General features: G+C 41.7%; 208 protein-coding genes, 5 pseudogenes and 4 riboswitches (1 of these 217 only partly in view). Of the genes and pseudogenes, 129 read left to right on the plus strand and 84 right to left on the minus strand.

Annotated elements, in window-relative coordinates; translation table 11 throughout:
- On the plus strand, nucleotides 1-252 hold the final stretch of the coding sequence (gene paaX, locus OTG27_RS06865) for a phenylacetic acid degradation operon negative regulatory protein PaaX (RefSeq protein ID WP_095391064.1). The gene continues 630 nt to the left of window position 1, outside the view; 252 of the gene's 882 nt are visible here — the last part of the coding sequence; the start codon falls outside the window, past its left edge; it ends in the stop codon at nucleotides 250-252.
- Nucleotides 253-316: 64 nt separating this feature from the next.
- Here the strand turns inward: paaX and OTG27_RS06870 are convergent, their stop codons facing one another.
- Nucleotides 317-829 carry a gamma carbonic anhydrase family protein gene (locus OTG27_RS06870; protein WP_034314889.1) on the minus strand — a complete coding sequence of 171 codons (513 nt, stop codon included), beginning with the start codon at nucleotides 827-829 and terminating at the stop codon, nucleotides 317-319.
- Between the two features lie 82 nt (nucleotides 830-911).
- On the opposite strand from OTG27_RS06870, the gene OTG27_RS06875 reads away from it, so the two are divergent.
- Nucleotides 912-1877: an NAD(P)H-dependent flavin oxidoreductase gene (locus OTG27_RS06875; RefSeq protein WP_268936582.1), complete on the plus strand. Its 966-nt coding sequence runs from the start codon at nucleotides 912-914 to the stop codon at nucleotides 1875-1877.
- Between the two features lie 346 nt (nucleotides 1878-2223).
- A complete protein-coding gene (locus OTG27_RS06880; RefSeq protein WP_063577173.1) occupies nucleotides 2224-2835 on the plus strand; it encodes a DedA family protein in 612 nt (203 codons plus the stop codon).
- A gap of 45 nt (nucleotides 2836-2880) precedes the next feature.
- Here the strand turns inward: OTG27_RS06880 and OTG27_RS06885 are convergent, their stop codons facing one another.
- On the minus strand, nucleotides 2881-3015 hold the full coding sequence (locus OTG27_RS06885; protein ID WP_063577172.1) for a YjcZ family sporulation protein: 135 nt from the start codon (nucleotides 3013-3015) through the stop codon (nucleotides 2881-2883).
- Between the two features lie 215 nt (nucleotides 3016-3230).
- Between OTG27_RS06885 and OTG27_RS06890 the strand changes: the two genes are divergently transcribed.
- From OTG27_RS06890 to OTG27_RS06910, 5 genes are all read left to right on the plus strand, one after another.
- Entirely contained in the window at nucleotides 3231-3974 is a 744-nt protein-coding gene (locus OTG27_RS06890; RefSeq protein ID WP_268936583.1) for a metallophosphoesterase family protein, read from the plus strand.
- A gap of 97 nt (nucleotides 3975-4071) precedes the next feature.
- Nucleotides 4072-4200 carry a hypothetical protein gene (locus OTG27_RS06895; RefSeq protein ID WP_255256801.1) on the plus strand — a complete coding sequence of 43 codons (129 nt, stop codon included), beginning with the start codon at nucleotides 4072-4074 and terminating at the stop codon, nucleotides 4198-4200.
- Between the two features lie 206 nt (nucleotides 4201-4406).
- Nucleotides 4407-5330, plus strand: coding sequence for a cation diffusion facilitator family transporter (locus OTG27_RS06900; protein ID WP_057275725.1), 924 nt, complete (start codon nucleotides 4407-4409; stop codon nucleotides 5328-5330).
- 272 nt (nucleotides 5331-5602) lie between these two features.
- Complete coding sequence (locus OTG27_RS06905) at nucleotides 5603-6292, plus strand: response regulator transcription factor (protein ID WP_268936584.1); 690 nt, start codon at nucleotides 5603-5605, stop codon at nucleotides 6290-6292.
- Entirely contained in the window at nucleotides 6282-7712 is a 1431-nt protein-coding gene (locus tag OTG27_RS06910; protein WP_223255832.1) for a HAMP domain-containing sensor histidine kinase, read from the plus strand. Before OTG27_RS06905 ends, OTG27_RS06910 begins: the two co-directional genes overlap by 11 nt.
- A gap of 55 nt (nucleotides 7713-7767) precedes the next feature.
- On the opposite strand, the gene spx is transcribed toward OTG27_RS06910, so the two are convergent.
- On the minus strand, nucleotides 7768-8163 hold the full coding sequence (gene spx / locus OTG27_RS06915) for a transcriptional regulator Spx (RefSeq protein WP_034314875.1): 396 nt from the start codon (nucleotides 8161-8163) through the stop codon (nucleotides 7768-7770).
- A gap of 246 nt (nucleotides 8164-8409) precedes the next feature.
- On the opposite strand from spx, the gene modB reads away from it, so the two are divergent.
- Entirely contained in the window at nucleotides 8410-9063 is a 654-nt protein-coding gene (gene modB, locus OTG27_RS06920) for a molybdate ABC transporter permease subunit (RefSeq protein WP_048678036.1), read from the plus strand.
- Here modB and OTG27_RS06925 read toward each other — a convergent pair.
- Nucleotides 9025-9504, minus strand: coding sequence for a GNAT family N-acetyltransferase (locus OTG27_RS06925; protein ID WP_235568104.1), 480 nt, complete (start codon nucleotides 9502-9504; stop codon nucleotides 9025-9027). The two genes, modB and OTG27_RS06925, sit on opposite strands and share 39 nt — an antisense overlap.
- Before the next feature lie 116 nt (nucleotides 9505-9620).
- On the opposite strand from OTG27_RS06925, the gene OTG27_RS06930 reads away from it, so the two are divergent.
- Both OTG27_RS06930 and OTG27_RS06935 read left to right on the plus strand, forming a co-directional pair.
- Nucleotides 9621-10112 carry a hypothetical protein gene (locus tag OTG27_RS06930; RefSeq protein WP_034314870.1) on the plus strand — a complete coding sequence of 164 codons (492 nt, stop codon included), beginning with the start codon at nucleotides 9621-9623 and terminating at the stop codon, nucleotides 10110-10112.
- Nucleotides 10113-10309: 197 nt separating this feature from the next.
- Entirely contained in the window at nucleotides 10310-10507 is a 198-nt protein-coding gene (locus tag OTG27_RS06935) for a cold-shock protein (RefSeq protein WP_028393295.1), read from the plus strand.
- A gap of 41 nt (nucleotides 10508-10548) precedes the next feature.
- Here the strand turns inward: OTG27_RS06935 and OTG27_RS06940 are convergent, their stop codons facing one another.
- The 4 genes from OTG27_RS06940 to OTG27_RS06955 all read right to left on the minus strand — a co-directional run bounded on the left by OTG27_RS06940 (nucleotide 10549) and on the right by OTG27_RS06955 (nucleotide 14640).
- Nucleotides 10549-10716, minus strand: a complete 168-nt coding sequence (locus OTG27_RS06940) for a hypothetical protein (protein WP_268936585.1) — start codon at nucleotides 10714-10716, stop codon at nucleotides 10549-10551.
- A 119-nt stretch (nucleotides 10717-10835) separates the two neighbouring features.
- Entirely contained in the window at nucleotides 10836-11273 is a 438-nt protein-coding gene (locus tag OTG27_RS06945) for a flavodoxin domain-containing protein (protein WP_057275730.1), read from the minus strand.
- A complete protein-coding gene (locus OTG27_RS06950; RefSeq protein ID WP_034314867.1) occupies nucleotides 11245-12297 on the minus strand; it encodes a ribonucleotide-diphosphate reductase subunit beta in 1053 nt (350 codons plus the stop codon). The genes OTG27_RS06945 and OTG27_RS06950 overlap by 29 nt, the downstream gene beginning before the upstream one ends.
- A gap of 45 nt (nucleotides 12298-12342) precedes the next feature.
- Nucleotides 12343-14640 (minus strand): ribonucleoside-diphosphate reductase subunit alpha, encoded by a 2298-nt coding sequence (locus OTG27_RS06955; protein ID WP_268936586.1) that lies wholly within the window; start codon nucleotides 14638-14640, stop codon nucleotides 12343-12345.
- 138 nt (nucleotides 14641-14778) lie between these two features.
- Nucleotides 14779-14959, minus strand: a riboswitch (cobalamin riboswitch).
- Nucleotides 14960-15251: 292 nt separating this feature from the next.
- On the opposite strand from OTG27_RS06955, the gene OTG27_RS06960 reads away from it, so the two are divergent.
- Nucleotides 15252-16181, plus strand: coding sequence for a manganese-dependent inorganic pyrophosphatase (locus tag OTG27_RS06960; RefSeq protein WP_034314865.1), 930 nt, complete (start codon nucleotides 15252-15254; stop codon nucleotides 16179-16181).
- Between the two features lie 99 nt (nucleotides 16182-16280).
- Here the strand turns inward: OTG27_RS06960 and OTG27_RS06965 are convergent, their stop codons facing one another.
- The 3 genes from OTG27_RS06965 to OTG27_RS06975 all read right to left on the minus strand — a co-directional run bounded on the left by OTG27_RS06965 (nucleotide 16281) and on the right by OTG27_RS06975 (nucleotide 20440).
- A complete protein-coding gene (locus tag OTG27_RS06965; RefSeq protein ID WP_153246080.1) occupies nucleotides 16281-16427 on the minus strand; it encodes a hypothetical protein in 147 nt (48 codons plus the stop codon).
- Between the two features lie 85 nt (nucleotides 16428-16512).
- The gene (locus tag OTG27_RS06970; RefSeq protein ID WP_268936587.1) at nucleotides 16513-17970 is read right to left on the minus strand and encodes a SulP family inorganic anion transporter; all 1458 of its coding nucleotides are present in this window, start codon (nucleotides 17968-17970) and stop codon (nucleotides 16513-16515) included.
- Between the two features lie 919 nt (nucleotides 17971-18889).
- A riboswitch (cyclic di-GMP riboswitch) is annotated at nucleotides 18890-18980 on the minus strand.
- Nucleotides 18981-19228: 248 nt separating this feature from the next.
- Nucleotides 19229-20440, minus strand: coding sequence for an MFS transporter (locus OTG27_RS06975; protein WP_053534017.1), 1212 nt, complete (start codon nucleotides 20438-20440; stop codon nucleotides 19229-19231).
- A 202-nt stretch (nucleotides 20441-20642) separates the two neighbouring features.
- Between OTG27_RS06975 and OTG27_RS06980 the strand changes: the two genes are divergently transcribed.
- Complete coding sequence (locus tag OTG27_RS06980; RefSeq protein WP_106026683.1) at nucleotides 20643-21950, plus strand: CitMHS family transporter; 1308 nt, start codon at nucleotides 20643-20645, stop codon at nucleotides 21948-21950.
- 172 nt (nucleotides 21951-22122) lie between these two features.
- Nucleotides 22123-22755 (plus strand): superoxide dismutase family protein, encoded by a 633-nt coding sequence (locus OTG27_RS06985; RefSeq protein ID WP_268936588.1) that lies wholly within the window; start codon nucleotides 22123-22125, stop codon nucleotides 22753-22755.
- A gap of 303 nt (nucleotides 22756-23058) precedes the next feature.
- On the opposite strand, the gene trhO is transcribed toward OTG27_RS06985, so the two are convergent.
- The gene (gene trhO / locus OTG27_RS06990) at nucleotides 23059-24024 is read right to left on the minus strand and encodes an oxygen-dependent tRNA uridine(34) hydroxylase TrhO (RefSeq protein ID WP_268936589.1); all 966 of its coding nucleotides are present in this window, start codon (nucleotides 24022-24024) and stop codon (nucleotides 23059-23061) included.
- A gap of 144 nt (nucleotides 24025-24168) precedes the next feature.
- On the opposite strand from trhO, the gene OTG27_RS06995 reads away from it, so the two are divergent.
- From OTG27_RS06995 to OTG27_RS07005, 3 genes are all read left to right on the plus strand, one after another.
- Complete coding sequence (locus OTG27_RS06995) at nucleotides 24169-25182, plus strand: nitronate monooxygenase (RefSeq protein WP_374941248.1); 1014 nt, start codon at nucleotides 24169-24171, stop codon at nucleotides 25180-25182.
- Between the two features lie 17 nt (nucleotides 25183-25199).
- On the plus strand, nucleotides 25200-25655 hold the full coding sequence (locus OTG27_RS07000) for a GNAT family N-acetyltransferase (RefSeq protein WP_063577832.1): 456 nt from the start codon (nucleotides 25200-25202) through the stop codon (nucleotides 25653-25655).
- A 74-nt stretch (nucleotides 25656-25729) separates the two neighbouring features.
- Complete coding sequence (locus tag OTG27_RS07005; RefSeq protein WP_156500373.1) at nucleotides 25730-25873, plus strand: hypothetical protein; 144 nt, start codon at nucleotides 25730-25732, stop codon at nucleotides 25871-25873.
- 45 nt (nucleotides 25874-25918) lie between these two features.
- On the opposite strand, the gene OTG27_RS07010 is transcribed toward OTG27_RS07005, so the two are convergent.
- Nucleotides 25919-26497: a GNAT family N-acetyltransferase gene (locus OTG27_RS07010; RefSeq protein ID WP_268936591.1), complete on the minus strand. Its 579-nt coding sequence runs from the start codon at nucleotides 26495-26497 to the stop codon at nucleotides 25919-25921.
- 103 nt (nucleotides 26498-26600) lie between these two features.
- On the opposite strand from OTG27_RS07010, the gene pdxR reads away from it, so the two are divergent.
- A complete protein-coding gene (pdxR, locus tag OTG27_RS07015; protein ID WP_187050560.1) occupies nucleotides 26601-27992 on the plus strand; it encodes a MocR-like pyridoxine biosynthesis transcription factor PdxR in 1392 nt (463 codons plus the stop codon).
- 65 nt (nucleotides 27993-28057) lie between these two features.
- Here the strand turns inward: pdxR and OTG27_RS07020 are convergent, their stop codons facing one another.
- Entirely contained in the window at nucleotides 28058-28477 is a 420-nt protein-coding gene (locus tag OTG27_RS07020; RefSeq protein ID WP_034314851.1) for a MarR family winged helix-turn-helix transcriptional regulator, read from the minus strand.
- Nucleotides 28478-29142: 665 nt separating this feature from the next.
- Entirely contained in the window at nucleotides 29143-29346 is a 204-nt protein-coding gene (locus tag OTG27_RS07025; RefSeq protein WP_057275739.1) for a hypothetical protein, read from the minus strand.
- A 128-nt stretch (nucleotides 29347-29474) separates the two neighbouring features.
- On the opposite strand from OTG27_RS07025, the gene ytvI reads away from it, so the two are divergent.
- A complete protein-coding gene (gene ytvI / locus OTG27_RS07030) occupies nucleotides 29475-30518 on the plus strand; it encodes a sporulation integral membrane protein YtvI (protein WP_268936592.1) in 1044 nt (347 codons plus the stop codon).
- 344 nt (nucleotides 30519-30862) lie between these two features.
- On the opposite strand, the gene OTG27_RS07035 is transcribed toward ytvI, so the two are convergent.
- Complete coding sequence (locus OTG27_RS07035) at nucleotides 30863-32215, minus strand: hemolysin family protein (RefSeq protein ID WP_057275741.1); 1353 nt, start codon at nucleotides 32213-32215, stop codon at nucleotides 30863-30865.
- Nucleotides 32216-32822: 607 nt separating this feature from the next.
- Between OTG27_RS07035 and OTG27_RS07040 the strand changes: the two genes are divergently transcribed.
- The 4 genes from OTG27_RS07040 to uptA all read left to right on the plus strand — a co-directional run bounded on the left by OTG27_RS07040 (nucleotide 32823) and on the right by uptA (nucleotide 35252).
- Nucleotides 32823-33395: a YitT family protein gene (locus OTG27_RS07040; RefSeq protein WP_222620123.1), complete on the plus strand. Its 573-nt coding sequence runs from the start codon at nucleotides 32823-32825 to the stop codon at nucleotides 33393-33395.
- Nucleotides 33396-33489: 94 nt separating this feature from the next.
- On the plus strand, nucleotides 33490-34203 hold the full coding sequence (locus OTG27_RS07045) for a FixH family protein (protein ID WP_057275742.1): 714 nt from the start codon (nucleotides 33490-33492) through the stop codon (nucleotides 34201-34203).
- 92 nt (nucleotides 34204-34295) lie between these two features.
- A complete protein-coding gene (locus tag OTG27_RS07050) occupies nucleotides 34296-34460 on the plus strand; it encodes a hypothetical protein (protein WP_268936593.1) in 165 nt (54 codons plus the stop codon).
- A 162-nt stretch (nucleotides 34461-34622) separates the two neighbouring features.
- The gene (uptA, locus tag OTG27_RS07055) at nucleotides 34623-35252 is read left to right on the plus strand and encodes an undecaprenyl phosphate transporter UptA (RefSeq protein ID WP_268936673.1); all 630 of its coding nucleotides are present in this window, start codon (nucleotides 34623-34625) and stop codon (nucleotides 35250-35252) included.
- Nucleotides 35253-35309: 57 nt separating this feature from the next.
- Here the strand turns inward: uptA and OTG27_RS07060 are convergent, their stop codons facing one another.
- From OTG27_RS07060 to OTG27_RS07075, 4 genes are all read right to left on the minus strand, one after another.
- Nucleotides 35310-36635 carry a hemolysin family protein gene (locus OTG27_RS07060; RefSeq protein WP_098865916.1) on the minus strand — a complete coding sequence of 442 codons (1326 nt, stop codon included), beginning with the start codon at nucleotides 36633-36635 and terminating at the stop codon, nucleotides 35310-35312.
- 274 nt (nucleotides 36636-36909) lie between these two features.
- Nucleotides 36910-38019 (minus strand): sensor histidine kinase, encoded by a 1110-nt coding sequence (locus OTG27_RS07065; RefSeq protein WP_057275745.1) that lies wholly within the window; start codon nucleotides 38017-38019, stop codon nucleotides 36910-36912.
- 236 nt (nucleotides 38020-38255) lie between these two features.
- Nucleotides 38256-39143 carry a cation diffusion facilitator family transporter gene (locus tag OTG27_RS07070; protein ID WP_268936594.1) on the minus strand — a complete coding sequence of 296 codons (888 nt, stop codon included), beginning with the start codon at nucleotides 39141-39143 and terminating at the stop codon, nucleotides 38256-38258.
- A 477-nt stretch (nucleotides 39144-39620) separates the two neighbouring features.
- Nucleotides 39621-40145 (minus strand): universal stress protein, encoded by a 525-nt coding sequence (locus OTG27_RS07075; protein WP_063591904.1) that lies wholly within the window; start codon nucleotides 40143-40145, stop codon nucleotides 39621-39623.
- A 320-nt stretch (nucleotides 40146-40465) separates the two neighbouring features.
- On the opposite strand from OTG27_RS07075, the gene OTG27_RS07080 reads away from it, so the two are divergent.
- Nucleotides 40466-42463 (plus strand): transglycosylase domain-containing protein, encoded by a 1998-nt coding sequence (locus tag OTG27_RS07080; protein ID WP_268936595.1) that lies wholly within the window; start codon nucleotides 40466-40468, stop codon nucleotides 42461-42463.
- A gap of 189 nt (nucleotides 42464-42652) precedes the next feature.
- Here the strand turns inward: OTG27_RS07080 and OTG27_RS07085 are convergent, their stop codons facing one another.
- Complete coding sequence (locus tag OTG27_RS07085; protein WP_034314818.1) at nucleotides 42653-42961, minus strand: hypothetical protein; 309 nt, start codon at nucleotides 42959-42961, stop codon at nucleotides 42653-42655.
- A 193-nt stretch (nucleotides 42962-43154) separates the two neighbouring features.
- Here OTG27_RS07085 and iadA point away from each other — a divergent pair, with 193 nt between their 5' ends.
- From iadA to OTG27_RS07115, 6 genes are all read left to right on the plus strand, one after another.
- The gene (gene iadA / locus OTG27_RS07090; protein WP_268936596.1) at nucleotides 43155-44330 is read left to right on the plus strand and encodes a beta-aspartyl-peptidase; all 1176 of its coding nucleotides are present in this window, start codon (nucleotides 43155-43157) and stop codon (nucleotides 44328-44330) included.
- A gap of 1292 nt (nucleotides 44331-45622) precedes the next feature.
- Nucleotides 45623-46735 (plus strand): pyruvate dehydrogenase (acetyl-transferring) E1 component subunit alpha, encoded by a 1113-nt coding sequence (gene pdhA, locus OTG27_RS07095; RefSeq protein ID WP_268936597.1) that lies wholly within the window; start codon nucleotides 45623-45625, stop codon nucleotides 46733-46735.
- Entirely contained in the window at nucleotides 46735-47718 is a 984-nt protein-coding gene (locus tag OTG27_RS07100; protein ID WP_268936598.1) for an alpha-ketoacid dehydrogenase subunit beta, read from the plus strand. Before pdhA ends, OTG27_RS07100 begins: the two co-directional genes overlap by 1 nt.
- Nucleotides 47719-47751: 33 nt before the next feature.
- Nucleotides 47752-49032, plus strand: coding sequence for a dihydrolipoamide acetyltransferase family protein (locus OTG27_RS07105; protein ID WP_063577149.1), 1281 nt, complete (start codon nucleotides 47752-47754; stop codon nucleotides 49030-49032).
- Nucleotides 49033-50457 (plus strand): dihydrolipoyl dehydrogenase, encoded by a 1425-nt coding sequence (gene lpdA, locus OTG27_RS07110; RefSeq protein WP_268936599.1) that lies wholly within the window; start codon nucleotides 49033-49035, stop codon nucleotides 50455-50457.
- Between the two features lie 350 nt (nucleotides 50458-50807).
- The gene (locus tag OTG27_RS07115; protein ID WP_268936600.1) at nucleotides 50808-52187 is read left to right on the plus strand and encodes an amino acid permease; all 1380 of its coding nucleotides are present in this window, start codon (nucleotides 50808-50810) and stop codon (nucleotides 52185-52187) included.
- 76 nt (nucleotides 52188-52263) lie between these two features.
- On the opposite strand, the gene hisC is transcribed toward OTG27_RS07115, so the two are convergent.
- Nucleotides 52264-53388, minus strand: a complete 1125-nt coding sequence (gene hisC, locus OTG27_RS07120; RefSeq protein ID WP_268936601.1) for a histidinol-phosphate transaminase — start codon at nucleotides 53386-53388, stop codon at nucleotides 52264-52266.
- 174 nt (nucleotides 53389-53562) lie between these two features.
- Here hisC and OTG27_RS07125 point away from each other — a divergent pair, with 174 nt between their 5' ends.
- A complete protein-coding gene (locus OTG27_RS07125) occupies nucleotides 53563-54030 on the plus strand; it encodes an Lrp/AsnC family transcriptional regulator (protein WP_268936602.1) in 468 nt (155 codons plus the stop codon).
- Nucleotides 54031-54144: 114 nt separating this feature from the next.
- Here OTG27_RS07125 and OTG27_RS07130 read toward each other — a convergent pair whose 3' ends face one another.
- The gene (locus OTG27_RS07130; RefSeq protein WP_268936603.1) at nucleotides 54145-54543 is read right to left on the minus strand and encodes a carboxymuconolactone decarboxylase family protein; all 399 of its coding nucleotides are present in this window, start codon (nucleotides 54541-54543) and stop codon (nucleotides 54145-54147) included.
- Between the two features lie 119 nt (nucleotides 54544-54662).
- Between OTG27_RS07130 and OTG27_RS07135 the strand changes: the two genes are divergently transcribed.
- From OTG27_RS07135 to OTG27_RS26655, 3 genes and pseudogenes are all read left to right on the plus strand, one after another.
- Nucleotides 54663-55091: an Lrp/AsnC family transcriptional regulator gene (locus OTG27_RS07135; RefSeq protein WP_098187564.1), complete on the plus strand. Its 429-nt coding sequence runs from the start codon at nucleotides 54663-54665 to the stop codon at nucleotides 55089-55091.
- A gap of 216 nt (nucleotides 55092-55307) precedes the next feature.
- Nucleotides 55308-56240: a catalase family peroxidase gene (locus OTG27_RS07140; RefSeq protein ID WP_268936604.1), complete on the plus strand. Its 933-nt coding sequence runs from the start codon at nucleotides 55308-55310 to the stop codon at nucleotides 56238-56240.
- Between the two features lie 83 nt (nucleotides 56241-56323).
- A pseudogene (locus tag OTG27_RS26655) lies at nucleotides 56324-56455 on the plus strand (transposase); the annotation flags it as partial.
- 41 nt (nucleotides 56456-56496) lie between these two features.
- On the opposite strand, the gene OTG27_RS07150 reads toward OTG27_RS26655, so the two are convergent.
- Together OTG27_RS07150 and OTG27_RS07155 are read right to left on the minus strand one after the other, a co-directional pair.
- Nucleotides 56497-58167, minus strand: a complete 1671-nt coding sequence (locus tag OTG27_RS07150; protein WP_268936605.1) for an ABC1 kinase family protein — start codon at nucleotides 58165-58167, stop codon at nucleotides 56497-56499.
- Between the two features lie 14 nt (nucleotides 58168-58181).
- Complete coding sequence (locus OTG27_RS07155; protein WP_098187558.1) at nucleotides 58182-58484, minus strand: phasin family protein; 303 nt, start codon at nucleotides 58482-58484, stop codon at nucleotides 58182-58184.
- 243 nt (nucleotides 58485-58727) lie between these two features.
- Between OTG27_RS07155 and OTG27_RS07160 the strand changes: the two genes are divergently transcribed.
- Nucleotides 58728-59477 (plus strand): glucose 1-dehydrogenase, encoded by a 750-nt coding sequence (locus OTG27_RS07160; RefSeq protein WP_268936674.1) that lies wholly within the window; start codon nucleotides 58728-58730, stop codon nucleotides 59475-59477.
- A 1-nt stretch (nucleotide 59478) separates the two neighbouring features.
- Here the strand turns inward: OTG27_RS07160 and OTG27_RS07165 are convergent, their stop codons facing one another.
- Nucleotides 59479-59685, minus strand: coding sequence for a hypothetical protein (locus OTG27_RS07165; RefSeq protein WP_268936606.1), 207 nt, complete (start codon nucleotides 59683-59685; stop codon nucleotides 59479-59481).
- An 88-nt stretch (nucleotides 59686-59773) separates the two neighbouring features.
- Nucleotides 59774-60565: a TIGR00266 family protein gene (locus OTG27_RS07170; protein WP_057275762.1), complete on the minus strand. Its 792-nt coding sequence runs from the start codon at nucleotides 60563-60565 to the stop codon at nucleotides 59774-59776.
- A gap of 190 nt (nucleotides 60566-60755) precedes the next feature.
- On the opposite strand from OTG27_RS07170, the gene glpK reads away from it, so the two are divergent.
- The gene (glpK, locus tag OTG27_RS07175; RefSeq protein ID WP_268936607.1) at nucleotides 60756-62246 is read left to right on the plus strand and encodes a glycerol kinase GlpK; all 1491 of its coding nucleotides are present in this window, start codon (nucleotides 60756-60758) and stop codon (nucleotides 62244-62246) included.
- 67 nt (nucleotides 62247-62313) lie between these two features.
- Nucleotides 62314-62781 carry a CBS domain-containing protein gene (locus OTG27_RS07180; protein ID WP_053534045.1) on the plus strand — a complete coding sequence of 156 codons (468 nt, stop codon included), beginning with the start codon at nucleotides 62314-62316 and terminating at the stop codon, nucleotides 62779-62781.
- A gap of 53 nt (nucleotides 62782-62834) precedes the next feature.
- On the opposite strand, the gene OTG27_RS07185 is transcribed toward OTG27_RS07180, so the two are convergent.
- From OTG27_RS07185 to OTG27_RS07200, 4 genes are all read right to left on the minus strand, one after another.
- The gene (locus OTG27_RS07185; protein ID WP_268936608.1) at nucleotides 62835-64949 is read right to left on the minus strand and encodes a peptidoglycan D,D-transpeptidase FtsI family protein; all 2115 of its coding nucleotides are present in this window, start codon (nucleotides 64947-64949) and stop codon (nucleotides 62835-62837) included.
- A gap of 342 nt (nucleotides 64950-65291) precedes the next feature.
- Nucleotides 65292-65645 carry a hypothetical protein gene (locus OTG27_RS07190; protein ID WP_268936609.1) on the minus strand — a complete coding sequence of 118 codons (354 nt, stop codon included), beginning with the start codon at nucleotides 65643-65645 and terminating at the stop codon, nucleotides 65292-65294.
- Nucleotides 65646-65719: 74 nt separating this feature from the next.
- A complete protein-coding gene (locus OTG27_RS07195; protein ID WP_268936610.1) occupies nucleotides 65720-66901 on the minus strand; it encodes a DUF2515 family protein in 1182 nt (393 codons plus the stop codon).
- A gap of 21 nt (nucleotides 66902-66922) precedes the next feature.
- Entirely contained in the window at nucleotides 66923-67090 is a 168-nt protein-coding gene (locus OTG27_RS07200; protein WP_156404298.1) for a hypothetical protein, read from the minus strand.
- A 509-nt stretch (nucleotides 67091-67599) separates the two neighbouring features.
- Here OTG27_RS07200 and OTG27_RS07205 point away from each other — a divergent pair.
- The 3 genes from OTG27_RS07205 (at nucleotide 67600) to OTG27_RS07215 (ending at nucleotide 71751) form a co-directional block, all read left to right on the plus strand.
- Entirely contained in the window at nucleotides 67600-69351 is a 1752-nt protein-coding gene (locus OTG27_RS07205; RefSeq protein ID WP_268936611.1) for an ABC transporter ATP-binding protein, read from the plus strand.
- Nucleotides 69348-71366, plus strand: a complete 2019-nt coding sequence (locus OTG27_RS07210) for an ABC transporter ATP-binding protein (RefSeq protein ID WP_268936612.1) — start codon at nucleotides 69348-69350, stop codon at nucleotides 71364-71366. Before OTG27_RS07205 ends, OTG27_RS07210 begins: the two co-directional genes overlap by 4 nt.
- A gap of 136 nt (nucleotides 71367-71502) precedes the next feature.
- Nucleotides 71503-71751 carry a type B 50S ribosomal protein L31 gene (locus tag OTG27_RS07215; RefSeq protein WP_268936613.1) on the plus strand — a complete coding sequence of 83 codons (249 nt, stop codon included), beginning with the start codon at nucleotides 71503-71505 and terminating at the stop codon, nucleotides 71749-71751.
- Nucleotides 71752-71839: 88 nt separating this feature from the next.
- On the opposite strand, the gene metC is transcribed toward OTG27_RS07215, so the two are convergent.
- Together metC and OTG27_RS07225 are read right to left on the minus strand one after the other, a co-directional pair.
- Nucleotides 71840-73021 carry a cystathionine beta-lyase gene (gene metC, locus OTG27_RS07220; protein ID WP_253511016.1) on the minus strand — a complete coding sequence of 394 codons (1182 nt, stop codon included), beginning with the start codon at nucleotides 73019-73021 and terminating at the stop codon, nucleotides 71840-71842.
- Nucleotides 73018-74130, minus strand: coding sequence for a methionine biosynthesis PLP-dependent protein (locus OTG27_RS07225; protein ID WP_145504906.1), 1113 nt, complete (start codon nucleotides 74128-74130; stop codon nucleotides 73018-73020). Before OTG27_RS07225 ends, metC begins: the two co-directional genes overlap by 4 nt.
- 86 nt (nucleotides 74131-74216) lie before the next feature.
- A riboswitch (SAM riboswitch) is annotated at nucleotides 74217-74330 on the minus strand.
- A 326-nt stretch (nucleotides 74331-74656) separates the two neighbouring features.
- On the opposite strand from OTG27_RS07225, the gene fumC reads away from it, so the two are divergent.
- Nucleotides 74657-76039, plus strand: a complete 1383-nt coding sequence (gene fumC / locus OTG27_RS07230; protein WP_048687419.1) for a class II fumarate hydratase — start codon at nucleotides 74657-74659, stop codon at nucleotides 76037-76039.
- A gap of 110 nt (nucleotides 76040-76149) precedes the next feature.
- Nucleotides 76150-76392 (plus strand): hypothetical protein, encoded by a 243-nt coding sequence (locus OTG27_RS07235; RefSeq protein WP_034314767.1) that lies wholly within the window; start codon nucleotides 76150-76152, stop codon nucleotides 76390-76392.
- A 57-nt stretch (nucleotides 76393-76449) separates the two neighbouring features.
- Here OTG27_RS07235 and OTG27_RS07240 read toward each other — a convergent pair whose 3' ends face one another.
- Nucleotides 76450-77595 carry an ABC transporter ATP-binding protein gene (locus OTG27_RS07240; RefSeq protein WP_098185206.1) on the minus strand — a complete coding sequence of 382 codons (1146 nt, stop codon included), beginning with the start codon at nucleotides 77593-77595 and terminating at the stop codon, nucleotides 76450-76452.
- Nucleotides 77596-77708: 113 nt separating this feature from the next.
- Nucleotides 77709-78593, minus strand: a complete 885-nt coding sequence (locus OTG27_RS07245) for a PucR family transcriptional regulator (protein WP_057275772.1) — start codon at nucleotides 78591-78593, stop codon at nucleotides 77709-77711.
- Nucleotides 78594-78773: 180 nt separating this feature from the next.
- On the opposite strand from OTG27_RS07245, the gene OTG27_RS07250 reads away from it, so the two are divergent.
- A complete protein-coding gene (locus OTG27_RS07250) occupies nucleotides 78774-79811 on the plus strand; it encodes an NAD-dependent epimerase/dehydratase family protein (protein ID WP_268936614.1) in 1038 nt (345 codons plus the stop codon).
- Nucleotides 79812-80051: 240 nt separating this feature from the next.
- On the opposite strand, the gene OTG27_RS07255 is transcribed toward OTG27_RS07250, so the two are convergent.
- The 4 genes from OTG27_RS07255 to OTG27_RS07270 form a co-directional block, all read right to left on the minus strand.
- The gene (locus OTG27_RS07255; protein WP_483878183.1) at nucleotides 80052-80402 is read right to left on the minus strand and encodes a hypothetical protein; all 351 of its coding nucleotides are present in this window, start codon (nucleotides 80400-80402) and stop codon (nucleotides 80052-80054) included.
- A gap of 237 nt (nucleotides 80403-80639) precedes the next feature.
- On the minus strand, nucleotides 80640-81461 hold the full coding sequence (locus OTG27_RS07260; protein ID WP_268936615.1) for a MetQ/NlpA family ABC transporter substrate-binding protein: 822 nt from the start codon (nucleotides 81459-81461) through the stop codon (nucleotides 80640-80642).
- 56 nt (nucleotides 81462-81517) lie between these two features.
- A complete protein-coding gene (locus OTG27_RS07265) occupies nucleotides 81518-82186 on the minus strand; it encodes a methionine ABC transporter permease (protein ID WP_057275776.1) in 669 nt (222 codons plus the stop codon).
- Nucleotides 82173-83189 (minus strand): methionine ABC transporter ATP-binding protein, encoded by a 1017-nt coding sequence (locus tag OTG27_RS07270; RefSeq protein WP_268936616.1) that lies wholly within the window; start codon nucleotides 83187-83189, stop codon nucleotides 82173-82175. The genes OTG27_RS07265 and OTG27_RS07270 overlap by 14 nt, the downstream gene beginning before the upstream one ends.
- Before the next feature lie 69 nt (nucleotides 83190-83258).
- Nucleotides 83259-83363, minus strand: a riboswitch (SAM riboswitch).
- A gap of 283 nt (nucleotides 83364-83646) precedes the next feature.
- On the opposite strand from OTG27_RS07270, the gene OTG27_RS07275 reads away from it, so the two are divergent.
- Nucleotides 83647-84471 (plus strand): MBL fold metallo-hydrolase, encoded by an 825-nt coding sequence (locus OTG27_RS07275; RefSeq protein ID WP_268936617.1) that lies wholly within the window; start codon nucleotides 83647-83649, stop codon nucleotides 84469-84471.
- 64 nt (nucleotides 84472-84535) lie between these two features.
- On the opposite strand, the gene OTG27_RS07280 is transcribed toward OTG27_RS07275, so the two are convergent.
- From OTG27_RS07280 to OTG27_RS07305, 6 genes are all read right to left on the minus strand, one after another.
- Nucleotides 84536-84724, minus strand: a complete 189-nt coding sequence (locus OTG27_RS07280) for a hypothetical protein (RefSeq protein WP_034314753.1) — start codon at nucleotides 84722-84724, stop codon at nucleotides 84536-84538.
- Nucleotides 84725-84809: 85 nt separating this feature from the next.
- Nucleotides 84810-85013 (minus strand): YheE family protein, encoded by a 204-nt coding sequence (locus OTG27_RS07285; RefSeq protein ID WP_034314751.1) that lies wholly within the window; start codon nucleotides 85011-85013, stop codon nucleotides 84810-84812.
- A 63-nt stretch (nucleotides 85014-85076) separates the two neighbouring features.
- Nucleotides 85077-86273, minus strand: coding sequence for a YheC/YheD family endospore coat-associated protein (locus tag OTG27_RS07290; protein WP_268936618.1), 1197 nt, complete (start codon nucleotides 86271-86273; stop codon nucleotides 85077-85079).
- Complete coding sequence (locus OTG27_RS07295; RefSeq protein WP_268936619.1) at nucleotides 86270-87637, minus strand: YheC/YheD family endospore coat-associated protein; 1368 nt, start codon at nucleotides 87635-87637, stop codon at nucleotides 86270-86272. The genes OTG27_RS07290 and OTG27_RS07295 overlap by 4 nt, the downstream gene beginning before the upstream one ends.
- A 3-nt stretch (nucleotides 87638-87640) precedes the next feature.
- Nucleotides 87641-88711 carry a YheC/YheD family endospore coat-associated protein gene (locus tag OTG27_RS07300; protein WP_268936620.1) on the minus strand — a complete coding sequence of 357 codons (1071 nt, stop codon included), beginning with the start codon at nucleotides 88709-88711 and terminating at the stop codon, nucleotides 87641-87643.
- Nucleotides 88712-88727: 16 nt separating this feature from the next.
- Entirely contained in the window at nucleotides 88728-90089 is a 1362-nt protein-coding gene (locus OTG27_RS07305) for a YheC/YheD family endospore coat-associated protein (RefSeq protein WP_268936621.1), read from the minus strand.
- A gap of 422 nt (nucleotides 90090-90511) precedes the next feature.
- On the opposite strand from OTG27_RS07305, the gene OTG27_RS07315 reads away from it, so the two are divergent.
- From OTG27_RS07315 to OTG27_RS07335, 5 genes are all read left to right on the plus strand, one after another.
- Nucleotides 90512-90772, plus strand: a complete 261-nt coding sequence (locus tag OTG27_RS07315; RefSeq protein ID WP_268936679.1) for a hypothetical protein — start codon at nucleotides 90512-90514, stop codon at nucleotides 90770-90772.
- Nucleotides 90773-90776: 4 nt separating this feature from the next.
- Nucleotides 90777-90959: a hypothetical protein gene (locus tag OTG27_RS07320; RefSeq protein WP_268936622.1), complete on the plus strand. Its 183-nt coding sequence runs from the start codon at nucleotides 90777-90779 to the stop codon at nucleotides 90957-90959.
- A gap of 90 nt (nucleotides 90960-91049) precedes the next feature.
- A complete protein-coding gene (locus OTG27_RS07325; RefSeq protein WP_034314741.1) occupies nucleotides 91050-91406 on the plus strand; it encodes a YlbF/YmcA family competence regulator in 357 nt (118 codons plus the stop codon).
- Between the two features lie 148 nt (nucleotides 91407-91554).
- Nucleotides 91555-92421 carry a Cof-type HAD-IIB family hydrolase gene (locus OTG27_RS07330; RefSeq protein WP_057275891.1) on the plus strand — a complete coding sequence of 289 codons (867 nt, stop codon included), beginning with the start codon at nucleotides 91555-91557 and terminating at the stop codon, nucleotides 92419-92421.
- A gap of 114 nt (nucleotides 92422-92535) precedes the next feature.
- Nucleotides 92536-92808 (plus strand): transcriptional regulator SplA domain-containing protein, encoded by a 273-nt coding sequence (locus OTG27_RS07335; RefSeq protein WP_251037965.1) that lies wholly within the window; start codon nucleotides 92536-92538, stop codon nucleotides 92806-92808.
- 71 nt (nucleotides 92809-92879) lie between these two features.
- On the opposite strand, the gene OTG27_RS07340 is transcribed toward OTG27_RS07335, so the two are convergent.
- Nucleotides 92880-93137, minus strand: coding sequence for a hypothetical protein (locus OTG27_RS07340; RefSeq protein ID WP_268936623.1), 258 nt, complete (start codon nucleotides 93135-93137; stop codon nucleotides 92880-92882).
- Between the two features lie 193 nt (nucleotides 93138-93330).
- Nucleotides 93331-93783: a DinB family protein gene (locus tag OTG27_RS07345; RefSeq protein ID WP_268936624.1), complete on the minus strand. Its 453-nt coding sequence runs from the start codon at nucleotides 93781-93783 to the stop codon at nucleotides 93331-93333.
- Nucleotides 93784-94125: 342 nt separating this feature from the next.
- On the opposite strand from OTG27_RS07345, the gene OTG27_RS07350 reads away from it, so the two are divergent.
- The 9 genes and pseudogenes from OTG27_RS07350 (at nucleotide 94126) to OTG27_RS07390 (ending at nucleotide 100312) form a co-directional block, all read left to right on the plus strand.
- Entirely contained in the window at nucleotides 94126-94428 is a 303-nt protein-coding gene (locus tag OTG27_RS07350; protein ID WP_268936625.1) for an urease subunit gamma, read from the plus strand.
- Nucleotides 94429-94441: 13 nt separating this feature from the next.
- A complete protein-coding gene (locus OTG27_RS07355) occupies nucleotides 94442-94756 on the plus strand; it encodes an urease subunit beta (protein ID WP_063577125.1) in 315 nt (104 codons plus the stop codon).
- A gap of 4 nt (nucleotides 94757-94760) precedes the next feature.
- Nucleotides 94761-96470 (plus strand): urease subunit alpha, encoded by a 1710-nt coding sequence (ureC, locus tag OTG27_RS07360; protein WP_191929085.1) that lies wholly within the window; start codon nucleotides 94761-94763, stop codon nucleotides 96468-96470.
- A 9-nt stretch (nucleotides 96471-96479) separates the two neighbouring features.
- Nucleotides 96480-96926: an urease accessory protein UreE gene (gene ureE / locus OTG27_RS07365; protein WP_098185191.1), complete on the plus strand. Its 447-nt coding sequence runs from the start codon at nucleotides 96480-96482 to the stop codon at nucleotides 96924-96926.
- Nucleotides 96919-97605, plus strand: coding sequence for an urease accessory protein UreF (locus tag OTG27_RS07370; protein ID WP_176526321.1), 687 nt, complete (start codon nucleotides 96919-96921; stop codon nucleotides 97603-97605). Before ureE ends, OTG27_RS07370 begins: the two co-directional genes overlap by 8 nt.
- Nucleotides 97606-97653: 48 nt before the next feature.
- On the plus strand, nucleotides 97654-98271 hold the full coding sequence (gene ureG / locus OTG27_RS07375; RefSeq protein WP_191929087.1) for an urease accessory protein UreG: 618 nt from the start codon (nucleotides 97654-97656) through the stop codon (nucleotides 98269-98271).
- On the plus strand, nucleotides 98268-99083 hold the full coding sequence (locus OTG27_RS07380) for an urease accessory protein UreD (RefSeq protein WP_268936626.1): 816 nt from the start codon (nucleotides 98268-98270) through the stop codon (nucleotides 99081-99083). Before ureG ends, OTG27_RS07380 begins: the two co-directional genes overlap by 4 nt.
- Nucleotides 99084-99103: 20 nt before the next feature.
- A pseudogene (locus OTG27_RS07385) lies at nucleotides 99104-99749 on the plus strand (urease accessory protein UreH domain-containing protein).
- 167 nt (nucleotides 99750-99916) lie between these two features.
- Nucleotides 99917-100312: a hypothetical protein gene (locus OTG27_RS07390; RefSeq protein WP_268936627.1), complete on the plus strand. Its 396-nt coding sequence runs from the start codon at nucleotides 99917-99919 to the stop codon at nucleotides 100310-100312.
- A 209-nt stretch (nucleotides 100313-100521) separates the two neighbouring features.
- Here the strand turns inward: OTG27_RS07390 and OTG27_RS07395 are convergent, their stop codons facing one another.
- The gene (locus OTG27_RS07395) at nucleotides 100522-101391 is read right to left on the minus strand and encodes a dimethylarginine dimethylaminohydrolase family protein (RefSeq protein ID WP_268936628.1); all 870 of its coding nucleotides are present in this window, start codon (nucleotides 101389-101391) and stop codon (nucleotides 100522-100524) included.
- A gap of 747 nt (nucleotides 101392-102138) precedes the next feature.
- Between OTG27_RS07395 and OTG27_RS07400 the strand changes: the two genes are divergently transcribed.
- Both OTG27_RS07400 and OTG27_RS07405 read left to right on the plus strand, forming a co-directional pair.
- The gene (locus OTG27_RS07400) at nucleotides 102139-103755 is read left to right on the plus strand and encodes a long-chain fatty acid--CoA ligase (RefSeq protein WP_268936629.1); all 1617 of its coding nucleotides are present in this window, start codon (nucleotides 102139-102141) and stop codon (nucleotides 103753-103755) included.
- 93 nt (nucleotides 103756-103848) lie between these two features.
- Nucleotides 103849-104646 (plus strand): enoyl-CoA hydratase, encoded by a 798-nt coding sequence (locus OTG27_RS07405; protein ID WP_268936630.1) that lies wholly within the window; start codon nucleotides 103849-103851, stop codon nucleotides 104644-104646.
- 98 nt (nucleotides 104647-104744) lie between these two features.
- Here OTG27_RS07405 and OTG27_RS07410 read toward each other — a convergent pair whose 3' ends face one another.
- The gene (locus OTG27_RS07410) at nucleotides 104745-104933 is read right to left on the minus strand and encodes a YhzD family protein (RefSeq protein ID WP_268564318.1); all 189 of its coding nucleotides are present in this window, start codon (nucleotides 104931-104933) and stop codon (nucleotides 104745-104747) included.
- Nucleotides 104934-105242: 309 nt separating this feature from the next.
- Between OTG27_RS07410 and cysK the strand changes: the two genes are divergently transcribed.
- From cysK to OTG27_RS07450, 8 genes are all read left to right on the plus strand, one after another.
- Nucleotides 105243-106166, plus strand: a complete 924-nt coding sequence (gene cysK / locus OTG27_RS07415; RefSeq protein WP_034314721.1) for a cysteine synthase A — start codon at nucleotides 105243-105245, stop codon at nucleotides 106164-106166.
- 178 nt (nucleotides 106167-106344) lie between these two features.
- Nucleotides 106345-107547: a metallophosphoesterase family protein gene (locus OTG27_RS07420; protein WP_268936676.1), complete on the plus strand. Its 1203-nt coding sequence runs from the start codon at nucleotides 106345-106347 to the stop codon at nucleotides 107545-107547.
- Nucleotides 107548-107568: 21 nt separating this feature from the next.
- Nucleotides 107569-110589: an ATP-binding protein gene (locus tag OTG27_RS07425; RefSeq protein WP_268936631.1), complete on the plus strand. Its 3021-nt coding sequence runs from the start codon at nucleotides 107569-107571 to the stop codon at nucleotides 110587-110589.
- 35 nt (nucleotides 110590-110624) lie between these two features.
- Nucleotides 110625-111038, plus strand: coding sequence for a hypothetical protein (locus OTG27_RS07430; RefSeq protein ID WP_034314717.1), 414 nt, complete (start codon nucleotides 110625-110627; stop codon nucleotides 111036-111038).
- A 312-nt stretch (nucleotides 111039-111350) separates the two neighbouring features.
- On the plus strand, nucleotides 111351-112175 hold the full coding sequence (locus OTG27_RS07435) for an ABC transporter ATP-binding protein (RefSeq protein ID WP_053534077.1): 825 nt from the start codon (nucleotides 111351-111353) through the stop codon (nucleotides 112173-112175).
- Nucleotides 112168-112866 carry a (2Fe-2S)-binding protein gene (locus OTG27_RS07440; protein ID WP_268936632.1) on the plus strand — a complete coding sequence of 233 codons (699 nt, stop codon included), beginning with the start codon at nucleotides 112168-112170 and terminating at the stop codon, nucleotides 112864-112866. The genes OTG27_RS07435 and OTG27_RS07440 overlap by 8 nt, the downstream gene beginning before the upstream one ends.
- Before the next feature lie 178 nt (nucleotides 112867-113044).
- Entirely contained in the window at nucleotides 113045-113983 is a 939-nt protein-coding gene (gene yhaM / locus OTG27_RS07445) for a 3'-5' exoribonuclease YhaM (RefSeq protein ID WP_268936633.1), read from the plus strand.
- 99 nt (nucleotides 113984-114082) lie between these two features.
- The gene (locus OTG27_RS07450) at nucleotides 114083-114265 is read left to right on the plus strand and encodes a sporulation YhaL family protein (protein ID WP_373567449.1); all 183 of its coding nucleotides are present in this window, start codon (nucleotides 114083-114085) and stop codon (nucleotides 114263-114265) included.
- 55 nt (nucleotides 114266-114320) lie between these two features.
- On the opposite strand, the gene OTG27_RS07455 is transcribed toward OTG27_RS07450, so the two are convergent.
- Nucleotides 114321-115187, minus strand: coding sequence for a peptidylprolyl isomerase (locus OTG27_RS07455; RefSeq protein WP_057275796.1), 867 nt, complete (start codon nucleotides 115185-115187; stop codon nucleotides 114321-114323).
- Between the two features lie 199 nt (nucleotides 115188-115386).
- On the opposite strand from OTG27_RS07455, the gene OTG27_RS07460 reads away from it, so the two are divergent.
- On the plus strand, nucleotides 115387-115470 hold the full coding sequence (locus OTG27_RS07460; protein WP_268564358.1) for a YjcZ family sporulation protein: 84 nt from the start codon (nucleotides 115387-115389) through the stop codon (nucleotides 115468-115470).
- Nucleotides 115471-115654: 184 nt separating this feature from the next.
- The gene (locus OTG27_RS07465; RefSeq protein ID WP_057275797.1) at nucleotides 115655-115738 is read left to right on the plus strand and encodes a YjcZ family sporulation protein; all 84 of its coding nucleotides are present in this window, start codon (nucleotides 115655-115657) and stop codon (nucleotides 115736-115738) included.
- Nucleotides 115739-115849: 111 nt separating this feature from the next.
- On the opposite strand, the gene OTG27_RS07470 is transcribed toward OTG27_RS07465, so the two are convergent.
- Together OTG27_RS07470 and OTG27_RS26660 are read right to left on the minus strand one after the other, a co-directional pair.
- Nucleotides 115850-116032: a hypothetical protein gene (locus OTG27_RS07470; RefSeq protein WP_034314696.1), complete on the minus strand. Its 183-nt coding sequence runs from the start codon at nucleotides 116030-116032 to the stop codon at nucleotides 115850-115852.
- Nucleotides 116033-116140: 108 nt separating this feature from the next.
- The gene (locus OTG27_RS26660) at nucleotides 116141-116680 is read right to left on the minus strand and encodes a DUF3267 domain-containing protein (protein WP_053534079.1); all 540 of its coding nucleotides are present in this window, start codon (nucleotides 116678-116680) and stop codon (nucleotides 116141-116143) included.
- Nucleotides 116681-116912: 232 nt separating this feature from the next.
- Here OTG27_RS26660 and OTG27_RS07475 point away from each other — a divergent pair, with 232 nt between their 5' ends.
- Nucleotides 116913-117239: a DUF1878 family protein gene (locus OTG27_RS07475; protein ID WP_053534080.1), complete on the plus strand. Its 327-nt coding sequence runs from the start codon at nucleotides 116913-116915 to the stop codon at nucleotides 117237-117239.
- 2 nt (nucleotides 117240-117241) lie between these two features.
- Here the strand turns inward: OTG27_RS07475 and OTG27_RS07480 are convergent, their stop codons facing one another.
- On the minus strand, nucleotides 117242-117820 hold the full coding sequence (locus OTG27_RS07480; protein ID WP_034314691.1) for an HTH-type transcriptional regulator Hpr: 579 nt from the start codon (nucleotides 117818-117820) through the stop codon (nucleotides 117242-117244).
- Between the two features lie 183 nt (nucleotides 117821-118003).
- Nucleotides 118004-118369: a YtxH domain-containing protein gene (locus OTG27_RS07485; RefSeq protein WP_057275799.1), complete on the minus strand. Its 366-nt coding sequence runs from the start codon at nucleotides 118367-118369 to the stop codon at nucleotides 118004-118006.
- Nucleotides 118370-118679: 310 nt separating this feature from the next.
- On the opposite strand from OTG27_RS07485, the gene yhzF reads away from it, so the two are divergent.
- Nucleotides 118680-118859: a membrane protein YhzF gene (yhzF, locus tag OTG27_RS26830; RefSeq protein WP_483878184.1), complete on the plus strand. Its 180-nt coding sequence runs from the start codon at nucleotides 118680-118682 to the stop codon at nucleotides 118857-118859.
- A gap of 99 nt (nucleotides 118860-118958) precedes the next feature.
- On the opposite strand, the gene OTG27_RS07490 is transcribed toward yhzF, so the two are convergent.
- The 3 genes from OTG27_RS07490 to OTG27_RS07500 form a co-directional block, all read right to left on the minus strand.
- On the minus strand, nucleotides 118959-119477 hold the full coding sequence (locus tag OTG27_RS07490) for a tryptophan transporter (protein WP_063577111.1): 519 nt from the start codon (nucleotides 119475-119477) through the stop codon (nucleotides 118959-118961).
- Between the two features lie 126 nt (nucleotides 119478-119603).
- Nucleotides 119604-120707, minus strand: coding sequence for a 3-phosphoserine/phosphohydroxythreonine transaminase (serC, locus tag OTG27_RS07495; RefSeq protein ID WP_268936634.1), 1104 nt, complete (start codon nucleotides 120705-120707; stop codon nucleotides 119604-119606).
- Nucleotides 120708-120928: 221 nt separating this feature from the next.
- Nucleotides 120929-121351 (minus strand): HIT family protein, encoded by a 423-nt coding sequence (locus OTG27_RS07500; RefSeq protein ID WP_057275801.1) that lies wholly within the window; start codon nucleotides 121349-121351, stop codon nucleotides 120929-120931.
- A gap of 658 nt (nucleotides 121352-122009) precedes the next feature.
- Here OTG27_RS07500 and OTG27_RS07505 point away from each other — a divergent pair.
- The 3 genes from OTG27_RS07505 to OTG27_RS07515 all read left to right on the plus strand — a co-directional run bounded on the left by OTG27_RS07505 (nucleotide 122010) and on the right by OTG27_RS07515 (nucleotide 125362).
- Nucleotides 122010-122753 (plus strand): ABC transporter ATP-binding protein, encoded by a 744-nt coding sequence (locus OTG27_RS07505; RefSeq protein WP_048677969.1) that lies wholly within the window; start codon nucleotides 122010-122012, stop codon nucleotides 122751-122753.
- Nucleotides 122746-123954, plus strand: coding sequence for an ABC transporter permease (locus OTG27_RS07510; protein ID WP_098865880.1), 1209 nt, complete (start codon nucleotides 122746-122748; stop codon nucleotides 123952-123954). Before OTG27_RS07505 ends, OTG27_RS07510 begins: the two co-directional genes overlap by 8 nt.
- Nucleotides 123955-124654: 700 nt before the next feature.
- Nucleotides 124655-125362 carry an EcsC family protein gene (locus OTG27_RS07515; protein ID WP_307730030.1) on the plus strand — a complete coding sequence of 236 codons (708 nt, stop codon included), beginning with the start codon at nucleotides 124655-124657 and terminating at the stop codon, nucleotides 125360-125362.
- A gap of 28 nt (nucleotides 125363-125390) precedes the next feature.
- Here OTG27_RS07515 and OTG27_RS07520 read toward each other — a convergent pair whose 3' ends face one another.
- Nucleotides 125391-126602, minus strand: coding sequence for a M20 family metallopeptidase (locus OTG27_RS07520; RefSeq protein WP_098864182.1), 1212 nt, complete (start codon nucleotides 126600-126602; stop codon nucleotides 125391-125393).
- Nucleotides 126603-126976: 374 nt separating this feature from the next.
- Here OTG27_RS07520 and OTG27_RS07525 point away from each other — a divergent pair.
- Nucleotides 126977-127078 (plus strand): annotated as a pseudogene (locus tag OTG27_RS07525) (phosphatase PAP2 family protein); the annotation flags it as partial.
- Between the two features lie 411 nt (nucleotides 127079-127489).
- Here the strand turns inward: OTG27_RS07525 and OTG27_RS07530 are convergent.
- Nucleotides 127490-128005 (minus strand): antibiotic biosynthesis monooxygenase family protein, encoded by a 516-nt coding sequence (locus OTG27_RS07530; protein WP_057275807.1) that lies wholly within the window; start codon nucleotides 128003-128005, stop codon nucleotides 127490-127492.
- A 252-nt stretch (nucleotides 128006-128257) separates the two neighbouring features.
- Here OTG27_RS07530 and hemE point away from each other — a divergent pair, with 252 nt between their 5' ends.
- The 3 genes from hemE (at nucleotide 128258) to OTG27_RS07545 (ending at nucleotide 131159) form a co-directional block, all read left to right on the plus strand.
- Complete coding sequence (hemE, locus tag OTG27_RS07535) at nucleotides 128258-129301, plus strand: uroporphyrinogen decarboxylase (protein WP_057275808.1); 1044 nt, start codon at nucleotides 128258-128260, stop codon at nucleotides 129299-129301.
- A gap of 78 nt (nucleotides 129302-129379) precedes the next feature.
- Nucleotides 129380-130315 (plus strand): ferrochelatase, encoded by a 936-nt coding sequence (hemH, locus tag OTG27_RS07540; protein ID WP_034314663.1) that lies wholly within the window; start codon nucleotides 129380-129382, stop codon nucleotides 130313-130315.
- A gap of 268 nt (nucleotides 130316-130583) precedes the next feature.
- Nucleotides 130584-131159 (plus strand): TetR/AcrR family transcriptional regulator, encoded by a 576-nt coding sequence (locus OTG27_RS07545; RefSeq protein WP_057275809.1) that lies wholly within the window; start codon nucleotides 130584-130586, stop codon nucleotides 131157-131159.
- Between the two features lie 159 nt (nucleotides 131160-131318).
- Here the strand turns inward: OTG27_RS07545 and yhfH are convergent, their stop codons facing one another.
- Complete coding sequence (gene yhfH, locus OTG27_RS07550) at nucleotides 131319-131447, minus strand: protein YhfH (protein ID WP_065310849.1); 129 nt, start codon at nucleotides 131445-131447, stop codon at nucleotides 131319-131321.
- 172 nt (nucleotides 131448-131619) lie between these two features.
- Here yhfH and OTG27_RS07555 point away from each other — a divergent pair, with 172 nt between their 5' ends.
- The 8 genes from OTG27_RS07555 (at nucleotide 131620) to OTG27_RS07585 (ending at nucleotide 139175) form a co-directional block, all read left to right on the plus strand.
- Nucleotides 131620-132354 carry an MBL fold metallo-hydrolase gene (locus OTG27_RS07555; RefSeq protein ID WP_063577104.1) on the plus strand — a complete coding sequence of 245 codons (735 nt, stop codon included), beginning with the start codon at nucleotides 131620-131622 and terminating at the stop codon, nucleotides 132352-132354.
- A gap of 41 nt (nucleotides 132355-132395) precedes the next feature.
- The gene (lplA, locus tag OTG27_RS07560; protein ID WP_268936635.1) at nucleotides 132396-133385 is read left to right on the plus strand and encodes a lipoate--protein ligase; all 990 of its coding nucleotides are present in this window, start codon (nucleotides 132396-132398) and stop codon (nucleotides 133383-133385) included.
- A 178-nt stretch (nucleotides 133386-133563) separates the two neighbouring features.
- Entirely contained in the window at nucleotides 133564-135108 is a 1545-nt protein-coding gene (locus OTG27_RS07565; protein WP_268936636.1) for a fatty acid--CoA ligase family protein, read from the plus strand.
- Nucleotides 135109-135282: 174 nt separating this feature from the next.
- The gene (locus tag OTG27_RS07570; RefSeq protein ID WP_034314654.1) at nucleotides 135283-135810 is read left to right on the plus strand and encodes an HD domain-containing protein; all 528 of its coding nucleotides are present in this window, start codon (nucleotides 135283-135285) and stop codon (nucleotides 135808-135810) included.
- A 188-nt stretch (nucleotides 135811-135998) separates the two neighbouring features.
- Complete coding sequence (locus OTG27_RS07575) at nucleotides 135999-136421, plus strand: response regulator (RefSeq protein WP_268936637.1); 423 nt, start codon at nucleotides 135999-136001, stop codon at nucleotides 136419-136421.
- The gene (locus OTG27_RS26665; RefSeq protein ID WP_374941245.1) at nucleotides 136396-136635 is read left to right on the plus strand and encodes a response regulator transcription factor; all 240 of its coding nucleotides are present in this window, start codon (nucleotides 136396-136398) and stop codon (nucleotides 136633-136635) included. The genes OTG27_RS07575 and OTG27_RS26665 overlap by 26 nt, the downstream gene beginning before the upstream one ends.
- Nucleotides 136636-136957: 322 nt before the next feature.
- Complete coding sequence (locus tag OTG27_RS07580; protein ID WP_268936638.1) at nucleotides 136958-138223, plus strand: M48 family metallopeptidase; 1266 nt, start codon at nucleotides 136958-136960, stop codon at nucleotides 138221-138223.
- 142 nt (nucleotides 138224-138365) lie between these two features.
- Nucleotides 138366-139175, plus strand: a complete 810-nt coding sequence (locus OTG27_RS07585; RefSeq protein ID WP_063577100.1) for a YitT family protein — start codon at nucleotides 138366-138368, stop codon at nucleotides 139173-139175.
- A 53-nt stretch (nucleotides 139176-139228) separates the two neighbouring features.
- On the opposite strand, the gene OTG27_RS07590 is transcribed toward OTG27_RS07585, so the two are convergent.
- Entirely contained in the window at nucleotides 139229-139465 is a 237-nt protein-coding gene (locus tag OTG27_RS07590) for an IDEAL domain-containing protein (RefSeq protein ID WP_048680068.1), read from the minus strand.
- Between the two features lie 315 nt (nucleotides 139466-139780).
- Between OTG27_RS07590 and OTG27_RS07595 the strand changes: the two genes are divergently transcribed.
- The gene (locus OTG27_RS07595; protein WP_063577099.1) at nucleotides 139781-140344 is read left to right on the plus strand and encodes a competence protein ComK; all 564 of its coding nucleotides are present in this window, start codon (nucleotides 139781-139783) and stop codon (nucleotides 140342-140344) included.
- A gap of 90 nt (nucleotides 140345-140434) precedes the next feature.
- Here OTG27_RS07595 and OTG27_RS07600 read toward each other — a convergent pair whose 3' ends face one another.
- Nucleotides 140435-140653, minus strand: a complete 219-nt coding sequence (locus tag OTG27_RS07600; protein ID WP_057275817.1) for a DUF3006 domain-containing protein — start codon at nucleotides 140651-140653, stop codon at nucleotides 140435-140437.
- The gene (locus OTG27_RS07605) at nucleotides 140654-141493 is read right to left on the minus strand and encodes a ComEC/Rec2 family competence protein (RefSeq protein WP_268936639.1); all 840 of its coding nucleotides are present in this window, start codon (nucleotides 141491-141493) and stop codon (nucleotides 140654-140656) included.
- 842 nt (nucleotides 141494-142335) lie between these two features.
- Between OTG27_RS07605 and OTG27_RS07610 the strand changes: the two genes are divergently transcribed.
- Entirely contained in the window at nucleotides 142336-142569 is a 234-nt protein-coding gene (locus tag OTG27_RS07610; RefSeq protein WP_145504919.1) for a hypothetical protein, read from the plus strand.
- 574 nt (nucleotides 142570-143143) lie between these two features.
- Here the strand turns inward: OTG27_RS07610 and OTG27_RS07615 are convergent.
- Nucleotides 143144-143512: a YhjD family protein gene (locus OTG27_RS07615; protein ID WP_034314629.1), complete on the minus strand. Its 369-nt coding sequence runs from the start codon at nucleotides 143510-143512 to the stop codon at nucleotides 143144-143146.
- Nucleotides 143513-143800: 288 nt separating this feature from the next.
- On the opposite strand from OTG27_RS07615, the gene OTG27_RS07620 reads away from it, so the two are divergent.
- The 5 genes from OTG27_RS07620 (at nucleotide 143801) to trpB (ending at nucleotide 153721) form a co-directional block, all read left to right on the plus strand.
- Complete coding sequence (locus OTG27_RS07620) at nucleotides 143801-144415, plus strand: TVP38/TMEM64 family protein (protein WP_034314626.1); 615 nt, start codon at nucleotides 143801-143803, stop codon at nucleotides 144413-144415.
- Nucleotides 144416-144448: 33 nt separating this feature from the next.
- Nucleotides 144449-145012 carry a signal peptidase I gene (gene lepB / locus OTG27_RS07625; RefSeq protein ID WP_053534099.1) on the plus strand — a complete coding sequence of 188 codons (564 nt, stop codon included), beginning with the start codon at nucleotides 144449-144451 and terminating at the stop codon, nucleotides 145010-145012.
- Between the two features lie 188 nt (nucleotides 145013-145200).
- Nucleotides 145201-148701 carry a helicase-exonuclease AddAB subunit AddB gene (gene addB / locus OTG27_RS07630; RefSeq protein ID WP_268936640.1) on the plus strand — a complete coding sequence of 1167 codons (3501 nt, stop codon included), beginning with the start codon at nucleotides 145201-145203 and terminating at the stop codon, nucleotides 148699-148701.
- Nucleotides 148694-152428 carry a helicase-exonuclease AddAB subunit AddA gene (addA, locus tag OTG27_RS07635; protein ID WP_268936641.1) on the plus strand — a complete coding sequence of 1245 codons (3735 nt, stop codon included), beginning with the start codon at nucleotides 148694-148696 and terminating at the stop codon, nucleotides 152426-152428. The genes addB and addA overlap by 8 nt, the downstream gene beginning before the upstream one ends.
- A gap of 129 nt (nucleotides 152429-152557) precedes the next feature.
- Complete coding sequence (gene trpB, locus OTG27_RS07640) at nucleotides 152558-153721, plus strand: tryptophan synthase subunit beta (RefSeq protein WP_057275822.1); 1164 nt, start codon at nucleotides 152558-152560, stop codon at nucleotides 153719-153721.
- A 46-nt stretch (nucleotides 153722-153767) separates the two neighbouring features.
- Here trpB and OTG27_RS07645 read toward each other — a convergent pair whose 3' ends face one another.
- From OTG27_RS07645 to OTG27_RS07670, 6 genes are all read right to left on the minus strand, one after another.
- Complete coding sequence (locus OTG27_RS07645; protein ID WP_095392665.1) at nucleotides 153768-153986, minus strand: spore germination protein; 219 nt, start codon at nucleotides 153984-153986, stop codon at nucleotides 153768-153770.
- Between the two features lie 21 nt (nucleotides 153987-154007).
- Nucleotides 154008-154415: a spore germination protein GerPE gene (locus OTG27_RS07650; RefSeq protein WP_268936642.1), complete on the minus strand. Its 408-nt coding sequence runs from the start codon at nucleotides 154413-154415 to the stop codon at nucleotides 154008-154010.
- A 5-nt stretch (nucleotides 154416-154420) separates the two neighbouring features.
- A complete protein-coding gene (locus tag OTG27_RS07655; protein ID WP_098864170.1) occupies nucleotides 154421-154600 on the minus strand; it encodes a spore gernimation protein GerPD in 180 nt (59 codons plus the stop codon).
- Complete coding sequence (gene gerPC / locus OTG27_RS07660; RefSeq protein ID WP_268936643.1) at nucleotides 154590-155201, minus strand: spore germination protein GerPC; 612 nt, start codon at nucleotides 155199-155201, stop codon at nucleotides 154590-154592. Before gerPC ends, OTG27_RS07655 begins: the two co-directional genes overlap by 11 nt.
- An 83-nt stretch (nucleotides 155202-155284) precedes the next feature.
- A complete protein-coding gene (locus OTG27_RS07665; RefSeq protein ID WP_268936644.1) occupies nucleotides 155285-155491 on the minus strand; it encodes a spore germination protein GerPB in 207 nt (68 codons plus the stop codon).
- 22 nt (nucleotides 155492-155513) lie between these two features.
- Nucleotides 155514-155735 (minus strand): spore germination protein, encoded by a 222-nt coding sequence (locus tag OTG27_RS07670; RefSeq protein ID WP_268564340.1) that lies wholly within the window; start codon nucleotides 155733-155735, stop codon nucleotides 155514-155516.
- A gap of 224 nt (nucleotides 155736-155959) precedes the next feature.
- Between OTG27_RS07670 and OTG27_RS07675 the strand changes: the two genes are divergently transcribed.
- The 4 genes from OTG27_RS07675 to OTG27_RS07690 all read left to right on the plus strand — a co-directional run bounded on the left by OTG27_RS07675 (nucleotide 155960) and on the right by OTG27_RS07690 (nucleotide 160827).
- A complete protein-coding gene (locus tag OTG27_RS07675; protein WP_268936645.1) occupies nucleotides 155960-157552 on the plus strand; it encodes a long-chain-fatty-acid--CoA ligase in 1593 nt (530 codons plus the stop codon).
- A gap of 303 nt (nucleotides 157553-157855) precedes the next feature.
- Entirely contained in the window at nucleotides 157856-159130 is a 1275-nt protein-coding gene (locus OTG27_RS07680; protein ID WP_268936646.1) for an MFS transporter, read from the plus strand.
- 40 nt (nucleotides 159131-159170) lie between these two features.
- Complete coding sequence (locus tag OTG27_RS07685) at nucleotides 159171-160352, plus strand: DUF418 domain-containing protein (RefSeq protein ID WP_268936647.1); 1182 nt, start codon at nucleotides 159171-159173, stop codon at nucleotides 160350-160352.
- Between the two features lie 133 nt (nucleotides 160353-160485).
- On the plus strand, nucleotides 160486-160827 hold the full coding sequence (locus OTG27_RS07690; protein WP_048686864.1) for a YisL family protein: 342 nt from the start codon (nucleotides 160486-160488) through the stop codon (nucleotides 160825-160827).
- Nucleotides 160828-160887: 60 nt separating this feature from the next.
- Here the strand turns inward: OTG27_RS07690 and OTG27_RS07695 are convergent, their stop codons facing one another.
- Nucleotides 160888-161454: a DUF2777 domain-containing protein gene (locus tag OTG27_RS07695; RefSeq protein ID WP_020018810.1), complete on the minus strand. Its 567-nt coding sequence runs from the start codon at nucleotides 161452-161454 to the stop codon at nucleotides 160888-160890.
- A gap of 284 nt (nucleotides 161455-161738) precedes the next feature.
- Here OTG27_RS07695 and asnB point away from each other — a divergent pair, with 284 nt between their 5' ends.
- The gene (asnB, locus tag OTG27_RS07700) at nucleotides 161739-163586 is read left to right on the plus strand and encodes an asparagine synthase (glutamine-hydrolyzing) (protein WP_057275829.1); all 1848 of its coding nucleotides are present in this window, start codon (nucleotides 161739-161741) and stop codon (nucleotides 163584-163586) included.
- A gap of 44 nt (nucleotides 163587-163630) precedes the next feature.
- Here asnB and OTG27_RS07705 read toward each other — a convergent pair whose 3' ends face one another.
- Nucleotides 163631-165382, minus strand: a complete 1752-nt coding sequence (locus OTG27_RS07705) for a glycoside hydrolase family 13 protein (RefSeq protein ID WP_098864164.1) — start codon at nucleotides 165380-165382, stop codon at nucleotides 163631-163633.
- Nucleotides 165383-165743: 361 nt separating this feature from the next.
- Here OTG27_RS07705 and OTG27_RS07710 point away from each other — a divergent pair, with 361 nt between their 5' ends.
- From OTG27_RS07710 to OTG27_RS07725, 4 genes are all read left to right on the plus strand, one after another.
- The gene (locus OTG27_RS07710) at nucleotides 165744-167003 is read left to right on the plus strand and encodes an extracellular solute-binding protein (protein ID WP_268936648.1); all 1260 of its coding nucleotides are present in this window, start codon (nucleotides 165744-165746) and stop codon (nucleotides 167001-167003) included.
- 150 nt (nucleotides 167004-167153) lie between these two features.
- The gene (locus OTG27_RS07715; RefSeq protein WP_268936649.1) at nucleotides 167154-168689 is read left to right on the plus strand and encodes an alpha-amylase family glycosyl hydrolase; all 1536 of its coding nucleotides are present in this window, start codon (nucleotides 167154-167156) and stop codon (nucleotides 168687-168689) included.
- A 79-nt stretch (nucleotides 168690-168768) separates the two neighbouring features.
- Nucleotides 168769-170418 (plus strand): glycoside hydrolase family 13 protein, encoded by a 1650-nt coding sequence (locus OTG27_RS07720; RefSeq protein ID WP_268936650.1) that lies wholly within the window; start codon nucleotides 168769-168771, stop codon nucleotides 170416-170418.
- Between the two features lie 327 nt (nucleotides 170419-170745).
- Entirely contained in the window at nucleotides 170746-171789 is a 1044-nt protein-coding gene (locus OTG27_RS07725) for a LacI family DNA-binding transcriptional regulator (RefSeq protein WP_268936651.1), read from the plus strand.
- A gap of 37 nt (nucleotides 171790-171826) precedes the next feature.
- Here the strand turns inward: OTG27_RS07725 and OTG27_RS07730 are convergent, their stop codons facing one another.
- From OTG27_RS07730 to OTG27_RS07750, 5 genes are all read right to left on the minus strand, one after another.
- A complete protein-coding gene (locus OTG27_RS07730; protein WP_268936678.1) occupies nucleotides 171827-172606 on the minus strand; it encodes an MBL fold metallo-hydrolase in 780 nt (259 codons plus the stop codon).
- Nucleotides 172607-172738: 132 nt separating this feature from the next.
- Nucleotides 172739-173614, minus strand: a complete 876-nt coding sequence (locus OTG27_RS07735) for an SDR family oxidoreductase (RefSeq protein WP_372464620.1) — start codon at nucleotides 173612-173614, stop codon at nucleotides 172739-172741.
- Nucleotides 173615-173842: 228 nt separating this feature from the next.
- Complete coding sequence (locus OTG27_RS07740) at nucleotides 173843-174334, minus strand: YajQ family cyclic di-GMP-binding protein (protein WP_034314577.1); 492 nt, start codon at nucleotides 174332-174334, stop codon at nucleotides 173843-173845.
- 104 nt (nucleotides 174335-174438) lie between these two features.
- On the minus strand, nucleotides 174439-174570 hold the full coding sequence (locus OTG27_RS07745; RefSeq protein WP_082196697.1) for a DUF3941 domain-containing protein: 132 nt from the start codon (nucleotides 174568-174570) through the stop codon (nucleotides 174439-174441).
- Between the two features lie 68 nt (nucleotides 174571-174638).
- Nucleotides 174639-175505: a DegV family protein gene (locus OTG27_RS07750; RefSeq protein WP_063577078.1), complete on the minus strand. Its 867-nt coding sequence runs from the start codon at nucleotides 175503-175505 to the stop codon at nucleotides 174639-174641.
- 156 nt (nucleotides 175506-175661) lie between these two features.
- Here OTG27_RS07750 and OTG27_RS07755 point away from each other — a divergent pair, with 156 nt between their 5' ends.
- Nucleotides 175662-176504 carry a YitT family protein gene (locus tag OTG27_RS07755; protein ID WP_034314573.1) on the plus strand — a complete coding sequence of 281 codons (843 nt, stop codon included), beginning with the start codon at nucleotides 175662-175664 and terminating at the stop codon, nucleotides 176502-176504.
- A gap of 136 nt (nucleotides 176505-176640) precedes the next feature.
- Nucleotides 176641-176889, plus strand: a pseudogene (locus tag OTG27_RS07760) (KGG domain-containing protein); the annotation flags it as partial.
- Between the two features lie 49 nt (nucleotides 176890-176938).
- Here the strand turns inward: OTG27_RS07760 and OTG27_RS07765 are convergent.
- The 3 genes from OTG27_RS07765 to OTG27_RS07775 form a co-directional block, all read right to left on the minus strand.
- A complete protein-coding gene (locus OTG27_RS07765) occupies nucleotides 176939-177187 on the minus strand; it encodes a DUF3813 domain-containing protein (RefSeq protein WP_057275840.1) in 249 nt (82 codons plus the stop codon).
- Nucleotides 177187-177339, minus strand: a complete 153-nt coding sequence (locus tag OTG27_RS07770; protein ID WP_164468789.1) for a hypothetical protein — start codon at nucleotides 177337-177339, stop codon at nucleotides 177187-177189. Before OTG27_RS07770 ends, OTG27_RS07765 begins: the two co-directional genes overlap by 1 nt.
- A gap of 103 nt (nucleotides 177340-177442) precedes the next feature.
- The gene (locus OTG27_RS07775) at nucleotides 177443-178258 is read right to left on the minus strand and encodes a Cof-type HAD-IIB family hydrolase (protein WP_268936652.1); all 816 of its coding nucleotides are present in this window, start codon (nucleotides 178256-178258) and stop codon (nucleotides 177443-177445) included.
- A 216-nt stretch (nucleotides 178259-178474) separates the two neighbouring features.
- Here OTG27_RS07775 and OTG27_RS07780 point away from each other — a divergent pair, with 216 nt between their 5' ends.
- The 3 genes from OTG27_RS07780 to moaA all read left to right on the plus strand — a co-directional run bounded on the left by OTG27_RS07780 (nucleotide 178475) and on the right by moaA (nucleotide 180781).
- A complete protein-coding gene (locus tag OTG27_RS07780) occupies nucleotides 178475-179263 on the plus strand; it encodes an alpha/beta fold hydrolase (RefSeq protein WP_057275842.1) in 789 nt (262 codons plus the stop codon).
- Between the two features lie 88 nt (nucleotides 179264-179351).
- Nucleotides 179352-179660: a metal-sulfur cluster assembly factor gene (locus OTG27_RS07785; protein ID WP_034314562.1), complete on the plus strand. Its 309-nt coding sequence runs from the start codon at nucleotides 179352-179354 to the stop codon at nucleotides 179658-179660.
- 107 nt (nucleotides 179661-179767) lie between these two features.
- A complete protein-coding gene (moaA, locus tag OTG27_RS07790) occupies nucleotides 179768-180781 on the plus strand; it encodes a GTP 3',8-cyclase MoaA (protein ID WP_063577075.1) in 1014 nt (337 codons plus the stop codon).
- Between the two features lie 239 nt (nucleotides 180782-181020).
- On the opposite strand, the gene OTG27_RS07795 is transcribed toward moaA, so the two are convergent.
- Nucleotides 181021-181710, minus strand: coding sequence for a Crp/Fnr family transcriptional regulator (locus OTG27_RS07795; protein ID WP_063577074.1), 690 nt, complete (start codon nucleotides 181708-181710; stop codon nucleotides 181021-181023).
- A 234-nt stretch (nucleotides 181711-181944) separates the two neighbouring features.
- On the opposite strand from OTG27_RS07795, the gene argC reads away from it, so the two are divergent.
- From argC to OTG27_RS07835, 8 genes are all read left to right on the plus strand, one after another.
- The gene (gene argC / locus OTG27_RS07800; protein ID WP_268936653.1) at nucleotides 181945-182982 is read left to right on the plus strand and encodes an N-acetyl-gamma-glutamyl-phosphate reductase; all 1038 of its coding nucleotides are present in this window, start codon (nucleotides 181945-181947) and stop codon (nucleotides 182980-182982) included.
- A gap of 16 nt (nucleotides 182983-182998) precedes the next feature.
- Nucleotides 182999-184231 (plus strand): bifunctional ornithine acetyltransferase/N-acetylglutamate synthase, encoded by a 1233-nt coding sequence (argJ, locus tag OTG27_RS07805; RefSeq protein ID WP_268936654.1) that lies wholly within the window; start codon nucleotides 182999-183001, stop codon nucleotides 184229-184231.
- 12 nt (nucleotides 184232-184243) lie between these two features.
- A complete protein-coding gene (gene argB, locus OTG27_RS07810) occupies nucleotides 184244-185017 on the plus strand; it encodes an acetylglutamate kinase (RefSeq protein ID WP_268936655.1) in 774 nt (257 codons plus the stop codon).
- Nucleotides 185014-186165, plus strand: coding sequence for an acetylornithine transaminase (locus OTG27_RS07815; RefSeq protein WP_268936656.1), 1152 nt, complete (start codon nucleotides 185014-185016; stop codon nucleotides 186163-186165). Before argB ends, OTG27_RS07815 begins: the two co-directional genes overlap by 4 nt.
- Before the next feature lie 81 nt (nucleotides 186166-186246).
- The gene (locus OTG27_RS07820; RefSeq protein WP_191929125.1) at nucleotides 186247-187329 is read left to right on the plus strand and encodes a carbamoyl phosphate synthase small subunit; all 1083 of its coding nucleotides are present in this window, start codon (nucleotides 186247-186249) and stop codon (nucleotides 187327-187329) included.
- On the plus strand, nucleotides 187322-190441 hold the full coding sequence (locus OTG27_RS07825) for a carbamoyl-phosphate synthase (glutamine-hydrolyzing) large subunit (protein WP_268936657.1): 3120 nt from the start codon (nucleotides 187322-187324) through the stop codon (nucleotides 190439-190441). Before OTG27_RS07820 ends, OTG27_RS07825 begins: the two co-directional genes overlap by 8 nt.
- Nucleotides 190438-191397: an ornithine carbamoyltransferase gene (argF, locus tag OTG27_RS07830; RefSeq protein ID WP_268590599.1), complete on the plus strand. Its 960-nt coding sequence runs from the start codon at nucleotides 190438-190440 to the stop codon at nucleotides 191395-191397. Before OTG27_RS07825 ends, argF begins: the two co-directional genes overlap by 4 nt.
- A gap of 612 nt (nucleotides 191398-192009) precedes the next feature.
- Nucleotides 192010-192189: a YjzC family protein gene (locus OTG27_RS07835; RefSeq protein ID WP_034314546.1), complete on the plus strand. Its 180-nt coding sequence runs from the start codon at nucleotides 192010-192012 to the stop codon at nucleotides 192187-192189.
- A 54-nt stretch (nucleotides 192190-192243) separates the two neighbouring features.
- Here OTG27_RS07835 and OTG27_RS07840 read toward each other — a convergent pair whose 3' ends face one another.
- Nucleotides 192244-193002: an IclR family transcriptional regulator gene (locus OTG27_RS07840; protein ID WP_034314544.1), complete on the minus strand. Its 759-nt coding sequence runs from the start codon at nucleotides 193000-193002 to the stop codon at nucleotides 192244-192246.
- 381 nt (nucleotides 193003-193383) lie between these two features.
- On the opposite strand from OTG27_RS07840, the gene OTG27_RS07845 reads away from it, so the two are divergent.
- From OTG27_RS07845 to clpB, 6 genes and pseudogenes are all read left to right on the plus strand, one after another.
- Complete coding sequence (locus OTG27_RS07845) at nucleotides 193384-194331, plus strand: fumarylacetoacetate hydrolase family protein (RefSeq protein ID WP_268936658.1); 948 nt, start codon at nucleotides 193384-193386, stop codon at nucleotides 194329-194331.
- 1 nt (nucleotide 194332) lies between these two features.
- Nucleotides 194333-194824 (plus strand): DinB family protein, encoded by a 492-nt coding sequence (locus OTG27_RS07850; RefSeq protein ID WP_268936659.1) that lies wholly within the window; start codon nucleotides 194333-194335, stop codon nucleotides 194822-194824.
- A gap of 30 nt (nucleotides 194825-194854) precedes the next feature.
- A complete protein-coding gene (locus tag OTG27_RS07855; protein WP_057275854.1) occupies nucleotides 194855-195967 on the plus strand; it encodes a cupin domain-containing protein in 1113 nt (370 codons plus the stop codon).
- A 127-nt stretch (nucleotides 195968-196094) separates the two neighbouring features.
- Nucleotides 196095-197294 carry an FAD-dependent monooxygenase gene (locus tag OTG27_RS07860; protein WP_268936660.1) on the plus strand — a complete coding sequence of 400 codons (1200 nt, stop codon included), beginning with the start codon at nucleotides 196095-196097 and terminating at the stop codon, nucleotides 197292-197294.
- 213 nt (nucleotides 197295-197507) lie between these two features.
- Nucleotides 197508-197715 (plus strand): annotated as a pseudogene (locus OTG27_RS07865) (transposase); the annotation flags it as partial.
- Between the two features lie 339 nt (nucleotides 197716-198054).
- Entirely contained in the window at nucleotides 198055-200643 is a 2589-nt protein-coding gene (clpB, locus tag OTG27_RS07870; RefSeq protein ID WP_268936661.1) for an ATP-dependent chaperone ClpB, read from the plus strand.
- Nucleotides 200644-200723: 80 nt separating this feature from the next.
- Here the strand turns inward: clpB and OTG27_RS07875 are convergent, their stop codons facing one another.
- A complete protein-coding gene (locus tag OTG27_RS07875; RefSeq protein WP_034314532.1) occupies nucleotides 200724-200915 on the minus strand; it encodes a YjzD family protein in 192 nt (63 codons plus the stop codon).
- Nucleotides 200916-201208: 293 nt separating this feature from the next.
- On the opposite strand from OTG27_RS07875, the gene OTG27_RS07880 reads away from it, so the two are divergent.
- The 3 genes from OTG27_RS07880 to OTG27_RS07890 all read left to right on the plus strand — a co-directional run bounded on the left by OTG27_RS07880 (nucleotide 201209) and on the right by OTG27_RS07890 (nucleotide 203271).
- Complete coding sequence (locus OTG27_RS07880) at nucleotides 201209-201931, plus strand: alpha/beta fold hydrolase (protein WP_057275858.1); 723 nt, start codon at nucleotides 201209-201211, stop codon at nucleotides 201929-201931.
- Nucleotides 201932-202033: 102 nt separating this feature from the next.
- Nucleotides 202034-202867 carry a hypothetical protein gene (locus tag OTG27_RS07885; RefSeq protein WP_057275859.1) on the plus strand — a complete coding sequence of 278 codons (834 nt, stop codon included), beginning with the start codon at nucleotides 202034-202036 and terminating at the stop codon, nucleotides 202865-202867.
- Between the two features lie 221 nt (nucleotides 202868-203088).
- Nucleotides 203089-203271 (plus strand): ComZ family protein, encoded by a 183-nt coding sequence (locus OTG27_RS07890; protein WP_034314525.1) that lies wholly within the window; start codon nucleotides 203089-203091, stop codon nucleotides 203269-203271.
- A 41-nt stretch (nucleotides 203272-203312) separates the two neighbouring features.
- Here OTG27_RS07890 and OTG27_RS07895 read toward each other — a convergent pair whose 3' ends face one another.
- Entirely contained in the window at nucleotides 203313-203534 is a 222-nt protein-coding gene (locus tag OTG27_RS07895) for a hypothetical protein (protein ID WP_106026596.1), read from the minus strand.
- A 202-nt stretch (nucleotides 203535-203736) separates the two neighbouring features.
- Between OTG27_RS07895 and OTG27_RS07900 the strand changes: the two genes are divergently transcribed.
- From OTG27_RS07900 to OTG27_RS07915, 4 genes are all read left to right on the plus strand, one after another.
- A complete protein-coding gene (locus tag OTG27_RS07900) occupies nucleotides 203737-204672 on the plus strand; it encodes a beta-ketoacyl-ACP synthase III (protein WP_034314519.1) in 936 nt (311 codons plus the stop codon).
- Nucleotides 204673-204722: 50 nt separating this feature from the next.
- Nucleotides 204723-205961: a beta-ketoacyl-ACP synthase II gene (gene fabF / locus OTG27_RS07905; RefSeq protein ID WP_057275861.1), complete on the plus strand. Its 1239-nt coding sequence runs from the start codon at nucleotides 204723-204725 to the stop codon at nucleotides 205959-205961.
- A gap of 127 nt (nucleotides 205962-206088) precedes the next feature.
- The gene (locus OTG27_RS07910) at nucleotides 206089-206853 is read left to right on the plus strand and encodes a DUF2268 domain-containing putative Zn-dependent protease (protein ID WP_268936662.1); all 765 of its coding nucleotides are present in this window, start codon (nucleotides 206089-206091) and stop codon (nucleotides 206851-206853) included.
- A gap of 114 nt (nucleotides 206854-206967) precedes the next feature.
- Nucleotides 206968-207723 carry a YjbA family protein gene (locus OTG27_RS07915; protein WP_034314514.1) on the plus strand — a complete coding sequence of 252 codons (756 nt, stop codon included), beginning with the start codon at nucleotides 206968-206970 and terminating at the stop codon, nucleotides 207721-207723.
- Nucleotides 207724-207771 lie beyond the last annotated feature (48 nt).

Here is a 207771-nt window from a genome sequence, read left to right on the forward strand (position 1 = left end):
GATTGTTTTGTGGAACGAACGAACTTGGTGCATGAATACCGTAAATTTTTATTCATCGATCCGGGCCTGCCAAAGGAACTTCTGCCTTCTAAGTGGAATGGGAATCATGCTGCTCTTTTATTTAGCCAATATTATCAAGTCTTGGCTGAACCAGCAAGCCGTTTCTTTGAAAGCGTATTTCAGGAAAACAATGATTTATGCCGGAAAGATGAAACCTATGATGCCAAGGACCATCCACTCATCATTAAGTGAAAAAGAGCTTCAGCGAGCCGTTAACGACGACTGGCCGGAGCTCTTTTCAAATTCCTTGCAATAATTAATCGAGTATCCCTTTGAAGTCTTTCCCTTTTTGAACATATGTATCGATGGAAAGTTGGATCAATTCAAGATCTTTATCATTCAAACGGCGAACCACTTTTCCCGGGGAACCAATGACCAATGAACGTGGAGGTATGATTTTGCCAGAGGAAATCAATGTGTTCGCTCCGACGATGCATTCTTCGCCGATCTCTACATTATCCAATATCGTTGAACCCATACCAATAATGGAGCGTTTGCCTATTTTACAGCCATGCAGGATGACATTGTGACCGACCGTCACTTCATCTTCAATGACAACCGGGCATCCTTCAAATAAATGAATGGTTGAATTATCCTGAATACTGCATTTTTCTCCTATTGTAATTGAATCTTCATCACCGCGCAGTACGGAATTAAACCAAATGGTCGAGTCTTTCCCAATCGAAACATCACCGATTAAATGAGCGCCGGGTGCCACGAAAACGGTATCATCAATGGATGGTTTTTTATTATTGTACGGAATAATCATAGTCTCGCTCCTTTTTTTAAAAAGTCAGAATTGTTTTTCTAATGAATATAGTATAACATTAAATTGACTGGGAGGGATGAAAGTGAAATATATTTGTGAACTTTTTAAGATAAAATATCCAATTATTCAAGGCGGCATGGGGAATATAAGCAATGCAAGTCTTGCGGCTGCAGTATCCAATGCAGGGGGCCTGGGAACAATAGGGTGCGGTACCATGACTCCTGAACAGGTAGAAGCCATCATTCTCGAAACCAAAGATAAAACCAATAACAATTTTGCGTTGAACATTCCAATAAACGTTAGTCCATATACAGATCAATTAGTGAATCTTGTCCTGAAGCATGATATACCTGTAGTATCCTTATCTGCAGGGAATCCTGCCCCTTTCATTCCACTATTGCAAAAAAAGAATATAAAAGTGATTGCCATCGTTGCGTCGGTCAAGCACGCACAAAAAGCACAAGAAGCAGGGGCAGATGTGCTGGTGGCAGAAGGGTTTGAAGCTGCCGGCATCAACTCGAACCTGGAAATGACGACGTTTACACTCATTCCGCAAATCAGCAAGCATGTGACGCTTCCCGTTCTGGCCGCTGGCGGAATAGGTAATGGGCAGGGGTTGGCAGCTGCGTTGATGCTGGGAGCTTCAGGCGTCCAATTGGGAACCAGGCTGATTGCTACACAAGAAGCACCGTTCCATCCGTCATATAAGCAGAAACTAATCGAAGCGATGGGCAATGATACAGTAATTTTGGGCAGATCATTTGGACAGGTCCGAAGGGTATTGAAGGACCCATATACCGAGAAAGTGCTGGATCTGGAGAAGCAGGGTCTGTCTCCTGTGAATTATCGTGAAATGACCTCTGAAGTCCATCATATTAATGGAGCGATGAACGGGGATGTTACCAATGGTTTTATGAACAGCGGCCAGGTTGCCGGATTGATTGACGATATACCCACGGTAAAGGAATTACTTGATGGCATGATGAAAGATGCGAAAAAACATATGGAGGATGGATTGAGCAGGCTCTCTGCCCCTTTTATGATTTGAGAACTAAGGGTACCGATCTTGTTATGTGTACATATCTACCTATTTAGGGGCTATTCACTTGGTTAACTATATCGAATGCTTGAGGTCAATTCGTCCTCAAGTTTTTTTCGTTTCAGGGCCATCTGATATTCTATTATCGTTCCTCATACAAGCATAGTTCTGTAGTAAATAGCCCGATAACAAAACAGGGACTCCATAAGAACATTGTTTTAGGATAACGTTATGGAAAAATTGGGGTTAACTTGTGATACAATGTAAAATGTCCTTTTTGACATCATGGGTGCCCGGATTCATTTTGGTGCACTCCTTTTTATATGTAATAAAAGTTAGAAAAGGGGAAACCTCAATGGAAACTTTAATAATGGATATGATTGAAGCGTTTAAATCTTTATCTTATTTCGGTGTTTTACTAGCTTTGACTTTTGAATTCATTCCTGCTGAAATAGTTTTGCCACTGGCAGGATACTGGGTTTATCAAGGTGATTTGAATTTATACTTGACTATCCTTGCCGGTTCGCTTGGCGGGGTAACGGGACCATTGACGCTTTATGCCTTAGGCAAGTATGGCGGGAGGCCGCTTGTATTAAAGTTCGGAAAATACTTTTTAATCAAAGATGAGCAGTTGAACAAAGCTGACCGCTTCTTTGAAAGGTATGGTGGGGGAATTGCCTTCTTTGGACGGTTTGTACCAGGTATTCGTACCGCCGTGTCGCTGCCATGTGGAATATTGAAAATGAATATTTGGAAATTCATCTTATATACCTATATGGCGATGCTTCCTGTTACAAGCGTTTATGTTTATTTAGGGTTTAAGTTAGGACCTAGATGGGAGCAGGCGGGAGCCATCTTTTCACAATATGCGAATTTCTTGCTTATCCCCATTGCACTTATAGTCATTTGGTTCATTATGAAGACTCGAAAACAAAAGCAAAGAGAAAAAATAAAAGTCAATCCATAACAAAAAAGGCGCCATGAACAGGCGCCTTTTTGATTTATGTCATTATTAGCAGCATCCGCCGAAGCCGCCGCCGAATCCCCAACTGCATCCAATGATGATCAGCAAGATGAATAATACGATCAGCAAAGCGAATCCGTTATCGAAACCGCCGCCACAACATTCGTTACCATTTCCACCCATTTGATTTCCTCCTCATATATATTATGAATTACATACCTAGCAAAACATCTTTACCGGGAATACTTCATACTATGTATTCTAGGCCGAAGTGTTTGCTTATTCATAAAAAATGGGCGTGGGCAAACCAAGGGATTAAGCCCGAATATTTTTTTGATTTCGTTTTGAATGTTATAATATACCATGTGGATTGTGGAGGAAGGGAGCTGAATTAAGTCATGAAAGTTGCCATTATAACGGATGTGCATGGTAATGCTTCAGCGTTAAAAGCCGTCCTTAGGGATATTGATCAAAGGGAAGAAATAGATCGTCTCTATTGTTTGGGAGATATGGTTGGGATTGGCCCGGATACAAATGAAGTCCTTGAACTTTTATTTTCAAGAAATGATTTATCGATGATAACTGGAAATCATGATGAAGCTGTCCTGGCCATCATTAACGGGGAGCCGCATCCGGACGGACATATTCATGTTAAGGAGCATCATGAATGGATAGCTGAAAGGATGCAGCGGAAATTCATAAATGAATTGGAAAAATTGCCTCGAACCATACATCATATCATTAATGATCACTCCGTTTACTTCACCCATTATCACATGAAACCGAAGAAATTGGATGAGCACATAAGCCAAAATCCATATAGTAAAATCGTTGAACCGAGTTTAAATAACTTGGAAATGCTTTTCAAAGATCAGCATCACGATTTAATAGGATTCGGACACCATCATCCTATCCACCTTTATAAAAATGACCGAACGATATTCCTGAACCCTGGTTCTCTTGGCTGTAATGGTGAACCAGTTGCTCCTTATGCCATTGTTTCAATTGAAAATGCGGGTATTCAGGTAAAGCTTGAAAAAGTGGCCTATGATAATACATCGTTCCTGTCATCGTACCAAAGCTTACAAGTTCCAGAGCATGAATTCATTATACGTGCCTTCCATGGCGGGCAGCAGGCCTAAACGTTTATAAAAGATGAAGGTTGGGGAAATGTTGAGCATAAAGGTACATGCCTGCGGATACGCTAATAGGCAAACAATATGAAGCTGGAGGTAGGTCATGAAGGAAAATGAACAGGTAATTCAAGAACAGGAAGAGATGGAACGGCATAGTCTTGTCTGTAATGATGAATTGTTTAATAAGGATCTGTATGCCATTGTCGATGATACGATGCAAGAGGAAAAATAAACGGGGAAGACGCTGCAGGAAATGTCTGTAGCGTTTATTTTTACTTTGAATTGGTTGAAGTCCGATTTTTATTTTTAGTAAAAAATCACTTCTGCCCGTTTGATGGCTCTTTTTGCAGCCAGTGAAATCCCTGAAGTGAATCATTTGAAACCATTCTGGATTTATCCCATACTATATATAAGTTTCAAATCGAGAGGAGGGATGGCATGGGACATCATCATGGTCACTCCCATGATCATGGGCACGGGCACCACCATTCTAACAATAAAAAAGCATTGTTGGCATCTTTCTTATTAATCTCCACATTTATGATAGTAGAGGTCATTGGGGGATTCTTGACAAATAGTCTGGCTTTACTGTCGGATGCAGGTCACATGCTTAGCGATGCGGCAGCATTAGGGCTTAGTTATACAGCGATAAGGTTGGGGGAAAGGAAAGCGACATCGTCCAAATCGTTTGGGTATAAACGGTTTGAGATCATTGCTGCTTGCTTGAATGGATTGACATTGATCGTCATATCCGTATTTATTTTCTTTGAGGCAATTAAGAGGTTCCTGGATCCTCCTGAGGTTCAAAGTATGGGAATGCTAATGATTTCAATCATTGGCTTACTTGTTAATGTCATTGCCGCCTGGATTTTAATGAGCGGAGATAAGGAAGACAATCTGAATGTGCGAAGTGCTTTTTTACATGTCATTGGTGATATGCTTGGATCTGTGGGTGCCATTGCGGCCGCACTCTTGATTTATTTTTTCGATTGGGGAATTGCAGATCCTATTGCGAGCGTCATAGTCGCGATTTTAATTATTATCAGCGGTTTTAGGGTAATGAGGGATTCTTTCCATATCTTGATGGAGGGCACACCAGATCAAGTCGATATGGATGAAGTGAAAGCATCCTTGGTAAAATTGGACGGTGTATCCGATGTCCATGATCTCCATATCTGGACGATCACTTCTGGTTTTTTGACAATGAGCTGCCATGTTGTCATAGATGAGAACGGTAATCACGATTCAGTTTTAGCAGAAGCGCAAAAACTACTTCATGATCAGTTTGGAATTGAACATAGTACGATCCAAGTGGAAAGGCAGGAAGCGGGCTGTCCCAATCCACACGAGACATGTAATTGAAAAGGCTGGCTCAGTTTAGAGCCAGCCTCTTTAAAGTGTAATGAGGAGCTCATGATTTTTCTGTATGATTTTTACGATCACATAGCGGCATTCCTGTTAAAATGAATCGAGATCACTTACACAAGTTTCGAAGTGAAAACACCGGTTAATTTTACTGAGAACATAATCCTGACACATAAAAAGGGTAAAATTGAGGGAAAAGGCTTGGTGTTTTTTTATAGTTAGCATATACAAAATAATTCCACTATAATTCAGGAAGGAGGAATCCATATATGAAAAAAATTCTTGTAGTAGAAGATGAAATTGCCATATCGATGGTATTGAAAGCATATTTGGAGCGGGAAGGTTTTGATGTTGTCCAAGTTTACGATGGGCTAAAGGCCATTCCAGTGTTTGAAGAAACGAAGCCAGATCTTGTCCTGTTGGATGTCATGCTGCCGGGTAAGGAAGGCTGGGATATATTGAAGGAAATTCGGGAGGGCGATACATGTCCGGTTATCATGTTGACTGCACTGACAGATGTCGATTACAGATTATCGGGATTTAAGTCAGGTGCGGATGATTACATCTCCAAACCCTTCGTTGCTGAAGAAGTCGTGGCCCGGGTGCATGCCGTTTTAAGAAGATCATCATCGGTCGTTACGGAAGATGGTCATGTACACGAGTTTGGGAGTTTAATCATCGATGATCTGTCATATATGGTGCATTTGAATGGGGAAGAGATAAACTTGACGCCGCGTGATTTGTCTCTTCTCGTTTTTTTCGCTAAGCACCCTAATCAAATTTTCACGAGGGAACAGCTGCTCGACCAGGTGTGGGGCATGGGTTATGACGGCAGTGACCGTGCGGTGGACCTGGCGATCAAACGTATCAGGAAGGCGATAGATGCATGGCCGGTAACTGAGGGGGAAATAAAAACATTGCGTGGATTGGGGTATCAATTGAGTGTCTATGAAAACTAAAAAAAGAACCACTTTACAACGCTATTGGACAAAGAGATACGTATTGACCTTGATTTCCGGTTTGATATTATTATCTGTTTTTTCCTTATGGTGGATGGAAAAAACGGCTTTGGAATATAGGCTCAGCCTTCTAAAGTACTTAGCGGATGAAACATCCGATCGGGCGATAAAGGAAAATGGCCAGATTGTCGTTGGCCCGATCCTTTCGGAAATTGTTGAGGAACGGGAGAAAATCCTCCATCTCAATCAACAGCCAATCATCTATATCGTCGATCCCGATGCCACCATCATATATACGATGCCGCAGTTGTATATCGATCCGGATGAAAATAAACTGCCGGACGTCATCATGAAAAATACGGAGTTGGTCCAAAAGGTCAAGATTTCCGACAACAAAGTATATGTCGTCAAATCCCCCATTACGTTCAATGATGAGACGAGAGGCTGGGTGGTCATTGCCCAGGAAGAAGGGGCATTGAAGGAAATCAACCAAGATCATGGTTTGTTGGCGATAATGATTGGAGGACTTCTGATTCTCGGAACGGGCGTCATTTATTTTCTTTCCAGGCAGATTTCGCGCCCCATCCAAGACGTAGCTAACGCCGCGGTCCAGGTTCGTGAAGGCAACTATGATATCCATTTCAAAGAGGAAGAGGAAATCAAGGAAGAAGAAATCTATGAACTGATAGAATCATTTAAGGAAATGACCAATCGATTGAAGGTCATGGAGAAGTTGCGGGCGGAATTGCTCGCGGGCGTAACCCATGATTTGAAAACGCCAGTCACTTCCATTAGCGGACTGATACAAGCGGTGAAAGATGATGTCGTCAAGGGAGAGCAAAGTAAGGAATTCCTCGATATTTCATTAAAGGAAACTCAGCGTTTACAAGGTATGATAGAGGATTTACTCAATTATAATGCCATATCGGCAGGCGCTTTTAAAATCCGGGTGCAAAAAGAGAATATCAATATATTCATCAAGGAAATCGCTTATCGCTGGCAGGTGACCCAAGATGATGATCAAGCGTTCGCTTTGGAGATAAGCGTTCCTGATGAACCGGTCTTTGGTCAAATTGATTCTTTGCGGATGCAGCAAATCGTCATTAACCTTTTGAATAATGCCAGACATGCACTTGACGGCAAAGGCAAAATAGCGATTCATCTTTATGAAAAGGATGAAGAACGAATCTGTATTGATGTTCTGGACAGCGGGCGGGGGATTCCAAAGCATGAACAGCAATATGTGTTCGAACCATTTTATCGTGGCGAAAACAAAAAGTTGAAGGTACGCGGTTTAGGTTTGGGACTGCCATTCAGTAAGATGCTCGCAAAAGCGCAAAAGGGAGATCTTGTGCTTAAGGATAGCAATGAACAAGGCACCATCTTCACGATTGTCATAGAAAAAGCGGATCAAATATAATAAGAGGGTTGTCCTGGTAATGGACAACCCTCTTATTATGCAGAATGCTAACTAATTAAGCTAATTGGCTGATTGCCCGCCATAATTGTACATGACGGACCTTCCTTGGAAGGAAGCGTCCCATTTCCTCTTCATTATATCCTGCATGCAAGTTCTTATGATCGAAAATGATTGGCCGGCGAAGTAAATCCGGGTTATCTTGAATAAGCTTGCAAAGATCATTAAGCGGTGTATTATTTATATCGATATTCAGGCTTTTGAATTTTTTGGAACGGGTAGAGATGATTTCATCTGTCCCGCCTTCCGTTTTACGTAAAATCTCTTTTATTTCTTCTATAGAAAGAGGCTGGGAATATAGGTTACGTTCATTAAAGGAAATTTCGTTCTTCTTAAGCCAAGCTTTTGCTTTACGACAGGCTAAACTGCTTGGAGTAGTATAAATTGTTACCATTAAAATCGACTCCTTCAAAGTTTTCAAGTTTATTGGAATGAAATTATTTTTATATTTGTGATACTCTTACTTTAACGTTTCTTTGTGTCAGCAAGATGTCAAGAAAAATAAACTTAAATGTTATTTTAAAAGGAAAGGGAGAAAATGAATGAAATCTGCCTTTAATGAAAAGGAAACGGTTTGGGTAATGAAACCGAATAAGGACCTGCATATGCCGATATTTAATAGTGATGTGAGAGAAGTATCATGACAGGGGATTTTTGGTCACCAGTCAGGCTATCGATACAAGTAGCGGGACTGGCGGGTATCCTTGTTTTCATTTTAGGAATTTTCCTTGCGCGAATGATGGCTAAAAAGCAATTCAGGGGAAGAGTCCTGTTGGAAACAGCGTTTTTATTGCCGCTTGTTTTGCCGCCGTCCGTCGTTGGTTTTTTATTGATCGTGATTTTTGGCAAGAATGGACTTCCGGGACAATTCATTGAAAGGGTTTTTGACCAGCCCTTGATGTTCACGTGGTGGGCTGCGGTCATTGCATCTACCGTGGTAGCTTTTCCGCTAATGTACCAATCCGCTAAAACGGGCTTTGAAGGTATAGATGAAGAAATTGAAAATGCAGCAAGGGTTGACGGGGCCGGGGAGTGGAGGTTATTCCTGTTTGTAACCCTCCCATTGGCGGTCAAATCGATCGTCACAGGTGCCATCCTAAGTTCAGCGCGTGCGTTGGGGGAATTCGGGGCCACACTCATGTTTGCCGGAAACATTCCCGGACAGACACAAACCATACCGACCGCGATTTATATCGCCATGGACTCCGGGAATATGACATTGGCCTGGCTATGGGTTGCCGTAATCATTGTCATTTCATTCATTATGCTTTTTATCGTGACATACATAAAATGAATGCTGTTTTTCGTATATGCTTATGAATAAGCGAGGTGCGGCTTCTACGTCCTCTTTATGGGTGAATCCGTTTTTTTCGTAAAGATTTCGTGCGGGAAGGTTCATTTTACCGGTCGAAACGGATATCTTTTCCCAGTCGACGTGTAATTGGAGAGCATGCAACAATGCGTCCGCAATACCCTGCCGAAAATAATCAGGATGGACGACCATTCGGCAAATCAGCAATTGGCCATACTCTTTTGTATAAGATATGGCACCAGCTAAGGCATCACCCTTTAAATAGCATAAAAACGTTTCATGGCAATGTATGAATTGGTCATATGTTTCCAATAGAGGAGGTATATCGGCAAAACCGATCATTTCCGCTTCCACCTTATAGGATTCTTTCTGCAGTTTAAATAGCTGCTGGCCATAGTCTGATTCCAGGTCCCGAATTCTCATGATCAAATCCTATCACTCCTTTTCATTACATTATAATGGAAGAGGGGGATTATTGTTTCTAATCAGTCTGTGTTATAATCGACAAACAATATGAACTAATGAAATGAGGAAGAAATTTGTTAACATTTGAAGAAAAATTGAGCATCATTGAAACTTTTCCGGAATTACAGCGAAAAGACGTTTCATTGGGACGTGTGAACTTCCATTATCCAGATAGCGTCCAGGAGAAAAAGATCGTCGTTCAGCACTTGCATCCCAATGGAAATGGGTTCGTTTACGCAGGGCATATGAGAAAAAAAGACACTGACCGTAAAGGTTTTATCAATATACGTGACTATAATGAAGCCGAATTAAAAGAATTGATCCAAAGAAGCGTGGATTACCTATCTGAACCTCCGGCTGAAATCGAAGAAGAGGAAAACGAGTTCGCTAGGTTGGAAGGGGCATGGATTGGCCCTGAAAAGCAAGAGCTTACACTTCAAAAGGAAGACCTGCTTTGGAATGTTTATTCAGGGTCGAATCTTGAGGAATGTTTCGAAAGTCCGGTTGAGGCGGAGCGCTACTTATTGGACGAAGGCTTCCGACAAAGCAAGAAAAGGAATATGTAGAATTTTAGGATAATTTGTCGGTTGATTTACGGCGATAATCTTGTTTTTTTAGGATTTTCCATGATATAATATGAGTAATTATTTTTGTTCGGAAAAGTTTGATAGAAGGATTTACTGTAATAGGATTCCTCTTGAAACATTATCCAGAACCAAAAATAGTAATAAAATGGATTTTTCCAAACACAGGAGGAACTATCATGGTACAAGGTAAAGTAAAATGGTTTAACGCAGAAAAAGGTTTCGGTTTCATCGAAGTTGAAGGCCAAGACGATGTATTCGTACATTTCTCAGCTATCCAAGGTGAAGGCTTCAAAACGCTTGAAGAAGGCCAAGAAGTTTCTTTCGAAATCGAGCAAGGCGCTCGTGGACCACAAGCTGCTAACGTTCAAAAATAATTGAACGCATATAAAAAAAAGACTCCGATTTTGGAGTCTTTTTATTTTTCTTTTTTTTCGGCGATTTCCTTTAATGCTTTGTCCAATTTTTCTTCGATCCGTTTAGTACGATTAAAATGCCCTGACAGGAAAAATACGATGAATATAACGAATGCGACAAGCATTAGCATGAAAAGGATAGGAAGGAACTGGGTTATATTCTCAGTCATTGGATATCATCTCCTTTTTTCTCCATTATACTTCATGCTTACCGTTGCTATGCTTGAGGGTGCCAAGTTTTTAAAAAAACACTGAAAGAGGATATGCGAAAACGCATATCCCCTTTCAGTCAGTTCTGGAATAGCGAAGCGAACTTTTGAAGTCTGTGCAGGTCTGATTCTTGATACATCTGTTCTATCTTCAATGTCACCAATAACTGGCTCTTCGCAAATAACATGTCCCGGAAATGATCGACCGCCCCACAAAAATGATTATAGTTGGTTTCGCCAGTGCCGAAGACTCCCGTTTTCAGGCGAGCAATAGGCAACTGTTCCAGTTCTTTATAAAAGGCAGCTGATTTAGCGGGAAGCTCCCCATTGCCCCATGTATAGGTGCCGACGATCAAGGCATCGTAATCCGGCAATGTACGTAAATCGAATTCATTCATTCGATATAGGAAAGCCTCAGGTAAAAGGGCAGCGAGGGCTTCGGCAAGCGCTTTTGTATTGCCGCCGGCAGAATGATAGACAATGGCGATTTTACAGCTCATCGAACCCATTGCTGGCATTTACTTGACTGTATGTCCTTGACTTCTGTTCGAAGAAATCGGTTTTGGTAAGGCCGATGGATTCATCATCGAACGTTTTGATCCATGGCATCGGGTTCTCGCCATACTCTTTATACAAATTTTCAAGGCCTAGCATACGTAACCGTTTGTTGGCGATATATTCGATGTACTCATTGAATTCTTCCAAATCGAGATCGGCTTTCGTTTGGATATCTTCGAGCATATATTCAGACCATTCCTTTTCGAGTTCGACTGCTTTTTCAATCGTTGTATAGATGAACTTCGTGTTTTCTTCATTATTTAACTCAGGATATTCATACATCAAGATTTGAACGAGCATGCCAATGAAATCGAAATGGACCATTTCATCGCGATGAATATAGGATATCATCGTAGCTGAACCGGTCATTAGATTTTGGCGTCCTAGATTATAATAAAAGGCGAAAGCCAAATAGAAATAAATCCCTTCAAGGTTCGTTGAATGGATCAGTGCCTCGAATAAATGCTGAGGGCTGGGATCGTCCACGAACGTTTGATAAGCATCAACGATCGGTTGGTTACGCTTAATCACTTCAGGATGTTCTTTGATGCGGTCGAAAAGCTGTTTTTGCTTGCCTACCGGAATCAAGGAAGCAAGGATATAGGAATAAGACTCATTATGGATCGATTCCTGCTGGGCCATGTTGGCCAGGATAGCTTTTGCCGCCGGATCTTTTATGTACCGAAGGATCTCTACTAAAGTGGGCGTTTGAAGACTGTCCATTCCAGCAATCATCGTAAGGATATCGAGAAAAGCGTCCTGGATATCTTCATCCAATTCGCCCCACTGCTTTTTATCCTGAATCATGTTCACGCTCGAAGGCTTCCAAAAGTTATTGATGAGCTGTGTATAGGTATCATAGAATTTTTCATACTGTATATCGTTCCAAAGGAGGAAGCCTGAAGCTTCTCCTTTGAAAACACCGGTTGCCTTTGTTGGATGCGTCGGTTCGAGCATCCGAATTTTTTTTATATGATTGGTCATTCGTGAAAACTCCTTTAAGAATAGATTACTGGGTCATGATTGACGTTAACTTGAACAGCTTTCGCAGGCATTGTCATATTCGGAAGACGTCGAACGAACATAATACGTTGATTTCAACCCGCTTTCCCATGCCGTTAAATGGATGTCCAAAAGGACCTTCGCTTTGATTGTATTGTGTACATACAGATTAAAGCTGATTGCTTGGTCAATATGGCGTTGGCGGGCTGCATTTTGCCTGATGCTTTCCAGTTGATCCAAATTGAATCGCGTCTTTTTATAATATTCATACGTATTTGGCGTCAAGCCTGGTGCGGTCACCTTGAATTTGAAGTTTTTCTTTTCTTCGTAAAATTCAATTTCATACAAAGGATCGATTCCATCCGTGGAATTACCGATTTTGGCTGTCGATGAATTGGGGGCAATCGCCATTAAATAGCCATTACGGGTTCCGTGCTCCTGCACGTCTTCTTTTAAATCCAGCCATTTTTGATCTGTATAGTCACGCAATTCGAAATAGTCCCCTGTATGCCAATCAGAACCTTCAAAGTATGGGTAAGATCCTTTTTCCTTGGCCAGTTCGTTGGATGCCTTGATAGTTAAGTAAGCGATCTTTTCGTATAAAGCATCTGCATAGCGAACAGCCTCATCGGATTCCCAATAAATATTCTGTGTGGCAAGTAAATGATGCCATCCAAACGTTCCTAAACCAATTGCCCGGTACCGTTTGTTCGAGATGGATGCTTGTTTGACAGGAAGATTATTCACATCAATGACATTGTCCAGCATACGGATCTGAATGGGAATCAATCTTTCCAGAACATCGCTGCCCACCGCTCGGGGCAAGTTAATGGATGAAAGGTTGCAGACAACGAAATCGCCGCTTTTACGAACCACAACAACATCTCCATCTTCTGTTTCATATTCATCCGTGATCGTCGAAGGGCTTAGGTTTTGGGCAATCTCCGTGCAAAGGTTAGAACAATAAATCATACCTTTATGTTTATTCGGATTCTTCCGATTCACTTCATCGCGGTAGAACATATACGGTACGCCTTCTTCTAATTGAGAAATCATGATGCTTTTCATGATGTCCATCGCATTGATTTTTTCAAAGCTATAGTTTGGAAGTGTGCCATTTTCTGCGGCCTCGACAGCAAGTGCATAATGATTCCTGAAGCTTCCTTCGCCTTTCTTTTCGTCATAAAGATCTTCAAGTGAAAATCCAAGGGTTTGCTTAACGGTATGCGGATCGAAAAGATACCATTCTTTTCTGTCGCGTACAGCCTCCATGAATAAATCCGGTATGCATACACCTGTAAAAATATCATGTGCTTTTAATCTGTCATCCCCGTTTTGAGTCTTCAAATCGAGGAAGCTCATGATATCTTTATGCCAGGCATCCAAGTAAATCGCGATGGCGCCTTTACGTTGCCCCAATTGATCGACACTTACAGCTGTCTGGTTGAATAGTCGAATCCAGGGCGTCGTTCCGGAACTGTTTCCAGAGAAACCGCGGATATCGGAACCAAGCGAGCGAACCTTACCGACGTAAAGACCAACACCGCCGCCGAATTTAGATACTTTTGCCGCATCGTAGTTTGATAGGTAAATTCCGTCGATGGAATCTTCAATTGCGTCGATAAAGCAGGAGCTTAACTGTCCATGTGTTTTACCTGCATTGGAGAGTGTAGGAGTCGCAACGGTCATATAAAGGTTGGACATGGCCCAGTATGCTTCTTTTGTCAGTTGCAGGCGGTGCTCCGTTTTTTCCATTCGCATGATTTCCATCGCGATGATCATGAAACGTTCTTGCGGCAGTTCGAAGACCTTGTCCTTTTTTGGGCGGGCCAGATAACGGTCATTCAATAAGTAGATGCCTATGTAAGAGAATAATTTATCTTTTTCCGGGTCGATCACCGATCCCAATTCCTCAATTTCCGCTTTTGTATATGAAGATAGCAGTTCTGGTTTATAAATGGGATAACGCTGACCTTCCGATAGCTGGGAGAGTTCTGTGATCAGCTCATAGAATGGGCCATAACTCTTGCCTTCATAACCTCGATTGGCTTGTGCATCCCTATACATTGTATTCAACAGTTCTGCTGCAGCAACGAAAGTCCAATCCGGGGCATCGATATCCACGCCTTCAAGAGCGAGCTGAATCAGTTTTTTTGAAGCCTGTTCTTCGGTTGAGTCACTTTTGCGATCAAGCCATTTTGTAAAACGCTTTTTGAACTTTTCCATATCGAGACGGCCTTCGAATTCCTTCGATAACATCTCAAGCTGGAGGGATTTCGCTTCTGTGTCATTTTCACTTATGGTAGAGTTATATGTTTGAGTCATTAATAATCCTCCTTGTTAACTTCCGCTAAAATAAAAAAACCGCCCAAAGAATTGAGCGGATCAAACGATAGAATAAAAGAGGCATGAAAAAATAGCCGTTATACTATCGTTTCATCATCTCAATCCCCGAAGAATAAGAAACGTGAAAAATTCAAGGCAGGTCTCCTGACTCATGATCATCCTACTTTGAGTCCTTCCCGTATAGAGAGCTATACAGTGGTTTTCTCATTTCGTCACATTTACAGTTGCGGGGACAGTTCCGGGTTTACACCGGATTCCCTTTTCAGCCATCACTGGCACCTTGGATTATAAAAATTCTATATATAGTTATTGGAATTGTTTATGTAATCAATATCTAGTATTTCTGCTTATATTATCGTAAGCCATATACGATGATAATTCAACTAATATATTTGAAAAAAACCAACCCTTATCTATTGACAAAGTGATGGAAGAGGGTGGGGGAATGAAAGATTTTATGGGGGAATGGATAAATCAAGCGCTGATTTTACGGGATTTTGTGTTAAAATAAAGTGTCTAGTAAAGGTGGCTCTCCGTTATTGCACTGAGGGGATTCGCGGAAAAATATTTATGAAAAAGGGGATAAAATCTTGGAAAAAGTATTAGTTTTTGGACATAAAAACCCGGATACAGACACAATCTGTTCAGCAATCGCTTATGCAGATCTTAAAAAACAGCTAGGTATCAACGCTGAACCAGTTCGTCTGGGTGAAGTGAATGGTGAAACTCAATATGCATTGGACCAATTCAAATTCGATGCTCCCCGTCTTGTGGAAAAAGTTGCAGGGGAAGCTGATGGCGTAATCCTGGTCGATCATAACGAACGCCAGCAAAGTGCTGAAGATATTGACCAAGTCCGTGTGTTGGAAGTTATCGACCATCACCGTATCGCTAACTTTGAAACAAGCGATCCATTATATTACCGTGCAGAACCAGTTGGCTGTACGGCAACCATCTTAAATAAAATTTATAAAGAAAACGGCATTGAAGTCCCTAAAGCAATCGCAGGTCTTATGCTGTCTGCCATCATTTCCGATTCTTTATTGTTCAAATCGCCGACTTGCACGGAGCAGGACGTTGCAGCAGCAATGGAACTCGCTGCCATTGCTGGAGTCGACGCTGAAAAATATGGCTTGGAAATGTTGAAAGCGGGAGCTGACTTAAGCGACAAAACGATTGCCCAGCTCATCACTCTTGATGCCAAGGAATTCTCCATGGGAATGGCTAAAGTGGAAATAGCACAGGTCAATGCCGTTGATCCGAACGAAGTCCTTGCTAAGCAAGCAGAATTGGAAGCAGCGATTGAAGCGGTCATCGCAGTGAAGGAATTGGACTTGTTCCTATTCGTCGTAACGGATATCCTGACTAATGATTCCGTTGCCTTGGCCCTTGGTAAAGCGGCATATGCGGTTGAAAAGGCATATGACGTTTCATTAAACAATAACATCGCCGTCTTGGAAGGCGTTGTATCGCGTAAAAAACAAATCGTTCCGGTCTTAACCGACGTATTCAGCAAATAATTCAGGAAAAGGGTTGCTCATTAAAAACTTGGGCAGCCTTTTTCTGTACATTCAAAAAAAGACTCAACCATCCCATTAAGGGTGTTTGAGTCTTTTTTCTTAATTTAAAGATTCCTTTTCTTTTTCATAGGCGATGACAATCAATTCTTTATTGGCTTCCTCGCCAAGTTTGCTTTCAAAGCTTTTCAGTTCATTCAATAAATCCGGTGACAGATTTGCTGCCGTATAATCCTGCTCGGGTGTCATGCTTTTCGCTCCTTTCAAAAGGAAATGATTCATGTTATCTATTTTGTCGGTTTGAAAAGTTTCTATTCAGCAGAATTTTACTTCTTTAAGATATTTTACTTTCTGAGGTGGCGAGTTTTTCAAGCAATGTCGAACTTTCTTCATCGAGTCCTTGGACTTGGACAGGTATTCCCAAGAGCTGATATTTAAGAATAACCGTATCGACAGCACCGACTGCTGAAGCATCCCAGATCTTGGAATGGGAGAAGTCGATGACGATTGCATCGGCTTTTTCCTTGAAGTCGAACTTTGAAACAAAGTCCTGGACAGAAGCGAAAAATATTTGTCCGCTGATACGATAAGTGATTTTCTTAGCCTGGATGTCTGCCTTTTTCTCTACTGCCACTTTAGAAATTTTAGCCGAGAAGAAAATCATGCTCAAAAGCACTCCGGCAAATACGCCTTTTGATAAGTCATGTGTATAAAGGACAATGAGGACCGTCACGATCATCACGGCTGCATCCGACTTAGGAGCTCTAGTGAGCCTCTTTAGGGAAGACCAGTCAAATGTCCCGATTGAAACCATGATCATGACTGCGACAAGTGCAGCCATCGGTATTTTGATAAGGACATCATTCAATACCACGATTAATACCATAAGGAATGCGCCCGCTACAAATGTCGAGAGCCGGCCCCTTCCACCAGATTTAATGTTGATACCGGATTGGCCGATCATCGCACATCCTGCCATGCCGCCAAAACATCCGGCGATGATATTCGCAATCCCCTGGCCTTTGGCTTCCTTATTCTTATTACTTTCCGTGTCAGTCATCTCATCGACAATTTGAGCCGTCAATAACGATTCAAGCAGTCCAACAAACGCAAGGGCAATGGAATAAGGGAAAATGATCGCCAAAGTTTCGAAGGTCAAAGGGATGTCTGGAAGCATGAACATCGGAAGCGCTTCGGTCAATTGCCCCATATCCCCAACCGTCCGCACCGTAGCTCCCGTGGTAACTGCAACGATCGTCATGAATATGATGGCGACAAGTGGTGAAGGTATGACTTTCGTGATCAGCGGAAAAAGATAAATGATAGCTAATGAAACGGCTGTCATGACATACATGATCCATGTTTCGCCCACGAAATGGGTGAGCTGTGCCGTGAAAATCAAGATGGCTAAAGAATTCACAAAACCAGTCATGACTGGCTTCGGAATGAACTTCATTAATTTCCCGATTTTTAAAACCCCTAGTAAAATTTGCAGCAAACCAGTCAATATGGTTGCAGCAAGTAAATAGTTCAAGCCATGATCTTTAACAAGGTCGACCATGACGAGTGCCATTGCGCCAGTGGCAGCCGATATCATTCCCGGCCTTCCGCCGACAAATGAGATGACGATGGCAATGCAGAATGAGGCATATAGACCAACCATTGGGTCAACGCCAGCAATGATCGAAAAGGCAATCGCCTCTGGAATCAATGCCAAGGCAACGACAATTCCCGAAAGAACATCTCCTCTAACGTTGCCGAACCATTCCTTTTTGTATGCAGATGTATTCAAAGAAACACTCCTTCTTTTATATATGTGTGTTCATTTCTTTTTTAACGCACTAAATTATAGCATGAGTCCTTTATTCTATCTATATGGATAATATAAACGACAAATCGAGGGCTATTCATTTCTTATCTTACGAAGGAAAATGCTTTAAGAGAGAAGAATATCATGTGAGGGAAGTCAATTATATCGAGGTAGGCGAATGCATACAGGTCATGCTTGTAATAAAGTCAGTCGAATGAGATTTCCGTTAATGGCTTGGCCATTTTTGACGTAAGGGGCCCTTATAGGCTTTTGTAAAATTCCCGCTAAGGGGGAGTGGAGTAAAACGGTAGAGATCTATTTCATAATTAAAAATCAAAAACATGGATTTCCCTTTCCTGCTAGCTTTACGCCACCGATGGAACCGATTCATGACATTCTACGCGATACTGATTTATATCTTATCGAGCACTATAGGGTGACCGTACCTTTACCATTCATATAATGAAAAAAAGATCGTGCTTTAACTGTGTCAATATGTGGGCAGGAGGTAAGAGAGTTTTTTATCGGAATGATATTTCCCGTTTTACCATATATGGAAGTGGTGAGGATGAAAAGCCAGCTCTATCAAAGTTTGGGAGTAGGAACCTTCCTTGTGTTAAGAGGCTATTCCTCATCAATGATACTGGATTTACATAAAGGACATGTTACTTCTTTATAATGCTTGAACCTGATCTTTCGAAGGTCGCTTCTGGATAACATTGCGAATGCATTATATCTTGTGCCGCATGCACAAGTATTTTTATCTTTAACTATGTGTCTCTCATCCGTAGTAGCTGAATAAATGGTTGGAAAGAACATATATAACCCTCCTTGTTTTAATTTTAGGCAAATTAAAAAGGGGCAAGAAAATTAATTATAAAGTGATCCATTCAAGAAAAATCTTGGCAACCCGGCTGCCGTGACAACTAAGTTGTTGGTTTAGGCCCGTGGCTTTGCGTCTTTTACTTTCATAAAATTTGCCTGAATTAATCTTAACATAAAGTTCGATGTGTTATGAAGTGCTGGAAAAATACTTATCAGTTTGTGGGTGTGTCATAAGGGTTGGTGGACTTTACGGATAGGCATGAACGTGACCCCTTCAAATCTCTTTTCCTTGATTTCTCTTCTATCATTCACCATATAAAAAAGCTCCAGAAATATCGAGCACTACAGCTGTATGAGCATTAAACAGGAAAAGCCTGCTTAAAGATGGAAGCAGGCTTTCTTGCCAAAAATGTGATTAATGTGATCTGGCCAACTCCGGATTGCGGTGCATCGCGAAATAGAGGACAAGTCCGGCTATGAGGAGTAACGTGCTGGTCGTGATGAAGACGGCAGAGAATCCGTAGAAACCAGCAACCATTCCGCCCATTGCGGGTCCGATGATATTGCCTAAAAAGCGCAGGCTCGTATTGTACCCAAGCACTTCCCCCTGCATTGCGACAGGCGCTTCTTGGCGAATGTAGGCAATCCTTACAGGGATGATGCCGCCTATTGCCATGCCTAGTATAAAACGTACAAAGACAAGCTGCCAAAAATGATTGATGAAGGCACCGGGCAAGTAGACAAGAGCTGTCAGAAAAAGAAGCAGCACAAGTATCTTCACATGTCCATGCCGATCACCTATCTTGCCCCAGTGACGCGCCATCAATAAATTCCCCAGGCCTGCTGCAGAAAAGGCGATTCCTGAATAAAAACCAAGATTGGAAGTTCCATGCAGCTCACCAACGTATAATGAAAGAATGGGCTGGATGCTGAAGTGGGCAACTTGGACAAGCGTGGAGATGAGCATGACATTCACCAGGATGGGATTCCTTAAGATATGTGAGAGAACCTCCCTGCTTGTATAGCTCGACTTCGTTCCCTTCTGCCGCTCCATTCGGTACTCCTTGGTTGCAAAAACAAGGAGACCAGAGATGAAAATGGTGATGGAGGTGAATTTAAAGGCGGTTGAATAGCCGAGTGTGTCTGCAAGGACGCCGCCTAGCAATGGTCCGAAAAGGGAACCGGTTATATTTCCCGTTTGTAAGGTTCCCAGTACACGTCCGGCAATTTCTTTTGGTGTTTGCGTTGATATGAAGGCCTGGGACATGGAAATGAAGCCAGTGAATATTCCTGTGAACATCCTTAGGACGAATAGCTGCCAAACATTTTCGACGAATCCCATCAGGAAGATGGACAGGCCCATCCCAAAGGCGCAGGCAATCAAGATTTTCTTTCTGCCATACCGGTCACCAATCCGTCCCCAAATGGGGGAAAATAAAAAGGCTGTCACGAAAGTGATTCCAAAAGTCCATCCGGACCAATGCTGGATATATTGAGTCGAATAATCTCCGAATGTACCAATGTATAAGGATATGAATGGGAGAACCATCGTCATGCTCCCGCCTATGAAGAAATTGGCGAACCACATGATGAAAAGGTTCCGTTTAGCTATTTTATGAGCGTTCATTTTACATACAACACTTCTTTCCTCCAAAAAAAAACTTCGGGTTCCTAAATAATAGTATACAGAAATTAATTAATTTATTAAACGAATTTGTTTAACAGGTTTTTTAATGTATGGGCAAATGGTATAATGTGAAAATACTGATTTTTCAGAAAAATTAAATAAACAAAAGGTATTCATTTTTCCAATTAAAGGGGTTTTAAACATGTTGACGATTTTAGGGTTTTGTATGATTTTAACGTTTCTGGTCTTGGTCATCACGAAGCGGTTATCAGTGGTTGTCGCTTTTATCTTCACGGCAATAGCTTTTGGTCTGATTGGTGGGTTTGCCTCTGAAATGGGAGATATGATGGTTGCGGGTATTTTAAAGGTGACACCGACAGCAGTCATGATCGTTTTTGCTATTCTGTATTTTGGTTTAATGATTGACGTTGGTTTATTCGAGCCCATGATAGCTAAAATACTGAGTTTTGTAAAAGGAGATCCGCTAAAGGTTGTCATGGCAACCGCCATTATAACCATATTGGTAGGTTTGGACGGAGACGGTTCTTCTACATTCATGATCACTGTTTCGGCCATGCTGCCGCTTTATATCAAATTAGGGATGAACAGGCTCGTATTGGCCTGTGTCGTTGGTTTGGCCGCTGGCGTCATGAACATGATTCCATGGGGCGGTCCTTTGGTCAGGGCGGCCGCGAGCCTTCAGGTTGAAGTATCGGAGTTATTCATTCCTCTTATTCCGGTCATGGTTTGCGGTCTTTTATGGACGCTTTTTTCGGCATATGTACTTGGCAAAAAGGAAAGGGAGAGATTGGGAGTCGGCTCCTTGGAGACGAACATCCAACCTGGTATGGGCGAACAGGCTGCAGCTGTTGAATCCGCACCACAAGGAACATCCAGGCTTTTTTGGTTTAATTGGTTCTTGACGATTTTACTGATGGTATTGCTGGTGATGGAAGTGCTGCCGATCCAAATCTTATTTGCCTCTGCTTTTGCGATTGCACTATTCGTTAACTTTCCGAACCCAAAAGAACAGCAGGAAAGGATTTTAAGTCATGCCAATAGTTTCGTGATGATTTGTACACTCATTTTCGCAGCTGGGATTTTTACGGGTGTATTCACGGAAACAAAGATGATGGACTCGATGGCTGCTTCAATCGTAACTGTCATTCCGGAGTGGCTCGGGGCACATTTGCCACTGGTGGTAGCGCTGACGAGCATACCGATGGGGTTCATTTTCTCACCTGATGCCTATTATTTTGGCATTCTGCCAATCATAAGTGAAACGGCATCGAACTTCGGCATTGCCCCTGTAGAAATCGGAAGGGCGGCATTATTAGGCCATTCGACCGCAGGGTTCCCCTTATCGCCATTGGTGCCTGCAACATTCATATTGATTGGCCTTGTAGGCGTGGATTTTGGGGATCATCAAAAATTCCTGTTTAAATGGGCGTTTGGGACAACCATCATCATGACGATCGCAGCCATTACTTTCGGGGTCATAACTTTGTAAAAATGTGAGCCCATTAAGCTATAGTGTAATATCCTTGTCTGTGAATTTAGTAAGGTGTTCACTCTCATTGGTGTAATCTATTTTCCTATTTATGCCGCTATTTGTTTATTCTTCCATAATAGTGGAAAGTAATAAGAGGAAGATACATATAAGAGAGTGGAGGGAAGTTATCATGAACTATAAACAAAAGCTTATACTGCCTATGTGTGCTGCCTTTTTACTGTATGGATGCAATTCAGCGGATGATTCAAATCAGGCCGATAATAATGCCGAGGACATGACTACAGCGGGACAAGGAACAGATACAGAGGTTGATCCGCAGGTGAAAGCGGAAGTTAAAGATGTAGAAGGTAAAACACTTGGAACGGTGAACTTTACCGCTGAAGAGAATTCTGTAGTGATCGAGACCGCTTTGGAAAGTCTTGAGCCAGGCTACCATGGAATCCATGTGCACGAGAACGCAGCATGTGAGCCGGATGCCAAGGATGGCCCTTTCACTACAGCGGGAGGACACTTCAACCCAACTGATGAAACGCATTCTAAACACGCAGGTGATATGCCCCCTTTATATGTAAAAGAAGATGGGACAGCAAAATATACGGCAACATTGGATAACATGACAATAGACCAATTGAAGAAAGAAGAGCTGGCTGTAATCGTTCATGCTAACCCAGACAACTTTGCCAATATTCCTGACCGCTATGAAGCCAATGGGAAAAAAGGACCGGATGCAGATACTTTGAAAACTGGTGATGCAGGCGATAGACAAGCTTGCGGGATTGTTCTAAGTGCAGATGCAAAATAACATGAATGAAGAGCGATTCCTCTAAAGAGGAATCGCTCTTTTCATGCAGGTAAGACTGATGACTGCTAAAATCTAAAAGCGGAAACCATTCTTTTTACGTATTAAGAAGGTTTTTTCTATTGTGATATAGAAGTAAGAATGGAAGTAATATTGCAGTAAAAGCAGATGGCATTAAAGATCAAAGTTAATTCTTACAGTGGAATGAAGTCCAAGGCATAAGTTTAATATAGAAAAATAAGATTTGGTTTAATCGATAAAAAAACCCGAACAGGGATCATGTCCACTGATTCGGGTTTGCTAAAATCATTTTGCCATAATGGAATCTTCGATTAGCTGTAATCTCTCAGCCACTTCTTCTTCAGAAAGGTTATGCTCGACTACATAGCGATTACGCGGATGCACTCGGCATTCATGGGTACAGCTGCGCATATGTTTGTGTTCATTCTCTTCGCTGCAAAGGATTTTCTTGTTGCATTCAGGATTAGCGCAATTGACATAGCGTTCACAAGGTTCGCCGGAATAAATATCGCGTCCGACGATTACATGTTCCTTTTGATTGATAGGTACTGCAATCCTTTCATCGAAAACATACATTTGGCCATCCCATAGCTCACCTTGGACCTCGGGATCCTTCCCGTATGTTGCGATGCCGCCGTGCAGCTGGCTTACATCTTCAAAGCCTTCCTCGACAAGCCAGCCGGAGAATTTCTCACAGCGGATACCGCCAGTGCAATACGTTAGGATTTTTTTGCCTTCGAACATTTCTTTATTTTCCCGTACCCATTCCGGAAGTTCACGGAAATTCGTGATTTCTGGCTTGATTGCACCCCTGAAATGTCCTAAATCAAATTCATAGTCATTTCTGGCATCAAGGACGATGGTGTTTTCATCTTGCATTTGCTCGAAGAATTCCTTCGGGCTCAAGTATTTGCCTGTCGTCTTGTTCGGGTTGATGTCGTCTTCCAAGCGAAGCGTTACAAGTTCATTGCGTGGACGAACATGCATTTTTTTGAAAGCATGGCCTTCAGCTTCATCTATTTTAAACACGATATCGGCAAAGCGGGGATCGCTTTTCATCATGTCCATATATTTGTCGGTTTGTTCGATCGTACCTGAAACCGTTCCGTTGATACCTTCTGAAGCCACCAAGATACGGCCTTTCAATTCAAGGGCTTTACATGCCGCAAGATGCTCGGCTGCAAATTCTTCGTGATTCTCGATAGGTACATACAAATAATAAAGTAATACTCTATATGGTTTTGTTTCCATTTTTTATTTACCACCTATGTTTTATATTTGCAAGATATAAAGGGTGATCATTTAGACACTTTTCTCTTACAGATAATCATTATACCAAGAAAACGTAAAAATGATAAGGGCATGAAGAAAAATCAAGAGGAGTTGTATCGAATGTTGAAAGAGTTAATGAAATATCCAATCATTCAGGCACCGATGGCAGGAGGAGCTTCCACTCCGAAGCTTGCGGCTTCTGTATCCAATGCAGGAGGATTGGGCTTTCTCGCAGCTGGCTATAAGACTGCGGAAGAGATGATGGACGAGATAGGGCAGACCCGTCAGTTGACTGAACGCCCTTTTGGCGTGAATGTATTTGTGCCAGGCAACGAGCCGGCGGATGAAAATATATTATCTGGCTATCGTGAAAAGATCGAAAAAGAGGCCGAGAGCGTTGGGGCTGAGATTGGAAAAGCCGATAGTGATGACGATGATTGGGATAATAAACTAGATGTATTGAAGGAGGCTGGGGTCGCGGTCGTCAGTTTTACGTTTGGATGTCCAACGGAAGATGTAATAAGGGAGCTCCAAGATGTCGGTTCCCTTATAGCAGTGACAGTAACCAACCTTCAGGAAGCAAAAAAGGCGGCGGGAGCAGGCGCGGACGTTCTATGTGTGCAGGGGTTTGAAGCAGGGGGGCACCGGGCCAGTTTTGATGACCGCACAGAAGATGATTACGGCCTTTTAGTATTGATTCGGATGATAGGGGCTGAGCTGGACTTACCGATCATTGCCGCGGGCGGACTGATGCATGGAAAGGATATCGCAGCCGTGCTCGAAGCGGGAGCAACAGCGGCGCAATTGGGTACCGCTTTCCTTCGCTGTCCCGAAAGCGGGGCTAGTCCGGTCCATAAGGCGGCGCTGGGAAATCCCCGATTTACTAAGACTGCTGTTACCCGAGCCTTCAGCGGCCGAAGGGCACGCGGGTTGGTGAATCACTTTTTAACGGAATATGATAGCGTTGCACCGGTCGCCTATCCTTATGTCCATCACATGACCAAACAAATGCGAAAAGCAGCCGGACAAAAGAACAATCCTGAATTGATGGCTTTGTGGGCAGGACAGGGTTATAAGTTGAGCAGGGAACTTCCTGCATCGGAATTGGTTGAACTGCTTGTGGATGAATTAAACTGAGGAGGGTTTGGATGCTGATGGAGATAAGGGAATTATTCTTGGATGAGCCACCCCCGATGCATTTATTGCTTTTGGCAGATCCTTCAAGGAAATTGGTCGAGGAATATTTGGGAAGCGGAACGTGCTTTGTTGCCATGGGTGATAACCGGATGATCGGCGTTTGTGTTTTACTGCAAAAAGCCCCGGAACTGATAGAGATAATGAACATCGCGGTCGATGAACAGTACCATGGAAGAGGAATCGGCAGGCAATTGATTGAACATGCGATAGGCCATGCAAGGGAACAGGGATATAAAATGATTGAAATCGGAACGGGCAATTCGGGGATAGGGCAGCTTGCCCTTTACCAAAAATGCGGTTTTAGAATAACTGGGGTCGATCGGGATTTTTTTACTAGAAACTATTCCGAGGCCATTTATGAAAATGGGATTCAGTGCCAGGATATGATCCGCTTGTCACAAAGCTTGGACTAAGCAGGGATCATTCAAGTCTGACGGAAAAGCTTTATAGACAAAAGGGTGCGTCGAATTGCTTAGGAGGTATGAACTTGTTCTTTGGTGATATGATTTATCTTCTTTTTGCTTTACTAATGCCATTTTTATTTGCGATTGGTGTTTTCATATTCATTCGATCAACGAAAAGGCAAAAGGATTCTTTATCGGAAATTCGTAAAGACTCACATGAAAAATAGCAGTAAGAGAAAAGAGTGCAAAACAATGGCACTCTTTTCTCATTTTCACCTTTCTAAAAAAGCTTCCAAATTCCTTTTCACACTGGGCCATTCATGCTCGAGAATACTATAGACCACCGTATTCCTGATCCTCCCATCTTGCAGCTTTTTCTCCATCCTCAAAATCCCTTCTTCAAGGGCGCCGAGCCTGGTTATTGCGGCACGTGATCTTTTGTTGCATTCGTCCGTCCTGAATTCAACCCGTTTCATTTGCCACTTTTCAAAAGCATGCTGCAATAACAAGTACTTACATTCAGTGTTAATGGCTGTTCGCCATTTGTCGGGATGATACCAAGTCGCGCCGATTTCCAGCGATTGATTATGAAAGTGAATATTCCTTAAGCTCGTGCTGCCAACTACGGAATCATCTGTCCGATCGATAACGACAAATGGATGATGAACTTCCTGTTCCCTTGCTCGAATGCCTTCCTTTACATAGGAGATCGCCTCTTCATATGACAAAATCTTTGTTGCACTCCATGTCCATATTTCAGATGGCAGGGAAGCGGCGTAAAGCGGTTCGATATGATGTTCCATCATCGGGGTGAGTATCACGTGTTTACCGTATAATTCGAAATGCTTCATAGTTTCCTCCTCTTGATTGATATCTTCATTATAAAAATATTCTGGTTCTGCAATAAGGACCAATACTGATATAATTTATGGAACCAGTTTGAAGGAGGACCAAATGTTTGAAATCACTTTAACCCTAGATAAAACGAACAAAGAAGCTTTATATGTGCAATTGTATAAATACTTTATAAAGGAAATCCAGAATGGACAAATAAAGGCCGGAATGAAACTGCCTTCTAAACGAAAACTGGCCTTGCATTTAGGGATAGGCCTGAATACAGTTGATACGGCTTATCAGCAGTTGATGGCGGAAGGATATGTGGAAAGTCAATTAAGGAAAGGGTACTACGTAGCCGATTTAGAACCGATTTCAGCTTTGAATGAGCCATTGCCTGTAACAGAAGGGATAATGGACCCTCTGAATGAAAGAAATGAGATAGATTACAATCATGGCCGGGTCGACGTGGATTCTTTCCCGCATGCCGTATGGAAAAAGTGCTTGAATAATACGTTGTATCTACAGGAAAGGGAAATGTTCATGAGCGGTGATCCACAAGGGGAATGGGGGCTTAGGGCTGAGATTTCATCCTATCTATTCCAATCAAGAGGAGTTCGCTGCGGGGCTGATCAAATCATCATTGGGGCAGGTACCCAGTATTTCATCCATCTTCTGCGGTTACTACTTGGAAATGAGCGGGTATTTGGGTTGGAAGATCCTGGCTTTCATCGGGTAAGGGAGGTACTGAGACTGGAGGGGGCGGTTACGGAATTCATACCTTTGGATGAAAGTGGTATGAGTGTGGACTCATTGAAAGAGAGTACAGCGGATGTAGCCTATGTCACACCTTCCCATCAATTTCCTTCCGGTATGATCATGCCGATAACAAGACGGGTGGAATTATTGAATTGGGCGGTGGAAAAAAAAGGTTATATTATTGAGGATGATTATGACGGGGAATTCCGACATGCAGGCAAACCGATTCCGTCGTTGCAGGGGTTGGACACAAATGGAAGGGTCGTCTACCTAGGCACGTTTTCAAAGTCGTTCATCCCATCGATCAGGGTGGGATTTATGGTGTTACCCATGGAGTTGTCTTGCCGATTTCAGCAGAAGTTAATCGGATATAAACAGACCGTTTCCAGACTGATTCAGGAAACGCTCTGTCTTTTTATGAAAAATGGACATTGGGAACGCCATCTGAATAAAATGCGAACGATTTATCGTAAAAAGAATAAGGTGCTGCTGAACGCAATGGAAGAGAGCTTCCATGATCGTGTAGCCATAATCGGTGAAAAGTCAGGATTGCACGTTCTTTTAAACGTAAAAAACGGCAGCAGTGAGGCAGAGCTCATCCAAAGGGCTGCCAGTGTAGGGGTTAAAGTCCACCCAACATCGATTTATCATTCAAAGAAAGTGAAAGATCCGACTATTTTGATTGGGTACGGTGGTTTAACCGAAAGGGAAATCGAAGCTGGAATCCGGCTTTTAAAAAAGGCATGGCTATAGCTTGGTGTAAAAGTAAGGAAACTCCTTGCTTCACACTTATTCTAAAATGATACAAGCTACCCATTTTAGTTTCTGATATTATTGAGGATTTTAAGGACCGTCTGGAAAAATACTTCCTGTTCTTCTTCAGTAATGCCTTCCAAGGCCTTTCCTTCGATTTTTTCTGCAATCTTAAGACATTTTGTATGTACCTCTTTGCCCCGGGGGGTCAGTTCGATTCGTTTTTCCTGTTCATCTTTACCAGGAACTTGTTTAATCATATTATTCTGTTCCATGCTGTTGACCGAACGTGTGATGATCACACTGTCTACATCCAGGTAACTGCAAATATCGGGGATTGTGGAATAGCCACAGTTCTTTAAGTAATTCAGGATTGTCCACTGATTATGGTAAATTTCAAGGGCTGTAATTTGTTCATTCATTTTGCTGACTAATGATCTCGATACTTGTAAATATTGATGAAATAATTGAGTAGGGTTCGTCATATGATTCTCCTTTATAATGGTCGACCAGTCCATTATATTCTTTAATTCTTAAAAGTCTATTGTAAAGAATCATTTATTTCAGTCAATGTTTATTTTTGGAAGCAAAGCGGGGAAGGGTAAAATTCTGGAAATATGAATGAATTGAGGGAAAGCTCAGTCTTCCCAAATCTCAAACAACAAAGGGGGAAGCATCTGCACAATCACAAGAAGAACATCAATCATGATGGAATATATTTCAGCCTGGAGACAAAGTCGAGAATTCATGTTTACCTACAGTTTTTTTGTGGTTTGTCCATTTGGGCGTTTAATTCCGTTCCAGGCACTCGCTTTCCGCGGGCGGTCCGGGGAGCCTCCTCGGCTTGCAACTGCAGGGTCTCCCTTGGAGGCGCTTTTCGCGCAGGAGTCCCGAACACCCGCTCCAATCAACTTTGATATAAGATTTAAACCATACCTAAGGAGTTGAAGGTGCTGCCGGTACATCAATTGAAGATAGATACACTTTCCGGACCCCTTTTAGTCTACTGCTTGTAATATATGATGGGAAGAATATATTACTCTTTGAAATGGTCCATAAGTGCCGACGAATTTGGTAAAAGTATAAAACGCGCTGAATGCAGTATATCCTGCAAACAAAAACCAGCCTCTTAAAAGTGGCTGGTTTTTGTTTAAAACTTCTCGCTGGTGGAGCGGTGCTTTGTTTCTTTTTTATTTCGTTCTTCTTGATGTTCATATTTAATTTCATCAATTGGTAAATCATCAATGGGCATGACCACTTGATCACGTTCCAGCTGTTTCTCCTGATTTTTCTTGAAGGCCTTGGATTTATCATTACGCTCCTCAAGATACTTTTCTTTATCTTTATTATCCAATGTGAATCCCTCCATCTCTTTGTATCTCTTTTTCCCCTTATTGAGAAAATAAAACGTATAAGCGAAATATATGTGTCCCCGTTTCATAAATATAAGGAGAACAGGAAGGTGCAAGGAGGGTTTGTTCAGTGAATGTCGCCGTCTTTTTTCGCTGGTTTTGGAGGGGAATACTCCTTCTAGTCATATTAATCGTCATTCCTTATTCATGGGCATTGATTTTAGCGCTGCTCACCGCCGTTCTTTTGGATGGATTGGTCCGCATGATTGGTGAAACGGCAAGGCTGCATCGTTTTTGGGCAGTGTTAATTTCATTTGTTTTATATGTAGGCGGGCTTATGAGCATCACTTATTATTCTTTTTCGGTATTAATCAAGAAGGTCATTGTCTATTCGGAAGAATTTCCCGGTTTCATACGTGAAGTGTATTTGACGGCTATATTGCCAGTCATTAGGCAATGGGAACGGTATTCGCAAACTTTGCCGACAAACCTCATTCAATCGGTAGAACAGACGATGGAAAAGGGAGTCATGGCTCTGGAGGGGTTCACAGAGGGCTTTGTTCAGGATATGGTCCAGTTCGTGACACTCATTCCTGGACTTTTCATTGACTTTTTAATTTACTTAATCGCTTTATTCTTATTCAGTCTTGAATTGCCTAAATTAAGAAAAAAGGCAGTCCTTTATTTAAAGACATCCACCTATCAAAAAATTTCGCTAGTTTATCAAGATTTAAGTATGGCAGCCGTAGGCTTCATAAAGGCACAAATCCTGTTGAGTTTAATAACGTTCATCATGGCTTATGGAGGACTATGGTTGTTAAATGTGAAGTATATGATTCCATTGGCACTGTTAATAGTGGTGGTGGACATTCTTCCTATCTTGGGGACGGGATCTGTGCTGGTTCCTTGGGCAGCGATCGTTTGGGCTCAAGGAAATCATCATCTTGGTGTTGGCCTCATCATTCTATTCCTGGTCATTACCATCATAAGAAGGACCATCGAACCGAAAATCTATTCAGCAAATATGGGGTTGAGCCCATTGGCATCGTTGGTCAGTCTTTATTTAGGGTTTAAGATGCTTGGTTTCCTTGGGCTTTTCCTTGGACCTTCGATACTGATTGTTTATGATACGCTAAAGAGGGCAGGTGTCATTAAAACCAACTTCAAAATATGAAAGATTATTAGATGTTTTTGGCCTGATTTCTTAAATTTGACATATCTTTTACCGCTTTACCTTGACCGTTGCAATGATTGCAGTCCCGGGAAAAGAATTGAAGATAACGGGTTTTCCCTTTCCCTTTGCAGTGCTGGCAAATGGTTATGAGTTTCATGATTCTTCACTCCTTCAAAAAGTATCGCTTTTTTAACAGTATGAAACAATAAAGGTAGAACTATACTTCATGTAATCATCCAATGTTAAATGAAGCAGGTTTTATATAATATGTATTTAATTTATTTCATGTACCAGTTGAAAAAAAATAACCCCCGCTCCTATTGTATTAGGAACGGGGGTTATTATCATGAAACGATTTCGGTTTGTGATATGATCGGGAATTCTTTCACTTCGCTTACGACTTTTGCCTGTTTATATATTTCAATATAACGAATATGGTGATCTTCCATTTCCTTTATCCTGAAGTTATAGGGACCATAAGTCAGGATATCACCTTGTTTGGCCTCATAATCCTCTGTAAGGATCCATCCGCCCATCGTATCAATATCTTCATCATTGATATCCAATCCGAGTAAATCATTCACTTCACTTACTAATACCTTGGCATCGATGATGTAGTGATCTTCTTTTAATTTGCGGACATCGGGAACTTCATCCAGGTCGAATTCATCGCGGATATCGCCAACGATTTCTTCAAGGATATCTTCAACGGTAACCAAACCTGAGGTACCGCCGTATTCATCCATGAGGATGGCCATGTGGATCCGTTCCTTTTGCATTTTTAAAAGTAAATCGTGAATCGGGATACTGTCAATGACACGGATGATTGGACGAACATATCGGTCGATCGTTGACGCTGCCTGATTGTTTCTGTCTATCATTTCAGTGAATAGCTCTTTGATATTGACCATTCCGATAACATGATCCTTATCACCATCAATGACAGGATATCGCGTAAAATTCTCTTCCGCCATTACGGTGAAAAACTGCTGGATCGTATCATCTTTGGATACCGTTGCAATTTCTGTACGTGGAACCATGATTTCTTTTGCGATCCGATCATCAAATTCAAAAATCTTATTCACATATTTAAACTCTGATTGGTTAATTTCGCCACTTTTGTAGCTTTCGGAAACAATGATTCGAAGCTCTTCTTCTGTATGAGCCAAATCATGTTCGGAAACCGCTTTTAATCCTAGCATTCTTGTAAGCGTCCTTGCAGAGCCATTCAGTACCCAGATGAATGGATACATGACTTTGTTAAAGGCAATTAAAGGCTTCGAAACCAATAATGTTACTTGCTCCGCTTTTTGAATCGCCAATGTTTTCGGTGCCAATTCTCCAACAACGACATGTATGAACGTAATGAAAGAAAAGGCAATTGCAACCGAGAGTGCATGTGAAGCTGAATTTGGAAGATTCAATTGATTCAAGAGTGGGTGCAAAATGCTTTCAACTGTCGGTTCCCCGAGGAATCCAAGCCCTAGAGCTGTAACGGTAATTCCGAGCTGACAAGTTGAGAGGTATTCATCCAGGTTGGAGATGACCTTCTTTGCTGAAATGGCATTCCTCGTTCCTTCTTCAATTAATTGATCGACCCTCGTGCTTCTCACTTTAACAATCGCAAACTCCGTAGCTACAAAAAATGCTGTTAAAGCAATTAAAATGGCAATAAGAACCAAGTTTATTATGTCCAAATAGTCTCCCTTAACTCGCCTTCGAGACGAATAAGGAGTACACCTCCTACATTTTTAAAATATACAAGTATATTTTTTTTGCCGTGCTGAATATTTTCGGGATTGCTTCTGTGGCCATAGATGTGCAGCCGCTTGAACTCCCATTTCTTTTAGTGATGAAGAGAATAATAGTATATGCCGATTAGCGATGCGTAGACGGGAAATAGAAGAATTTCTGTCTGAAGGAGTGCAGCCATTTTCCAAAAGGACACATATCCGTTACGCAAAGCAGCGCCTGTCCGTCACAACGAACATTCTTTAATGCCCCATCAAATCACCTCAATCTAATTAATTTAAATACTTTCATTATAGAAAGAGTTATTCATTCAGTCAAACAGCTTACGGCGCCTTAAATCCGGTAAATTGCTTGTAAAGGATCAGTTTGAGCTAATAAATAGCTGTTTTTGACTGTTTTCTCTACTTTATTGTAACTTATTATAGAATATTCAGAAAACTGAGGGCCGTTTCATAAAAAATTGCTCAGTTTCATTATTTTTTTGCTGGTACAAACATATTCTATAGAAACCAAGACAAGTTTTAAATGCAAGAATTAAAGGGGGTGGCAGCCATGAAAATCATGGAACGGATGGCAGCGATCATTGCCGGCAGCATGCTTGTAGGTGTGGGAATCAATTTTTTTCTGATACCTTATCATTTATTGGATGGCGGCATGATAGGGATTGGGCTGATTTTTCATTACTATATAGGACTTCCGACAGGACTGGGTGTGATTTTGAGCAGCATTCCATTATATATATATGCTTGGTACTTTGAAAAAAAATTATTCCTGAACAGCTTGCATGGCTTGCTTTTTTCCTCTTTATGCATCGATATTTTTTCCGACGCTGTCACAGGATGGAACCTCCCCATTTATGTAAGTGCGATAATCGGGGGAGGGTTGATTGGACTTGGAATCGGTTTAATGCTTCGGTATGGGACCTCTACAGGCGGAACCGATATGTTGGCACAGATCCTTTCCAGGAAAAGTGGACTCAATGTAGGTCTGCTGATTTTTTTCATTGATGGGTGTGTACTGCTCTGCGGATTGAGCGTTGTGGGGACTTCAATCTTTTTATATTCATTTTTAACGATCATCGCGGTAGGCATGCTGACTTCAGTCACCGTAATGCGAACCATTTGATGTGAAATTATGTATAAAAATCCGAAAAAAGGAAAGGATGGGCAATATGAAGAGGACAGATTTTTAGTCTAATAAATAGTAAAGGGAAGTTCATATGAAAAAACTTTATATGTGTACTGCGTTGTTAGTTATGCTGGCAGGGTGTCAAGAGTCTGAAATGCCAGAGGATAAGGAAGTGAACAGTGCTGTTCCAGAGTCGATGGATGCATCAATTGTCATTAAAGGGAAAGTGGAGCCTGGAAAAGAAGTCATTCTTGAAACGGCAGTGAAACAGGGAAGCCAATTGGTGAATGAAGCTGATGAGGTGCTGTTTGAAGTGAGAAAGTCCGGACAGGATAAACGGGAAATGCTTGAAGCAAAGAATACTGGAAGTGGCATGTATCAAGTGATGCATACTTTTGAGGAACAAGGCAAATATATTGTAGTGTCCCATGTAACGGCTAAAGGCCTTCATGTAATGCCTGAAAAGGAAGTTGTCGTTCCAGGACATGAAAGTGAAGGTGCATCGGTTCACCCTAGTACGGATGTATCTATCGGGTTTCAAAGTAACCCTGTAAAGGCAGGAAACAGTTCGAATTTTGAAGCGACGGTTGAATTGAATGGGAAGCCGCTGACAAATGCAGATGTGAATTTCGAGGTGTGGAAGGAAGGCAGCGAAGAGAGTCATTTCACCAAAGCTGAAGAAGATGGGAATGGAACATATCTAAATAAGGTATCTTTCGAAGAAGCGGGAACCTATAAGGTCCAGGTCCATGTTGAAAAAGACGAAGTGCATGAACACCAACTGCAAACTATTCATGTCAATTGATTGTTTTTTGGATCGAATCGTTTAAATAGGTTTTATTACTTCGTTAAATGGGAAGTTAAAGGATAACGGTACAGCAGAAAAGGAGGGTAAGCATGAATAATCAAATAATCAACAAGTATAAAGATCTCGGGATTCATATTGAAAAAACGAAATCACGGCAGGAGATTTTCACTAATGTTTCACAAAAAGATTCATCCTTACTCACTGCCGCTGTTTTTTCTCAAATTTCCCAAAAAGGGGAGCTAAAAGAATATTGATGTAAAGAGACCGGAGTACATAGCAGCTGGTCTTTTTTTGTGCAATCCTGAATGTGGTGCATTGTGAAACTGGATATGAAAAATCGAATATAACGTTATGAGCTGAATAGGATAGAAGGACAAACAATTTGAAATTAGCGGTAAGGGGAGTCCGATAGCATGATATCACAGCTTATTATGACGATATTGAATTGGTTTGCGGAAATGGGCTACATGGGGATTTTATTGGGGCTGATGGTTGAAATCATCCCGAGTGAGCTTGTTCTTGGATACGGTGGTTATGTGGTTGGCCTGGGGAAAATGAATTTTTGGGGAGCTGTTCTTGCCGGTGTGGCAGGCGGGACGATGGCACAATTATTTCTCTATTGGGCGGGGTATTATGGAGGAAGGCCCTTTCTCTTGAAATATGGAAAATATATTCTAATTAAAGTAAATCATATTGTACATGCTGAAGAGTGGTTTAAGCGGTATGGCGTGGGCGTGGTTTTTACGGCTCGATTCATTCCGGTTGTTCGCCATGCCATTTCCATCCCTGCCGGAATTGCGAGGATGTCAGTATGGAAGTTTATATTTTATACGGTTGCGGCTGTCATACCTTGGACCATATTGTTCCTGACCTTAGGAAGGATCCTCGGCGAGAATTGGCAGCAAATCCGGGAAATAACTGAACCTTATCTAATACCGGCTGCTGGTTTTTCCTTTATCTTCATCATGCTGTATATCTTATGGAAAAAAAAGAGCACACCTCCAATCGTAACGGTCAAAAAAATGGGACGGTTTCCCGATAAATGAACAAATCGTTAAAAAACAGCCACGTAAAATAACCTTTTACGTGGCTGTTTTTGATCATTAACCTTGGGTACCTTCAAGAGGAAGATGTACGACCTTTTTTGTGACCTCGATGGAACGGATGGCGTGATCTTCCATTTCAATCACTTTAAAGCAGAATCCGTCTTTTTCCATGATATCCCCTACCTTCACATCATAGTTTTCAGTAAGGACCCATCCGCCTATAGTATCGACATCATCTTCTTCCAAGTGAATGCCAAGTAGATCATTCACTTCCTTTACAAGAAGTTTAGAGTCCAAAATATAATGTCCTTCTTTAATTTTCCTGATTGAGGCAACTTCATCGATATCGAATTCATCACGAATTTCCCCAACGATTTCCTCGAGGATATCCTCGACTGTGACAAGTCCGGAAGTTCCGCCGTATTCATCCATCAAAATAGCCATATGAATGCGTTCTTTTTGCATTTTTAACAGCAAATCGTGAATTGGTATATTTTCCATTACCCGAATGATCGGACGAGCGTAATTTTCAATCGCTTTGATATGGATTTCCCGGTTCTTGATAAGATCCGAGAAAACTTCCTTTAAGTTCACTAGGCCGATGACATGGTCTTTATCACCTTCGACAACAGGATATCTAGTGTATTTTTCCAATTTGGCCACATCGACGAATTCCTGTACCGTTTCATCCTTGGATATGGTCATGATTTCTGTCCGTGGAACCATGATTTCCTTGGCAACTCGATCATCGAATTCAAAGATGTTATTTACATATTTAAATTCCGACTGGTTAATCTCCCCGCTTTTATAGCTATCTGACAGGATGAAACGCAATTCTTCTTCCGTATGGGCTATTTCGCTTTCGGATGCTGGCTTAAAGCCAAATAATCCGACAACGAATCGGGAAGAATGATTCAAGGCCCAGATGAAGGGAAAGGCTATCTTATGGAAAAAAATCAGCGGGCCGGCAATTGCCAAGGTCACTTGCTCAGCCTTTTGGATGGCAACCGTCTTTGGAGCCAATTCACCTACAACCACATTCAGGAACGTAATCAGGGAAAATGAAATGACAAATGTCAGAATGCTTGTAACTTCTTGTGGGATATTCAAGGCATTGAATAAGGGCCCAACCAATTTGAGGACGGTCGGTTGTCCTAGCCACCCCAGTCCAAGGGCAGTAACGGTAATTCCTAGCTGTGTAGCGGATAGGTATTCATCAAGATCGGATGTAACCTTCTTTACCGAAATGGCTTTTTTGTTTCCTTCTTCAATCAGTTGATCGATCCTGGAGCTGCGAACCCTTATGATCGAAAATTCCGAAGCTACAAAAAAGGCTGTTAAAGCAATTAAAATAATGACGAATAAAAAACTTAATATGTCCAATTAGTGTGGGACTTTATTGAATCGCCAGATGTGCCGAACGATTTAATTATCCCAGTCACCTCCCAAAACCAATAATGAATGAAATGATATTAGTATATAAAATGTTAGATGGAAAAATAATTCGCTATCTTGTATAAAATCTGGTTTTTATTTTCAATCTATAGGATCATTCACCTCGATCAGTAGTGGAACCTTCCTATTAGTATAAGTAACTGGACGTCAATCAGTCAAAAATTTCACACTAAAACCCTAAGGAAAAAAGGATATTTATCCATTATTTAGTTTTTAATTGTATGGAAAAGGTCGTTAGGAAATCGGTAGAGTGACAGGATAATGTTCCTTGATGCTTTAAAACGATTTCTTTACAGACGAATAATCCCAATCCCGTTCCTCTTTTTTTTGTGGTGATGAATGGCTCAAAAATATTCGGCAGGACGTCGTCAGGTATCTTCGGCCCATTATTCGATATATTTAAAGTAAGAATGCCGGGTGGCGATTCAGAGCCTGAAATGTAAATGGATGGGGAAGGCATCCCTGCAACCACATCAAGAGCATTTAATATAATATTTAGTAAAACTTGACGGAATTCTTCTTTAGAACCCGAAATTACGGCATCCTCGGCAATATTGCATGTAATGGAAGCATTAACTTCCAAAATGCTGGGATATAAAAATTCGATCACCTCATTCACAAGCTGAGCAATGGAAAATAGATCAGGTTGTGTTGTTGAAGTCTCCTTTTTGGAAATATTAAGAAATTGCGTGATCCGGTAATTGAGCTGATCCAATTCCTTTGAAATGATATCAAGGTACTTTATCTCAGGTTGTTCTGCCTGTAATAATTGTATGAATCCCATGATGGAAGTCAGTGGATTTCTGAATTCATGGACAAAGCTTGAGGTCATTTGGCCAAGGAGCGTCAAACGGTCTTTATGGTTTGGGCTTATGAATTGATAGCGTTCTTCAAGTTCCATCGTTTTCAATTCGGTATAATGGGATAATGCAAAATGAATGAGTTTATCGAAGTAAACGTTTACCCGTTTTATTAGAGCCGATATTTCTTCTTTGTGTGCTCCGGAATTCAAAATGTGCTCTATGATGACGGATCTCCCGATGGTTGCAGTGGAAAAGAAATTTTCCATATCCAATTGCTTAGTAACGCGATCAGCCGCAATTTTTTCCCCTACGACCTTCAGTACATCGTCTATGTCAGTATCCGATTTTCCAACCTGCTCCATTAGCAAATTAAAAATATTTTCGACTTCTCCTTTGAAATACCCCAGATATCCGTCCGGTAAATGCAGCAACTCATCTTTCCATTTGGAAATGATACTGTTTTTTTGAGAAGATAAAAAGTGAATGGTCATTTCTCGATTAGATACCATTTTGCCCTCCATACTGTAGGAAAATGAATTTACTTTTGACCCAGAAAGTGCTTTATTTGAATAAAATTACAAAATATCAAAATAATTACAACTTGTTTTCATGATAACAGATTACTGTTCCTTTAACATGTGTCAATTGGATAAATATTCGGCAATCAATCAATAAATACCTTTTTTTGACACAGTTTTATTACAGTAATTACAGGAATAAATAACAAAAAAAGGTATCCGTAAAGTTAATGACGGCTACCTTTTTTATGAAATGCATATGGTTCGATGTGTACGATCACATGCTGGATATTATATTCCTTCAAAAGATTTTTTTCGATTCTAACTGTAATATCATGACCTTGAATGACGGTCAAAAGAGGGTTGACATGAACGGTAGTTTCGAGCAGGATTTCACTTCCGTGCATCCGTGCTTTAATTTCACTCATGTCTTTAACACCCTCTGTCAATATAATCGTTTGTCCGATCTTTTGCAGGAGCTGCTCGTCAAAACCATCGGTTAAAGAGATGGACGCATCACGAAAGATATCCCAGGCCGTTTTGCATATGATGACCCCAACGACTGCTGCAGCTATCGCATCCAGCCAAGGGATTCCCAACTTAGTACCGATGATTCCAATGAAAGCACCAACACTGACAAGGGCATCGGAACGATTATCCTGAGCAACGGCATAGATGGAAGAGCTGTTGATTTTTTTACTTAATGTAAGGTTATAACGGTAGATTCCGTACATGAAGATGGCAGAGAATAGAGCGACATAACCGGTCAGCATACTGGGTACGGTTGTTGAATCTTGGTGAAAGAAGGATTCAATGGCACTGTAAACAACCTGAAGGCCCACAGTGATCATGATGAAGGCAGCTACCAATGACGCTACGGTTTCCGCCCGTAAATGACCATATGAATGATTATCATCAGGAGGTCTCTTTGAAATTTTCAAACCAATCAAAACGGCTATGGAAGCGATGATGTCGGTCGTATTATTTAAACCATCAGCCCAAAGCCCTTTAGAATCACCGAAATAACCAAATGACAATTTAAGAGCAGACAAGAATATGTAAGCGGCAATGCTTATGTAGGCGCCTTTTTCAGCTGATATCGAATGTTTATCCATGTCCATTCCCTCCCCAATGTAAATTAGGCTTAATGAAATCAAACCTTAGTGATTCTATAGAAAAATTGTCGTATTCTAACTTGGTTATCGGCAGGTGTATTGAAAGTCTGTAAAGAAGTTGGATAAACGAAATGATATTTACATGAAATGGTAAAAAGGTGAGTTTCGATGACATGTACAGTTTTTCTTTAATTGGCATTTAAAGAAACTAATAGATATTCTAACCGATGATCGAAAATTAAATACTTCCACAAGGGGAGCCTAAAGGCTGAGAGTGAACGGTTCTGGTTCAGCCATTTTGAACCTGATAGTCAGCAGGATGTGGTTTTGGGCAGCAATTAGCAACCCGGTGTTTTTCGGCTGCTCCGAATGTAATACTGAAAAAATCCTATTAACAAAAAGGCCGGATTCTATATGAATCCGGCCTTTTTCGGAGAATGTATGACTCGAAACATTCAGGTAGAAACCGTTCATTCTTCATTTTGCAATGAATACCGAACATGGTGCGTTTTTCGCAATGGAACTACTTGTACTGCCAAGGAAGAATTTTTCCAAACCGCTTTTATCGCTATTGCCGACAACGATAAGATCAGCTGAATTTCTCGCTGCAAAGTCACATACGCTATCTGGCGCATATCCTTCCAATAGTTCGAATTTCCCCGTCACTTGACATTCACTTAACAATCTCAACGTATTACTTTCTGCGTTCTGAATACTATTCTCGAGGGCGGAGGGGGTGTCATTTACCTTTTGATTTCTTGGCTGGTCAACTTCAACAACAGGATGTGTCTGGACTGGATCCACATAAAATCCGGCGGAGGGCACGAACCCCGGCGCGGAGGCGTTACCCATGATACGCTGTTCAACCTTATCATTTAGGACATGAACGACGGTCAACTCAGCTTTTGGAAAGGCCTTTTTCAATGTTGCTCCATATTCGACGGCCCGTTTACTTTCTTCATTTCCATCAAAAGCGACGACAATATGTTTTAAGTCTTTCATTACTATCATCTCTCCCCTGTATAAGACCTTAATAGTGTTATACCCGCTTTTAAATGGCTTCACGCCTTTAATCGGTATATAGATTGCCTTTTACGGGTAAAGGATAGATACGAGCATAGTTAAAATGGTAGGATGAAAACTGGTCCTTCAGTTAATTGGCAGGCACAGACGATGAAGGGATATCATCGGTAAGGATGCCGATTCACGTGTGAAGTGCTACAAGAAAAGAGCGCCTTTTATTCAATCGACGAGTTTTCTTTAACAAAAAGGGTAAAATATTTTTAATGAAACATGTCGCAGATGGAAAAATGGGGGTACAAATGAGAGGGTTAGTGAAATTAGGTCTAATTATAATATTGGCGATTGTGGTTTTAGGCGCCGGTTCACTATTGTATTTCAGGCAGGGTGCTGATATAAGTCATCTTGAAAATAGTCTTCAGCAACCGACAGGGATCTACGATCTGGATGGGAATCTAGCCAGTACGATCACGGCAAATAAATCCGAGGGCGTCTCGATAGATGAAATACCGGAACATATGAAACAAGCGGTGGTTTCCATTGAGGATCACCGTTTTTATGAACATCACGGCATAGATTATCAAGGAATCATGAGGGCTTTGGTTAAAAATGCGAAGGCTGGAAGTGTTGTTGAAGGCGGGAGCACGCTCACCCAGCAGCTTGTGAAAATCACGATGCTGGAATCGGAACGAACACTGAAGAGGAAGATAGAAGAGTTTTTTCTAGCCCAGGAAGTTGAAAATAAATATACAAAAGATGAAATCCTGGAAATGTATTTGAATCAAGTTTATTTTGGCCATGGGGCATGGGGAATCAAAAAGGCTGCAAATATTTATTTTTCCAAAGAGGTCTCTGAATTGACCGTTGCCGAGGCAGCTTTGCTGGCGGGAGTCATTAACTTGCCATCCAAACTTGATCCATACAAGAATTTGGACGGTGCAGTGAAGCGGCGTGATTTGGTTCTTTCGCGAATGGCGGAACATGGTTATTTGACGAAAGATGAAGAAGCGGCCGCAAAAAAAGATTCGGTGACACTGCTTATGGGGGAGAAGGAAACCGATCCATTAAGAGGTAAGTATCCTTATTATGTCGATCATGTTTTATCGGAAGCATCGAGTAAATATGGAATTAAGCTTGAGGAGCTGCTTTCAAAGGGGTATAAAATTTACACGACCCTGGACCAGTCCATGCAGCAGGCTACAGAAAGCGTGTATGAGAATTCAGCCAATTTTCCGGTTGGAACGAGTACAGAGGAACTGGTTCAAAGCGGGTCTGTCCTTCTTGATCCTGAAACAGGCGGCATAAAAGCACTTGTCGGCGGGAGGGGTGAACACCAATTCATGGGATATAACCGGGCAACCCAACTGACAAGGTCTCCTGGTTCATCCATTAAACCGCTTGTCGTTTACACGCCGGCTGTTGAAGAGGGATATGATATCACTGACCCTTTAAAGGATGAAAAAATGAGCTTCGGTGAATATGAGCCAACAAACCTGAGTGGTCAATATAAAGGAGAAGTCCCCATGTATGAAGCGGTGATGAATTCTTTGAATGTACCGACGGTTTGGCTATTGAATGAGATTGGCATCGATAGGGGGCTTGATTCACTTAAGCGGTTTGGGATTCCATATGACAAGGATGATCGAAACCTGTCTATCGCTTTAGGAGGGATGAAAAAAGGTGTGTCCCCGCTGCAGATGGCAGGAGCCTTTTCTGCTTTCGCCAACGAAGGGGAACGGATGGAAACCCACGCCATTGTAAGGATAGAAAATGCCGATGGAAAAGAGGTTGCCGCCTGGAAAGAGAAAAGCACCAAAGTGACCTCTGTAGCCGCCGTCGACAAAATGAATGCTATGCTGCTTGGAACAGTTGAATATGGCACAGCGAAAAACGCGGCTGTTTCCGGTTATGAAATAGCAGGTAAAACAGGATCTACACAAGTTCCCATCGAAGGAGTATCAGGGGTTAAAGATCAATGGTTCATCGGTTATTCACCTTCGCTGGTCGGTGCTGTTTGGGCGGGATATGATAAGACGGACGCAAAACATTATCTAACGACACACAGCAGTCAGGGAAGTGCACTCATCTTTCAAAAAATAATGTCGAAAGCCTTACAGAATCAAGCTGCTCAATCTTTTAAAGCTCAAGATATCGGTCCGCTTATAGCAGAACAACAGGCACTTATAGCTGAGCAACAGGAGAAGGAAGAAGAGGATAAGAGGAGACAGTATTGGATTGACAAAGGAAAGGAAATACGTGAAGGCTTGAATAAATGGAGGGATTGGGAGGTTCCGTGGTAATTCCCAGGTCCGGGAGCATAAACAAGCCTTTCTAAATCAAATCAACAAAAAAAGACTGTCAATCATTGACAGTCTTTCATCATTCTTAAAAAATAAGATTTGCTATTATGCCGATTACGACGATTGCGCCTATCACCATTAAAATGGTTCTCATATAAATACACCCTCTTCAAACGTAGTTGGAATCATTTAAATATTTACGGTTTGGTTCGATTGGAAACGAAATGCACTTTCATCATTTTCTTTACAAATAGCTTGTACTTTTTCAAGCATGGCGTGTACATTCTCGCCTTCAAGTATGACTTTCATCGTTGCACACTCTTGAAGAATGAGCACGAAGGATACGAAAGTCGAAAGTTTCTTGGCATCGACCAATTTATGGTTGCAGATAAAATATATATTCCCTTTAAATTCTTTTGTAACTTGATATAGGTTCATGATTTGTCGCATGGATAATCTTTTATTTGTTTGAATGTCAGAAGAAATCACTTTATTCATGTCGTTTACTCCTTTTGTTTTTATACTTTTGGAAAAGCATAATCAAGATGTCAATTCAGCTACAACGTTTAAAAATGAACAAGTATGTTTTGGACTTTTTTATGTAATTGTTAGCGGGTCATGTTGTATATTTACCCGCGTGAAAGATTTTGAAACCTATTTGAAAATTTCAATTTTGGAGGGGGAATGAACCATGCTCACACTTATTAAAAATGGGGAGCTTTATGGACCGGAATATATGGGCCAAAAAGATATCCTCTTGGTTGGAAAGCAAATTGGCTTCATTGAGGACCAGATTGATGTACCTGCCAATTTCGTTAAAATGAAAGTGATTGATGCGAGTGGTCAAATTGTGGCTCCGGGTTTTATAGATGCCCACGTACATATTATCGGCGGAGGCGGGGAAGGGGGTTTTAAAACGAGGACACCTGAAATCCAATTAACAGATGCCACTTTAGCCGGTATAACGACTTTGGTAGGGGTCATCGGCACAGATGGTACGACAAGGACGATGCCTGCACTGCTCGCTAAAGCGAGAGCGCTTGAAGAAGAAGGAATTAGCTGCTTCGTTCAGACTGGTTCGTATCAAGTTCCAGTCAAGACGTTAACCGGCAAGATAGAGGATGATTTGATTCTTGTGGATAAAATTATCGGTGTTGGCGAAATAGCCATTGCCGATCATCGTTCTTCGCAGCCGACTGCAGCCGAACTCGCTAAACTGGCCTCTCAGGCACGTAATGGAGGTCTGTTATCCGGGAAAAGCGGTATCGTCAATATTCATGTCGGCGACAGTCTAGATCATTTGCACGTAATTGAAGAAGTTGTCGAGACAACGGAAATTCCGATCACTCAGTTCTACCCTACACATATAAACCGAAATCCGCATTTATTCAATGCAGGGGTGGAATATGCAAAAAAAGGGGGGTATATAGATTTTACGACAAGTACAATCCAGAAATTCCTTGAAGAAGGCGAGGTCAAAGCAAGTACAGCAATTAAAATGGCACTAGAAGAAGGCGTTGAAATCGGGCAGATCACCATAACTTCAGATGGGCAAGCCAGCCTGCCTGACTTCGATGGAAGCGGTAACCTGCGCGGTTTGAACATTGGTACATGCATGTCGTTATATAATTGTGTTGTCGATGCGGTCCTCGAGGATGGAGTGGCAATTGCCGATGCCCTACGAGTTGTGACGGAAAACCCGGCAAACATTTTAAAGCTTTCTGCAAAGGGAAAGCTTTCGGTAGGTAAGGACGCCGATATCATCCTGATGAATCAACGAACTTTAGAAATAAATAGTGTTATCGCAATGGGGCAGATGATGGTCAAAGATCGCCATGCTGTCGTTAAAGGAACATTTGAAAAATAGACCTTTTCTACCTTTCGGTGCAATTCCCGTTGCGGGTCCTACCCCATCCTGAAATGCCAAAAGGGTAACATTGATCTAATTTCGGATTTCTGAAAGAGGGTATGTGTAATGATTTCAACTTCATGCACTCGCTTTCCGGGGGCGGGCGGGAGCCTCCTCGGCGCGCCTGCGGGGTCTCCCATGCCACGCTTTTCCCGCATGAGCCTCGCGCCTTCCGTTCCAATCAACTTTGTGTTATTGAAAAAACTGCAGTTTCGTCTTATTCCGAACCAAGTTTTAGACTAGTTTATCCTTCATGTTTTTTCTTGAACTCCTTAATGGATGGAAGAAATATGCGATACTCCTGCCGAAAAACTGGCTAGCCGAGACCCCACAGACGCTTGCGTCGAGGAGGCTTGGCAGGCAGTCGGCGGAAAGGGAGCGGATTTCTGAAATCAACTGGAATTATTAAAAGAAAAAACTGCAGGCTGGTCTATTCCGAACCAAGTTTTAGACTAGTTTATCCTTCATGTTTTTTCTTGAACTCCTTAATGGATGGAAGAAATATGCGATACTCCTGCCGAAAAACTGGCTAGCCGAGACCCCACAGACGCTTGCGTCGAGGAGGCTTGGCAGGCAGTCAGCGGAAAGGGAGCGGATTTCTGAAATCAACTGGAATTTTTAAAGAAAAAACTGCAGGCTGGTCTTATTCCAAACCCTATTAAGACAAGGTTATCCTTCATGTTATTCCCTGTACTCCTTAATGGATGGAAGAAATATGCGACACTCTTGCCGAAAAACTGGTTAGCCGAGACCCCACAGACGCTTGCGTCGAGGAGGCTTGGCAGGCAGTCGGCTCAAAGGAATGCGGATTTCTGAAATCAACTGTCTGTTTAAAAAACGTAGGCAACTGATTTCTTGGAGTTTTTATACAGGCTAAGACCCATATATTAATATAATGGGTCTTTTTTGTGCTGGTTTTTTTTTGATGAAGGTTCTAAATCTGTCGGGAGCACATCACATTTTGAAGGGAATCATTATGAAATTCCCCATTAAAGGTTCCCATTTTCAAAATGAAGGCGAAGTATCAGAAAACATCTTCTAAATAAAGGTAATATGTGAAAAATTCATTCTATTTAACATATTATTAAAAACATGGATGTATTATCCTTTTATATAAGGAAATGTAGTTTATGAAACAGCATTTAATCACAGACAGAAAGACCAATAAAAACATTTTGGGCTGTTATTTCATGACTGTTCAAAACCTAGGTAAGTTTGCGAAACAAATCTATCTTAAGGGGAGAAATGAAATGGAAAAGACGGGAAACCCAATAATGAAAGCGCATTCAAGCGAAGTTGAGCCGGAAATGTTTCGTGTATTGACTCCTGATGGGGAAATAATTGAAGCGATTGATGGAAAAATCGATAAATCACTTATGTTGAAGATGTATGAGAGCATGCTCCTGCTCAGAACATTTGACCGAAAATCAATAAATCTCCAGCGCCAAGGCAGGATTGGGACTTATGCACCTTTCGAAGGGCAGGAAGCGTCCCAAGCAGGAAGCGCTTTAGCATTATCGTCAGGGGATTGGATGTTTCCCACATACCGTGATCATGGAGCGGCAATCATTCATGGACAGGAATTATACCGTGTTTTCCTATACTGGATGGCGCATTTTGATGGTTCGATTTGTCCAGAAGGAAAAAGGATATTGCCTCCAAGTGTTCCAATTGCCACTCAAATGGTTCATGCAGTTGGAACGGCTTGGGCAAGTAAGCTTAAAGGCGAAAAGAATGTTAGCATCGCCTATTTTGGCGATGGTGCGACTTCTGAAGGGGACTTTCATGAAGCACTGAATTTTGCCGGCGTTTATAAAACCCCGACAATCTTTTTCTGCCAAAATAATGGCTACGCAATCAGTGTCCCTTTTGAAAAGCAATCGGCATCAAAAACAATATCCCAGCGTGCTGCTGCTTATGACATCCATGGGGTGCGGGTGGATGGAAATGATATTTTTGCCGTATGGATGACTGTAAAGGAGGCTGCCGAAAGAGCGCTTAAAGGGGAAGGGCCTACATTAATCGAAGCCATTACCTTTCGCTATGGCGCCCATACTACTGCAGACAATCCGAACATATATCGCGATCAGGACGAAATTTCAACGTTCTGGAGGGAAAACCGCGATCCTATTACACGCCTTAGAAAGTATTTGAATAAAGAGGGTCATTGGAATGAAGAGCAGGAAGAATTGGTGTTAAAGCAATTCAACGAACTGATCGATGCTCACCTTAAAAGGGCCGAAGCGTATCCGAAATCCGACCCGCTCGAAATGTTTAACCATGTATATGCTGAGGAGACATGGCATCTTAAGGAACAAAAGCAGGAATTGAACCAAATCTTAAGGAAGGGCGGGAGGAAATGATGGGCAAAAATTTAACGATGCTCCAGGCTATTACGGAAGCGCTGGACCAAATGCTGGATCATGATGATCGCGTGATGATCTTGGGTGAGGATATTGGTGTGAATGGCGGGGTTTTTCGAGCGACGGAAGGACTTTATGAGAAGTATGGAAAAGATCGAGTTGTGGATACGCCATTAGCTGAATCCGGAATCATCGGCTCTGCCATTGGTTTGGCTCTTAACGGAATGCTGCCCATAGTGGAGATCCAGTTTCTCGCCTTTATTTATCCGGGGTTCGAGCAGCTCATTTCCCATGCTGCCCGTATGAGGTATCGTACTCGTGGGCAATTTGGGGTGCCCCTCGTAATCCGTACGCCATATGGTGCCGGAATCAGGGGTCCTGAACTTCATTCCGAAAGTGTCGAAACCTTCTTTGCCCATACTCCGGGTTTAAAGGTGGTTGCACCCAGTAATCCATATGATGCAAAAGGGCTGCTCGTTTCAGCGCTCGAAGATCCAGATCCAGTGATTTTTTTGGAACCGACTAAATTGTATCGGGCCTTCAAGGAAGAAGTTCCCGATGAAATGTACCGAATACCAATCGGTCAGGCAAAAGTGGTCCAGGAGGGAAGCGACCTGACCATTTTTGCATGGGGGGCCATGTTAAGGGAGGCATTGAATGCCGCGAAAAAGATTGAAGCAGAAAAAGGCTGGAAGTGTGAAGTGGTCGATCTTAGAACTTTATACCCTTTAGATAGGGATGCGATCGTGCAATCCATTAAAAAGACAGGTCGTGCATTGATCGTCCATGAAGCCCATAAGACGGCCGGATTAGGTGCGGAAATTATCTCCATCATTAATGATGAAGCTCTTATTTACCTGAAAGCGCCGATTAAGCGTGTAACAGGATTTGATGTACCGGTTCCGCCGTTTACAATAGAAGATCATTATTTACCGACTGTTGACCGTGTAAAACAAGGAATTGTCGAAACGTTATCATTTTAATTGATTTAGGGAGAAAGAGAAGGAGGATGACGCATGATGGAATTTAAACTTCCTGATGTAGGGGAAGGGATGCATGAAGGGGAAATTATCCAATGGCTCATCAAAGAAGGGGATGCGGTAAAACAGGACCAACCCATTGTTGAGGTGCAAACGGATAAAGTCAATGCGGAATTGACAGCCCCGGCAGCGGGAGTGGTCAAGAAAATATTTTTTTCCGTTGGGGATATCGTGGAAGTGGGAACCACTATATTCACAATTCAGGAAGAGAACGATGTGCCAGTTCCGGATACAAACATTAGTGAAGAGGAAAACCAAGTCGGGCAATCCGGTGATGTAAAAGTAAATGCGGAGCATATTACGACTAAACAGCACCATCAGGCAGTGCGTGCGTTGGCAACCCCATTCGTGCGTCAAATGGCCAGGGAAATGAAGATTGATATCGAGAAGGTTAAAGGTTCCGGTCCGGCTGGGCGAATTACCGAAAGTGACCTGAAGCAGTTTAAAGAAAATGATTCGATTACACGGGAAGATGCCAAACAGCATGATGACAAGACTGGTCAAGAGATGGCGCCGATGAAGGATGCCGTACTGGCAAATGGTTTGGAAAATGAGCGGGAAGAGCGGATTCCGCTTAAAGGCATTCGTAAAAAAATCGCTGAACATATGGTAAAGTCCGTTTCGACCATTCCTCATGTAACGCATGTAGATGAATTGGAAATGGACCGATTGAAGGAATTTAAAAGTCAATTAAAGGAGTACTCGGATGATAAGGATATAAAATTGACTTTTTTGCCGTTTTTCGTTAAAGCCATTGTCATCGCTTTAAAGGAGTTCAAAACATTAAATGCTTCAATTGATGAAAGAACCAATGAAATCATCCTGAAAAATTATTATCATATTGGGATTGCGACGAATACAAAAGAGGGTCTCATTGTTCCTGTGATCAAACATGCCGATCAAAAAACCATTTTCCAACTGGCTGATGAAATCAGGCAATTGGCAACCCAAGCCCGTGAAGGGAAGTTGAGTATAAACCAAATCACAGGCAGTACATTTACCATCAGCAATGTAGGACCGATCGGAGGGATGCACGCTACCCCGATCATTAACTATCCGGAAGCTGCCATATTAGCTTTGCATAAAATGGAACATCGCATGGTCGTTCGCGATTTGGAAGGTGTTATCCGTTTAATGATGAATATGTCTCTTTCTTTCGATCACCGTTTGATTGATGGGGTAACAGCGGTGCACTTTACCAATAAAATCAAGGAATTGCTGGAAAATCCAATTCGTTTAGTTGTGGAGATGAGATAAATGGTAGTAGGGGAAGTTGCTGTTGAGACGGATGTTGTCATCATGGGAGGAGGTCCGGGAGGATATGCTGCGGCTATCCGTCTCGGCCAGTTAGGTAAATCTGTCGTGCTGGTTGAAAAGGATAAGTTGGGCGGGGTTTGCCTTAATCGGGGCTGTATACCTTCAAAAGCATTGATTCACGCAGCTGATCAATACCATGGGCTTAACGATTTTGGGAAAATGGGAATCCGGCTGCCTCAGGAAAGAACCACTATGGACTTGGGGGTTTGGCAGGATTGGAAAGGGGGCATCATATCCCAGTTGGGGCATGGTATTGCCCATTTGTGTAAGGAAAACGGAGTGACGGTGGTTAAAGGCCAAGCAACTTTTTTATCTGATGACCGCATTGGAGTTGAAACCGGTGGCGATTTTGAAACCTACAAGTTTGAACAGGCAATTATTGCGACAGGGTCCAGGCCTTTCATTCCATCCTTCATAAAAGTCGATGGAGAATATATATTGGATTCAACATCATCTTTGCAGCTGAATGAAGTTCCAGCGAGCTTGTCGATCATTGGCGGAGGATATATTGGAATCGAGCTGGGTATGGCATTTGCAAAGTTGGGCACTAAAGTGACCATCATTGAGATGGCCAATCGCATACTCCCTCAAGTTGCTGAAAACCTGGTAAAGGACGTCACCCGGAATGCCAAGAAGCTCGGGATCAATATCAAAACATCCTCGAGGGTAGAGAAAGCGAGTGTAGTGGATGGTCAAGTGCACCTTCTTGTTTCCTCGGAAGAACAGGGTGCGGAAGCGGTCGTGAGCGAAAAGACCCTGGTTACAATTGGAAGGATTCCTAACACGGAAGAAATTGGCCTGAATCGGGCTGGAGTGACGGTTGGTGAGAAAGGCCATATAGCAGTGGATATGGAATGCCGTACAAATGTGCCGCACATCTTTGCCATCGGTGATACTACGCCTGGTCCGGCACTTGCCCATCGAGCGTCCAAACAGGGAATCGTGGCAGCTGAAGTGATAGCGGGGCTGCCAAGTGCCGTTGACTCGCCTTATGTTCCCTATGTAATCTTCTCGGAACCACAAATAGCTGGTGTTGGTTTAAGCCGTGAAGAAGCAGAACAACAGGGATACAGCGTAAAGGTTGGCAAATTTCCGTTCAGTGCCAACGGAAGGGCGCTTGCAATGAATGAAACGGAGGGGTTTGCAGAAGTCATCGTGGATGCCAATAGTCATATATTGCTTGGAATGCATATGGTAGGTGCTGATGCTTCCAACCTTATAGGTGAAGGGGTCCTTGCACTTGAGCTGGCGGCTCGGGTCGAAGATATAGCCCTCAGCATGCATCCTCATCCGACCTTGACCGAGGGGTGGCTGGAAGCGGCTGAAGCAGTTTTGGGACATGCAATTCACATCGTAAATAAATAGGAAAAGGTAAATTCATGGGGATTACCAATGTAGTCCCCGATTAGAATGTTTTATCTTAATGGAGTCAAAGACCCGAAAGGCAAGGCTATCAGTAAATTCACTCCATTTGGAATTATGTCCCGGCGTTTGACCAAACAGGGGCCGTATTGGCCTGCAATGATTCCCTCTTGTAAAACCATCGGCATATTGATATCATTTTTACTTTGGGGAAGTATAGAGTTTTCAATAAGCTTTGGATCCTTCCACTCCTAAACCATAACGGTTGATGAGATAACAAATCTATTCGCCATTCAACGATTAAATGGGTTTAATTTATACGAGAAAATTATGGAATGAAGGAGGCAAATGTAATGGAGTCAAATGGTGGGTCATTGCAAAAGAAATTATTGCCGAGACATATTAGCATGATGGCAATGGGAGGGGCAATAGGTACTGGGATTTTTAAAGGAAGTGCCGAAACCATATCGTTAGCAGGGCCAGGAGTCATATTCACTTATATTTTTGCAGGATTGTTATTGCTAGTAGTCATGGGTGCCATAGCGGAAATGGCAATTGTCTATCCAAATACGAATATGAAAGGCTTCGTTCAGAAAGCATTCGGTAAGCGCCTTTCCTTCATCGTAGGCTGGATGTATTGTTTTATGTGGCTGTCCGTTTGTGTCATTGAGGTAGTGGTGGCAGGAAGCTTTTTGCAGTATTGGCTCCCGGTAATCCCGCTATGGATATTAAGTTTAGGGTGTGCGGCCTTCATCATTGGGATTAACATGATGAATGTCAAAAATTATGGTGAATTCGAATTTTGGTTTGCCGGCATTAAAATTACAATGATCATCTTATTCATCATATTGGGAGCCTGTATTTTATTTGGTGTGATCCCAAGCGGCGGATCTAATTATCTGCAAAACTTCACAGGGCATGGAGGATTTTTCCCGAATGGGTGGATGTCCATCTTTTCGGCATTACTGATCGTCATGTTCTCCTATGGCGGTTCCGAGTTAATAGGGGTGACGGTAACGGAAGCAAAGGATGCAGAACGCATTTTACCTAAGGTCATTAAAAACTATATTTGGAGAGTTGTATTATTCTTCACCTTACCGATACTTGTAATCTGCGGTTTGATTCCGTGGAATGAAATCGGCGACCAGGCAAGTCCGTTTGTACAGGTTTTGTCAATGTCAGGTTTTCAGGGATCTGCACATATCATGAATTTCATTTTGATTACGGCCGTCTTATCTGCCGCTAACTCTGGAATATATGGGTGTACCCGAATGCTGCATTCTTTAGCTGCAGAAGGGGAAGCTCCCAAGTCGTTCTCTTATGTATCAAAAAATGGCGTTCCCTTGTACAGTTTGCTATTAAGTGCAGTTGTATTGGTCGTCGGCTCCATGATTACTTTCGTTGCACAGGACAAGGCATTTACTCTATTAATGGCGTTTCCGGGTTTTGTAGTATCACTTGTATGGATCAGCATCTGTTTAGCGCAGCTTAAACTTCGCAATTCATATCCCAAAGCTCCCAGTTTTAAATTGTGGGGATTTCCATATATAACCTTGTTTACCGTAATCACGTTAAGCATCATTTGTGTCACGTTCGTATTCAGTGATCAGAATCGAATCAGTATCATTACTTGCCTGATTGTGTTGGCTGCCTTAATCTTGATTTCAATTTTTAAATTTAAAAGAGTGGACAAACAGGAAACACCTATAATAGAAAAAAATATCGCTAAATAAATCCGCATAAAAGATACGACATGGCAAAGGCGTCCATGTCGTATCTTTCATTACTGATCACTGATATTCTGCAACTTCATTTCGATTGGTCATCTCCAGATGTTTTCTTGATTATTTGTTGTAAGGATGCTATGAATCTCTCGTTCTCAAGCGGAGTGCCGATTGTCACGCGGATGGTATTTTCATAGCCTAGCAAATGACCTGAACGGATGATGACACCCTGAATTAATAACTTCTCAAAAATGTCCTTGCCAGGCTGGTTCAATTTAACCATCAAGAAGTTGGCATGTGAAGGGAAGTATGTCAAACCCATCTTGCTTAGTTCATTTTCTAAATATCTTCTTCCTTCCTCATTCTTACGAACACAATTCTCAACAAATGGATGGTCGTCGAGGGAAGCGAATGCCGCAGCCTGTGCCAAACGATTGGTATTGAAGGGTTCCTTCACTTTAACTAGCTCTTGTATGATGGAAGCATCCATTAAACCGTATCCGATCCTTAAAGCAGCCAGTCCATAAATCTTTGAAAAAGTGCGTAAGATAACCAGATTTGAATGCATATTGAGAAGTGGTAAGGTTTCTAAATATTCTGCATCATCGACATATTCATAGTATGCTTCATCAACGATCAGTAAAATATGCTTCGGCACCTTCTCGATGAAGGAGCGTAACTTTTCTTTTTGAACGATCGTTCCTGTCGGATTATTGGGATTACAGACGAATATCATTCTCGTTTTTTCTGTTATGGCCTCATACATACCCTGAAGGTCATGTACACCATTGGTAAGAGGAATCTTTACAGGTATGCCGCCGTCAATCAATACATTCGTTTCATAGCGTGGAAATGTCACATCAGCCATGATGACTTCATCATTTTGTTGGATATAGGTTCGTGTCAACAAACGTATCACTTCATCAGATCCATTGCCCAAAATGATATGATCTTTATTGATATTCAAGTTTCTTGCCAGTTTTTCAGCTAATGCAGGCGCCATGCCTTCAGGATAAAAGGAGGTTTGCTCCATTTCGTTAAGCATGGCTTCTTTTGCTAGAGGTGAGTAACCGAATGGGTTCTCATTGGATGCCAATTTAACGATCGTTTCAAGACCAAGTTCACGTTGCACTTCTTCAATTGGTTTGCCGGAAACATATGGGCTAATGCTTTCGATGTTTTGTCGAACCGGGATTTTCGTAAAGGTCAATGCAGGTTCCTCCCTTTGGTAAAGTTCTGAATTTTCTTTTTCTATTTGATTATTTTAATGATAGAATATTAACTGTTAAAATTACATACAAAAAAGAACGTATTTTTCGCTATCCATACAACATTTTAAAGAAATATATGCTTATATTCCTTCATTATGAAAGGCGGTTGCTTCATGGATGAAATAGATGTCAGTTTACTGGAACTTTTACAAAAAGATGGACGCATTACGATTAGTGAACTATCGAAGAAATTGGCTCTCAGTCGACCTAGCATCTCTGAACGAATGTACCGACTTCAAGAAAAGGGGATCATTGAGGGGTTCAGCGCAAGGGTTTCCCCTTTGGCAATAGGAAGGGGTGTACTTGTGTTCATTCAGGTGAGTGAACTTAAGGTTCCTGTTTCCGATTTTGAGCAATTAGTGAAAAATGATTTAGACATTATCGAGTGCCACCGTGTAACAGGAACAGTTGGATATTTTTTGAAAGCGGCTTTAGCTGATATGGACAGCATGAGATTACTGATAGATCGATTAATACCCTATGGACATCTGAATACATCTGTGGTTTTGACATCCCCGGTACCTTCCCGCTCCATTCTTCCAAGGGTCAATGAAATGGAGGATCATGGTGCGAAATCCTAGGCGTCATTCAACTGATGCTGGTAAAGGGGTTCGGCATCGTTCAAACTAATGAAGGGTAGAATGCAGGTTTTTTACAGAAAGGAACGAGGCGGAAGGCCTGTTCCTTTTTTTGTGTTATTTTAAATCCATCAAAGCCCCGAAATATTGCTGGGCGGTTGTAAAACAAATGAATGCCAATAGTTCAGAAATTTCTTCATCACTGAACACTTCCTTCAATACTTGGAAAAACTTTTCCTCCGTTTTTTCACGTTGCAAGAGAAATACTTCCGCAAAGGCAATTGCATAGCTTTCTTTCATATCCTCCGGCTTTAGCGGAGTCCCTTTTGCCTGGCAGTATGAGCAGCCATTACCGTATGCCAGCACCCTTCTGACGTTTTCCTTCAATTTCTCCGGAAGTTTCCCATCCGCAGATATGCAATCTGAGAGGTCCGACCATTTATGCGAAATCTCTTCAGAATGAAATAATCTTTGAAATGGACTGGAGCCCTGTGATGATTTTTTTATTCTTGTCATGAACATCTCTCCTTTGAGATAATCCTAATATAAAAATCCAGGAATTTTAATTCCATTTGTAAAGAAATGCGGTTTAATAATGAACGAATGTAAAGAGAAAAAGGGGAATAATTTAAAAAATGAAAATAGATGAGAAAGACCAGAGCATCCTTGCCGAATTAACGTTGAATAGCCGAATCTCCATGAGGGAATTGGCAAAGAAAGTAAACCTCTCGGCCCCCACCGTTGCCGATCGGGTTCGGCAAATGGAGTCGTTCGGGATCATTAAAGGGTATGTTGCCGAGATTGATCATAAAAAGATCGGTTTTCCAATTGAGTGTATCGTGGAAGCTACGATAAAAAATGGGGAATATGAGAAATTCAAAAAGTATATCTCCAAGGTGCCGAATGTTGACTTTTGTTATCGCATTGCCGGGCAGGCTTGCTTTATGCTGAAAATCCACACTCGGAGCCTTGAAGAAGTGGAGGAATTCATCAATCGGACCATTCCATTTGCAGCAACGGTTACCCATGTGATCCTTTCACAGGTGGAGCCGGAACAGGAATGAGTATTTTTATAGTGGAAATAAAAGAGATCCCGATCATTTTGAATGGTTCTAAAATTAAAGGATAAAATCACGTGTCCATAAAGATATGACATATGTTTGCAGCGCCAGGTGTTTTTTTTGCAATCAATGTTTTCGGTGATTCAAGAAAGAATAAGCTAATGGAATAAGGGGTACATGTAATAATGGATAATAATCTGAAAAGGTGGGGTGAGTATCATGGAAGGAACCGACGACTACAAACCTGAACTGGCCAGGAAAGCAGTAAATGTGATTGAAAATGTAGCAGGAACACATCCTGGTTATCGGCGTGTGCATGCAAGGGGATATGTTTATGAGGGGGTTTTTACACCAAACGGAAAAGCGTCCCCATTAACGATGGCTTCGCATCTTCAGGATGAAGCCGTGCCGGTGATCATCCGGTTTTCAAATAGCTCACCGATTCCAAGCCATCCTGATGCCATTTCCCCTGTAAAGGGCATGGCAGTCAAGTTTCATTTGCCGAATGGAAAGGTGTCAGATCTTATTACTGTGACCATTCCGTTATTCTTTGCGAAAACACCGCAAGCGTTTGTTGATATTGCTGGCTTTTTCCAATCTGCAAAGGAAGGTTTCCCCAATCTGAAAGAGCTTGCAAAAATCATGTGGAAATACCCTGAAAGCAAGGCAAGCCTGCAAATGCTTAAAGAAATGCGTTCTCCAGCCAGTTTTTCAACGTGCCAATATTACTCCATTCACGCATTCTATTTCATTAACAAGGAAGGAAGGCGGCAGGCAATCAAGTATGAGTGGGTGCCAGATGCCGGCCTTAGTATGTTAGAAAAAGGAGAGGTGGCCGAGCATTCGCCGGAGTATCTGGATGAAGAAATGGAAAAGAGGCTTAAAGAAGGACCGGTGGGCTTTAAATTGAACATCCAAATAGGTGGGGAAAATGACCCGACTGACGATCCGACTACAGCTTGGTCGGAAGATAAACAGGTAATCACGATAGGGCATTTAATGATCTCCAAAAAATCGGAAGTGTGTAAAGATACATTATTGTTTGATCCAACCAATATTCCTGAAGGAATCGAATGCTCGGAAGACCGGATCTTGCATTTTCGCCATAGTGCGTATGCCGTTTCATATGAACGTCGGATAAATAACCAATGAATCAAATCAAGAAAAACCCCCTATTCCAAAGGGGTTCCCTTGAAAGTAGACAAACAAGATGAAAATCGAGTTTGTCTATTTTTATGGCTTGTACATTGATTTTCATTCTATATGGCCTCGGAATTCGTTCAATGCATAAAACAATAGAAGATGTTGAAACAAATATGGCTTACCGTTGGTTCTTAGGCTATGGTTTCCAGTGCCTCCTACTCCACGTTCGGGATGAGACCAATCAGAATTCCATTTTAAGTAAATTTTACATTTTTCCGGATCTGAAAATAGTGTAGAGCATGAATAAGAACATCAGGGTTGCAACGACAAAACCAATTTCGATAACCGGTATCTTCCAAAGGATCAAGGTTTCCCCGCCTATTGCAGAGCCGATAATGAGACCGACCATGATTATGCTGAATGCAAGCAGGATGATACTGAACGACAGCCGGTTCGAGATTTGATCAAGCTTATGTAAAAAAACTTGAAGTTCGGGGATGTTGATATCGAGCCGCAATTTCCCTTTTTTAATGATACCTGTCACTTCCCTGATATCCTTGGGCAGTTCGGCAATGGCTTCAGCAGACTCGATGAATTGATTCCAGGCGTTCTTCGCAATGTTTTTTGGGTTGTAGCGTTCTTTAAAAAGCCTTTCCCCAAAAGGTTCAGCTGCCTTCATGATGCTGAAATTCGGATCTAATCCTTCGATAATGGCCTCCATGGTAAGCAGAGCCTTGCCGAGCATCGTGAATTCGGGTGGGATTTGGACCTGGTGACGATTGGCAACCGTGAACAGGTCATTGACTGCTCCGCCTAAGCTGATTTGGCTCAATGGGATATCATAATATTTATTTCGCAGTTCATCAATATCCTCCCTTAATGGGGCCATATTGATTTCGTCCGTCAAGAGACCCATATCTGAAAGCGTCTTGATCAATCCATTGGTGCTCCCGCGTTTCAGATTGATGACAAGCGAGGCGAACTGATATTTCGTTTCTTCCTCCAGACGTCCCACCATTCCAAAATCCATGAGTGCAACGACATTCCCGGGCAATATGATGATATTGCCTGGGTGGGGATCACCGTGGTAAAAGCCATCGATCAATATTTGATGAAGCATGGAGTTCGCTAATCTTTCCGCGATTTGCCGGCGATCATAACCTTCATCATCAAGCTGTTTATAATGATTGATCTTAATTCCCTGAATGAAATCCATTGTCAGGACCCTTTTTGTGGAAAACTCCCAATGAATTCTTGGTACCTTAAACCCTTGATCATCGATGAATTGCTTGGCTATTCTTTCCCCGTTTCGACCCTCGGAGTTATAATCAAGTTCTGCGCGGAGTGATTTAGCGAATTCATCAATCATTTTTCTGATTTGGTAGCGTCTTGCCCAAGATATGCGTGCTTCCATAAGTCTTGCCAAATCATCGAGAATTTCCAAATCCGTTTCCACAGTCGGAAGAATATCTGGCCGCTGCACTTTGATTGCTACGACTTCCAGTGATGGAAGCCGAGCTGTATGGACCTGTCCAATCGAAGCGGTTGCCAGTGGGGTTTCATTAAATTCAAGGAAAATGTTTTCCAAAGAATCACCCAATTCGGCCTCGACAATTTTACGGACCCTATCAAATGGAAAGGGGGTGACCTGGTCCTGTAACTTTTCAAGCTCGCGGACGATTTCTTCAGGTACGAAATCACGCCTCGTACTTGCAATCTGCCCAAGTTTAATGAATGTTGGTCCCAAGCTTTGTAATATCGTATGCAGCCGCTCTCCGATTGAGCGGAGGTTCAGGTTTTCATCGGGTTGGAGTTTCGATCCCGCTTTACTCTCGGATAATCCCAGGCGATAAATGAAGTAACCAAACCCATTTTTCAAAAAGGCATTAATGATTTCTTGGTAACGATGTGCGTGTTTCAGTCGCTTGCGAAACATTCAAGTACCTCCTGTCACGGTTGTAAGTTTTGGTTCTGTTTCTCCAAAATTACGATGCGGCGCTCCAATTCCTCGACTTCTTCTTTAGTTGCCAAGTTTAGGCCATTGAGCGCTTGATTGACTTTGGCCTTGACGGAATCGTCCAGCTGCTTTTGGGCTTGCTCCCCTTTTTCGACCCATTGCTTAATAAGGATCTTGGAGTCTTCTTTGCTGATATCGCCTTTTTTGACAAGAGAGTCCACCGCTTTTTCAATTTGCTCTTTTGTAGCAGCGGCTGCACCTAATCCTAAAGAAAACACATTTTTTAATAAGTCCATTTTTACATTCCTCCAATATAAATTTTTACACTGTAAGAAAGATAATAGCGGATGCCTTTCACTCTGGTTCATTCTTGTTGTTACCATCTATCATACATCACTTTAGGGCAGCTACAAAAATATAAGGGTCCTGCGATTATTGATGAGGAAGAAAAGGATTTTTAGATAGCTCAAAATTGTTTGAAGTGGAGCGGATTGGATATTATGATAGGGAAAAGCGGCTGTGAAAGTGAGGTTGGAATAATGGGGTTCAAAAATAAAACGGTGATTGTAACAGGTGCTTCGAATGGGATAGGGAGAGGCGTGGCAAAGGGATATGCAGAAAGCGGCGCTTCAGTCGTTCTCGCAGATTTGGACGAGCGGGAAGGGCTTCTGTGTGTGGAAGAGCTCAAAAGTAAGGGTCATGAAGCCATGTTCGTTAAAACGGATGTACGCAAGGAAGCTGACATTCAACAATTGATGGATGTAACTCTAAAAACATATAAGACCATTGATATATTAATCAATAATGCAGGAAAGGCATTATTCAAATCGCTTTATGATCTGACGATAGAGGAATGGGACGATATGATGAATACGAATTTGCGCAGTGTTTTCCTTTGTTCCCGGGCCGCGGCAGAATCGATGCGGAAAAATGAAATGGGAGGTGCGATCATCAATATAGCCTCAACCAGAGCGATGATGTCTGAGCCTGATTCGGAATCCTATGCAGCAACCAAAGGAGGGATCAAAGCACTGACACATGCACTTGCCGCTTCTTTGGGCAAAGAGAAAATTACGGTCAATTCGATTTCACCGGGGTGGATTGAAACGGGAGATTTTGAATCGCTGAGGGATGAAGATCACCTGCAGCATTTTTCAAATCGGGTTGGCAAACCGGACGATATTGCAAGGGCCTGTCTTTATTTGACGGCAACGGAAAATAATTTCGTTACGGGTGAGGATCTTATCGTCGATGGAGGCATGACAAGAAAAATGATGTACGAGGAGTAACTCATTTTTTTCGGTAGAGATATTGCAGTTCAGTCCCGAGCTCACGGTTAAGCAGCTGTTCCATTTCTTCAAGCTCTTTTATGCCGATAGGGGCATCGGCAGCTGTCCAGTGAACGGTATAAACAAAATAGTAATCTTTTATTTTTCGGAAAATAACAGGCGAATTCGGGAATTGATCAAAAATTGCCCTGATATTATAGCGTCTCATGTAGGACCACTTAACAAGCTGCATGTAGCTACCCATCCTTTTCAAAAGAGATCAATGACTGCCAGGATGGCAGCCATTGGTCCGGTTCTTATTTATCGTTGAATAAATTGAATAAGCCTCTAGCTACGCTGCCTTCTTCGGATGATCCTCCATTTTGCGGCGCTGCAGCAAATACACGGCTGGCAAGCCGGCTGAATGGCAACGATTGCACCCAGACCGTTCCGGGTCCTTTTAATGTTGCAAAGAATAAACCTTCGCCGCCGAACAAAGCGGTTTTCACACCCTTTACAGTTTCAATATTATAATCTACCCCGCTAGTCATTGCCACTAAACACCCTGTATCGACGCGTAAAATCTCCCCTGCTGCCAATTCCTTTTTATGGATCGTGCCACCGGCATGAACGAAGGTCATTCCATCTCCTTCTAGTTTTTGCATGATGAAGCCTTCACCGCCAAAGAAGCCTGCCCCTATTTTTCTCTGAAACTCAATTCCGACCGAAACGCCTTTTGCGGCCGCCAGGAATGCGTCTTTTTGACATATGATTTTCCCGCCCAGCTCGCTTAAATCCATCGGGATGATTTTACCTGGATATGGCGATGCGAATGAAACGTGTTTTTTATCTCGTCCTTCATTCGTAAAAGCCGTCATGAAAAGACTCTCACCAGTAAGTAGCCGTTTCCCGGCCCCGAATAGCTTACCCATCATTCCGCTGTCACCATTTGAAGACCCATCACCAAAGATGGTTTCCATCTTGATTTGATCTTCCATCATCATTAAGCTTCCAGCCTCGGCAATCACTGTTTCCTGAGGGTCCAATTCCACTTCAACAAACTGCATGTCATCTCCATATACCTTAAAATCTATTTCATGATTATTCAATTTCCATTCCTCCTATCCGCTTATTTTCATTGTAAAAGATAAACTCTTAACCTGCCAATATTATTCAGTTTTCTGCTGTAGTTTATATATTTTTTGTTTTCACGGGTATATCTAGTAAAATGTAGAAAGAAAAAACAGCATGACACTTAAGCTGAAATGAACCTTTTCTTAAGTGCAGGAGGAGACAGCCGTGGAGACTTACATACTATCATTGGACCAGGGAACGACAAGTTCCCGGGCCATTTTATTTAATAAAAGCGGGAAAGTTTTGCATATTGCCCAAAAGGAATTCACCCAGCACTTCCCGAATCCAGGATGGGTGGAGCATAACGCCAATGAAATTTGGGGCTCCATCTTATCGGTAATCGCTTCCTGTCTATCGGAAATGAATGTAAGGCCTGAACAGATCGCTGGAATTGGCATAACGAATCAACGGGAGACGACCGTGGTATGGGACAAGGAAACAGGTCAGCCGATTCATCATGCCATCGTCTGGCAATCCCGGCAGACAAGCGAAATTTGTACGCAATTGAAGGATGAAGGCCTCGATGGCTTATTCTTGCAGAAAACCGGATTGTTGATTGATGCATATTTTTCCGGTACAAAGGTGAAATGGATTCTCGACCATGTAGATGGGGCACGGGAAAAGGCTGAAAACGGAGACTTATTGTTTGGTACGATCGATACGTGGCTGATATGGAAACTTTCGGGTGGTAAATCACATGTAACCGACTATTCGAATGCTTCAAGGACGCTGATGTATAACATTCATGACCTGAAGTGGGACGAAGAGCTGCTGGAAATCCTGCAAGTGCCGCAATCGATGCTCCCTGACGTTCGTTCTTCATCGGAGATATACGGGAAAACAGCGCCACACCATTTCTTTGGGCATGAAATCCCGATTGCCGGAGCGGCGGGAGATCAACAGGCCGCATTGTTCGGCCAAGAATGCTTTGAAAAAGGAATGGCTAAGAATACGTATGGCACCGGATGCTTCATGCTGATGAACACAGGAGAAAAGGCAGTGAAATCAGAGCATGGCCTGTTGACCACGATTGCATGGGGGCTGAATGGAAAAGTCGAATATGCCTTGGAAGGAAGTATTTTTGTCGCAGGTTCGGCCATACAATGGTTAAGGGATGGACTGAAACTCTTGCATGATCCGAAAGACAGTGAAAAGTATGCTTTGCGGGTCACTTCAGCCGATGGTGTCTATGTAGTTCCCGCATTTGTAGGATTAGGCACCCCTTATTGGGATAGTGATGTCAGGGGAGCTGTATTCGGACTTACAAGGGGGACATCGAAGGAGCATTTCGTCCGGGCAACATTGGAGGCATTGGCCTACCAGACAAAAGATGTCCTTAGTGCCATGGAGATTGATTCAGGGATTAACCTAAAGGCATTAAGGGTCGATGGCGGGGTTGTCAAAAACAACTTCTTGATGGAATTCCAAAGCGGCCTCCTGAATGTACCAGTCGAAAGACCCGTTATTAGTGAAACGACAGCGTTAGGAGCGGCGTATTTGGCTGGGCTCGCTGTCGGATATTGGGAAAGTCAGGAAGAGATTTCAAAGCTATGGGCGGTCGATAAGAAATTCGAACCCAAGATGGAGGAACAGGAACGGAAGGATTTATATAATGGCTGGAAAAAGGCAGTTCAGGCGGCAAGGGTTTTTAAATAGAGTAAGTAAGGGTATTAATAGGGAGAGATGAATACAGAACGTACAAACTTAAAAATGGGGTGGTATTATGTTAGTTAAGGATTTCATGATAAGGGAAGTCTTTGTAGCCCGTCCTGATTTTACATTAAAGGAAATTCTGCGGATCTTGATCGAAAATAAAGTGGGCGGGGTCCCCGTTGTGGATGAACAGGATAAGCTATTGGGAATGGTGACGGACGGGGATATCCTTCGTTACTTGACACCTGCAGAGGAAGCCATCATGGGGTATTTCACCTACATTACGGTTCTTCCCGGTGAAGAGTTGGATGAAAAGGTTACATCCAAAATGAATGATAAAGTCTCACAAATCATTAAAAATAAAAGGATTACAAAGCTATCTCCCGAAGATCCGCTAGATGAATTGATAAAGGTCCTTTCCAAGCATCATTTCAAGAAAATCCCCGTCGTGGACAAAAATGATAAAGTCGTCGGCATCATCAGCAGGGGAGATGCCCTTAGGGCCCTTTATAAGGAATTCGTTCAAAAGCTGGAATGAATGGGCATCATAAAAAGGCCTGCTCGATTACGAGCAGGCCTTTTTTGTATTCATCATTGAGTGCTTTCTACTGCTTTATCTGCATCAGATTCACCTTTTGCTCTTTTTTCCTTCAATTTAAAGTAGGCGTCCATTACGTCCCGCCCGATCCGTTTGTTAATATCATCAGAGGGCTTGCCTTGATACACCCATGGCACGACGACAGAAAATGCCACTTCCGGATTATTGTGGGGTGCATAACCTACAAGCGTCAAATTGATAGTCGGGACTGGAGCGCTATATTGATTCCTCCGCGGTCCGTCGTAAAAGGCCTCGGCAGTACCCGTTTTTGCTGCCGCACGGTAAGACTTCCCGCCGAAATATTTATATGCCGTCCCGCCTGGCTCCTGGGCGACCTGCCTGAATCCTTCCTGGACACGCTGCATCCAAACGTCTTTTCCGCCTAAGTCGTTTAACACTTTAGGACTCATCGTTTTAAAGACGCTGCCCAATTCATTGTGTTCGTTGGATGGATTCCTGATTTCCCTGACCATATGGGGCTCAAGCCTTTTTCCGCCATTTGCAATCGTCGATACATACTGTGCCAATTGCATAGGGGTATATGTATCATACTGGCCAATCGATAAATCCAGCAGCAATCCGTCTGTTGACATATCGACGCCTTTAAACCCTACGGATTCATTTGGCAGGTCGATGCCTGTGCGGACACCCAATCCAAATTGGGCATAATGATTCCGCATGATTGAATAAGCTTCCCGGTTGATTCCTAACGGCCGGTGAGGGATATAATGACCGCCGGCAATTTTGATTGCCGTCATGAACATATAGACATTCGACGATTTCTTTAACGCAGAGACATCGGTTACATAACCCAAATCACTATAAGATCCTTTCGGATTAGCCCCTGCTAAAAGGAGTTTTCTGTCAAAGAAAGCTGACCCTGGTGCGATGGCTCCTGTCTGAAAGCCTGTATAGACAGTGGCTCCTTTAACAGATGATCCCATCGTATATGAGGTCGTAATGTTTCCAAGGGCAAAATCGTTCATTTCGGTCAACCCGGTTTTACTGTTGCGGCCGTATTGCCTGCCTGCCATCGTAAGCACCTCGCCTGTATTGGGGTCCATTAAAACGACGAAGGCACGATCCAAAAAGTAGGTATTTCCCTTAGCCTTGGTTTTGCGCAATTCGTTCTCGATGATTTTTTCAACCTGCTGCTGCAGCTCCATATCAATTGTAAGGACCAAGTCCTTTCCGCTTTGCCCTTCAGTGAGGGTATTCGTTTTGATGACTTCCCCTTTGCTCAGCACATTTTCAATCCGCGTCTTTTGACCGCGGAGGACATCTTCATATTGCTTTTCGATATAACTTTTTCCGACCCGGTCATTCCTGGTATAGTCGCGTGCCAGGTAATAGTCGATATTTTCACTGGGAATGCCTTCTTCGGAAGAAGAGACCTTGCCAAGAACCGAGCGGAGGGTCTCGTCATACTTATAGGTCCTTTCCCAATCCGTCGTTACATCCACACCTGGCATTTCATCCAAATGTTCGCTGACCCTGGCGAATTCCTTAGTGGTGACATCTTTATTCTTCACGATCGAAGGTGCGAGGGCATAGCCGCTATTGAATTCCCGGAAGATGGCGATCACTTCCAATTCATCTTTGGAGAATTCCTTGATATTCTCATCGGTTACCCGCTCCATTTGAAGTTTGTATAAATCTTTTTGCTCCAGTTTCTTTTCGATGACTTTCTTCTTCTCGGCCTTGGTGATCAAGGCTTCGGCTTCTTTCGGATGTTTTAAAATCCAAAAATCCTTTTTATCCGGCAGGGTTACCTTTTTGGTATCTTTTTCTATCAAGGTGGCAAGGACCTCTGCCGTCTTCACCATATCGGCCGTTTTCGTATTCGGGTATTTCGTATAGGTGATGGCATTACGCGGCTCATTATCAACGACCGGATTCAAGTTGCGGTCATACATCTTGCCCCGGGGAACGGGGGTATTGGCCACATCATTTTCCGTTCTGTCGACTTCGCGGAGGTAATCGTCCCCATACACGATTTGGACGATGCCAAGCCGGATTATTAAGCTTGAAAATAAAATGAATATTAAAAAGAACATAAAGTTCAGTCGGAAAGGAATTGGGGTTTTTTTCTTTTTTTCTTTGGCCATCATTAACATTCCTTTCTAGTAAAAGTAAAAAATAAGAAAATTCCTATCTCCAATGATATATAAAATTAACTTATTTTTCTATGCTTTATCCGTAAATTTATCTATATTTCCAAAAGAATGTTTTGTAGTTATATAATTCCTAGTAATCTTATAATTAGGAAAATTGATATAATAGATAAATAGAGGAAGAAGCGGTACAGCGGCAATCATTAGTAGGGATGCGTGGTTGGGGGCTCCGTAAAAAAAGGGGAACATAAACCAAGGTACTTGGAAAGAACTCTTTTACATGAACGATTAAAGACTATAACCCTAATTCACTACAGAGACTTAAGTACCATGATTTTATTTTGCTTCATGTTTCCTAACGGGAGTTTGAGTCGTGACAGTGATAATCCCATTGAAGTATCCGCATAGCTCAAGCCATTTTTCAGGATAAATATAGATGAAACGTTCAATGGTTTCCAGGGAGTGAAGCACAAGGCAGTCGATTTGCCCCGTTTTTTTACTTTGTAAATTGGATAGAAGCTCATGCGGGATGGTGTAATAAGGGTGGATTTGATACGGATTGAGTATGACCGGGGAAATATTATTCTCTTCCATATACTTGTCCGTCACGATCTTTTGGATTGCAAAGCTTTCCTCCGTATGTAAATCCCCGATTTTGTAATTTGGATTCAATAGTACAATGCCCCTCATTTAATTCACCCATTCTTTTTGCTAACCATTCTTGCCAAATGGCGGATGGGATATTCAAAGTAAGAGGCATCATGCTAGAAAATGGCTTTCATTCCGTTAAGGGTTTTGAGCTGTTTGACATTTTCGAGCACCTCGTTGGTCAGGTCCTCCTTTTTAATGATCGGTAAACTTCGTAAATCTTCCATGTAGCTTTCATTCGTGAACCAATCAAAGGAATGGGGAGGAAAGAGTGGTTGATCTTTCCATGCATCAGGAAGAGTGGGGCTGTAGATTTTATCATCTTTTGACGTGGATCCATCAGAGGTATATATGCTTGCCCAGTAATCCTTTCTGGAACCCGTGTGGGGAATCTCTTTTGTAAAATGGCCGACTCCGCGAAAAACCACCGGATGCTGAAAAAGAAGCCCATATAATAATTTCCCCGTTTCAATGCGCTGTTTCGGGTCTGCAAAGCGTTCGACGGTAAGTCCTGTCAAGGAATGAAGTCCTTTTTGCTTGTTTGCATAAGGAAAGATCACTTTCATGAAGCCTAAGTATTCCTGAAGCTGAAAATCAAGCCTGCGGAGGATTTCACCATGACGGGTGCGTTTTAATATCCTTTCCTGAAGCATTCTTTGTTCATTAATGATAAGGGCCGTTGTCAAAAGGGGTGAATGGGGCTCTTCGATGAAGGATTCCCAAATCGGGGCCATGAATCTTGAAATGCGGAATACTGGTAAATACCTTCTTAGCGGAAGTTCTTTTTGTTTAGAATGTTCATATAAAAGAAGCTGGGGGAAGGCATCTGCAAATATGGCTGAATTGGCACGCTCAAGGAAATGGAAAAATTTATGTCGTTCCGCTCTGTCAAGTAGATGGGTCATGTTTGAACTTTTCAAGTCAGTCATATGGTATCCTCCATTCCTCGAAACCATATGTGCTAAAAAGGCCCAGTGAACCTCTGGATTGCGATTGTAAAAGGCAAGATAGGCTTGAGTTCTTGTGATATTGTTCCGGTTCAAGGCAGCCGTTTCGGTTCGAATGCTTTTTATCAGGGCGGCTTCCTCGGGGAAAAAAGCTTTTGACTCATCAACAGGCTGAAAGAGCTCTTTTTGTAAACGGGATTTTAGCGTGTCAAATCTTTCAGCATCGATGATCGGTTTTGTTTTGGCAGGGTGTTTACCCAACAGCTTTTGCAAATATTGGGAAAGCATACATTTCACCACGAATGTTTTTCGATCATTATATGCATAGCCATCAAGAAAGGGGCGTTGCATTTGCAACCCCCCAAGGTGATGTCATCTTTTTTTCTTCTTTTCCCGGTACAATAAAATATAATAAACTATCCAGAAAAGAAACACAGGAGTGAAGGATAAAAATCTATATTGGACCGGTACGGCAAATAAGATGAAAATGGCTGATAATAAAAAGGGAACCGCCAGGAGTATATATTTTCTCCATTGCATATGCTGAACCTCCTTAGGTTGCGTCATTCTTATTAGAATAAAGGATTATCCATCAATAATCTAGAAAAGTCATAATTGACAAAAATATGCAAACGTAGTAATCTTTAAAAATAAGTTAAAAATTACCATTAATCAATGGAAAAGGAGGCGAACGTCATGACTAAATCAGTTAAGCACAGTGATGTCACAATTGAATATCATACGTCCGCCTGCCCTGATACCTTGTCTTTCCAGACATAGGATTCCTCGCTTCCTTTCATGATTTTAAAGCGCAGGTTGTGGAATTTTCGCGGCCTGCGCTTTTATAGGTGTTATTACGCATCTAAAAAAGCTTCCGCTAATTGGCGGGGGCTTTTTGGCATTTTGGATCCAGGTGCATTAGCACCCTTTCCATATAAAGGATAGGAGGAACTATAAATGAGACAAAAGACATTGGAAATCTTATTGCAGCCGGGAGATCCAGAAAGCGGTTAGCGAGTGAAAGGTTTGACCAAAAGGGAGGGGAATTCATGTTTGCGATTTTTAAAAAACTGTCCTGGTTCTTTAAAGAACAGTGGCAGCGTTACACCTTGGCGATTTTATTTCTATGTCTAGTGAATATCTTGGAGGTTATCCCGCCAAAACTTGTCGGGAATGCCATCGATGATATGAACAATGGCAGCATGACGCAGGAAGGGGTCATGAAATACGTTATTTATTTGCTCATGGTACTGATCGGCAGTTACCTATTTGGTTACTTATGGAGTTATCTGTTATTCGGCGGCGGAAACTTGGTCGAACGGAAGCTAAGGTCAGGGTTTATGGGCCATTTGCTTAAAATGACTCCAAGTTTTTATGAAAAAAACCGTACAGGAGATTTAATGGCTAGGGCAACCAATGATTTAAAGGCAATATCCCTCACAGCTGGTTTCGGGATATTGACCCTCGTAGACGCGGTGCTGTTCACCATCACGGTAGTGGTCATGATGGGAGCCACGATCAGCTGGCAGTTGACGATTGCGGCGGTGCTGCCGCTTCCGATCATGGCAGTGCTGATGCAAATTTACGTGAAGAAAATTTACAAACGTTTTACGGATGCACAAGCAGCCTTTGGCACTTTAAATGACAAGGTCCTGGAATCCATTTCCGGTGTCCGTGTTATCCGGGCCTATGTCCAGGAACGGGAAGATGAAAAGCGATTTGAGGAAATGACCGAGGATGTATATGGCAAAAACCTAGCCGTGGCAAGGATCGACGCCCTCTTTGATCCGACAATCAGCATTATCATCGGCATCAGCTATTTAATCGGTTTGGGCTATGGGGCTTATCTTGTGTTTCAACAGGCCATAACGCTTGGCGGGCTTGTTTCGTTCAATGTGTACCTAGGCATGTTAATTTGGCCGATGATCGCGGTGGGTGAACTGATCAATGTAATGCAAAGGGGAAATGCTTCGCTAGACCGTGTTCAGGATACCCTTTCGTATGAAGCGGATGTGAAGAATTCAATGGGGATGGAGAGTATTACGAACCCGGGGAATATCCAATTCAATTCCGTGCATTTTACATACCCGTCCTCAACGGTTGTGAATCTATCCGATATTTCCGTTCAGCTTGAGCGCGGTCAAACATTGGGGATAGTGGGGAAAACAGGTAGTGGAAAAACGACATTCGTGAAGCAATTGCTGCGGGAATATCCTTTAGGAACAGGTGAAATCGCTTTTGCAGGCATGCCGCTGGAGCAACTGCACCTTGAAGATATCCGTAAATGGATCGGATATGTTCCACAGGACCATTTTTTATTCTCGAAGACTGTTAGGGAAAATATCTTATTCGGTAAAATGGATGCAACGGAAGGTGAACTGGCTGAAGCCATCCGGCTTGCTGATTTTGAGAAGGATTTAATGATGCTGCCAAACCGGCTAGAGACACTCGTCGGTGAGAAGGGTGTCGCTCTGTCCGGTGGGCAAAAGCAGAGGATCTCGATTGCCAGGGCATTGATCAAAAATCCGGAAATCCTTATATTGGATGATTCCTTATCCGCTGTCGATGCAAAAACGGAAACGACGATCATCGAAAATATCCAAAAAGAACGGGCAGGGAAAACGACCATCATCACAACCCACCGCTTATCAGCCGTTCAGCACGCGGACAGGATTATCGTATTGGACAGCGGAAAGATCATCGAAGAGGGGACTCATGCGGATTTACTGCTGAATGATGGCTGGTATAGCGAGCAATATGAACGACAGCAGGTTGACGAAGGAACGGAGGTGAAGGCATGAAGGTCGTAAAGAAACTTTTTAATTATGCTGCCCTTTATAAAAAATTGATCATTGGCGCCCTGATCATGCTTGCTCTTTCGGTAGCGGCCGATTTAACGGGGCCTTTCGTTGCCAAGAAAATCATCGATTCACATATACTTGGCATCGAATCTTCCTGGCATGAAACAGGTAAAGGAAAAGATGCAGTTAAGTATGATGGAAGTTGGTATAAACGGGCTGATTACTTTTCAAAAGGTGAGAAGAAAGGCAGGGAAGTCCATGTTCTGCAGGTTGGCAATCAATTTGTCTTCGTAGATGAAGCTGTCCCTATAGATGGGCGCAGAACCTTGGAGAACCAATCATTGATCATCAAGAAAGACGGGAAAGAGCAACGTGCGCAAGCAGTGAAATTGACGAGTCAGGAAGTGATGGGGTTTTATCAACCGGAAATCCCGCGGATCATTAAGCTTGTGGCTTTTTATTTTAGCCTTGTCATCCTTTCCTCCATTTTTCAATATGGCCAGAGTTTTTATTTACAGAAAGCGGCGAACCGAATCATACAGAAGATGCGAAATGATATTTTTAGGCATATTTCCCGTCTGCCGATACGTTATTTTGATAATATGCCAGCGGGTAAAATTGTAGCCAGGGTCACTAATGATACGGAAGCGATCCGGGAATTATATGTAACCGTGCTCGCCAACTTCTTCTCGAGTACCATTAATATTTTCGGCGTTCTAATTGCTTTGTTTATTCTGGATCCACGAGTCGGTACCATTGGCCTTCTACTTATTCCGATCATCGTTATCTGGACGATGGTATACCGTAAATTCGCCTCGAAATATAATCACATCATTCGGGAACGGGTCAGCGATATTAATGGAATGATTAATGAATCCATTTCTGGTATGAGCATCATTCAGGCATTTGGACGTGAAAAGGAGACGAAGCAATCTTTTGAAAATCTGAACCGGGAGCATTTTTCCTATCAAAATAAAATGCTCCATTTGAATTCGTTGACGGGTGGAAACTTGATTGGCGTCATTAAGCTTTTGGCGCTGATGGCCTTCGTCTGGTATTTCGGCGGGATTTCCCTTACAGCGGGTTCGGCCATTTCCTTAGGGATGATGTATGCAATTGTTGATTTGATCAGCCGCCTGCTACATCCGCTTCACGGAATCGTCAATCAGTTCGCTAATCTTGAACAGGCGCTTGTTGCAGGGGAGAGGACGTTCAGCTTATTGGATGAGAAGGGATTGGCAGTCAGCGATGAAAACATATCCAGATACAAAGGAAACGTACAATTCGAAAATGTTTCTTTTGGTTATAAGGATAAAGAATATGTGTTAAGGGACATTTCCTTCTCCGCTAGACAGGGGGAAACGGTGGCTTTAGTTGGCCACACCGGTTCAGGAAAAAGCTCCATAATGAATTTATTATTCCGCTTTTATGACAGCAGTGAAGGTCAGATCAAAATCGATGGCAGAAATATATTGGATATCCCCCATCAGACGCTTAGGGAGCATATGGGGATCGTCCTTCAGGACCCCTATTTATTTACTGGCACCATCGCCTCCAATATCAGTCTCAATCATAAAGGCATCACAAGGGAAATGGTTGAAAAAGCATTAAGAGATGTCGGGGGGGACAAAGTGCTGAAGCATCTTCCTTTAGGGCTTGACGAGCCCGTGATCGAAAAAGGCGGAACGCTGTCTTCCGGACAGCGTCAGCTAATCTCTTTTGCCCGTGCCCTTGCATTCAATCCGGCCATATTGATCTTGGATGAAGCGACAGCAAGCATCGACACCGAAACCGAGGCAATTATCCAGGAGGGTATGGAAGTGCTGAAAAAAGGGAGAACGACCTTCATCATTGCACATAGGCTTTCCACGATAAAAAATGCCGACCAAATTCTTGTACTGGAAAAAGGGCGGATTGCTGAGCAAGGTACACATGAGGAATTAATGGAACTGAAAGGGAAGTACTATCAAATGTATGAACTGCAGGCAGGTCCGCATAAAGGCATGGCTGGCTGAACACAATGGAATAAGGGTAGATCATCTAGATTAAACTATAATGAAGGTACCGACTTTTGGTACCTTAAAGCATAATGGTTGATAATAGTAATCATTACGTTTAAGATATACCTATACTGACGATGAGGTGATAATAGTGAAACAAGAAATTCATCCCGATTATCAACAAGTGGTATTCATGGATACCAACAGTGGGTATAAATTTTTGGCAGGCTCCACTAAGACGTCCAATGAAACAATCGTTTGGGAAGACGGGCAAACATATCCTTTATTAAAAGTGGAAATCAGCTCGGATACGCACCCTTATTATACAGGAAAGCAGAAGTTTGCTGAAAAAGGCGGACGGGTGGATCGCTTCCTGGATAAATATAATATGAAGAAATGAGAGTTAGGCCATCGGGAAATCGATGGTCTTCTTTTTATTGATGGAATAAAAAAGGTGCCCATAAAATATGAGGCACCCATTACTTTAATCATTTTGCAGCAATTGCTTCCCCTTTGGCAATATTGACGAGGGCAGCTTCGAAGTCTTTGATTAAATCGTCCGGATTTTCCAGTCCGACAGAGAGGCGGAGCAAGCTATTCGTAATGCCTCGCTTTTCCCTTTCATCAGCAGGCATGGCCGCATGGGACATTTTGGCCGGGTAGGATAATATGGATTCTACCGCTCCCAGGCTTACGGCAAAAACAGGGAGCTCGACAGTGTTCACGAAGGAACGGAAGATTTCCTCACTTTCCAATTCAAATGAAAGGACCGCCCCTGCTCCGAGTGACTGGCCTTTCTGGATGGCGTGCTGTGGATGATCGGCTAGGCCGGGATAATACACTTTTTTCACCAAGGGCTGCTCCTTTAAGTAGGCTGCAATCTTTTCGGCCCCTTTTTGTGAATGTTCCATTCTAACTGACAAGGTTTTCAAGCCTCTCATTACGAGCCAGGCATCCTGAACACCAAGGACCGCTCCAAAGGAGTTTTGAAGTGAACCGAGTCTTGCCGCCAATTCCGGATCTTTCACGACCGCAAGCCCAGCTACCACATCACTATGTCCGGATAAAAACTTCGTCGCGCTATGAAGGACAACATCAGCGCCCAGATTCAGCGGTTTTTGCAATGCGGGCGTCAAGAATGTATTATCAACAAAACTTAAGGCACCGGCTTTTTTTGCGATATCACATACAGCTTGAATATCGGTCACTTTAAGTAAAGGATTTGAAGGCGTTTCAATGTATATGGCCCTGGTATTTGGCTGAACCGCCGCTTTGACACTTTCAAGGTCCGTCATGTCAACGAAGGTATGCTCAATATTGAAACGGTTCAAAACGCTTGTGACCATCCTGAACGTTCCGCCATACACATCTTCGGAAATGACGATATGATCCCCGGCAGACAATAGCAGGAAGGCTGTTGAAATGGCAGCCATACCTGATGAAAAGGCAAAGCCGTGAGTGCCTTCCTCAAGTTCGGCAATGATGTCTTCAAGTGCCTCGCGGGTTGGGTTCCCGCTTCTGCTGTAGTCATATTTACCGAATTGATCGATATCGGATTGATGGAAAGTCGATGCATGCTGGATGGGGACGCTCACACCGCCCGTTACCGGATCGAATTTATGTTGATTATGAAGTAATTTTGTTTCAAAGCTAAAATCATGATCTGTCATCGTAGTGCCTCCCTTTTTACATGTGCGAATGCTTGCTGCAAGTCACCAATCAAATCGTCGCTATCCTCGATGCCAACGGAGAAGCGGAGCAGTCGATTACAAACACCGTTTGCCGTTCTGACCTCAAGCGGTATATCGGCATGTGTTTGTGTGGCGGGATAGGTGATGAAGCTTTCAACCCCTCCCAGGCTTTCTGCAAAGGAAATTAATGAGAGCGATTGTAAAAATGGGTTGACCGCCGCTTCATCAATGATGCGGAAAGAAATCATGCCGCCTCGGCCCGGATACAATACGTCCGTAACACAATCATGCTCCGATAAGTATTCTACAAGTATCTTGGCATTCTTTTCATGACGCTCCATCCGCAATGCCAGGGTTTTCATTCCGCGCATCAACAGCCAAGAATCAAATGGGCTCAAGACAGCTCCAGTGCCATTATGATGGAAGGCAAGTGCATCACATAATTCAGCGCCGCTAGCAACGATCAGTCCAGCGAGCACATCATTATGACCACCGAGATACTTGGTTGCACTATGGATCACAATATCAGCTCCAAGCAAGATTGGTTGTTGAATAAGAGGCGTGTAAAAAGTGTTATCAACGATTAGCAATAAATTATATCGTTTAGCCAATGCGGCAACGGCGCTAATATCCGTTTGCTGCATAAGAGGGTTAGTGGGAGTTTCGATGAAGATGGCTTTCGTGTGAGGAGTGATGGCTTTTTCGATATCCTCCAAACAACAAGTGTTTACATAGTCACACTGCAATCCCCATTTTTTAAAACCTTGTTCTAACAGCCGATATGTACCGCCATAAAGATCTTCACTGACAATCCACGCATCCCCGGATTTAAAAAGGGCGAGTATAGTCGAGATGGCGGCCATTCCTGAACTGCAGGCATAGCCTTGGTCTCCTTTTTCCAGATCGGCGATGGATCGCTCCAATAGCTGGCGGGTAGGGTTACCTGTCCTTGTGTAGTCGAATCCCGTCGATTGACCGATTCCTTCGTGGCGAAAAGCTGTTGAAAAGTATACTGGCGGATTGACTGTTCCTGTCGCCGTTTCACTGCGATTTCCTAATTGAGCAAGATATGTTTCAGGTTTATACATGGTTTTCACTGCTCCTTTGAGTTAAATAAAATAAAAAAAAGTCTTCTTTAAGAAGAAGACTTTGATTAAGTAGGGACGAGTCATTCTTCTTATCTTCCAAGTTCATAAACTTGTGGAATTAGCACCTTTTCATTGGTTTGAAACAAATGAAGGTTGCTGAGGTGTCATCGGGCCATTCCCTCTACCTCTCTCGATAAGAGTTTAGATTATTCAATTTCTTTTGAATTTACTATATATACAAAACACTGTCAAGGACATTTTGGGGGTAATGATGTGTTGGTGTTCATGGCCAGGTCAATTGAAGCCTAGCGGTGCCTACACTTTATGTATCAAAAAAGAATATCCAAATTTTCATCAAAATATGAATGGCCTAGGATTTTTCAGAAATATGGAAAGGGTCAACGGGATATTTTTGCTTTAAAATAATAAAGTTTGTACAATGTATGGAGAGAAAGAATAATCCGACATTATTCATTTCATATGCAAAAATTCTTCAATGAATAGTGCAAACTTAGGAGGAGAACACATGGAATACAGAATCGAACGTGATACGATGGGTGAAGTGAAAGTTCCTGCTGATAAATATTGGGGAGCACAAACTGAGAGAAGCCGTAACAATTTCAAAATCGGTAATGAAAAAATGCCGATTGAATTGGTTCGTGCATTTGCATACGTTAAACAAGCTGCTGCAAAGGTGAACTATGATCTTGGCGATCTTTCCGAAGTTAAAAAGAACGCCATCGTCAAGATTTGCGGCGAAATCCTTGAAGGTACGCTTGATGAACATTTCCCGCTTGTAGTTTGGCAAACGGGAAGCGGTACGCAAAGTAATATGAATGTGAATGAAGTGGTCGCTAACAAAGGGAATGAATGGTTAAAAGAAAATGGTGAATCGGAAATCCTTCACCCGAATGATGATGTTAACAAGGCACAAAGCTCAAATGATACTTTCCCGACTGCCATGCATATTGCAGCCTTTATGGAAGTCGCTGAAAAATTGGTTCCTGCCATCAAAGCACTTCGTGATACATTCGATACAAAAGAAAAAGAATTTTGGGATGTCGTGAAAATCGGCCGGACACATCTTCAAGATGCTACACCCTTAACATTAGGACAAGAAATTTCCGGTTGGAAAGCGATGCTCGATAAAGACTTGGCGATGATTGAGGAAAGCAGCCAAAAACTATTGAACCTTGCTCTAGGCGGAACGGCTGTAGGAACCGGAATCAATACAAAGAAAGAATTCCCGGGACTTTCTGCCAAACAAATTGCAGCGGATACAGGATATCCTTTTGTCACATCTGATAATAAGTTCCATGCATTGACTAGCCATAACGAAATCGTCTACGCACACGGTGCTTTGAAAGCATTGGCGGCAGATTTAATGAAAATTGCGAACGATGTCAGATGGCTTGCAAGTGGACCGAGAAGCGGAATCGGAGAAATTGCCATTCCGGAAAACGAGCCGGGCAGCTCCATCATGCCAGGTAAAGTCAATCCGACCCAAAGTGAAGCGCTTACCATGATTGCGACACAAATCGTGGGTAACGATGCTACAATTGGCTTTGCAGCAAGCCAAGGTAACTTTGAATTGAATGTATTCAAACCAGTCATCATCTATAACTTCCTGCAAACAGTCAAATTATTGACGGAAGGCATTCATTCCTTCAACGATAATTGTGCGGTTGGCATCACTGCAAATGAAGATAAGATCAAAGAAAATGTAGAGCGTTCCCTTATGCTGGTAACAGCATTGAACCCGCATATCGGTTATGAAAAAGCAGCCAAGATCGCCAAAACTGCCTTCAAGGACAACTCCACGTTAAAAGAAGCGGCATTGAAACTGGAGTTCCTGACGGAAGATGAATTCAAAGCATGGGTCGATCCTGCTAACATGGTTAATAAATAATTGGATGGAAACACCCTCCCTCTAGCATTAGGGAGGGTGTTTCCATGTGTTAAAATACTGGAATCGACAAATACTGAAATCATAAGTATCTGGAACAGGAGGAAAAAACAATGTCTATATGCCCGCTTTGCAACGGTCTAAGAAAAATTCATGTGGATTGCCCGGAATGCGGCAGTGAACTTGAGGATAAAGGGAAATTCATGGATTATGCTGATGATTACAGTGCTTATATGGATATCGACATACTTAAAGAAAACGACGGATACCCTCAATCCCTTCAAAAAGGGCAATGTCCCCATCTCATGAAATGCCCTGAATGCGGACATGATGAAGTGGTATTGGTCCAGGAATGAATCGCCCTTTATTTTAATAAACGTAAAAAGACCCATAATGAATGGGTCTTTTCATGTTTAATTGGCAGATAACTTCATGCTTTCCTGCATCTGTTCATCTTCTTCAACTAAAATACGATGTTCGGTCCCTTTATCAAAAAAGTGCGCTTTATTCATGTCGAGGGCAAGTTCGATCTTTTCGCCTGCCTGGATAATGTTATTGGCATCGACCCTTGCAACGAAGTCCTGCCCCTCTAAAGTGGAGTAGAGCATGATCTCCGCGCCCATGAGTTCGGCTACATCAATTTGGGTCGTGAATGTAGTGTTAGGGGACTCCGTGAAATAAGCTCCTTCATTATGGAAATCTTCCGGACGGATTCCAAGGATTACATCTTTTCCGACATATCCTTGATCACGTAGCATTTTCATCTTAAATTCAGGTATTTCAAGCGTTTGTTCGCCTATTTTGATTGTGCCTTCTTTTAATGTTCCGGTAAAGAAGTTCATGGCAGGCGATCCGATAAAGCCGCCGACAAACACGTTTATTGGTTTCTCATAAACATCCTTTGGAGCACCGACCTGTTGGATGATACCATCTTTCATTACAACAAGACGTGTCGCCATGGTCATTGCCTCTGTTTGGTCATGTGTGACATATATCGTTGTGGTGTCGAGCCGTTTATGCAGTTTAGCTATTTCCGCGCGCATTTGAACCCGCAGTTTTGCGTCGAGATTGGATAATGGCTCATCCATCAAGAAAACTTTTGCGTCCCTTACAATTGCACGGCCAAGTGCAACACGCTGGCGCTGACCACCTGAAAGCGCTTTAGGTTTCCTGTTTAGCAGCTCTTCAAGTCCGAGAATCCTTGCCGCTTCATTTACTCTTTGCTTGATTTCAGCTTTTGGCGTTTTCCTGAGCTTTAATCCGAATGCCATATTGTCAAATACAGACATATGAGGATATAAGGCATAGTTCTGGAAAACCATCGCAATATCGCGATCTTTAGGGGGGACATCATTGACTCTCTTGCCGTCTATGTATAAATCCCCTTGGGAAATGTCTTCCAGTCCGGCAATCATCCTTAATGTCGTTGATTTCCCGCAACCTGAAGGTCCCACAAAAACGATGAATTCCTTATCGGCAACACGAAGGTTGAAGTCTTTAACAGCCGTCACCTTTTTATCATAAATCTTGAATATATGATCTAACACTAACTCTGCCATGAAAAATCCCCCTTTTAAACTCTTAGATTACTTGTACCAATTAGCTATAGTCTAAGCTATAGGTTTTGAAAAAAGTATGGGCATATTGCACAAAAAAGTGTTTACATTGGAAATTAATCATTCAGTAAAAGTATCAAGTATGCAGTAAGGGCATGACGGAAGTTTCTAATATCGAGACCAGTTTTTTCAGAGAATCTATCGATTCGGTATTGTAAGCTGTTCCGATGTATATAAAGCTGTTTGGCGGCATATGTGGCATTGGAGTTACACTCGATATACGTTTTAACCGTTTTGATAAGCTCAGTATCCTGCTTGGTCTTGCCAAGAATTTCATTGATAAACCAATTTGCATTCTTAAAGGATGGATCATTTATTAATGAGTATGGGATGATGTCTGCCAAATCAGTCACTTTTATATCCGGCAGATGCACCTGTGCCACTTCAAAACACTTTTTCTCCTGAGTCCAGTGATGGCGAAGGTCTTGATCTACAGGGTGAAATCGCCCGGTGAACATACGGGTCTTTACATAAAAGTCACTTTCAAGTGTGGAAGTAATGGCGATCAGTTCTTTATTTGATAATGGTTCATCCTTGTCCGGTTCAATTAAGACGCCTGCCGTTTCATTTTCCCAAATAATAGCTGCGTCAGATGGAACGAAAGCGAGGAAGGCCCCTTCAAAATCAGAGTTGGAAAAATCAGCATGAGTCAACTTGAAATGAAGGAATCTAACATTCTCCCAACTCGTTAAAGGCAATGGTGCATTCGGTTCGGATAAAAAATTTTTCCATGATGAGCCTGGATGTGCATTGAGGTTATTTGGGTTTATGGAAGGAACAAAAAGCAGTTCCAATAAACGGATTTCTTCTGCTGTGATTTCTGAACGGGGAATACCAAGTATACTTCTGAAGTCTTCGAACCAAACATAATTAGAAATATCATCAGTATCCTTTTTATTGGTAAGAGCGTTCGGGAATTTTTGTTTAAGATTTTCAAGCATCGGTTCCACCTTCTTTCTCCCTTTCCATATCATTATAGCGAAAAAGAATAAAGTTCAAAAGATTAGGATATCTTTAGTTTTTCCGAGAAGGGAAAACCAAAGAAAAGTTGCAAGTATTATTAATTTCAGGAGAGGGTATTGCGTATGCTTTATGGAATATCGTTTAAGAGGAGGAGATCCATGAACATTTTAATATTGGGCGGTACACGGTTTTTAGGCCGATATATAGCAAAAGCTGCAATAGAGAAGGGGCATGATATCACACTTTTTAATCGTGGAAATGACCCTTATGTTTTCCCCGAAATAGAACAATTAAAAGGGGATCGCGACGGTGATCTTGAAATGCTGAAAGGAAGACAATGGGATGCAGTCATTGATACATCAGGCTTTATCCCTCGAACTGTATCAAAATCTTGCCGGTTGCTTAATCAAGTTAAACATTATACATATATTTCAAGCATCTCAGTTTATAGTGATCCAACCGAACCAGGTATTGATGAAAGTGGAGAGGTTCATGCACTAAATGAAGATAAAGCAGAAGAAATAACCCGCGGAACGGCTGGACCGATATACGGTGAATATTATGGTCCGTTAAAATCATTAAGCGAAAAAGCAGCTGAAAAAGAACTGCCGGGGAAAGTCTTGTCAATTCGTGCCGGGCAAATAGTAGGTCCATATGATTACACTGACCGATTGCCGTACTGGCTTAAAAGAATAGCGGAGGGGGGAGAAGTTTTAGCGCCTGGACGCCCTGGACGTCCAATCCAAATTATCGATGCAAGGGACTTGGCTCAATGGATCATCCAAATGATGGAAAAGGGCGTGACAGGTACGTATAATGCCGTTGGACCAGAATACATACTGACAATGGGGCAAATACTTGAAGGCTGCAAAAAGGTAACAAGAAGTAATGCTGCCTTTACATGGGTCTCTGAAAAATTTTTAAATGACAATAAAGTAGAGCCGTGGGGAGAAATGCCTTTATGGATACCGGAAGAATTCTCTTTACCAGGAGGTAAGGAACCTTTGAATGGGTTTTTGGCTGTCGAAAACGATAAAGCAATCAAAAATGGACTGACATTCCGTCCCCTATCAGAAACTCTCGAAGATATATGGAATTGGGAAAAGGGCCGTCCGGAATCCGCCGATAGAAAAGCAGGCATGCACAGACAACATGAAAGTGATCTTCTTGGATTATGGAAACAGACAATAGGTTGAGACCTTCTTTTATTATACTGAAGTATTAATGGAACATTATGTATGCTTGGTGGAAAGGATGACTTTATACAATGAGGAATCAAAAAAACGATGGGGTCAAAACCCCATCGCTTTTTTAGGAAGGGCTTGCATGGTTTGTAAGGATTTCAAGGTTTTCCATGTCGGCTGCCACTTTTTCCTTGTTGATATCAGGGAAAAGAAGATGGATGTCTTCACCTTCTTTGACAGAGTGGGCTGCAATCAGTTGAAGTTCCGCCTTAGTTCAACAGTCAGGCCAATATCAAGCAATGTCATCGGCAATTTAAGCACCCGGTAGATGGGCAGCAATTGTTTGATTTCCGAGAATTTCCCTTCTAGCATAAGTTGGAATGAAATTCCATATGCCACTTTTTCCCCGTGAAGTAAATGATGCGCTTGGGTGATGGAAGTCATGCCATTATGAATGGAGTGGGCACCGGCAACGCGCAAGTACTGGCCGCCAAACCCGCCAACAAGACCACTGGTGATGATGTTCGTTTCAATTACACGCTGCAGCGCATCTGTCCATCTCCCTTTTTCCAAATCAGCTAAGGCTTCCTCGCCATATGTCAATAAAACTTCCTGGCATTGCCTTGCGGCCAGATGGGCCAATTCAAAACAAATGGACTTGGTGGCGAGCTTTTCGGCCAGTGTATTGCCCTCGTACCATTTCGCGAATGTATCGCCGATTCCGGCATGTAAATGCGTAATAGGCGGGGCCGCTGCGGACCTCCAGTAAGGTACTCATAATTGCTCTCCTTAATGAAAGGCCTGTTCCCGGTAAAGGGGAAGCAGGCCTTGATTATTTGATCAATTCATCCAGTCTGGTTTTCCGAATCCGGCAAATTTGTCATCGATCACTTTTTCAAACTGGTCGGATTCCACTACTGATTTAATATCCTTGGCAAATTGAGCGTCTACATCTTTTGTATTCACTGCAACAACGTTTCGATACATATCCGGCATGTTTTCTAAAACTAGGGCATCCTTGAGGTCCATTTTCGCTGCAAGAGCAAAGTTGCCAGGGACCGCCGATAGGTCGACGCTGTCTGTTGCGCGGGGCAACTGAGCGGATTCCAATGGTTTTAGCTGGATGTTTTTTGGATTTTTCGTTACATCCTTTTCAGATACTTTTAAAGGGTCGACATTTGGATCGACTTCAATCAACCCTTCATCCACCAGCACTTTTAGTGCACGTGCCAGGTTAACCGGATCATTGGGCACTGCAATGGATGTACCGTCTTTCACTTCTTTCAATGAATTATACTTATTAGAATATATGCCCATTGGCGCTGTTGGAACTATGATAAGGTCGGAAAGCTTTAAATCATTTTCTTTAGCGAAGTTATCCATGTACACTTTATGCTGGAAAAGGTTGGCGTCGATCGAGTTGTTGCCAAGCGACTTATTCGGCTGGATATAGTCGGTGAATTCGACGATCTCTATTTTGTATCCAAGATCTTCCAGACCTGGTTTGATGGCCTCCTTAACCATATCGGCGTACGGCCCGGTAGTCGCCCCAATCTTCAATTCTTTTTTGTCTTCAGTATTTGGGGATGCATCATCGCTCCCGCAAGCTGCCAAGCCGAGTGCAAGTGCACAGACTGATAATAACGAAGCTATTTTCTTCATTTGAAATTCCTCCTGAGTAATGAAATGTATTGAGTCATTAAAAAAAGTGATTGAACCTATCGCTTGTTAACTATGTATGAAACTTTGTCACCAACCATTTGAATGAGTTGCACAAGGCAGATCAGCACGACGATCGTCGTGATCATGACTGTGTTGTCATATCGGTAATATCCGTACCGGATGGCCAGGTCGCCAATTCCGCCACCGCCGATTGTCCCAGCCATTGCTGAGTAACCGATTAGCGAAATGGTCGTTAATGTCAGTCCTTGAATGATTCCCGGTTTTGCCTCTGGAAGAAGGACATCCTTAATGATCATCCATGGAGTGGCACCTACGGCAATTGCTGCTTCAATCACTCCTCTGTCTATTTCACGTAATGCCGTTTCAACAATCCTTGCAAAAAAAGGGATTGCGGATACGGACAGGGAAACAGAAGCTGCTCTTGGCCCTATCGTCGATCCTGTAAGTAGGTCCGTTAAAGGAAGGAGGGCGACCAAGAGAATGATGAACGGGATTGAACGGACAATATTGACTGCGAAACCGAGAGATCGATTCACGATGCCATTTTCAAAAAATAAATTCCTGGTTGTTGAAAATAGCAATACTCCAAGCGGTAAACCGATCAGCAGGGCTACTGCAAGAGAAACGCCAACCATATAAATCGTTTCAAGAAAGGCTTTATTAAGATCAGGTAAAATATTGACGATGGGATTAAGCAGTGACATGTTTTAACACCTCCACAGAACTGGAACGATCTTTTATATATTCCAATGCCGAATGAATTTGGACGGCATCGCCAATTAACTCGATGATTAAAATGCCTAAAGGAACATCCTGGATATACTCAATTTTACCGTGTAAAATATTTCCCTTTACTGCATGGGATTGGAGAGTATCCGAAAGAATCGATTCACCGGCGGTTTGCCCTTTAAATTGGATTTTAATAATCGTACCTTCACTTTCTTCAATCAAGTGCGAAGGGAGTTCGAAATCCAGTACACTGCTAATGAATTGCTTCGTTAACTCCTGTTTGGGCTGTGAAAATATTTCATAAACGGGTCCTTCTTCAATTACCCGGCCATCCTGCATCACGGCGACTCGGTGGCATAGTTCTTTGACCACTTCCATTTCATGTGTAATCAACACGATGGTGATACCAAGCTCACTGCTTATCTTTTTCAATAACTGTAAAATCGCTTTTGTAGTTGTTGGATCAAGGGCTGAAGTCGCTTCATCACATAATAGTACAGTGGGTTCATTTGCTAACGCGCGAGCAATGCCGACCCGTTGCTTCTGTCCACCGCTAAGCTGTGCAGGATAGACATCTTTCTTATCGCTGAGCCCTACTATTTCCAACAATTCCAATACACGTAACTTAGTCGCGTCCTTCGATCGATGCGCGGCCCTTAAGGCGAAAGCGACATTTTCATAAACGGTTTTTGAACTGACCAGGGAAAAGTGCTGGAATATCATTCCGATTTTTTGCCGTTGTTTACGAAGCTCTTTGCTAGATAAAGAGGTTAAATCAATGCCGTCGATAATGATCTTTCCACCTGTCGGACGTTCAAGCAAATTCAAGCAGCGGAGTAATGAGCTTTTTCCAGCTCCGCTGTAGCCGACAATTCCATATATTTCACCAGTTTGAATGGTTAAAGATACGTTATCCACTCCGATAACTCGGTTTTTCTTCGAGACGTATTCCTTTCGGACTGAACGGATTTCAATCATGAGCTTTCCCCCTTAAACATTAAAAAAGCTGCCTCTATCATTCAGAAAGAGGCAGCGAAATCATATCTCGGCTTATCTTTCAGAATGCAATCATTCTGCAGGAATTGGCACCGTTCCCTAAGGGCGGTTGCCGGACATCACAGGGCCTGATCCCTCCGTCACTCTTGATAAGTAAATTATTATTTTAGAATATTTCAAGTTTTATAATATAATCTATATTATTTGTAAAATCCGTCATTGTCAATCGTTACTTTTATTTTTTTTGTCATTAAATCTGGTACAGTCCGTTAAAACGATTCATGGAAAATGGGCTATTATGCAATAATCCAGCATTTTCATCGAAGCTATTCATTCCAATATTTCCTTGTCAAAAAGGTAAAGTGGTACTACATTTATTATAGAAAGTTAAAAAAAGGAAGATGAAACTATATTTATACAATGATTGGGAGGAAACCGAATGATAGAGATCAAGACGATAAATGATGTGGTTTGCGTGCATGGGACTCCTGGCGGGAATAAGGCGGGGATGAGTGTGTATGTCTTTTTAACGGATGGCCTATTGATAGATACTGGCGCACAGATTTTATTGGAAGAACTTACTCCATTCTATGAATCCGCAGACTTCGACTCAGTGGCCCTGACTCACTATCATGAAGATCATACGGGGGGTGCTGCCTGGATACAGGAACATAAAAAGGTCCCTCTTTTCATTCACCCGATGTCGGTTGAGGTTTGTGCAAAGGATGCTGAATATCCTGAATACCGCAAAATTTTCTGGGGAAAGAGAGACGCCTTTAAAGCTGAGCCTCTGGGGAAGGCCATTCCTTCCCGTACCCAAACGTGGGAGCCGATTTTTACCCCAGGTCATGCAAAGGACCATATGGTGTATTTGAATCACAATAATGGCGTGCTCTTTTCAGGAGACCTTTTCGTAACCCCAAAAACAAAGCTTGTCTTACGGGAAGAGTCGGTCCCGGTGATAATCGATTCCATAAAAAGATTGCTTCAATATGACTTCGGGGAAGTGTTTTGCTGTCATGCTGGGCATGTCCCTAATGGGAAGGAGATGTTTCGAAAAAAACTGGATTATCTGGAAAATCTCCAAGGGGAAATTTTACGCTTGCATTCTCAAGGGCTGACCGTTCATGAAATCCAGCAGGTCGTTTTACCGAATCGCTATCCCCTTATCGAGATATCTGGGCATGAATGGGATTCAGAGCATATCATTACATCGATATTAAACGAAAATATTTTAAGTGCGAGGGAGAATGGGACTATTTGATTGCTATCCGTTTAACGGTCTGACTGATATAAAAGAGAGCTCTCCATAAGAGAGCCCACCTTATTCATTTATTGACATTGGGATCTGTTTCATCATAAAAATCATGTGCTTCTTCGATGTTCTGAAGGTTAGCGACTTCATACACATTTCCGCCCGCCATTCCTTCATTGATGATACGATCGATATCCAGGTAAACGGAGTCCTTGCCATCATATTCGGTATCCTTCAAAAATGTCATTTTTTCTTTATCCAAAAGAAATCCCTCCTAGCCTTTTCTTTAGTTTAGGCAAAGGAGGGATTTTTATTCTGTTTAGCGATTTAATGAATGTAAAGGGGCTTCATTCATATACATGGAAGATCATTAAATCATGTATCATGCTTTTGAGTTTGGTTTCATCTGTTTCGGAAGGCGGATTGGCTGTCCACTCGATGGATCCATCTTTGTGATATAAGGCTTTGACTGCCTGCTTATTGAAATAAAAGGAAATTTTCCATCCTGGCAGATTCTTATGCAATGGTTCCCATTGAAAATGAGTGATCATATGTATTACCTCCATATATACTGTTTCTCATTCGATTATAATGGAAAACGGCAGCTGGAGGTGTTATTTTCTTTTCAGGTTGGAAAAAGTTAATTCAATGAAAAGATTTTTTAAATGCAAAAGCCTGTTTGTTTCAATTTCTTCTTCATCGAATTGCATCGGCTTTGAGTTCACTTCGTATATGAAAAGCGAGCCAGATTCGTCTTCCCCTATATCAATGGAAAACTCTCCGAGAAACCCGATCTTTTTTGAAAGTATCTCTCCGCATTTTTGGGCGACATTCGCTAATTTCAGATCCAGTTTTTTTGATTTAAGGTCCTGATAAGGAAAAAGCTTTCCGCCTCGGGGAGTGTGGGTGGTGATTTCCTGTGTTTGCGACATCCTTACCGCTTTACCGGTCACTTTATAAAAACCTTTTTCATAATGGACGAGAATCCGGTAATCATAACGATGCCCAAAAAGTTTTTTTGGTATGATCGCCTGTTGAGCAAGATAGCTCCTTTTTAATAAATCCCTCTTTTTTGTATCCCAGAAGGAAGCAAAATCAGGGAAGGACTCACTATGCTTTAAGCTATTGAACAATAGGGTATCATCATCATTTTTGATAATGGTATAAATGCCCTTCCCTTGGCTTCCTTTGCATGGCTTAAGGTATATATGCCTGTATGTCTCCAGGAAAGAATCAAGGCAACCGCTGTTTCGTAAGACCATGGTGGGCGGAAGGTGGTTGGTGAGGGATCCATCTTCAGTTAATGCTTCGAACATCACATATTTATCGATAAAACAAGAGTTGAATAGAGTCATTCGGTTATCTTTAAAATGTGTGATAAGATGTTGGAATTCCTCTGACGCCTCATAGCTCCTCCAGGGGATACGGTTATAGACGATGTCAGGGAAGGGCACTTTACATTCAATCCACTTGTTTGAAATGGAGGAAAAAAGATACCCTTTCATCGACTCGGAATGAAGGGCATTTCCTGTGAATACATACGCCAATATTCCATGTTTCAATAAATATAATGATAAATCCCGAAAAAGGGTCAGGTTTCCACCCAAACCTGATTCCTTTTTGGGATTGGAAACAGTTAAAATTCCGACGGTAAGCATTCGGTTACCCGGAAATATTGTGATTGGAATTAGAGGTTGATTCGAATGGTTCTTTTTATAGCTGATTTCTTCTTCGGCAGAGCCGGCGAAAAGTTCCGCATTCTCATGAGTGTGGTGCCAATTTTCAGTGGGGATATCATAAAAAATGTTCATTGCGGCACTCTGATTGATTTTGTAATCGTCTGTTCCGTAAGATAAATGGCATAATCAAGGCTTAGCTTTCTGGTCAGCAATTCGAAATCCTTGAGTTTTGGGTGGGAAAAGATGGAACGTCCAGGCTTGGAATTGGCTTCAAACATCCAAACCTGCCCTTTTTTATCCAATCCAAAATCGAATCCTATTTCTGCGATGATGCCGTCCAAGTTCTTTTCTATACTGTCACTTAAAATCAGTGCGGCTTCCGAAAGCTTTCGTTCGACTTCTGTCGCCTCATCGTCATCTCCAAACAGTTCGGCAACCGTTTTGATGACACCCCCGCTTTTAATATGGGTCGTGACGCTGCCGGCGCCGGCGATTTTTGCGGCAATCGCGGTCACCTGCCATTTTCCATTACTGTCCTTGTTCGTATGGACCCGGAAATCCACTGGACGTTTTTCAGATCGAATTAATGGGATGCCCTGCTGCACGATCAGATTCTCGAGCGGGCGGTCGTGAAAAATGTGTTTAACGATGGATTCCAATGTCGAAAACCGTTGCAGTTTATTTTCTTTTGCTTCGTTTGTATAGCGGCAATAGTAAACATTCTCATGCTTATCATAAAGAATTTGGTGAATCCCTAGACCCAGGCTGCCGTGAATGGGCTTTATATAAACTTGCCGGTAATGGGAAAGGAGGGTTTCCACCACGGATATGGATTGAAATGGATACGTTTCCGGCAAATAAGGCAGTGCCCGCTCATCTGCACATAACCTTTCATTTATATCCCATTTATTGAAAAATCCGGGGTTATACCATGGTATGGTATATATTTTTTGGAATTTCTGCTTCACTTCTTTAGGTCCATCACGGTTTTCCGTCAACCGATTTGGTAGCCGATCATAGATGACATTAGGAAAAGGAAATTCATAAATGTTCCAATCATCTTTATCAAATACATAGCCTTTGATTGTCTCCTCATCCCAATTGATTACATTCTCTCCAAAAACAAAGGGAATACAGCCTGTGGTCTTGCTAAGCGAAAGGAGCTTTGCGAAAAATTCAGATCTCTCCCCTAAAGGTTTGTTTGAAAGGCCCGTGAAGCCTGAGGAGAAGATTCCGACAAGCGGTCCGATATGGATGCTCTTGCCGTATATGAATAAATGAAGGGGAATATCGGTATGATCGAATAGTAGAGCTTCCGCAAGACTTTTCGATAGCACGATTGTTTGATTGACGGCCGGGTTTTGTTTGACGATGGCAGGACATGAATGCCGTCCGAAATAAATTAATTCAATCTCTGCCAAATCTCCAAGCTCTGAAGGGTAGTAGAGAACATTGCCAGGGATAGCGGCAATTTCGGCAGGATAAGTCTTTCTCACTTCCTATTCACCTGCTTTCTGAAGCTGTGCGGCTAAATACCGGCTATACTGAAACGGTGCTCGATGAATATCTTTCATGGTCTCCGGCTGTAGTGCCTGAATGATTTTCCTACCAGGCTTCGAGTTAATGTCCATAATCCATATTTGGCCTTTTTTATCGATGCCTAGATCAATTCCCAACTCGAATAATCTTTCAAAGACAGCTTCGGTTTCAACGGGCAGGGTGCGAAGGATATGATGAATCTTTTGTTCGACAGCAATCGAAATCGTTTCCGGGTTTCTTTTGTTGAAGGTATCCAATGAAATGGCTTCCCCGCCTGTGGCAAGATTTGAAGTAATTCCGTCTTTTTGTCCCGTACGAATTCCGCGGCCCCGTTCCATCCATTGATTCTTCTCGTTTTTTTGAAGTAAAATCCGTAAATCGAATGGCTCATTATTTTGGGTGCAAAGTTCTAAATATGGCTGGCAAAGATAACGGTATCGATTTAATAAATGCTGCAGCCATTTGTTAAGCTGAGATTTGGAGGAGAATGGGCGGTCATATTTGGTGCCCTTTTTCGTCATGGAAACCAGAGTCCCGTCTTCGGTTTTTGAAAGGAGATAGATTCCTGTACCGCCAGCACCGAATTCAGGTTTGATGATGATTTTATCCAGGCGTTCCAAATGCCCTATAATATCTTCAGGTGTCGTCACTTGTACGGTTTCTGGAAAAAATGCCTGTAGGTGTGGATGGTTTTTTAGGATTTGGTACACTTCCCACTTACCAGGAAGGCCCAGTCCTAAGAAGTTCGAGTTATCTTTTAACCACTCGATTTTGTGTCGCGTTTCCGTTGACTCACGGACTAAACCGTGAAAACAGCGATCATATACAAAATCAGGTAAATCAAAAGATGAGGCGATCCAAGTTTCGTTCTCGGCATCAAAACGCTCGCCCCTCACTTTTTTCAGATCCATATCAATATTTTCCGGTGAGAATTTGCAAACTTTCATATTAAATGATTTAGCGGTTTTGGCTATTTCGGTGAAGTAGTTATTTTCATGAGTATCCGACGCGGCCATTAATCCTATTAACACGTGCTAGCAACTCCTTTTATGGATGGTTTTCGCGGTTAAGGGCAAGCATGAAATCTATGATTGATTTTACTGATGGACGAAAGGTTTCATAGTTGCCTTGAAATTTTTTCGAAGGTTTTGAATTCACTTCGATGATCCATGGATGGGTATCGGTATCCAGTGCTAAATCGATCCCTAGCTCACCGAATGAATCGTCAAGGTTCTCGACTAAGGCCTCCGCAGTGTTTTTAGCCAGCCGGACGAGCTTTTGATATATGCGGCTGGCGTCCTGAAGTTCAAATGCTTCTTTTAGAAAATCCGGCCCATTTTTCATCAATCCGCCTTGTGCAAGATTGGAAACAATAGTACCAGGATCCCCAATCCGGGCAACCATTGATGTAACTTTCCATTCAAGCTGTTCGTTCCGGTGAAGCAGTATGCGGAAATCAACTTTTCTCTGATCGGTTTCGAATAGGGAAATCCCTTTTTGAAGAATGAAGGATCGTTTTCTGGAAAAATTTTTTAAGGTTTCAAACAACTTTTCATCCGTATCAGCAAAATGTACATTCTGGAGATGTCCGGATTGCTCGATTTTCCATTTTCCAGCTACTTGCGTTAATCTGCAAATATTCCTGCCTTGGCTGCCCGATGCGGGTTTAAAGTAGATTACCGAATGCTTTTCTATAAATGTCAAGAAAGGTTCCTTTTCGTTAAACAATATCGTCTCTGGCAAATTTGGCAATAGCTCATCCTCTAAGATCAGTAGTTCGTGTACATCATGTTTGGAGAGGAACCTTCCGTTGAACATCGGAATCGACCGTTCCTCCAGTTCAGTTTTAAACAGCTTGAAAGAAGGCGATTGCTCAAGTTTGCGCGAATGTATCCGGTTATAAAATACATCAGGGATGGGGAGGGGCAAGGCTTTCCAGCCACCTTGCCCTGGCAGGTAGCCTTCCACAACCCCATCTTGAAGAGACTGCAGTTTAACTAAATAGAAGGGGATGCCTTGCTGATTACAATATGATTTCATTTCCTGATAAAATTTTTCCATCTCGCCGAATGTCCCGTTTTGCAAGGGAGTCTGGTTCATGAGTGAAGCGAAGAATGGGCCTATTTTAATTGACCTTTCATCCGCATGGTATGAGACGGAGATTGGATCGGAAAAAACGGGTAAGGATAAAATTTGGTTCATATCATATGAAAGTTTCAATGTAGGCTGGGATGACGGGAATGGCTGGACAAGTACCGGTACGGAACGGCATCCAGCCATTATCGTTACGGGTTCCCCAAATTGAAGGTCCCATTCCTCAAATAATTTTTCTTCGATAAACAATAGCGCCTTCTTTCTAGTCTCTGCGGGATTTACCGTAATGTAAACTTTCTGATGGTCAAGGTTCATAATAATTCCCCGTTTGCACTAAGTTTGATATCCTTTAATAATTAAATGATGGGCAAATGTGGATAACACATTCTATGATTTTTTAATTAGATGGTGTCATCAAGCCTTTATTTCAAGCAATAAAAGAAGAAATTTCATGGGTGAGTTTTGGATAAAGATACTGTTTATGGTCGTCGTTGTTGCAGTAATAGGTGGCTTCACTAATTTATTGGCTATCAGAATGCTATTCAGACCGTATAAGCCAATCCATATTTTGGGGAAGCACCAGGGTTGATTCCGAAGCGGCAGGATGAGTTAGCTAAACAATTAGGCAAATTGGTGGTCGATCATTTAATCCACCGGGGAGCATTCAAAGTAAAGTCATCAATGATGCCTCTATACAGAATATGAAAATTTTCGTCCAGGCAGAAGTAAAGAAAGCATTGTCCACACAAAAAAGTACTGCTCAATTGCTTGAACAATTGGGAATGAAGAATTCTTCATTTACGCTAGAACAGCGGTTACAAACATTCATTCTCGGTAAATATGAAATATGGTCGGAAGAGAACATGAGCAAGAGCTTGAAAGATATCATCCCCCCGCACCTTCAGCAAAAAGCCCTCGACTCGATTCCTGCTTTGTCACATTTCATCGTGAAAAAGGGAAAATATATTTTACAGTTCGGAAGGCAAACGCCATCTTGAAGACATGTTGGATGATTTTTTCAAGGAACGGGGCAAGCTGATCAATTTAATTCAGCTGTTCATTGGAAACGAAAAGTTAATTGATAAGATTCAGCTGGAAATCATTAAATTTTTTGAACAATCGAGAACGATTGATATATTGTCAGTGATGTTGGTGGAATCATCGGTTTATTTCAAGGTTTCGTAACTGTTTTAATAGGATGACGTGTAATTCTCAATCGGATTTGTTATAGTGGAAAAGGTGTAGGAATACAATGATTACCGGGAGGGGAAATAAATGAGTAACGTATATGATGCAGCCTATGAAATGGAAAAGGCGATTAGGGCAAGTAATGAATATGCCGATTTGCAACGCTTATATGATCTTGTGAATTCTGATGAAGCAACAAAAGGAATGTTTGAAAATTTCCGTAATCTGCAAATGTCATTGCAGCAAAAGCAAATGATGGGACAGGAGATTGCACCGGAAGAGGTTGAGCAAGCACAAAAGACGGTACAGCTTGTCCAACAAAACCCAACCATTTCACAATTGATGGAAGCTGAACAACGGATGAGCATGGTCATCGCAGACCTCAATAAAATTATCATGAAGCCGCTTGAAGATTTATATGGCTTGCCTGAGCAACAGCAATAAGCAGTTGGAGACTCCCTACTTTTAATGGTTGGGGGTTTTTTTGTTCCCTGAAAGCACAAGTACAAGGGTCGTGAACCACTATTTGTTCTATTCTCGAAATTTTAGTCATAAATTTTGAAAGAGGATACAACAGATGGGAGAGATCAGCATGGTATATCGACTACTTGCGGTCAATATCGACGGGACATTGCTCCAGTCGAATGGCCGTTTAAATAAATCGACTAAAGAAGCAATAGATTATGTTCACCAAAAAGGTGTCCATGTTGCACTTGTGACGTCAAGAAACTATCACTCAGCAAAAAAAGTGGCCAAAGCCCTCAAAATAAATCCGATGATCGTTGCTCAGCAAGGAGCCTTTGTCGGAGCTTCCATGGAAAAGCCGATAATGGTAAAAAGAATATCAGAAGAACTGACTGCAGAGCTCGTGCAAATGCTTGAAAAGACCACGTGCCAAATATTGCTCATTCATGAAAAATACTCGCTGGGCAATCGGGTGAACCTCCCGGAGAATTTGCTTGGTAAATCGGTTATGTATTTGAATGACCAAAATATTTATGCTCAAAATTATGTGGATGATATCAGTGAAGAGCTTATTGATCAGCCGATGGCCCCGACGAAGATGGACATTATATTTCCGGAAAAAAATGCTCGAAATGATATGTTGAAATTGATAAAGGAAATGTTCCCTGAGGTAGATGCAGTCTTACACCCAGGACATAAACTGACAATCGTTCCGAAGGGTGTATCAAAATGGAGTGGTGTATTGTATTTAGCGGACCATTTAAAGGTGAAAAGAACGGAGATCGTCTCGATTGGCGATGGATTGGATGATATGGAGATGATTGCCGGTTCTGGTCTGGGAGTTGCCATGGGCAATGCGGATGAGGAAGTACGGAAAGTGGCAAAATGGGTGACGCGCTCCAATGATCAAGATGGTGTTGCCTATATGCTTAGGGAGTTTTTCCGGAAACAGCATCCGATCGAATTTTTACAAAAAATGAATATGCTTAAGTGAATGGCGGGGTTCCTTCTGTTGAAGGGGCCCCATTCAGATAACGCCGCTTGCGAGGTCTGTCATCTTTCATAAATAATTATAAGTTTCTTTCCATAAACTAAAGGAAAATCAGTAATGGAAAGGAAGAATTCAATGGGTGTAATCAATGCAAAAGAAGTGCAGGTCGGTGACGAGGTTTTTGTGATTTATAATAATCCCCATGTCCCTACAGTTTCGAATATCAGGGCAGCGGAAATTGTTCCGCACCCCAAAGATCCCAATGCAGTTGCCTTGTTCCTGAATGATACATTTCATACGATCGAGGATGATGATGCTTTGTTCACTTCGGAAGCCTCAGCGGAAAAAGCATACAGTGATTATATTGATAACCAGGACCAGATGACTTGAGAGGCGTTTACTCAGCTTTACGGGTGAACAGACGAAAGCCCACGCTATAAAAAGCGGGGGCTTTTTTAATTTTATTCACGAGTAGAGGCTCGGAATTCACGAGTACAACGCCGAAACTCACGAGTAAAGCGCCAAAACTTACGAGTAAAACGCCAAAACTTACGAGTAAAGCGCCAAAACTCACGAGTAAAAGCATAAAATTCACGAGTATTTGCACCAAATTCACGAGTAAAAGCATAAAATTCACGAGTATTTGCTGCAAATTCACGAGTAACGCTCGAATTCACGAGTATTTGCACCAAATTCACGAGTATTTGCACTAAACTCACGAGTAACGCTCCGAATTCACAAATTAAAGCTCCGAATTATCGAGTAACGCTAGAATTTTATGAGTAAAAGCTAAAAACTCACGAGCATATGCTCCAAACGTACGTGCAAACGCACCAAAACTGTAATTTTTCGTCCTAAATAAAAGAACTGGCACTCCCATTTCAAGAAAAACAGGGTGACAGTTACTTACTCTTAGTTATTATTGGATTCTATGAATAATTTCATTGCGTGAATTTGGCCTATATGATTGGTTTCGTGCAAGACTACAAAATTAATGAATTCTCCCACTGTTTCCATTCCGTTGAAAGGCTGTGCTGTTTTTTCGGTCAATCGTTCTTCCGGAATTTCAAGAAGTCGATCAAGTTGTTCATGCAACTGTTGCTTTAATACTTCAACGGTAGGTACATCTCCGGTCCAGTCGGCAGGTTTTGAACCATATCCGAATAGCTGCCCGTAATTCTCTGGCAAATTGCTGCTGGAGCTCAATAAAAATTTTTCCGCTGCAGAAAGTACATGTCCAATGTGCCAATGGATTGTATTATTAAAACCTTCAGGCTGTACATCCATGAACTCTGGATTGATTCCCTCAATTTCTTTTAAAAGATTGCTGCGCATGGCTGTCAGTTGATTTTTAACATAATTCATTTTACATTCCCCTTTCAATCTTGTATTACTTACCGCTACTCATGAAAATTATAGCAAGTATATTTCAATATTATCAAATTTTAGATAAGTCTTTTCAAAAGGGGAAGGCTTATCAATTTACAATTTATTTCATTTTAAGGGTTGTAATTGTCAGATAGTTTAATATAATTAAAATAATGTTAGGTAATCTTACACTAAAATGTAAAGTTAAGTGCAGAAAGAGAAACAAGATGTCGGTGATTAAAGTAAGTATATGCATTTATAGCGAGGGAAGAGTGCACCCGATTTAATGGGGATACTTGGAATTGATTGGCGGGATAGTTTGGCAAAAGGAGAGAGGGTATGCGTTTAACAGCAAGGGAACAGGAAAAGTTAATGGTTGTAGTGGCGGCAGATTTGGCAAGAAGGAGAAAAGATCGCGGCTTAAAATTGAACTATCCGGAATCCATTGCCTTGATTACCTATGAAATAGTCGAAGGGGCCAGAGATGGGAAATCAGTATCGGAACTGATGCAATTTGGCAGGACTATTCTTTCAAGTGAAGATGTTATGGATGGAATTCCTGAGATTATTCATGATATTCAAATTGAGGCAACGTTTCCGGACGGTACAAAGCTTGTGACTGTTCATAATCCGATTCAGTAAGGAGGAGGAGGCCATGATACCAGGTGAATATATCTTGAAAAAAGAACCGGTCGTATGTAACGAGGGAAAGATCTCAACGGTCATAACGGTCATCAACAGGGGAGACCGTCCGATACAGATTGGCTCACACTTTCACTTTTATGAAGTGAATCTTGGACTGGAGTTCATTCGTGAGAATGCTTTTGGGAAAAGACTTAACATTCCTGCTGGTACAGCTGTCCGTTTTGAGCCGGGCGATGCGAAGGAAATCGAACTGGTGCCATTCAGCGGCAAGAGGGAAGTTTATGGATTAAGTAATAAAACGAATGGTCCGCTTGATAAGGAGTGAAAATATGAGTCATGAAATGTCACGTAAGCAATATGCCGACATGTTTGGTCCCACAACAGGGGATTTAATTAGATTGGCAGATACCGAGCTTTTCATAGAAGTGGAAAAGGATTTTACAAAGTATGGGGATGAAGTGAAATTTGGCGGTGGTAAAGTGATCCGTGATGGTATGGGGCAACACCCAACCGCTTCAAGAGATGAGGTGATGGATCTTGTTTTCACCAACGCGATCATCATCGATTATACAGGCATTTATAAAGCGGACGTTGGCGTGAAGGATGGAAATATTGCAGCAATAGGAAAAGCGGGAAATCCCCTATTGATGGATGGGGTGACAATGGTGATAGGAGCAGCTACTGAAATAATTGCAGCTGAAGGAAAGATCGTTACAGCTGGTGGTATTGATGCTCACATCCATTTCATTGCCCCGCAGCAAATAGAGACTGCACTGTCAAGCGGGATCACGACAATGATCGGTGGGGGAACCGGACCTGCAACGGGAACGAACGCCACGACGTGTACTCCGGGAGCTTGGAATATACATAAAATGCTCGAAGCAGCAGATCATTTCCCCATGAATCTCGGTTTTTTGGGTAAAGGCAATTCCTCTGCCAAAGAACCGCTTGCTGAGCAAATAGAGGCTGGTGCCATCGGGCTGAAGTTACATGAAGATTGGGGAACGACGGCTGCAGCCATCGATACTAGTTTAATGGTGGCTGACGAATACGATGTTCAAGTGGCGATTCATTCCGACACGCTTAATGAAGGTGGTTTCGTCGAGGATACGATCAGAGCGATAGACGGCCGTGTCATTCATACATATCATACCGAAGGAGCGGGTGGGGGGCATGCCCCTGATATCATCAAGGCGGCTAGTTATCCGAATATTCTCCCGTCCTCGACGAACCCTACCCGTCCATACACCATCAATACGTTGGAAGAGCATTTGGATATGCTGATGGTATGCCATCATTTGGATCCATCTGTTCCGGAAGATATCGCTTTTGCTGATTCCCGAATAAGAAAAGAGACCATTGCAGCTGAAGACATACTTCATGACCTGGGCGTCTTTAGCATGATCAGCTCCGATTCCCAAGCGATGGGGCGTGTAGGAGAAGTTATTCTGCGAACATGGCAGACGGCCGATAAGATGAAAAAGCAGCGTGGCAAAATGCTGGAGGATACAGGGGCAGGGGACAATTTTCGCGTTAAGCGTTATATTGCCAAATATACGATAAATCCTGCAATTACACATGGGATTTCTGATGTCGTCGGATCTGTGGAAGAAGGGAAATTCGCTGACTTGGTGCTATGGGATCCTGCCTTTTTCGGGGTTAAACCGGACATGATTCTAAAAGGAGGCATGATCGCGCACAGTATGATGGGCGATCCGAATGCTTCGATTCCAACTCCTCAACCGGTGTTATACCGCCCGATGTTTGCAAGTTTTGGAAAGGCCGTTGAGAGTACGTCGATTACGTTCCTATCAAAAGCGTCATATGAAGCAGGAATTCATGATGACCTGGGTTTGAAAAAAATAGTGAAGACTGTCTCGAATATTCGCAATCTTACAAAAAAAGATATGAAGCTAAACGGGGAGACCCCCGTCATAGAAGTTGATCCGCAAACATATGAAGTGACGGTGGATGGTGATTTAATTACGTGCGAGCCAGCGGAAATCCTGCCGATGGCGCAACGATACTTTTTATTCTGAGGTGATGACATGATAGTTGAAGAAGTATTGGGAAATATAGAGTTTATTGAAAAAAAAGCGAAACATATGGAAAAGATTTATCTGGAAAGCGATGCATTAAGAAAACGGATACTAAGGGTTAAAACGGATCATGGAAATGAAATTGGGATACGCCTTAAAGAAAACAAGGATTTGATGGATGGCGACATCCTTTATATGGATGAGAATAATATGATCGTGATCCATACGATAGATGACGATATTTTGACGATCTTGCCTACAACTCTAGGGCAGATGGGCGATATTGCGCATCAATTGGGAAATCGCCACTTACCTGCCCAGTTTGATGGGGATGAAATGCTTGTTCAATATGATTACCTGGTGGAAGAGCTTTTAATGGAACTTGATATACCGTTTCGTCGTGAAAAGAGGAAGGTGAAGCAGGCATTCCGTCATATCGGACATTCACATGATTGAACGTTTGTTTCCGTTGATCCAGCTTTGTGATTCCAATTTTCCTTCTGGTTCGTTCTCCCATTCATTCGGGATGGAGACTTACATTCAAGAAGGGAAGGTACATGATGCAACTTCTTTAAAGGCGTTTTTGAAGGTATACATTTCTAAATCTTTAACCTATACAGATGGACTGGGGTGCCGGCTTGCATATGAATTCGTAAGTAGTCAAAGGGTTGAAAAAATATGGGATCTGGATGAGTTGCTTTATGCCGCATGTTCCGCCCGGGAATCCAGGGAAGCCTCAAAAAGAATTGGACAGCAGATGGCTAAACTATGCTCGAACTTATATCCATCCGAAGAGTTATTGGCATACTTGAAGAAAATCCAAGGAAAACAATGCTATGGGCATCCGGCCATTGTATTTGCGCTTGTGTGTACCAAACTGAACCTTACCGTAGAAATGGCCATTCATGCCTGTTTGTATGCAGCTGTATCCTCGCTTATCCAAAATGCAGTAAGAGGAATCCCTTTGGGTCAGACAGCTGGACAATCCTTGTTATTATGGTCACATGAGGTCATCCAGACAGCCGTTGCATTCATTAAAGGACTTCCGGAGGATGAACTCGGACGGACACTGCCGGGATTGGAAATCGCCCAAATGAGGCATGAGAATTTACATGTAAGACTATTTATGAGTTAACCAGAAAAGAGGTGAAAGGTTTGCCTTAAAGAGGTAAATCGATAATAGATGAAACAAGTAGTCAAAATAGGAGTAGGCGGCCCAGTTGGTGCCGGAAAAACAATGCTTGTCGAGAAGTTGACACGGGTAATGGAAAATGACTTCAGCATGGCAGTTGTAACGAATGATATATATACCAAAGAAGATGCACTGTTTTTAATGAAAAATGGCGTACTTCCTGAAAATCGGATCATTGGTGTGGAAACTGGCGGCTGTCCACATACAGCGATACGTGAGGACGCCTCGATGAATTTTGCAGCCATTGATGAGTTGATGGAACTCCATCCGGAACTGGATTTGATTTTTGTGGAGAGCGGCGGTGATAATTTAGCGGCGACCTTCAGCCCTGAACTCGTTGACTTTTCAATCTATATCATTGATGTCGCACAAGGGGAGAAAATCCCCCGGAAAGGTGGCCAGGGAATGATTAAATCGGATTTATTCATCATTAATAAAACGGACTTGGCCCCGTATGTAGGAGCAAGCCTGGAAGTGATGGAGAGGGATACATTAACGACCCGAGGGGATAAACCTTTCTTTTTTACTAACTTAAAAGAAGAAAAGGGTTTGACTGATGTCGTGAACTGGATAAAGTCAGAGGCGTTTCTAGTGGGTCTTGAGCAGTGAGTTGGACAGGCAGCATTCGCTTAAAGGCGGAACTGAAAAATGCTCGAACGATAGTGAGTGATACTTATTATGACGGGGCATTCAAATTGTCCCGTCCTGTGTTTTTTGATGAACTTTCACCTACCTATTTTCTCATTCATGTTGGAGGAGGCTATGTAGGTGGTGACAAGTACCATCAGCTTTTTTGTTTGGAAGAAGGGGCAACAATAACATTAACGACGCAGTCTGCGACAAAGATATACAAGACGATGGATGAGCCGGCAGTGCAGAAAACCGAGTTAGTACTGAAAAAGGAAAGTTTCCTTACCTATGTGCAGGACCCCGTAATTGCCTATGAATCTGCTCGATATATTCAGGATACGACGATACATATGGAAAGCGGAGCGGGATTGTTGATGACTGATATATTTACACCAGGATGGTCAGAGAGTAGGGGGGCATTCACATATGATTGGATCCGCTCCAAAACGAACGTGTTTCAAGATGGTAAAAGGCTGTTAATGGACCACTTGTTTCTGAATCCTTCAGACGAGATGGACTCTGTACTATTATTGGAAGGATATAGTCATCTTGGCTCGCTATTATTGATATATCATGAGGTGGATGGGGCATTCATTACCGAACTCGATGAAATGCTTTCCCCGTTAGGAAGCAAAGTTAGAATAGGTTTTTCCCGGCTGCCAATACGTGGTCTGATGCTGCGGGTATTGGCAAATCAAACTCAACATATAGAAAAGGTATTTTCAGTTTGTGAGGATCTCTTCCGAAGGAGGATCCTTCGGGAGGATCCGATTTTTTATCGTAAATATTAGTAAAGGGAAGGCGGTGTATTATGGAAATGAGTCTATTGCTTGTTTTAGCGATTGGATTTGTATTAGGCATTAAGCATGCTCTGGAACCCGATCATATCATTGCCGTTTCTACGATTGCGAGCCAAAGCAAGAAAATATGGAAATCTTCACTTGCAGGCGTATTTTGGGGAATCGGTCATACACTTACTCTTTTAGTGTTCGGTGTCATCCTAATCCTTTTGAAAAACGAAATTCCGGAAGCTTAGGGCAATGTCATTGGAATTTCTTGTGGGAATCATGCTGGTATATTTAGGTATCACGACGATTTTTTCTTGGAAGCAAACGAAGCGGCATGACCATACAGGCCGGGCTACATATCTGAAATCGATGTTAGTGGGAATTGTCCACGGACTTGCAGGCAGTGCTGCAATGGTCCTTCTTACTTTAAGTACGATAGATGCAGCGTGGCAGGGGGCAATCTACATTATCATATTTGGTGTAGGTACTTGTATGGGCATGCTTCTGTTCACTACGATTTTAAGCATCCCCTTTGTCACAAGCTCTTCCTCCAAAAAAGTCAATCACTCACTCATCCGATTGACAGGTGTGATAAGCACGCTTTTCGGAATCTATTATATGTACAATCTCGGCATCAACGAGGAACTATTTTCTGTATGGTTTGGTTGAATGCAAGACATATGCCCAAGGGATAAAGGTTAAAAAACCCTCAAGTTATAAACTTGAGGGTTTTTTACTACTAAATCGACAAACAATCCTATTACTCTTTTGCGAGGACTAGTATAATGATAGCTATTGGATAATTAATCCATTTGGGTATGAGGAGATGACATGTAATGAAAAGGAAAGCGCCCCTGGTAGGACTTTGCTTAATAGCAATAACGTTGGCTTCAGGTTGCACAACAAAGCAAGAACATATTTCCGTTCAAAAATATGAAGGTAAACACTACAAATTCGAAGCATATAAAGAAAAGATAGAATTGGGGAAAACAGAAAAAACCAAAGAAATAATAAAGAATGCCGATTGGGAAGAATTCGCGCTGGAGAAGGATCATCCTAAGGCGGACTTCATCTTTTATTTTAATGATCAGAAAAACGAAGGTGAAATTTCCGTATATTATGCCTGGGTTAATACGGATAAAAATATTGTAGAATTGACGAAGGACGAACATAGCAAGTATGTACAGTTAAATAGAAAGGATTCTGAAATTATATTAAGACTGCTTAATTGATGTATAGAGGAGATCCTTGCTTTCAAAAACTTCCGGACAAGCATTTTTTGAACTCTCATGTGCCCGACTATCATCAGAGTTATATAATGCAGCCAGCCTTTTTAAGGGGTGATCGCAAATTCCATTGAAAATTAATGTTTGACAACAATAAGGTGAAAGAAACCGGACTTTCATACAAGCCCGGTTTCTTCCATTCTGCTCAGGCTGAATCAGTCTTTCTTTTTTGTTGTCCTCAATAGTGGCATGGTGCAACAACGGAAAGAGCCACCGGACTTGATGATTTCGCTTATATCGACTTCAATGACTTCATATCCGCGTTCACGAAGCTGACTATTTACCTGTTTATTACAGGGTAGACTGAATAATTTTTTATCCCCAATCGAAAGCACGTTGGTACCTAAAGTGAATTGTTCTTCTTTCGTCACTTCAATCATGTCATAACGTGAAGCTAATAAATCCATCTCTTTTTTTGTAAAGGACTCTGGAAAAATAAGCGCCTCTGTCGGTGATATGATATTGAAAACACAGTCTAAATGAAGGAATGTTTCAATGAAAGGAACCGCTATGACCTCGTATTCCGGTAATAAGGATTGAAGATGCTTGACGGATGTTTCATCCGTTCTTTCACTGATTCCAATATAAATGGTTTTTCCGTCAATAAGGACATCCCCGCCCTCAATATGATTTTTGAGGAGGTTGAAATATGAAATACCATTCGTTTCGAGCCAGGATTTCAATATTTGTTCTTCACCCTGCCTGATACCTGTTGCCAACTCAGCGACGTAAACGGTTTCGCCAAGAGTGAAACCGATATCTCTCGTAAAGACTTGTTCCGGATATGTAATTTGAGGCGGAAGTTTTATGACTTCAATCCCTTCATGTTCTAGAGCCTTTGTAAATTGTGCGTGCTGCTCCAAGGCGAGTGCTTGATCGATATTTTCTTCTTGAAACTCTTTTTGTGTTTCGTTAATGATCTCCCTGATCTCCATATAATGAGGTTCACAAACTATTACCCGTGATAGCTTTGAATATTCACTCGCACAATAAGCTTCTAGTTCTTCGTTTATTTTATTTACCATAAATGAGCTCCCTCTAAATATAATTGTATCTTTACTATTTCCTCTTTTTTCTAGAAAGAAACATAAAAAATTGTCATGGAACTGCACCACTAGATTTAGATGGTTAAAAAAAACTTTTCAGATTCCGCTCTTAATAAGTGTTTCTGCTTGATTTCAGAAATCCGCTCCCTTTCCGCCGACTGCCTGCCAAGCCTCCTCGGCGCAAACGCCTGTGGGGTCTCGGCCAGCCAGTAATTCGGCAGGAGTGTTGCAAATTTCTTCAATCGAATAAGGAGTACAGGAAAAAACTTAAAGGACCTGATCCTTTACATAATTCGGTGTGAGATAGCCTACATTTTTTTAGAAAACGTTCCAGTTGATTTCAGAAATCCGCTCCCTTTCCGCCGACTGCCTGCCAAGCCTCCTCGGCGCAAACGCCTGTGGGGTCTCGGCCAGCCAGTAATTCGGCAGGAGTGTCGCAAATTTCTTCCATCCATTAAAGATTACAGAAAAAAACATGAAGAATAACCTAATCTGAAATTTTTTCGGAATGAGTCCATCCTACATTTTTTTCTTAAATTACATTCCAGTTGATTTCAAAAATCCGCTTCCTTTCTGAATCTGCTTTTTGCCGTCAAACTGATATGAAAATATCATCAAAATAAAGACAGATTCAAAATAATATAAAAGGTACCTAGGGAAAAAGGATTATTTTTTTTCTGGTCGAATATATAATGAGCATGCTTTTAATATAAGGGGGAGATTGTAATGATGGATACTCCATTGATCATGACTCAAATCATTGAGAGAGCTGAAAAATATTTTCCGAAGAAAGAGGTAGTTTCGCGTACGGATGGTGGCATTCACACATTTACATATGCTGAGATTGTTGAGCGTACAAGAAGGCTGACCAGTAATCTTGAAAAATTCGGTATTCAAACAGGTGACCGTATTGGAACGCTTGCCTGGAATCATCATCGGCATTTAGAAGCTTATTTTGCGATTCCTTGTCATGGTGCTGTCTTACATACAATCAATATGCGTTTGTCCCCTCAACATGTTTCTTATATCGTCAATAGTGCGGAGGATCGATTATTATTGATAGATCCGGATGTCATCCCCCTTTTGGAAGCAATTAAAGATGAGTTAACGACAGTGGAAGGGTATATCATTATGACGGATAAAGATGAGCTGCCTGAAACGACCCTTTCACCTATTTATCATTATGAAAAATTATTAGCCGAAGGAAATCCGAAACAGCCATTCATCCAAACCTTGGATGAAAATGCACCTGCCGGCATATGTTATACGTCCGCCACGACCGGGAACCCCAAAGGTGTGGTTTATTCGCATCGCGGAATTTTACTGCATGCGATTGCACTGGGGCTTGCCGATTCTACAGCAATAAGTGAGCGTGATGTGGCCCTTCCTGTCGTGCCGATGTTTCACGTGAATGCCTGGGGCATGCCTTTTGCCAGTGTTTGGTTTGGAACGAAGATGGTTTTGCCAGGGCCCTATTTCACCCCAAAGATTTTGGCGGAGCTTATAGAGAAGGAGAAGGTTACTATCGCAGCAGGGGTTCCGACGATATGGCTGGGCTTATTGAAGGAGCTGGAAGAAGGCAGCCATGATACGAGCAGTATTCGTGCCGTTTTATGCGGAGGGTCGGCTGCTCCGAAAAGCATGATTAAAACCTTTGAACAAAAGTATGGGATACCATTCCTGCATGCATATGGAATGACGGAAACAAGCCCGCTCGTATTTATATCGAAACCCAAAAGCTATCAGGAAGACCTCCCTGAAGAAGAACTTTATGAGTTGAAGGCCAAGCAGGGCCTTGTTTCGCCAATGATAGAAATTAAAGTGATCGGTAAGGATGGCGAAGTGAAGCCTGATGGAAAAGAAATGGGAGAATTGCTGATCAGGGGTCCTTGGATTGCCAATGAGTATTTTAAGGATGAGCGGTCAGGGGATACGTTTAAAGATGGCTGGCTTTATACAGGAGATGTAGTCACGCTTGATGAAGAAGGATTCGTGAAAATCGTTGACCGGACTAAAGATTTGATTAAAAGCGGCGGTGAATGGATATCTTCCGTTGATATAGAGAATGCCTTAATGGCCCATGAAGGAATCTTTGAGGCGGCGGTAATTGCAGTGCCTCACGAAAAGTGGCAGGAACGGCCGATCGCCTGTGTTGTCTTGAAGGAGGCATACAAGGGACAAGTGTCCCAGGAAGACATCATCGAGTTTTTAAAACCGCAGTTTGCAAAATGGTGGCTGCCGGATGAAGTGGTCTTTTTGGATGAAATCCCAAAAACCGGCGTTGGGAAGTTTTTGAAAAGGGCATTGCGTGATCAGCTTCAGGATAAATATATCAATAAATAATGGAATATTTGTTTAATTATAACTTTTCACCCTATTCTAATAATGGTTGGTGAATATATAATAGATTCATAGAACGAAAGAGGAGGAAATAAATTGAGTATTGAATCGACATCACCTGCAGGCACGGTTTTAGTCACATATTCGGACAGGACGGCCACTGTTGCAATGAACCGTCCAGAGGCAATGAATTCTCTAAATCCGAAAATGCTGCATGATTTCATTAATGCCCTGAAGGAAGTGAGCGAGAATGATGAAGTGGACGTCGTCATTTTAAAAGGGAATGGGAAAGCGTTTTCCGCTGGTGGTGACATTAAGATGATGCTCTCGCCTGGAAAAGAAAACGCTTTCGATGAGCTGATGGATGGAATCAGTGAATTGGTGACCACCCTATACTTCATGCCTAAATTGACCATCAGTGCCATTCATGGTGCAGCTGCAGGGCTAGGGTTGAGTATAGCTCTTGCAACGGATCATCTTATTGCCGATTCGGAAAGTAAGGTTGCGATGAATTTCATCGGGATTGGATTAATCCCTGATGGCGGCGGACACTTCTTCCTTGAACGCCGTCTTGGTGAAGTGGGTGCGAAAGAATTGATCTGGGAAGGTAAAGTGCTTACAGCGCTTGAAGCCAAAGAAAAGGGCCTCATTCATGAAGTGGCAGACGGAACCTTGGAACATGCGGTAAAGAAAAAAGTGCAATCTTGGCTGCAAAGTCCGGTGCAGGCCATGATTAAAACGAAAAAGATCCTTAGTGAAAAAAATCGCCCGCTATTAATTAAGATGCTTGAGATTGAAAAAGCTGCTCAGATGAAAATGCGCCAAACAGCGGATCACCAAGAGGGAATAAAAGCGTTCGTGGAAAAAAGGAAACCGAACTTCATTGGAAAATGAATAAGAAAGGCCGTCACTTTCCAGTGACGGCCTTTTTTTATATAAGGAAAGTATGGAAAAGTTGATCATATTTTTAGTGATTGCGCTTCCATTTTCAATCAGCGATGAAAAAGCAATAAAGCGCCTGAAGGCGATGTACAGCGATGTGTTTGATCTTGATAGTTTTTTTCCTTCAATAGATTTTGTCCCACTTCTTTTGCTTGTTCATCATTCTCGGCTGTAAATGATTCATCCAATAGTTTTTCCCCTGACGGTTCAAAAACGGTTAATTTGTATATTTTACTCATTTTCAAAAACTCCCTTATCAAAAATGTTATCAACTGTTATAAAAATTTTATCATTATCTGTCAATTTTGACTATTGTTATGTGAGTGAATCTATTAAGACAAGGAATATTGATACATAGCTGAATATCTTGAAAAAGTAACTATATCGAACTAACTTCTCGTTTTTTTCCTTTAAGCTTGGAAAGAATGAAAACAAAACCTATTTATACTAGAGGAATTCTCTCTTTAAAATGAAAAATCATAAATGATATAATAAACTTGAGTGAAAGTGCATGTTGGAAGTGTATGGATCGAAGGGGGTTTTTTTGAATGACGGTAAAAATCGTTAATAATATCACTGAATTGATAGGAGATACACCTGTTGTTAGGATTAATCATTTAACAGCGGAGGATGACGCTGAGGTATTCGTGAAACTTGAGTATTTCAATCCGAGCCGCAGTGTAAAAGATCGGGCTGCCTTCAATTTAATTAGGCAGGCAGAATTGGATGGTATCATTCAAGCCGGGGCTACGATCATAGAACCAACATCAGGGAATACAGGTATTGGGCTTGCCATGAATGCCGCGGCTAAGGGATATCGGGCGATTATGGTCATGCCGGATAATATGTCGAAAGAAAGAATCAATATATTAAAGGCATACGGAGCGGAAGTTGTCCTCACCCCTGCATCAGAGCGGATGCCGGGAGCCATTCGTAAAGCCGAGGAGCTCGCAGCAGAGATTCCTAATAGCTTTATTCCGCAGCAATTCGAAAACCAAGCCAATCCTGATATTCACAGAGTGACGACAGCAGTCGAGATTCTGGATCAGATGGATGGAGACCTGGATGTTTTTGTCGCTACTGCCGGAACGGGAGGAACGATAACCGGTACAGGTGAAGCCTTGAAAGAACATCTGCCGGATTTAAGGGTTGTCGTTGTCGAGCCTAAGGGTTCCCCAGTTCTTTCCGGAGGAAAGCCTGGTCCCCACAAGTTAGTGGGTACGAGCCCTGGTTTTATCCCTAGCATCCTAAATACAGAGGTATTTGATGAAATCGTTCAAGCGGCTGATGAAGATGCGATTTCCACCATGAAGGATATGGCTTCGAAGGAAGGGATATTGATTGGGCCTTCAGGAGGTGCCTCTGTCTGGACTGCCCTGCAGGAAGCCCGTCGTCTTGGAAGCGGAAAAAGAGTATTATGCATTGCACCGGATAATGGTGAACGCTATCTAAGTATGGATATCTTTAATTGATGAAAAAGACCGAATGCCGTGAATGAAACAATGTTCGCCATTCGGTCTTTTTCCTGTTGAATTTGCCCATACTGCATGATGACGTATTAAAATAATAATGTATGGGAAAGTATGTTCTGCTCATGTTAAAATTGAATATGAAATATTGAAAGAAATCGAGGTGACACTTTTGAGCGGTGTGAAGTTCATTCATGCGGCAGATCTCCATCTGGATAGTCCCTTTTCAGGGTTGAAGGATATGCCGTCATCTATATTAAAGGAATTAAGGGAAAGTCCGTTTAAAGCTTTTCAAACTATCATTAATGAGGCAATTACCCGTCAGGTTGACTTTATCGTGTTATCGGGGGATCTATTTGATGGGGAAAACCGGAGTCTCCGAACACAGGTCCGCTTTCGGACCGAGATGGAAAAACTCCAGCAACATCAAATCCCTGCCTATATCATTCATGGTAACCATGATCACCTCAGCGGCTCATGGATTACTGTGAGGCTGCCGGATAATGTCCACGTATTTTCAGGGCAAACCGAAATGAAACGATTTGAAAAAATCGATGGGACGACTGTCCACCTTTATGGATTCAGTTATCCGCGCCGTCAAGTAAGGGAGAGAATGATCGAAACCTACATAAAAGCTGAAGGGGCCGATTATCATATAGGTCTGCTTCATGGGAATTTGGAAGGCAATTCCGAACATAGCCCGTACGCCCCTTTTTCATTGAAGGAACTTGCTGCCAAAGATTTCGATTACTGGGCATTAGGCCATATTCATAAACATCAGGTTGTTTCGGAAGATCCGCTTGTAATATATCCAGGAAATATTCAAGGCAGGAACAGAAAGGAGTCAGGCGTCAAAGGGTGCATGCTTATAGAATTCGATGGGGACATGAAGCGCCATTCTTTTATTGAAACCTCTGAGGTGATATGGGAAAGCGAGACAATTGAATTATCTGCAGAAGGTGGATTTGATGCCCTGTTCAAGCAATGCAAGGAAGTAATTGAACGGAAGGGTATCGATGGGAGAAGCTTTCTTTTGGAGTTGAAACTGGATGCAGGTGATGCAGCAGGAGCTTCCGGGGAATATCTTGAAGAATTGACCCGGATTTTGCAGGAAGGGGACCAAGGGGAATCATTTGTCTGGGTGTATAAAATCAAACTCATCCAGTCCATTCCTATGAATAGGTCAAATGAAAGTATATCGCCATTTCTGGCTGAGGTATCCAGGCTTGCTTCTGAATTTGATGATACGGAGGCTGCTCTTGCCCCGCTATACATTCATCAGGGAGCAAGAAGGTTTCTTGATTCAATAGAGCCGGATGAGCAGAGGGAACTGTTGGATGAAGCGGAAAGATGGCTTTTGCACGTTTTTGAAGCGAATAAATGAGTGTAGGGAGGAGCAACGGAATTGATTATTAAAGACCTCCATGTTTATGGTTACGGCAAACTGGAAAATCAGCGTTTTCCGGAATTGGGACAGCTGCAGATTTTCTTTGGGGAAAATGAATCGGGCAAGTCAACCCTCATGTCTTTCATTCATAGTATGCTGTTTGGTTTTCCGACAAAGGTTCAAATCGAACCGCGTTACGAGCCCAAAATGCATGCCAAATATGGGGGAAGGCTCAGCCTCATAACAAAAAAAGACGGGGAAATCGTTATTGAACGTGTGAAGGGAAAAGCTACTGGTGATGTGAAATTGACCTTCGAGGATGGAAGGGTCGGCGGCGAGGAAGAATTGAATGAGATTCTTCATGGCGTTGATAAAAACTATTACCAAGCCATTTTTTCTTTCGACCTTCAAGGTCTGCAGGGATTACATACACTAAGTGAAGGTACGATGAGTAAATATCTGCTTTCAGCCGGGCTGATCGGGAATGATAAACTTCTTGAAGCCGAAACGAAATTGCAAAAAGAGCTCGATTCAAGGTTCAAGCCATCAGGCCAAAAACCTTTACTGAATGTGAAAATGAAAGAACTTAAGGAATTGCAGAAAAAGGTGAAAGCATCTGAAGAAGAACAGCAGTCATATACGGCATTACTTCAGGAAGAAGCAAAACTTAAGGAAGAGCTCTCTAAAGTCACGGTGGATATTCAAGAGATTGAAGAAGATCTTGTTAACGTAAGTGCTTTTTTGCGAATTAAACCCTTGGTTGAAGAACAGGGGGAACTAGAGGCTGAAATAAGTAAAATTCCGGATGTGAATTTTCCTGTTGATGGCTTAAAAAGACTTGAACAGCTACAGGCAGTTGGAATACCCATGAAAGCCCAACTTGCTGCATTGACTGAGAAAATGAACAAACTAGAGGGGAAACTCACGGAAATCAAAATCAATCCATTCATCAAGGAGCATAAAGAGCAAATTGAACATGCAATCGATCAAGGAACATTGTTGGAGAAGCTCGAGCTGGATATTAGAAAAGCGGAACACGAAACGCTGTTGGAAGAAAAGAATATCGAAAAGGTGAAGCAGGAATTATTTTTGGATGTTTCTGATGAGGAAATAAGAAAACTGGATATCAGTACATTCATGAAGGAAAGGGTGAAAAGGGCCGAGAGGGAAAAGCATCAGCTCCAAAATGATAAAAAACAGCTCGATGAGAAATATGAACTGCAAAAGGGAAGTCTGGAAACGACAGAAGCCCGTTTGAAGGAGATTAAGGCCCAGTTACTGCCAGATGAAAAAAGAATCGAGCTGGAGTCCTTATACAACAAGCAGAATAACATCGAATTTGAAGCAGCACAATCCCTTATTCTTGATGAACAAATACTTGAACTTGAAAAGCAATTGGGATTACAGAGGAAGAAGGAAGCAGATAATCACAAACGTTCACATATCATGAATGGCAGTTTAATAGTGCTACTATGTTTAGGTGCAATCGGAAGTTATTTCAGTGAACAGATTTTGTTGGGGGTGATACTTCTAACCGTAGCTGTTCTGTTTGCGGTTTCCAGGTATCTCTTTAAAGGTGATGATATATCGTCCGGGTATATCAGGCAATTGGATGAGATGAAAAGGAAAAGGGCTGCAATTGGGAGTGAAACCAATAAAGGGAGTGAAGGAGAGTCGATGGGGAGGCTGCTTGAATTGGACCAACGTCTCCAAAGGCGCTTTGAAAGTGAAAGTTTCAAATATGAAGAAAGGGAGGAAGCGTTTGAATCGACGATTCAGGAGTATGCCGATTGGGAAGCTAGCAGGGACCGGTTGGATAAAGAATTGAGGAACATCTTAAGCGGTTGGGGTCTGTCTTATCCTGGAATGGAAATCAATCTTGAATCTGTATTTGAACTTCTTGAGAAATGGAAGGAAGCCGTTGATAGGAAGTATGAAACAATCAAGAGGCATGATTTTCTCCAGGCAGAATTTGAGGGTAAATCAAAGGCTTTATTTCATTTTGCAAATAGCCTTGATTTTGAAACATCCACATGGAGGGAAGCGATTGGCCAATTGAAACGGGAGTTGAATAAAGCGGTTGAATTCTCCGTTCAGTTAACGCAATGGATGCAGGAAAGAAGTCGTTTGACGAACGAAATCGAGCAGCTGACGATGGAAAATGGCTATCTTGATGCAGAAATGGAAATGCTTTTTAATTTAGCTAAGGTCAAGGACGAGGAAGAATTCAGGCATGTCGCTGCATTGTCCGAAAAGAAAATCACCTTACAAAAGCAGCTTGATTTGATTGCCATTCAAATTGGGCAATCCAGAATGCTGCCTGAACAAATCCAATCTTATTTAAAACAGGGGATCAATACTTATACATTTGAGAATTTAGAACAGAAACGGAAGGATTCTGTAAAGGTGAAATCCCTTTTGTTAGAGAAGCGGGCGGATGCGAAACATAAGATAAAACAGCTTGAGGTTTCAGGGATTTATGATGATTTACTTCATCGTTTTCATGAAGAAAAAGCTGCTTTTAACGAAGAGGCGAAGGAATGGGCGAAATTGGCAATAGCCAAAAGCTTATTGAATAAAACATTGGACCGATATAAAAGGGAGCGCCTGCCGAAGGTGATCGCTGATGCCGAGCGGCATTTTTCCTTTTTAACGAATGGAAACTATCGGAAAATCATCCTTGATCAGTCGGGAGAAGGGATTTTGGTACAGCGCAGTGATGGTTTGAGTTTCAGGGTTGAAGAGGTCAGCCGCGGGACAGCTGAGCAAATTTATGTTTCCTTAAGGCTCGCACTTGCTGATCATACTTTTGAAAATGATTCATTCCCTCTCATCATTGATGATAGTTTCGTCAATTTTGATGCGGAAAGGACAAAACGGATGCTTGAGTTATTGAAAAAAGTTTCGAAAAAGCGGCAAATCTTATTTTTTACATGCCACCGATATATAATGGAGCACTTTAGTGAAAATCAAGTGATTCGTCTATCCAGCCCCGTATTGCGCCAAAATATGAATGATTTGATCATCCCCGAAATATAATGGGTCTTAAACTATAGATAAAGAGAGTGAAGTCATTGAATAGGAATGAGTTTGTAAGCCGCCATGATTCTTCTTTGGAGTTAATCATCGAAAAGGAGTTTCCTGGTAAACGATGTGTTGGGGGAAAATATTCTGCCATAGGTCATCGCATCACTTTATATGAGAGAGATATTGAAATTCAGTGTGAACGCTCCCTAGGCTCGCTTGCAAGGCTTGAGGAATATACATGGGTGATTCTCACACATGAGATGGGGCACGCATTAGACCCCGATCTTGCTGTGCTTAGTGAGGAGCTGCACCGTACAGGAAAATCAGAAATCCTTTATCAAATAGAGGTCAATGCATGGAATATTGCAGAAGGAATCATTCCTTTTATCGATCACGATTTATTTACCTTCATTAGGGATGAATCCCTGGAACATTGTACAAATCGCCTGCTTGTCGGTTAAAAGGCTCTCCATATGGAGGGCTTTTTTTATTTTCCGCTAAATGGAGTTTGGAAATTCCGATAGTAATTCGCAGAGGGGGAGAATGGACTATCGTTCGGAAGCTACAGGCAGTGATGAATGAAATTTTAATGTGCTGTTTTTTTTAGATTAATGTTTCCAAAGGAAGCTTCATATCTTTAAAGAAGCATTCACTTTAATGAATCATTTAAGAGGAATGGGACATGGAGTTATGGTTTATATTCCTTTTTAAGATTGACAGTGAGAATCATTTTCATTAAAATGGTATTATTAGACTAAAAGGGGAGTATTTTAATGCGACCAGCTATTAACACACAGTCTTTATCGCTCGGTTATGGTGATAAATTAATAATAAATGATATGAATATAGAAATACCCAAAGGGGAGATCACGGTATTCATCGGTGCTAATGGATGTGGAAAATCAACACTTCTAAGGTCTGTAGCCCGATTGTTAAAACCTCAATCCGGCTCGGTCTTGCTCGAGGGCAAAGCGATCTCGACCATGCCATCGAAGGATGTAGCGAGAAAGATGGCGATTCTTCCGCAATCCCCGGTTGCTCCTGAAGGGCTTACCGTCTATCAACTTGTTAAACAAGGTAGATATCCTTATCAAAGTTGGTTGAAACAGTGGAGTTCCGTGGATGAAGAAAAAGTTCAAAAGGCGATTGAAGCAACGAATCTGACCGATTTAAAGGATCAGGCAGTCGATGAATTATCGGGAGGGCAGAAGCAACGGGCATGGATAGCCATGACGCTTGCTCAGGATACGGATGTCATTTTGTTGGATGAACCGACTACATATCTTGATATGACCCATCAAATCGAGATTTTGGACTTATTGTTCGACTTGAATGAGTTTGAGAACCGAACGATCGTTATGGTGCTTCATGATTTGAATTTAGCTTGCCGTTATGCGGATAATCTGGTGGCACTTAAAAATGGGGCGATACATGCTCAAGGCCGGCCGGAGGATATCATCACGCCTGAATTGGTACAGCATGTATTCAGCATGGAATGTCAAATATCCTTTGATCCAATTTTCGGCAGTCCCATGTGCGTCCCGTTTGGTAAAGGGCGCTACGCACAAACTCAGATAAAAGCGCTGGCCAATGCATAACCTCACGCCAGCCATTGAAAAAGAACTTCAGGGATACCGGATATCCTTTCGGGATGTAGCCCAAGTTTCCAAGACCTTCAATCATGCTGATGAGATTATTCAGTATGCACAAGCCCGGACTGGGGCGGAAACGTCAAGGATAGCCATTTCAATGTGGTTCAGACGCTATGCTTTTTTTGTCACGGCACAATTGTACATGTTAAGCAAACATCGGCTTATCTGGGAAGGCACACTTCAGGACTTTGGTGTTTTGGATGATCCGGAAGATGAGCATTGGCTCCCGAATTTTTTGCTGAAAACCAACAGGTGGAGCCATGTCATGGAAAAGGAAAGCCCTTCTGCCCTCCATTCCATATTGAACAGATTTGGTGCTGATGCCATTCGCTTCTTTTCCGGAACTGCTAAAATATCGAAACTAGTTCTCTGGGAAAATATTTGGAGCTATACGGTATGGATGTATAGTGAGTTATTGAAGCAAACTGATATAAAGACACGAGTTGAAAAGGACATTGAAATGCTTCTTGAAGATGAGGTATGGCTGAATATTGAAACGCGTTCCCCCTTTAAACGATTCATTGGGGAAAAAAGTGTTCCGGAGTCAATGAACCCTTATAAACGGGTGACATGCTGTTTATATTACCGAATAGATGGCCAGGAGAAGTGCGCGTATTGTCCGAACAAAAACTGTTGAAATAGATTTGATTGGAGAGCCAGGCTTGGGGTCAAGCCTGGTTTTCTTGTGGAGTGATAAGAGACGGCAAAGCTTTAGCTTTTCCTGTCCAATGTCTATCACTTATTAACGAAAACTAAACGCACTAACGAGATTGGTATGTTATAATGTTGATATTTAATTGAACGGAGGCAGTCGCATGGGAAATGGGATCATACACTACGGAATTGGTGAAGTAGTAGATATATATATGTACATTAAAACGAGTACAAAAGCGGTGGCAAGTAATGGAAAGCCTTTTTTAACATTGATTTTGTGCGATAAAACCGGCGAGATAGAGGCAAAGCTATGGGATGTTTCCGAGGCTGATGAGAGAACATACTGTGCGGAAGCAACAGTGAAAGTTCAAGGGGAAGTCCAGAATTATCGAGGACGCAGCCAATTGAAAATCCGTAATATTAGAATTACTTCAGATACTGACGGGGTCACGAAAGCCGATTTAATTCAAACGGCGCCTTTAAGTCAGGAAGAAATGATGGAAACCATCACTCAATTTATATTTGAAATGAGGAATCCGAATATCCAAAGGGTGACTAGGCATCTCATAAAAAAATATCAGAATGAATTCCTGACGTTCCCTGCTGCCACCAAGAACCATCATGAGTATATGTCGGGACTGGCCTATCACGTTGTATCGATGCTAGGGCTGGCTAAGGCCATTTCAACCCTATATCCTTCCCTCAATAAGGATCTTTTGTATGCCGGGGTCATTCTGCATGACCTTGGAAAGGTGCATGAGCTATCTGGACCTGTTTCGACTGTTTATACAGTGGAAGGGAACTTGTTGGGGCATATCACCATCATGGTGAATGAAGTCGGTAAAGCTGCAGAGGAATTGGGCATTGAAGCGGAAGAAATCATGATTCTCAAGCACTTGATATTAAGCCACCATGGTAAAGCTGAGTGGGGCAGTCCCAAGCCGCCGATGGTTAGGGAAGCGGAAGTGCTGCATTATATTGATAATATGGATGCCAAGATAAATATGATGGACCGCGCCTTGGAAAAAGTGAAGCCGGGTGAATTTACGGAAAGAGTCTTCGCGCTCGATAATCGTTCATTCTATAAACCGACATTTTAATGAAATATGCTTCTTTCTCGATGGAGAAAGAGGCATATTTTTTTTGTTTGTGCATATTCTCTAGTAAATGAATAGTAGATTTTTTGGGAGGGAATGGACATGCCAATTTGGATTTGGTTCGTGTTTATTGGAATAATTGTCAGTGCAGTCATGTCAATTTGGACAGCTAGGCAGGAACGCCTCATAGATGATGCTTGGATTGAAAAGGAAGGCCAGAAATACATTGACCGCATGGAAGAAGAGCGTGAGAGGCGGAAAAAGGATATAAATCAGGGAGCATAGCCCGAATGATGAAAAAAAAGCGACAGGTAAAGTCCTGTCGCTTTTTACTATTCAATTATTTTTCAGCTTTGGCTGCGTCACCAGAAGTGATGGCATCTTTTAAATCTTTATCTTTAATCTTCACGTCCGCTTTTTTGACTTCTGAATTCAGAATGTCCTGAACTTTAGTTTGGTCAATTTGAGCGACTTTCAAATCATATTCAAGATCTTTTTTCATATCTTTGTATGATTCTTTTTCTTTTGTATCAAGAAGTTGGATGATGTGGTAGCCATAATCGGATTTAATCGGCTTGCTGATTTCATCTTTCTTCATTTTGTAAGCTTGCTCTTCAAATGCAGGAACCATTTCACCTTGTCCGAACCAGCCTAGCTCCCCGCCTTTTTCAGCTGTGCCTGTGTCCGTTGAATATTCTTTGGCAAGTTTGGCGAAGTCTTCACCTTTGTCCAATTTAGCTTTAACTTCATTGGCCGTTTTTTCATCTTTCACGAGAATATGTCTCGCTTTGATTTGTGGTTTATAGTCTTCATAAGCTTTTTTCACATCAGCTTCTTTAACTTTTATATCGGCAACGGCTGCTTTTTCTTGAAGCATGCCGATTTTAAGTGCACGTTTAAGATCAGCTTCGCTCTTATATCCGGAAGAGGCCAGGGCCGTTTCGAAATTTTCACCCATTTGCGCTTTAAGTTCGTCCGTTTTAGCTTTAACTTCTTTATCCGTTACTGTATATTTTTCAGAAAGAACTTTTTCATAAACAAGTTCTTGAAGAACGGTTTCACCATAACGGTCTTTCATTACATTGTAAAATTCTTCTTTGGTTATATCCCCCGCTTTAGTTTCCACGACTGCTTCCTTGTCGCTGTTGCATGCTGTAAGTCCGATCAGCCCTGCAGTAACAGCAATCGATAATGCCCACTTCTTCATAAAAACAACTCCTAGTTATAAGTTTCTGGTTTGCTATTTTTTCGTATTTCCACAAAATTAACTATAACATATTCTGGTTACTTTACAAAAAATAATATATTGGTGCATGAATAAGATTTTTTTAAAAATGGGTGTACGCCTACCCGGATATTAATCCATTACATATGATAAATCGAGGACAACAAAAGGGGGTAGCATAATGGGTAATGAATTTAACGGAGGCTTCGCTTTGTTAGTGGTGTTATTCATTTTATTAATAATTGTAGGATCAGCCTGTTTCTAATCGGCTGCAAAATTACTAATGGAAATAGCCCACTCCTTTTGCCATGGAGTTGAATAGGATAGGGTAGCCGCTCAACAAAAAGATTTAAGTGATTTTCAAGCTATGAAAGGAATGGATTCCTTTTGGCGGATTTAAGAGTGTGCATGAAATTACAATTACTTAAGAATGGAAGGGAGGAAGATCAATGTCTGGAGGAATAGGTGGAGGCTTTGCTCTAATTGTCGTTCTTTTCATCCTGTTAGTCATCATTGGAGCTTCTTGGTGCTAAACTCATAAACAAAAGGCGAAGCTTTTGCTTCGCCCTTTTTCTTTATGTGGATAATGCCCCGGGTATCACCAATGTATGTAACAAATGATGGACATCATTTGTTGCTCATCTCTACGTATACAAAATTTCAATATAGGAGGATAATAACATAATAGTAATTAATACATTAATGGTCCTGAATACTTTTGGCTGCCGGTCTTCAGCAATTTCCTTTTGAATGCATAAAGAGTTTGTCATTCTATTAATATTATAAAGGATCAAAATAGCAAAAATAATAAACCAGAACGAGATCAAAACCTAAAATCCCTCCTTGCAAAACATCATGTATAAATACGATACCAAATTATAATGAAAAAAGATACCTAAAAATCTTAGCAGTCATCATTATGAATGAATAAGGAATCACTTTTGAATAAGTATATCGTATCCTTCGAGATGTTCCTCGATAAAAGAATGCCTTGGGGAACCAACAAGGTTTTTTATATAAATAAAATCCGATACGCATAAGCCGGTGTGCAGGGATAATAAAATAGTGAAATAATGGATGTAATGCGGAAAACTAAGGGCACAACCAATCAAAGTGACAGACATAATGACGAAAGGCAACACAAGGGTCAAGAGATAAAGATGCTTTCGAATCGGATCATGCACATTGACTCTGCATGTCAACACCAGGTTCCACTTCAAGGACCATGAAGTTTTCACTTTTTTACATAATAATCGTAAAGGTAAATAGTGTAATAGTTTGTGAACAGGATATAATAAGAGCAATAGGCTAAAAAATACCATTGTTTGATCGCCATACAAAATAACATGGGTTGAAAAGACACTTAATAATGTATAGATCAGAACAAAAGACATCAATATAGTAAAAACTGAAAAAAAGAGCAGACGGCAATTCCCATATTGTTTTGCCACGTCTATTGTTTTCCACGAATTCATTTCGAAATCAGCCCTCCAAAGCTGTTGAATATACTTACATACATTACGATGAATGGGTGGAAAAAGCAATGGAATTCTTGGATTATGTTTAAGATGAAATCACTTTGGTAAGTAAGCATGCAATGTGCAGGTTTTGAAATGGGGATCAGGCGGATTACCGAGTGTGAAGAATCAAGAATTGGTTATAAGTCTTTTATGTTAAATTGAATGATTGAATGGGGATTAGTGATGTATGAAAAATATAAATGAAGAAATGGAAATACTCCGTTTTCATCAACGGCTTTTATTAAACCTTATACGCAATCCGGAGGCCAAGTTGGACTATCTATTTGTGGAAAAAAATTTCACGAAGAAGGAAGCGGAAGAATTATTGGAAACATGTGATATCTTGAGCAAACGCTATGAAATAGAAAAAGCGGAAGGGTATATGAACTTTCGACCGCTTTTTAATCAATTTGAAAGAAAGGTTAATCCAAAAATAACTACAAAGGAATGCATTGATGCATGCATCTCACAAGGTTTATATGTATCATTCATGAAGGAAATGGATAGAGTATGAGATTAAACTGGCTCAGTTTCTTTCTCTATCTTTTTTTTTGTGATTTTACCCTCCACGTCCGTAAACTCCTGATCGATGTTATCGAAGGATCGTTCAAAGATTTGCATGAAGTCTTCACCGTATATATTTCGGATGATGGCCATCATTTCAATCATATCCGGAAACTTGCCATAAAGCTCACGCAATGGAAGTGCACCCGAGAAAGCGGAGTTCTTACTTGGGTCGTATGTCTCCATTAAATCAAGGAGAATTTTTTCACCTTCCGCTGTGATCTCTATATACGTATTCCTTTTGTCATTTTCCTTTTTTGAAAATGTTAAGTATCCGCGTTCCTCTAATTTTTTTGAAAAGTTAAATGCGGTAGAAACATGCATGACCCCAAATTTTGCAACATCTGAAATGGAAGATCCATTAAGATGGTAAGCAATCCAAAGAATATGGTGCTCATTGATGTTTAAATCATAGGGCTTGATCCATTGCTGCCAATCTTTTTCAATCGATTTCCATAATGCTTTGCTTAATTGTGCAATTCGTTGACTAAAAATCATTGCTTCTTTCATAGAATAATTTTTATTCTGCATATTATGGGCTCACCTACTTATAAGATTCTATATATTTATTATGACAATAAAATAAAAATTAATAAAGAAAAATATTTGCAAAATTTTTAGAAAATTTTAGTTTTTTTAATGAATTCTCCATTCTTCTCCAATAAATCATGTAATTTATTGGGAAAAATGGAGAATCAAGCTTGTGTGACGATGTCAGCTATTTTTAGAAGTAGGGGCGGCCGCTTCCAATTCTTTCAATGAATTTTCAATTTCCTGTACGTTCTTCAATAATTCATTCTTATTGGGTTCGATTTCCCGCTTCCAGTTCTCGATGACGACCTGAACATCCGAAATGAATGTTTTTACCGTTTCTTTGCTGATTTGTGAAGCTTCCATCGTGTCATCTTTAATATTCTGCATTTTTACCTTTAATTCATCAATTGTAGCCTTAATTTCGTCGGTATTCGTCTTGATGCGGGTCCGTAGGTCTTTACCTGAACTTGGTGTCGAAAGTAAGGTTGCCGCACCAGCTACTACTGTTCCGGTCAAAAAGCCAATTAGTAATGATTTTGCTTTCATTAGGATCACCTCATTTTATAATATGTTTTCGCTTTCCATGGTCTTAATCCCTGCTGCATCAATTGGAAATTATGATAAATAGGGAGAGAAATACTATTGATATCAAAATACCATAATTTTCATCCTTATGGAAGAGAATCGACCATTTTATCTTTATATCACAAAAATATTTTTTTAAACTTAGAGAGTAAATATATAATATTTAAAAATAACTTGAAGCTTTAATAATAATGCTTCATATAAAGGGAAGAGCGGCATATAGATAATAAAAACAAGCTGTCGGAACTTGGATGGCATTGGTGGGTTAATAATGAAAATCATTTTTTTATTAGGCATGGTATGCCTGTGCGGAATGGGGTATTTTCTAAGGCAAGCTAAATCTCCTGGCATCTATCCGCCTAGGAGGGTGCTCCAGGCTAGAGCCTTCGCTATGGGTCTCCCCGGGGTTTTACTGCTTTTCATTTGGTTTATGTGGATATTGATTCATTGACCATTGGAGGATGATTCTGACTAGAATTCCAGATTCATATGATTGGAAAAAAAAGCACCGGACTGTCCGGTGCTTTTTTAGGTATGATGATCCTGCTGCTTAAGCATTAATGGGTATATTTGATTTTCTTACGATGCCGTTCACAATTGGATAAATGATGACCATCGCAACTGTATTTAACAATACGGCAGGAAGCACAACAGCTCCGAAAAGTGCAACGAAAGGCCCTGGAAGGGAAACGATATAATAAGCCGAACCAAGGAAGACAGCGCCGGAAATCAATGTTCCAACGGCAGTCAAGATACTGACGGTGACAACGGATGTTGAAAACTTCTTTAGACTGATGAATAAAAGGTAAAACAGAAAGGCTGTTGCCAATTTGTCTATGATATTTGGGATCTGTCCTGCTGGAAATGTAGTTGTCATGGCAGAGATGGCTCCTGCTGCCAGGGCGACAATGAATACATTCTTCTTAGCGGGAAACAGGGTAATCGCCAAAAACATCATCAACAGCATCATATCCGGTTTCATTCCAAGGAAGAATCCAGGTATGATAAAATGCAGGGCAGCCCCAATCCCAATTAATAGGGACAGTGACACAAGGGTTTTCGTTTTCATTTACTCATCTCTCCTATTCTCATCTCAACTAACAGCTTTTCTTCAACAATGCACTATTGCTTGTTGCAAGAAGTTTAAAATAGTATATCATAAGACCTATTTTTTTAGAAGTTATATTTGTTTGAATTAAAGAGTTTGTGCTTCCTTCGCTTTATACGATTCCTGGAATTTCTTCATGAAATCAGCAAGGTCCTGGCAATGGGATAGAGGGATCGCATTATAGATGGATGCTCTGCAGCCGCCGATGGAACGGTGACCGTTCAGTCCTACGAATCCGGCTTCCTTCACTTCTTTAAGGAATTGCACTTCAGCTTCTTCAGACGGAAGCGTGAACGTTACGTTCATTAATGAACGGCTGTCCGGTAGGGCATGGCCTTTATAAAAACCATCACTGCCGTCGATGGCATCGTAAATGACTTTTGCTTTTTCTTCGTTGATTTCAGCAATCTTTTCCACTCCGCCCTGGTCTTTTGCCCAATCCAGCACAAGGGACAATAAGTAAATGGCCAATGTCGGAGGAGTGTTGTATAAAGAATTATTTTTCGAATGGATCGAATAGTTCATCATGGATGGGATTTTGTCATTATCCGTTATTAAATCTTTACGGATGATAACGACTGTGATTCCCGACGGGCCTAGATTCTTTTGTGCACCAGCATAGATGATGCCGAATTTACTAATATCAATCTTTTTGCTGAGAATATCACTCGACATATCGGCTACTAGAGGAATGTTGCCTGTTTCCGGGAAATCCTTCCACTGCGTTCCGTAAATCGTATTATTGCTTGTGATATGAAGATAGGCAGCATCGTCATTCAATTTGATATCTTCCACTTTAGGGATGAACGTATATTTTTCATCTTTGGATGAAGCGACTACGGCCGTTTCACCAACCTTTTTGGCTTCTTTTAATGCTTTTTCCGACCAAGAACCAGTGAGGACATAATCTGCCCTTTTTCCATCTTTCAAAATATTCATGGGAATCATGGAAAATTGTAGACTTGCCCCTCCTTGCAGCAGGAGAACTTCATAATTTTCAGGAATTTCCATAAGATCTTTTAATGATTGAATGGCATGGTTATGAATTTTTTCGAATTCGGAACTTCTATGGCTTAATTCCATGACAGACATACCGGAATCCTCAATATTCAACCATTCGTTTTGGGCTCTTTGTAAAACTTCTAAAGGAAGGGCGGCTGGCCCAGCGTTAAAATTACGTGCACGTTTCAATTTTTTTCCTCCTATGCGACTATGTGATAAAGTATTTGAGACTATTCATATATCCTACCAGAAAACTAAATTCAATTGGAGGAAAATTTAGAATTTTAAATCCGTTTTTTAATGATAGACCAAAGTAAAAAGGTCCTGCACTTTAAAGTGGGGACCAACTCGGGATCATTTTTTCAAGCAACGAAAGGAGAAAGAAACCTTCTTAACGGGCTATTGCAGTCTCATTGTATATGCTGTGCAATGGAGTCAGCGATTTGTTTTAGGTCATCCGGTGTATAGTCGCTGGTATTTGTTTTCCAAACTGCACCAAAGCCGTCACCTTCCCCATGCCGAGGAATTAAATGCATATGAAAATGGAAAACGGACTGCCCTGCAGCTTCACCGTTATTATTTAAAAGGTTTAGGCCTACAGGTTGGAATTCCTGCTTCATGGCGCGGGCAATTTCCGGCACCACTTCAAAAAGGTTCTTGGCAATCTCTGGTGTCAACTCATAAAGATTTTCCTTATGTACTTTAGGTATTACCAGCGTATGGCCTTTCGTTACTTGACTGATATCGAGAAAGGCCAAAACATGTTCATTTTCGAAAACTTTACTACTTGGAATTTCCCCATCGATTATTTTGCAAAAAATGCAATCACTCATGAATAACGCTCCTTTAAAAGTTAATGTATTTGGTTAATCGTACCATAGCTTGAATCGTTGAGAAAAGGAAAAATATAAAAACAGGATGCAACATTAAGTTGCACCCTGCCTGTCGAAAAAGGGGGTTTTGCTTCAAAATTCGCATTAGCATAAATTCTCTGCGACAAACACCTCATCTACATTGTAGTAAAATATGGTTATTATCTAAATAGAGATTTTCCATTCAAAGCAACCATCTCCTATATCTTTAAAGTTTCATCAACTTTTAAAGCATAATTGATAATTATTGAATGATTTTTCTGCTTTTACGTGCAAGAGAACCATCTCCTTGCTCGAAACGATTTTTGTTATGAAGCTTCTGGTTTAATTCAGTTTATACGTCTTTAACTGACACCTCATTTACAATATGATGTAAATCATTTGTAATAAACCTAATGGGTATTTCAGTATAATACGTCTTTAACTGACACCTCATTTACAATATGATGTGAATCACACGTAATGACTAACCCCTTCTTCCTTAATTATGATGGCCATCAAGCAGGAAAAATATAATTAGTTATTTATGGAAATTTTGTTCCGGAACACTCGACTATATAAAAGCAGGAGAATTTGATAAAATGGAAATAAGAACCTCTATATAGAAAGGATCGTTTATATGTCCTTATTGGAAATAAAGCAGTTAGTAGGCGGATACACGAAAACGCCCGTTTTAAAAGGAATAAGTTTTGACATTCAGCCAAATGAGCTGGTTGGGTTAATTGGGCTTAACGGGGCTGGGAAAAGTACGACGATTAAACATATCATCGGACTAATGGAGCCGAAAGGCGGAAGCGTCTCGATTCATGGTAAAACATTAGCTCAGGACCCGGATACATATCGAAAACAATTCACTTATGTTCCAGAAACGCCCATTTTGTATGATGAGCTTACACTTGAGGAGCATTTAAAGCTTACAGCCATGGCACATGGTTTGGCGGAAGCCACATTTAAAGAAAGGATGGACGTTCTGTTAAAGGAATTCCATATGGAGAAAAGGCTTAAATGGTTCCCGGCCCATTTTTCAAAGGGAATGAAGCAAAAGGTCATGATAATGTGCGCCTTTTTAGTACAGCCGTCTTTATATATCGTCGATGAACCCTTCGTAGGTCTTGATCCACTAGGCATTCAATCCCTGCTTGATTTGATGAGGAAGATGAAAGAGAGCGGAGCGGGAATTTTAATGTCTACACACATTCTGGCGACAGCGGAGAGGTATTGTGATTCTTTCATCATACTGCATAATGGAGAGATTCGGGCGAAAGGCAATCTTGAGCAGCTTCGTGAACAATTTTCCATGCCAGGGGCAACTCTGGACGATTTATATATCCAATTGACGAAAGAAGAAATCGGTCATGAATAGTCAAAATCTCTGGAAGGAAAGATATTTAGGCTATATAAATGAAACGCAAAAATATCTTCGTTATATTTTTAATGGCCATCTTGTTTTTGTCATGGTTTTGGTTCTGGGTGGGTTGGCTTATTATTACAGTGATTGGGTGAAGACGTTAAACAATGATTTTCCTGCTGCATTGATCATGGCCTTTGTTTTATCGATCATTGTAACCAGAAGCCCGATAAATACTTTCTTGAAAGAACCCGATACGGTATTCCTGCTTCCGCTTGAAACGAAGTTGAGAAGTTATTTCAAGAATTCATTGATATTAAGCTGGGTCATGCAGGGCTTTATTCTTCTGGTTGTCCTGATTGCATCGATACCGATGTATGCGAAGGTTACGGGTGCAGGAGGTAAGGACCTTGGAATCATCCTGGCCGTATTGCTTATATTGAAGTTTTTGAATTTGACCATGCGCTGGCTGGTATTGAAATATCAGGATACATCAGTGAGCCATTGGGACTCTCTCATCCGCTTTTTACTTAATGGCGTGATTCTTTATTTCATCTGTTCAAGGGCAAATATACTGTTTGCACTTATAACCTTCTTATTATTGTTAGCACTTTACATGTATTACCGAAGCGCGACTAAAGGTTTCGTGTTAAAGTGGGAACGACTGGTGGAACTGGAAAACAAACGGATGAATTCCTTCTATCGAATAGCGAACATGTTTACTGATGTTCCTCATTTAAAAGGGAAGGTAGCGAGAAGGAAATGGATGGACTGGCTATTAGCACTCATTCCGTATGGTGATAAGTCAACTTATACCTATCTTTACGCCCGTACCCTTCTGCGATCCAATGATTATGTGGGACTTTGTTTTCGTTTAACGATCATGGGATCCGTGATTTTAAGTGTATTCACTAACATATTTGCACATTTGATTGTTACGTTCATGTTCTTATTCATGACAGCCCTGCAACTGCTGCCGGTTTGGAAGGCACATGAGTGGAAAGTATGGGTCTCATTGTATCCATTGCCAGCAAAAATGAGAGAATCTGCAGTAATAAAACTAATTTCCTATTTCCTATTATTTGAGGACCTTGTCTTCAGTTTGGTCCTGCTAGTGAAAGGGGAATGGATGTCCGCTTTAGCCGCCTTGGCAATGGGGCTTGTTTTCATATTCGGCTTTAAAATTTATGCAACAAAGAAAATAAAAAACTTTTAAGCAGAAGCTGATTTTTCATAAAATCAGCTTTTTCTTTATTAATGTTAAAGTTGATTCCAGAAATTCGCTCCCTTTCCGCCGACGGTCTGCCAAGCCTCCTCGACGCAAGCGTCTGTGGGGTCCCGGCTAGCCAGTTTTTCGGCAGGGTGCCGCAAATTTCTTCCATCCATTAAGGATTACAGTAAAAAACATCAAGGATTATCCAGTCTAAAATCCGATTCGGGATGAGTCTAACTTACGGTTATTACATTTCAGTTGATTCCAGAAATTCGCTCCCTTTCCGCCGACGGTCTGCCAAGCCTCCTCGACGCAAGCGTCTGTGGGTCCCGACTAGCCAGTTTTTCGGCAGGAGTGCCGCAAATTTCGTCCATCCGTTAAGGATGACAGTAAAAATATCAAGGATCACCTAGTCTAAAACTTGGTTCGGAATAGACCAGCCTGCAGTTTTTATTTTAAAAAACGTTCCAGTTGATTGGAACGAAAGGTACGAGACTCCTGCGGGAAAAATGCGTCCAAGGGAGACCCCACAGGCGCAAAGAGCGCCGAGGAGGCTCCCGGACCGCCCGCGGAAAGCGAGTGCCTAGAGTGGAAAACAACGTTCGAATTTTACAAACCCTCAAAAAAACGTTCCAGTTGATTTTATGAAAATTGAAACTAAAAGCCTCATAGGGGGTATATACATATTTAACGGAGGTGTTGAATGATGGATGAATATGAACAAAAGGCATTATCTGAATTAGTATCATGGAAAAAGAAAGTAGCCAAGAAACCCGGCAGGCTTGAGCGGATGTCCAAAAAGGCGCAAATCAAATTGAATGGTTATATTCCAGACCGAGTGCACAAAGTAATTACTGATAGTATTAAAGGGATGATAGAGGCCGTATTATCAGGTTCTAAATATATGTCTAAAGAAAAAAATGTAGTGCTACTAACCTTGCAGCAAAAAGAAGAGTGGGTTGCGGAAACTGTAACGGCATATCGGAAAACGGCCGTTATAGAAGGTGTGGGAACCGGAGCGGCAGGGCTTTTAATTGGATTGGCTGATTTCCCATTACTGCTTAGCATCAAGATGAAATTATTATTCGAACTATCCCGTATATACGGTTTCGATCCAAATAAATATGAGGAACGTTTATTCATTCTCCATATCTTCCAGATGGCATTTTCAAGCGAGGGGAAGAAATTTGAAACATTACGGGTAATAGAGGAATGGGATTCAGGGAAATGGCCGGAAATAGACTGGCAAGAATTTCAGCAGGAATATCGCGACCACATAGATGTCATCAAAATGTTCCAGCTCGTTCCAGGTATTGGGGCAGCTGTCGGTGGATATGCCAACCATCATTTGTTGGAACATCTTGGGGAAACGGCTGTCCATTGTTACCGAATCAGACTTCTTAAACAGTAAGGGACGGGGATAACCCGTCCCTTCACTATTACCGCAATAAAGATTCATTAACCATTTGGGATGATTGTTTTTTATTGTGATAGGTCACCGCTGCAGTGCCTAATATTTTGGCTGCAATGAGCATCGCATTTTCATCAATGTCAAACAAAGGATGATGATGTGGATATGTATGTTCATTTTTCGGCCTGGCTCCCGTAAAGAAGAATGTACCTTTTACATTTTGTAAATAATAAGAAAAATCTTCACCTGTCATATCCGGGTCAATTTCCTCTGTAACCAAAACTTCCTTGACTGACTTAGTACTTTCGATGAGGAATTTAGTTTCCTCGACATGTGGAATAACTGCTGGATAGCCTTGAAAGTATTGATATTCATAGGTACAGTCCGCAGCTATGCAGGTTCCTTTAACAATCCGCTCCATTTCTTCGCTAATGAATGAACGGACATCTTCCTTGAATGTGCGGACGGTCCCGATTATTTTAGCCTTATCTGCAATGACGTTAAAGGCATTATCTGCTACAAAGGATCCGACGGTAATGACTGCCGAATCTATTGGGTTTAGGCGGCGGCTTACGATTTGCTGCAGGGCCATGACGAGCTGAGAGCCGACTAAGATTGCATCACGGGTTTTATGCGGCTGGGCTCCATGCCCGCCCTGCCCTTGAATGGTGATTTCAAAACGGTCAGCAGCGGCCATAAGGGGTCCGTAAGCGTATTGGACTGTTCCGGTTGGGGCCGTTGCCCATAAATGGGTGCCGAAAATTACATCCACTCCATCAAGGCAGCCAGCCTCAATCATCGGTTTGGCACCCCCTGGAGCATATTCTTCAGCATGCTGGTGGATAAATATATATTCACCTTCGAGCTCATCCTTCAGTTCATTCAGGTTTTTAGCAAGGACAAGGAGTGTCGCTGTATGGCCATCGTGTCCACACGCATGCATGACCCCGGGTACGGAAGATTTATAGTGAACTTCTTTTTCATCTTGAATGGGTAAGGCGTCGAAATCAGCGCGCAATGCTACGGTTTTACCAGGCTTACTGCCTGTGACCTTGGCGATAACACCATTACCGCCTACATTCGTCCGGTGTTCGATTCCAAGTTTTTCATAATATCCAGCGATGAAGGCCGCCGTTTGGGTTTCTTGAAAAGAAAGCTCGGGGTGTTGATGAAGATAACGCCTGATGGAAACCATTTCTTCATATGAACCATCCAGAAGATCGTGTAATCGCTGTATCATTTTGCACCTCCCAATGATTGGATTAATTGTAAGTAGTATATCATATTCTGAATGATCCAAAGTGTATTAAATACCTTCAGGAGAGATATATAATGATTAAATATTTCTGGATTGCTTTGGTTTTGCTTTGCGTGTTGCTATTCTTTTTTTTTTGTGCATGAAGTCCAAAGGGAGGAGGCTTTAGCGTTCGATACATATATTACGGAACTTTTTTCCGTAGGGGAAAATACTTTTTCGCTCACTTTCTTCAAGTCCATTACCTATCTTGGGAAATCCAAATTCATTGGTTTTGGAAGCATATTATGTGTTCTAAATTTGTGGATAATGAAGAAGGACTATTGGAACATGGCCGCTTCTCTATCGGAATTGCTGAGGGTGATGTGTTAAACGGGTGGATAAAAAATTATGTTAAAAGAGTGCGCCCTGAAAATCATTTAATGGAGACCACTGGCTTCAGTTTTCCAAGTGGCCACGCATTGTGGGCATTATTTTCTTCATTATGGTAGCTTATTTAATCATGAATGAAATGAAAGGAAACACATTGAAAATGGGCAATGGGAATTGGTTTCGTTTGTCTGGTCCTGCTGATCGGTGTCAGCAGGATCATTATGAAAGTTCACCTTCCAACTGATATCTTGGCAGGTTTTGGTTAGGGGCGGCATATAGTTTAATCTTGTTTAAATTGTATAAATTCCTGGGATCTAGATGCTTTGGATAAAGGATTCTGATGAAATATATGTAAATATTGCTTGCATTTCCCCGGAAATAAAGAAGGAATTTGTCGGATTGTTATAGGGTTATATGACTTTTAGCGTCCAAATAACGTTCTGCATTACTATGAAGGGGCCCATCCTTTAGGATGGGCCCCTTATTAAGCATTAAATAGTCTATTCCTCAGAATCTTTCACCAATGTATACTGCGTTACAAAGGCTTCACCTGAAAACAACTTCTGGCTGGAATTCGTAACAGGAGGTTTGGAGTCACTGTTATGCGCCTGCTGGAATGAACTGGATTTCTTCCAGTTCATAAAGTCCGATTGTTTTTCCCAAATCGTTAAGATTACATATGTTTCAGAGTTGATTGGACGCAGGATACGAAGGGCAACGAAGCCTGGTTCATTTTCAATGAATCCGGCCCTGTTTTTAAAACGGTGTTCAAATACCGGCCGTCCTTCCTCACTGACAGGGATATTGTTCATGACCACATATCCATGATCTTGAAGAGTTCCCTTCCCATCGACTACCTCATATTTTCGTGGCGAGCTGAAGAGCGTTTTACCTGTAGTTTCATGTAAAAGGACTGTGTTTTGAGCATTCTGCATAAGTAATATTTTTTCATTCGGGTGTTTATCTTTTTTTAATTTCAAAAAATCATAAGTACCTGAAGTGATGAATACATTCATAAATTCCCCTCCAATTTCTATATAGTACCTGTATACCCATTTTACCCAATGAATAGAGCTTTTACCATTTCCAAACTAACCATTAAGCTGGCAAACCGGTAAGATACATATATAAAAGTCGATTTTTTGACAAATATATTATAGAAAAAGCTATAGTTTAAGGAGATTCGATTTGAAATTCAACATCCTTCTGATATTCTATGTAGGTAATGAATAAAAATAGAAACGTGATTGCTTGAAAGGTGGATATTAATGTCTAAGGAAATTACGAATGATACATTTTTAAAAGCTGCAAGAGGAGAGAAAACGGATCATGTGCCTGTTTGGTATATGCGTCAGGCTGGCCGTTCACAGCCGGAATACCGTAAATTGAAAGAGAAGTACTCACTTTTTGAAATTACTCATCAGCCGGAATTATGCGCTTATGTAACTAGATTGCCAGTTGAGCAATATGATGTAGACGCTGCGATTTTATATAAAGATATAATGACACCGCTACCAGCCATTGGTGTCGATGTTGAGATTAAGTCCGGAATCGGTCCAGTCATAGCCAATCCGATCCAATCGGTGACGGATGTTGAAAAATTAGGTGAATTGAACCCAGAGAAAGACATTCCATATGTGTTGGACACGATTAAATTATTGACCACGGAGCAATTGTCCGTTCCTTTGATCGGTTTCTCAGGGGCTCCTTTCACCATTGCTTCATACATGATTGAAGGCGGCCCCTCCAAAAACTACAATAAGACGAAAGCTTTCATGTATTCCGAGCCAAAGGCCTGGTTTGCATTAATGGATAAGTTAGCGGATATGATCATCATCTATGTCAAGTCGCAAATCAAAGCCGGCGTTAAAGCCATCCAAATCTTTGATTCCTGGGTGGGTGCTTTGAATGTTGAAGATTACCGCGTATTCATCAAGCCGATCATGACTCGTATCTTTTCATCATTGCGTGAAGAAAATGTACCGCTAATCATGTTCGGGGTCGGCGCAAGTCACTTGGCACTTGAGTGGAATGATCTTCCGATTGATGTAGTCGGGCTTGATTGGAGACTGCCAATTACAGAAGCAAGACAAATGGGAATCCAGAAAACGGTACAAGGTAATCTAGATCCTGCCCTGCTATTATCATCATGGGATGTTATAGAAGAACGGACGAAAAGGATCCTCGATCAGGGCATGGAGCAGGACGGCTACATCTTTAACCTTGGTCATGGGGTTTTCCCTTCCGTAAATCCGGAAACACTGAAGAGGCTGACCGCTTTCATTCATGAATATTCATCAAAAATGAAGTAATGTGAGCGAACCATTTGCTAAAACTCCTTAATTGGATGCACAATAAAAGAACGAAATCTTTAAAAGAGGTGTAACTTCATGTCAAGAAAAAAAATGGGCCTTTTAGTCATGGCTTATGGTACTCCATACACTGAAGAGGATATTGAAAGGTATTATACACATATTCGTCATGGGAGACGGCCAAGCGACGAATTGATTGCCGACCTAAAGGGCAGATATGAAGCGATCGGTGGATTATCCCCGCTTGCAAAAATAACGGCAGGACAAGCTGAAGCGCTTGAAAAGAAATTGAATTCCGTTCAGGAGGAAGTTGAATTCAAGGCATATCTTGGCCTGAAGCATATTGAACCTTTTGTTGAAGACGCAGTGAAACAAATGCATGAAGATGGAATCAAAGAAGCGGTCAGTATCGTATTGGCACCGCATTTTTCAACATTCAGCGTGAAGTCTTATAATGGACGTGCCCAGGATGAAGCCGCTAAATTGGGGGATCTGACCATCACTTCCGTTGAAAGCTGGTATGATGAGCCAAAATTCATCCAATATTGGGTAGACCAGGTAAAAGAAGTGATTGGGAAAATGACCTCGGAAGAACGCGATAATTTCGCTTTGATTGTGTCGGCACATAGCCTCCCGGAAAAAATCTTGCAATCGGGAGATCCGTATCCAAATCAACTGAAAGAAACGGCAGACATGATCGCTGAAGGCGCAGGGGTTACCAATTATGCAGTAGGCTGGCAAAGCGCTGGACAAACTCCTGAACCATGGTTGGGACCCGATGTACAGGATTTAACCAGAGATCTTCATCAAGCAAAAGGTTATAAAGCTTTCATATATATTCCTGTTGGCTTTGTTGCCGAGCACCTTGAAGTCCTCTATGATAACGATTATGAATGTAAGGTTGTGACGGAAGAGATTGGCGCAGGCTACTATAGGCCGGATATGCCCAATGTTAAACCTGAATTCATCGATGCTTTGGCCACGATCATTTTAAACAGATTACAGGAAAAATGATCAGTCAATAGGGGAAAATTAGTTTAACCATGCTTGCCATGTGCTCTGCATATTTTCATTTGAAGTTATGTTATTCACTGGAAAAGCGACGCTGCCTTTGGCCTAGCAGATTTAAATATGTATTTTCGAAAAGTGGCTGTCCAGTAACGGGGATGGCCATTGTTTCTCTTGGGAATTGAAAATATAATTGAAAAAACTGAAAATTTTTGGTATGATATCGTTGAACATAATGACTGTTTTGTCCGTCTGGTCAGAATTGAGGTGGGAAATGTCTGTTGATCGTAAAAAATTAATTTTGGAAGCTGCGACCAAGTCGTTTTCACTTTTTGGCTATAAGGCAACGACGATGGATCAAGTCGCTAAAATTGCCAATGTGGGAAAAGGGACCATTTATACCTTTTATAAAAATAAAGAAGAGCTATTTAAAGAAATCGTTCAGCGGATGATAGAGGAAATGAAATATGAGGCGGAACAATCTTTGGATGACCAACTCTCCTTTTTTGAAAACCTGCATCGGGCCGTTTATCGAATTCTGGAGTTCAGGCAGGAACATCAATTATCATTAAAACTTCTTCAGGAAGAGCGGGAAATTGGTACGCCGGCCGTTCAGGAAATGGTTAATGAAATGGAAGAAGCCATTGTATCCTACATTAAGGAAAAACTAAAAATTGCGATTGATAAGGGCCATATACAACCTTGCGATCCGGAGATAACAGCTTTCCTGATGCTAAAGATGTACCTTGCCCTGATCTTTGATTGGGAAAGGAACCATGCCCCATTAGAGAAAGAGGAAATTGCTGAACTATTTAAAATATATTTGTTCAAAGGATTATCCGTTACGTGATCATTCTATTTTTTTGCTGAAAGGCAATGAACCCCAATAAAAGAAGAGATGCCGATCATCGGCATCTCTTCTTTTATTGGGGTTTTTTTCAGCTGCGAAACCGAAACATCTATGAATTCATCCTGCTATTTGGGATAGGATGGTGAAACATAAAGACTACTACTCTCCAGAAAGGCAATGATCACAGTGGTTTCCATAACATTCGTGCTGTTCTTCAATTTTTTTTCCGCATTCCGTGCATTGTTTCGGTGGCAGATTTTTAAAGAACTCAACGCTACTTTGAATCATGAACATCATCTCCTGAATTTTTTATTATTCGCTTTTCTATGGTTTTATTGTATTATAACAGATTTGAGATGTCAATGAATGTTTTATAACATAAGTAAAAAAGGTGAAATAAGGGCAAGAATAGTTTATATTAATGGGGAAGTCATTGAGAGAAAAAAAGGAGTGCCTAAGAATGAAAATCACCGTAATTGGGTGCTGGGGCGGTTATCCAGCTAAAAATGAGGCAAGTTCCGGCTATTTGCTTGAATATGAAGATTTTCGCATTCTGCTTGATTGTGGCAGCGGTGTCCTATCACAGCTTCAAAACCATATGAAGCCGGAGGATCTTGGTGCAGTTGTATTATCCCACTATCATCCTGATCATGTAGCGGATATTGGTGTCCTGCAGCACGCTGCGTTCATACAGCAGATATTGGGCAGCGAAAAAAGGACGATTCCTATATATGGTCATGATTTGGACGAAGTCGAATTTGGTAAGTTAACATACAAAGACGTGACAAAGGGGATAGCCATCTCTGCTGATCACGCCTTAACCATTGGACCGTGTAAATTTACGTTCATGAAAACAAAACATCCAGTCCCTTGTTTTGCAATGAGGATCGAAGCTGAAAATCATTCGATAGTTTACACAGGTGACAGTTCATATATGGATGAGCTTGCAGATTTCGCTAAAGACGCAAATGTTTTATTATGTGAAAGTAACTTTTACAGTGATATGGATGGTTCAAAGGCGGGGCATATGACGGCAAGGGAAGCGGGTCTGCTGGCAGAAAAGGCTGACGTCCAGCTGTTGCTGTTAACTCACCTCCCTCATTATGGGAATCTTGATCAACTGAAAAAAGAAGCATCCGAGGTATTTAAAAGGGAAATAGCTGTAGCCAAAACCAATCTCGAGTTCCAACTTTAAATGAAACATCAGTGATATGAAGTCTACAAGGAGGAACAACTGTGCTTTTTATTGATAATAAGGGAATTACAGATCCAAGAATTAACCTGGCCATCGAAGAATATGCGCTTAAACATTTAAACATAGATGAAACATATCTTTTATTTTACATTAATCGACCTTCAATCATCATAGGCAGAAATCAAAATACGATCGAAGAAATCAATTCCGATTATGTAGATGAAAAGGGCATTACAGTTGTTCGCCGCCTTTCCGGAGGTGGAGCGGTTTATCATGACCTAGGGAATCTCAATTTCAGTTTCATTACGAAAGACGATGGGGACAGTTTCCATAACTTCAAGAAATTCACCCAGCCTGTCGTGGAAACGCTCGAGAAACTAGGAATACATGCTGAATTGAGCGGTCGTAACGATATTCTGGCTGAAGGAAAGAAAATTTCGGGAAACGCGATGTTTTCAACGAAGGGCAGAATGTTCAGTCATGGAACATTGCTGTTTCAATCAGAAATGGATCACATTGTATCCGCTTTAAAAGTGAAAAAAGATAAAATCGAGTCCAAAGGGATTAAATCAATAAGAAGCCGTGTCGGTAATATCGCCGATTTTCTAAAAAAACCGATGTCTGTTGAAGAATTCCGTTCATTCCTTCTGCAAAATATTTTCAAAGAAACCGGAAAGGTTACAGAGTATGTTTTAACAGAAACGGATTGGGAGAAAATTCACGAAATCTCGGAAGATAGGTATCAAAATTGGGAGTGGAATTACGGAAAATCACCTAAATTCAACTTGCAAAACTCACATAGATTTCCTGTGGGATCTGTTGATATCCGCCTTGAAGTGAACAGGGGAATCATTGAAAACTGTAAGATCTACGGTGATTTCTTCGGGGTTGGAGAGGTCGCGGATATTGAACGAAAGCTTACTGGAACACGCTATGAAAAGGAAGCAATCAGCAGAGTACTGGATGAGATCGATGTTCGTCATTATTTTGGCAATGTAACAAAAGAAGAAATATTGGCTTTAATATATTAAGCCTGAAAGCCGTCCCGACTTATTAGGACGGCTTTTGTGACTAATAATGACAGTAATTGCTTGAATATGGATAAAATGGTTGATGTGATCGCATTCTTTTAATATAATAAAAATGTATTTAGTTCACCATAAAAATGAATGACCATTCATTCATGCTATTTGCAGGGGAGGGAGAAAGATGAATTTATCTGAACAGCTTCATCAAATGGCTTTAAAAAAGGCGGATAAGCCAGCATATTACTTTTTGGATCAATCCACTTCTTATGGGGAATTGGATAAAGCCGTTACGAAGTTCGCGGACGAATTACATAGGCTTGGTGTTTCAAAAGGTGATAACATTGCGCTGTTATTAGGCAACTCTCCACATTTCATCATTTCATTGTATGGAGCTATGCGAGCAGGGGCGACCGTAATTCCCGTCAATCCAATATACACACCTGACGAGATTGGTTATATCCTGAATAATGGCGATGTAAAGGTTGTTGTGGCATTAGATAAGCTTTTACCCTTACTGGAGAAAATGAACCCTATCCTTTCAAGCGTAGAACAATATGTAATTTGTGAAACGCAGCCGCATAGTGGGGATAGTAGCGAATTTAACATCTGCAATAAAATGAAATCGTTTACAAAAATGGTCGAATCGGGGGATGAAGGCTTTAAAGGTCCTGAGCTGGATACTGAAGATACGGCAATCATACTTTATACTTCCGGGACAACGGGGAAACCAAAGGGGGCCATGCTCACACATACCAATATCTACTCCAATGCACATGATATTGGTGAATATTTAAATATCACGGAAAGTGACCGTGTCATTACGACATTGCCAATGTTCCATGTTTTCAGTTTAACGGTAGTTGTGAATGCCCCGTTGATAAGCGGAGGTACGCTTTTAATTGTCCCGCAATTCAGTCCAAAGGAAATATTCAGGCAAATCAAAAAATATGATGCAACCGTTTTTGCTGGCGTGCCTACGATGTATAACTTTCTTTTTCAATATCCAGATGCGAAAGAGGATGCTTTGAAGTCTTTGCGGATATGCATATCTGGCGGATCCGCCATGCCAGTGTCCTTGCTTGAATCATTCGAGCGGAAATTTAATGTTAGGGTTTCAGAAGGATATGGCTTATCCGAAGCTTCCCCTGTTACCTGCTTCAATCCTTTGGACCGTCCAAGGAAGGCGGGTTCCATCGGTACATCCATCCTTAGGGTGGAAAACAAAGTGGTCAATGAGCTTGGAGAAGAAGTGCCGATCAATGGTGTAGGAGAATTGATTGTCAGGGGTCCGAATGTAATGAAAGGTTATTATAAAATGCCTGAAGAATCAGCCGCTGTCTTGAAAAATGGCTGGTTATATACAGGCGATTTAGCCAGGATGGATGATGAAGGCTACTTTTTCATTGTAGATCGTAAAAAGGAGCTTATCATCGTCGGTGGCTATAATGTCTATCCACGTGAAGTGGAGGAGGTTTTGTATGTCCATCCTGAAGTAGTTGAGGCAGCAGCCATTGGCGTTCCCGATCCCAATCAGGGGGAAGTGGTTAAATGCTTTGTGGTAAAGAAAAACAATGCATTGACCGAGGAAGAGCTGCTTGCCCATTGCATGGAACACTTGGCCAAATATAAGGTGCCGGCAAAAATTGAGTTTTTGGATGAACTTCCAAAAAACGCGACCGGTAAAATTTTACGACGTTCCTTGAAAAACCATGTACTGCAAAACTGAATTACATTGATCATGAGGAGATCATTGCCTATAACCGGCAATGGTCTTTTTTGTACAACCAAAGTGTATGAGGTTGCATAAAATATATTGAAGAATCTTAAAACCTTGATTCTTGTTTCGAAAAGAGTTATGATTGTCATTAAAAATTTCCACAATATTGTAAGGAGGGGTTAGATGAGAGATGTAAAACTTTTGGATATTTTTACACATCCCATTGCTCAAAAATACTTGAACCGTTCAGGTCTGGCACATGCGATTGCGGTAGCATACCATGCGTTTCACTTAGCAAATGAATATAATGTCGACCCTGATATTGCCGCTAAAGCCGGGCTATTGCATGATATGGGTCATTTCACCTGGTATCGCAATGGTAAATGGGATTATGATCTTTATAAACAAAATGATATTCACCCCATTAAAGGTGCCGAACGAGCACATAAACTGTTAATCCGCTTGGGAGAAAACCCGATCAAGGCAAAGACCATTTCCCTCGCCATTTTATTTCATACCGATTCGTTCTTACCTTCGAATGATATTATTCGTACACCGCTTCAGCAAGTCGTCAAATGGGCCGACGAAAAAGATGAAGAAGAAGGCGGAAAACACCATTATCGCAAAATTGATTTTCCCCGGGCAAAGGAAAGCATCATGAAACTTGATACGCTCATAGATGAGGAACAAAGAAAAAGGCTATCATCCTGAAGTCAAACGGGTTGATAGCCTTTTTTATTGTCAGGAGGAACACAATTATTAAAATTATTTTTTACAGTTTAAATTTGTTAACAGGTGAATTAATGATGTAAAATATAGGCTATTAGAACTATTCCATGACGAACAATTATAAAAAACTATCGGATTAATAACAAATAAAGAAAGTAACAGGTAAGGTTATGAAGTCGATTAAGCTAATGATATATGGTGGTCAGGGAGGAATTGAGGGAATCATCAAACAAGAAGGTGACATTAAGGTCATGGGGATGACTGGAAATGAAATGGACCTTCTTGATTCTGATCATACATCAGTCATACCAGATGTCATTCTTATTGTTGCCCACTCATCAGGGAAGTATGGACAGGAAGTCATGCAAGTCCTTAAGGAAAAACACCCATCCACTCCTTTCGTCATTTTTACTGATTATTCAGAAAATCACTATCTTATCGAAGCAATAGGGGCATGGTGCAGCAGGTTATGTGTTACAGGATGGCGGAATGAAACAAGTGTTGTCGGCAATCCGTCAATGTGCCAACGGTCAGTTCGTTTATCCTTCCTCATTCAAATCAATTTTAATGAAAAGGCTGGAGCGGGATGTTGAAAGATCACCAGTAACTTTGGAAAAGGCAATCGGAAAATTGGGGGCTTTTTCTAAACGCGAGCATGAACTGATTATCCTGCTAACCCAAGGCGAAACGAATCAGCAAATTTCCAAAAAACTTTTTCTATCGATCGGCACGGTAAAAAACTATATAAGCCGTATTTACAAAAAACTGAATGTTAATAATCGACCGGAGCTTATGGCACTTTTGTAGGGTTTGCAAAATAGCGGGATGAAGGGATGTGACCAATCATGCCCGCCGTTCCGTTAATCGGGCTCATTCATTACAAATCAAACTCACATTTAAAATCCTTTGATGAAACGATTTCATCTTAGCAAATAGACAAAGGAATAAATTCGTCGTTGCCTTAAAACTCCCATCCCGGAAGTGCATGTTTGAATGATGGAGTATTCTGTGAAATATTCAACAAAATGATGGGAATTGTAAGAAGTGAATAATAAGGGAAATCCGGTTCTAACCTGTCCATTTTGGATTAAACTATTAAGAGGGAGATTCCGTTTTAAGGAGGGGCATCATGGTTAGAAAATGGGCTGGAAGAGCGGTTATATTATATATCCTTTATGCAGCAGCGATGTATTGGTATATTTTTTATGGAGCGGATACGACCATTCCCGAAGCTTTGCGTGGAACGGCAGCAGATCCTGCAACATTCCTGAATGCAAGGGAACTAAAGCTTAGTGAAGAGTATTCAGGACTGCGGAATTTTATTTTTTTCGTATCGACGCCATATGAATGGCTTCTGTATTTCTTCATATTATTATTCGGTTTTTCAAAGGCATTTGAAAAATCGTCAATGGCAGTCTCGAGATGGAAAGCGATCAGAACGGGCATTTACTTATTCTGGCTTTCCGTTATTTCATACCTGGCTCTATTTCCAATCAGTTTCATTGGATATCGGATGAGCAAGAGTTACCACATAAGTACACAAAGTTTCACCTCGTGGATGAAGGATGGAGTCATCGAATTCTGGGTGAATTTTGGGATGATGTTCATCATCGTTTCCGTTTTATATTGGTTAATGAAGAAAAGTGTGAAGAAGTGGTGGCTCTATGCTTGGATGTTGTCCATTCCTTTTTCCTTGTTCCTGATGTTCGTTCAGCCTGTATTGATTGATCCGCTGTACAATGAATTCTATCCTCTCAAAAATAAAGAGCTGGAAACGGAAATATTGGCACTAGCCTCACAGGCTGAGATCCCGGCTGAACACGTGTATGAAGTAAATATGGCGGAAAAGACAAATGCCTTGAATGCATATGTAACCGGCATAGGTTCCAACTCAAGAATAGTTCTTTGGGATACGACCCTGAACAAACTGAAGGAAGATGAAATCCTTTTTATCATGGCACATGAAATGGCTCATTATGTGGAAAAGCACATTTATATAGGGATTGCAGGTTATTTAGGACTGACATTAATCGGTTTGTGGCTCACTTCGAAAATCATGAATTTTATCATTGGTCGCTGGGGCCATCAGTTAAAGGTCCGTTCGGTTGACAGCATATCATCTCTTCCGTTATTTCTCTTGATAACGTCTGTGCTGCTCTTTGCTTCGAGTCCGCTGTCCAATTATGTTTCCAGATATCAAGAAACAAGGGCTGACCGTTATGCCATTGAAATGACCGGGGACAAAGAATCAGCAATTACGACTTTCCAGGAACTCACGAGGTCGGGTTTGAGTCAGGTCAACCCGCCATTCCTGGTTAAATGGCTGCGGTATTCCCATCCGACCATGCTCGAACGGATTTCAACGGTTGAAAATGCAGATACAAAGGGTGAGTGAAAGCCAGCTGAAAACCAGCTGGCTTTTTTTCTTCGGAAAGTGGAAGTTTGTAGTCGTTTTCAGAAAAAACTATTATTTTAAAAAATCTTAGGTTCTCTACTATAATAAATTAAATTCCCAGTTCGTTTTAAGGAGATCGGATATGTATAATGTACTTTTGATCACTGTAGGCTCAGTGCTTGTGGCAGTGGCCTACAACTTATTTTTGATACCACATTTAATTTTAAGCAGCGGACTTAGTGGACTTGCGATCATGTTCGGAATCATCACCCCAGTCAACACAGGGATATTGAATTTTCTGATGAACCTGCCATTGCTGATTCTTGGTTACCTGAAATTAGGGAGACGCTTTATCACCTATACGATATTATCAGTTGTCGTGATTTCCATCAGTTTATACCTCATTCCAGTTCACGGTATTTCCACTGAACCGATTTTGTCTTCTTTATTTGGCGGAATCATATCGGGAATCGGTATAGGCATCGTCTTTCGCGCTTCGGGGTCTTCGGGCGGCTTTGATATCATTGCCATGCTATTGGCTAAGAAGAGCGACTTTCCGCTTGGTACATTGCTTTCGGTGATGAATGCTGTTGTGGTGGTAATCTCAGGCTTCATCTTCGGTTGGGATGCCGCATTATATACGCTGATTTCCATTTATGCAGCAGGAAAGGTGATCGATACGATCCATTCCAATCACATTAAATTAACATTGATGATCGTTACCAAAAAGAGTGACGAAATGAAAACGAAGCTCCTGACCAACCTATATCGTGGAATTACAGTCATGGATGGTGAAGGTGCATATTCAGGAGAAAAGAGCAAAGTAATGATGACAGTCATTACACGTTATCAGTTAACCGATGTAAAAACGATGATAAAAGAAGTGGATCCGAATGCTTTTGTTAATATAACGGAAACTGCTGAGGTCATGGGTATGTTTCATAAAGAGTGATGATAATGAGAAAAGCCTCCCGACATTATGGGAGGCTTTTTTGATCATGAATGTTAATTTCCAAATTGTTTTAGTAAAACGTTCATTTCAGAACTTAGTTTTAGGAATAAAGGTTTGTTTTTCATATCCAAGGCATCATCAATCTGTTTTGCAAGGAGATTCTTTTTGGTAGTAAGGACGGCTTCCTGAATAATCATATCAATTAACATTTCCTGAACCACGGCATCGTTTTTCATTTCGCTCATTGATAAGGACTTCACTGACTCTGAATAAGATTTTTCATTTTTCAAAGTTACCACCCCTGACCCTTTTTATTATTATATGGATTTGAGCGGATAAAATCAACTGAAAATTTAAAAAATTTAAATTATGATAGAGAATGTGTCGTTTAGATGACGAAAAAGCCACTATATAAAAGAATTTCAAATTTTTTGTGAACTTGCTTTATATGTTTAAGGTCTATGCTATTATAGTGAGTAATTTAACATACATTTACTATCCCCCTTCACTCTTCTTGGACAGGAATGGAAGGGTACAAGCAATTAAGAATATAAGCTTTGGAAAGTGATAGCGATGTTTAGCAATGAGGAAGAGGTGGATTAAAAATGAAGGAAAACAATCAGGGAATCATCGAGGAATATGAAATCACGCCACATACACTAATGGTTGCGCCAATTAATTACGGCAGTAAAATATATGCCCGTATCATTGAAATGGAGGACGAGTTCATCTCCCCGTTTAAACCTATGGAAATAATAAAGAAAAGCTGCGAGTTCTTCGGATCAAGTTATGAAGGACGCAAGCAAGGCACGAAACAGCTCATAAACATTACACATAAAGCACCGATCGCGATTGATCCGACCAGTTCGATATTCTTCTTTCCAACTACATCTCCGTTACGTCCTCAATGCATCTGGTTATCACATGAACATGTGGTATCCTATGAGCGCCTGGATTCCAAACATACAACCATCACATTCAGGAATAGACAAACCATCGATATAGCAGTGTCATGCAGCTCTTTCGAAAACCAGCTGCACCGGACCTCTTTTTTAAAAACGAAATTGATCCAGAGGATTGAGGAAACAAAGAGGAAATCCTTTTATCTGTTCACTGATGCTAATGGAGTCAAGGCTTCAGAGGTAATTTCAAAGTATATACCGCGATAAGAGGGGGTTCAGGGGAAAAATCAGAGAAGAATGCAAACGGGAATAATCAAATTTAAAGCAAGCCCTTCTTATTAAAGAAGGGCCCTGGAATCAATCTTCGAATAATTCATCCATTAAATCGTCAATTTCTTTTCTTAATTTTTCAGTTCCTTCTTTGGAAATGGTGATGGTATCACCATCGATAATCAGCATATCTCCTACTTTTGCTCCCTTGGGAAGAGCGCTTTTAGGGAAATCCTTCATGTCACCACCATCGATTTCAACGACAGCGATCTTTCCTTCGAAGCGATCAATAATTCCTTGTACCAATTATTTCACCGTCTTTACAGTAATTTTCTGACCTGTAGAAGTAAAAATAATGTTACCTGATTTATCTGTGCGATAAGTTTTGGCTTTCACTGAATTCAACCGTTGTATAACAGTGGAAGTAGGGTGCCCATAGCCATTTTTCCCTACACTGATTACAGCATATTTCGGTTTTGTTTTGTTAATGAAAGCTGAACTAGTCGATGTTTTTGCACCATGATGGCCTACTTTAAGTACATCCACACTTGGTACCAGTTTTTTAGCCAGCATATCCTTCTCTGCTTTTTCTTCGGCATCACCTGTAAACAAGAATGTTTTTTTGCCGTGTTTAAGCAACAGGACAGCACTCCAATTATTTAAGTCAGACTTAGCATAGTCCTTAACAGGTGCAATGAATTTAAGGGAATCATCCTTTGCTTTAGTGTTGATTTCCACGCCCGTCTTCGCTTTTTTTATTGTAAGCTTCTTCTTCTTGACAGCCGTTAAAAAGTCTTTGTATGCCTGGGTAGTATGTGAAACTTTAGGGGCATACACAGATTTTACATTAAGCGATTTAATCACATGAGCAAGACCGCCAACATGATCCGCATCTGGGTGAGTGGAAACTAATGCAGTAAGTGTTTTTACCTTTTGTTTTTTTAGGTAGGCAACAACCTCGTCGCCCTTTCCTTTACCGCCGCCATCGATTAAAACGTTTTCATTACCGGTTTGTATCAGGATTGAATCTCCTTGTCCAACGTTGATGAAATGTACCTTTACATTTGAGGCTGCCTCAGTTGTTTTAAGTCCAGTGAATAAAGACAAAACAAGAATAGCCAGCAGTAGAATATTTATTTTCTTCATTTTTCCCCTCCAGTTAATAATTTACCATGTGTAACCGGAAAAATGGGAATATGGACGCGATTTTTATTTTTGATAAAAAAAAGGAAGATGTCGTCTGGATTTATGGTTAGGGAAAATGACTCTGGGTATTTATGATTAATCTCTTGAATGAAAATGTAATGCCATTATTTTAAAGAATCAATCAATAAAAAATCTATTTCTCTCAGAAAAGAGTGTGAAGTTGGCATATATTCAAGGAGCAGGCTGTGTAGAAAGTTAGGATTACCAACAAAATATTTTGTTAAAGAGATTGTTTCTGTTTTTTAGGATTGTACAATTTAAACGTTGATTACCCTCGAGGCACTCGCTTTCCGCGGGCGGTCCGTGAGCCTTCTCGGCGCGTTTGCACCTTTCGTTCCAAGCAACTTTGGTTTAAAATTTAGATAGGAACCCTTTTGGCTACAAATTAAACCATGCAAATAAAATATTGAATGGTTATCATAAGAAATTAGGGATGAGTATAAGTTTCCTTAATGATTGACTCCATAATACATAATATAATAGACACCGGTGATGTATCTTTTGTTCAGTATTTCACAAAGGATTTTGTTTTTCTGGAAATTCTTTTTGCTTTATACATTTAATATAAAGAGGTTGTTACTAGTAGATAATACTAGGTATGGATATGCAATTAACATCTTTCCTAATAACGTTGTACTGACACTAAAATGATAGTTTAGACGTATAGTTATAATAGATGAATGGAAATTAAATGTCGCTTAATAATGAACAAACGGGCCAGACCTTTTAATCGTTAAGGACAATTTCGTCGAAACTGTTGCCTTAATCAGTGAGCAGTAATTGTGCAAACGGCTTGTGTAACAAGAAGTGGAGAAGCGGCTATTGCAGTCCTCGGTTCCTTTAATAGGGAAGAGGGTAATATACCAGAAGGATGCAGCGTCGACATTCTGCCGTTTAATCACCAGGAACAAAGGCGATGCTATGCATACAGCAAACTTTTAATGAAGGATGCCATTACAAGGGAACTTGAAGTAACGCAGTTAAATGTAAAAGGTATTTTTGGAAGAAGATATTAACTATCTGAAATCCATGGCAGACATTTCATCCGACATGCGAGAGCTTGATCCAACAAAGGATAACAGGGCTTTTTAAGCGTCCCATCGTCATAAAGGAATTTCCATTCTTTCGATGCAGGGAATGGTTGACGGCAATCGATCAGGGCAAATCATGAATACGTGTTACATTCTGCGGCGGATCATGATATTGGTTACTTTTACATCGATTTGTCGAAGCTGACTGTTTTCCTATCCTTTTCTTCAATATGATGAGTCGATCATAACGGGTGCCACTCCAATCTTTGTCATGGAGCATGTAATTAACTTTCATTTAAAGAGACTTAAAACTTAAATGTTAAAAGGATATTCAGTATGCACTTGATTACATAGGTTATGCCTTGGTTTGAACTAGCCAATTAAATTATGATGTTATGGAATATTCAAACAGGGGGAATGGAGGTAAGCGAGTCTAATCGATCTTGATCATGAAAGACTCCCTTACCTTTATGCCAGGAAAGATGCGATGCTTTTTTATGGTCAACCTTTTTACATCCAAGGGAATTTGTATCCTTCCGGAAGGCTCCCTTTTAACCCGTTAATCCCTTGAGGGTTTTTTTTCGAAAAAGTAATAACATAACAAGTCTTCGGTTTTGTTGCGAAGGCGGGGATTGAAATAATTATGATGTTCCTCGTATCCTTTATATAAAAAACAATACATCGTGAAGGATTCATCGCGTTTGATTTCACTAACTTTAATATTCTCTTTGCGCAAATAGCGCCGTACTTCGGCAAGTTCGTCTTGAACCACTTTTAAAATATGTTCCACCAGCTCCGAATAGGGCCTTTTTAATTTAAACGGACTAATTTCGATGACCTTGAGATCCCGGTTTAAGACTGTAATAACCATAGGGAGGTAGATGGCTTTTTCAATCATATTTCGGTCACCTTCTGGAATGCGGGTCATCATGACCGCCCCTTTCTAAATAGCGCGTTTTTAATACTAATATGTATATCCTGCAAAAATAAGAACACTTGTTCCGTTTTTATCCTAATGTATTTTCAGTGGTTATGCAAGCAGTTTTGATAAAACTAGAAATATTCGTTAACAAGATTATGTTTTCCGGAGATAGGGAAAGTATGAAGATATATGGATAATAATTCTTGCAATTTCGGGGGAAAGTGATATATCTAAAATAAACGGTTTTTAATAAGTTTATGCTGCTTTGATGGCAGCATGTCGAGGGAGATAATTATGGATTTGGATACTATACGTGAGTGGTTTACACTTGATCATATATCGGCACTTATTCAGCAATATCGCTCATTCGGTCCAATTCCCGGAATCTTACTGCCGATGCTGGAAGCTTTTTTGCCTTTTTTGCCTTTAGTGGTGTTCGTGCTTGCCAATGCAACGGCATTTGGTCTCTGGTGGGGGTTTTTATTTTCTTGGATTGGTGCGGTAGCGGGGTCCTTTTTGATCTTTTGGATTATTAGAAGATATGGTCAAATGAGGTTTTTCCGATTTTTGCAAAGACATAAACAGGTGCAGAGGTTGATGGTATGGGTTGAGAGCCATGGATTCGGTCCTTTGTTCATATTGCTCTGCTTCCCTTTTACACCTTCGGCTATCGTTAATATCGTGGCAGGACTTTCAAAAGTCAGTACCCTGCAATATGGACTTGCAGTAGTTGGAGGGAAGGCGGTGATGATTTTTACGATCAGCTTCGTAGGTTACGATTTAGTATCATTGATTCATAAACCTGTGCGAACGATCATTATCGGAATCGTCATCTTTATCCTATGGTATGTGGGGAAAAGGCTGGAAGTCCGGTTAAATAAAAGCATGAAGAGAGAAGAAGGGCAATAAATTAATATATAAATGCAGTAGGGGTTGAACTAGATGGAAAAAACAAACAAGAATTCTTTATCCGATTGGATAAAACCAGCGATGATAGCTTTTGTTATTTACATCTTAATCCGTACATTTCTCTTTTCAAGCTATGATGTTGAAGGAAAGTCGATGCAGCCGACCCTTGAAGATGGAAATAAACTTGTCGTGAATAAAATCAATTACCAGATTCATGATATCAACCGTTTTGACATTATTGTTTTTCATGCGAATTCACAAGAAGATTATGTTAAGCGGGTTATAGGGGTTGCAGGTGACCGTATTCGTTATAAAGATGATTGGCTTTACGTAAATGGTAAGAAAGTGGATGAGCCTTATCTTGAGAAATTCAAGGAAGGTTTCCCAGGACAGGATTTTACAGGTGATTTTACATTAAAAGAATTGACGGATATGACCAAAGTTCCGGAGGGCAAGCTTTTTGTCATGGGTGATAATCGTCTTGAAAGTGCTGACAGCCGTCACTTTGGTTATATACCGGTAGAAAATGTTGTCGGTAAAGTGGATGTTCGATATTGGCCGGTCAATGATTTCAATTTTAAGTTTACAGGTGAGTGATTGTGGAAGCCCGAGTAAGATGCGGGCTTTTTCTTTTGGGGGAAACGCGAACGTACGATTGGTGTTTTTTTAAGGGAGACGGTAAAATAATAGAAAGTAAATCTAATTGGAAACAGAAACCTAGTCATAAAGACGAAAGTATTTCTGGTATGATGGATCTAGATATTATGTTGTAAGGGGGAAAAGAGATGTCACTCCGTTTTTTACTGGGAAGATCGGGTACAGGGAAAACTTCGAATATATTGGACGAAATCCGCTCTAAATTGGCAGAAGATCCCGAAGGAAATCCAATTATCTACCTCGTTCCTGATCAGATGACGTTTCTATCTGAATATAAATTAATTAAAACACCAGGCCTTGCCGGAATGATCCGGACACAGGTTTTCAGTTTTAGCAGGCTTGCTTGGCGCGTTCTTCAGGAAACCGGGGGGATGAGCCGGCTGCATCTGGACAGTGTTGGCGTTAATATGCTGATACGGAAGATCATGGATGATAAAAAGGAAGAGTTAAAGATGTTCAGTCGATCTGCTGATAAGCAGGGGTTCATTGCACAGATGGAGCTGATGCTGGCTGAGTTCAAGCAGTATTGCATCCAACCTGATGACATTCAAAACTATTTAGCTGAAACCTCACAGGCCGGCAGCGGCATTCAGGATAAACTGCATGATCTTGAATTGGTCTATCAGTCTTTTGAGGATGAAATGGTCAATAAATATTTAGACTCCGAAGATTATTTCACTTTGCTGATTGAAAAAATGTCAGATTCCTCATATATAAGGAATGCGGATATATATATCGATGGTTTTTATAGCTTGACTCCACAGGAATTATTGATTGTTGAAGAAATGATGAAGCTGTGCAGGAGTGTAACGGTCTCGCTGACGTTAGATCAGCCCTACAGGCAATATGCTCCGGATGATTTGCAATTGTTCAGGCAAACGGGAAACCTTTATCATCACCTATATCAGGCTGGATTGAGGAATGGCATATCGATTTCAGAAGATCGAATCTTAAAAAGATCGGAAAGGTTTGGAAAGAGTCCGGGGCTGAATCATCTGGAAACTTATTTTTCCATTCGTCCTGCACGAACGTTTGAGCAGCAGTCACCTGATGTAACGATCGCCCAGGCAGTTAACCGCAGAGCTGAAATTGAAGGAGTTGCCCGGGATATCTTGTCGCTGGTCAGACAGAAACAGCACCGTTTCCGTGATATTGCGATTTTAGTCCGTAACGGGGAAGCATACGCAGATATTTTACAAACCGTTTTTCGGGATTATCAAATTCCCTTGTTCGTCGATTCCAAACGGACGATGCTGAATCATCCTCTGATTGAACTGATTCGTTCGACTTTGGAGATCATCAATGGCTATTGGCGTTATGAACCGGTATTTCGTGCAATCAAGACGGAGCTTCTATTTCCGTTGCAAAAAAACCACGACCGGATGCGTGAACAGGTAGATAAGCTGGAAAACTATGTGCTGGCCCGCGGCATTAAAGGAAGCGGGTGGACGTCCAAAGATCGTTGGACCTACCGGCGCTTCCGCGGTCTGGAACTCGAGGACCGGAACCAAACGGATAAGGAAATGATGCTTGAGCAAGAGTTGAATGAAATGAAGCAATTATTTACCGAGCCCATCTTGAGGCTCTCAAAACGGGCTAAAAAGGCTGCTAATGGCAGGGAATTGTGTGAAGCCCTTTATCTATATCTTGAAGAATTGCATATACCGGAAAAATTGGAAAAGCTGAAACTGGAGGCAGAAGAAGCAGGTGATTTGGTATCGGCAAGAGAGCATGAGCAAACATGGAATGCGGTTGTCGACCTATTGGACCAATTCGTTGAACTGCTGAGCGGGGAAGAGCTTTCCATGAAACAGTTTGCGGTAATCATTGAAGCTGGTCTGGAGTCTCTTGAATTTTCTTTGGTACCGCCGGCAATTGACCAAGTATTAGTCGCTAATCTAGATTTATCCCGCCTGGATGATGTGAAGACGGCTTTTGTTATCGGATTGAACGAAGGGGTTCTGCCGGGAAAAGCAGTATCTGACGGGATATTTTCAGATAGTGATCGTGATGTGCTGCTGGCTGGTGGACTTGATGTTGCCCCAAGTTCGAAAGTGCGCCTGCTGGATGAGGAGTTCACAGCGTACAAAGCATTCACTACGCCTGCCGAGGCCCTTTATTTATCATATCCGCTTGCCGATGAGGAAGGGAAGGCGCTTTTGCCTTCATCCTATTTGAAACGGGTAAGGGACGTATTGCCTAATGTTTCCGATGTGTATTATATGAACGATCCGTCCGATCTGTCTGCAGAGGAACAGGTGAAATATGCAGCGAATCATGATGTTGCCCTTTCGTACCTGGCTGCCCAATTGCAGCTGAAGAAAAGGAATTATCCAATCCATTCACTATGGTGGGATGTATATAATTCCATTATTGATGATGAAATGGCCGGTCCTTCAGCAACTAAGGTTTTATCGAGCCTTTTTTATCAAAATAGGACAAAGAAATTAACTGAGGAAACAAGTAAGCAATTATACGGTGAGAGCATTCTTACGAGTGTATCCAGGATGGAAATGTTCAATAGCTGCCCGTTTTCCCATTATGCGGCACATGGCTTGAAATTGAGGGAAAGGCAGATTTTCCGTTTGGATGCCCCGGATATAGGCGAAATGTTCCATGGGGCGTTGAAAATGATTTCCGATTACTTGAAGGAACAAGATATTCCTTGGTCTACATTGACCCCGGAACAATGCTTGGAGCTGGCCAGAATTGCTGTGGAGAGACTTGCTCCTAAACTCCAAAATCAGATTTTGTTAAGTACGAACCGCCATCACTATTTACGCAGGAAACTCGAACACGTGATTGGACGTGCCTCGATCGTATTAAGTGAACATGCAAAGGCGAGCGGTTTTGCTCCGATTGGATTAGAACTTGGATTCGGAAAAAATGGCGAGCTGCCGCCACTTTCTTTCACATTGAAAAACGGTACGAAGATGGAATTGATCGGGCGGATCGACCGCGTGGATAAAGCGGAAGAAGATGAGGGTGTCTATTTGCGTGTGCTCGATTATAAGTCGAGTGAAAAGGAACTGAACATGAGTGAAGTATATTATGGACTAGCGCTGCAAATGTTGACATACCTAGATATCGTCGTCACCCATTCCAAGTCGCTGATTGGAAAAGAAGCGATTCCAGCCGGAGTTTTGTATTTTCATGTGCATAATCCCGTTGTCAAATCAAAGGGAATGCTCAGTTTGGATAAAATTGAAGAAGAAATTTATAAAAGCTTTAAAATGAATGGACTTGTACTGGACCATTCAAATGTCATTCAGTTGATGGATACCTCGCTTGATATTGAAAACTCTGGTAAGTCGGATATCATTCCAGCTGGATTTAAAAAGGACGGATCGCTCCTGGCGGCTTCCAAAGTTGCCAGCAGGGAGGAGTTTTCCCTTTTGAATCATCATGTGCGCCGTATTTATCAGGAGGCTGGAGATCGAATGGTCGATGGTGATGTGGATATTACTCCATACAAATTAAAGGAAAAAACGCCGTGTACCTTCTGTTCCTTTAAATCTGTATGCCAATTCGACCAGTCACTGGAGGAGAACCAATTCAGGAATTTGGCACAGAAGAAACAAAATGACGTTCTTGAGCTATTAAGGGGAGAGGGGGAGAGCGATGAGTAAAACGAAAATTCCTGCTCTGCCAGGAGACGTGACTTGGACGGAAGATCAATGGAAGGCAATATGGGCTAAAGATCAGGACATCCTGGTTGCGGCCGCTGCGGGTTCAGGGAAAACAGCGGTACTGGTCAATCGGATCATTCAAAAAGTCATTTCAGAAGAAGATCCAATCGATGTTGATGAACTGCTCGTGGTTACATTCACCAATGCCTCGGCTGCCGAAATGCGCCATCGGGTAAGTGAGGCATTAGAAAAAGCGATCGATGATAATCCGCATTCACAGCATTTACGTAAGCAGTTGAGCTTGATTAATCGTGCTTCGATTTCCACACTCCATTCGTTTTGTCTAGAGGTGATCAGGAAGTATTATTATCTGACGGATATCGACCCGGGCTTCCGGATTGCAGATTCAACGGAGATCCAGCTGCTCCGTGATGAAGTGTTGGAAGAGCTTTTCGAGGAGCAGTATGGGCAAAGTGATAACGAACAGTTCTTTAATTTGGTCGATGCTTTCACAAGCGATCGAAATGATGATGCACTTCAGAATATCGTTCGGTCGCTGCATGATTTTTCGCAATCGAATCCAAACCCGGACCGATGGCTCGATGGTGCCGCCAGCATGTATGAGCTGGCAGATGATGATGGGATTGATGATCTTTCGTTTATCGATTCATTGAAGTTCGATATTGGTTTACAATTGGACACGGCCAGGGATTTATTGGAACGCTCGCTTGCATTGACAAAAATCCCTGGGGGGCCGGCTCCAAGGGCTGAGAACTATCTAGCCGATCTTGCACTGGTTGCTAAACTTTCGGAAGTGAAGGACCAATCGTGGAATGCACTTTATGAGGAAATCCAAAACGTGAAATTCGGGACGGCAAAACGCGTTACCGGTGCAGATTTTATCAAGGAAGTGGCTGATGAGGCTACCAAGTACCGGGATAAGGCCAAGAAGATCATCAAATCGTTACAGGAAGAGTTATTTTCCCGGAAACCGGAAAGCTACCTGCGGGATTTAAGGGAGCTTAAGGGTTATGTCGATACACTTGTAATGCTTGTTAAACGGTTTGACGAAAGATTCTTTGCTGCAAAAGCAGAAAAGAACTTGGTGGATTTCGCCGATTTGGAACATTATTGTCTTCAAATTTTGACAGGGGAAACAGTGGATGGTGAACGAAAACCTTCAGCGGCAGCCATCGAATACAGGAACCAGTTCAAAGAGGTACTAGTGGATGAATACCAGGACACGAACCTGGTTCAGGAATCGATCTTAAAATTGGTGACGGCTGACGGAGAATATGATGGGAATCTTTTCATGGTAGGCGATGTCAAGCAGTCCATTTACCGGTTCAGGCTTGCAGAACCGAATCTCTTCCTTGGAAAATACACACGATTTACCCATGACGGTGTTGATTCCGGACTGAAAATTGATTTAAACCGCAATTTCCGGAGCCGAAAGGAAGTTCTTGATGGGACCAATTTCTTATTTCAACAGTTGATGGGCATTACAGTCGGTGAGATTGATTATGATGAAGATGCCCAATTGAAAAAAGGTGCCCCATATCCCGAAGACGATCCATACCCGATCGAACTCCATTTAATTGATGGAGCAGCCGATCCTGAAGCTCATTCGGAAATGGAAGGATATGATGGCGGATTTGAAGCCGAGGAGCTTGAAAAAGCGCAGCTCGAAGCAAGGCAGATGGCCAAGCTCATTAAAAAGGCTATAAGCGAAAAGCATCGGATATATGATACGAAAACCAAAAGGTACCGATCTGCCACTTATCGGGACATGGTCATTCTTCTTCGTTCAATGCCATGGGCACCGCAAATCATGGAGGAATTTAAAAAGCAGGGAATTCCAGTATATGCTAATTTATCCACGGGATATTTTGAAGCGACCGAAGTGGCCATCATGATTTCCTTATTGAAGGTGATTGATAATCCGCAACAGGATATCCCATTGGCTTCTGTTCTCCGTTCACCTATCGTCGGGTTGGATGAAGAAGAGATGTCAAAGGTGCGTTTATTCCATACAGGAAGCTATTACGAAGCACTAGCTGATTTTTACAGAAAGAGTGACCCTGAAGAACATCCGGGGCTTTATGAAAAAGCCTCTGCATTTTATAAAAAACTAGTGAAGTGGCGGAAGCTTGCCAGGCAGGAGGCATTATCAGATCTAATCTGGCTCCTATACCGCGAAACGCAGTTTTATGATTTTGCAGGTGGGATGCCGGGCGGCAAACAGCGTCAGGCCAATTTACGAGCGCTGTATGACAGGGCAAGGCAATATGAAGCAAGTTCTTTCCGCGGTCTGTTCCGTTTCTTGCGGTTCATAGAAAGGATGCAAGAACGTGGAGATGATTTAGGGGCAGCTCGGGCTTTAGGGGAACAGGAAGATGTAGTCCGGCTGATGACAATTCACTCGTCAAAGGGGCTTGAGTTCCCGATCGTGTTCATTGCCGGTCTTTCCAAGCAATTCAATATGATGGATTTACGAAAGTCCTATTTACTGGATAAAGATTATGGCTTTGCGGCAAAGTACGTGAATTCCGAATTACGGATAACTTATCCATCCCTCCCTCAATTGGCTTTTAAGAAAAAAAAGCAGCTTGAATTAATTGCCGAGGAGATGCGTGTCCTCTACGTGGCGCTAACAAGGGCTAAGGAAAAGCTTTATTTGATTGCCAGTATCAATGATGCAGAAAAAACGCAGCAGAACTGGGAAAGTAATGCGGCACATGGAGATTGGCTATTGAAGGACTATGTACGGGCAGGTGCAAAAAGTTATCTTGATTGGATTGGTCCATCCCTTGTCCGACATCGGGATTCTCTTGGTGCTGCAGGTCTTGGCCTGGAAATGGAGTCGCATCCATCGAATTGGTCCATTTCCGTCATTCCAAGTGAAGAGCTTGCTGTTCTGGATGAGGAAGAGGCACTGGTTCAAGAGCAAATGCTTGAACATGTCCAGAAATCGGAGAAGGTCGGCATCGTTTCCGAGTTTTATGATGATATCAAGGAACAGCTGGAATGGGAGTACCCCGAGCATGAGGCGACGGTGTATCGTTCCAAGCAATCCGTTTCTGAATTAAAACGTCAATATGAACTTAAGGACGAGCAAAGCTCCACAGAGCTGTTGCGTAAATTTAAGCGGCCTATCACGAAGCGGCCGACTTTCATGCAAGAAAAGTCACTGACTCCTGCTGAAAGGGGTACGATTACACATTTAGTCATGCAGCATATTGATCTATCTAAAGAGATTACCATTCAATCGATTCAGCAACTGATCATTGATCTGATTCAACGTGAGCTGTTGACGGAGGAACAGAAAGAAGCTGTGGATCCGGAGACGATCGTCGATTTCTTCGATAGTGAAATCGGCCAAAGAATGCAGAGGGCCGAAAGCATTCGCCGTGAAGTGCCATTTACGATGTCGCTGCCTGCAAAGGAAGCTTACAGCGATTGGACAGCTGGAGATGAAGAAGTCCTTATCCAAGGGGTGATTGATTGTATCTTTGAGGATGAACAAGGTCTTGTGCTTCTCGACTATAAAACGGATACGATCACCGGCCGTTTTACAAGCGGGTACGAAGGGGCTAAAGGGATTCTTGCCGATCGATACCAGATGCAGCTTCAGCTTTATACGAGGGCTGTTGAGGGAATAATGAATAAGAAGGTAACCGGCCGTTACTTGTTTTTCTTTGACGGCTCGCATTTATTGGAAGTATAAGAGAGAAGAAGTGTCCCATTGATGTGGGACGCTTCTTTTCGATTGAATAAACAGAATAGTTTGAAAAGGTGTAAATGCTTACTATATACTAGTGGAGAAAAATACCTTTTTAAAGGAGTAGAGAAGAGTATGACGAGTGAGATCAAGAGCAAGGGATACTTTGGTGAGTTCGGTGGAAGCTTTATACCGGGTGAACTTCAGGAAGTTATGGATATTTTAGAAACGGAATTCCTGAAATATAAGGATGACCCGGAATTCATTGAGGAGTTCCGATATTATCTGAAAGAATATGTCGGACGCGAAAACCCGTTAACACTTGCAAAGAATTTAACGGAAAAGGTTGGCGGTGCAAAAATATACTTGAAGCGTGAAGATCTGAACCATACAGGTGCTCATAAAATTAATAATGCGATCGGACAAATCCTGCTCGCTAAACGAAGGGGTGCTAAACGCATCATCGCAGAAACAGGAGCAGGACAGCATGGTGTGGCGACTGCGACAGCATGTGCGATGTTTGGCATGGAGTGTGTGATCTATATGGGTAAGCTGGATACGGAGAGGCAGGCATTGAATGTTTTTCGGATGGAATTGCTGGGGGCAAAAGTCGTAGCTGTCGAAAAGGGACAGGGTCGATTGAAGGATGCTGTTGATGAGGCATTGAATGACTTGGTGCAAAACTATGAAAATACTTTTTACTTGCTTGGTTCAGCAGTGGGGCCACACCCATATCCAACGATCGTTAAACATTTCCAATCAATCATAAGTGAAGAATCAAAACGCCAAATCCTTGAAAAGGAAGGAAAACTGCCAACTGCCATCATTGCTTGTGCAGGAGGGGGAAGTAATGCGATCGGTGCTTTTGCTCATTATCTCGATGAAGAAAATGTCCGTTTAATTGGTGTTGAACCGATAGAAGCCCCAAGTATTTCGCAAGGTGTCCCGGCAGTATTGCATGGATTCAAAAGTTTGACGTTAGTGGATGAACAAGGAGAACCAAAACCAACATTCTCTATAGCTGCAGGTTTGGATTACCCGAGCGTGGGGCCCGAGCATAGTTTTTTGAAAGAAAGCGGACGAGCGGAGTATGTGACGGTAAAAGGGGAAGAAGCTCTTGAGGCTTTTCAGGTATTATCCAAAACAGAGGGAATCATTCCGGCTCTCGAAAGCTCACATGCCCTGGCTCACGCCATGAAGCTCGCTAAAGAGTTAACAAGGGATGATATACTGATCGTTAATTTATCAGGCAGGGGAGACAAAGATGTCGAGCAAGTATTCAACATGTTAGAAAAATAGTCCGAATGTAAAAGCCTCCCTGGAAATGGGAGGCTTTTTTCTTTGACTAATTATTCCCCGTAATGGGCTGGTCGACCCCATTGACATCAAGGACATTGCTACCGTTCAGGCCATTAGCCGTGAAGGTGATTGCAGCTGTGTTCCCTGATCCGGATCCGTAAACGGATTTGGAGGAAGACTTAGGGGAAATGACGGCGCAATCACCGAATAACAGGTTTCCTTGCGCGACATTAAATACTTGAACCGGGCCGATAATGGCAGGCATATGAACCCCTCCTTTAAAAGTTTAAGTGTTGTTGGTTGAATCCTCGATTGGCGTCTCTTCGTTTTCTTTAGGCACCTCCCGAATATGTTTAACTCTTGATTCCATACGCGCATGGCCTACGTTCCCCACACCCACCACAGATGAGGATGATATCCCGATTATATTGATATTGCCGACCCGTATGAAGGGATTCGGATTTGAAAAACTTGATATGACTGGTTCATTCAATCTTGGGATATAAAATGGTCTCTTAAAAATGTCATAGTCATTGAAATGAATATCGACTGAGTGGAAAGTTTCACTTTTCTTCTGAACGGCTATAGCCAGGGCATTTCCATCTATATATGAAGTATCCCCGATTTGCATGGCGGAGCTGAATGATACCGTGTCGGATGCTATAGATTTTACTTTTGATATTCTAGAAAACATGTTATTTATCCTTCTGGAGTAATCGGTACGAATGGCCCGATGATCAGGGATTCCGGCGGGGTATCGAATGCAGAAGAAAGTTGGACCGTTTGGACATCCCCAATTAGAAATAAAGCAGAGCTTGCTACACCGGTAATTTTGATATCTCCTACACAAAGCTGATGATTGGTTACATTAAACTCCATTTGGATTTCCTCCTGTCTCGGCTTGTGAATGGGTAATGAATTGTAATAATGCAGTTTGAATATCGGATTTCACCTTTTCCCTGATCTTCTCCTTGACATTATCCCGTTGCTGCGGTGCACGTTCCGCATAAGAGAGATTATCGAAATACATATTGATACGTTGATGAAGCTGGCGTTCGACATCTTGCTTAATGAAGTCATGATATGAGGGTTCCAATGATGTTTTCAGTTGGTTTTCCGCATTGTTGATCATATTTTCCAAGTCTGAAAGGATATCGTTGTGAATTTCCTGGACGACGATTTCCCTGCCTGGAAATAGGTTAGGGGCAGGCTGAACAGGTTGGTTGTTGACGGCAAATTCATCTATGTTGTTAAGGTCAGTTGGATTTAAACCGATATTCAATGTTCCATCCAAAGATTCGACTTTTAACTGATCGAATTTATATTCAATTTTATCAACATGGATTGGCGGTTTATTTTTCAGCTCGGCAAGTTCATCTGTCAGGCGTTTGAGTTCGTGTTCAAGTTTCATGATCCGCTTATCCTGGGCTTCAAGAAAACGCTGCATTTGTATGGAATATGAATATAGATCCTGATTCACGATTCAACACCTCACCTTCACAATATGTTAATTTCATATATGACAGTATATGAAAAAGTTGGATGTAGGTGAATGCCTATGAACTAGGAGGATGTAAATGGGACGAAACTGGGTAATGGGGTTACATCAGCTTCAAGTTGGGGAGCAGGCTCAGTGAATCCACCGGTATTGGCTAATGTGGAATATGGTTTAATCACCCCGGCACTTCCTATTTGAAAAACGGATGAATTGGAGATGCTTTCAATTTTTATCATATTGATTTGTATGGTCTGGTGAATATTGAAGATCATACTGACTCCTTTCTTAAAAACATTAGAGATTTAAGACCAGTGGCTGATCAACACCATCTGTATCATTTGTATTCGTGGTGCTATAGGCATTATAGAGGGATATGGATTCACCTGTATTGAAAGAGCCAGCACCTGCAAACGTTTTTGAAGTGGCATATGGACTAATTTTAAAGACGTCACCAATATGGACAATACCACTGCTACCGACGTTGATGACTTGAACGATTCCTACGATGGCCGGCAAGAAAATCACCCTTTTTTTATTCTGGTTTTCCCCTTGAATTTCAGGCCATGAGCCTATCACTGAAGGGAAGTTTCAATGTATTGTATGTTGACTAATGATTGATGTGATTCATTTGCCTATCAATATATTGTTATATAACAATTGTAGATATTATTGAAAGTTTGATAACAGATATGGTAATATAATACTAATTCAGAATTTTCAAATAAAATTGAGGTGAGGAAATGAATGTACCATTAGTATTATCGCATTTCTTAGATCGAGCAGCCTTACTATATGGAGATAAGAAAGCCATCATTGGAGATGACAAGGTTTTAACATACTTAGAGCTGAATGGCCGTGTAAACCAGCTTTCAAATGGTTTAAGGGATTTCGGTGTCAAAAAGGGTGATAAGGTGGCATATTTGGCACCTAACTCAATTGAAATGCTTGAAGGCTTTTATGGAGTATTTCAACTTGGTGCTGTAATCGTTCCCTTGAATATCCGTTTGAAGCCTGCAGATTATGTTTTCATTTTGAACCATAGTGAGTCCAAGGTCCTTTTCGTAGATCAGGAATTGTATCATCTAATTTCCCCTGTCAAGGAAAAACTTGAATCGGTAGAGCACATAATCGTTCATTATAAGGATGAGGAGATAAATGAAACCGATTACAGCCATTGGCTGGAACGTTATGATAACAAGTGCTTCAACCGGGAGTCAGTGGATGAAAATGATGTTTCGAGTCTCCTTTATACGAGCGGGACCACAGGAAATCCCAAAGGGGTGATGCTGACTCACCGCAACAACTATTTACATGCCCTGGGTGCGATGCATCATTTCAGGGTCAATGACCGCGATACATATTTGCACGTACTGCCGATGTTCCACGTGAATGGGTGGGGGGCGCCATTTTATTATACGGCAAATGGTGCCACTCAAGTTTGTTTGAGGAAAACCAGCCCAGAAATGATATTTGATGCACTGCAAAAGCATAAGGTTTCCATCATGCATATGGCACCGACGGTTCTGAATTCACTGTTCCAATATTATGAGCGGAATGTCCCGAATATCGAGCAGGATATCCGAATCGTCGTTGCAGGCTCCGCTCCGCCTCCTGCATTCGTTACAAGGGTGGAAAAAGAGTTAGGCTGGGAGTTCATTCAAATTTACGGAATGACAGAATCAACACCTGTCAGTCTGATATCGCTGATTCGTTCTGAATTCGATGATCTTCCGGAAAAAGAAAAATACAGAATGAAGGCGAAAGCCGGATATCCCATCATAGGCAGTGAGGTAAAGGTTATCCATGACGATGGTGAGGAAGTTGCCCATGATGGCGTGGATATTGGCGAGCTTATCGTCCGCAGCCATGGAGTGATGTTAGGTTATTGGAAAAATGAAGAAGCGACCAGCCAGACACTGATAAATGGATGGCTGCATACAGGGGATATGGCCACAATCGATGAAAACGGGAACGTGGATATAGTAGACCGCAAAAAGGATATAATCATTAGTGGCGGAGAAAATATCTCTTCAATAGAAGTGGAAGGAATACTCTACGAACATCCGGACATTCTTGAAGCGGCGGTCATTGCCGTTCCGCATGAAAAGTGGGGAGAGACACCGCATGCCTTCATCGTGCCAAAAATGGGCGTGGAATTAACAGTGGATGATATAAAGGCCTTCACACGGGAAAAATTAGCTCATTTTAAATCAGTTACCAGTGTGTCGTTCGTCGATGAGCTTCCAAAAACGGCATCGGGGAAAATACAAAAAATCCATCTCCGTAATGATTATTGGGAATCTAAGGGGAAAACAGGCAGATTCGTTAATTGAAGCTCGCTAACGCTGTTCAGAAATGAACAGCATTTTTTTGTTGCAGTTTAAATTCGGTTTCATATTAAGCTATGCAGATATCGATCCTGATGAAAGGAGGATCGAGGTGGACACTGATATGTAAGCCGCTAACTCAAGCCATTGTTGGATAAGGGAAGGTCAATCAGGAACACTGGAATTTGTTTTGAAAAAAAGCTTCTTGTTTAACGATAAAGTGTTACTATTATAAAATATTTCAAATTATTATAATTTTTCTTTTTTCATTATGTTGATTTTAACAGTTTTGGATTGTGGGGGAGATCAATGAAACGTATTCATTATAGCTGGGTCATTTTAATCATAACATTCTTCTCGATTATTGTAGCCGGAATCGTTAGGTCATCATCGGGAGTATTCATCGTACCATTTGAAAATGAATTCGGGTGGGACCGGTCCGTCATTTCTTTAGCCTTTGCCATAAGTCTTTTTCTTTATGGATTATCGGGTCCATTCATGGCCGCACTAATTGAAGTGCTTGGATTGAAGAAAATGATGGTATCGGCCATGTCCACTTTATTGGCAGGGATTCTCCTCACTTTTTTCATGCAGCATGAGTGGCAGCTCATTTTAATTTGGGGAATTATCATTGGATTGGGTTCTGGAGTGTTTTTAACGGTATTGAGCCCATATGTGGCAAATCGTTGGTTCGAGAAGAGGCGGGGGCTGGCGGTCGGGATACTGACGGCAAGTACGGCCACGGGCCAGCTCATTTTGCTTCCGGTTTTAGCCATCATCATTGAGAATTATTCATGGAGATGGGCGATTGGATTAATTTTGTTCCTTAGCTTGATCATGCTGGCAATCATCCTTTTATTCATGAAAAACAATCCGAAGGAAGTCGGGACTCTTCCATATGGATTGGAAGAGGAAAAGCAGGAGACTGTTATAGTCCAAAATAAGAATCCCATCGCCATGGCTTTTCAGTCGTTGATTGAAGCAGTGAGAGTGAAGGAATTCTGGTTATTGGCAGGTAGCTTTTTTATATGCGGACTTTCAACGAGCGGGTTGATCGGGACACATTTCATTTCTTACTGCATTAGTTTTGGTTTACCGGTTGTGACGGCAGCATCTCTGCTATCTTTCATGGGAATCTTTGATTTGATTGGTACGACTGTATCCGGATGGCTATCAGATCGTTTTGATAACCGTTGGCTGTTGTTTTGGTATTACGCTCTAAGGGGTGCTTCCCTCGTATTACTTCCTTTTGCATTAAATGAAGGTTCTATCGGTCTATTGATTATCTTTTCCGTTTTCTATGGCTTGGATTGGATAGCGACCGTTCCTCCGACCATAAGCATTTCAAGGCAAGTATTTGGCATGGAGAAAAGCGGGATCATATACGGGTGGATATTCGCGGCCCATCAGGTGGGTGCAGCAGTGGCGGCGTACGGTGGAGGGCTTATCTTCAAAATATTCAACTCCTATACATGGGCATTCTTCCTTGCAGGAATCTTTTGCTTATTGGGCAGCTTGTTTGTCATATTGATAAAAAAGCACAAAGCGGTCACGAAAGTTAAAGGTGATGCAATGGAGATATAGAAAAGATGTTAAATCTGTATGAATGAAAGAGGGTGTACCTATGAAGGGCGCAATGGTACCATTGCAGGAAAGTAAACGGGTCGTAAGCATCGATATTTTACGTGGATTAGCCATTTTAGGGATATTTTTAGTGAATATGCCTTCTTTCCACTCCCCGCTCTTGTACATAGATGGTGCCGAGCGGTGGGCAGGAGGATGGGATGGGATTTTGTACAGATTCAGTGATATAGTCGCACAGGCCAGCTTTTATCCGTTATTTTCCTTTCTGTTCGGTTTCGGGGCAATCATTTTGGCAGTAAGGAGTGAAGAAAAGGGTATTTCATTTCCGTTACTATATATCAAAAGGCTAAGTTTCCTGCTGATACTTGGCTGTATTCATGCTTTCTTCATCTGGCATGGGGACATCCTCATTAATTATGCAGTATTTGGGTTTGCACTTTTGTTTTTTTATAAGATGAAGGGCCGGAATTTAATTCTGCTTGGCTCGGTTTGTTATGTCCTGCCTTTTGCAATATTGGGTTCTCTATTTCTTATAATGGGCACTTTTGATAGTGAAGGGATGGCGATCACGACTGATTCGGCGATGATGAAACAGTCTTTGGAAGTTTATCAATCTGGTACATTTACGGAACTGATGAGTCAGAGGGCGTTGGATTGGTATATGGTGAACAACCCATTAAATGCCATTATCCTTTTTTTATCGATTTTTCCGTTTTTTTTAATGGGAGCAGGCGTGGCAAAACAAGGCTTTCTCCAAAATCCAACCCAATATAAACGACAATTGAAAGCGATATCGATCGTAAGCTTGCTATTGGGCATTTCAATTAAGATGCTGCCATATGTGACGGTATACCATTTTGGAACGATATTCGTCCAGGATTATTTGGGAGGACCGTTACTTACGATTTTTTATATCACGGCAATCACGCTTTTGGCGGAACGGGCAGGGGCTTCACGCCTGTTACATCCGCTTTCGTATATCGGAAGGATGTCGATGAGCAATTACTTGTTCCAATCGATGGTATGTACGGGCATTTTTTATTCATATGGCCTTGGTTTATATGGATCAGTCTCATATACGACAGGATTTGTTTTTCTAATAGCCCTGTTTTGCCTGCAAATCCTGCTTTCCTTATTGTGGATGGGCCTTTATGAATACGGACCGGTTGAATATATATGGCGTTTTTTTACGTATGGTAAAAAGCCGGTCATGCGCAGGTAGGGACAAGTTAAGAAGAAATGTAAATGATGTTCATTAAATTGTTGGTTTTACCCATTCAGGTGGATACTTAGCTTTGTTTTTTTGTAAAAGCCTATGATATGATGAAATGGAAACTGAACGAGGGGGCAAAAAAATGACACATATGCATATTACAGCTTGGGTTATCGGAATCATTCTTTTCTTTGTCACATATTCGATGCTTAAAGGTGCAAACCCGAAAGCGAAAATGCTACATATGATAACACGGTTGTTCTATCTATTGATTTTCCTTACTGGCGGCATGCTGATCACTGATTTTGGTGCTTACGCAGTAAAAATGATTGTTGGAATCATCGTGATTGCGGCGATGGAAATGGTGCTGGTCCGTACGAAAAAAAGAAAAAGCACAGGTGCCATGTGGATATTGTTCATCGTAGCGCTTGTATTCGTCCTTTATTTAGGACTTTCACTGCCACAAGGAATGGACTTTTTTTAATACAGAATTAAAGACCGGGTAAATGAGGAAATCTCATTTACCCGTTTTTTTTTTTACCCGTTATTGTGAATTCACTTTCTCAATGACGATCCTTTTTCCGGTGTTCAGGGTGAATTCAAAACGATCATGATCCTTTTTCCCGTAAGAAAAATGGTGCTGAACGAGACAAATTTGGCTCTCGTTATCAAAGGTGAAGAAATTCACGCCGGACTGGTTTGGGACGGCCCTTAAAAAAGTGAGCTGGTTATAGCTATATATACAATCATAAATAGAAAAATCAAGTGAATTCAATGTCGTTACAAATTGGAAAAAGGAATCATCGTTCAATTCTTCCAATAAACGTTCAAAAGAGTAGAGCAGTTTTTTGCGTATCCGAATGGGCTCATTTTCCCTTAAGAAGGTGATTTCCCGATGAAGCAGGATCTTTCCCTCTTCCTCAATTACTCCTTGCTGCCAGCGCCCGCCCCTGTACACTTCGATGATGCTGTCAACGTGGTCTTCAATGGAGCAGGCCTCATCTGTTTCATCATCGAAAAAAATCCATTGTTGATTGATATTTTCCACTGTTCCTTCGGTAAAAGCTCTTGTTTGCCTATTCATTAACTTAGTTCGTTGTTGCTGACTCATACATATACCTCCAATAGTGGAATCCTCACCTACTTTTTAGTCAAAATCCAATGAAAATATAACTGTATATTTTAAAATATTATGGACAAATAACCATCTTTCCGTCTTTGCATAGGCTATGTTTAACACGGGATGCTTTGCTCAACAATTCATTAACGACGCCGGGCGTTGTTGGCAGGTGGCCCTACGGAATGATGCTGAGCGATACTTAGGGACTGTAAATCTTTTTAAGACAGGGAGCCAATATATTTTTGATAGTCCGGATAGAAAGGATGAAGTGTAAAATGTGTGGGATAACAGGCTGGGTGCATTTTCAAAAAGATTTACGGACAAAAACGAAAACGCTGGAAAACATGACAAAAACGTTGGCAAAGCGGGGGCCTGACGAAGATAATGTTTGGAGCGAAGCCCATGTTGCCTTTGGTCATAAACGGTTAACGGTTGTCGATGCGGAAGGCGGAAAACAGCCGATGACGAAAAATCATGAAAACGGCAGATATACGCTTTGTTATAATGGTGAGCTATATAACACCGAGGATATTCGTAAACAGCTATTATTAAAAGGATATTCCTTTAACGGTCATTCTGATACAGAAGTTTTGCTAACTTCTTATATAGAATGGAAAGAAAAATGCATTGACTTGTTCAATGGGATTTTTGCGTTTGCGATTTGGGATGAAAAGGAACAGAAATTATTCGTCGGAAGAGATCGCATGGGGGTAAAACCATTCTTTTATGCGGAAAGGGACGGCGGGTTCATTTTCGGATCGGAGCTGAAGGCGATTCTGGCCCATCCGGATGTTAAAACGGAGATTGACCGCGAAGGGTTGTCTGAAGTTTTTGGTGTTGGTCCATCCCGGAAGCCAGGTTCAGGCGTATTTCATGATATCCAGGAATTAAGGCCTGCCCATGCGCTTACTTTATCAAGGAAAGGCCTCCGGATTTGGAGATATTGGAATGTGAAAAGCGAAGAACATCGGGATACGCTTGACGAGACGGCCGAGAGGGTTCGCTTCCTTGTCGAAGATGCAGTGACGCGGCAACTTGTATCTGATGTTCCGCTTTGTACCTTCTTATCAGGAGGGCTTGACTCAAGCGCAATTACGGCCATTGCTGCAAATGCCTATCAAAAAGAAGGGAAAGGCCAGCTTCATACGTATTCCATTGATTATGAGGATAATGAGCGTTATTTCAAGGCAAATGATTTTCAGCCAAACTCCGATGGGTATTGGATTAAAAAGATGTCGGATAGTTTTAACACGGTTCACCATTCATCGGTCATCTCTCAAGAGCAGCTGACAAATTATTTAACGGAAGCTGTCCTTGTAAGGGACCTCCCAGGCATGGCGGATGTCGATTCCTCTTTACTTTGGTTTTGTAAGGAAATCAAGCGGGATTTTGTCGTAGGCCTGTCCGGCGAATGTGCGGACGAAATTTTTGGAGGTTATCCTTGGTTTCACCGTGAGGATGATTTGAATCGTGCTGGTTTTCCATGGATGAGATCTACGGATGAGCGGGTATCTTTATTGAAAACGGGATGGCGCGAGAAATTGAAGCTGGAGGAATATGCCCAGGAAGCTTATTTGGCCACCCTTGCCGAAACGCCTAAATTGGAAGGGGAAAGCGGTATAGCGGCAAAGCGGAGAGAGCTTTTCTATGTGAATTTATTATGGTTCATGACGACGCTCCTTGACCGGAAGGATCGGATGAGTATGGGGGCAAGTCTAGAGGTGCGCGTGCCATTTGCCGATCATCGCCTTGTTGAATATGCATGGAACATTCCTTGGGAAATGAAAATGGAAGGCAACCGTGAAAAGGGTATTCTTAGGAAGGCTTTGGAGGGGTTATTACCGGATGAAGTATTGTATCGTAAAAAAAGTCCATATCCCAAAACCCATAACCCTATATATACAGACAGTGTGCAGGCGTGGTTGAAAGACTTACTGACGGATAATAATTCGATCCTGCATGAATTTTTCGATAAACAGAAGCTAACCGATATAGTAGATTCCAAGGGTGCGGCTTTTAAAGTGCCATGGTTCGGCCAATTGATGTCAGGGCCACAATTGCTCGCGCATTTGGCACAGACCCATGTATGGTTCAAAGAATATGATATCCAAATAATCGAGTGAAAAAAAACGGGGCGGATGATTATCAACGCCCCGTTTCCATTTGCCTAATGATTGATTGCGAGAATTTTATATTGATAACCACCCAATTCAAAATTGCCAACTTGTGTGGTTTCCTTCGTCCTTAAATCCGTTAGTGTACGTCCTTTCAAATCAACAGGAAGGGTAAAGGATTGCTTGACATCGGTCGGATTGATGAGGATCACGACAGAACGTTTTTCATTATACTTTTGGTAAGCCACGATATTTTCGTTTCCGGCTGTATCAAGGAATTTGAACTCCCCGTCATTGGCAAGTAACCGTTCTTCTTTTCGCAAGTGGATCAATGCCTTAATTTCATTGAGTAGCTCGGTGTTTTGTTTTTCTTCTTCCCAGACCATGCATTTTCGGCATCCTGGATCCATGCCGCCGGTTAAGCCGATTTCATCTCCATAATAAATACAAGGGCTGCCATTGAATGTAAGCAGGATTGCGTGAATGAGCTTGGCTCTAGCTAGATCTTCCCCGCAATCCGTGAAAATCCGCGGTGTATCATGGCTTCCAAGAAGGTTGAATGTCACGTCAAAAACATTGGTAGGATAACTGTGATAGATGGCTGTCATTTCTTCAGTGAACTCGCGTGCATTGATGGTTTGTGAAGCGACCAGGCGAAAGACTTGGTTGGTGAAAGGGTAATTCATGACGGCATCGAACTGATCGCCGCGAAGCCATGGCATGGAGTCATGCCAAATTTCCCCAAGAATATAAAGGTCAGGCTTTATATTTTTCACCGTTGTTCGAAATTCACGCCAGAAAGGCTGATCGACTTCATTTGCGACATCGAGCCGCCAGGCGTCTATATCGAACTCCTTGATCCAATAAGCCGAGACTTCGAGCAGATATTCTTTCACCTCCGGATTTGCCGTATTCAATTTTGGCATCGATTCAAAGAAACCGAATGTTTCATAATTGGGCCTTTCCCCTCCCTTAAGAGGGAAGCTGTGAGGGTGGAACCAATCCTTATATTTCGATTTCTCCCCTTTTTCGAGTAAATCCTGGAAAGGGGGGAAATAGTAGCCGCTATGGTTAAAAACGGCATCCAGCATGACCCGTATATTCCGTTTATGGCATTCGGCTATTAGTGTTTTCAATGTTTCCTTCGTTCCGAATTGCGGATCGATACTCCGATAATCAATCGTATCGTATTTATGATTGGAGTAGGCATGGAAGATTGGCGTGAAATAGATTCCGTTGATGCCGAGATTCTCAAGGTAATCCAAATGTTCAATGATTCCTTCGAAGTCCCCGCCAAAAAAATTATCCACCGCCGGTTCTTCACTTCCCCAGGGTTTCACACCTTCGGGGTCGTTGGCGGGGTTTCCGTTCGCGAATCGTTCAGGGAAAATTTGGTACCAAATTGTATCTTTGACCCATTCCGGTGCCCCGAAAACTTCATTTTGATGGAGATAGGGAATCGCGAAATAGCATCCGGGATCTCGGGGAGGCTCTTTGAAGAAGCCCTTTTCCGTGTAAATGGAGCATTCTTCTTCTGCCGATACCTTGAACCCATATCGAATTCTTCGGTAGGGAGGCTTCACATAGATATGCCAATAATCATAACGGGTATCGCTGCCCGACAGACTCATGGGAAGTTCCTCGTACTGCCATTGACCATTATTTGAAATGTAAGGATCCCCAAAAATCAATCCAACTGAGGAGATATCTTGTTTTTTCGTACGTAAGCGGATATGTAGGGTTTCAGTGTTGATAGGATAGCCGTAATTGTCATTAGGTCTATGGTGTATGGATGAAAATTCCATGAAAACCACTCCGATTCTATAAGTTTTGGGACTGTGAAAAAGGAAACTTCCGGCTGTTACGAGGAGGGTCTCTATGAAGTGGTACTAAGCCAGGTAAAGTGCTTTTTCATTTTGGTTATATACCCAATTTCAATTGAAAGAAGCACTTATTAACTAAAAAATAACAAAAATAGTTCATCACTACAAGGAAATAAATACGCCAAGGAAAATGTTGTAAAAATCAAAGCCGTTCATATAATGATAACAATAGCTTTGGTATCGCTTTCATCAATTGGCTTTATTTGAAGTACTGAACTGAAAAACAGTATTATTTGGTGCTTTTGGACATGATAGAATAAACATTGCAAAAAGGAGAATGAAAGTGAAGAAGCTGATTTTTCATTTGTTCATGTCCATATTATTGATTGTTAGTGTAAGTGCTTGCGGATCCAGTTCAGATTTAGAAAATAAAAATAAAGCAGTGAAAGAAGATAAGAAAAAAGAAGACGACGAAGCCAGCAATGAAGCGAAGCCGGAAAAATTGATCATTTGGGAGGAAGAGGGTAAAGCGGAGGCCCTAAAGCCGGTGATTGAAGCCTTTGAAAAAGAATATGGAATCAAAGTTGAGCATGAAGAGGTTGAAATGACTACCGGGATGTATGAACGACTTCGTCGAGATGGGCCAATCGGAAATGGAAAGGCACCAGATGTCGTAACTTTTTCCCATGAAAAGGTCGGGCAAATCGTGAAGGAAGGCTTAATTCAGGAAGTGAAGGTGAAAGATGAGGTATTGAATGCATTCATTGAACCTTCAATTAGGGGGGAGATGTATCAAGATAAGGTTTTTGGATTGCCGAAGTCCGTAACCACCTCCGTCTTCATTTATAATAAAAAATTGATGGCTAAGGCTCCTGAGACGATGAATGACCTTTATAAAATGACGAAGGAATTAAGAAAGCGTAACTTGTATGGTTACTATGCCAAGTGGAATGATTTCCATGATTCGTATGGAGTAATGGCTGGAATGGGAGGTTATATATTTAAAGATAAGAATGGAAAGTTAGACCCTTCCGACATTGGTTTGAATAATAAGGGTTCCATAAAAGGGGCTGGGTACATCCAAAAATGGTATAGGGCGGGTTTGATTCCTAAAGGCGGCAAGGCAGGAATCGAGAAGTTGTTTTTACAAGGTAAATTGGCTTCTATCATGAGTGACGGGAACTCATTCACCGAGCGAAAGGATACAGGAATTGCCCCCATGCCAGAATTGCCCAATGGTCAGCCAATGAAAACGTTCATGGAAATCAAAGGCTGGCATGTAACAGCATTCACAAAACACCCTTATTGGTCTACGAAGTTAGTTGAATATTTGACTAATGATGATAATGCAATGAAGCGTTTTGATTTAACAGGGGAAATCCCACCTAATAAATCAATTAAACACAATGCCGCAATCAAAGAAAATGAAAGGGCACAAGCCTTAAGCATACAATTACAATACGCCGAACCCGTGCCGAATATTCCGGAAATGAATAAAGTATGGGGACCGATGAATTCAGCCATGGATGAAATGACCACTCAAAAAGCAAAACCAAAAAGGGCTTTGGATAAAGCGGTCAAAAAGATAAAAAAAGAACGTTAACCGTGTTCGGCTCTTTTCCAATTCAGTAACCATAACCAGTATCCCCAGTTTGTCCCTTAAGTGTAAAGTTTTTTATAAATTGGATTTGACGTTAAGGGGTCAAAAGGCTAATCTTAAAGGCGTAAAGAGATAGCTAGGAGGAGAACGGATATGAGAAAAAGAGCGTTATCACTCGCTTTAATTCCGCTGCTTCTTTTTTACGCCATTCCAGTAGGAGCAGCTGAAAAAGAACAACGAACTTGGAAGGATGAAATCGTATATTCATTATTGGTCGACAGATTTTTCGATGGGGATACCCAAAATAATGGAGATGCGAACGTGAATGATCCTTCCACGTTTAATGGCGGGGATTTCGAAGGTGTCACGAAGAAACTGAATTATTTAAAAGATATGGGTTATACCGCTATCATCCTTTCACCGATTTTCGCTAATGATGCAAATGGTTATCATGGCGATTGGGTGGCCGATTTTTATAAAACGGATAAACACTATGGGACAATGGAAGAGTTTAAAAAACTCGTGAATGAGGCACATAAACGCGATATGAAGGTGATCATTGATTTTCAAGCAAATAATGTAGGGCCTGAATCCGCGTGGCTGACCGATCCAAAAAAACAAGATTGGTTCCATGAAGAAAAAAAGATTTCCAAGGACGGTAGCCAAACGGATTTGGAAACAGGGTGGGTTGATGGTCTTCCCGATTTGGATCAAGATAATGAGGAAACAAGGAAATATTTACTTGATGCTGCCAAATGGTGGATAACGGAAACCGATATTGATGGATACCGTATAAATAAAGTCCAATACGTAGCAAAAGATTTTTGGAAGGAATTTGTGGATGCAGTCAAATCTGAAAAATCAAATTTCTATACAATCGGCGATGTTCAAGGTGATGCGAAATTGATCTCAAGCTACAAGGAGACGGGTATCGATGCTTTTATGGCTTATCCGCAGAATGCTGAGCTACGTGAAGCATTTGCTGCGCCCGATAAGGAATTGAAACCTGTTTTTAATGCGTTTGCAAAAAGCGAAGATGAATTAGGGGGCAATGCCCATCAGGCATTGTTCATGGACACACAGGAAATGCCCCGTTTTACAAAGGATGCAGCCGATCATAACGAAAATCCAGGCTCCAGATGGAGAATGGCTCTGTCGTATCTTTATACGATGCCAGGGGTGCCTATCGTATTTTATGGATCGGAAATTGCCTTAAATGGCGATATTGCCCCGGATAATCATAAGTTGATGAATTTTAAGACAGAACAGGAATTGGTGGAATATATAACAAAGCTTTCTGATCTCAGAGACATGTACCCAGCATTGGTAAAAGGGGATATGGAGCTTTTATATGAAGAAGGCGGAGCTTCGGTATTCAAGCGTGTGTATGGTGATGAAACGATCGTCGTCGCCATGAACAATACGACTGAAACTCAAACGATAAACCTTGCTGATAAGGAACTTGAAAGTAATAAAGAGTTGAGAGGTATGCTGAATGGGGATCTGGTCCGCAGTAAGGACAACAGCTACTCTATCGTAATCGACAGGGAGACGACAGAAGTCTATACGCTGTCACCTAAGTCGATTATTAATATTCCTTACCTGTTAGTCATAGGATTGGTTCTTCTCATTTTTGGTATATTCATTGCTTTGGTTATTAAACGTTCAAAACGGAATCAACCAAAATAATCATATACCTCTCGATTGTCGGTAGCCGCCAAACATTGTCCCTAAGGCTTTGTGGAAAACAGGATCGGGAGGTTACAGCATGAATAAGACCTGGTGGAAAGAAGCGGTTTGCTATCAAATTTACCCGCGCAGTTTCATGGATAGTAATGGTGATGGGGTCGGAGACATAAAAGGTTTGATTTCAAAGCTCGACTATCTGCAGGAATTAGGGATAGATGTCATTTGGATTTGTCCTTTTTATAAATCGCCCAATGCGGATAATGGCTATGATATTAGTGATTATCAAGCAATTTCCGATGAATTCGGTTCAATCGAAGATATTGATCTGTTATTGAAAGATGTTCATGGACGTGGGATGAAGGTGATACTCGACCTTGTTTTGAACCATACAAGTGATGAGCACCCCTGGTTCGTCGAGTCACGTTCTTCCCGCGATAATCCGAAACGGGATTGGTATATTTGGAGGGATGGCCAGGATGGCCGTGAGCCTAATAATTGGGAAAGTATCTTTTCCGGAAGTGCCTGGAAATTCGATGAAAGGACCAATCAATACTATTTACATCTATTTGCCGAAAAGCAGCCGGACTTAAACTGGAAAAACACTGATGTGCGAAAGGCATTATATGAAATGGTCAATTGGTGGCTCGATAAGGGAATCGATGGCTTCCGGATTGATGCGATCACGCATATTCATAAGCGTGAAGGCCTTCCGGATATGCCCAATCCTTATTGGCATCAGTATGTACCTGCTTTTGAAATGCATACGAATCAGGACGGGATTCTGGATTACCTTCAGGAGTTGAAAGAAGAGACTTTCTCTAAGTATGATATCATGACGGTCGGTGAGGCCAATGGCGTCAGGATAGAGCAGGCGGAAGAATGGGTCGGGGAATCGAATGGGAAGTTCAATATGATCTTTCAATTTGAACATCTTGGTCTATGGAATAGGGGACAGAATCACGCTGTTGATGTTCAAGGGTTAAAGCGAACGATGACGAAATGGCAAAAGGGGCTGAAAAACAAAGGATGGAATGCTTTGTTTTTTGAAAATCATGACCAGCCGAGAAGTATATCCACCTGGGGAAATGATCATCAATATTGGTTGGAAAGCGCAAAAATGATTGGGGCCCTTTACTTTTTCATGCAAGGGACACCTTTTATTTATCAAGGTCAGGAAATTGGCATGACAAATGTCCAATTTGATTCGATTGATGATTATGATGATGTCGGAATGAAAAACTTTTATAGGATAGAGACCTCGAAAGGGCGGCCTCATGATGAGATCATGAACATTATATGGCATAGCGGCCGTGATAACTCAAGAACACCGATGCAATGGAATGATCTTGAAAATGGCGGATTCACTCAAGGAACCCCTTGGATGAGGGTTAATCCAAATTATCGCGCCATAAATGTAGAACAGCAGAAAAATGACCCGTCATCCATTTATCATTTTTATAAAAAGATGATTGAACTTCGAAAAAAACATCAGGTCCTTGTTTATGGGGAATATGAGTTATTATGGGAAGATCACCCTGAACTTTATATTTATACAAGGAGTATGAATGAAAATTCAGTTATGGTAGTATGTAACTATAGTATGAATCACCATCAAATCGACCTTTCTTATTGGGGGGAAATGGAACTCTTGCTGGCTAATTATGAGGATTGTCATGAGGTCCCCCTTATTGATTTACGTCCATATGAAACGAGGATTTATCGTTATTGATTCTATGGACTTGATTGGGAATTAGCCTAAAACCTATGTAGTTAGTCGTCTGACTTCTTAATTTCCAATAGACCTGTCGTTTTTCAAGAAGCTGATCATCCATCAGCTTCTTTTTGAATTTTAAACTTAGGTTAAAAAACGGAAAAGTGAGTATTTTCTGAAAAATTAAATAAACATTAAAAAAGTATGGATATAACTATTGAACTGAGTGTATTATGAATACATACAAAATGTATAAATATAAAACGAATATTAGAGAAGTGTTTATTGGTATTCACCTTTTTTTAAATGAAGTCAATAAAGGCTAAGAAAGGAGAGGGGAAATGCATGGCCATCACAATAAAAGATGTGGCACAGCTAGCGAATGTTGCTCCTTCAACAGTTTCTCGAGTGATTGCAAATAATCCTCGGATAAGTGAAAAAACAAAGGTAAGGGTACGTAAGGCGATGACGAAATTAGGATACCATCCAAACTTCATTGCACGTAGTCTTGCCAATCAATCGACCAGGATCATTGGCTTGGTAATGCCAAGTTCGTCAAATGATTATTATCAAAATCCCTTTTTTCCTACGATCCTCCAGGGTCTAAGTGAGGGGGCTCAGGAAAATCATTATTCCCTGTTGTTAAGCACGGGAAAAACAGAAGATGAAATCTACGAAGGAGTAGTGAATATGGTGCAGGGGGGGATGGTGGATGGAATAATCCTGATGTATTCAAGGATGGACGATCACATTCTGACCTATTTGAGGGAAAGGGATTTTCCATTTGTGATCATTGGGAAACCCTATGATTACATCGGGGAGATAACATATGTTGATAACGATAATGTCTTGGCTGCCGAACAGGCAACGGATTACCTCATAAAGCTAGGACATGAAAGGGTTGGATTCATCGGAGGTGATGAATCCCTCATGATGACCATTGATCGCTTATCAGGATATGAACGGGCATTGGAGAGGGCTGGAATCGATCGAAGAATGGAATATACCCTGCATGAAGATTTTTTGCATGAAGGGGGACAAGCCGCTGCAAAAAGGTTACTATCCATCGATGAACCACCTACCGCTTTGGTGGTCAGTGATGATCTCATGGCACTTGGCATCGTGCATTCACTTCGCGAAATGGGCGTGCGCACTCCTGAAGAAATGTCTATCGTCAGCTTCAATAACGTTCTTTTCTCTGAACTGTCATTACCAGCTCTGACCTCCGTAGATATTAATATTTTTGATTTGGGATATCAGGCCGCTAAGGGCATCATTCATATGCTGCAGACTGGAGATGCTCCTGCCGGGACCATCATTCCACATCATTTCGTGGAAAGGCATTCCTGCAGATCGATCAAGCAAGGTGCAATGGCCATGACTTTTTGAATGAGAGGGCATTGCGTAAAAGCAATGCCTTTTTTATCTAGAAATGTACACTGAAACTTTTGAATGCATGTACACCCGTTCCGTGTCTGACCAAATGATTCTCTTTAAGATATTGAATGGCTGCAAGGATTTCTTCAAGGATCTTTGGTTCGAGGCCTAGTTGGTTGTGACCGCCATAGATTTTGGAGACTGCCTTGATCTTTGCGATTTTTTCTAACGAATTAACAAGGTCTTCAGGGCTTGTCGAGGGATAAAAGGCATAAACGGGAGTATCTGAATAAAGCAGGTCGCCAGTAAATAAATAACCTGTTTCATCATCCAAAATTGAAATGTGGCCAGGCGAATGACCAGGTGTATGATAAATGCTTAAACTTCGGTTTCCAAGATCAATCGTGTCCCCGTCCGATAAAAGTCTATCGGGGTACCCCTGGTATGGCTTGTATGTATCAGGATTGAATGAATCGGGTATGGGTAATGTGATATCCCGGGCCATGTTCTTTCTTATTTGTTCCAAGGGCAAACCTTCAATGCCGTTAATCAGCCAATTGGCATCATCACCATGAACATAAATCGTTTCATAATCACCGTGACCCCCAATATGATCCGCATGAACGTGTGTGGTCAGAACGATGATCGGAAGATCGGTAAGCTGGTCTGTAATCCGCTTAATCGAATCGATGCCTAATCCTGTGTCGATTAACGCAGCCCGGGTCTCACCAAGTAATAAAAAGGAATGAACTTTCTCCCAATGACCATATTCACTGATTGCAAACGTTTTTGAGTCCAATCCCTGAACGGTGAACCATGGATCTACAATATTTTTCAAAAATGACTCCACTCCTTCCCAGTCATATATATTCCGCGTTATCCGGAAATATCCTGCCTGAAAGAGTAAAAGCAGTGGATTTCAATTTATGAAATCCACTGCTTTTGGAAAAAAGGTAAGGCCTTATCCGTTAACAACGGTCCCGCCGTTTACATGGATGACTTGTCCGCTGACATAGGATGAATCATCACTTGCCAAATATACATAGGCTGGTGCCAATTCCTCAGGCTGACCTGCACGGCCCATTGGAGTATCCTGTCCGAATTTGGCAACATCTTCTTCGCCGAATGAGGCAGGAATCAGCGGTGTCCAAATCGGGCCTGGAGCCACACCGTTCACTCTGATGCCATCTTTTGAAATGGAGTTCGACAGGGCTCTTGTAAATGCAAGTATTGCACCTTTAGTTGAAGAGTAATCGATTAGTTTTGGGTTGCCCTGATAGGCTGTGATAGAGGTTGTATTAATGATGCTGCTTCCTTTTTTCAGGTGCTTCAATGCAGCTTTAGTTAAGTGGAACATCGAGAAAATATTCGTGCGGAACGTTTTTTCCAATTGTTCAGCTGAAATGTCCAGGATACTTGTCTGCACATGCTGTTCTCCGGCGTTGTTGACTAGAATGTCCAAACCGCCAAATTCATCAACCGTTTTTTTGACGACTTCCTGGCAGAAGGCTTCATCACCGATATCACCGGAAATGAGTAAACATTTCTGGCCTTCTTTTTCGATCAATTCTTTTGTCGCTTTGGCATCCTCGTGTTCATCCAAGTATGCAACTGTCACATTCGCTCCTTCTTTAGCGTAGTAAATGGCAACTGATTTTCCGATTCCGCTGTCCCCTCCCGTTATGATTGCCGTTTTACCTTTTAATTTGCCGCTTCCTTTGTAGGCAGCATTAACTGAATCAGGGTTCGGTTCCATTTTTGTTTCCAATCCAGGTTGATGCTGCTGATGTTGTGGTGGAAATCCTTGTTTGTTCTGATTTTGGTTTTGAGTAGTCAAGATATAAACGCCTCCCATTTAATGATCTACGCTTTTTCTATTCCTTCTTTTAGGAAAAAGAAAACATGGAAAAAATACCCATAAAAATTCGGTTTATGTGTTTTAACTGAAGGGAACATGACTAGTCTTTCCATGTTCAATGAAGGCGATTCATAAGAAATGAGCGCTGATGGGGGCAGTTGAAACAAATGAAAAAAGGCCCACCCAAAGCAGGTGAGGCCATCATAATTAGCGGTAATTTAAGAATTGTACATCAATGGACAGATCAGCGCCCCGAATCGCGGAAATGATTCCTTGTAAATCATCCCGGTTCTTACCGGTAACCCGGATTTGATCATCCTGGATCTGGCTTTTCACTTTAAGGCCGCTATTTTTAATGATGGTATTGATTTTTTTTGCTTGCTCCTTATCGATGCCTTGAATTAACTTGGCCCGTTGGCGAACGGTCCCGCCAGAAGCTCCTTCCAATTTTCCATAATCCAGGTTCTTGACGGGTACGTCACGTTTAATGAGTTTACTGATGAGAACATCCTTCAGCTGTTCGAGCTTATATTCATCGTCGGATACCAAAACCAAGTCTTCTTTATCAATGGTGATGCTGCTTATGCTCCCTTTAAAATCATAGCGTGTCTGTATTTCCTTCATAGCCATGGTAACTGCATTCGTTACCTCTGAAAAGTCTACTTTCGAAACAATATCAAATGAATTTTCCTTTGCCATCACTTACCTCCAGCAGGGTTTATTTCCTTTATTATAGAGAAAGTATGATAGGAAGACAACTATCTAAACGATAATTAAAAAAGCGAGGGGACAAGCCCCGCGCTTCATTTATGGTCCGTTTTCTTTGAATAGGAGTGCTTACCTGCAGTAAGGTTTTCCTGATAAGCGATATTTTTTTCAGCATTTCTCGCTTGGTTATCTTTTGGCCTTTTATTGTCATCGGTTGTTTTGGACATAGTGAAAACTCCCTTCCATTATCTGATCAATATATATTGTTCACAATTATGGAAGGGAGTATGTATGTTTATGATTTCTCAGGGGTATCGTTTAAGAAGAAGAGGGCAATTGTGCCAGGGCCGGCATGCGCGCCGATGACGGAGCCAATTGTATGGATCATGAAGTCGGTTGTCCCGAATTCATTTTGGATGGCTTCCTTCCATTCCAGGGCCGTTGCTTCATCATCACCATGACTGATGGCAATCGTTTGGGTAGTTAAGTTTTTGCCTCTTTCGTGCATTAATTCGATTACACGTTTGATTAATTTCTTTTTGCCGCGTATCTTTTCAAGCGGAACAAGCTTCCCATCTTCAACATGCAATAACGGTTTAATGTTTAATAAACCGCCAACAAGGGCAGATGTCTTGGAGATGCGGCCGCCACGGGCCAGATATTCAAGGTTGTCTACAGTGAATAGATGCTCCATATGCCGGGTTTGGAATTCTATGGCAGCCAGAATTTCTTCTTTAGTGGCACCGTTTGCTGCCAGATCGGCTGCTTTCTTTACAATTAAACCGACGCCCATCGAAGCGCATTTTGTATTGACGATTTCAATGTCAACGTCAGGGTACTCTTCCTTCACCTGATTAAGAATCATGACTGCCGTTTGATATGTTCCTGATAACTCGGAGGAAAAGGCGATATATATCCCTTGTTTTTTCTCTTTGGCAAACTGTGTGAAAAGTTCTATAAAGTATTCTGGAGAAGCTTGCGATGTTTTCGGGGCTTTTCCTTCAAGCATCGCCTGATAGACTTCGTGAGAATTAATGGTAAGTAAATCTTCATAAGTTTCCCCGTCAAGATGGACTTGTAAAGGGATTAATGAAACATTGTTTTCCTTATAGAAAGACAACGGCAAATCACATGCACTATCTGCAAGAATTGTGATAGCCATAATACACCTGCTTTCTTTTTACAATTTTTAGAAAATGAGTGGTCACTCTACTTTTTAGTGTAGCACGTAACGGTAAAAATTCAATCTCTACGTAAATAGAATAAATAATTAAGGGTAAAAAGATAATAGAATAAGGGTGAAATGGAGGTTTTTAGGATGTACAGTGGTGAAATGAAGAAAATTATCATAGTTGTGGTCGGGGCATTGCTTAATGCCATCGCAATGAACTTTTTTCTAATACCGGCAAACGTATATGCAAGCGGATTTACCGGAGTGGCCCAGCTTCTATCGAGGATGATTGGATCTTTTGCTCCTATTAATGTATCGACAGGTATTCTCTTGCTTTTATTGAACATTCCAGTAACGATCATTGCTTGGAGAAAGGTAGGAAAGTCTTTCACTTTTTATAGTTTCCTCAGCGTTGCCTTGATGTCCTTCTTTATGGAAATCATCCCGATTACACGCTGGTCACCTGACATATTATTGAATGCGGTATTTGGCGGAGTCATAGCTGCAGTTGGTGTGGGGATCACCTTGAAATACGGTGCATCGACTGGCGGAATGGATATTATCGCCATGCTTCTTTCACGGAAGAAGGATAAACCTGTAGGGACTTATTTATTTCTGCTGAATGGCGTGATCATTGTAACGGCAGGTGCTGTTTATGGACCGGAAAAAGCTTTGTATACACTTGTTACCCTTTATACATCGACCCGTGTCGTGGACGCGATACATACACGTCATGAAAAGCTTACGGCAATGATCATTACAAAGAAAAGCGAAGAGCTTAAACAGGCAATCCATGCTAAATTGGTCCGCGGAATTACAAGGGTTCCCGCAAAAGGTGCATTCACTAACGAAACTAAGGAAATGTTATTGATTGTCATTACAAGGTATGAACTGTATGACCTTGAAAAGATCATCAAGGAAGTGGATCCACACGCATTCACAAACATCATAGAAACGTCAGGAATTGTTGGGACTTTCCGCAGAGAATGATATTAATGAAAAATCAAGGCCATTACACTTCTATTACAAAAGGAGGTATTTCGGCGTAATAAGTTTATTGCCTCTACAAAACGGCTAATTCTTATATTGTAGCGCCAATTTAAAATCTTATGAAGGAGTGATTAAAATGGCTAACGACGAAAAAATGAGCAGGCAGGAAGCAGGCCGTAAAGGCGGGGAAGCCACTTCTAAAAATCACGACAAGGATTTTTACCGGGAAATTGGGCAAAAGGGCGGAGAAGCCACTTCGGATAATCATGATAAGGAATTCTATCAGGAAATTGGACAAAAGGGCGGGGAAGCCACTGCTGACTCCCATGGTAAAGATTTTTATAAAGAGATCGGTGAAAAAGGCGGTAAGGCAAGAAATAACAATTGATGAAAAACAAAGCAAAAGCCTCCAGGAATCCCTGGAGGCTTTCACATTATTTAGAGTGATTTTCCAGCTCTTGCTGGAGTTCTCGCAATTGTTCTTTTTCAGCCTCGTTCGTATTGGCAAAGGCTGATGAAAGAGCGTTTTTAGCGATTTCCTCTGTCTTATGCTGGTCACCATCATGCTCAGAGTGGAGGGCTTCTTCAACAAATTCCTCTGTTTTATGCTGATCACCGTCATGCTCAGAGTGAAGAGCTTCTTCAACAAATTCCCTAGCCTTTTGAAATAATTTGTTTCCCATTAGAAGCCACCATAGCTTTGTTCAGACATAATTCTTAACCTGTCTTTTTCTGCCTCTTCAAACGTAGTGTGATAAGGGATTTTTTCGGCATGCCTGGCAACACTTTCTTTGCCCTGCTGTACAAATCGTTTAGATTTACTGCTTTTACCCATTCTTATCTCCTCCGATTCTGAGCGTTGTCGACAACGGAATAGATCTGTTGTCCATATTAGTTTGGCTTGAAAGTTGAATATTATGAAGGTAAAAAATGACGAATTAGGCTTTCATATTGAATTTTTCTTCGAGGAAGACGGCTATACCATCTTCTTCATTCGTCAATGTCGTCGTATTTGCTACCGTTTTTACTGGTGAGATCGCATTTCCCATGGCCACCCCGGTTCCCGCATATTCGAGCATTTCCAAATCATTATCTTCATCACCGAAAGCGATTATCCTGTTTTGAGGAATTTCCAGATAGTTGGATACGCGTTTTAGCCCCACGGCTTTACTTAACCCGCTTTTTATTATTTCGATGATATGAAAAGGCTCTGCCCAGCGGCGGTGATCGACCAATTCTGCATGGACATCGGATAGATGCTGGCGAATCTGCCCTACGAATTCACTATCTGTGTGAATCAGCATCGAAGTTGGGGAATCCTGAAGGTAATTGCGTAAATCACCTGTCTTCATGATCGGATTTCCTAGATTGAACATGTTCATCAACTTTTCATCATGATAATGGACATAAACTTCATCCCGGACTTCAGCGATGATGTTATGATATGTAAACTGATCACACGCTTCGACAATTTCTTTCGCAACATTAATATCCAGTGGGTAGTGGTATACCCCCCAGCTTGTATGTAATGGGTGATGGACGAAAGCGCCATTGAAATTAACGATTGGTGTAGTCAGCCCCAGTTCCCGGTAATAAAGTTCACTTGAGCGAAAGGGGCGCCCGGTGGCGATCATAACCTCGTGTCCATCTTCTTTAAGTTTTAGGAGTGTTTTTTTAGTCCTTGAAGAAATTGTTTTGTTATCTGTAAGTAAAGTGCCATCAAGATCCAATACGATTAAATGTTTCTCAGTCATGTACACACCTTCTGTTCTTTTTGATTTCATTATATGCAAATATTGTTAAGCCTATTTTAAAGTAAATGTAAATCTTTTTCATTCTTTATGCATTCCTGTATGATATTACTATATTCAGGATGATGATAATTAAAGCGAAGCTCAAATTTAAAGGTAATGAATTCCATTTTGATAATGGATTGAAAAGACCGGAACAAATTATTCGGAGGGGTTAACTTGATAATAATTGAAAAAGAACGAATTGGACAAATTCCCGTCTTGCACTTAGGGAAACAAACCACTTTCAATCAGGAATTGCCGCTTATTATTTTTATACATGGTTTTCAAAGTGCAAAAGAACATAATCTCCACTATGCTTATTTATTGGCTGAAAAGGGGTTTCGTGTGCTTCTACCCGATGTGATTCATCATGGGGAAAGGGAAGCCGGTTTAAGTGATTCTCAAATGATGCCCCGTTTTTGGGAAATGGTTTTACAAACAATCCAGGATTTATCTTTGCTGAAGGATGATTTATTATCCCGAAAATTGATTGATCCCGACAGAATTGGCGTGGCAGGTACTTCAATGGGGGGAATAGTTACTAATGGGGCCCTTGCTGCATATGAATGGATTTCCGCCGGAGTCAGTTTAATGGGGAACCCATCATATGTCGCGTATGCAGAGCTCCAAATGGAGGAGATTAAGAAAAGGAAAGTTGATTTCCCAGTTACTGATGAGGAAGTTGCGAAGGTGATTCAACAACTCAAGCCATTTGATTTGAGTCTAAATCAGGATAAGCTTTGCGACCGACCGCTTCTTTTTTGGCATGGTGCCAAAGATCCGGTTGTACCTTATCAGCATGCATACCGTTTTTATGAGGGGGTCAAAGCAGGGTATGGCAAGGCAGATGAAAAAATTGATTTTATCCTTGACCCTAAGGCTGGACATAAGGTCAGCAGAGAAGGAGTGCTTAAGACAGCGGACTGGTTCGCGAAACATTTACTGTCTGCTGTGCAAAATGCTTAAGTACTCACTCGAAATCTGTTATGATGCTTATACGGACATAATGATGAAAGCGACAAACTAGAAATTTTCCATAAAAGGAGTGATTGAAGTGGATCAAGATACAAAAGACATTATTCTTGGAGCTTTGGAGCAGGTCATTGACCCTGAGCTTGGTATAGATATCGTTAATTTAGGCTTGGTATATGATGTGGATATGGATGAGGAAGGTCTGACCACCGTTACGATGACATTGACAGCAATGGGCTGTCCGATGGCTGGGACGATCGTCGATCAAGTTAAATTGGTTCTGGAAGATATCCCCGAGGTCAAGGAAACGGACGTGAAGATAGTCTGGAGTCCGCCATGGACGAAAGACAAAATGTCCAGATATGCTAAAATTGCATTAGGTATAAAATAATAACTATGTAATAGAAATGAAAAGCCAGTCAAAAAAAGTGAACCCATTCAAGGAGCCACTTTTTATGGTCTGGTTTTTTTCTAATACTTTCGGCTAGGAGTGGTTAATTGAACAGTCAAATTAAAGATTCATTGGACAGGCCACTAAGGGATTTAAGGATTTCAGTCATAGATCGCTGTAACTTTCGCTGCCAGTATTGCATGCCTGCTGAAATTTTTCACGAGAATTTTCAGTTCCTGCCTAAAAGTGAGCTATTATCTTATGAGGAAATTGTAAGGCTTTCTAAAATCTTCGCAGGCTTAGGGGTAAAAAAACTAAGGTTGACTGGCGGGGAACCATTACTCCGAAGAGATCTTACCACTCTGATTTCAAATCTCGTTAAAATTGAAGGTATTGAAGATATTGGACTGACCACGAATGGGGTCTTCTTGAAAAAACATGCCGTAAATTTGAAGGAAGCTGGTTTGCAGAGGGTGAATATCAGCTTGGACAGCCTCGATGACGATCTTTTCAAGAAGATGAACGGCAGGGATATCGGCATAAAGCCCGTAATTGAAGGCATCGCTGCTGCTAAAGAAGCAGGGCTTGGCGTTAAAGTGAATATGGTAGTCAAAAAAGAAACCAATGAATCTCAAATCCTGCCGATGGCCCGATTTTGTAAAGATGAGGGCCTTCAATTACGCTATATAGAATTCATGGATGTCGGACATACAAATGGCTGGCAGTTAAAGAATGTCATTACGAAAAAAGAACTGCTTGCAATGCTCCAAACCGAATTCGATCTCGAACCGGTTGAAGAAGATTATTTTGGAGAGGTCGCAAAACGCTTCCGCTATAAGGGCACTACTGCAGAAGTAGGCTTCATTACCTCGGTTTCCGAGTCTTTTTGTTCAAGTTGTACACGTGCACGTCTTTCTGCTAATGGAAGTTTATATACATGCCTGTTCAATGGAAAGGGACATGACTTGAAGTCATTGCTCCGTTCAAACATGACCGATGAAGAATTAACAGGGTTCATCATTTCACTTTGGAACCGTAGGGACGACCGCTATTCGGATGAGCGTGCAGCGGGAACGGTGAAGAAACAGGAAAAAATCGAAATGTCATTCATTGGCGGATAATCCGTCCGAATGAAAAATTAAGGGATGGCAGCTATGCCATCCCTTTTTTGTATAGTTGTCAGGACCTGATGCCGGTCAATGGCGAAATCCATGTTTATACTTTTTTTATGCATTTTTATTTAGGATACAGGTAATGAAAATGATTCAATGGTCCTAGGGTTGGATTAGTCTGAAATAAACTCCATTCATTATTAAGATCATTAAGGCTTTATGTATTGCTGCTTTTTATGGAAAAGGATTCAATCGATTGTACAGATTTCTATTGGACAGTTTTCACAGTCGATTTCCTGTTTCAAATAGTCAAAGTCAAGAATCGTAATGCGGCCCTTTTTAATGGAGATGACATTATTTTTCCTTAATTGAGCGAGCATTCGATTGACTACTTCGCGGGATGTGCCGCAAAAATTGGCGAGTTCTTGGTTTGTAAAGGGAAGATTGATAACTTTGCCGTCTTCCGCTTCAGTGCCATAGCTATTTGATAAACGGATGAGGGTGGAGTAAAATGCACCTTTCTTACCGTGCAGGAGCATATCGCGGAATTTAGCCTGATTTTTACGGTTTTGAGCGGATAACCATGTCATCATCTCGACTGCGAGATGGCTATCGGCGGCGATTTTTTCTTCTAATGCTTCTTTGGAAATAACCGCGACAGTACCATCTTCCATCATTTTTGCATTCATCATATATTTAGGATTTTGAGAAAATAAGACTGTCTCCCCAACCAAATCATTCTCCGAACTAATGCGTATAGTTAATTCCCGACCGTCTGGGACAACCTTACTCACTTCTACTTTCCCATTTATAATGTAATACAAATCACTTGCTGGGGTGCTCTCATGAAAAAGGTAGCGCCCTTTTTCCATATGTTTAATTTGTTGTTTATTATCTAAAATTGCTTGCATCCGATTGGATAACGATAATTCATTCATGCATATGACCACCTTTCAGAAACCGTCATTACTCAATTACTACCTTTGATTTAAACGGAAAAAACCCTAGTAGTCAACAGCTTTGGATAATTCTAGTAATTTTGTTGGATAATATTTCATTTAAAATTCATGTTTATAATTTTATAAAAATACATTTGATTTTATTTTTATTCAGTCTTATAATAATAGAATCAAAGATTGACAGAGGGACCTGAAATTATAGGAGATGGTTTTATGAACGTATCAATAGTAGGTGCAACGGGTTATGGAGGAATGGAACTAATAAGGTTTTTGAATAATCATCCGCAATTTAAAATAAAATCATTGCATACTTCATCCCAATTTGGTCGAAATTTATATGAAGAAAATGCACATTTAATGCATATGAAAGATACATTAGAAGAAATTGACCCGGAAGCGATTGCAAAAAAATCCGATATTGTATTTCTTGCAACTCCTTCGGGCGTTTCATCGCAATTGATTTCGGAATTTTCTGACCTCGATATTAAAGTGATCGACCTATCAGGAGACCTTAGGCTTCAAACTCCAGGTGAATACGAAAACTGGTATAAAAAGCCGGCAGCGCCTCAGCATATTATTGAAGAAGCTGTATACGGATTGGCTGAATGGAATGCCGGAGCTATAAAAAAAGCGACGATCATTGCAAATCCTGGGTGTTACCCAACCGCATCACTATTAGGTCTTGCCCCTTTATTCACTGAAGGATTGGCCGGTGCGGATGCCGATGTGATCATCGATGCAAAATCCGGGGTTTCAGGGGCGGGTAAATCACCTTCCGCAGTCACCCATTTTAGTGAAATGAATGAGAACTTTAAGATATATAAGGTGAATCAACATCAACACATACCGGAAATCGAGCAACAGCTTGGGCGATGGTCATCAGGTTTACAGCCCATTTCCTTCAATACCCATCTTGTCCCAATGACAAGAGGGATTATGGCAACGATGTATATAAAGGTAAATCGGGAAACCTCAAATGTTGAATTAAAGGATTTGTACGAAACGGTTTACGAGAGACACCCATTTGTCCGAGTACAGCCCCTTGATCGCTTTCCATCCACGAAACAAGTATACGGATCGAACTTTTGCGACATTGGCGTCGATTATGATGAAAGAACAGGTAAGGTAACGGTGGTTTCGGTTATTGATAATTTAGTGAAGGGTGCCGCAGGGCAGGCCATTCAAAATGCAAATATATTAATGGGACTAGAAGAAACGGCAGGACTATGGAACAGTCCGTTATATCCGTAAACTATGGAGGGAACCAATGAATACACTACAGCCAGTTGAAGAAATCAAACAAATTAAAGAAGGAAACATTTTAATGCCCCAAGGGTTCAAAGCGTCAGGTGTCCATGCAGGATTACGCTATTCTAAAAAGGACGTTGGCATCATTTTTACCGATGTCCCAGCATCAGCCGCGGCCGTTTATACACAAAATGTCGTTCAAGCCGCTCCAATCAATGTAACGAAAGACAGTATTGCCGTTACTGGAAAACTTCACGGCATTGTAGTGAATAGTGCTTGTGCGAATGCTTGTACAGGTGAACAAGGTTTAAAAGATGCAAATGAAATGAGGAAGCTTGCGGCTCAAAAGTTCGGTTTGGAGGACCATTCATTTGCAGTGGCTTCAACGGGAGTCATAGGGGAATTCATGGAAATGGAGAAAGTAAGAAACGGCATAGAGGCATTGCAGCCAGAAAATACACCTGAAGCTGCTGAAGCTTTCGGTACCGCCATTTTAACAACGGATATTGTAACGAAGAGTTGTGGTTATGAAACAATCATCGACGGTAAAACCGTGAAAATGGGCGGTGCTGCCAAGGGTTCGGGAATGATTCATCCGAACATGGCCACAATGCTAGGTTTCATTACGACGGATGCCGTCATTGAACCACATGATTTACAGCAAGCATTATCCTCGATTACCAATGATACATTCAATCAAATCACGGTTGATGGCGACTGTTCAACGAACGACATGGTGTTAGTGCTCGCGAATGGAGAAGCGAACAATGAACCTTTGACACCTGACCATCCAGAATGGTCCATCTTCCTGGAATTATTAAAACAAACTTCCGAAAACCTCGCCAAACAAATTGCGAAAGACGGAGAAGGTGCGACTAAACTGATAGAAGTGAATGTTCATGGCATGCATACGAAACAAGATTCACAGATGATGGCGAAGACGATCGTCGGTTCAAATCTTGTGAAAACTGCAGCTTTTGGAGCGGATGCAAACTGGGGACGAATCATAGCTGCAATGGGAAGAAGCGGAGTGGGATTCAATCCGGATCAAACAACAATCGTTTTTGGTGATATCGTCGTACTTAAAGACGGTGAGCCGATTATGTTTTCTGAGGAAGAAGCCAAAGCATACTTGGAAAATGAAAGTATCATCATTCATGTTTATTTGAAAGATGGTAATGAATCAGGCACGGCATGGGGCTGCGATTTAACCTATGATTATGTGAAAATAAACGGAAGCTATCGTTCGTAAGAGGTGAAAAGTATGAACATATTAGTCATAAAGTGCGGCGGCAGCATCATCAATGAGTTATCGGAGTCGTTTTTCAATAGTATTAAAGAGTTACAAAACCGCGGATACCATATTGTCTTTGTGCATGGGGGCGGCCCTGATATAAATTCAATGCTTGAAAAGTTTGAAATTGAACCAGTATTTGAAGATGGGTTAAGAAAAACGACCACAGAAGTGCTGGGAATTGTGGAACTTATGCTGGCAGGAAAATCGAACCGCAGCCTCGTTCATAAATTGGAAGCCCATGGCATCAAGGCAGTCGGTTTAAATGGCTCGGACGGCGGAATTCTCACAGGTGATTATATCGATGAACAGAAACTTGGGGCTGTTGGTGAAATACAACAAGTCAATACGGAATTATTTGGACTTTTATTCGAAAAAGGCTATTGTCCGGTATTGACGCCCATCTCATCTACCGAAGAGGGCAATAAACTAAATGTGAATGCCGATATGGCTGCCGGGTCTGTAGCTAAGGCACTATCGGCTGACATGTGTTTATTTGTGACCGATGTTCAAGGGGTCTTGAAGAATGGGCAGATCATTGAGAAATTGAATGAAACGGAAACGAAGAATTTGATCATGGATGGAAGTATCCATGGCGGAATGATCCCGAAAGTCAATACAGCCTTGTCGGTGCTGAATAAAGGGATTGAAGAAGTGATGATCGTTAGTGGGAAAGATCATTTTTATCAAGGCGGACAATTCATCGGTACAAAATTTCTTCAGGAAGAAGGGGTATTTCAATGAGTTTTTTATTTCCTACATACGCTAGGTGGGACATTGAGCCAAGAAAAGCGTCAGGATTGAAGATTACGAGTGAAACAGGTAAAGAATATCTGGATTTCACATCCGGAATCGGGGTTTTGAATCTTGGACATTGCCATGAGTTGGTAAAAATGGCCGTGACGGAACAACTTAATAAATATTGGCATGTATCGAACATGTTTCAAAGTTCCATACAGGAACGGACAGCAAAAATGCTGGCTGATGCCTCTGGTTTAAGTCAGGTGTTCTTTGCCAACAGCGGTGCCGAGGCGAATGAGGCAGCCATCAAACTAGCACGTAAAGCTACCGGGAAAAGCAAGATTGTCACGTGTCAGCAGTCTTTCCATGGCCGTACGTTTGCAACGATGGCTGCAACGGGACAGGAAAAAATCAAGACTGGTTTCGGACCGATGCTAGCTTCGTTCGAATATGTCCCATTTAATGATCAAGATGCCATGAAAGCGGCCATCGATGAAAATACGGCAGCTGTAATGATTGAAATCGTTCAAGGAGAAGGCGGCATCCATGTTGTACAGCAATCATATCTGGACGCGATTCAAACTAAATGCCAAGAACACGGAGCTCTCCTTATCATAGATGAAATTCAGACTGGGATAGGACGTACAGGAAAGCCATTTGCATTCCAGCATTTCAATATCCTGCCGGACATCATCACTTCGGCAAAGGGGTTGGGAAATGGCCTGCCAATCGGGGCGATGATTGGGAAGGAAGAGTTGTCTGTATTCTTTGACCCTGGAAGTCATGGATCCACTTTTGGAGGGAATCCAGTTAGTGTCTCAGCAGCCGAAGCTGTATTAAAGGAAATTTTCCAATCAGGGTTTTTAAAAGAAACCGTTAAAAAGGCGGAATACCTTGAGAGCGAATTGGCAAAAGCATTGAAAGGCATCGAAGAAGTGAAAGAGATTCGCGGTCTGGGAATGATGGTCGGAATTGAATGTAAACAAGATGTTCAGGTGTTTTTAATGGAATTGCAAGAAGAGGGCTTACTTGTATTGAGTGCAGGTCCTAAAGTACTTCGTTTACTTCCATCCCTGACTGTTTCCGAATCGGAGATCGATACGGCGATAAATAAAATTAGAAAAGTATTGGCAATAAAACAAACTGTCTAAATTAATTGAATTTTTATAGAATAAAATGAATAATTATGCTATTGTATATATAAATATACATCATCTAAAGAGGTGAAAATCATGAAAAGCTATCTACATTTAGAGAATGGTTCCGTCTTTGAAGGGGAACTGCTGACTACATCGACTGAAAAAACAATCGCTGGAGAGATTGTCTTTTTTACAGGAATGACCGGATATCAAGAAGTGTTGACAGATCCTTCATATAAGGACCAAATTGTCATCTTCACATACCCACTAATCGGAAATTACGGAATCAATGAACATGATTTTGAAAGTAAAAAGCCGCATGTTGCCGGTGTGATTGTATATGAAGGAAATATGAGCCATTCCCATTATCAGGCTAAATATTCAATTGGTGAATATTTAGACAAATGGAACATTCCTCTTTTAAGCCATGTGGACACAAGAGCGGTCGTTAAGAATATAAGACAGGAAGGTTCCATGCAGGCAGTCATCACAGCTGATGAAAAATACACTGTCGTACCCAGCCTGAATGGTTTATCAGCACATGTAGCTGAGGTATCCACAAAGGTTGTCGAGAAATTTGGTGAAGGCGGCAAGCACGTTGTGATGATCGATTTCGGTTATAAAAAATCAATCTTGGATTCATTGGTCGCCCAAGGCTGCCGAGTCTCTGTCGTACCATTCGATACGGAATTCGAGCAAATCAAGGACTTGAAGCCAGATGGTATTTTGCTTTCAAATGGGCCTGGGGATCCAAAACAGCTTGAATACCTTTTAGGAAACATAAAAAAGATCATTACGAGTTTTCCAACGATGGGCATCTGCCTCGGTCATCAATTAACGGCCCTTGCCTTAGGTGGAAATACAAAAAAAATGCTGTTTGGACATCGTGGTGCGAATCAGCCCGTGGTCGATTTGAAAACGAAACAGGTGTATATGAGTTCGCAGAATCATAGTTATGAGGTTGATGAACCGAGCTTGCAAGGAACATCGCTTCAAGTGAGATTCAGAAACGTGAATGATAACACGGTTGAGGGACTCATGCATGAAGACTTGCCAATCTTCACTACCCAGTACCACCCAGAGGCAAATCCAGGACCTATCGAGAGTTCATTACTATTCAAAGACTTTTTACAAATGATAAATGATTATAGCGGGAGAGAAAAAGCTTATGCCTAAGGACGACACGATACACACCATTTTAGTGATTGGTTCGGGGCCGATTGTCATCGGGCAGGCCGCCGAATTCGATTATGCAGGTACACAGGCCTGCCTCGCTTTAAAGGAAGAAGGGTATAAAGTCATACTGGTCAATAACAATCCGGCAACGATCATGACTGATGATATGAATGCGGATGCTGTTTATTTCGAACCTTTAACGGTTGATGTACTGGAAAAGATCATTTCCAAAGAAAAGCCGGATGGCCTGCTAGCTACATTAGGCGGTCAAACAGGATTGAACCTAGCTTATCAGTTGGATGATGCTGGAATACTTGAAAAATATAAGGTCAAATTATTGGGAACTCCGATCGACTCCATCAAAAAAGGGGAGGATCGTGAGCTGTTCCGTGAGTTGATGTTTGAAATAGGTGAACCCGTTCCCGACAGTACGATTGTCCATACTCTTGATGAAGCGCTGGCTTTTGCCGACAAAATCGGTTTCCCCATCATCGTTCGTCCCGCTTATACACTCGGCGGAACTGGCGGCGGTATTGCTGATTCACCGGAAACCTTTAAGGAACTTGTACGGGGCGGACTGCAAGAAAGTCCAATTACACAATGCTTGATTGAAAGAAGCATAGCTGGATTTAAGGAAGTCGAATATGAGGTTATGCGAGATGGCAACAATACGTGCATCACTATCTGTAATATGGAAAATATCGATCCGGTAGGGATCCATACAGGTGATTCGATCGTCGTGGCACCATCACAGACTTTATCGGACGATGAGTTTCAGATGCTGCGTGCCGCATCCATTAAAATCATCTCTGCTTTAGGGATCATAGGCGGATGTAACATTCAATTTGCACTTGATCCGAATAGCAAGCAATATTATTTAATAGAAGTGAACCCGCGCGTCAGCCGTTCATCGGCACTAGCCTCAAAAGCAACAGGTTATCCCATAGCCCGCATAGCGGCAAAGCTCGCTGTCGGCTACGATTTATCGGAGCTCATCAATCCTGTAACGAAAAGCACATATTCAAGCTTCGAACCTGCGCTTGACTATGTAGCGGTGAAGTTCCCGAGGTGGCCATTCGATAAATTCACGACCGCCGACCGCAAATTGGGAACACAGATGAAGGCAACTGGTGAAGTCATGGCTTTACACCGCAGCTTTGAGGGGGGAGTCCAAAAGGCCGTCGATTCTTTGGAATTGAAAACGATTGGGCTGCAGCTATCATCACTGAAAAGTAAAACCGTTCCTGAACTTTGGGGAAAGCTTGCCGAAAAATCGGATGAACGAATCTTTGTCATTTTTGAAATGCTCAGAAAAGGCGTGACGATTGAAGAAATTCATGAAGCGACAGCCATAGATTATTTCTTCCTTAAATCCTTTGCTTCATTGGTCCAAAGCGAAATGGAGATTGAAGCTAAGGCAATCGATCATGTAACAAGGGAAGAACTTCAGTCATACAAGGAAAAGGGCTTTTCAGACCGCTATCTTGCTTCCGTATGGAAAGTAAATGAGATGGAAGTGAGAGCGCACAGGAAATCACTAAGTGTTACGGCGGTCTACAAAACGGTTGATACATGTGCAGCCGAGTTCGAATCACATACAAACTATCACTATTCAACATATTTTGGTGAGAACGAACAGCAAAAAACGGATAAAAAGAAAGTCTTGATGATTGGCAGCGGCCCGATCCGCATCGGACAGGGAATAGAGTTTGATTACTGTTCAGTTCACGGTGTTTATGCACTCCAGGATGAAAATGTTGAAACGATCATGATCAATAATAATCCGGAAACGGTAAGCACGGATTTTGCGACAGCAGATCGCCTTTATTTCGAACCGTTGACCCTTGAATATGTTCTTAATGTGATAGAAGCGGAAGACATAAAAGATGTTATCGTCCAATTTGGCGGGCAGACTGCGATAAACCTTGCTAAAGGCCTTGAAGAATACGGTGTCAATTTGTTGGGGACATCCTTCGATACACTTGATCAATTAGAAGATCGTGATCGTTTTTATCAGCTTCTTCAAAAACTTGATATCCCCCATGTACCAGGTTCAATGGCTAATGGAGAAGAACAATTAATTTCCCGGGCAGAGGCCATCGGCTTTCCGGTACTCTTACGCCCATCCTATGTAATTGGCGGCCAGGGAATGGAAATCATCGGCTCTAAAGAAAGCTTGTTGAATAGAATGGCTAATGGAACGGCACTAGTCTATCCCGTGTTGATCGATTCCTATATTCCAGGGAAGGAAGCCGAAATCGATTTGATTGCTGATGGAAATGATGTTTATATTCCCATCATTGCCGAACATATAGAAAAAGCAGGCGTCCATTCAGGAGATAGCATGGCCTTATTGCCAGCTCAATCCTTAACGGATGATATTAAAGATAAAATGACCCATTATGCTAAAAAACTAGTTAGTGAACTTGGTTATAAAGGTCTTATGAACATCCAATTCGTGATCGAAGGAAATAGTGTATATGTATTGGAAGTGAATCCTCGTGCAAGCCGAACAATTCCAATCATCAGTAAAGTGACCGATGTAGCTTTGGTGCAAATAGCGACAAAAATATTGCTTGGGAAATATTCATTGTCGAATGCTTTCGAAAAAACGGGCTTAATGGATGAAATTCCATATGCAGTTGTCAAATATCCCGTATTCTCTACTTTTGCACTAAGCGGACTTGATTCGAAGGTAGGTCCGGAAATGAAATCAACAGGTGAAGGAATCGCCATCGGGGAAACGGTAAATGAAGCGTTGACAAAAGTGTTCCATGCTCAAAAAGCTAATCATACCACAGGCGTTTATCAATCAGAATCAGTTCAATTAAGTGAAGACCTGTTAGTGCAAATCAAAGAAGCAGGTTTGACATTGGGGAATTCAGATTTTGATGAATGGTTAAATGAAGGAAATGCGGCGGTCGTTTTGGCATATGGAACAACGGAGGAAGATAAGCAGCTAAGGTTACTTGCAGCGAAATACCGACTGCTTGCTTTTACGGAAGAAGAGACGTTCAAGGCCTATCTGCAATCGGTGGAGAATGCCGATCCAGGGGTTACCTCGCTTCAGGAATGGCTTATACCATATTCGAAAGGAGTGTCACACGTATGAGTTCAATGACGGCACCGACACAAGCGAAGATTTTAAATGGAAAAGATTTTTTGACCATGAAAGAGTCCACACCAACGGCAATTGCAGATTTGTTAAAGCTAGCGCAGACCATTAAAGGCAAATTGCAAGCAGGTGAAGAATATACGCCTTTAAAAGGGAAAACGCTGGGGATGATATTTGAAAAATCGTCTACCCGTACCCGTGTTTCTTTTGAAGTGGGCATGATGCAACTTGGCGGGCACGCTTTGTTCCTAAGTGGCAATGACTTGCAAATTGGACGTGGTGAAACGATTTCCGATACTGCAAAAGTTCTTTCTGAATACATTGATGGCATCATGATTCGTACCTTCGAGCATGAAAAAATCCTGGAATTGTCAGAGAATGCTTCTATCCCAGTCATCAATGGGTTAACAGATCTTGCCCATCCTTGTCAGGTACTTGCAGACTTCTTGACAATCATCGAGATAAAAGGGCTGTTAAAAGGCTTGAAGATGAGTTATATCGGTGATGGCAATAATGTTGCGAATTCATTGATGGTAGGCTGTGCAAAAATGGGAATGGATTTTTCCATTGGGTGTCCTGACGCCTACAAACCTGATGAAAAGGTCGTCGCCTATGCTAAAAAAGTGGCAGAAGAGACTGGCAGTGAAATTTTGGTGACAACCTCAGCTTCGGAGGCCATAAAAGATGCGGATATCGTCTATTCGGATGTTTGGACTTCCATGGGGCAGGAAATCGAGAATGGTATCCGCTTAGAAGCTTTTAAAGATTATCAAATTAATGGTGAGCTAGTAAAACTTGCTAAAGAAGATTATTTATTCATGCATTGCCTGCCTGCACATCGGGAGGAAGAGGTTACGGCTGAAGTCATCGATGGTCCTAATTCCGTCGTTTTCCACCAAGCCGGAAATCGCCTTCATGCCCAAAAGGCGGTCCTGGTGGACTTAATGTCTTAACCAAAAAAGCTTACTTCAGAGAGCAGTCACTCAGTTTGTAGAAAAAAAGGTTTCGGAATGGTCTCATTCCGAAACCTTTTTGATTTTATTTGTATCAGTTAGAGAATAATAACTGGATAAATACTTGGGAACCCTACCTCTAAAACATATCTCGATCAAGTTTAAATGAAAAAGACACTAATTGTTGCCTTCATTTTACGAAACAAATGGTTCTATGGTACCAGTTGATCTGAAGTAATCATTTCAAATTGATCTCGCTAAATAGAACCATGGTTAGAAAAGCATCCCTATACCTCGAGTTTTAATCCACTATATTAAAACAAAAAAGACTGCAGGTAAAAGGCTCTAATAGCTGGTGTTCGAGATTCCTGCGGGAAAAGCGCGTCCAAGCGAGACCCCGCAGTCGCAATGGCGCCGAGGGCGGACCGCCCCGGAAAGCGAGTGCCCTACGTTCCAATCGGCGGTCAATTTTTAAAAACTTAAAAAGACGTCTGCTCAGAGAACAGACGCTTTTTAATTCAACCGAATTTCCCGTATGTTCCAAATTTTTCTGACATGAAAGGTAGGAACCTGGTAATAATAACAGGGAAAGCATGTAAAGGGGTGAAATCTATGGGGCAAAATCGTCAATTTAAGCCAGGTCAAAAGGCACCGAATAATGGGACCTACGTAGAAATCGGTGAAACGGGCAGCACGGTAGTGAATCCGAAAATGGTAAAGCTGGATGCAGGGGATTCTTTTCCAGAAACATCCAATCATAATCGGATATGGACCTATAAGCGGAAGCCATGAAACATCAAAAAGCAGGAAAAAGGAATGGTCGCCATCCTTCTTCCTGCTTTTTTTCTATTCAGCGGAATAACCGAATATATTCGAGATTTCCAAACAGCTTTTCCTTAAATAGACACTTAAAGGATCTTCATAATGATCAGGAATGTTTTCGGTGAACCCAACGGCAGTGATTGCTCCCAACAATTCCGAATTATAATTAAAAACCGGAATGGACATGGAGGAAACGGATGGTACAAGTGGCTCTTTGGCAAAAGCTATTTTGTATGTCCGAATTTCATCATATTCATTCGTTTCATTAAGGAACGAGCCCGTAACATTACGATCTTTTTCAATCCATTCCGCTGTCAAGGAAGGATCCTGAAATACAGTGAATACCTTTCCGGAAGAGGATGATGGCGGAAGTCGTGTACCTAACTGTGCCCCTATGTTTAAGTTTTGATTGGAATTCCATATTTTTGCCGTGATTGGTCCATCATATGTCCAAACGGAAAAAAGGACCGTGCAGGAAGTATGGTGACTGATTTCCTGTAAATAAGGAGTTATTCTGCTCGTTATATCCTCATTTCCTATCGCTGCCATTCCGTATTGAATCAATTTGCTCCCAAGGTGATACATACCGGTTGTCTTATCGCGATATAGTAACTCAAGTTGAGTCAAAGTATTCAAATACTTATAGAGGTTACTTTTCGTTATCTCCGTTAATTCCTGAATATCAGAGAATCTTAAAGGAGTTCTGTGGGAAGCAAGTAAATCTATGATGCTCATCCCTATTTGTAATGATTGAATCGTCGAACCGGATTTTACGATTTCCATAAATCAATCTCCCTAATCTGTTTTAATTTAGGTCTAGTATATCAGAATATGTAAAATATACATGAAAATCAATAGAAAAACCGCCGGATGCTTGAAGCTATCAATATACGTTCCTATTAAATGAATAACGAACTTTTGGATTCCGCAGTACTGATAATGGTGTAGATGATAACATTTGCACAAAAATTTGCAATACTTTCTTGACAGTATTCCGAAAATTAAGTTATCATTTATATAAATAGTGAACAATGTTATCTATAAGTGAAATAGATAAGGTGTACGTCATTCAAATTCTGGTTTGCGAAGCAAATCCAGCAGAATTAGGATGTTGGCATCAAAAAGAGGTTTTAAAAAAATCCAGATTAATTAAGGAGAATGAATATGAAATTAGTAACGTTCAGCAGTCAAGGATTTAAACGCATCGGTGCAATTTACCCGGAAAATTTAGTCGTTGACTTGAACTATGCCTATCAAGCGCTTCTTGAAAGCGAAGGGAAACTTCGCAGTGAACAAATTGCTGACGCTTATGTCCCTGCAACAATGGAGGAGTTTTTACAGGGAGGGAATGAAAGCCTTTCCATCGCGCAAAAGGCTGCGGACTACGCTATTAACAATCGTGATTCCTTCAGACATCGATTGGTACATGAAATTGAAAATATAAAGCTTGAGGCCCCTGTCCAAAAGCCAAGCAAAATTATTTGTGTCGGCCATAATTACAGTGAACACATTGCTGAAATGGGCCGTGAACTGCCGCCATTCCCTGTAGTATTCGCAAAGTTCGCCAATACAGTTATCGGTCCCCAGGATGATATACCGTTTTTCCCAATCTCGGAACAACTGGATTATGAAGCGGAATTCGCTTTTGTTGTCGGACAAAGGGCACGTAATGTTTCAAAAGAAGATGCTCTTGATTATGTAGCTGGTTATACAATTGCGAATGATGTCACTTACCGTGATATCCAACGGCGTACACTTGAGTGGCTACAAGGGAAAACGGTTGAAGGAAGTGCTCCGATGGGGCCTTGGTTAGTCACTTCCGATGAACTGTCCGATCCATCGGGCTTGAATGTCCGATTAACGGTAAATGGTGAAGAACGCCAAAAAACCAATACATCCAACTTCGTATTCGATGTGAAGTATCTAGTTGAATTCTTATCGAACTTAATGACTCTTGAACCAGGTGACATCGTACTAACAGGAACACCGGGTGGGGTAGGAGTAGCCCGTGATCCACAAGTGTTCTTGAAAGATGGTGACGTTGTCAAAATCGAAATCGACAAAATAGGTTATCTTGAAAACCGTGTGAGACGTGTCGGGGAGGGAGAATAAAATGGCTTATCAGGAAATCGGGACATCAATCCAATCAGTGCAACAATCCATCGACCATATACTTGAGACAACGGCAAACCTACCGGAAGAAACGATCCGATTTAAACCGGCAGAGGATGAATGGTCGATCATGCAGATACTTTCCCATTTAGCTGAAGCCATTCCTTATTGGTTAGGTGAAGTGGAAACTGTAATAGCGATGCCTGGGGCCGAATGGGGGCGTGGATTGCAAGATTCAGCCCGATTGGCGGCGGTTGACGATACAGACAAACTTGCTGTGGATGATGTCATGAAGCAAGTGGAGGAGCTTAAATATAAAGTGGAGAGCGGTCTCGGGAATTTAGATGAAGAAACACTATCTAATGAATCGCCACACCGGAATTTCGCTAAATTCGGAAACAAACCAGTTTCTTATATAGTCGATCACTTCATCGATGAGCATGTTTCAGGACATTATGATCAAATTAAGCGAAATCTTTCTAAAATCCAGTGAGGCAAGATAAAAAAGAAAGTAGGGATTAATATGGCTGAAAAATCGGAATACATGAATAGTACAATCGTAAAAGATTTTACAAAGGATATTCAGCAGTATAACCTTGGGCCGCTGTGGGAAGCCATTCCCGCTCTGATGGACCATGAACCTAAACCTCATGCGCATGCTTATTTATGGAAAGAAGAGCTTTTGACAAAAAAATTGATGGAAGCGGCTGAAATCTTCACACCTGACCGAGGCGGGGAGCGCAGGGCGATTTATTTTCAAAATCCTGGCCTTACTTATCGCCAGCCTTGGGGATGGGCTTCGACAACACAAACGCTTTATGCTGCGGTCCAGCTACTGTTGCCAGGTGAAGTGGCCCCTTCCCACCGTCATTCCCAAAGTGCACTTCGTTTCATTACGGATGGTGAAGGTGCCTACTCCATCGTGCAGGGAGAAAGAATCTTCATGGAAGAAGGGGATTTTTTGATCACGCCTAAAAACTTATGGCATGGTCATGGTCATGTTGGGGAAAAACCAATGATTTGGATGGATGCCCTTGATATCCCAACCATCTATTCCATAGGCGGCACTTTCTTTGAACCATATCCAGATCGGATTGAAACGCCTAAGCGGCCGGATAATTTTTCAGAGCTCCGTTATCAAGGCGGAATGGTTCGTCCAGTATCCGACCGTTATTCACAAGTGGCACCGCTTGCCAACTACAAGTGGAAAGGCACCAAAGCAGCGATAGAAGGATTGATGAATTTTGAACCGGATCCATATGAAGGTTTTGCCGTGGAATATATCAATCCATCAAATGGCCAGACGGCCAATCCGACGATGGGGGCATGGATGCAGAAACTTCCTAAAGGTTTCCATACGAAAGCCCATCGCCATACCCATTCCACGATTTATCAAGTGCACCAAGGATCAGGATATACGGTCATTAATGGAGTGCGTTTTGACTGGTCCAAGGGAGATTATTTCGTCGTTCCGAATTGGGCATGGCATGAGCACGTTGCAGAAGCTGATTCTTACTTATTCTCGGTAAACGACCTACCAATAATGGAAAGATTCGATTTGGAACAGCAACAAGCATTAGACACAAACAATGGGTACCAAAAGGTTGAAAGTGAATTCAAGCCTGTTTTGGTTTGAAAATAATCGGTTTGGAATCTTCAGCTAAGATACTAGTGAATAGATGAATGCCATTCGAATGAAAACGCTTACTGTGGTAGTGGTCTGCAACTTTGGCTAAAAGCAACTAATATAGGGGGAATTGATGATGAACACAGAAAAAAAACCATTCATCGTTATCGGTGGGGGAATTGGCGGATTAGCAACTGCTTTAGGAATCGCAGAAACAAAACAGTATGTAAAAGTCCTGGAACAAGCTCCCGAATTTGGGGAAATTGGTGCAGGGATTCAGCTTGCAGCAAATGCCACCAACGTATTGCAGCGTTTAGGTGTCATGGAAAAAATCAATGATATTGCAGTATTTCCAAAAAGATTGGTGCTGATGGACGCCTTTTCCGGAAAAGAGCTTTCCGCTTTGGATTTAGGTGATGTTTATAAAGAAAGATATGGAGCCCCGTATGTTGTTTTGCATCGTTCCGATTTGCATAAAGTATTGGCTGAAGCCTGTGAAAAGAACCCGTATATCGAACTGGTCACGAATCAAACCATTATTGAGACAGTAGAGTATGAAGGTGAAGTGACGGTTACTTCTGCCAACGGGTCCCAACATTCAGGAGCTGCTGTCATTGGAGCTGATGGATTATGGTCCAAGGCACGGAAACTTTTTGTGGAAGATCAGCCGGTCTGCTCTCAATATGTTGCATACAGGGGAGCGATCCCGATGGAGGAGGTTACGAGCCATGGGGATTTAGATGATGTATACATGTGGATTGGGCCAGACCTTCATCTTGTTCAATATCCGGTTAGAAGGGGAGAACTTTATAACCAAGTAGTGGTTTTCAAAAGTTCTCAATATACGGAAGAAAACGAAAAAACAGATCAATGGGGAACACCGGAAGAAATGGACCGTGTATTTGCCGGAACTTGTGAGCTTGTTCAGAATGCGGTTTCATTCATTCAAAGACAACGCCGTTGGCCGATGTATGACCGTTTCCCAATTGATAATTGGACAAAAGGAAGAATTACGCTTATGGGCGATGCGGCACATCCGATGCTTCAATACTTGGCACAAGGTGCTTGCCAGGCTTTAGAAGATGCAGCTTATTTGTCTGATATGCTCCATAAGCATGGGAATGACATTGAACAGGCATTTTTGGAATACCAGGAGGAACGCATTCCACGTACGGCTAATGTTCAAACGAGTGCAAGAATGTGGGGGGAAATCATCCACAATACGACCGATGCAGGCATTCTGCTCCGAGATACGATCCTTGCTGGTCGGACGGAAAGGGATTTCCAATTCGTCGATGAATTTCATGGTTACAATAAAACGGCCGTGAAAGCATAAACCATTTTGTTTCATCCATAAAGGAATGTATCCATGTTACAAATGGTTCTGCCTTTCTTCTATATGAAGAAAGGCTCAGTTTGTAGACAAAAGGGGTTTGGAATTAAAAAATTCCGAACCCCTTTTAAAATTCCCTTGAAATTTTGACCAAGGGATAAGAGATTTGGGCTCTCGAGCCATTATGATAAGCCATTTTAGGACCCTTTCCATGTCCAAGTGGATCATCTGCGTCATCATCAAGATGTAAAACCTATATATGCGACGCAAAGAAACGATTAAGCGTGTATTCGCAGATGCAAAAGAAAAGCATGGTATGCGTTGGACTACTTTAAGGGTACTTGAAAAATTGTCGATGCAAGCGATGCTTACTTTCGCTGCCATTAATTTAAAGAAGATGGATCCTCATCACCTCAAGTTTTAATAGTTCTATTTTAAAACAAAAAAGACTGTAGGCAAAAGGAGTTCTATCTGAAATTTTAAACATAGTTGATTGGAGCGGGTGTGCGAGACTCCTGCGGGAATAGCGAGTCCAAGGGAGACCCCACAGGCGCAAGTGCGCCGAGGAGGCTCCCGGACCGCCCGCGGAAAGCGAGTGCCCTACGTTCCAATCAACGTCCAAATTTGTACGGTCTCTGAGCCTTTCTTTTTATAACTTTCCTTTACATGGGGAGAATTAGAAGTATAATGAAAATATAAAGGTCAAAATTGGTCAAACCCAGTGGGGATTCGTTCATGATATAGATGAATGGGAGGTTTCAAGATGGATATTGATAAAATGACGGAGAGAACCCAACAGGCATTCACTGGCGGTCAGGAGCTAGCCAATGAAAGAGGGAATCCCGAGCTGACGGAGCTTCATTTATTAAAGGCCTTAATGGAGCAGGATGAAAGTTTATTAATCAGGATTTTATCGGAATCTGGTAAATCGGTGAATCTATTTGATATAGAGCTGAATAAGGAATTGGATAGATTACCGGAAGTGAGCGGGGGTGTTTCCCAGGTTTACATGTCATCCTCCCTACAGCAAATTCTGACGGCTGCCGAAAAGAAAATGCAGAAGTGGGAGGATGAATACTTATCTGTCGAACATATACTGCTTGCGTCTTTGCAAGTCAATAGAACGAATGTAAACAGGCTATTTTCATCATATGGAATTGATTATGATAAAGCAAAACGGGTTATAAGCGATATAAGGGGGAATCAGCGAGTGACTAGTCAAAATCCTGAAAGCACTTATGAAGTACTGAAAAAATACGGCAGAGATCTCGTTGCTGAGGTTAAATCGGGTAAGGTCGATCCAGTAATCGGTCGAGATACGGAAATCCGTAACGTCATCCGGATCCTTTCACGAAAAACGAAAAATAATCCTGTATTAATAGGAGAACCTGGAGTAGGTAAAACAGCGATTGTCGAGGGGTTGGCTCAAAGGATCGTCAGGAAGGATGTGCCGGAAGGTTTAAAGGATAAGACCGTTTTTTCACTCGATATGAGTGCACTTGTCGCAGGGGCCAAATTCCGAGGTGAATTTGAGGAACGCCTAAAAGCGGTGTTGAATGAGATCAAGAAGAGTGATGGGAAAATTCTCTTATTCATTGATGAATTGCATACAATTGTCGGTGCAGGAAGAACGGATGGCGCCCTTGATGCCGGAAATATGTTAAAGCCGATGCTTGCGCGCGGTGAGCTGCATTGTATCGGTGCAACGACCCTTGATGAATATCGGCAATATATTGAAAAGGATCCGGCTTTGGAACGCCGTTTCCAACAGGTTCTGGTTCCTGAACCGGATGTTGAAGATACGATTTCAATTTTGCGGGGATTAAAGGAACGGTTTGAAATTCATCATGGCGTCAGGATACATGATCGGGCGATCGTTGCAGCCTCTGTCCTTTCGAACCGATATATAACGGAACGATTTTTACCGGATAAAGCGATCGATCTAGTGGATGAAGCTTGTGCGATGATCCGCATGGAAATCGACTCCATGCCATCCGAGTTGGATGAAATCACGAGAAAAGTCATGCAACTTGAAATTGAAGAAGCGGCCCTGAAAAATGAAGACGACCCTCAAAGCAAAGCAAGGCTGGAAGGGCTTCAAAAAGAACTATCAGAACTTCAGGATCAAGCGAATAGCATGAAATCCAAGTGGCAAATGGAGAAATCAGCGCTTCAAAAGGTGCAGGACAAACGTGAAGAGCTTGAGAAACTGCGTCATGAACTGGAACAGGCAGAGAATGACTATGACCTTAACCGGGCAGCTGAACTTCGGCATGGAAGGATTCCGCAGCTTCAAAAAGAATTGGAAGCAATGGAAGACGAATTGGAAAAGGAAAAACAGGAATCACGATTGCTTCGCCAGGAAGTGACGGAGGAGGAAATTGCCTCGATTGTGGCAAGGTGGACAGGGATTCCGGTAAGCAAGCTGGTGGAAAGTGAAAGGGAGAAGCTGCTTCGCCTATCAGATATCCTGCATGAACGGGTAATCGGTCAAGGAGAAGCGGTGGAACTCGTATCCGATGCTGTTTTAAGAGCAAGGGCTGGAATAAAAGATCCAAACAGACCAATCGGTTCATTCATTTTTCTTGGGCCGACTGGTGTCGGTAAAACCGAATTGGTAAAAGCTTTGGCAGAAACATTATTCGATAGTGAGGAACATATGATTCGAATTGATATGTCGGAATATATGGAGAAACATTCCGTGTCCCGACTTGTTGGTGCACCTCCCGGTTATGTTGGATTTGAGGAAGGCGGCCAGCTTACGGAGGCTGTTAGGAGAAACCCCTACTCAGTCATATTATTGGACGAAATTGAAAAGGCGCATCCGGAAGTCTTCAATATTTTACTGCAAATGTTGGATGATGGAAGAATAACAGACTCCCAAGGCAGAACAATCAACTGTAAAAATACGGTGATCATCATGACTTCCAATATCGGTTCCCATTTCTTATTGCAATCCAACCGGGTGGATGGTGGCATTGAAGAAGAAATAAAAGATCAGGTCTTTAAAGAATTAAGAGGGCATTTCCGTCCGGAATTTTTGAATCGAGTTGATGATATTGTTTTATTCAAACCTCTGACAAAACAAGAAATCGTTGAAATCGTAGATAAAATGGTTCATCAATTACAAGTGAGGTTAACTGAACAAAATATAGTCCTCAACGTCACAAAAGCGGCTAAAGAATTCATTGCGGACCAGGGATATGATCCGGTATATGGAGCAAGACCGCTGAAGCGATTCATCCAAAAGCATCTCGAAACGAAAATCGCCCGTAAAATCATAGCTGGGACTGTTGAGCTTAAAGAAGGAATCACGATTGATTATGATCATGATGAATTGGTCCTCATATAAAAACGTCGCCATGCAGTTTACCCGTAAGCAAAGTATGGTATAACAAAAAGGACATCCTAAAGGATGTCCTCTTTTGCTTCTTAGTGTTGATGGGAGTCTTTAGCTGGCCCAGCAGGCAAGATAGCAGGGATGATAAGAATCAGGATAGCAGCAGCCAATCCTAAAATAGTTCCCTGCGCAGCATCGTATGAAACTCCGATCATGGAAGAAACAACATATACAGTCATATGCACTAATAAGAATGTCCAAAAAATTGTCCAAGCATAACGCATCGAATTTCACCTCATTCCACTACATTCATTTTTATCTTACCATAATTAATATACAGTTAAAACGTGTTTTTAATAATAACCTTTAAATTATTCAATACATTAAATCATAAGAGAATTTTTTTTGGCATACAAGTTGGTTCAAAACTTCAAAAAGGAAATTATAGGGGAAAATAAAAACAAAAATCGTCCCTGCTTGCTTAATTTAAGATAAGAAGTTAGGCGTTTCCACTGACCCTTTCTATTTTTCGTCATAAATTAATATAGTAGTAATATTCCATAAAGGAGTTAGAACGATGGAACAACGAACTTTTCAAATTGATGACCAGTGGAATATCATCTATTATCCAGAGCGGCCCAGTGGTTTTTCCGTAATGGTAATTGGAGACCGCAGTCATTTTGTCGAAAAAGACAGCAGCTTTTGGCTGCAGCATCCTGGGAGGCTGCAGATATTGGAATATTTAAAGGAATACGGATACACGCTGTTTTCATCCAATTTTCACGGAGCCAACTGGGGCAGTCCTAAAGCACTGGACCTTTCCCTTAACCTATATATTCTTTTCATGAAAAAAGAAATAGTCAATCAAAGGGTTCATATATTGGCAGAGGGGACAGGCGCACTACTTGCCCTAAAGCTAATGAATGAACTTGGAAATAAAATTCGGTCTGTCGTATTGATTGATCCGGTTTTTTCCTTGAAAGCACAATTGGAGAAAGAAAAGGAAAATAAGTTCTTCTATAAAAAGTGGCTGTCCGAGGTTGCTGCTGCATATGAGCTTGAGCCTGCGGAATGTGAGCAGCATATCCTGGACACTGAAGATTCAGTAATCGCAGAGAATATCCCCATGAAAGTGATTCAGGTTTTTGGAAGCTTACGGAAAGAGCAAGCCTCCCTTTATCGGCAAATCCAGCTGGCAAGAAAAGCAGACCTGCAGCTGACGTATATATTGCCCGAAAAACGTTATAAAATCCCCTATCAAATACAAAAGTTTTTCAATGAGAATGAAGAGATTTTATGAGAAGAGATATATTTTTACAATAGTTTGCATACGATACAGCATCTAAAAAAACTAGACGTGCCAGGTGAAGTGGGCTTGATGGCATACGAGGAGGCTGTATTTATGCAAACAAACATTGTCATTGGCACTTATCGATTTGTGGGATTCTATGTGACTCAATATTTTTTGAACCAAGGGAAAGAAGTAATTGGAATCGATTGGGATGATTCCGAAGCAAATCAATATATTATGGAAGAAAAAGAACTTGAAATAGGAAGGAATTCAAATTTTATATACTTTCCGATAAATAAACTTAAATTATTGGATATTTCACAGGAGGACACGGTGTTCATCTCTTGCTACGATATTCAAAGCGGCAAAATGGGGAAAATCGATTTTCTGATAGGCGAAATCGTTTCCTTCATTGAGAAATTCAAAAATGGCAAGAATGAAACGCCCAATTTCGTTCTTTTCATGCCCATTGAAAAAGATGTCAGTATTTTTCATTCCATATTAAGCTCGATTCGTGAAATTGATTCCGCAAAAATCATATTTTTACCGACGATTTATGGACCTTGGCAATCGGAAGGCATGAGCTTTGAAGCTGGAATCAATCAGCTTGGGCAGTCTGATATCAAAGCGGCAATTGCTGCCGAATATACCTTTGATGCTCTCTATATCACTGACTTTGTTAATGCTTTGGAAGCGGTCCTAACCTCAGGTTCCGATAGGGACATCCAATTGTGCAGCTCTATTGATGATCATTGGAATGAATGTGCCAAGCTAATATTTGATGAAAGCATGGATTCATTCACTCCCCAACAATCAACAACTAAAATCAATAAAGGAACAATATTTGAAGTGCAATGCAAAATGGAACCGGAAGAAGGCATTGCATTACAAAAAAAACATAATAAACGATTAAACTTACTTAAAAAGTGGAGAAAGCGTGATTAAAAAAATATTTTCGTTATTTGAGAAGAACAAAACGGTATATTTGCCTCTAATCTATATGTCTTGTACTATAATGTACAAGGATAGGAAAAACATCAAAAGATATCCATGATTTTATATGTGCGCCCTTTACGAAAGGGTTCTGTGGAATTATGATATTATTGAGCTTTATTTAGGCATCATAAATCAATTGATGAATATTCAAAAGATAGGGGGAAACGCGAATGAGTTCAGATAAAACTCTTGAATTTATGGGAATCGCCATGAAATACTTCCCAGAGGCTAAAGCGAAGCTTGAGGCAAGCGGGATTCCATTTTCAATGGAGATGGCAGAGCCATTCATGGAGCTCTTTAAAAGCGTAATGCAAGAAGCTTATGAGCTTGGCAAACAAGATGCTCAGCGTTAATTAAAGGCAGGCTGTCCCGATAAAGGGCAGCCTTAATTTTTTTATTCTTTTTTCAAGAACTTGGCAATCAATGGATCCAGATTGATTTTATCAATGGTCGGTTTGTATTGACTGTACAAGCCCATCAATGTTTCAACGCTCGCCATCAATTGCAAGTAATCAACCTTCGATTCCTCTTGCTCCGGTTCGGGTTTCTTGCCAAACATCAAATTCGAAAAATGATCATCCGGGTTTCTTTCGCGGTTGCGATTGAAAATGTCCACAATGAGTCCTCCTTTACTCCTTTTATTTATAATGTATGTCCCTGAATTTCCCCTGGCATAGGCACTTGACCGACTTCCGAAAGAGATTTCTTTAGCCTTTCAAATTGTTAACTCTTGCAAGGAAGTCTTTTTTTATATAAAATTAGTACCAGGTAATAATAGATGATTATAATAACTCATTAAAATATAAGGGGATGGCAAGATGAATGCTGGAATACTAGGGCTTGGCCGCTACTTACCCGACAAAATCGTTACAAATGCGGATTTAGAAAAAATTATGGACACTTCTGACGAGTGGATCCGGACCAGGACGGGTATCGAGGAAAGAAGAATTGCAAATGATGATATTGATACTTCAGATATGGCTTATGAAGCCGCAAAGGCTGCATTGAAAAATGCGGAAATTTCGGCTGAAGAGATAGATATGATTCTTGTGGCTACCGTTACACCTGATCAGTCGTTTCCTTCTGTCGCTTGCATGATTCAAGAGAAATTGGGAGCGATGAAGGCAGCGGCAATGGATGTAAGTGCGGCATGTGCCGGATTTATGTATGCAATGATCACGGCACAGCAATTTATTAAGACAGGTGCATATAAGCATGTGTTGATTGTCGGTGTTGAAAAACTTTCGAAAGTAACCAATTGGGAAGACCGTAATACTGCTGTCCTTTTTGGTGACGGAGCGGGTGCAGCTGTACTTGGACCTGTATCTGATGGCAAAGGTGTCCTTTCCTTTGAATTAGGCGCAGATGGAACTGGCGGGAAGCACTTATTACAGGAAGGAGATTTCATTCATATGAATGGACGTGAAGTATTTAAATTTGCTGTCCGTCAGATGGGGGAATCCAGCCTGGGTGTATTGGACAAAGCTGGTTTGACAAAGGAAGATGTGGATCTGCTTGTTCCGCATCAAGCAAACATACGCATAATGGAAGCCTCAAGGGAACGCCTGGGTCTCCCGCTTGAAAAAATGACAAAAACGGTTCATAAATATGGAAATACTTCATCAGCGTCCATTCCAATGGCCCTTGTGGAAGAAATGGAAGCGGGAAGAATCAAGGACAATGACTTAATCGTCATGGTCGGTTTTGGTGGTGGCCTTACATGGGGAGCGATCGCTCTTAGGTGGGGTAAATAAAAGAAGAAACAAATCGTAAGAGCCTTAAAAATAGGAAGGAGCCATTTTCAATGACTAATCGTCGTGTAGTTGTAACAGGTATTGGAGCAATCTCTCCAGTTGGTAATGATGCAGAAACTGGATGGAAGAATATAATCGAGGGGAAATCGGGAATAGGGCCTTTAACTCGTTTGAATGCTGAAGAATATCCCGTTAAAGTGGCTGCTGAAATCAAGGACTTTGATATAGAAACATATATAAATCGTAAAGAAGCTCGCAAAATGGACCGTTTTACGCATTATGCAATTGCGGCTTCCGTTATGGCATATAATGATAGCAAGCTGGAAATAACCGATGAAAATGCTGCACGTGTCGGGGTCTGGATCGGTTCGGGTATCGGCGGGCTGGAGACACTTGAAACACAGCATGAAAACTTTTTAAACAGGGGATATAAACGGGTTAGCCCATTTTTCGTTCCAATGATGATACCGGACATGGCAGCCGGCCAGGTTTCTATCTTACTGGGTGCAAAAGGAATCAATTCATGTACGGTAACAGCCTGTGCAACAGGAACAAACTCAATTGGTGATGCGTTTAAAGCCATTCAACGGGGCGATGCCGATGTCATGATTACAGGCGGGGCAGAAGCGCCAATCACAAAAATGTCGGTTGCAGGCTTCTGTGCAAATACGGCTTTATCGACAAATCCTGATCCACAAACCGCTAGCCGTCCTTTCGATCTTAACCGTGATGGTTTCGTAATAGGTGAAGGAGCTGGAATCATCGTTCTGGAAGACCTTGAACATGCATTGAATAGAGGAGCCAATATTTATGCTGAAATAGCTGGTTATGGCTCAACTGGAGATGCCTTCCATATTACCGCTCCGGCACCAGGTGGAGAGGGCGGTGCAAGAGCCATGAAAATTGCAATTGAGGATGCAGGTTTGAATCCGGAAGACATCCAATATGTGAATGCCCATGGAACGAGTACGCCATACAATGACAAATACGAAACGATGGCAGTCAAAGAAGTCTTTGGCGACCATGCTAATAAACTTGCGATAAGTTCCACTAAATCAATGACAGGCCATATGTTAGGTGCAGCAGGCGGTGTGGAAGCAATATTCACGATTCAGGCAATCAGGGACAGCATTTTGCCTCCAACCATCAATATTGAAACACCAGACCCTGAGTGTGATTTGGACTATGTCCCGAATCAAGCAAGGAAGGGCGAAATCAATGCAGCCATCAGCAATTCACTTGGATTCGGTGGACATAACGCAACGATTCTTTTCAAGAAATATCAATAAGTTTTGAAGGAAGAGCAGATCTTTTTGGGATCTGCTCTTTTTTAGGTTAAAGGGAAAAGGGGTATATTGTGTCATCCGCCTTCATTAAATCATACGATAGTCAATAGAAGCGGAGGTGTTTGGGGAAATGGGAGTCATTTCAACCAATGAATGGATGAGGAAGGATTTCAACCGGCCGATCCAGATGATGGAAAGACTTAAAAGCAATTTCAACGATACCCTTGATGCTGAAATGATGTATCATCATTTATTGAAGCATGGCATGTATTCGCCGAATCAAAAAACAAAACTCACATGGGAAGACTTACAGGAAAACGATGTATGGGAAAAAACACAAAGCTTGTTTACAGCTTATAAGAAGCTATGGGGAGGGCCTGATGTTCCCATATATATTTTCCCGCTCATGTCTACAGGGATATGGAATAAAAAAGTTGAAACGAAATCAGGGTTGGCCTTTAAAGATAAACTATTCCTTTTTTACGGAAAGGGGATAGCCGAAAAGGAAATGGAGGCCCTGTTGATTCATGAATACCATCATGTTTGCCGTCTGCATCATTTGAAAAAAGACCAAAAAGAATTCACTCTCCTTGATACGATGATCATGGAAGGACTGGCGGAAAGAACGGTGGGAAAATATTTAGGAACAAAATATTTAGCGAATTGGACTAAGTTATATCAGGAAGATAAACTACGAGAATATTGGAGAAAGCATTTAGAGGAAAAGCACACGATAAAACGTACAGATCCTCTGCATGATGTACTTCTGCTTGGGGCAAAAGGATATCCATATATGCTTGGATACTGTAGTGGCTATTACCTGGTGAAAAATTTTGAAAAACTCTCCGTGAAAAGATCATTCATTATTCAATCTGAAGAATTCTTATCAAAATAGAGCTAATATATACGTTCTTTTTTTCTTAATCTGTTTTCTAGAATAGGAATAAATTGTATGGTTCCTGCCTATACTGATTGACAAACAGAAATTTGTTTAAGTGAGGGATGAATGATGCTATATCTTCATGATGTATGGGTTAACTGGTTTGAAGGAGAAGAAAACGGCTATAATATTTGTCATTTTCATGAATGGAGGAAAGATGACGGGATCGAACTACTAGATCAAGTTCCTTTGTTGAAAGTGTCATCAACATTGTTCCACTACATAGAAAACGACTTGTCAGAATTACCTAAGCCATTGCTGAATGATGTTTATCAAAAAGCATATGCAAGGAAAAATCATGAGCGAATTCAGCTTGACTATTGTTTTATCGTGACTGACGGAAATGGAATTTTAGCTGTTGATACGATAGGTTATCATATTCCGATTAGGAAAAGCAGAATAATTCCCCGGCAGGAACAAATTGTTTATGACATGATAGAAAACCATGATGAGATGGATTACACCTTTACTGAAAAACCTACATCTGAGAAAGAATATCATATTTTGTCGCCGTCTCCCTTATTCATGAACGGTTTGACAAGAAAAGAAAGACAGCTTAAGCAATTGCTATTCATGGCCATGGATCAATTATTCACGGCGAAAAACACTGCTGAAATCCGCTATTGGTACACAGAATGGGCCCCTGAGAAATATGAAAGCATTCAAGAAATGGATTTTCAGATAGCTTGGCTTGAGTTATATGAGGAAATGAAGGAAGGCTGGTCAGAGAAGCACCTTCAACTTTGTGAAAACCTTGTGAAGGGGCAGCCTTTTTTTGAAAAGCTTTGGCAAGTGGAGGCTGGCGATAGCCCATCGATATTATGAACAAAAAAGACGATCCGTTGAGGATAAGTCTCAGACTGTAGACAGACT

Origin of the sequence: Peribacillus sp. AS_2, assembly GCF_026891895.1 — a bacterium.
Taxonomy (GTDB): Bacteria; Bacillota; Bacilli; order Bacillales; family DSM-1321; genus Peribacillus; species Peribacillus frigoritolerans.

What these genes read in the sequence shown, in the direction of transcription:
- OTG27_RS07675 (WP_268936645.1), top strand. Translation starts at nt 155,960, where the DNA reads ATGAATGTACCATTAGTATTATCGCATTTCTTAGATCGAGCAGCCTTA.
- OTG27_RS07505 (WP_048677969.1), top strand. Translation starts at nt 122,010, where the DNA reads ATGTCCTTATTGGAAATAAAGCAGTTAGTAGGCGGATACACGAAAACG.
- OTG27_RS07475 (WP_053534080.1), top strand. Translation starts at nt 116,913, where the DNA reads ATGAAAAATATAAATGAAGAAATGGAAATACTCCGTTTTCATCAACGG.
- OTG27_RS07745 (WP_082196697.1), bottom strand. Translation starts at nt 174,570, where the DNA reads ATGTCCAAAACAACCGATGACAATAAAAGGCCAAAAGATAACCAAGCG.
- OTG27_RS07520 (WP_098864182.1), bottom strand. Translation starts at nt 126,602, where the DNA reads ATGATACAGCGATTACACGATCTTCTGGATGGTTCATATGAAGAAATG.
- OTG27_RS07355 (WP_063577125.1), top strand. Translation starts at nt 94,442, where the DNA reads ATGATACCAGGTGAATATATCTTGAAAAAAGAACCGGTCGTATGTAAC.
- OTG27_RS07285 (WP_034314751.1), bottom strand. Translation starts at nt 85,013, where the DNA reads ATGATCACTCATTTTCAATGGGAACCATTGCATAAGAATCTGCCAGGA.
- OTG27_RS06945 (WP_057275730.1), bottom strand. Translation starts at nt 11,273, where the DNA reads ATGCCAGCAATGGGTTCGATGAGCTGTAAAATCGCCATTGTCTATCAT.
- OTG27_RS07260 (WP_268936615.1), bottom strand. Translation starts at nt 81,461, where the DNA reads ATGAAGAAAATAGCTTCGTTATTATCAGTCTGTGCACTTGCACTCGGC.
- yhzF (WP_483878184.1), top strand. Translation starts at nt 118,680, where the DNA reads ATGAAAATCATTTTTTTATTAGGCATGGTATGCCTGTGCGGAATGGGG.
- OTG27_RS07575 (WP_268936637.1), top strand. Translation starts at nt 135,999, where the DNA reads ATGAAGTCGATTAAGCTAATGATATATGGTGGTCAGGGAGGAATTGAG.
- OTG27_RS07085 (WP_034314818.1), bottom strand. Translation starts at nt 42,961, where the DNA reads ATGAATAAAGTGATTTCTTCTGACATTCAAACAAATAAAAGATTATCC.
- OTG27_RS07250 (WP_268936614.1), top strand. Translation starts at nt 78,774, where the DNA reads ATGAACATTTTAATATTGGGCGGTACACGGTTTTTAGGCCGATATATA.
- OTG27_RS07275 (WP_268936617.1), top strand. Translation starts at nt 83,647, where the DNA reads ATGATAGAGATCAAGACGATAAATGATGTGGTTTGCGTGCATGGGACT.
- OTG27_RS07010 (WP_268936591.1), bottom strand. Translation starts at nt 26,497, where the DNA reads ATGAAGCATTTCGAATTATACGGTAAACACGTGATACTCACCCCGATG.
- OTG27_RS06980 (WP_106026683.1), top strand. Translation starts at nt 20,643, where the DNA reads ATGTTGACGATTTTAGGGTTTTGTATGATTTTAACGTTTCTGGTCTTG.
- OTG27_RS07345 (WP_268936624.1), bottom strand. Translation starts at nt 93,783, where the DNA reads ATGAATTATGTTAAAAATCAACTGACAGCCATGCGCAGCAATCTTTTA.
- OTG27_RS06940 (WP_268936585.1), bottom strand. Translation starts at nt 10,716, where the DNA reads ATGACTGAGAATATAACCCAGTTCCTTCCTATCCTTTTCATGCTAATG.
- OTG27_RS07225 (WP_145504906.1), bottom strand. Translation starts at nt 74,130, where the DNA reads ATGTATAAACCTGAAACATATCTTGCTCAATTAGGAAATCGCAGTGAA.
- OTG27_RS07200 (WP_156404298.1), bottom strand. Translation starts at nt 67,090, where the DNA reads ATGCAATGGAGAAAATATATACTCCTGGCGGTTCCCTTTTTATTATCA.
- OTG27_RS07585 (WP_063577100.1), top strand. Translation starts at nt 138,366, where the DNA reads ATGTATAATGTACTTTTGATCACTGTAGGCTCAGTGCTTGTGGCAGTG.
- OTG27_RS07545 (WP_057275809.1), top strand. Translation starts at nt 130,584, where the DNA reads ATGTCTGTTGATCGTAAAAAATTAATTTTGGAAGCTGCGACCAAGTCG.
- OTG27_RS07040 (WP_222620123.1), top strand. Translation starts at nt 32,823, where the DNA reads ATGAAAATCATGGAACGGATGGCAGCGATCATTGCCGGCAGCATGCTT.
- ureE (WP_098185191.1), top strand. Translation starts at nt 96,480, where the DNA reads ATGATAGTTGAAGAAGTATTGGGAAATATAGAGTTTATTGAAAAAAAA.
- OTG27_RS07755 (WP_034314573.1), top strand. Translation starts at nt 175,662, where the DNA reads ATGTACAGTGGTGAAATGAAGAAAATTATCATAGTTGTGGTCGGGGCA.
- OTG27_RS07815 (WP_268936656.1), top strand. Translation starts at nt 185,014, where the DNA reads ATGAGTTTTTTATTTCCTACATACGCTAGGTGGGACATTGAGCCAAGA.
- OTG27_RS07045 (WP_057275742.1), top strand. Translation starts at nt 33,490, where the DNA reads ATGAAAAAACTTTATATGTGTACTGCGTTGTTAGTTATGCTGGCAGGG.
- OTG27_RS07435 (WP_053534077.1), top strand. Translation starts at nt 111,351, where the DNA reads ATGCGACCAGCTATTAACACACAGTCTTTATCGCTCGGTTATGGTGAT.
- OTG27_RS07885 (WP_057275859.1), top strand. Translation starts at nt 202,034, where the DNA reads ATGCAAACAAACATTGTCATTGGCACTTATCGATTTGTGGGATTCTAT.
- argJ (WP_268936654.1), top strand. Translation starts at nt 182,999, where the DNA reads ATGAATACACTACAGCCAGTTGAAGAAATCAAACAAATTAAAGAAGGA.
- metC (WP_253511016.1), bottom strand. Translation starts at nt 73,021, where the DNA reads ATGACAGATCATGATTTTAGCTTTGAAACAAAATTACTTCATAATCAA.
- modB (WP_048678036.1), top strand. Translation starts at nt 8,410, where the DNA reads ATGACAGGGGATTTTTGGTCACCAGTCAGGCTATCGATACAAGTAGCG.
- OTG27_RS07070 (WP_268936594.1), bottom strand. Translation starts at nt 39,143, where the DNA reads ATGGATAAACATTCGATATCAGCTGAAAAAGGCGCCTACATAAGCATT.
- OTG27_RS07555 (WP_063577104.1), top strand. Translation starts at nt 131,620, where the DNA reads ATGAAAATCACCGTAATTGGGTGCTGGGGCGGTTATCCAGCTAAAAAT.
- addB (WP_268936640.1), top strand. Translation starts at nt 145,201, where the DNA reads ATGTCACTCCGTTTTTTACTGGGAAGATCGGGTACAGGGAAAACTTCG.
- OTG27_RS07490 (WP_063577111.1), bottom strand. Translation starts at nt 119,477, where the DNA reads ATGAAAACGAAAACCCTTGTGTCACTGTCCCTATTAATTGGGATTGGG.
- OTG27_RS06890 (WP_268936583.1), top strand. Translation starts at nt 3,231, where the DNA reads ATGAAAGTTGCCATTATAACGGATGTGCATGGTAATGCTTCAGCGTTA.
- OTG27_RS26665 (WP_374941245.1), top strand. Translation starts at nt 136,396, where the DNA reads ATGAAAAGGCTGGAGCGGGATGTTGAAAGATCACCAGTAACTTTGGAA.
- OTG27_RS07825 (WP_268936657.1), top strand. Translation starts at nt 187,322, where the DNA reads ATGCCTAAGGACGACACGATACACACCATTTTAGTGATTGGTTCGGGG.
- trhO (WP_268936589.1), bottom strand. Translation starts at nt 24,024, where the DNA reads ATGGAAACAAAACCATATAGAGTATTACTTTATTATTTGTATGTACCT.
- OTG27_RS07185 (WP_268936608.1), bottom strand. Translation starts at nt 64,949, where the DNA reads ATGGCCAAAGAAAAAAAGAAAAAAACCCCAATTCCTTTCCGACTGAAC.
- pdxR (WP_187050560.1), top strand. Translation starts at nt 26,601, where the DNA reads ATGTTTGAAATCACTTTAACCCTAGATAAAACGAACAAAGAAGCTTTA.
- pdhA (WP_268936597.1), top strand. Translation starts at nt 45,623, where the DNA reads ATGGAAAAGACGGGAAACCCAATAATGAAAGCGCATTCAAGCGAAGTT.
- OTG27_RS07150 (WP_268936605.1), bottom strand. Translation starts at nt 58,167, where the DNA reads ATGTTTCGCAAGCGACTGAAACACGCACATCGTTACCAAGAAATCATT.
- OTG27_RS07860 (WP_268936660.1), top strand. Translation starts at nt 196,095, where the DNA reads ATGAACACAGAAAAAAAACCATTCATCGTTATCGGTGGGGGAATTGGC.
- OTG27_RS07530 (WP_057275807.1), bottom strand. Translation starts at nt 128,005, where the DNA reads ATGAATGTATTCATCACTTCAGGTACTTATGATTTTTTGAAATTAAAA.
- OTG27_RS07140 (WP_268936604.1), top strand. Translation starts at nt 55,308, where the DNA reads ATGGAAGGAACCGACGACTACAAACCTGAACTGGCCAGGAAAGCAGTA.
- OTG27_RS07465 (WP_057275797.1), top strand. Translation starts at nt 115,655, where the DNA reads ATGTCTGGAGGAATAGGTGGAGGCTTTGCTCTAATTGTCGTTCTTTTC.
- OTG27_RS07850 (WP_268936659.1), top strand. Translation starts at nt 194,333, where the DNA reads ATGGCTTATCAGGAAATCGGGACATCAATCCAATCAGTGCAACAATCC.
- OTG27_RS07180 (WP_053534045.1), top strand. Translation starts at nt 62,314, where the DNA reads ATGTTAGTTAAGGATTTCATGATAAGGGAAGTCTTTGTAGCCCGTCCT.
- fumC (WP_048687419.1), top strand. Translation starts at nt 74,657, where the DNA reads ATGGAATACAGAATCGAACGTGATACGATGGGTGAAGTGAAAGTTCCT.
- OTG27_RS07395 (WP_268936628.1), bottom strand. Translation starts at nt 101,391, where the DNA reads ATGGTAAATAAAATAAACGAAGAACTAGAAGCTTATTGTGCGAGTGAA.
- OTG27_RS07665 (WP_268936644.1), bottom strand. Translation starts at nt 155,491, where the DNA reads ATGATCTTCAATATTCACCAGACCATACAAATCAATATGATAAAAATT.
- OTG27_RS07750 (WP_063577078.1), bottom strand. Translation starts at nt 175,505, where the DNA reads ATGGCTATCACAATTCTTGCAGATAGTGCATGTGATTTGCCGTTGTCT.
- OTG27_RS07570 (WP_034314654.1), top strand. Translation starts at nt 135,283, where the DNA reads ATGAGAGATGTAAAACTTTTGGATATTTTTACACATCCCATTGCTCAA.
- OTG27_RS07115 (WP_268936600.1), top strand. Translation starts at nt 50,808, where the DNA reads ATGGAGTCAAATGGTGGGTCATTGCAAAAGAAATTATTGCCGAGACAT.
- spx (WP_034314875.1), bottom strand. Translation starts at nt 8,163, where the DNA reads ATGGTAACAATTTATACTACTCCAAGCAGTTTAGCCTGTCGTAAAGCA.
- OTG27_RS07705 (WP_098864164.1), bottom strand. Translation starts at nt 165,382, where the DNA reads ATGGAATTTTCATCCATACACCATAGACCTAATGACAATTACGGCTAT.
- OTG27_RS07565 (WP_268936636.1), top strand. Translation starts at nt 133,564, where the DNA reads ATGAATTTATCTGAACAGCTTCATCAAATGGCTTTAAAAAAGGCGGAT.
- OTG27_RS07725 (WP_268936651.1), top strand. Translation starts at nt 170,746, where the DNA reads ATGGCCATCACAATAAAAGATGTGGCACAGCTAGCGAATGTTGCTCCT.
- OTG27_RS06905 (WP_268936584.1), top strand. Translation starts at nt 5,603, where the DNA reads ATGAAAAAAATTCTTGTAGTAGAAGATGAAATTGCCATATCGATGGTA.
- OTG27_RS07655 (WP_098864170.1), bottom strand. Translation starts at nt 154,600, where the DNA reads ATGGAGTTTAATGTAACCAATCATCAGCTTTGTGTAGGAGATATCAAA.
- OTG27_RS06965 (WP_153246080.1), bottom strand. Translation starts at nt 16,427, where the DNA reads ATGACACCCGAGCAGGATTATACGGCAGCAAATCTGTCACCGGATTTA.
- OTG27_RS07195 (WP_268936610.1), bottom strand. Translation starts at nt 66,901, where the DNA reads ATGCAACGCCCCTTTCTTGATGGCTATGCATATAATGATCGAAAAACA.
- OTG27_RS07290 (WP_268936618.1), bottom strand. Translation starts at nt 86,273, where the DNA reads ATGAACATTTTTTATGATATCCCCACTGAAAATTGGCACCACACTCAT.
- OTG27_RS06950 (WP_034314867.1), bottom strand. Translation starts at nt 12,297, where the DNA reads ATGACCAATCATATAAAAAAAATTCGGATGCTCGAACCGACGCATCCA.
- OTG27_RS07400 (WP_268936629.1), top strand. Translation starts at nt 102,139, where the DNA reads ATGATGGATACTCCATTGATCATGACTCAAATCATTGAGAGAGCTGAA.
- OTG27_RS07820 (WP_191929125.1), top strand. Translation starts at nt 186,247, where the DNA reads ATGAAAAGCTATCTACATTTAGAGAATGGTTCCGTCTTTGAAGGGGAA.
- OTG27_RS07050 (WP_268936593.1), top strand. Translation starts at nt 34,296, where the DNA reads ATGAATAATCAAATAATCAACAAGTATAAAGATCTCGGGATTCATATT.
- OTG27_RS07000 (WP_063577832.1), top strand. Translation starts at nt 25,200, where the DNA reads ATGGAGATAAGGGAATTATTCTTGGATGAGCCACCCCCGATGCATTTA.
- OTG27_RS06975 (WP_053534017.1), bottom strand. Translation starts at nt 20,440, where the DNA reads ATGAACGCTCATAAAATAGCTAAACGGAACCTTTTCATCATGTGGTTC.
- OTG27_RS07240 (WP_098185206.1), bottom strand. Translation starts at nt 77,595, where the DNA reads ATGGCAGAGTTAGTGTTAGATCATATATTCAAGATTTATGATAAAAAG.
- OTG27_RS07075 (WP_063591904.1), bottom strand. Translation starts at nt 40,145, where the DNA reads ATGAAAGACTTAAAACATATTGTCGTCGCTTTTGATGGAAATGAAGAA.
- OTG27_RS07455 (WP_057275796.1), bottom strand. Translation starts at nt 115,187, where the DNA reads ATGAAGAAGTGGGCATTATCGATTGCTGTTACTGCAGGGCTGATCGGA.
- OTG27_RS07370 (WP_176526321.1), top strand. Translation starts at nt 96,919, where the DNA reads ATGATTGAACGTTTGTTTCCGTTGATCCAGCTTTGTGATTCCAATTTT.
- OTG27_RS07065 (WP_057275745.1), bottom strand. Translation starts at nt 38,019, where the DNA reads ATGGTATCTAATCGAGAAATGACCATTCACTTTTTATCTTCTCAAAAA.
- OTG27_RS07500 (WP_057275801.1), bottom strand. Translation starts at nt 121,351, where the DNA reads ATGAGTGATTGCATTTTTTGCAAAATAATCGATGGGGAAATTCCAAGT.
- OTG27_RS06895 (WP_255256801.1), top strand. Translation starts at nt 4,072, where the DNA reads ATGAAGGAAAATGAACAGGTAATTCAAGAACAGGAAGAGATGGAACGG.
- OTG27_RS07155 (WP_098187558.1), bottom strand. Translation starts at nt 58,484, where the DNA reads ATGGACTTATTAAAAAATGTGTTTTCTTTAGGATTAGGTGCAGCCGCT.
- OTG27_RS07350 (WP_268936625.1), top strand. Translation starts at nt 94,126, where the DNA reads ATGCGTTTAACAGCAAGGGAACAGGAAAAGTTAATGGTTGTAGTGGCG.
- OTG27_RS07190 (WP_268936609.1), bottom strand. Translation starts at nt 65,645, where the DNA reads ATGAGGGGCATTGTACTATTGAATCCAAATTACAAAATCGGGGATTTA.
- OTG27_RS07855 (WP_057275854.1), top strand. Translation starts at nt 194,855, where the DNA reads ATGGCTGAAAAATCGGAATACATGAATAGTACAATCGTAAAAGATTTT.
- addA (WP_268936641.1), top strand. Translation starts at nt 148,694, where the DNA reads ATGAGTAAAACGAAAATTCCTGCTCTGCCAGGAGACGTGACTTGGACG.
- OTG27_RS06910 (WP_223255832.1), top strand. Translation starts at nt 6,282, where the DNA reads ATGAAAACTAAAAAAAGAACCACTTTACAACGCTATTGGACAAAGAGA.
- OTG27_RS07125 (WP_268936602.1), top strand. Translation starts at nt 53,563, where the DNA reads ATGGATGAAATAGATGTCAGTTTACTGGAACTTTTACAAAAAGATGGA.
- OTG27_RS07915 (WP_034314514.1), top strand. Translation starts at nt 206,968, where the DNA reads ATGCTATATCTTCATGATGTATGGGTTAACTGGTTTGAAGGAGAAGAA.
- OTG27_RS07245 (WP_057275772.1), bottom strand. Translation starts at nt 78,593, where the DNA reads ATGCTTGAAAATCTTAAACAAAAATTCCCGAACGCTCTTACCAATAAA.
- fabF (WP_057275861.1), top strand. Translation starts at nt 204,723, where the DNA reads ATGACTAATCGTCGTGTAGTTGTAACAGGTATTGGAGCAATCTCTCCA.
- OTG27_RS06985 (WP_268936588.1), top strand. Translation starts at nt 22,123, where the DNA reads ATGAACTATAAACAAAAGCTTATACTGCCTATGTGTGCTGCCTTTTTA.
- OTG27_RS07605 (WP_268936639.1), bottom strand. Translation starts at nt 141,493, where the DNA reads ATGAAGAAAATAAATATTCTACTGCTGGCTATTCTTGTTTTGTCTTTA.
- OTG27_RS07775 (WP_268936652.1), bottom strand. Translation starts at nt 178,258, where the DNA reads ATGACTGAGAAACATTTAATCGTATTGGATCTTGATGGCACTTTACTT.
- OTG27_RS06900 (WP_057275725.1), top strand. Translation starts at nt 4,407, where the DNA reads ATGGGACATCATCATGGTCACTCCCATGATCATGGGCACGGGCACCAC.
- OTG27_RS07480 (WP_034314691.1), bottom strand. Translation starts at nt 117,820, where the DNA reads ATGCAGAATAAAAATTATTCTATGAAAGAAGCAATGATTTTTAGTCAA.
- cysK (WP_034314721.1), top strand. Translation starts at nt 105,243, where the DNA reads ATGACGGTAAAAATCGTTAATAATATCACTGAATTGATAGGAGATACA.
- OTG27_RS06925 (WP_235568104.1), bottom strand. Translation starts at nt 9,504, where the DNA reads ATGAGAATTCGGGACCTGGAATCAGACTATGGCCAGCAGCTATTTAAA.
- OTG27_RS07210 (WP_268936612.1), top strand. Translation starts at nt 69,348, where the DNA reads ATGAAGGTCGTAAAGAAACTTTTTAATTATGCTGCCCTTTATAAAAAA.
- OTG27_RS07130 (WP_268936603.1), bottom strand. Translation starts at nt 54,543, where the DNA reads ATGACAAGAATAAAAAAATCATCACAGGGCTCCAGTCCATTTCAAAGA.
- OTG27_RS06880 (WP_063577173.1), top strand. Translation starts at nt 2,224, where the DNA reads ATGGAAACTTTAATAATGGATATGATTGAAGCGTTTAAATCTTTATCT.
- OTG27_RS06955 (WP_268936586.1), bottom strand. Translation starts at nt 14,640, where the DNA reads ATGACTCAAACATATAACTCTACCATAAGTGAAAATGACACAGAAGCG.
- OTG27_RS07650 (WP_268936642.1), bottom strand. Translation starts at nt 154,415, where the DNA reads ATGTTTTCTAGAATATCAAAAGTAAAATCTATAGCATCCGACACGGTA.
- OTG27_RS07335 (WP_251037965.1), top strand. Translation starts at nt 92,536, where the DNA reads ATGGAAAGGAAGAATTCAATGGGTGTAATCAATGCAAAAGAAGTGCAG.
- OTG27_RS07270 (WP_268936616.1), bottom strand. Translation starts at nt 83,189, where the DNA reads ATGATTGAAATCCGTTCAGTCCGAAAGGAATACGTCTCGAAGAAAAAC.
- OTG27_RS07900 (WP_034314519.1), top strand. Translation starts at nt 203,737, where the DNA reads ATGAATGCTGGAATACTAGGGCTTGGCCGCTACTTACCCGACAAAATC.
- OTG27_RS07620 (WP_034314626.1), top strand. Translation starts at nt 143,801, where the DNA reads ATGGATTTGGATACTATACGTGAGTGGTTTACACTTGATCATATATCG.
- OTG27_RS07460 (WP_268564358.1), top strand. Translation starts at nt 115,387, where the DNA reads ATGGGTAATGAATTTAACGGAGGCTTCGCTTTGTTAGTGGTGTTATTC.
- hemH (WP_034314663.1), top strand. Translation starts at nt 129,380, where the DNA reads ATGTCAAGAAAAAAAATGGGCCTTTTAGTCATGGCTTATGGTACTCCA.
- OTG27_RS07390 (WP_268936627.1), top strand. Translation starts at nt 99,917, where the DNA reads ATGAAAAGGAAAGCGCCCCTGGTAGGACTTTGCTTAATAGCAATAACG.
- OTG27_RS07205 (WP_268936611.1), top strand. Translation starts at nt 67,600, where the DNA reads ATGTTTGCGATTTTTAAAAAACTGTCCTGGTTCTTTAAAGAACAGTGG.
- OTG27_RS07020 (WP_034314851.1), bottom strand. Translation starts at nt 28,477, where the DNA reads ATGACGAACCCTACTCAATTATTTCATCAATATTTACAAGTATCGAGA.
- OTG27_RS07580 (WP_268936638.1), top strand. Translation starts at nt 136,958, where the DNA reads ATGGTTAGAAAATGGGCTGGAAGAGCGGTTATATTATATATCCTTTAT.
- OTG27_RS07765 (WP_057275840.1), bottom strand. Translation starts at nt 177,187, where the DNA reads ATGGGAAACAAATTATTTCAAAAGGCTAGGGAATTTGTTGAAGAAGCT.
- iadA (WP_268936596.1), top strand. Translation starts at nt 43,155, where the DNA reads ATGCTCACACTTATTAAAAATGGGGAGCTTTATGGACCGGAATATATG.
- OTG27_RS07330 (WP_057275891.1), top strand. Translation starts at nt 91,555, where the DNA reads ATGGTATATCGACTACTTGCGGTCAATATCGACGGGACATTGCTCCAG.
- OTG27_RS07840 (WP_034314544.1), bottom strand. Translation starts at nt 193,002, where the DNA reads ATGGAAATCGTAAAATCCGGTTCGACGATTCAATCATTACAAATAGGG.
- OTG27_RS07265 (WP_057275776.1), bottom strand. Translation starts at nt 82,186, where the DNA reads ATGTCACTGCTTAATCCCATCGTCAATATTTTACCTGATCTTAATAAA.
- OTG27_RS07235 (WP_034314767.1), top strand. Translation starts at nt 76,150, where the DNA reads ATGTCTATATGCCCGCTTTGCAACGGTCTAAGAAAAATTCATGTGGAT.
- asnB (WP_057275829.1), top strand. Translation starts at nt 161,739, where the DNA reads ATGTGTGGGATAACAGGCTGGGTGCATTTTCAAAAAGATTTACGGACA.
- OTG27_RS07160 (WP_268936674.1), top strand. Translation starts at nt 58,728, where the DNA reads ATGGGGTTCAAAAATAAAACGGTGATTGTAACAGGTGCTTCGAATGGG.
- OTG27_RS07690 (WP_048686864.1), top strand. Translation starts at nt 160,486, where the DNA reads ATGACACATATGCATATTACAGCTTGGGTTATCGGAATCATTCTTTTC.
- OTG27_RS07680 (WP_268936646.1), top strand. Translation starts at nt 157,856, where the DNA reads ATGAAACGTATTCATTATAGCTGGGTCATTTTAATCATAACATTCTTC.
- OTG27_RS07135 (WP_098187564.1), top strand. Translation starts at nt 54,663, where the DNA reads ATGAAAATAGATGAGAAAGACCAGAGCATCCTTGCCGAATTAACGTTG.
- OTG27_RS07485 (WP_057275799.1), bottom strand. Translation starts at nt 118,369, where the DNA reads ATGAAAGCAAAATCATTACTAATTGGCTTTTTGACCGGAACAGTAGTA.
- OTG27_RS07615 (WP_034314629.1), bottom strand. Translation starts at nt 143,512, where the DNA reads ATGACCCGCATTCCAGAAGGTGACCGAAATATGATTGAAAAAGCCATC.
- OTG27_RS07100 (WP_268936598.1), top strand. Translation starts at nt 46,735, where the DNA reads ATGGGCAAAAATTTAACGATGCTCCAGGCTATTACGGAAGCGCTGGAC.
- OTG27_RS07325 (WP_034314741.1), top strand. Translation starts at nt 91,050, where the DNA reads ATGAGTAACGTATATGATGCAGCCTATGAAATGGAAAAGGCGATTAGG.
- OTG27_RS07685 (WP_268936647.1), top strand. Translation starts at nt 159,171, where the DNA reads ATGAAGGGCGCAATGGTACCATTGCAGGAAAGTAAACGGGTCGTAAGC.
- OTG27_RS07410 (WP_268564318.1), bottom strand. Translation starts at nt 104,933, where the DNA reads ATGAGTAAAATATACAAATTAACCGTTTTTGAACCGTCAGGGGAAAAA.
- OTG27_RS07165 (WP_268936606.1), bottom strand. Translation starts at nt 59,685, where the DNA reads ATGAGACGCTATAATATCAGGGCAATTTTTGATCAATTCCCGAATTCG.
- OTG27_RS07880 (WP_057275858.1), top strand. Translation starts at nt 201,209, where the DNA reads ATGGAACAACGAACTTTTCAAATTGATGACCAGTGGAATATCATCTAT.
- clpB (WP_268936661.1), top strand. Translation starts at nt 198,055, where the DNA reads ATGGATATTGATAAAATGACGGAGAGAACCCAACAGGCATTCACTGGC.
- OTG27_RS07770 (WP_164468789.1), bottom strand. Translation starts at nt 177,339, where the DNA reads ATGGGTAAAAGCAGTAAATCTAAACGATTTGTACAGCAGGGCAAAGAA.
- lpdA (WP_268936599.1), top strand. Translation starts at nt 49,033, where the DNA reads ATGGTAGTAGGGGAAGTTGCTGTTGAGACGGATGTTGTCATCATGGGA.
- OTG27_RS07105 (WP_063577149.1), top strand. Translation starts at nt 47,752, where the DNA reads ATGATGGAATTTAAACTTCCTGATGTAGGGGAAGGGATGCATGAAGGG.
- OTG27_RS07320 (WP_268936622.1), top strand. Translation starts at nt 90,777, where the DNA reads ATGTTGGATGATTTTTTCAAGGAACGGGGCAAGCTGATCAATTTAATT.
- OTG27_RS07875 (WP_034314532.1), bottom strand. Translation starts at nt 200,915, where the DNA reads ATGCGTTATGCTTGGACAATTTTTTGGACATTCTTATTAGTGCATATG.
- argF (WP_268590599.1), top strand. Translation starts at nt 190,438, where the DNA reads ATGAGTTCAATGACGGCACCGACACAAGCGAAGATTTTAAATGGAAAA.
- hemE (WP_057275808.1), top strand. Translation starts at nt 128,258, where the DNA reads ATGTCTAAGGAAATTACGAATGATACATTTTTAAAAGCTGCAAGAGGA.
- OTG27_RS26660 (WP_053534079.1), bottom strand. Translation starts at nt 116,680, where the DNA reads ATGAATTCGTGGAAAACAATAGACGTGGCAAAACAATATGGGAATTGC.
- argC (WP_268936653.1), top strand. Translation starts at nt 181,945, where the DNA reads ATGAACGTATCAATAGTAGGTGCAACGGGTTATGGAGGAATGGAACTA.
- yhfH (WP_065310849.1), bottom strand. Translation starts at nt 131,447, where the DNA reads ATGATTCAAAGTAGCGTTGAGTTCTTTAAAAATCTGCCACCGAAACAA.
- OTG27_RS07510 (WP_098865880.1), top strand. Translation starts at nt 122,746, where the DNA reads ATGAATAGTCAAAATCTCTGGAAGGAAAGATATTTAGGCTATATAAAT.
- OTG27_RS07595 (WP_063577099.1), top strand. Translation starts at nt 139,781, where the DNA reads ATGAAGGAAAACAATCAGGGAATCATCGAGGAATATGAAATCACGCCA.
- OTG27_RS07720 (WP_268936650.1), top strand. Translation starts at nt 168,769, where the DNA reads ATGAATAAGACCTGGTGGAAAGAAGCGGTTTGCTATCAAATTTACCCG.
- ureC (WP_191929085.1), top strand. Translation starts at nt 94,761, where the DNA reads ATGAGTCATGAAATGTCACGTAAGCAATATGCCGACATGTTTGGTCCC.
- trpB (WP_057275822.1), top strand. Translation starts at nt 152,558, where the DNA reads ATGACGAGTGAGATCAAGAGCAAGGGATACTTTGGTGAGTTCGGTGGA.
- OTG27_RS07515 (WP_307730030.1), top strand. Translation starts at nt 124,655, where the DNA reads ATGATGGATGAATATGAACAAAAGGCATTATCTGAATTAGTATCATGG.
- OTG27_RS06870 (WP_034314889.1), bottom strand. Translation starts at nt 829, where the DNA reads ATGATTATTCCGTACAATAATAAAAAACCATCCATTGATGATACCGTT.
- OTG27_RS07910 (WP_268936662.1), top strand. Translation starts at nt 206,089, where the DNA reads ATGGGAGTCATTTCAACCAATGAATGGATGAGGAAGGATTTCAACCGG.
- OTG27_RS06935 (WP_028393295.1), top strand. Translation starts at nt 10,310, where the DNA reads ATGGTACAAGGTAAAGTAAAATGGTTTAACGCAGAAAAAGGTTTCGGT.
- OTG27_RS07845 (WP_268936658.1), top strand. Translation starts at nt 193,384, where the DNA reads ATGAAATTAGTAACGTTCAGCAGTCAAGGATTTAAACGCATCGGTGCA.
- OTG27_RS07740 (WP_034314577.1), bottom strand. Translation starts at nt 174,334, where the DNA reads ATGGCAAAGGAAAATTCATTTGATATTGTTTCGAAAGTAGACTTTTCA.
- OTG27_RS07450 (WP_373567449.1), top strand. Translation starts at nt 114,083, where the DNA reads ATGCCAATTTGGATTTGGTTCGTGTTTATTGGAATAATTGTCAGTGCA.
- OTG27_RS07715 (WP_268936649.1), top strand. Translation starts at nt 167,154, where the DNA reads ATGAGAAAAAGAGCGTTATCACTCGCTTTAATTCCGCTGCTTCTTTTT.
- OTG27_RS07835 (WP_034314546.1), top strand. Translation starts at nt 192,010, where the DNA reads ATGGGGCAAAATCGTCAATTTAAGCCAGGTCAAAAGGCACCGAATAAT.
- OTG27_RS07440 (WP_268936632.1), top strand. Translation starts at nt 112,168, where the DNA reads ATGCATAACCTCACGCCAGCCATTGAAAAAGAACTTCAGGGATACCGG.
- OTG27_RS07695 (WP_020018810.1), bottom strand. Translation starts at nt 161,454, where the DNA reads ATGAGTCAGCAACAACGAACTAAGTTAATGAATAGGCAAACAAGAGCT.
- yhaM (WP_268936633.1), top strand. Translation starts at nt 113,045, where the DNA reads ATGGGAAATGGGATCATACACTACGGAATTGGTGAAGTAGTAGATATA.
- OTG27_RS06885 (WP_063577172.1), bottom strand. Translation starts at nt 3,015, where the DNA reads ATGGGTGGAAATGGTAACGAATGTTGTGGCGGCGGTTTCGATAACGGA.
- OTG27_RS07645 (WP_095392665.1), bottom strand. Translation starts at nt 153,986, where the DNA reads ATGCCTGCCATTATCGGCCCGGTTCAAGTATTTAATGTCGCGCAAGGA.
- argB (WP_268936655.1), top strand. Translation starts at nt 184,244, where the DNA reads ATGAACATATTAGTCATAAAGTGCGGCGGCAGCATCATCAATGAGTTA.
- OTG27_RS07795 (WP_063577074.1), bottom strand. Translation starts at nt 181,710, where the DNA reads ATGAATGAATTATCGTTATCCAATCGGATGCAAGCAATTTTAGATAAT.
- OTG27_RS07305 (WP_268936621.1), bottom strand. Translation starts at nt 90,089, where the DNA reads ATGAACCTTGACCATCAGAAAGTTTACATTACGGTAAATCCCGCAGAG.
- ureG (WP_191929087.1), top strand. Translation starts at nt 97,654, where the DNA reads ATGAAACAAGTAGTCAAAATAGGAGTAGGCGGCCCAGTTGGTGCCGGA.
- OTG27_RS07080 (WP_268936595.1), top strand. Translation starts at nt 40,466, where the DNA reads ATGAGAGGGTTAGTGAAATTAGGTCTAATTATAATATTGGCGATTGTG.
- OTG27_RS07890 (WP_034314525.1), top strand. Translation starts at nt 203,089, where the DNA reads ATGAGTTCAGATAAAACTCTTGAATTTATGGGAATCGCCATGAAATAC.
- lepB (WP_053534099.1), top strand. Translation starts at nt 144,449, where the DNA reads ATGGAAAAAACAAACAAGAATTCTTTATCCGATTGGATAAAACCAGCG.